Origin of the sequence: Burkholderia oklahomensis C6786 (assembly GCF_000959365.1) — a bacterium.
GTDB lineage: Bacteria > Pseudomonadota > Gammaproteobacteria > Burkholderiales > Burkholderiaceae > Burkholderia > Burkholderia oklahomensis.
The window spans coordinates 2842610-3070598 of the sequence record NZ_CP009555.1 but is presented as its reverse complement, the minus strand read 5'-3'; the positions used below and the strand labels follow the sequence as shown (position 1 = coordinate 3070598).

Sequence of the window (227989 nt, the reverse complement as noted above, 5' to 3'; positions counted from 1 at the left end):
GTGTTCCACTGGACCGAGTCGAAAATGAAGAATTCCGGCTCCGGACCAAAGTACGCGGTGTCGCCGAGACCCGAGCTCTTCAGGTACGCTTCAGCGCGCCGCGCGAGCGAGCGCGGATCGCGCTCGTAGCCCTTGCCGTCCGCCGGCTCGACGACGTCGCAGGTCAGAACGAGCGTCGACTCTTCATAGAACGGATCGATGAAGGCGGTGTCCGGATCCGGCACGAGCAGCATGTCCGACGCCTCGATGCCCTTCCAGCCCGCGATCGACGAACCATCGAACGCGTGACCGCCTTCGAACTTGTCTTCGTCAAACGCCGACACCGGCACCGACACGTGCTGTTCCTTGCCGCGCGTGTCCGTGAAGCGGAAATCGACAAACTTGACGTCCTCGTCCTTCACGAGCTGCATGACGTCGGCGACGGTTTTACTCATAACCTCTTCTCCTGATTGAACAAATCCGGCGGACTGGGACCGCCTCGTTAAGCGAGCTGCTGAGCGCAGCGTTCTTTGCCGCGTACAACCGATTCGAACGGGATCTATATAGCAGCTTCCATGCCATGCATGCGCCAGATCGGCGCGAAACGCGCGAGACCGCGCCCCGTCAGGGCCGGGGCGCGCTCTTTCGGGGCTTCGGTGCGCCCGGACGCTGCCGAAGACGCACTTCCATTGTGCAAAACAAAGCTAGGCACACTCGAAAATCACACTTTTGGTGCTTGCAGCGCATTCTGCACCTTTTTGGTGACGATCGCACATCGGCGACATTGCCGGCCGTCGCCGCGCGCCCGGCACGCTAGAATGTTTTTTTGATCCGCAGGAGACCTCCCGCCATGAGTACGCTTGAACAGCTTTACGCGCAGGCCGACACGCGCCGCGCGCAAGGCAACCTGAACTACGCGGGCGCGCTCTCGCCCGCCGAGGCCTTCGAACTGCTGCAGCTCGATCGGACCGCGCGCCTCGTCGACGTGCGCACCCGCGCGGAGCTCGATTGGGTCGGTCGCCCGCTCGTCGGCGACGGCCAATACGCGCACGTCGAATGGACCCGCTATCCGGGCGGCGTGCCGAATGCGGAATTCATCGACCAGCTGCGCACGGTCGTGCAGCCCGATCAGCCGGTCCTGTTCCTGTGCCGAAGCGCCGCGCGCTCGAAGCTCGCCGCGGTCGCCGCTGCGCAGGCCGGCTTCACGAAGGCGTTCGATCTGCTCGAAGGATTCGAAGGTGCGAAAGACTCGCAAGGGCACCGGAAGACCGTCGACGGCTGGTGCCACCGCGGCCTGCCCTGGATCGGCGCATGACGCGTCACACGCATCGCCGCCCGCCATCGTCGGGCCGGCCGATGACACGGCGATGACGGGCGGCGCCGGCGCGGCCTGCGTGCGCCAACGCGGTGCGGCACGGCGCGACGCCCGTCGGCGACGCCGTGCGTCCGGCCCGCATCCCGCCAGCCGGCCTGCTTCTCTTTCTTGTCGGCCGCCGGCTCGTCGACCGTCCGCCCGGCTCAGCCGTGCTGCGGCATGGCCGGCTCGACGATGTCGCCGCCGAGCAGATGCACGCCTTCGCGCAGCTTCACGAACGCGGCCGCGACCGCTTCCGGCTCGCCCTTCACGCCGAGATCGATGTGCCGGCGCGCGTAGATCCCGCCCTTCTCCGCGTCGCCGACGCTCGGCAGGCTGAACACCCGCACGCCCGGGAAATCGCGCTCGATCTTCTCCATCAGCGGCGTCAGCGTCGATTCCGGCAGCTCGAACACATACAGCGAACGCTCGGCATGCGGCGTCGCATGGTGCAGGTGCACGTACTTCGTGTCGAGCACCCATTCGATCATCGGCCACGCCATCACCGGAAAGCCCGGCACGAAATGGTGATCGCCGCACGAGAAGCCCGGAATCCGGTTGTAGCCGTTCGGGATGATCGTCGCGCCGCGCGGGAACACGCCCATGTTGAAGCGGTGCCGGTTCTCGGGCGAATCGAGATCGACGGGCTTCGTCGAATCAGCATGCGTTTCGCGGATCCGCTCCTCGATCAGCGCCTTCGCCTCCGGATGCAGCTCGAGCGGCGCGCCGAGCGCCGCGGCCGCGCACTGGCGCGTGTGGTCATCGGGCGTCGCGCCGATCCCGCCCGTCACGAACACGATGTCGCCCGACGCGAACGTGCGCTCGAGCGTCGCCGTGATCCGCGCGGGATCGTCGCCGACGTACTCGGCCCAGCCGAGCGCGAGCCCGCGCGCGCCGAGGAGCTCGATCACCTTGGCGAGATGCTTGTCTTGGCGGCGCCCGGACAGAATCTCGTCGCCGATGATGATGATGCCGATGGTCATGCTTGCCTCGTCGATTCGATGGATGTCGCGCTCGCGGCCGCCGCGCGCTGGTCCTGCAGCGCGCGCAGGCAATAGAAGCCGAACCACAGCGCCGAGAACACCAGGATGAATGCGTAGACCCAGATCATCGCGGCGGCGACGAACGGAAACAGCACCATCATCCAGATCGACGACACCCAGATGAAGGTCGGCACCGTGCCGAGCAGCCCGCTCGCGACGCCGATGCCGAGGAGCGGCCAGCGATGCTTGCGCACGAGCGCGCGGCGCTCGTCGACGCTCGCGTGCAGCGCGAGCGCGTCGTAGGTCATCACGCGGTACGTGAGCCAGCCCCAGATCACGGGCGGCAGCAGTGCGAAGAACGGCGGAATCAGCCACAGCGGCACCGTGACGATCAGGAGCACGATGCTCGCGAGCGCGGCCCACAGCGAATTGAACACGCTGCCGAACCAGCTGCCGCCCCGCTTCATCTCGAGCGACGCGAACTGGCGCTTCGACAATTGGGTCACGACGGCGGGCATCGAGAGCGTCGCGATCAGCAGCAGCACGGTCAGCACGATGAGCGGGATCGCGAGCGACACGACGACGAACGGCGCGACGACCGCATGCAGCTGCGACGCGCCGATCGCGGCGAAGAACTTGTAGAGGAGCGCCGTCAGCGCGAAGCCGTCGAGCGCCGCGCGCGCGGCGTCGACGAGCGGCTGCCACGCGAACCAGAGCACGACGCCCCAGAGCACCGCGGCGACGATAAACGGCATGAAGGTGAGCCAGAGCATCCGCGGGTGCAGCGCACTCGCGAGCGCCCGGCCGAAGGAGCGCAGCAGGTCGTTCATGCGGGACGGATCATCGATCGAGAATGATGGGGGAAGCTCGGCAAGGATAAACCACGCGGCGCGCATGCGGCAAAACGGGGCGGTAGCGGGACGAGGCGATGCGGACCGGAGAAACGCGCGCGCTCCGCGGCGCTCGGTGACGGCGGCGGCAGGAATCGCCGCGGCTCGCGATCGACGACGCGACGGCTGGCAGCCGGCAAACGACGCCGGCCGCATCGCGACCCGGTGCGGAAAACGATCCGCCCAGGCATTCCGTATCCGTACGACAACCGCGGCTGCGTGCACGCCGCCGCGCGCAAAAAACGGCCAGACGACGCCTAAAAGCGAATGCACCGACGGAAACCGTCAAGAAACGAACGCATATCGCCGCTCGGCGCAGCGTGGGAGAGAGAAACGACCGACTTCGCGCCGCCGACGAGCCAATCGAAAAACCTCGTCCGCAGCGCAACGCGCGACACGGCACGCAAAACATGCGCCCCGCCGCGCACCGCCCCAACCGAGCCGTCACGACGCGCCGCCCGCCCGCGCCCGCCGCCCGCCGCTTACGCCGAAGCCGCGCCGCGCGGCTTCTTCGGCGCGAGCCGCCGCGCGATCCGCATGAACGCGAGCCCGTGCTGCGCCCAGAAGCCGTCGCCGTACGACACGCCGTCGTACTGCTCGCGGATGCCGGTCGGCTCCAGCGCACGGCTCCACGACGCGGTGCGGAACAGCATGTCCCACCACGGGAACAGCACGCCGAAGTTGCAGCCGTACTTCGTGCCCTCGTGGCCGTAGCCGACCGCGTGATGCCGACGATGGAACGTCGGGCTGACGAAGAGCCGCTCGCCGAGCCGGCCGAACGACAGCCGCGCGTTCGTATGCTGGATGCTCTGCACGAAGTTCGTGACCGCGGTCAGCACGACGAACTGCGACGGCGACACGCCGATCACGAGCGCGATCGCCGCGAAGAAGCACGCCTGGATCACGTCGTCGAGCAGATGGTTGCGATCGTCGCACCAGAGCGACATCTGGCGCTGGCTGTGATGCACGGCGTGCAGCTCCCACCAGACGCCGATCCGGTGCTGCCAGCGGTGATACCAGTAGCCGGCGAAATCGAGCACGATCAAATAGATCGCGAACGCGACGATCGGCTTCGACGTGACGCCCGGCCACAGGTAGTCGAGATTGACGTTGGAAATCCCGAAGAGGCGCAGCCACGCCTGGAAGTTGTCGAAGAGCGGCTGCATCGCGAAGAAGAAGAACAGGTTGAAGATGCCGAGCTTCGCGATCAGCGTGTAGATCACGTCGACGCGCGCCTCCTTGCGGTTCGCCCATTGCTCGACGGGACGCAGCGCCTCGAGCGGGCGCAGCAGCACGTACATCGCGACGACCTGCAGCGCGCCGACGATCACCCAGTAGAGCGCGTCGTACGTATCCTCGTCGTAGTCCATCAGGCCGACCTTGAACATCACCGGCTGCACGACATCGACGTACAGCCAGGTCTGCAGATCGGACACGAAGCCGTCGAGCGCGGCGACGATCATGTGCAGCATGAACCGCTCTCCCGCCGCGTCAGGCGCCGTTCGGCGCCGTCCACGGCGCCCGATCGTAGAAATAGATCCCGTGCGGCGAACGGCCGACCGAAATCGTCTGGATCAGCTTGCGGCTCGGCAGGTCGATCACGCCGACCTTCTTCGCGAAGCGGAACGTCACCCACAGCGTCTTCTTGTCGGCGGACAGCTCCATGTCGTCCGGGCCGGGCAGCAGGCCCGTGATGTCGCCGACGTTCGTCAGCGCGTTCTCGTCGATGATGCTGATCGTGTTCGCGACCCGGTTCGTCACGGCGACGTGCGTGCCGTCCGCGAGCGAGCGGAAGTTGTGCGCGCCGTTGCCGGTCTGGATCGTCTTCACGATCTTCTGGTTGCGCCAGTCGACGACGGCGACGTAGTCGGCGCCCGTCATCCCGATCAGCACGTACTTGTCGCCGGGCGTGAGCCAGAGGCCCGCCGGCACCTTGCCGACCTTCATCTTCCACTTGACCGTCTGCGTCGCGAGGTCGATCGCGGCGAGCTCGCCCGACACCTGCAGCGACACGAGCACCGTCTTGCCGTCCTTCGTGAACGCGAGATGGCTCGGCATCACCTCGAGCGGCACGCGCTTGGCGAGCTTCAGGTCACGGCCGTCGTAGCGGTAGATGTCGACGCGGTCGAGCCGCAGGCCCGCCGCGACGAACCACTTGCGGTCGGGCGAGAAGCCGAGCTGGTACGGATCGTCGATCCCCTCGAGCGTGCGCTGCGGCTTGCCCGTCTTCGGATCGAGGAACATCAGGCTGTTGGACACCGAGTTCGCGACGATCAGCGACGAATTGTCGGGCGTCGCCATCAGATGGTGCGGCTCCTTGCCGGTGGGATACTGACCGACGACCTGGCGGGTGTTCTCGTCGATCAGCGAGAGCGTCGCTTCGGCCGAATTCAGCACGATCACGTTGTTCGCGAAGGCGGCGACGGGCGCCGCCACGGCGGCGGCAAGCGCGAGCGTGCGGCCGAGGGAAAGGAAATTGCGCATGAAGACTCACGTCGTGGGACTGGCGTGATTGTAGAACGCGCGAGAACGCCTCCGGTTGACGTCCCGCGCCCAAGTGTGAACCCGCATACTCTGAACCGCGTTCAGCGCTGCATCGACTCCCACACTTTGTAGAGCCGCTTGACCGACACGGGCATCGGCGTGCGCAGCTCCTGCGCGAAGAGCGAGATCCGCAGCTCTTCGAGGAGCCAGCGAAACTCGGCGAGCCGCGCGTCCGCGACGCCGCCGCGCTGCGCGACCGCCCGCTGATAGTGCTGCGCGAGCGGCTGCAGCTCGGCGAACTGGCGCGCGTCGCGCGCGGGATCGGCCTTCAGCTTGTCGATCCGCAGCGCGATCCCCTTCAGGTAGCGCGGGAAGTGCGCAAGCTGCGCGTAAGGCGTGTCGACGACGAAGCGCTTGCCGACGAGCGCCGCGAGCTGGCCCTGCATGTCCGCGTGCGCGGCCGGAAACGGTTTCGCCTGCGCGAGCTTCTTCGCGAGCCCCGCGTATTCGGCGAGGATCTGCCCGACGAGCCGCGCAATCTCCTGCGCGAGCAGGTTGAGGCGGCTCCTGCCCTCGTCGCGGCGCGCGTGGAAGCTCGCGTCGTCGGCGGGCAGCGGGTCCTGCAGGCATGCGCGGTCGAGCGCCGTCGCGATCAGCTGGTCGCGCAACTCGTCCTGCGTGCCGACCGACATGTACTGCATCGCCATCTCGCGCAGCCCCGGCAGGTTCTTCTCCAGATACTTGATCGGCTCCTTCAACTGCAGCGCGAACAGGCGCCTGAGGCCCGCGCGGTGGATCCGCGCCGCTTCCTCGGGCGAATCGAACACTTCGACGTCGCAATGCGCGCCGCGATCGACGAGCGCCGGATAGCCGAACAGCGTCTCGCCGCGCCGGCGGATCTCGAGCAGCTCGGGCAGCTTGCCGAAATTCCAGGTCGTCAGATTCTCGTAGAGCGCGGTCGCGCCGGCTTCGGCCGCCCCCGCGCCCGCTTGCGCCGCGGATTGCGCGGCGGCGCGCGGCGACGCGCCGCCGTGCGCGCCCGGCCGTGCGCCGGCAGTCGCCGTCGCCGCCGCCGCCGTGGCCATGCCCATGCCCTCGCCCGCCGGCGCCAGCGTCGCGGCGGCGGCGATCTTCTGGAAGTGCTGCTGCGCCTGCGCGCCCAGCTCCGCACGCAGTTGCGCGAGATTGCGCCCCATCGCGAGCTGCCGGCCGTGCTCGTCGATCACCTTGAAGTTCATGAACAGGTGCGCGGGCAGCGTCTCGAGCTTGAAATCGGACGTCTTCGTCGCGATCTGCGTCTCTCCGCGGATGTCGGCGATCAGCCCCTCGACGAGGCCGCCCGCGCCGAAGCGCTCGGCGCCCACGCGCTCGACGAAGCCCGCCGCATACTCGGGCAGCGGCACGCAGTGGCGGCGCAGCTTCTGCGGCAGCGACTTCAGCAACAGCTGCACCTTCTCCTTCAGCATCCCCGGCACGAGCCACTCGGCGCGGCGCGCGTCGACCTGGTTCAGCGCGAAGAGCGGCACCGCGAGCGTCACGCCGTCGCGCGGCGCGCCGGGCTCGAAGTGATAGGACAGCGCCATCTCGACGCCCGCCATCGTCGCGCGCTTCGGGAACAGGTCGGTCGTCACGCCGGCCGCCTCGTGGCGCATCAGGTCGTCGCGCGACAGATACAGCAGGCGCAGCTTGTCTTCCGGCTGGCCGCTCTTCTTCACCTCGTCGCGATACCAGCGCTCGAACGCGACGCCCGTGTGGATGCCCGCCGGAACCGTCTGATCGTAGAACGCGTAGATCAGCTCGTCGTCGACGAGCACGTCCTGCCGGCGCGACTTGTGCTCGAGCTGCTCGATGTCGGCGAGCAGCTTGCGGTTGTGCGCGAAGAACGCGAGCTTCGTGTCGAACTCGCCGCCGACGAGCGCGCCGCGGATGAACAGCTCGCGCGCCCGCGCCGGATCCTGCCGGCCGAACGCGACGCGCCGCCGGTGATAGACGGTGAGCCCGTACAGCGTCGCGCGCTCGAACGCGGAAACCTGCGCGGGGCGCTTCTCCCAGTGCGGCTCCGACAGCGACTTCTTCAGCAGGTGCGCGCCGATCCGCTCGATCCATTCCGGCTCGATCTTCGCGATGCAACGCGCGTACAGCCGGCTCGTCTCGACGAGCTCGGCCGCCATCACCCAGCGTCCCGCCTTCTTCACGAGCGCGGAGCCCGGCCACAGATGGAACTTGATCCCGCGCGCGCCGAGGTAGTGCGGCTCGTCGTCGGCCTTGAAGCCGATGTTGCCGAGAAGGCCCGTCAAGAGCGACAGGTGGATCTGCTCGAACGTCGCATCGGCCTCGTTGAGCCGCCAGCCGTGCTCGCGCACGACGGTCAGAAGCTGCGAGTGGACGTCGCGCCATTCGCGCAGCCGCAGATGCGACAGGAAGTTCTGCCGGCACGCGTCGACGAGCTGCCGGTTCGACTTCTTGTGCGCGACCGCCTCCTCGAACCACGCCCAGATCTTCAGCCACTGGAGGAATTCGGAGCGCTCGTCGGCGAAGCGCCGGTGCGCCTGGTCGGCCTGCTCCTGCGCGTCGAGCGGGCGATCGCGCGGGTCCTGCACGGACAGCGCGCTCGCGATCACGAGCATTTCCCGCAATGCCTGCTGGTCGCGCGCGGCGAGAATCATCCGGCCGACGCGCGGATCGAGCGGCAGCCGCGCGAGCTCGCGGCCGAGCGGGGTGAGCGCGTTGTCGTCGTCGACCGCGCCGAGCTCGTTCAGCAACTGGTAGCCGTCCGCGATCGCGCGGCCGGGCGGCGGCTCGATGAACGGAAACGACTCGATCGCCGACAGATGCAGCGACTTCATCCGCAGGATCACCGACGCGAGCGACGAGCGCAGGATTTCCGGATCGGTGAAGCGCACGCGAGCGGCGAAGTCGCTCTCTTCATAGAGACGGATGCAGATGCCGTCGGCGACGCGGCCGCAGCGGCCCGCGCGCTGGTTCGCGGCCGCCTGCGAGATCGACTCGATCTGCAACTGCTCGACCTTGTTCCGATACGAATAGCGCTTCACGCGCGCCAAGCCCGTATCGACGACGTAGCGGATGCCCGGCACCGTGAGCGACGTCTCGGCGACGTTCGTCGCGAGCACGATCCGGCGCGCGTTCGACGGCTTGAACACGCGCTCCTGCTCGGCCGCCGACAGCCGCGCGAACAGCGGCAGGATTTCGGTGTGCGGCGGATGGTGCTTGCGCAGCGCCTCGGCCGCGTCGCGGATCTCGCGCTCGCCGGCCAGGAACACGAGCACGTCGCCCGGGCCTTCGCGGCACAGCTCGTCGACCGCGTCGACGATGCCGTCCATCAGGTCGCGCTCCGCCTCGCGCGCGGTCTTCGCGCGGTCGCGGCCGGACGCCGCGCCCTCCGCGTGCCGCACGGCGGCCGGCCGGTCGTCGGCGATCGGCCGGTAGCGGACTTCGACCGGATACAGCCGCCCGCTCACCTCGATCACGGGCGCGGGCCGCTCGTCGCTGCCGAAATGGCGCGCGAAGCGATCGGCGTCGATCGTCGCCGACGTGACGATCAGCTTCAGGTCCGGCCGCTTCGGCAGGATCTGCTTCAGATAGCCGAGCAGGAAGTCGATGTTGAGGCTGCGCTCATGCGCCTCGTCGATGATCAGCGTGTCGTACGCCGTGAGGAGCGGATCGGTCTGCGTCTCGGCGAGCAGGATGCCGTCCGTCATCAGCTTGACGGACGCGCCCGGCGCGAGGTTGTCGGTGAACCGCACCTTGTAGCCGACCACTTCGCCGAACGGCGTGCCGAGCTCCTCGGCGATGCGGCGCCCCGTCGACGACGCCGCGAGCCGCCGCGGCTGCGTGTGGCCGATCAGGCCCGCGCCGCCCGCGCCGACGCCGCGGCCGAGCGCGAGGCAGATCTTCGGGAGCTGGGTCGTCTTGCCCGAGCCCGTCTCGCCGCAGACGATCACGACCGGGTGATCGGCAATCGCGCGCGCGATCTCGTCGCGCCGGCCCGATACGGGCAGGCTCTCGGGAAACGTGATCGGCGGAACGGGATTCGGCGCGACGCGCGCACGCGGCGGCCGGGCGGCCTGGGGAACGGATTCGCGGCGCTCGGCGCTCGGCGCGCGCTCCTGCGCGGGCGCCGTCCGCGGCGGACGCGGCGGCCGGCCCGCCCCCGCCCCCGCGGGCCGCGGCTCGCCCGGCGTGCCCGCACGTTTTTGCGCGGGACTTTTAGGTACATTCGACATGGGGGCGCATTATAATCCCGCCCATGAATTCGCAAACCGACCTTCCCGCCGCCCAGCCGGGCGTCGCGCCCCAGCAATCCGCCGACGAAGCCGCCCTCCACGCGCAGTTCGTCGACTGGATGCGCTCCGTCGCGCCCTACATCCACCGGTTCCGCAACAACACGTTCGTCGTCGGCTTCGGCGGCGAGGTCGTGCAGCGCGGGCTGCTGAACGCGCTCGTCTCCGACATCGCGCTCCTGCAGGCGATGGGCATCCAGATCGTGCTCGTGCACGGCTCGCGGCCGCAGGTCGAGGAGCAGCTGAACCTGCACGGCGTCGAATCGGCGTTCTCGCACGGCCTGCGGATCACCGACGCGCGCGCGCTCGAATCGGCGAAGGAAGCGGCGGGCGAAGTGCGGCTCGACATCGAGGCGGCGATCAGCCAGGGCCTGCCGAACACGCCGATGGCGCACGCGCACATCAGCGTCGTGTCGGGCAACTTCGTCACCGCGCGGCCGGTCGGGATTCTCGACGGCGTCGACTTCGCGCACACGGGCGTCGTGCGCAAGATCGACGCCGAGTCGATCCGCCACTCGCTCGCGAGCCGCAAGCTCGTGCTGCTGTCGCCGCTCGGCTTCTCGCCGACGGGCGAGGCGTTCAACCTGTCGATGGAAGACGTCGCGTCGGCCGCCGCGATCGCGCTGCGCGCGGACAAGATCATCTTCCTGACCGAAACGCCCGGCGTCGTCGACGAAACGGGCGAGCTCGTGCGCGAGATGTCGCTCGACGCGGCGGCCGAGCTGCTCGACTCGGGCGACCTGCAAGGCGACGACGCGTTCTACCTGAAGCACGCGATCCGCGCGTGCCGCGGCGGCGTCGCGCGTGCGCACCTGATTCCGCAGTCGCTCGACGGCAGCGTGCTGCTCGAGCTGTTCCTGCACGACGGCGTCGGCACGATGATCTCGTACGAGAACCTCGAGAGCCTGCGCGAGGCGACGCCGGACGACGTCGGCGGCATCCTGACCCTCATCGAGCCGCTCGAATCGGACGGCACGCTCGTGCGGCGCGGCCGCCACCAGATCGAGCGCGACATCGATCACTTCTCGGTCATCGAGCACGACGGCGTGCTGTTCGGCTGCGCGGCGCTCTATCCGTACTCGACGGAGAAGATCGGCGAGATGGCGTGCCTGACGGTCGCGCCCGAGGCGCAAGGCTCGGGCGACGGCGAGCGGCTCCTGAAGCGGATCGAGCAGCGCGCCCGCGCGCGCGGCTTGACGCGGATCTTCGTGCTGACGACCCGCACCGAGCACTGGTTCCTGAAGCGCGGCTTCGTGAAGGTGACCGTCGACGATCTGCCCGAAGACCGCCGCAAACTCTATAACTGGCAGCGCAAGTCGCTCGTGCTGATGAAGCAGCTCTGAGCGGCGCGGCGCGCCCTTCCCCCGGAATACGATTACAGGAGAGGTACACGATGGCCCGTATGATTCAATGCGCGAAGCTCGGCAAGGAAGCCGAAGGACTCGACTTCCCGCCGCTGCCCGGCGAGCTCGGCAAGCGTCTTTACGAGAGCGTGTCGAAGGAAGCGTGGCAAGGCTGGCTCAAGCAGCAGACGATGCTCATCAACGAGAACCGGCTGAACATGGCCGATCCGCGCGCGCGTCAGTATCTGATGAAGCAGACCGAGAAGTATTTCTTCGGCGAAGGCGCGGACCAGGCGACCGGCTACGTGCCGCCGACGCAGGGCTGATACGCCCCCGCGCGGCGCGCGACGCCGCTTCCGATTTCCGCGCGTCGGACGAAAGCCTCGGGCAGCAATCGCTGCCCGAGGCTTTTTTGCGCGTACGCTTCGTGCGCAAGGCGTGGCGCTTCGGCCCGGCGCGGCGGGCATCCGGGGCTTCGCGACGCCGGCACGCCCGCACGCGCTCGTGGTTTTCGCGGCTTCGCGATTTCGCGACGTCCGCCCCGAAGATTGGCGAAGCCGGGGCATCCGCTGTTTCATCACGCAGTCGCGTCGCGATTCCGCCATGTCGGCGCCTTGCGAATCGACGCTTCCGCCGGCGTGCTTGTCGGCGAACGCGGCGTGATCGCGCGCAGGCGTTGCGATCCCGCCGGATCGCCGTCGCCCGCCCGCGAATCGACATGTCCGCGCACCGACAGGCGTCCGGCGATCGCGGCGGTGCGACGCGATCGCGCCGCCGCTGCGCTCGCCTCCGCCTTTTCCTGCGGCACGCACGATGCGGTGCGCGTCTCGCGCATCGCCCTCAAGGCTTCGCGAGCGCCCCGCTCCCCGCCACGACGGCGCCCCGCCTGCCGCGCTCGAGCGTCGCGATGCACACGAGCGACACTGCCGCGAGCGCGCTGTAGAACGCGGCGAGCGGCCACCATTGGCCCGCGAAGCGGTGCGCGAGCAGCGTGCCGACGAGCGGCGTGAGCCCGCCCGCGAGCGCCGCGCACAGCTGGTACGACAGCGAGATCGCCGAGTAGCGGACGCGCACGTCGAACGCGGTCGACATGAAGCCCGCCATCACCGCGTACGAGCTCGACATGCACATCACCGCGATCGCGATGCCGACGACGATCGCGATCGGCCGGCCCGTCGACACGAGCGCGAACATCGGATACGGCGACGCGATCGCGAGCGCGGCGGCCGTCTTCAGGAAGCGCCCCGTGCCGACGCGCTGCGCGAACCAGCCGGACGCGAGCTGCGTGCCGAGCTGGATGAACGCGACGACGAACAGGCAATCGAGGATCAGCGCGCGGTCGAGCCCGAGCGTCTGCGTCGTGTAGTTCAGCATGAACGTGTTGACGAACCACGCGCCCGCGACGCCGATCACGTTCGCGCCGAGGCAAAGCAGCAGCGTGCGCCACGCGTTGCGCACCACTTCGGCGACGGGCAGCGCCGCCGTGCGCCGCTCCGCTTTCACGCGCGCGAACTCCGGCGATTCGTCGACGCCCGCGCGGATCGCGAGGCCGACGACGAGAAGCGCCGCGCTCGCGAGAAACGGCAGCCGCCAGCCCCACGACAGGAACGCATCGTGCTCCATCCCGGAGACGATGCGGAACGCGAGCAGCGCGAGGATCAGCCCGGCCGGACTGCCGAGCTGCGCGAACGATGCGACGAACGTGCGCTTGTCCGCGCTCGCATGCTCGCTCGCCATCAGCACCGCGCCGCCCCACTCGCCGCCGATCGCGATGCCTTGCGCGATCCGCAGCACGACGAGCGCAATCGGCGCGGCCACGCCCGCCTGCGCGTAGGCGGGCAGGAGACCGATGCCGACCGTGCCGAGCCCCATGATGACGAGCGTCGCGACGAGCGCCTTCTTGCGGCCGATCCGGTCGCCGAGGTGGCCGAACACGAGGCCGCCGAACGGGCGCGCGAAAAAGCCGACCGCGAACGTGCCGAACGACGCGAGCGTGCTGAAGAACGGCTCGCTCGACGGAAAGAACAGCTTGCCGAAGATGAGCGCGGACGCGGTCGCGTAGATGTAGAAGTCGTACCACTCGATCGTCGTGCCGACGAACGCCGCGAGCGCGGCGCGCGCGGGCTGGCCGACCGGCGCGCGGTCGGCGCGGTCATCGTGCTGGGATGTCATCGTTGTCTCCATGATTCTCATCGGTGGCGCGACTCGCGCGCGCCTTCACCGTTCGGGCCGGATCGCTCCGGGTTCGGTCGGGCCGGACGAGCGACGCGGACCGTTCGGCCGAAGGCGCGATCGCCTTCGGTCTCCCGGCCGCGGACTCGCCCCGCGCCGACCGTCTAGCCGCGGCCGCCGCTTTGCTTCGGCAGCCGCGTCTGTTCGCTCACGTTCCTTCCTTCAATACGCCCGCCTCGACGAGCCGCGCCTGCGTCGCCGCATCGATGCCGAGCGCGTCGAGCACCGCGCGCGTGTCGCGGCCGAGCGTCGGCGGCACGCTGCGGTACGCCGCGGGCGTGCGCGACAGCTTGATCGGCGACGCCGTTCCGCGATAGCGGCCCATCTCGACGACGAGCCCGCGATGCAGCGTATGCGGATCGCGCGCGACCGAATCGACCGTGCGCACCGGGCCGCAAGGCACGCCCTCGCCCATCAGCTCGCGCGCGAGCGTCTCGCAATCGCGAGCCGCGAGCCGCGCTTCGAGGCTCGCCTTCAGCTCGGCGCGATGCGCGCAGCGGCTCCGGTTGTCGACGAAACGCGGATCGCCCGCGAGCGCGGGCGCGCCGAGATGCGCGCATAGCCGCGCGAATTGCCGATCGTTGCCGACCGCGAGAAAGATCGGCGCGGTCGCGGTGCGATAGCTGTCGTACGGCGCGATGTTCGGATGCGCGTTGCCGCTGCGCGCGGGCGTGCGTCCGGAGCCGAACCAGTTCGGCAGATGCGGATGCAGGAGCGACACGCCGCAGTCGTACAGCGCGATGTCGATCGATTGGCCGACGCCGCTTTTTTCGCGCTCGGCGAGCGCGAGCAGGATGCCGGCGAGCGCGTTCAGGCCCGTCACCATGTCGACGATCGGCAGGCCGATGCGCGTCGCGTCGCCGTCGGCGTCGCCGTTGACGCTCATCAGGCCCGCCATCGCCTGGATCACCGCGTCGTAGCCCGGCAGCCCGCCGAGCGGGCCGTCGGCGCCGAAGCCCGTGATCGCGCAATGGATCAGGCGCGGAAAGCGCTCGCGCAGGTCGCGCTCGTAGTCCATCCCCCAGCGCGCGAGCGTGCCCGGCTTGAAATTCTCGACGAGCACGTCCGCGTCTTCGAGCAGGCGCCAGAGGATCGCGCGGCCTTCGTCGCGAGACAGGTCGAGCGCGATTCCCTCCTTGTTGCGGTTCACGCCGGTGAAATACCACGCGTCGTCGTCGAAGAACGGCGGGCCCCAGCCGCGCGTTTCGTCGCCCGCCGGCGGCTCGACCTTGATCACGCGCGCGCCGTGGTCCGCGAGCGCCTGCGTGCAATAGGGGCCGCCGAGGACGCGGCTCAGGTCGACGATTTTCAGGCCGGCGAGCGCGCCGGACGGGGGGGACGCGGTCGTCGTCGCGTTGTTCGTGCTGTTCGTGCTGTTCGTGCTGTTCGTGCTGTTCGTGCTGTTCGGGTTCGATGTGTTCGATGTGTTCGATGTGTTCGATGTGTTCGATGTGTTCGATGTGTTCGATGTGTTCGATGTGTTCGATGTGTTCGATGTGTTCGATGTGTTCGATGTGTTCGATGTGTTCGATGTGTTCGATGTGTTCGATGTGTTCGATGTGTTCGGCGTGTTCGGCGTGTTTGCGGTGTTTGCGGCATCCGCCTCATTCGACACATGCGTCACGTGCGGCGCGCGAGACATGCATGCCGAATGCGATGCGTTCGCCGTATTCCGCCGCTCACCGGCAATGCCGGAGGTGCGCGCCCGATCGGTCACGCGAGCCGCGGCAGGACCAGTCTGCGCCCCACGCGCCGCACGGAATTGCTTCGCGTCGCCGCTCATGCCGCGTCTCCCGACGCATCGTCGAGCAGCCGCAGCGCGTCGTCGAGCGCGACCGGCCGATCGTGCAGCAGCGCCGCAAACGCATCGGCATCGACACCGGCACGCCGGGGTGCGAGCGGATCGACGGGCGACAGCTTGTAGCGCAGCACGAGATGCGCGAGCGCGAGCCGCCGATGATCGGGCGCAAGCCGCATCCCTTCGCTCGCGAGCAGGATCGCGGTCGTCGCGTGATAGAGCGCGGACGCCGCCTGCCGCACGAGCGCGTCGTCGCCCGCTTGCGCGACGCGCTCGAGCGCGTCGCTCGCACGATCGAGCGCGCGGCGCAGACGCGTCGCGCTCGCGTCGGGCAGCCGCGCCGCATCGAGCAGGTCGAGCAGGAACGCACGCAGCGGCGCGAGCGCGCCTTCGCGCTTGACCGCCCGCGCGACGTCGAGCGCGACGATGTTGCTCGTGCCCTCCCAGATCGAGCCGAGATGGGCGTCGCGCAGCACGCGCGCGTCGCTCCACTCCTCGATGTAGCCCGTGCCGCCGCGCACCTCCATCGCGTCGCCGGCGACGCGGCGCGCATCGCGGCACGCGCGGAACTTGATGAGCGGCGTCAGGATCCGCACGCAGCCGGCCGCCTGCTCGTCGCCCGCATCGGCCTTCGAGAGCAACAGCGCGATCTGCATGAAGAGCGACCTCGCCTGCTCGGTCGGCACGAGCATCTTGACGAGCTGACGCCGCATCAACGGCATGTCGATCAGCTTGCGGCCGAATGCTTCGCGATGACGCGCGACGTGCAGCGCCTCCGTCGTCGCGCGGCGCATCAGCCCCGCCGCGCGCACGCCGTTCGACAGCCGCGACATGTTGATCATGTCCGCCATCTGATGGAAGCCGCGCCCGATCTCGCCGATCAGATAGGCTTCGGCGCCGTCGAGCGTGATCTCGCCGCTCGCCATCGAGCGGCTGCCGAGCTTGTCCTTCAGACGCACGATCCGATAGCGGTTGCGCGAGCCGTCGGCGAGCGTCTTCGGCAACAGGAACAACGCGAGGCCCTTGACGCCGTCGGGCGCGCCTTCGGGCCGCGCGAGCACCATCGCGAGATCCGCGTCCGCGTTCGAGCAGAACCACTTGTCGCCGTACAGGCGCCACGTCGTCGCGCCGTCGGCGGCCGTCTCGCGCACCGCGCGCGTCGCGATCCGGCCGACGTCGGAGCCCGCCGCCTGCTCGGTCATGAACATCGCGCCCTGGTGCAGCACGTCGAAATCGCGCGACGCGAGCCGCGGCAGGAAGCGCTCGACGAGCTCGCGCGAGCCGAAGCGGCGCAGCGTGCGCGTCAGCGAATCGGTCATGCTGACGGGACAGCAAAGGCCGAACTCGGCCTGGACGAACAGGAACGTCAACGCGTATTTGACGAGCGGCGGCGGCGCATCGTCGCGATGGCTCATCGCCGCGAGGCCGAGCTCCGAATACGCGACGCGCTCGAGCGCGACGTAGTCCGGATGCTTGTCGATCGATTCGAGCGGCTCGCCGCGACGGGTGCGCGGATGGAGGACGGGCGGATTCTTGTCGGCGCGCGACGCGAGGCGGTCGAGCTCGTCGGACGCGCGCAGGCCGAGCGCGCGCAATTCGGGCTCGAGCGCTCGATAGCGCGCGTCGCCGAGATGCAGCCGCAGCAACGCCGCGCAATCGGGATCGCTCGTGAAGAAGTTGACGCCCCGCGAGTCGGGGATGTTGGCGGCGCCCGCCGCGGGCGCGTTCGCTTCGACGATTTCTTTCATCATGTTCATCGCTTGTCTCCTGGTCAGACGAGCGTAGAACTCCGATCGATAAACGTCCAATACAGGATTTATCCAGTACGATAAGCTTTGTTTATCGATCGACGCGAATGGAGACGAGATGGACCTGAAGCAATTGCGCTACTTCGTCGCCGTCGCGGAAGAACTGCATTTCGGCCGAGCCGCGAAACGGCTCTTCATCTCGCAGCCGGCGCTCAGCTTCGACATCCGCAAGTTCGAGGACGAGCTCGGCGTGCAGCTGTTCGCGCGCACGAGCAAGTCGGTCGCGCTGACGAACGCCGGCGAAGTGCTGCTCGGCGAGGCGCGCCGGCTGCTGCTGCAGGCGCAGGAGGCGCAACGTCTGACGATTCGGTCGGCTTCGGGGCTCGCGGGGCGGCTGCGGATCGGCTTCGTCAATTCGATGCTGTACCGTGGGCTGCCGTCCGCGGTGCGGCGCTTCGAGACGGACTATCCGAACGTCGAGATCGTGCTGAAGGAGATGAACACGCACGAGCAGGTGCAGGCGATTCTGCGCGCCCAGATCGACGTCGGCTATGCGCACTGGGGCACGTTCCCGCCCGAGATCGCCGCCGACACGATCTTCTCCGAGCCGTTCCTTTGCTGCCTGCCTGCCGCGCACCCGCTTGCGCGGCGCAAACGCGTCGATCTCGCGGCACTCGCGCACGAACCGTTCATCCTGTTCCCGCGCGACGCGGCGCCCCACTACCACGACCTCATCATCGCGCAGTGCGTGAGCGCCGGCTTCAGCCCGGAGATCCGGCACGAGGCGCGCTTGTGGCAGACGGTGCTGACGATGGTCGAGTTCGAGATGGGCGTCGCGCTGGTGCCGAGCGTGCTGCGCCAAGTACGCAGCGAGCGGCTGCGCTACTTGCCGCTCGACGGCGGCGCGCTCGAATCGCACACGTTGCGGCTGCGGCGGGCGGACGAGCGGGAGCCTGTCGCCGAGCGATTCGGCACGTATCTGGACGACGAGATTCGACGGCTTCGCGGTGCGGCGAAGTGACGGCGCACGCCGCGTCGAAAAAGTTCTGGATAAAAGTGCCCGATTGCCGGTAGAATCTCGCCGGGTCGCGCCATGCGCGGTCCGGACCCGCCAAGTGGGTTATGTCAAAAGTTCAAAAAGTGCTTTACGAAACGAAAAAGCCCTGACATAATTCAAGGCTCTTTGGGCGGTTAGCTCAGCGGTAGAGCACTGCCTTCACACGGCAGGGGTCACTGGTTCGATCCCAGTACCGCCCACCAAAGAATTCGCCGCTTGTGGCGACGCGTTAAACGCTGGATCGAGCAGTTCTCTCCGGCGCCAGCGCAAAGCCACTAGGCAAAGAAAAAGCCCTGCACTCGCAGGGCTTTTTTTTCGTCCATCGAGGACAGCCGCACGCTTCAAGCCACCCCAGCCGGACCAAACTTCAGGCCGTACTCAACGCGCGTCACAAGCAGCCGGTTAATGCATTTGACCTCGATCTTTCCCTCCGCAATCGGGTACCCGAACAATGCGAGGTTGGGAACAATCTTCGATTGTTCATGCTCCGCGTATCGAGCGTCATCGCCGTACCGAGCGATCACTCGCCGCGAGAGTCCGTAGCTGGTCTCGAAGGGGATTGCCCCGGTTCGCAGGAGGCTAAAGTACGACGGATATACAATACCGTCGAATCCAGCACCAGCCGCCATAAGCGATATGTATCGCGTAATGTCGTAGGCATGGTTCGCTGCGAGGAATAGCATGTGCACTGCCATGTCGAGGCTCTCGAACTCCGTCACGCCTTGGGGTTCACACAGAACGCCCGACAGGTCGAGAAGCTTCAGGGGACGCAGCGGCGCAAGCGTCGCCACATACGTTTCATCCTCAGCGGAAACACGGCACTCATGCACACATACCTGCAAGTCCGCTGAACCATAAAGGACCGGTTGACCAGGAGAGTCCAGCCGCCCCCTGCCACTAAACTCCTTCGGCGGCGCATCATATTCGGCGGGATTCTCAGGGCTCCTTGGCCCCACCCGAAGCCGAAAGAAGATGTCCTTCGGTGAGAGTTCCTTGCTCGGATACTCGCTCAATATTCGCTGGATGACCGTGCCCCGTCGCTGTTCATCTTGCATCTCCTTGAGTGGTTCAACTTCCCCCACCATCCACATGCGCGGCCCGTACGGAAAGACTCCAATATTGAGTAGTCTCTCCAAAAGCGACAAGTCACTCTTGAACCATGGCGGCACGCTGACAACACTAGACTGTTTGGTGTTGAACGCAAGCGTAGGTGCGCCTCCGAAGCGCAACCTGCGAATCGACCCCCAGTTGAAAAATGACCGTGCAGCATCATGCAGCGCCGCTCTATTCACCTTCCGGCCGCTGCGCTCGCCACAGTTCGGGCATGGCGAGTCGGAATGTTCGCCACGGCGCGCAACCTCCAGAGCCAAGCCGAAGTCCGTGAAGCAGCCCGAGCAGCAAACATGATCCGGACTTTCGTCTCGAAGCGGGCCGTCACACTCGAAGGCCATGATTGCCTCAAACGCTTTTTCGAATTTCTCGTCGTTGTCCATGCGCGCCTCCCCTCAGTCGGGCCAGTGTTGCCGGGCATGCTTCACGGTCAGGATCTCGACCACCTCTGTATCAACGCTGTACACGACAATGTAGTTGTGATGCACCACCATCTCTCTCGTTCCGGATACACGCCCCACTCGGTATAGCTTCGGGCGAACCCTCAGCCCCTCCACCTTTTCACGAATCACATGCACCAGGGCTAATGCGGCATCCGGATCGTCTTCAGCAATAAACTCCAAGATACCCAGCAGGTCTTCCTCGGCCAATGGCCGCCATTTAAGTCTTAGCACGCTTCCCCTTTCGCATCCCCTCGACGCGGGCCAGAGCCTTTTTCATTACGTCCTCATGCTCGATGCTCGGGCGCGGATCGTCGATCGACGCCTGCACCTGCTCGCGCAACCATTTGTCATAGGCCGCCGCATTCGCGTGCGTCTGCTTCATCGCCGCTGCACGATCCGGACGGCTAGAACGTTCGATCTCGACCTCATCCGGCCGCCACGCTTCGAGCGAGAAACGCCCCGACTGCAACCCAAGCTCGCGGATCACCTCAAGTGCCTTGACGGGGTTCCGGAACGCACGCGGCCGACGATTGTTCGACGTGACCAGCACAGCCGTTCCGGCCGTCCGCGTCTCAAGCTCGACGTAAAATGAACCGCCCTCAGCCTTGAGGACAGCCGACAGGACACCGCCCGCATGTGCGGCGGCGGCAGCCTGGGACACATCTAACGTTTTCATAGCACAACCTTTAGAAGTTAACAGCACGATCTATAATACATCGTGCCATAGTCAATAGCATTGCGCCCCCTTTATTTGACGTAAAACCTCTCCAGTCGTCACCGCCCCGCGCCTAGGCGTGCAGCGTCCGCACCGCCTCGCGCCCCATATGCGGGGCCAGATGCGCGTACCGCTCCGTCACCGTGATCGACGAGTGCCCGAGCAAATCCTTCACGACGTACAGCGACACGCCCGCCATGACGAGCCACGAGGCGAAGGTGTGGCGCAAGTCGTGCACCCTGAAATCGTCGATCCCCGCACGAACGCACGCAGCACGGAAACCCTTCTGAATCGTCGTCATCCGACCGCCCGACGCCACCGCGAACACCCACGGCGAACGAGGCTCCGTTACCCGCACCCATTCGCGCTGATCCCTCAAAGCCGCCATCGCTTCATCGTTCAGCGGCACAACGCGGCGCTTGCCGTTCTTCGTATCACCCGGCTCCAGCGACAAAACCGCTCGATCAAAATCCACTCGCGACCATTCAAGTTTCAACAGCTCGTTTTTGCGGCAACCGGTATGCAAAGCAAGCCGAAAGAAGTTTGGCAAATGCGGTCGACGTACGAAACGTGAAGCACATATCACCAGCGCATCGGCGTCCTGCCGACTAATCCAACGAACCCGAACCGCCCCGGACGACATGGCAAGCCTAATGACGGGATTCGGCAAATCCGGCCGATCATATTCCAATCGCACACAATTGATAGCCGCAGAAAAGACACGCAGTTCGCGCTGTATTGTCGATTCAAGCACACCGTCCGCCTGCCTAACAGCAATGTACCGCCTCACATCGGCCCGCTTCAGCGCGCACAAATCTCTGTCCACGAAGTACGGCCGGAGGCGCTTCAATGCGTATAGCTCGCGCTGCCTCCTTCGATTATTTTTCGACGCGAGGTACGCACATTTCCAACACAGGAGGCACAATCGATAGCAAATCGCTCTAGCGCCACCGCCAAAACTAGAGCCGTGTTGTACTGCTCACAACGATGAACAGCTTTGTCGCGTCGCGAATCTTTCAGCCACGTTATGCCTTGGTTGAACAGCGCCGCGGTCACGCCCGTCAAGAGAATCGGCCCCCACTCAATTGCCATGACGCCCCCTCGTTCGCTATTCCCTTCATTCTGGCCACTGCTGCCGAGCGTGCTTCACGTTCAGAACTTCTAGCACCTCGGCATCAATGCTGTACACGACAATGTAATTGTGATGCGCCACCATCTCTCTCGCTCCGGAAACGCACCTTACTTTTTAACTCTCTTTCTGACCTCCTTGAACTTAAGCGCCACGGCATCCGCCTTATCATTACAGGCATTTATTCCATCGACCCACCAATCCATCCCTTCCTTTTCGACAACAGCTCGAACCACCTCAGAATTCCAGGGCACGCCCTTTTCAAAATAACCGGACAAGTATAAATTTATACGCCTAACAAGTTGCGGATTAGAATATATTGTTCTATTTTCCAATCCCCTACGAACCCCAGCCGGCTCGACACATTCAACACCATTTTTATAAAATATCCCCGATTCCTGGTACGAATCGCCTTCAAACTCAATACTTGAGATATTTGATTGATCAGGAGTGTACGATGCATCAGTTGCGAGCACCGGCCACTTCACCTTACCAAAGTACTTACCAAAATCAAAAGCCGCGTAGACAGGATTAAATAAGCGCGCCTCCCCCGAAAAATTCCGCGCCGCAATCGCCTTCTCATCAATGTTGAAATCGGTGTAGAAATCCTCAAAAACCTCTATCCATGTCACGACCCCCGAGCGAATCACTCGAGCCAGGACAAATCCCCATTCTCCCTTTTTCTCTGCAGGCACCGCAACAACATCACCAGGATTTACTTTCAACAATGCCATTCCATTAACTCCCGCAGCTCTTGAGCCCAAGTTTTTCCGCCATCTCGCCATAAAACTTGACATGGGATAGACCACGCTCGTCCGCGCGTCCCTTATTGATAGGCTCGATTACATTTCCTGGAAATCCAGTCTTGGTTTTATATTTCTCCCTATAAGCCTGTTCATAACCTTTTGCCTGACTATATGTGAGCGTTCCCTCAGGGCCGCCAAGAGGTCGAACTTCAGTCTGCCCCCGCACCGCTCGCTTCGTATCAATATGGTCGGCAAGACGATCATTCAAGGACTGGCCCGTATGTCCCACGTAGTAAGGCTCGCTCGCCCCCGGGTGATACAGGCCGTACGTCGAATAGCCCGGAGCATCCAATGGCGTTTCAACCAATCCCCACGGATCGATCCACGTCAACGGATTCGGCGCGTACTGATACTGGTTCAACCCGCCCGCCAACCCGATCGGATCCGGCGTAATGAACCGCCCCACGTCCGGGTCATAGTACCGGAACGTGCTATAGCAGAACCCCGTCTCCAGATCCTCGTACTGCCCCTGCAACCGCAATGCCTGCGGCAGCGGCTGCATCACGTCCCCCGCCGGATTCGCCTGGAACTCCGGCGCATACTCCTGCAGCACCGTATTCCCCCACGCCCGGTACCGCGTCCGCCACACCACTCGCCCGCCGCCGTCCGTCAACTCCTCCGGCGCGCCGCTCGCGTTCGCATGGAAGTAATAGATCTTCGCTTCGGGTTTCGCTTCGACAGCCGGCCCGCCCCGCTCGTCCTCGTGATACAACCGCCACAGCCAATGGCTGTCGTCGTTGATCGCATCGATCCGCGCGAGCGGTACGTATCCGTCGCCCTCATACAGGTAGGTCACCGCCTGGTGCCCCCGCTGCTCCTGAACAAGTCGCATCCCGTCCCACGCGAATCGCGTCGTGCCGAACGCGTCGCGCTTCGCAATTCGCCGCCCCAGCGCGTCGTAGCTGAAGCGCACGGTCTGCTCGACACCACGCCGCACCGTGTTCACTTCGACGAGCTGATGCTCGACGTCGTACTTCAGATGCTGGATCGTGTGACCGCCCGTCCGCTTCTCGACGAGCCGCCCGTGCGCATCGTATCGATAGCGGCGATCGCCGCTCATCAGCAGCCGGTTGCCTTCCACGCGCCCCGGCTGTCCCGCCGGGCGCAGGTTCGACGCCGCATCGTACGCAAATCGCTCCGCCAACACGCCCGCGGCATCCGGCCGGCCCGCCGCGCCCGCAACCGCGCCGCCGAGCAATCGCCCGGCCGGGTCATAGCTGTAGTTCAGCTCGCCGCCCAGCGGATCGATCCGCGCCGTCAGTTCGCCGCCGCGGTCATACGCGAACGCCTTGCGCAACCAGTCCTGGCTCTGCCGCGAGCCGAACGCAGCCCACGAACTGGGCCCATGCCGCACGTCGCCGATCCATTGCCCGACCTTCCGCGACAGGCTGTCGTACGCCGTCGCCAGCGTCTGCGCCCCCTGCGTCCGGCTCACCTCCCGATGCAGGCGATCGCGCTCGAAATCGCAGACGGTCTCGCCGTTCGACGCGATCCGATGCAGATGACCGCTGCCGTAGTACAGCCAGCTCAGCGTGCGGCCGTCCGGCAACGTCGTGCCGGTGCGATTGCCGAGCGCGTCGTGCTCATGCGCAAGCCGCGTCATCCGGATCCGCCCGTCGTCGCCGACGACCTCCGATGTCTCGCCGACCAACCGATCCAGCTCGTCGTATGCGAATGTCACGGCATCCATCGGGCGGCCATCGAGATGCGTGCGCGCAACCCGATCGAGCCGGCCCGTCGCATCGTAGCCGTATGTCGTCACGGTTTCCGGCGTGCGCTTGCGAACGAGACGCCCCAGCGCATCGCGCTCGAGTTCGATCGTGATCTGCTCGGGCGTGCCCGCCGCCTGCCTCACCACGACGGGCGCGCCGCGCGCATCGCGCTGGTATTCGACGCGCACGCCGTCCGGACCGACTTGTTCGATCAGGCGGTCGGCGGCGTCGTATGCGAACCGGTAGCTGTCGCGCAATTCGTTGTAGAGCGTGCGCAAATTGCCGGCCGCGTCGTATTCGAGGCCGATCTGATGGCCGTTCGCATCGGTTCTGGTCGTCAGGCGCCCCGCCGCATCGTAAGCGAACGCGGTCGTATGGCCGTTGCCGTCGACAAATGCCGTCAGCTCGTCGGCGAGCGACCAGCGGTAACGCTCGTCGCCGCCGTTCGGCAATTGCGCTTCGGCGATCCGATCGCGGCCGTCGTAGCGATAATGCGTGGTGTGACCAAGCGCATCGGTCCGCGCCGTCATCCGGCCGCGCGCGTCATGCTCGAAGCGAGTCGTGATGCCCGAGCAATCCGTGCGCGCGATCAGCCGGTGGCGCGTGTCCCATCCGAATTGCGTGATCCCGCCGCGCGCGTCGACGATTGCCGCCGGCCGCCCCTGCCGATTGAGACGGAACTCGGTGCGCTGCCCGAGCGGATCGGTTTCGCCGACCCGATTGCCGCGCATGTCGAACTGGTATTGCCACTGCCGGCCGTCGGCGAGCGTCTGCTGCTCCAGCGCCATCCATAGCGGATGCCACGCGAACTGCGTGGTCTCGCCGAGCGCGTTCACAAGCTCGGTGGGCAGGCCGCGTTCGTCGTCGTAGCGAAGCCGCGTCGTCGCGCCGTTAGGCTCCACGAACCCGACGAGCTCGCGATTCGGACTCCAATCGAAACGCCAGATCTGTCCGAGCGCGTCGGTATGCGCGGTCACGAGATAGTCGGCGTTCCATTCGCACAGCCGCGTGCGGCCGAGGTGATCCGTCACGCGCGTCGCCTGACGTGTGAAATCGTATGCGAATCGATAGCGCTCGCCGTCATCCGTCCAGTGTTCTACGACGCGCGCCTCCCGGTCCGTCAAGCCGTTCTCTTCCGCCAGCGCGTTGCGCTCGAACGCTTCCCACGCGTAATGCGCGGTCTTGCCGCCCGGCAGCCGATGCATCGTCATGCGTCCGGCCGGATCGTAGCCGAAGCGGCGCCGCTCGCGCCCTTCACCGTCGGACACGCTCGCGAGCAGCCCGTCGGCGGTATACGCATAACTCACCAGGCACTCGGTCGCGCCGCCCGCGTACAGGATCACGCGCGACATCCGCTCCCGATGCGACGCGTCATATTCGATCTGCACGCGGTGGCCCGCCATCGTCGCCAGTTCGTCCAAACGACCATGCGCGTCATAGTGAAAGTGCAGTTGGTTCGCGTTGCGATCCTCGAACACGACGGGACGCAGCGTTTGCGTCGCGCGACCGACGCGCGGCAGGCCGAAATCGAAACACAGGCCGTCGTCCTGCTCGACCATCCAGTGTCCGCCCGGCGTACAGGCAAAAGTCAGTCCTTCGCCGCGATTGAAGTACTTCTGCCCCGGCTGCAGATCGGGCACCGGGGTTCGGCGTCCTTGCGCGTCGATCCAGCGGTGCGGATTTTCGCCGCCGACGCCCAGTTGCAGCTCGACCGCATACGGCAGGTTCCATCCGCGGCCGAGCGGCCGATCCGCACGCGGATCGAGGCTGCTGTAGAAACGCTGCCAGACGATCGGGATCGGCGCGTCGAGCACGAAATCCAGGTCCTCTTCGCCGTCGAGGATCTTTGCGCCGGTCGGCATGTGGACCGGGTGTCCGGCGCGGCCGGACATCACGCTGCCGACGAGCTTGTCGGCCGCCATGTTGATCGCGAAGTTCATGCCGAAGCAGGCGAGCTTGCTGGCAAGCGATCCCTGGCCCCGTATGGCCTGGCAAAGCGCGATGGCGAGGCCCGCGTATTTCGCGATCGTCGCGAGCCACGGCGGCATCTCGCTCGTGACCTCCCGCACCCTCACCCGGTCGCCGCCGATGCTGACGTTGGTCGACCCTGTGTTGATCTTGCCGTCGCACGTGGTCGCATCCTTGATGCGCGACGCGGGCCGGCCGTTGATGAAGACGCTCGCCGAGCCTTCCGCGAGATGCTCGCCCGTCGGATTCGGGTGATTCGAGCATGCGGCGAAATCCTGATCGACCGGCGTGAACAGATCCGCGACGGACTGCGGCTCGACGCCGGGCGGCAGCGGCGGCGCCGCCACACCCGCCGCGCGGGCGGCGCCGCGCCCGTTCACGAAGACATCGGTCGAGCCCGTCGCGATGGCGCCCTTCACGTCGCCGGGAATGAAACTGTCGATCAGTTCGCCGGCCTTGTCCGATAAATAGCCTTCCAGCGAATCGGCGCCGAGAAAATGGGACGCCGCCGCATTGACGGCCTGGGACATCACCGCACCGACGACGGCCCCCAGCACCACCGCCCCCAGCCCGCCCGTCCCGACGACGAAGGCCGCGGCAGCCCCGATGGCCGCACCGACCAGCAAGCCCGCGCCGACGGTGGCCGCGACTTTCAGCATCTGCGCGAGCAGCGAGGTGTGGGTGAAGGTGTCGTTCACCCGGGCCGCGGCGAGGAGTGACATGGCGAGATCAATTCTGATTCATTGGAAACGACCGGATTCGTTGCACAAACCGCCTGTATCCGCGGCGAGCGCGAACACGCGGGCATCAGGCGTGGGCGCTATAGCTGTCGAGCAGTTTCCGCCACGTCGTTCGATGCAGCTCGGTCAGCGGCGTCTGGCTCGACAACGTGATGACCACGAGGCGCGGCGCATCGACGACCGTCATCGCCTGGATCTGGTAAAACGCCGAGCCGGACTGGCGAAACGTGCTCTCGAGCTCCAGCGCCGGCGCACGCTGCTCGCCGATCTCGAGCGGACGGCGCGAGATCTCCTTGAAGCCCGTCACGTGGCGCGTCATCAGCCCGATCTGCCGCTGCATGCATCGGCTCAGATCCTCGCCGCCGATCAGTTGATCGCGACTGACGACGATCTGAAACGTGGCGCTCGTGTCGGGATGGACGAGCGTCAGCACATTGACCGTGCGATCGTCGCTCAACGACGGGATGTCGAAACTGCATTCTTGCGTGAGATATTTCATGTTCTGATCGTTTGCAAAGTAATCTCTCGCGAACAAGCGCACGCGTCACGGATTCAGATCGATCTTCTTGCCCTGCATCAGGAAGTAATCCGAAGCATTCTCGACGATCTGCACGCCCTCGATCTTGATGAGGCCGTCCTTCGTCATCGTGAGGCTCGACTTGCCGCACTGGATGACCACCCGCTCCGTGACGTTGAGCACGTAGGTTCCCGCGGGCGGCGGCGCAGCGCCTTCGGCCGGCAGCGCGCCCACTGTCATCGCGAACGCGCTGCCGACGCCGACCGTCTGGTTGCTGCCGGTATTCGAGACGTGATCCGCCTTCACGTTGAGCGTGTGATTCCGCCCCACCGCCCAGCGATGGTCGTTTCCGACGACGCGCAGCTCGTCGTGCTTCACCTCGGTGCGCATGTCGCGCTCCGCCTGCAGCCACAGCTCTTCTTGGCCCTGCTTGTCTTCGAAGCGAATCGCATTCGCGGTGCCCGCGTGCCCTTTCGTCGAGCGGGACAGGATGCCGCTTTGCGTCGCGTTCTCCGGCAGCTTCCACGGCGGCATGTTCTGCGCGTTGTAGACGCGCGAGATGATGATCGGCCGGTCCGGATCGCCGTCGAGGAACGACACGACCACCTCGTCGCCGATTCGTGGAATCTGCATGCCGCCGAACCCGCCGCCCGCCCACGGCTGCCCCACCCGAACCCAGCACGAACTGCTCTGGTTGCGTTGCCCGAGACGGTCCCAATGGAACTGCACCTTCACGCGACCGAGCGAATCGGTGTAGATTTCCTCGCCCTTCGGACCGACCACGATCGCGGTCTGCGGACCGGCGATGACGGGGCGCGGCATCGCGAGCGCGGGGCGGAAAGGGATCTTCTTGCGAATGCACTGGAAGCTCGCCGCATACGATGCAGCGCCTTCGTTCGACTGATAGTTGTTCACGCCATGATGGCGCACCGCGGTCAGCAGGAACTGCCTGTTCTCGGGCCGCGCGCTGCCGTGGTCGTAATGATCGGTCAGTTCGAAATAGCGGCCGGGCGCGAGCGTGCGGCAGTTGCCCGCGCCGGTGAACGCCTTGCTGCCCGCCGCCAGCGCTTCGAGCCTGAACCGCGCGAGTTCCTCGCCGCGGTCCGTCGAATCGAAGCCGTGCAGCCCGACGTAGTCGTACACCTCGTACGAGTCGACATTCCCCTGCTCGGTTTTCGTATCGCCCGACACATAGCGCCGGGCACCCGGCACCTTGTAGTCGAACGTCTTGAGGCTGACGGTGCTGGACGTCAATTGCCGATGCGCGGCGAATTGCGACACGATCGCCTCGTCGTCGAGCACTTCGTCGGCCGAATATCGCAGCGTCGGCAGACCGTCGATCGGCTTGGCGTGAGTCGAATCGTCCGTGACGATCAGCTTGTGGCCGTCCTTCGCATGCTCGAAATAGAAGAACAGCCCTTCCTGCTCCATCAGGCGAAGCGCGAAATTCAGATCGCTCTCGCGATACTGCGTGCAGTAGCTATATGGCTTGAGCGTCCGGGACAACCGGAACTCATGGGAAGCCAGTTTCGCGTACTGCGAGAACACGCTGTCGAGAATGTCGCGAACGCTCTTGTCCTGGAAAATGCGCGAGTCGACGCGCCGCGACAGCATCCACATCCAGGGTTGAACCGTGGCGGCGTACGTCGCGAGGCCGCCATCGGTCCCGGTATGGCTGAACTGCGTCACGTAACCGTGAAAATGGCGCACCGAGTTGCAGCTCAACGCGGCCGACAGTTGAAGCGAGACGGTGACCGGCTGCCCGATCATCTGCTTGAGCTCGATCGTCGGATCGCGCGAAGCGAGCCCCAACCGCATGTCGAACAGGACGGACAACCCCTCGCTGCACTGGAAATCGCTGATCACGAGTTCGGACTGACCGGAAAGCGGTGTCTGAATGCTCAGCAGACGACTGTTCTGCAGGTTCAAGAAGCCTGCAATATCGGATAATTGCATGATTGCCCCCGGCGCACCCTCGTTCTTTTTGACGACATAGCTGGTCGAAAATATAGCGCATTAGCCGGGAAAGTCACTGCGCTTTTTTCGCGTTTTAAAACCCGCCCTAATTCTCTTTAACAAAACCCGGCAATTATTTCATGCGCCATAAAATGAACATAATCGAACGGTAACTCTTACGCCGGCCGGTGAATTCCGGTGCGCTCGCGCGGAAAGTCGATGGGTGGCGCCGTGTTCGACAGACTCGCATTACACGAAGCGGCCGATTATATTGACGGTTGCCTGAAGGCCGTCCGGCAACCGTCCCTGCCGGACCGTTCTGAAACCTGTTCCATCATTTGCGATCCCAACGCCATGTCGAACGCACCTGCCTCATGGGAGCCGTATCGCCATCGATCGGAAGCGGAATTCCATCTGTCGGACTTCGCAAGCAAGGTGCTCGGTCAAAAGGCAGGAGTAATATTTTTCGACGGCGTCGGCGCGTCGCGGCTGAAATCGGCGACGCCCGATGCGAACGGCAACGCGCTCGATCTGGTGATCGCCGTGTCCCGCCCGCCGATGATGCCGGCCGATCCGCTCAGCTCGGCAACGCATCAAACCATCGACCAGTTGTCGAGACAATGGGCCCCAAGAGTGTCCGCGGCCCGACGCGCCCAATCCGGCCCGTCGCTGTTCGGGCAACGCCTGTCGAGGGCTCGCAACGTCATCGAAGAACACGGGACGGCATTCGACAGCGCGGCCGTCGCCGGCGGTACATTCGGCGTGCTGGCGGGCGTCGTCTCGTTTGCCGTGATACTTCCCGGCGGCGTGACGCTTCTGCCTGCGCTGGGTGTGGCAGCCGGCATCACCTCGGCATTGCTGATGCTCGAAGACGGCCGGATGGTGAAGTACGAGCTGACGGGCGACGAGGTCCGCAAGAAGCAGCTCGGCAACGCGTGGCATTACAAAGTCATCGAAACCGTGGGCCCGATCCTCATACTGCCCGACCTGATCGCGAGCGGCCCGCGCACGCTGGCTTCGCTGCCCGGAATCGCACGGAAAGTGGGCGAGAGATCCGAAGAAGCCGTGCAGGCGACCAAGCAGCTCAGCGCCCAACGAAGCGCCATCGACGCATTCAAGAGCGCGTCGCTCGACAATCCCAATCGGGCCTTGCTCCAGGCACAGGCGCGGCAGATGGAGGAGCGGGCAAGCCGCTTCGCCGACGCGGTCCGCGAAGCGCAAAAGAAGCTGATGCAGGCTCGTCGCGAACTGCTGCTGATGCGAACGATCGAAGCCCCCGCCTATATGGCGTCCATCTATGGGACCAGCGTGTACGGCATCGATCCGCCGGATGCCGTCGCTCACGGGGCCGACCGGATGCAGCAGCATCTCGGCACCGGGACACGGCAGGACCTCGACCACCCCGCTCGGCTCCTCGTCCCCGATCGTCCGATGACGCCGCCTCAGCCCGGCACGCCCGCGCCCATTCTGCAATTCCAAGTCGGCGTCAGCCATCGTCCGGGAGCCGCGCATTGACGAACTTCGATCATTCGACTGACGCGACGGCTGCGCGTCAAGCCCACCGCATCGCTGAACGCCCCGGAAATCGCCCCTCCTGCGCATCGCCGCAAGCCATCCCAGCGGGCATGGCGTTCTTCGTGGCGGTCAGCACGACGGCCATGGCGCTCTTCGACTGCCTGGGCGACGTCGCAAGATTTACGGCGGAAAACCACCGGCTCGAAGAGATCGTCGTGGGCACGGCGGCCATGCTGGTGGTCGGCATCGGCAAAGGGAAGCGCCGGGCCGTCCGGCTGTTTCGTTGGCTATCCTACGCAGGCATGGCGGCGCTGCTCGCCGTGCTCGCGTTCGGCGTTTTCCTGGCGGCCGGCGCTCATCCGGTCGATCCGGGCTTCGCGTGGATCATCTTCGCATTCGCCGTGGTGCAGATTCCGCTGTATTTCGTCATCTACCGCGCGCTGAAACGTGTGCGCTGGCTCGACCCAGAATCGCTGCCGCACGAGTGGGAATCCTCGGCAAGGGAAGCGCGCGGAAGCTGAGCACGCTCGGGTCGTTCCCGCGCTCGCTTGACGGCCGGAGAGCGTGTTCTCTCCGTGATGCTCGACGCGTGACGCGCGCGACCACGGTCGCCGGATGCGGCAGTCTCGACTCGAAGTGGAATGCGCCGGCCCGTCAAGCCGGCGCTTTGCGCGCATCGCGATCGAGCGGCGGATCGGCTCCGCGCGATCGCGACGCCCCTTCTTTCCACCTCCCGCCGTGCAAGAACGCCGCTCGGAATCGCGTTCGCAAGCAGTGCGGCGACGTTCGCGGATCGTCTGTTCGCAATCGCACGCACCAAGCAAACGAAGGCGGATCGCTGCGCCCGAAACGCATGCCATTCGGAACGGCCGCCGCCCGTCGCGCCGCCAGCCCTGAGCTACGACGCCATGCCCAGTTGCTTCGCCGTCGCATCGATCGCCCGCTTCGCCTTCTCGACGATCTCGTCGATCTCCGGCTTCGAGATCACGAGCGGCGGCGACAGCAGCATCCGGTCGCCCGTCGCGCGCATGACCAGGTTGCCGTTGAAGCAGTAGTCGCGGCAGATCGTGCCGACCTCGCCGCCGTTCTCGAAGCGCTTGCGCGCGCCCGGCTCGCGCGCGAGCTGAAGGCCCGCGACGAGCCCCGCGCCCGCGATCTCGCCGACGATCGGATGATTCGCGAAGGTCTCGCGCAGCCTCTGCTGGAAGTACGGGCCGGTGTCGGTCTTCACGCGCTCGACGATCTTCTCGTCGCGCAGCACCTTCAGATTCGCGACCGCGACGGCCGCCGCGACCGGGTGCCCCGAATACGTCATCCCGTGATTGAACTCGCCGTGCGCGATCAGCGCGTCGGCGATCCGGTCGGACAGCGCGACGGCGCCCATCGGCACGTAGCCGCTCGTCAGCCCCTTCGCGAGCGTCATCAGGTCCGGCTCGAAGCCGACGTGCCGATGCGCGAACCATTCGCCGGTGCGCCCGAACCCGCCGATCACTTCGTCGGCGACGAGCAGCACGTCGTACTTGCGGCAGATCCGCTCGATCTCGGGCCAGTACGTCGACGGCGGAAAGATCACGCCGCCCGCGCCCTGGAACGGCTCGCCGATGAACGCGGCGACGTTCTCCGCGCCGAGCTCGACGATCTTCGCTTCGAGCTGCCGCGCGCGTTCGAGTCCGAACTCTTCGGGTGTCTGTCCTTCGCCCGCTTCGCCGAAGAAGTACGGCTGATCGATATGGACGATATGCTCGACCTTCGACGGCATCTGCTCGTGCATGTAGCCCATGCCGCCGAGCGTCGCGCCCGCGATCGTCGAGCCGTGGTAGGCGTTCCTGCGCGAGATCACGACCTTCTTCTGCGGCTGGTTCCGCGTGCGCCAGTATTGATGGACGACGCGCAGCACCGTGTCGTTGCCTTCCGACCCGCTGTTGCAATAGAAGAAGTGATTGAACGACGGCGGCGCGATGTCGGCGAGCAGCGCCGACAGCTCGATGATCGGCGGATGCGTCGTCTTGAAGAACGTGTTGTAGAACGGCAGCTCGCGCAACTGGCGGCTGCCCGCCTCGATCAGCTCTTCGCGTCCGTAGCCGACGTTCACGCACCAGAGCCCGGCCATCCCGTCGATGATCTTGTTGCCGTCGGAATCCCACAGATAGACGCCCTCGGCCTTCACGATCACGCGGCTGCCCGCGCGATTGAGCGCGCCCATGTCGGAAAACGGATGGATGTGATGCGCGGCGTCGAGCGCGCGGTATTGCGCGGTGCTGCGCTGCGACGCGGTCGCGCGCAGCGGCTGTACAAGAGCGATGTCTTCGGTTCGATACGTCACTTTGATCTCCTGAATGCGGCGCGCGAGCGCGCGCTCAAACGTGCAGCAGCAAGTGCCGGCGTTCCCACGAGCTGATCACGCGGAAAAATGCTTCGTACTCCGTTTCCTTCAGCGCGAGATAGGCCTTCACGAATTTCTCGCCGAGCATCTCGGCGAGCGGCGTGCATGCGCTCATCAGCGTGAGCCCTTCCTCGAGATTGCGCGGCAGCTGATACGGCAGGCTGTAGCCGTCGCTCGCGAGCGGCTGGGTCGGCTCGAGCGCCTGCGTGACGCCGAGATAGCCGGCCGCGAGCGTGCCCGCGATCGCGAGATACGGATTGCAGTCGACGCCCGGAATCCGGTTCTCGATCCGCCGCGCGGCCGCCGCCGAATGCGGGATCCGGAAGCCGACCGTGCGGTTGTCGTAGCCCCACTGCACGTTGATCGGCGCGGCCATGAAACGCGACAGCCGGCGATACGAATTGATGTACGGCGCGAAGATCGGCATCAGCGCGGGCGTGTATTTCTGCAGCCCGGCGAGATAGCTGCGGAACATCGGCGTCGCGTCGCCGCTCGCGCCGATGAAGAGATTGCGGCCCGTCTCGATGTCGACGATGCTCTGATGAATATGCATCGCCGAGCCGGGCTCGTTCTCCATCGGTTTCGCCATGAACGTCGCATACATGTTGTGGCGCAGCGCCGCCTCGCGCACCGTACGCTTGAACAGGAACACCTGGTCGGCGAGCGACAGCGCGTTGCCGTGCAGGAAGTTGATCTCCATCTGCGCGGCGCCGACTTCGTGAATCAGCGTGTCGATGTCGAGGCCCTGCAGCTCGCAGTATTCGTAGATATCTTCGAACAACGGATCGAACTCGTTGACCGCTTCGATCGAGTACGACTGCCGCCCCGTCTCCGCGCGCCCCGTGCGCCCGACGGGCGGCCGCAGCGGCAAATCCGGGTCCTTGTTCATGTCGACCAGATAGAATTCGAGCTCCGGCGCGACGACGGGCTTCCATCCTTTCGCGCGATACAGATCGAGCACGCGGCGCAGCACGAAGCGCGGCGAGATCTCGACGGGCGAGCCGTCGAAATGCACACAGTCGTGAATCACCTGCGCGGTCGGATCGACCGCCCACGGAATCAGGCAGATCGTCGACGCGTCGGGCACGCACACCATGTCGGGATCGGTCACGCCCGTCAGCGTGCCGTCTTCCGGGTAGTCGCCGGTGACGGTCTGCACCATCACCGCCTGCGGCAATCGCATCGATTCGCCCGTTTCGAACTTGTTGCGCGGGATGATCTTGCCGCGTGCGATCCCCGCCATGTCGGGGATGATCGCTTCCACTTCGGTGATCCGGTGCTGCCTCAGAAAATCATCGATGTCTTGCATGTGAGCCTCTCTTCGATAAGCTTCGACGGCCGTCACGCGCGTGTCGCGCGCTCGGCCGTCCTGCGCATTCGGGCGCGGCACGCCGCGCCGAACGCCGCAAAAATTTCTCGCGACAGCGGATTGCCGTCGAACCGCCATTCCGGATGCCATTGCACGCCGAGCGCGAACGCACGCGCATCGCGCACGCCGATCGCTTCGACGAGCCCGTCCGGCGCGCGCGCCTCGACGGTCAGCCCGTCGCCGAGCCGTTCGATGCCTTGCGCGTGCAGCGAGTTGACTTGGACGGTTTCCGCGCCGTGCGCGAGGCGCCGCAGCAGGCCGCCCGGCTCGAGCCGGATCGGATGCGCGGGGCCGTACTGCACGTCGACCGACGCGGACAGGTCCTCGCGATGATCGGCATGGCCGCTCATCGCATGCACTTCCTGATACAGCGTGCCGCCGTACGCGACGTTCAGCTCCTGCATCCCGCGGCAGATCGCGAGCACGGGCACGCCGGCGTCGATCGCCGCGCGCACGAGCGGCAGCGTGGTCGCGTCGCGCGCCGCGTCGTGCAGCGTGCCGGGCGCGCTTGCCGGGCCGTCGTAGCGCGCGGGCTCGACGTTCGAATAGCTGCCCGTCAACAGCAGGCCGTCGACGAGCGCGAGCAGTTCGCCCGCGCGCTGCCGCGCGCCGAGCGCGGGCAGCACGATCGCGAGCGCGAGCGCGCCGTCGACGACCGCGGTCAGGTATTTCTCGCCTGCGACGTGCGCGACATGCAGGCCGACCGTCTTGCGATCCGCACAGATGCCGACGACAGCCCGCGGCGCGGTGTCGATGCGTTCATCCATCGCATTTCCTCCGATTCGACACGAGCGGCGAACGCGCGCACGAAACGTGCGATGCGACCTCGCGCTCGTCGCGAAAAACGGGAAGGACGTCGCGCACGGGCGCGCATGCTCGAACACACATGCACGCAGCGCACGGTGAGATGAAACGTCGACTCGACGGATGCGCACGTCGCGCGGCGACGCGACGGCCGGACTTCGCGCGATGTGGCGCGCGCACCGTCCCTTCGCACGCATCGCGACATCGCGAAGGTGCGCAGCAGCGACGAACCGGCGAGTGACGAAAAGAGGCGCTAGGGCAACAGCGATGCGACGCCGTCGTCGTGAACCGCCATGTAGGCGCGCGCGGCGACCGCGTTGTGACGGCGCATGGAGCGCCGGGACACGGTGGTGAAGATGGACGGGCTTGGGCTGGCGAGAAACTTGCCGCAGCCGTCGTCGGCAGCATCGACGGCGCGCGGAAGACTCGCGCGCCGACTTCGATCCCGTCTGACCAAGGGGCCTTGGACTCTCACGATCACACTCGACTGACTGTTTAAAGTATTGAACGCGGCAGGCGGCGATGCGACTCGGCATGCGCCGCCGCCCGGCAGGCCGGTCGATCGTCGCGAACATCGCAGCAGCGCGTTCGCGCATGGCGGCGGCGTCGGAAAACGCCGCCGTTATCGATGTGACGGCTAGCTGACAATCAGCTTATCGTATCTGGAAACGCAGTCAATTCCGTTTCAAAAATACGAAGTCAGGGTTTTCCCTTGGTATGCGTCGGAAGCGCTGCTTAAAATATTCGACGACAAGTATCGATGAACGCACGCATCGCGCGGCATTTCCGCGCTGCCCGATCGGAATCCGAAACATCGCCGCTTCGCACGCACGCTTCGCGCAGCAAGCGTGCGAATCGCGAACGAAGATCGCATTCGTCCCGAATCGCGTGCAACGGCGCGGCTCCGCACGCCGCGCGCCATCCCGAGCAACGTGCCGCGAAAACGCGACCGCCGCGGCAACGATGTCAACGATGCTCGAGCGCGGCCTTCAGGAGCGCCTCGAGCAGCGGCGCGATGCGCCGCGCCTTCGCTTCGTCGTACGAATAAGGCCGCACCTCTTCCATGTAGGTCGCCTGCACGAGCTCGAGTTGCACCGATTGCACGCCGTCCTCCGGTGCGCCGTAGTGCCGCGTGATGTAGCCGCCCTTGAAGCGTCCGTTCGCGATCGACGTGTAGCCGCCGTGCTTGTCGACGAGCGCGGCCAGCTTGTCGGCGAGCCCCGGCGCCGCGCTCGCGCCGCTCGACGTGCCAAAGTTGAAGTCCGGCAGCCGGCCGTCGAAGAAGCGCGGCACGTGCGAGCGGATCGAATGCGCTTCCCATAGCAGCGCGCGGCCGTGTTCGCGCTTCAGGCGCTGAAGCTCGCCCGCGAGCGCATCGTGATACGGCGTCCAGTACCGCTCGCGACGGCGCGCGATCTCGGTGACGGTCGGCTCGTCGCCGTCCGCGTACAGCGGCGCCTTGTCGAACGTATCGACGGGCACGAGGCCCGTCGTGTCCTGGCCCGGATAGAGGTTCGCGTCGTCGGGCGGACGGTTCAGGTCGACGACGTAGCGCGCGTGCGACGGCACGAGCACCGACGCGCCGAGCGCCTTCGCGAAATCGTACAGCCGCTCGAGATGCCAGTCGCAGTCGTCGACGTAGCGTGCAACGAGCGTCATCGTCGCGGCGATTTCTTCGGGAATGTGGGTGCCCGCGTGCGGTATCGACACGAGCAGCGGCAGCGTGCCGCGATGCAACGTGAATACCGGCGGATGCGATGCGGTGTTCATGATCGTTCGACCTCGTTGATGATGCGGCGCCTCGCGCGGCGCGCCGGCCGATCCGCGGCGCGCGCCGCGCATGCGGCGGCCGGTTGCGGCGCTGCGTGCGCGAGGCGCTCGGCTTGCATGCACTTCGTCTCGGTGCGTGCGGCGGCCCAGCCCTCGCGCCGGATGCCGGATGCCGGATGCGGCACATATGCTAACCGCATTGCGCGGCGGCCGCGCTTCCGTACCTTCGTACCATCACGCGTTCGCGCAATCCAATTGCGGACTCAGCGCAGCAATTGCGCGAGCGCCGCGCGATACCCGGCGTATGCGGATTCCTCGTCGCGATGCCGGCGCGCGCTCACGACCTGCTCGCCGCCGACGTACACGTCGAGCACCGGCGTGTCGCCGTGCTCGGCGAATACCGCGCCCGACAGCCACGCATCGCTGCCGTGCTCCGCGATCGACGGATGGGCGGGATCGAGCACGATCCAGTCGGCGCGCCGGCCCGCTTCGAGCGCGCCGACCGGCCGGCCGGCCGCGCATGCGCCGCCCGCGAGCGATGCCGCGAACAGACGGTCCGCCACGTGAGTATGCGCCGAATCGGCGAGCACGTTGCGCTCGCGCCGCACGAGCCGCTGCCCGTATTCGAAGAGGCGCAGTTCGGCGCGCCAGTCGACGGCCGCATGGCTGTCCGAGCCGATGCCGATCGCGCCGCCCGCCGCGAGATAGTCGACCGCCGGGAAAATTCCGTCGCCGAGATTCGCCTCGGTCGTCGGACACAGGCCCGCGATCGCACCGCTGCGCGCGAGCGCGCTCGTCTCGGCCGCGTCGAGATGCGTCGCATGCACGAGGCACCAGCGCGCGTTCACGTCGAAGCGGTCGAGCAGCCACTGCACCGGCCGCGCGCCGTACGCGCGCACGCAGTCGTCGACTTCCGCCGTCTGCTCGGCGATGTGGATGTGCACCGGCGCGCCGGCCGGCAATCCGCCGAGCAATTCGCGCAAGCCGCTTTCCGACACCGCGCGCAGCGAATGCGGCGCGATGCCGTAGCGCAGCCCGCCGTGCTCGGGCAATTCGCCGCGCAACTCGTCGACGAGCGCGAGCAGCGCGTCGGGCGCGTTGATGAAGCGGCGCTGGTCGTCGCGCGGCGCGCGTTCGCCGAAGCCGCTGTACTGATACGCGACGGGCAGCATCGTGATGCCGATGCCCGCGTCTTGCGCCGCGCCGACGACGCGCGCGGCCAGCTCCGCACGCCGCGGATAGCGCGCGCCGTCCGGCGCGTGATGGACGTAATGAAATTCGCACACCGACGTATAACCGCTCTTCAGCATCTCGACATAGAGCCAGCGCGCGACCGCGGCGAGCGCGTCGGGCGTGATCTTCAGCGCGAAGCGGTACATCAGGTCGCGCCAGCTCCAGAACGTGTCGGACGGGTTCGCGCGATATTCGGTGAGCCCCGCCATCGCGCGCTGGAACGCGTGCGAATGCAGGTTCGGCATGCCGGGCATGAGCGGCCCGTTCGCGCGCGCGACGCCCGCCGGCGCCGCCGCGTTCGCGCGGACGTCGACGAGCGCGCCCGTCGCGTCCCAGCGCAGCAGCACGTCGCGCTGCCAGCCGCCGGGCAGATAGGCATGCCCGGCAAACAACATCGAATCGATTTTCGTCATGCTTGTCTTCCGGTCAGCGCGCGTCGCGCGCGAACACCGTCGCGCCGCCCTTCACGACCCGCTCGCACAGCGGCCGGCCGAACCAGTACGCAAGCTCCGCGAGCGTCGCGACCGGCCACACCGCGAAGTCCGCCTGCCGCCCCGGCGCGAGCGAGCCGTGCCGGTCGCCTGCGCCGAGCGCCGCCGCCGCGTGGCGCGTCACGCCGAGGAGCGCTTCCTGCACCGTCATCTTGAACAGCGTGCAGCCCATGTTCATCGTCAACAGCAGCGACGTGAGCGGCGACGTGCCCGGATTGTGATCGGTCGCGAGCGCGATCGGCACGCCGTGCCGGCGCAGCAGATCGATCGGCGGCATTTTCGTCTCGCGGATGAAGTAATAGGCGCCCGGCAGCAGCACGGCCGTCGTGCCGGATGCGCGCATCGCCGCGACGCCCGCCTCGTCCAGATATTCGAGATGATCGGCGGACAGCGCGCGATAGCGGGCGGCAAGCGCCGTGCCGCCGCTGTTCGACAACTGCTCCGCATGCATCTTGACGGGCAGTCCGCGCCGCGCGGCCGCCTCGAACACCCGCTCGCTCTGCGCGAGCGTGAAGCCGATCCGCTCGCAGAACACGTCGACCGCGTCGACGAGCCCTTCGTCGGCGAGCGCGGGCAGCATCCGGTCGCAGACTTCGTCGACGTATTCGTCCGCGCGGCCCGCATATTCGGGCGGCAGCGCGTGCGCGCCGAGGAACGTCGTGTAGACGCTCACCGGGAAGCGCTCGCCCAACTGCCGCGCGACGCGCAGCATCCGGCGCTCGCTCCCGAACTCGAGCCCGTATCCTGACTTGATCTCGATCGCGGTCACGCCTTCGGCGAGGAGCGGCCGCAGCCGCGCGGCCGCCTGCTCGAAGAGCATCGCCTCGCTCGCGTCGCGCGTCGCGCGCACCGTCGACACGATGCCGCCGCCGCGCCGCGCGATCTCTTCGTAGCTCACGCCGGCGAGGCGCTGCGCGAACTCGTCCGCGCGCTGGCCGCCGTAGACGAGATGCGTGTGGCAGTCGACGAGGCCGGGCGTCACCCATGCGCCGCGCAAATCCTCGCGCGCCCAGTGCACGTAGCCGGCCGGCACGTCGCTCGCGCGTCCGAGCCACGCGATCGTGCCGTCGCCGTTCACCGCGATCGCGGCGTCGGCGATCGTGTCGTTCGGGTCGCCGTGCGCGCACAGTTTCAGGTTGTGCCAGAGAATCGATTTCATCCGCTCAAGCCTTGTCGTGAAGAAGCGTCACGCCGACCGCGAGCAGCGCGCCGTCGCCGTGGATCGCACATCGTAGCTCGCCGTTCGCGGGATCGTCGAGGCGCAGCGTGTCGAACGGGTTCAGCGCGATGGGCGCGCCATCGCCGAGATCGACGACGGGCGCACCGCTCGCGCAGAACAGCAGCACGGCATGCGCGCGCAGCGCATACGCCGCGCCGCCGCCGCGCCACGCGTCGACGCTGCCGCGCGCGGCGTCGCGCCGCGTCATCAAGTTGAAGTCGCGCGTCGGGCCGTCGTGCAGCTCGGCCGCGAGCGCGGTCTCGCCCGCGAACGCGACGCGATCGAGCGGCGCACGCAGCACGTGCCGCGCGCCGTCCGGCTCGACGAGCGTCATCCCCGCGCCCGCGAGCAGCACGAGCGTGCGGTCGATGCCGTCGAAACGCGAGAACGGCCCCGGCTGCGCGACGTCCGCGACGCTCACGCGCCATGCGAACGTGTCGAATGCGGCGCCGGCCGCGCGCTCGCCCGACGGATGCGCGGCGATCTCGCGCGTCACGCCGCCGCCGTTCTTCCACGGCGACGCGACGAGCGAATCCGCGCGTATCAGCGTCGCTTGCATCGTAGACGACGCCATCCGCATCAGCGTCCGAGCATCGGCAGCTTGAGGCCCGCTTCCTTCGCGGTGCGCTGCGCGAGCTCGTAGCCGGCATCCGCATGGCGCATCACGCCCGTGGCCGGATCGTTGAACAGCACGCGGCCGAGGCGCTCGTGCGCGGCATCGGTGCCGTCGGCGACGATCACGACGCCCGCGTGCTGCGAGAAGCCCATCCCGACGCCGCCGCCGTGATGCAGCGACACCCACGACGCGCCGCCCGCGGTGTTCAGGAGCGCATTGAGGAGCGGCCAGTCGCTGACCGCGTCCGAGCCGTCCTTCATCGATTCCGTTTCGCGGTTCGGGCTCGCGACCGAGCCGGTGTCGAGGTGATCGCGGCCGATCACGATCGGCGCCTTCAGCTCGCCGTTCTTCACCATCTCGTTGAACGCCTGGCCGAGGCGATAGCGATCCTTCACGCCGACCCAGCAGATCCGCGCGGGCAGGCCCTGGAACGCGATGCGCTCGCGCGCCATGTCGAGCCAGTTGTGCAGGTGCGGATCGTCGGGGATCAGCTCCTTGACCTTCTGGTCGGTCTTGTAGATGTCCTCGGGATCGCCCGACAGCGCGACCCAGCGGAACGGCCCCTTGCCCTCGCAGAAGAGCGGCCGGATGTATGCGGGCACGAAGCCCGGGAAGTCGAACGCGTTCTCGACGCCCATCTCGAGCGCCATCTGGCGGATGTTGTTGCCGTAGTCGAGCGTCGCCGCGCCGCGCGCCTGCAGCGTCAGCATCGCGCGCACCTGTACCGCCATCGACTGCTTCGCCGCCTTCACGATGCTCTGCGGTTCGACCTTCTGCGCTTCGCGCCACTGCTCGACGGTCCAGCCCTGCGGCAGGTAGCCGTTGATCGGATCGTGCGCGCTCGTCTGGTCGGTCACGCAGTCCGGCGTGATGCCGCGCGCGACGATCTCCGCGAACACGTCGGCCGCGTTGCCGAGCAGGCCGATCGACACCGGCTTGCCCGCGCGCCTCGCCTCGTCGATCATCGCGAGCGCTTCGTCGAGCGTCTTCGCCTTCTTGTCGACGTAGCGCGTCTTCAGGCGGAAGTCGATCCGCGATTCGTCGCATTCGACCGCGATCATCGAGAAGCCCGCCATCGTCGCCGCGAGCGGCTGCGCGCCGCCCATCCCGCCGAGACCGCCCGTCAGGATCCAGCGGCCGCTCGGATCGCCGTTGAAGTGCTGGTTCGCGACCGAGAAGAACGTCTCGTACGTGCCCTGCACGATCCCCTGGCTGCCGATGTAGATCCAGCTGCCCGCCGTCATCTGGCCGTACATCATCAGGCCCTTGCGATCGAGCTCGTTGAAGTGATCCCACGTCGCCCAGTGCGGGACGAGGTTCGAGTTCGCGATCAGCACGCGCGGCGCGTTCTCGTGCGTGCGGAACACGCCGACCGGCTTGCCCGATTGCACGAGCAGCGTCTCGTCGTCGTTCAGGTCCCTGAGCGACGCGAGGATCTGATCGAAGCAGTCCCAGTTGCGCGCCGCGCGGCCGATGCCGCCGTAGACGACGAGCGCGTGCGGGTGCTCGGCGACCTCCGGATCGAGATTGTTCTGGATCATCCGGTATGCGGCTTCGGCGAGCCAGTTCTTGCAGCGCTTCTCGCCGCCGCGCGGCGCACGGATCACGCGGGTCGGATCGAGGCGCGGATCGATGTGTTTCGGGTGATTCATGACGACTGCTCCCGGAAAGGAAGGTAAGAGTTCGTTAAACGTTCAGAAATGGCCGGTGAAGCGATAGCGGCTGCCCGGATGCCAGAGGTTCACGACCGACGCGACGACGCCTTGCGACCATGTGCGCCGATGCAGCACGAGGCACGGCTCGGTCTCGCTCATCTCGAGCTCTTCGCGCATCGTGCGATCGGGCATCGCCGCCTCGATCCGGTACTCGACGCGCTGCAGCGGCGCGACGCGCATCAGGTACTGGTTCGGCGTGATCGTCGAGAAGTCCTGATCCGCGTAGTCGGCGGCGACGGCCGGATTCACCCAGCGCTCTTCGAGCTGCACGGGCTCGTCGTTCTCGTAGTGCAGCATCACCGAGCGGAAGAGCCTCGTGTTGAGCGGCACCTGCATCTCGTCGGCGAGCCCTTCGTCGGCCTTCATCGTGACGAGGTCGAGCACGCGCGCATGGTGCTTGTGGCCGCGCGCGGCGATCTCGTCGGAGATGCTGCGGATCGCGACGAGCGTCGATTCGTACTTCGGCCGCGCGACGAAGGTGCCCGCCCCCTGGATGCGCGTGAGCACCTGCTCGGCCGTCAGCTCGCGCAGCGCGCGGTTGACGGTCATCCGCGCGACCTTGAATTCGCGCGCGAGCTCGTTCTCCGACGGCACCTGATCGCCTTCCGCCCATTCGCCGGCGTGAATGCGATTGAGGATGAAGTCCTTGATTTCCTGATAGGCGGGCGTGCTCATCGTCTTATTGTTCCGATTCGAATGCGAGCGGGCTCAGCTTCGCGAACGCGCGCTCGCGCACGCGCTGCGCGATCACCGCGATGTCCGGCGCGAAGTAGTGGTCGAGGTCGTAGTGCGCGACGTCCGCGCGGATCGTCTCCATCGCCTTTTGCAGCGCCGGGCTCGTTTCGTGCGGCGCGCGCAGATCGACGCCCTGCGCGGCGGCGAGCAGCTCGATCGAGAGGATGTACGCGGTGTTGTCCGCGATGTCGGCGAGCTTGCGCGCGGCGAACGTCGCCATCGACACGTGGTCTTCCTGGTTCGCCGACGTCGGCAGCGAATCGACCGAGGCCGGATGCGCGAGCGTCTTGTTCTCCGACGCGAGCGCGGCGGCCGTCACGTGCGCGATCATGAAGCCCGAGTTCACGCCGCCGTCCTTGACGAGGAAAGGCGGCAGGCCCGACAGCGTCGCGTCGATGAGGAGCGCGATCCGGCGCTCGGCGAGCGCGCCGATCTCGGCGGCCGCGAGCGCGAGGTTGTCGGCCGCGAACGCGACGGGCTCCGCATGAAAGTTGCCGCCCGACAGCACTTCGCCCGTGTCCGGGAAGATCAGCGGGTTGTCCGACACCGCGTTCGCTTCGATCAGCAGCACGCCGGCCGCGTGGCGCATCTGGTCGAGGCACGCGCCCATCACCTGCGGCTGGCAGCGCAGGCTGTACGGGTCCTGCACCTTGCCGCAGTCGCGGTGCGACACGTTGATCGCCGAGCCTTCGAGGAGCGAGCGGTACGCGCCCGCCGCGTCGATCTGGCCGCGATGGCCGCGCAGCTCGTGGATGCGCGCGTCGAACGGCTTCACCGAGCCCGCCGCCGCGTCGACCGACAGCGCGCCCGACACGAGCGCCGTGCGGTACAGGTCTTCGATCGCGAACAGGTTGTCGAGCGCGAGCGCGGTCGACGCCTGCGTGCCGTTCAGGAGCGCGAGCCCTTCCTTCGCTTCGAGCGTGAGCGGCGCGAGGCCCGCGACGCGCAGGCCGTCCGTCGCGCTCGCGCGCTCGCCGCGGATGAACACTTCGCCGATGCCGAGCAGCACCGCGGACATGTGCGCGAGCGGCGCGAGATCGCCCGACGCGCCGACCGAGCCCTTGACCGGGATGAGCGGCAGCACGTCGGCGTTGAACAGCTTGATGAGCGCATCCATCACCACGCGGCGGATGCCCGAGTGGCCGCGGCCGAGGCTCGACAGCTTGAGCGCCATCAGGAGGCGCACGACGGAACGCGACATCGGCTCGCCGACGCCCACCGCGTGCGACAGCACGAGGTTCTTCTGCAACAGCTCGAGCTGGTCGTGCGGGATGTGCGTGCTCGCGAGGCGCCCGAAGCCGGTATTGATGCCGTAGGCCGGCTCGCCCTTCGCGGCGATGTCGGCGACGGCTTGCGCGCCCCGATCGATCGCGGCGAAGCTCGCGGGATCGAGCACGATCTGCACGTTCTCGCGGGCGATCCGGCGCAGTTGCGGGAGAGTCAGGCGGCCTGGGGTCAGCGTGATCATGAAGGGGTCCTGTCTATACAAGTTTCGGAATGAGATGAGTGTAGTGATTCGATGTTGTATAGACAACTTGTTTTTCAAAAATCCGGGCTAGGAGTTTCCCCTAGCCCGGCGGAGTGCGCGGTCGATTCGGGGACGGAGTGGCCGGCCGTGCCGGAGCGGGCTTGACGTCGGGAAAGCCGGGATGGCCGGCGGGTTGCGGCGAGGCTTTCGATGGCGAGATCGGTGACGCGGGTTGCGGTGGCGCAGAGGCTTGCTCCGATGGCCGCCGCTACGCGTCGCCATCGCTATCGACATGCGAAGCCGGGAAGCACCGGCCGCCGCGATGCGGCGATTGCATCGATGCGCCGACGCTCGAGGCAACTCGGACGATCCGGACAACCCGGATGATTCGAGCGGGCGGACGATTCAAGCTGCCGACGAGTCGCCCGATTCGCCCGACTCGCTCGACGAATCCGCGCGAAACGAATCGCCGCTAGAACGCGCCGCATCCCGCGCGCCGCCACGCGACGCACGCGGCGTAGCCGGCGGGCGCGTCGAGCCAGGCGGCATCGAACGCCGCCGCGCCGCTCGCAGGCGCCGTCGGCTCGACGATGCCGACGGCGGGCGCGGCCGTCCCGCTCGACGGCGCCCTGCCGTCGAGCACCGAAAACGCGGTCAAGCCGCCGCCGATCCCCGTGCCGAGCGCTTTCAGCAACGCCTCCTTCGCCGCCCACACGCGATAGAACGCCGCTTCGCGCTCGCCGGCGGGCAGCGCGTCGATCGCCGCCGCGTCGGCGGGCGCGAACGCCGCGCGGCCGAGCGACTGCCAGTCGACGCCCGCGCGCCGCTCCTCGATGTCGACGCCGACGCGCGCCGCGCGGCTCCACGCGATCATCGCGTGCGCGCCGGAGTGCGACACGTTGAAATCGAGCGTCGGCGCCAGCGCCGCGTGCTCGGGCGCGAGCCGCGGCCGGCCGGACGCGTCGGCGGCGATCCGCAGCTCGGCGGGCGGCACGTCGAGCGCCGCGCCGATCAGGCTGCGCAACACGGCGCGCGTCGCCGCGCTGCGCAGCGTGTCCTCCGCGCGAACGAAACGGCGGGCGCGCTCGCGCTCGGCGTCACTCAGCAGCTCCAGCGCGCGCGTGCTGCGCGCCGCGGCGAGATCGAAATCGAGCCGCACGAGCCGCACGCCGGCGCGCTGCGCCGCTGCGGGCGGCGACAACTCGACGACGCGGTAGGCGTCGTCGTACGTGAGCGGCAAAGCGGCGTCGGTCGGCTGGCGCATCGGCGGCGGTGCACGTCGTGCATGAAATGGAAAGCGCTCGATGGTAACGGATCTTCGCGCGCCGGATCGCGCCGACCGCCGCCGCGCCGCTCAACCGGTCGCCGTCCGCCCGCCCTCTTCCGCGCGCGCCGCGCGGCCGCGCGCGTGCGCGGCCGGCTGCCGGTGGATGTCGCCCGGCGCGCCGGGCGCGAGCTCGCCCGTCTTCAGCCACCCGAGCGCGAGCGGCCAGAGCGTCTGCTCGAAGCGGCCGTGAAAGAACGCGAAATGCCCGATGGACGCGACGCCGATCTGCTCGGGCGCGATCCGCAGATGCGTGACCGCGCTGCGCGTGTAATAGCCGAGCAGGCGTTCGACCGCCTCGACGCTGCCGAACTCGTCGTCCGACAGCCCGACGGCGAGCATCGGCGCGCTCAGGCGCGCGAAGCGCTCGACGAGGTCGCGCCGCGCGTCGGCCGTCTCCGCGATCGGCGCGCGCACGTACGTGTCTTCGAAGCGCGGCCGGCTGCGGCACCACGACAGCGCGACGCCGCGCGGCGTGTCCTCCATCCAGCCGAGCCGCTTGGCGGGAACGTAGCCGAACAAACGCGCGATGACGGGCATCAGCAGATGCCATTTGATCAGCATCCGCAGTCGATGCGAGCCCTTGTAATCGCGCCAGTACGCATATTGCGCGCCGACCGTGAACGCGCGCCGCACGAGCGCGTTCGACGCGGCGAGCCCGAGCGTGACCCCGCCGACGCTGTGCGCGACGACGTCGATCGGCTGGCCCGGAAACGTGCGCGACGCGTATTGCAGGACCGCGTCGCAATCGAGACGCCCCCAGTCGAGCCAGCTCGCGCGAAAGCCGGCGAGCGCGGCGGGCCGCGATTCGCCGATGCCGCGATAGTCGTAGACGAGCACGTCGCTGCCGTGGCTGAACAGATAGGCGGCGAAACGGAAGTAATAGCGGCAACGCACGGACGTCGCGCAATTGACGACCGTCACCGGCCTGCCGGCCGCCGGGCCGCGATGCCGCCACGCGAAGCCGCGCACGGGAAAGCCGTCGGCCGCCGGCGCGACGAAGGGCTCGGGCGGAATGGCGTCGGGCTGCTGATCCGGCATGTCGTCTCCCATGATGGTCGTATCGAGACGGCGCGCCGCGCGGCCGCACGAAGCGCCGGCCGGCGACAACCGCCGTTGTTTCGGTTTTCGACGGATCGGCGGGCGAACGTCCGGCGTTCGCTCGCCGAAATCGGGCGGCTTCGCGGCGCGGCGCCGGCGCGAGATCGGCGCGCGAAACCAGCGCGCGTACCCGCGTGTGCGCCGCGCGTGAGCCGCCATTTGCTCAGGTTCTGCGTTTCGCCGCCTCGCACACGGCCGGGCGACCACCGCGCGGCCGCGCGCTTCCGGCATCGCCGTTCGCACCGGTGATGCCGTGCGGCCGGACGTTCGGGAAGCAGCAACGATACGTTACTCGATTTGCGGAAATGCAGCAGCGCGGGCAGTACGGCGCCGGAATCGCGCGATGTGCAGGCGCGGGACGCGGGACAGGGACACGGGGCGCACACGAAGCGCGACGCGACGCAACACGCGCTGCAAGCAACACGCGCTGCAATATATGCGCCCTTCTCCAAAGCAAGCGGTAGCGACGCCGTGCGAACGCCGATTCGCGCTGAACGAGCGCCACTGCGTCGAAGGTCGGCGGGATCGCCGTCCGATGCCGCATTGCGGCAGCATGTCGATTCGTCGACATCCGGCCGTTCCGGAAACGATGATCGGACGCGTGCGCGAAGACGTGAGAAACAACGTCATCGCGCACGCGTTCGTCGGCACACACGAATCCGGGCCCGCGCACGCATGCTCGATGCGACTCCGCTCAACTCAGCAGCCCGAGCATCGCCGCGCGCACGACGGCCGCCGTCTTGTTCGCGGTCCTGAGCTTGAGGATCGCGTTCTTCACGTGGAAGTTCACCGTATCGACGGAGATCGCGAGAATCTTCGAGATCTCGCCCGACGTCTTGCCGTCCGCGGCCCACTTGAGCACCTCGACCTCGCGCTCGGTCAGGCCGCGCTCCGGATCCGCCATCAGCTTCGGCAGCATCATGCGGCCGAGCGCGGCGTGCGCGGTGCGCACGAGCCAGCGCATCCGGTACTCCTTCGCGCCGAGCTCCGCCTCCGTCATCGGCTCGCTCGAGCGGACGAGCGCGAGCATGCCCATGCCGCCGTATGCGTCGAAGTTCGACTGCGCCCAGCCGAACCGCAGCCCGAACGACTGCGCCTCGACCCACATCTGGTGCGCGGACGCGAACAGCGCCTCGGTCAGGACGATCGGCTGCTGCGATCGGCGGCCGTGCGCGAGGATCGGATCGACGTCGAGAAAGCCCGCCTCTCCGTAGCGCCGCTTCCATTGCTCGGGAAAATTGCTGCGCGTCTCGATTCGCGGCCTCGACAGCGGCCACGGCACGCGCAGCGCATACGCGCAGTATTCGAAGTCGAGGGCCGTAGTGGCGGCTTCGATGCTCCGAAACGCCTCGTCCTCGGATCGGGCGCCGTCCAGCCCCGCCAGCAGTTCTTCTGCCCAATTCCCCATCGCCGCCCTCATCGGTTCTCCATGTCCGGGTAAGCCGAAGTCTCGCGCGTCGGCGGCGCGAAGCGCCGCGTCCAACGTATCAGTGCGAGGCAGATCAACCGGCCCGAATGATCAGCGTGTTTTTATGATTGTGCTTTTTCAGCTCGTGTTTTCGTGTAATTCGATTCGAATTACACATGCACGATCTCATTCGGGCAAATGAGATTTTTTCATTCGTCAAAACAGCCCCATACGCGGCTCGAATAGACGACGGGATCGCTCAATGCTTCTATTGATTATTCACGTGCGCCCCTGCGGATATCTCGAAAAACGCCGCGGCCGGCGCGCCGGCGGAACGAGCAACGAGTCTCGTCCGGGCTCGTCGACACACGCGCCGCGCGAAGCTTGCGCGATGTCTTTTTTTTTAACCTTAGAGTGAAACCGGATGAATTTCGCGATTGACGTAATCGCATCGCCTAAAAGAAAAATAGCACGCGCTCGTCGCATCGCAATATGTATTCGGCAATATCGGCCCGACCGAAGATGCGAGCCGTGCGCGTCGCGGCAGGCGATGGATGACCATCGGCAGTCGGCGGCTGGCCGCGCGAGCCGCGCAGGCCCCTTCGCGCTGCGCCGACATCGTCATCGGCAGGCGACATGGCGCGGCGCGAACGCACGGGAAACGAAGCGGCGCGCCTGCATGCAGGCATGCAGGCATGTCAATGAATTGAAAAGCAGAAAAGAAGTGCGACGACAGGACCCGGTATCCATGCATGCCGGGCGTTGCCTGCCGCGCGTCGGCAACCGGATGCGTCTCCTGCCGAACGATCGTCAGCCGGCGGCCGGCACAGCCGGGAATGGAGCGGACACGGCCGCAGCGAGCTGCGCCGGCAGCACGGTCGCCCGGTTGAGCTGCGCCACGATTTCGGCGAGCGAAAACGCGACGCTGCAGTTCGTCGTGTCGATCGAGATGTCGGGGGCAACAGGCGGCTCATAGGCGCCCGACACGCCCGTGAACTGCATCAATCGCCCTTGCTCGGCGCGCGCGTACATCCCCTTCGGATCGCGCGCACGGCACACTTCGAGCGGCGTCGACACGTAGGTCTCGAAGAAGCCCTTCCCGACGATCGCGCGGGCGAGATCGCGATGCGCCCGCAGCGGCGAGATCGTCGCGACGATGACGACGTAGCCTTCGCGCTGAAACAGCTTCGCGACGTGCGCGAAGCGGCGAATGTTCTCTATCCTGTCGGCGTCCGAAAAGCCGAGATCGGAGCACAGGCCGGTGCGCAGCGTATCGCCGTCGAGCACGATCGCCTTCGCCCCGCTCCCGAGCAGCCGATTCAGCAGTGCATTCGCCGTCGTCGTCTTGCCGGCCCCCGGCAGCCCCGTCATCCACACAACCGGAGCAATCACCTCCGGCGGAAAACCGCCATTCATGTCCATGCGTTCGCCTCTGTCAAACTCTCCCTAGCACGAAGCGAGAGTTTAACAACTGAAAAAGATAAAAAATGCGATCTTTTCGGAATATTTCGGCCATATTAATTACAAAAGATTAAATGCACCAGATCAGGATTCACCTTACGGTCACCCATGCGTCGAGCGCCCGCTTGCGCGCGGCATCGTGCGCGACGATCGGCAGCGGATAGGTATCGCCGAGCCGCACGCCCGCTGCGGCGAGCCGCGCGGCCGGCGCGGCCCACGGCTCGTGGATCGCGTTCGCCGGCAAGCCGGCCAGCTCGGGCACCCAGCGCCGCACGTACGCGCCGTCCGGGTCGAACTTCTTCCCCTGCGCAATCGGATTGAAGATCCGGAAATACGGCGCGGCATCCGCGCCGCAGCCCGCGACCCACTGCCAGTTCGCCGCGTTCGACGCGGCGTCCGCGTCGACGAGCGTATCCCAGAACCACGCGTCGCCTTCGCGCCAGTCGATCAGCAGATGCTTGACGAGGAACGATGCGCATACCATCCGCGCGCGGTTGTGCATCCAGCCCGTCGCCCATAGCTCGCGCATACCGGCGTCGACGAACGGATAGCCGGTTGCGCCGCGCCGCCACGCGGCCAGCGCCGCGGGATCGTCGCGCCACGGCATCCCGTCGAGGTTGTGGCGCAGGTTGCGGCGCGCCAGGTCCGGGAAGCGGTAAAGCTGCCCGTAGCAGAATTCCCGCCAGCCGAGCTCGCGGCAGAACGTGTCGAGGTCGGCCTGCGTCGCCGCGCCGTGCGCGTGCGCGTCGACGGCCGCATGCCAGACCTGCCGCACCGACAGGTTGCCGAAGCGCACGAACGGCGACAGGCGGCTCGTCGACGCGGCGCCTGGCCGGTCGCGCCCGGTCGCATAGCCGCCGAGCCGGCTGTCGACGAACGCGCGCAGCCGGCGGTGCGCGGCGTCCTCGCCGCAAGTCCACGTCTCGCGCAAGCCGCCCGCCCAATCCGGACGCGCCGGCGCGAGCCCGAGCGCATCGAGCTCGACCTGCCGTTGCGCGAGCCGCGGCGGCAGCTCACAGCCTTTCAGGCGCCGCGGCGCGGCGAGCGGCGCCGCATGCACGCCGCGCCGCATCGCCGCGCGCCAGTACGCGGTAAATACCTGATACGGGCGGCCGGAATCGGTGACGAGATCGCCCGGCTCGAACAGCAGGCTCGCGTTGAACGTCTCGACGTCGATACCCCGCGCTTCGAGCGCCGTCTGCACCGTGTTGTCGACCGCGCGCTGCGCGAGCGCATAGCGGCGATTCCAATACACCGCGCCCGCGCCGAGCGCCGCGGCGAACGACGTGATCGTGTCGGCCTCGTCGCCGCTCAGCAGCACGAGCCGGCTGCCGAGCGCGGCGAGCGCCGCGTCGAGCGCACGCAGCGATCCGTGCAGCCACCAGCGCGCCGCGCCGCCCAGCGGACGCCCACCGGCGCACTCATCGAACACGTACGCGCCGATCACGGGACGTCCCGACTCGGCGGCACGCACGAGCGCGGGATGATCGGATACGCGCAGATCGTCGCGAAACCAGACAACCGCGGGAGCGATCGAGAAAACGGCTGACAAGGGGTAGACCTCTGCGAAAGAAAAACGAAAAATTGCGAATGCGAACTGTATCGAGGCGGACGCGGCGCAGGAACGGCGAATAGGCTCGCCATGCAGGAAAAAAACGCTCAGTATCGAGCTTTCATGCTTCTTGCGCCGCCCCTAAATATACGCAATTACCCTCGGTTTTATATGCTGCTCGTTCCGCAATCATGGAATACACGGATGTTTGAATCGTCGCTCGGCGCAAGCGACATGGCGGCGCGCCCGGCTGTTCCGCTGTTTGGAGGTTGCGCCCTAATCCGAATGTTTGGCTGAACGATGATTAAGCACGTATAAATCAGCGCAACGGGCATGAACTCGTCGGCGCGAGCGACAATCGCTTGCGTACGCAATAAACCGGAGCACAACAAAATCGGTACCCAACATGGAGGGAGACAATGGCAACTCAGCAACCGGCATCGACGGGCTGGACCGACACAAAGCGCTATTGGTGGCTGCTCGGCGCGCTGACGATCACGCTGCCGCTCCTGGCCGCGTTCCTCGCGCTGTCGACCGGCTGGCACATCTTCTGGTGGTTCGGGCCGCTCTTCGCGTTCGGCGTCATTCCGGTTCTCGACATGCTGATCGGCGTCGACAGCGAGAATCCGCCTGACTCCGTCGTGCCTCAGCTCGAAAACGACCGCTACTACCGCTACGTCGTCTATCTCGCGACCTTCATCGTCTACGTCTCGTTCGCGGGCGCGATGTGGATCGTGAGCACGCACTCGCTCGCGTGGCACGACTATGTCGGCTTCGCGCTGTCGCTCGGCGCGGCGACCGGCATCTCGATCAACACCGCGCACGAGCTCGGCCACAAGACGAGCTCTTTCGAGCGCTGGCTCGCGAAGATCACGCTCGCGCCCGTCGCGTACGGTCACTTCTTCGTCGAGCACAATCGCGGCCATCACGTGCGCGTCGCGACGCCGAACGATCCCGCGAGCGCGCGCTACGGCGAATCGTTCTGGGCGTTCTTGCCGCGCACCGTGACCGGCAGCGTCGCGTCCGCGTGGCGGCTCGAGCGGCAGCGGCTCGCGCGCAGCGGCCGCTCGGCCGTGTCTTGGCGCAACGAAGTGTTGCAGGCGTGGGCGATGACGGTCGCGCTGTGGGGCGCCGCGATCGCGTTCGGCGGCACGAAGGTGATCCCGTTCCTGCTGATCCAGGCGGCGTACGGCGCGTCGCTGCTCGAGGTCGTGAACTACGTCGAGCACTACGGACTCGGCCGCAAGCAGTTGCCGACCGGGCGCTACGAGCGCTGCACGCCGCAGCATTCGTGGAACAGCAACCACGTGGTGACCAACCTGTTCCTCTATCAGCTGCAGCGCCACGCCGATCATCACGCGAATCCGACGCGCTCGTATCAGGCGCTGCGGCACTTCGACGATTCGCCTCAATTGCCCGCCGGCTATGCGGCGATGATCCTGCTCGCATATGTGCCGCCGCTATGGTTCCGGGTGATGAATCCGCGCGTCGTCGCGCACTACGGCGCGGACATGGTGCAATCGAACATCAAGCCTTCGATCCGGCAGAAGGTGCTCGCGGATCTGGCCGTCGCGAACACGTGACGATGCGGGCCGCCGCGCTGCGGCGGTTCGCCGCACGACGATCCGCACGACGAGCCGCGTGCGCGCCCGGTCGACGCGCAACGCGGTTTTTCTTGTCGTTCAGAACGGGCTCGGCGCCGCATCCGGCGACTGATTGTCTTGCTTCTCTTCGTATTCCGCACTTTCTCGTCGTCACGCCTTCGCGCCGTCACGCTTAAAGCCCGCTGCCGCTCGTTCGTTCACGTCAGCCGCCACATCGTGCCCGTCGTCTCGCGCTGAACGTCACCCCGCCTCATCGCTCTCGCATCACCGGCCACGTGACGCACGGCTCGTCTGCTCCGCGTTGCGCTCACACACCGCGCGCAATCGCGGCCACCACGGCAACCCGCGCCGCGACGCCATACCCGCCCGCGACCAATTGACACGCAGTCTTTCCCGTAACGCCCCGCGACCCAATATCGGCGCGCCTTCACGGCCGGCCGCATGCGCTGCGCAACCGCGTCGCATCGCCCCGGCACCGCTTCGAGCCTTTACAAGCGCATACCCGTCTCATACCATCCACTCAAACATACATTTATTGTGCATGTTTAATCGACGGTCCGTTGTGCCGCCGTCGCATTGAACGTTTTCTCCACATCCCACCCTCTTGAAAGGAGAGAGGTCATGCGCTCCACACGTCGTCTATGGACATGGCTCGGGCTCGTCTGCCTCGCGTCATTCGCCGTCCTGCTATGGCTCGGCAGAGACATCTATCTCACCGCACCGCCGATTCCGAACACGGTCGTCAGCGAAAATGGGCGCGTCATTTTCACTGGCGACCAGATCAAGCGCGGTCAGCAAGTGTGGCTCGCGTCGGGCGGCCAGCAACTCGGCACCGTCTGGGGCCACGGCAGCTACGTCGCGCCGGACTGGTCGGCGGACTGGCTGCATCGCGAAGCGCTCGAACTGCGCGAAGCGTGGGCGCGCCAGCAATTCGGCGCGCCGTACGCGAAGCTGCCGGTCGATCAGCAAGGCATGCTCGATGCGCGCCTGAAGCATGAGATGCGCGCGAACCGCTACGACGCCGCAAGCGATCGCCTCACGCTGTCGGACGCGCGTGCCGACGCGACGCTGCAAGTCGCCGAGCACTACGAAGCATTGTTCGGCGCCGATTCGTCGCTCGACACGCTGCGCGATCAATACGCGATGACGGCGGGCTCGGTGCCGGGCGCGGCCGACCGCACGGCGCTCGCGTCGTTCTTCTTCTGGTCCGCATGGTCGGCCACGACCGACCGTCCGGGCGAAACGGGCGTCACGTACACGAACAACTGGCCGCACGAGCCGCTCGTCGGCAACACGCCGACGGCCGCGAACGGCATGTGGTCGATCGCGAGCGTGATCATCCTGCTCGGCGCGATCGCCGGGATGATCTGGTATCACACCGCGCACGGCGAGCACGACACGCCGCTCGCCGTGCCGACGAACGATCCGCTCGTCAACGTGAAGCCGACGCCGTCGATGCGCGCGACGAAGAAGTATTTCTACGTCGTGATCGGCCTGCTGCTCACGCAGGTCCTGATGGGCGCGATCACCGCGCACTATGCGGTCGAAGGCCACAGCTTCTTCGGCATTCCGCTCGCCGACGTGATGCCGTGGATCGTGAGCCGCACGATCCACACGCAGTTCGGCGTGCTATGGATCGCGACCGCATGGCTCGCAACGGGCCTCTACATTTCGCCGCTCCTGTCGGGCCGCGAACCGCGCCTGCAGAAGCTCGGCGTCGACGCGCTGTTCTGGGCGCTGATCTTCATCGTCGTCGGCTCGACCGTCACCGGCTGGCTCGGCACGCTCAAGCATCTCGGCACGAACTATGCGTTCTGGATCGGCAACCAGGGCCTCGCCTATACGAGCATGGGCCGCGTCTGGCAGATCCTGCTCTTCGTCGGCCTGCTGTTCTGGCTGTTCCTGATGGGACGCGCGCTGATGCCCGCGCTGAAGAACAGGGCGACCGAAGGCCGCGGCCTCATCGGCATGGTGTTCCTGTCCGCCGCATGCATCGGGCTCTTCTACGCATCGTCGCTCGCGTGGGGGCAAAACACGCACTACTCGATGATCGAGTACTGGAGATGGTGGCTCGTGCACCTGTGGGTCGAAGGCTTCTTCGAAGTGTTCGCGACCGCGGTGATCGCCCTCATCTTCGCGCGCCTCGGCCTCATCCGCTTCGAAAGCGCGAATCGCGCGATCGTGATGGAAACGATCGTGTTCCTGTTCGGCGGCATTCTCGGCACGCTGCACCATCTGTACTTCACCGGCACGACGACGTCGATCATCGCGGTGGGCGCCGTGTTCTCCGCGTGCGAAGTGGTGCCGCTCGCGCTCGTCGGCATCGAAGGCTGGCAGACGTATCGCAAGTCGCACGCCGCGCCCTGGATCCAGTCGTACAAGTGGGCGATCCTCTGCTTCGTCGCGGTCGGCGTGTGGAATACCGTCGGCGCGGGCCTGCTCGGCTTCTCGATCAATCCGCCGATCTCGCTCTACTACGTGCAGGGCCTCAACATGACGCCCGCGCACGGCCATGCCGCGCTGTTCGGCGTGTACGGGATGCTCGGCATCGGCCTCATGCTGTTCTGCCTGCGCGGCATATCCGCCCGCAGCGCGTGGAGCGACGGCCTGCTCAAGCCCGCGTTCTGGCTGCTCAACGTCGGCCTCTTCATGATGGTGTTCCTGTCGATCCTGCCGTCGGGCATCTATGAAGCGTACGCCAGCGTGACGAAGGGCCTCTGGTATGCGCGTTCGCCGGAGATCGTGCATGCGCCGATCATGAACGCGCTCGTGTGGCTGCGCGTGCCGGGCGACGTCGTGTTCGCGTTCGGCGTGCTGTATCTCGGCTGGTTCGCGCTGCGCCTGCTGCGTCGGCCCGCGCCGTCGCAGCCCGACGAGCGCGCCGTCGGACAGGCCGTGCAACGCACGTAAGCAACCTTTCCTGAACTTGCCGGCCGCGCGCGATGCGCGGCCGGCCTACTCCCCTCCTTCCGTTCGGGGCCAATCATGTGCACTTCTTCAGCAACCCGAAGCGAAACGCCGGACGAGCGCGCGCTGCGCGACGCGCTTCGAGCGGTCATCGATCCGGAGATCGGCGTCAACATCGTCGACCTCGGTCTCGTCTACGGGATCGAACGCACCGACGAACGCATCGTCGTGACGATGACGATGACGTCGCCCGCCTGTCCGATGGCGGGCGTCGTGATCGACGACGTGCAGGCGACGCTCGGCGACCTCGCATCCGATGCGCTGCCCGTCGACGTCGATCTCGTCTGGGAGCCGCCGTGGGCGCCCAAAATGATGAGCGACGCCGCGCGCGAACTGATGGGCTGGCCCATCGCATAGCACGCCAGGCGTCTTCCAACCCTTGCGGACCGCCATGCGACCGACCGCGTCCCTCTGTCATCCGATCGTCCGCGCCGCGGCGGCCGGCATCATCGTCGCGCTGCTCGCGTGCGCGGTGTTGACGGGCCTCGCGCGGCTCGGTGCGGCCGTGCCCGCGCACGCCGCGTCGAAGCTCGCTTGGCACGGCGTCCTGATGATTCCGGTCTTTTTCGGCGCGGTGATCGGCATCGAGCGCGCGGTCGCGCTCGGCACGCGCCGAGCGTATCTCGTGCCGGCCGCGGCCGTCGCAGCGGGCATCGCGCTGCTCGCGGGCGCGCCGCCGGCGCTCTCCGCCACGCTGCTCGTCGGCGCGGCGAGCGTCGCGCTCGTCGTCGGCGCCGCGATGCTGCGGCGGCAATCGGCGCTGTTTCTGTGGGTGCTCGCAGCAAGCGTCGCGTGCTGGTGGGCGGGCAACGTCGTCTGGCTGCTGACGGGCGATCCGTTTTCAGCCGTACCATGGTGGCTCGCGTTCGTGATCCTGACGATCGCCGCCGAGCGGCTCGAGCTTACGCGCGTGCGCCCGCTGCCGCGCAGCGCGAGCGCCCTCTTCTGCGGCATTGCGTCGCTGCTGCCCGCCGCCGCGACGCTCGCGCCGTGGCAGCCGCTGCCCGCGCTGCGGCTGTTCGGCGCGGGCGAGTTGCTGCTCGCGCTATGGCTGATCCGCTACGACATCGCGCGCCGCACGGTGCGCGAGCGCGGCCTCACGCGCTTCATCGCCGTCTGCCTGCTGTCCGGCTATGGCTGGCTCGCCGTGAGCGGCGCGCTCGGTCTCGACGGCGCGCTCGCGCCCGGCCATCCGGCGCACGACGCCGCCCTGCACGCGCTCACGCTCGGCTTCGTGTTCTCGATGATCCTCGGGCACACGCCGATCATCGTGCCGGCCATCGCACGGTTGCGCGTCGCATATCGGCCGTTCTTCTATGCGCCGCTCGCGCTGCTGCATGCGGCCGTCGCGCTGCGCGTCGCGGGCGGCCTCCTCGACGCGTTCACGCTGCGGCGCGCGGGCGGCGAAGCCGCCGCCGTCGCGATCGCGAGCTTCGCCGTGACGCTCGCGATCGGCATCGGGCTCGCGCGTCAAGCGAAGACGCGCCGAGACATCGGCAAACGTCCCCTTTAGATCACCGCCTACGCGACGTCAACGGTCCGACACGGCGGCCTTGCGCTCGAACAAGGCCGCGGCCGTGCAATCTTGTCGCAAGGCTTGCGCGCGTTTGTTCTATATGATGCATTTATAAAGCAACATATCGAAAAGGGGAACGTCATGCTGCTCGCCCGCTCGACGGACCGCAACGCGCTCGCGCAGCCTGACGGCCGCCGCAGCGCGCTGTGGTCGACCGGCTTCCGGCCCTTCTATCTCGGCGGCGCATGCTTCGGCGCGATCGCGATGCTCGCATGGCTCGGCGCGCTCGCGGGCCGCGACTGGGCAGGCCACGCGCCACCGATGAGCGGCCTTTTCTGGCACGCACACGAAATGATCTTCGGCTTCGCCGGTGCGATCGTGTCCGGCTTCCTGCTGACGTCGGTGCGCACGTGGACGTCGACGAATCCCGCGCAAGGCCCGTCGCTCGTCGCGCTGTGGCTGCTGTGGCTCGCGGGCCGCGTGCTGATGTGGACGGGCCCCGGATGGATCGCGGCGGCCGTCGACATCGCGTTCCTGCCTGCGGTCGCCTATGCGCTCGTCCGCGCGCTGGTCGGCGCGAAGAATCGCCACGGGATCTTCCTGCCCGTCGCGCTCGGCATGCTCGCCGTGCTCAACGCGCTATTTCACTTGTGGGTCCGGCAAGGACACGCCGCATGGGCGCTGCGCTGCGCCGATCTTGCCGCGGGTTTCCTCGTGCTCTTCATCGTCATCATCGGCGGCCGCATCATCCCGTCGATCACGGCCGCCGCGCTGCCCCGGTTGCCGGTGAAGCAGTGGCGGATCGTCGAATCGTCGGTGATGTCGGTCACGTTGGCGGCGCTCGTGGTCGATGCGGCCGGCGCACCCGCCTGGGCGATCGCCGCGCTCGCGTGGACGGCCGCCGCGCTGCACGCGGCGCGGCTCGTCGGCTGGCGCTTCTGGGCGGTCGGGCGGCGGCCGATGCTGTCGATCCTGCACGTCGCGTATGCGTCGATCGCGGCCGGCTTCGCACTGATCGGCTTGAGCGCGTATGGGCTCGTCGCGCATTCGCTCGCGCTGCACACGTTCACGACGGGCGCGATCGGCTGCGCGATCGTCGGCATGATCACGCGCACTGCGCTCGAGCACACGGGACGCGAACAGGTCGCACGAGCCGCCGAACGCGTCTGCTACGGGCTCCTGATCGTCGCCACGCTCGCGCGCATACTCGGGCCGTGGCTCGCCCCCGCCGCGACCGCCCAATGGCTCGTCGTCGCCGGCATCGGGTGGTCCGCCGCGCTGGTCGTCTATCTGGCGCGCTATGCCGGCCGCCTGACGTCGCCCGGCATGATTCCATCCGGTTCGGACGCGAAACCCGGCAAGTAAGCGTGCCGCGCGACGGTTGCGCGCGGCACGCTCGCTCACTTTCGACAACCTCGCTCGTCGTTGCGCCGAACGCGGGGCGCCCGCCGTTCATCGAAGGCGGATCGTTCGTCGTTCGTCGTTCGTCGTTCATCGCTCGTCGTTCGTCGCGCGGCTGCGGCCGCGGCGAGCCGGTCTCTTCGCTCGTTCATCACCGACAGCATGATGCGCGAACGTGCCCGACCCTAGGCCACTCATCGTCGACGGAAAATCGGCCTGCATGACATCGCATGCGTGCGAAGCGCGCCCTCGATTCGTTGTTCATGCTTCGCTCGCGTTCGGATGTCGGACGCTCGTGCATCGGCAACGCGCACGCGCCGACAAGCGTCCGTTCGACGCGCGCCGAAGTCGTCCTGCCGAGGCAGCGCGACAAACTCGGCCATCCGCTCCTCCCTCGCCCCTCCGATCCGCGCAACCCGGTCGCCGATGTCGCAGCCCTAATTCGCCGCGCCTTAATCGCCGTCAAGCGCGCGCCAAACTTCGCCGGATCGCCGTTGACCCATACAACATCTGGTATTTAGCATTCACCTCGTCACAATATTTTGTGCCATCAACGAAAGAGGCCCACGTTGTCCGAGACCACGCTCCCTTCCGCCGCGTCGAACCCGGCGTCGCGCGACAAGCCGTTGATCGACGTCGAGACGTCGATCAACGAATACCTGGACCGGCAGGACTGGCGCGTCAACGCGAACGCGAACCAGGGCTACTCGCTCGGCGGCCTGATCCTGAACGTGTCCGGCAAGGTGATCGCGAATTACTGGCTGAGCCACGTCTATCCGAGCGAAATCGGCGAAGCGCATCGCGACGCGGATCTGCACATCCACGATCTCGACATGCTGTCCGGCTACTGCGCGGGCTGGTCGCTGCGCACGCTGCTCGCCGAAGGACTGAACGGCGTGCCCGGCAAGGTCGAGTCGGGGCCGCCGAAGCACATGTCGAGCGCGGTCGGCCAGATCGTGAATTTCCTCGGCACGCTGCAGAACGAGTGGGCGGGCGCGCAGGCGTTCAGTTCGTTCGATACGTACATGGCGCCGTTCGTGCGCCGCGACGCGCTCACCTACGCCGAAGTCCGGCAGTATGTCCAGGAACTGATCTACAACCTGAACGTGCCGTCGCGCTGGGGCACGCAGACGCCGTTCACGAACCTGACGTTCGACTGGATCTGCCCCGACGATCTGCGCGAGCAGGTGCCCGTGATCGCCGGCGACGAGATGCCGTTCACGTACGGCGATCTGCAGGCCGAAATGGACATGATCAACCAGGCGTACATCGAAGTGATGCAGGCGGGCGACGCGGCGGGCCGCGCGTTCACGTTCCCGATCCCGACGTACAACATCACGGCCGATTTCGACTGGCACAGTCCGAACGCCGAGCGCCTGTTCGAGATGACCGCACGCTACGGGCTGCCGTACTTCCAGAATTTCATCAATTCGGAGCTGAAGCCGAACATGATCCGCTCGATGTGCTGCCGGCTTCAGCTCGACCTGCGCGAGCTGATGAAGCGCGGCAACGGGCTCTTCGGCTCGGCCGAGCAGACGGGGTCGATCGGCGTCGTCACCGTGAATTGCGCGCGACTCGGCTATCTGCACGCGGGCGACGAGCGCGCGCTGTTCGCGCGGCTCGACACGCTGCTCGACCATGGCAAGGCCAGTCTCGAGATCAAGCGCGACGTGATCCAGCATCACATGGACAACGGGCTCTTCCCGTACACGAAGCGTTATCTCGGCACGCTGCGCAATCATTTCTCGACACTCGGCGTCAACGGCGTCAACGAGATGATCCGCAACTTCACGCACGACGAGCACGACATGACGACCGACTGGGGCCACGCGTTCGCGCTGCGGCTGCTCGACCACGTGCGCGCGCGCATCGTCGAATATCAGGAAGAGACCGGCCACATGTACAACCTCGAAGCGACGCCCGCCGAAGGCACGACATATCGCTTCGCGAAGGAAGACCGCCGCCGCTATCCGGACATCCTGCAGGCAGGCACGCCGCAGATGCCGTACTACACGAACTCGTCGCAGCTCCCGGTGGGCTTCACCGACGATCCGTTCGAGGCGCTCGAGCGCCAGGACGATCTGCAGCGCAAGTACACGGGCGGCACGGTGCTGCACCTCTACATGACCGAGGCGCTGTCGTCCGCCGATGCGTGCCGGACGCTCGTCAGGCGCGCGCTCACCCGCTTCTCGCTGCCGTATCTGACCGTCACGCCGACGTTCTCGATCTGCCCGACGCACGGCTATCTCGCCGGCAGCCACAAGTTTTGCCCGAAGTGCGACGAAGCGCTGCTGCATCGCAAATTGTCTCAACCCCAACCGATGGAAGCCTGAACATCATGACGATACTGCAAGCCAAGAACCCAAGCGCCCTCGCTGCGATCTCGCTGTCCGACGACGAGCGTCAACCGTGCGAGATCTGGACCCGCGTGATGGGCTACCACCGTCCCGTGTCGTCGTTCAACGTCGGCAAGAAAGGCGAGTTCCACGAGCGCCGGTATTTCCGCGAGCGCGAGTCCGGCGAAGTCGCGATGCGCGCCGCGGCGTAAACGCACCGCTCGCGCGATGAATCTCGCTCTCGCCCGGCGTCATCCGCTCAAGGTGGGCGGGCTCGTCCCGTTCACCGCGACCGATTATCCCGGCCAGTTCGCTGCGGTCGTGTTCGTGCAGGGCTGCCCGTGGCGCTGCGGGTATTGCCACAATCCGCACCTGCAGGCGCGCTCGCAACCGGCCGAGATCGAGTGGAACGCCCTGCTCGCGTTCCTCGCGCGCCGGATCGGCCTGATCGACGCAGTCGTGTTCAGCGGCGGCGAGCCGTCGATCGATCCCGCGCTCGCCGCGTCGATCGACGACGTCAAGCGGCTCGGCTTCAAGGTCGGCATGCATAGCGCGGGCACGCATCCGCGGCGGCTCGCGCATCTGCTGCCGTCGCTCGACTGGATCGGGCTCGACGTGAAGGCACCGTTCGACGACTACGCGCGCACGACGCGCGTGCGCGCGAGCGGCGGCCATGCGCGGCAAAGCCTCGAAGCGGTGCTCGCAAGCCGCGTTGCGTACGAATGCCGGACGACCGCGCATCCCGGCCTGCTGCCCGAGCCGGCGCTGCTGCGCATCGCGCACGAGCTCGCGGATCTCGGTGTCGAGAATTACGTGCTGCAAGTGTTCCGCACGCAAGGATGCGACGACGATACGCTAAATGCGGCGTCGCGCGCCGGCTATCCGAGCGATGCGCTGCTCGAGCGGCTCGATCGTCTGTTTGCGAATTTCTCGATTCGCCGCGGTTGAATCGGCCGGCGCGCGCCCAGTGGCAATAGCGATGCTTCGCCGCCGATCGATTACCGATCGACCCGGATAGCCGACGAGCCGATCGCGCCTCGCTCGGCGTCGATCAGACCTCGTCGTGCAGTTCGGCGTCGGCGTCCATATCGACGCGCGCCGGCTCGGGCTCGTCTTGCGCAAGCTTCAATGCCTCGCTCCGCGCAAGCGAAAGAATGCGCTTCGCATCGTCCGGATCGAAATCCTCGTGAAAACGCTTCCTGACGCCATGTTCGCCGAGCTGCAAATGCGCATCCGGAACGATCCCGTGCCGCTCGAGGCTCCTCTTCGCGCACACGAGCGGGCAACCGTCGATCGCGAGCATCGGCCGGCCCGAATGCGCGACCTTCAACAGCGACGGCACGTCGCCGCCGACGCCCGCGATGCACGACATCTCCGCGTCGCCGCCGCGGTCGAGCCGCACCGCAACGTGATTCGCGAGCTGCGCGACATTCGAACATCCCGAGCAGGAATAGACGAGCGGCAGCGCTTTCGTTTCGTTCTTCATTCCGGTCTCCTGATCGACTGGCCGCTCGGTTCGCGCGCGTATGTCAGCCGGACATCCCGCCGCGCTCGATCGGCCGCTGGCGGAACAGCCGCGCCGGCAGCCATTGTTCGAGCGCAAACACGGACAGATCGATCGCGTCGAGCGAGTTCTTCACGAGCAGTCCGAGTTCGGTATCGCCTTCCATCGTCAGACGCCGGCTGAAGAACAATGTATCCGGATCTTCGCGGCGCTGCGACAGCAAATAGAAATCGTAGGCGGTCGCGCCGATCGTCAGGTCGACGTCGCCTCGGCCGGGCAGCGGCGAGAACGCGCCGCGCCGGCAGACGAAATCGAATGCGATACCCGCATCCTTCACCTGGATGCGCAGCGGACGATTTTCGAGCAACGCAAGCGTTTCCGCGGGCAAGTGCTTGCGCAGCACGAGATTGATCCCGCCCGCGAGCAGCAACGATCCCGGATACGCGGGCAATTTCGACAGCAGCTTGCCGAGCGCGGGCGGCAATTGAAAGATCGGGGCATTCATCGCGGATTCCTCACAAACCAATCGGAAGCGGCGCGGCGCACGCCGCGCCGCGGTTTCAATGTGCGACGCGCTCGAGGCCCGGCTTGCCGTGCCAGTAGCCGTTGCACGACGTCTCCGGCATCCGTTCGTGCAGCGCCGCGAGCGCGTCGTGCGCGCTCGTGCGGCCGTTCAGGATGCCGTGGAACGCGTCGATCACGTCGGCCATGTGCTGCGATTGCGGGCTCAACCTCAAGACGTCGACGTTCCGCGCACGCAGCGCGTCGATCTCGCCGATCAGGTTGTAGACGCGCGCGGACTGCGTCGAGATGCCGTTGAGCACGAGGAACGACTCGCCTTCGCGCGTATGCAGCGGCAAGCCGTCCGGATGCTCCATGCACACGTACTGGCAGTTGTCCTTCGGGAAATTGCGATTCCGCGCGGTGAAGCAGCGTGCGGAGAACGCGAGCGGAATGCGCCCGTAGGCGAACACTTCGGTCTGCAGATGCTCCGGCCGCTCGGCCTGCATCCTCGCGAGGCCCGCTTCGCTCATCTCGGGCGGCATCACCCAGCGGCGCGCGCCGAGCTCCGCGAGCAGCGCGAGCGTCGGCGGGTTGTAGACGTTGAGCCACGGGCCTGCGACGAATGCGCGCGGCGCGCTGCAGCGCACGGCGCCCATGTCGTTCGCCTCGACCAGATAGCGGCCGTTCTCGGCGATCTCGCGCATCGTCTTCAGATCGCGGCCCGATTCGAGCAGCACTTGTGTCGACAGCACGACTTCCTTGCCGGCCGCGGCCAGCATGTCGGCGATCTCGAGCCAGTCCGCGAAGCGCAATTCGTGACGGCGCGAACAGACCGTCTCGCCGAGATAGACGATGTCGACGGGCGTCTCCGACATCGCCTGATAGAACTGCATCGTCGCGACGCGCGGCCAGTAGTACTGTACCGGCCCCAAAGCAATTTTCATGATCCTCGCTCCCGCAATCAGGCATGCGCCGTCGTGCGTTTCATTTCCACGGCCGGTGGTAGGCGCCGAGCGTATGCTGCTGCCCTTCCGCGACCTTGTTCAATTCCGTCATCCAGGCGGGCTTCACGTAGTAGCGCGCGAGATTCGCCGCACACTGATCGATCGCGTCGCGCCACACGCGCGTCACTTGGGCGACATACGCGGGACTGCGCTGCCGCCCTTCGATCTTGATCGCGCGCACGCCGATCCGCATCAGCTTCGGCAGCAACTCCAGCGTGTTCAGGCTCGTCGGCTCCTCGATCGCGTAATAGCTTTCGTCCTCGACCGTGAAGCGCCCTTTGCAGAGCGTCGGATAGCCGGCATTCTCGCCGTCCGCGTAACGGTCGATCAGCACGCCGTTCAGCCGCGATTCGAGGCCGTCCGGCGTCTTCTGCCAGCGCACGGACTTCGCGGGCGAGCACACGCCCCGCGTGTTCGGCGATTCGCCCGTCGCGTACGACGACAGCGCGCAACGCCCCTCGACCATCACGCACAGGCTGCCGAAGCCGAACACCTCGATCTCGACCGGCGTGTTCTCGGCGACCTGCTCGACCTGCGCGAGCGACAGCACGCGCGGCAGCACCGCGCGCGCGATGCCGAAATGCTCGTGATAGAAGTTGATCGCCTCGTGGTTCGTCGCGGAGCCCTGCACCGACAGATGCAGCCGCAGCTCCGGATAGCGCCGGTGCGCGAAGCGCATGAGCCCCGGATCGGCGACGATGATCGCGTCGACGCCCGCGTCCGCCGCGCGACCGACCGCCTCCTGCCAGGCCGTCCAGCCGTCGGGCTGCGGATACGTGTTGAGCGCGACGAGCACCTTGCAGCCGCGATCGTGCGCGTAGCGGATGCCCGTGTCGATCGCCTGCGCATCGAAGTTCAGGCCCGCGAAATTGCGTGCGTTCGTCGCGTCGCGAAAGCCGAGATACACGCAGTCCGCGCCGTTGTCGACCGCGGCCTTCAGCGCGGGCAGGCTGCCCGCGGGACACACCAGTTCGATTTGCGCGGCGTCGGCCGCGGAGTGACTGCTTTGCGTCATAGCATGACGTCTCCATCAAAGAGAGGAGAAACCGCTCGCGGCACGCCGTCGAGCGGCAGGGATGGACATCGCCCGCGTCGAAGCGCCGTCAGCCCAGCGCGGGCAGCGGCACTTGAGCCGGCTTGGGCGTTTCGGCTACGGCGATCGCGGGCTTCGCGCCCGTCAGCAGATAGTCGATCAGCTCGCGCGCGGAACGGATCTCGTGACCGAACGGCAGCGTTTCCGAGCCGCGGAAGAACAGGCCGCGCTTGATGTCGCCCGCGAGCGCGAACGCGAGCCGCGTATCGATGCAGAACTGGCCGTGCTTCGCGATGCCGTCGCGCAGCCCGCACTGCTGCAGGCAGTCGAAGCCGACGACGCACTTGCGCGGCTTCGCCGCGCGCTGCAGCTTCTTCTCCCGTTCCAGATAATTCGTGAGCCACGGGGTGCGCACCGCGCGCGCGGGCAAGCCCGCGACGCTCATGAACGTGACGATGTCGTCGGGCCCCGCTTCGACGAGCACCTTCTTGAAGTTCGGATGCGCATCGCCCTCTTGCGTCACGGCGAACGGCGTGCCGAGCTGCACCGCGCTCGCGCCGAGCGCGAACAGCTGTCGCACCTGCTCATGGCTGTGGATGCCGCCCGCCGCGATGAGCGGAATGCGTTCACGCTCGATGCCGAGTGCCTTGAACAGTTCGAACGTGCCTTCGAGCACGGCGCGAAAGGCGAAATTCGGATTGTTCAGGCTGTCCGTCGTCGGCGCGCCGAGGTGGCCCGCCGCGTAGCGCGGATTCTCGATGACGACGGCGTCGGGCAAACGGTTCTTGCGCATCCACTTCTTCAGCACGAGTCCGATCCCACGTGCATCCGACAGGATCGGAATCAGCGCGACGTCGGGAAAATCAGCGGTCAGCTCCGGCAAGTCGAGCGGCAGGCCCGCGCCGACGACGACCGCATGCGCGCCGCTTTCGCACGACTGGCGCACGTACGACGCATATTCGGACAACGCGCGCATCACGTTGACGGCGACGAGTCCGCGGCCGTTCGCGAGCGACTTCGCCGCATGGATCTCGCGATCCAGCGCTTCGCGATTCGCCGCGTCGATGAGCGCGCGGTCGCGCGAGCGGCCGGTGCGCGCCATCAGGTCGGGGTGATGTCGACGCAGATCGACGCTCGAGATCGTGCCGCATGCGCCGAGCGACGCGACGGTGCCGGCAAGGCGATGCGCGGACACGCCGACGCCCATCCCGCCTTGCACAATCGGCAGCAACGGCCTGCCCTTGATCACGAGATTTTCGATTGCGGTTTTGACGGCGGACACGGCGAATTCCTGAAAGGGGCGGCTTACGCCCGGTGCGTAAGTGTGCGGCCGAAACCGCTTCCGCCGCCTTAATCCGCGTCAAGATCTCTGTCCGGGTCGTAGCCCTGACCGGGGTTATGATCAGAATACCGAAACATGGCTGCGTTGCGTCGCCGCGCGTTCGTGTCGCGGCTGTGCGCAACGGCCGCCGCGCGCGTTCTCGACGCCGCGCTCGGCCCGCACCTTCCCCGTCATGCAGCGCAAACTCGAACTCGACCATTCCCCCGCACTGAGCGCGCCGCTGCGCTTCTTCGTCAGCGCGCCGCTCTTCGCGATCGTCGCGGCGGGCCTGCTGCTGTGGGCGGGACCGGAGGCGTTCGCGTCGCGCTGGTCGCCGCATGCGCTGGCGGTCGCGCATCTGTGCGCGCTCGGCATGCTCGCGACGACGATGATCCAGATCATGTCCGTCGCAGCCGGCATCCGGATCGCATCACCCGTCGCGAGCGCGACCGCGATTCATGCGTGCCTGACGCTCGGCACGCTGCTGCTCGCGGCGGCGTTCGCATGCGCGGCGCCTGCGTTGTTCGCGCCCGCCGCGTTCATGCTCGGCGCGGCGTTCCTCTGGTTCGCGATCGCATGCGGGATCGGCTTCGCGCGCCACTGGCGGCGCATGCCGGCCGGCGCCGCGAGCGTGCTGCGCACCGTGCGCCTCGCATTGATCGCGCTCGCGGCGACCGTCGCGCTCGGCGTATCGCTCGGGCTCGCGCTCGGCTGGCGTCTGCCCTTCTTCTCGATCGCGCTCGTCGATCTGCACGCGACCTGGGGGCTCGCCGGATGGGTCGGGCTGCTGACGATCGGCATCTCGTATCAGCTCATCCCGATGTTCCAGGTGACCGAACCCTATCCGCGCATCGTCACGCGCTGGCTCGGCCCATGTGTGTTCGCGCTGCTTGGCGCGGCATCGATCACCGCATTCGGTTTTGCCAATCGCATCGGCTTCGCCGCCGATGCGGTTCGAATCGCGCTATATGCGGCGTACGCGGCATTCGCGGCGCTGACGTTTCATCTGCTGTGGACCCGCAAGCGTCCCGACGCCGATACGACGACGCTGTTCTGGCGCACTGCGACGGCAAGCGTCGGATGCGGCGGTCTGCTCTGGATCGCGAATGCGGGCATCGGCGGCCGCGACGTCGCGGTCACGACCGGCGTGCTGCTGATGATGGGCGGCGCATGGTCGGCGATCAACGGCATGCTCTACAAGATCATCCCGTTCCTGCTGTGGCATCACGCGCAGAAGTCGAGTGCGAACGCCATTCCCGCGATGCCGAAGGTCAAGGACATGCTGCCGGACCGCGTCGCCCGCAAGCAATTCTTCGCGCATGTCGTGGCGCTGCTGCTGCTCGTCGCCGCGAGCGTCGCGCCCGGCGCGTTCGCGCGGCCGGCCGCCGTCGCGCTCGGCGTGTCGGCCGGCTGGCTCGCCGTCAACATGCTCGGCGCACTGCGGCGCTACGTGCAAATCCGGCGACGAAGCGCGTCAGTACTGCATCTCCGAGCGTAACCGGCTCACGTCGGGAATGAAGATGTCGCGACCGTTGACGACGACGAGCTCGCGCGTGCACAGATCGCGCAGCACGCGCGAGAAATGCTCCGGCGTGAGGTTCAGCCGCGACGCGATCGCCTTCTTGCCCGTCTCGAGGCGAATCTGCAGGCCGGATTCCGCAGGCGCGTCGGTCTGTTCGAGCAGATAGCTGATCACGCGCTGCGTTCCCGAGCGCAGCGAATACGTCTCGACGTCGACGACCAACTGATGCAGCCGCATGCTGAGGCTCGCGAGCATCCTGCGCGCGAACACCGGATTGTGATCGAGCTCCTCGATCACGGCGGTCTTCGTCACGTGCAGCAGCAGCGTGTCGGTGAGCGTCTTCGCCGTCACCGCATACGGCTTGTCCATGAACATCACCGCCTCGCCGAAACTGTCGCCCGGCCCGAGCAGACGCACGATCTTCTCGATCCCGAGCGGCGAGAACGAACTCAGCTTGATCTGGCCGTAGACGATCATGTGAAAGCCGCCGCACGGATCGCCGCGGCTGAACACCGTCTGCCCGCGCGGCGCCTGCACGCGCATCGTGCCGCGCGCGAGATTGTCGAGCTCCCCGCGCGAAAGCGCGCTGAAGAGCGGCAATCGCGCGAGGAAGTCCTGCACGGGAATCTTGCTTTCTTTCATCACGGCCCCTGACTAGATCAGCTTCGAATAGGACGCCGAGGCGGGCCGGCCGAGATAGCCGTCGAACACCATGCCGATCGCACGCACGAACATGCGCCCCTTCGGCGTAATGGCGATTCGGTTTGCGTCGATCGTCAGCAGGCCCGCTTCGCGATACGGCTCGAGCTGCGCGAGCTCGGCCGCGAAATGCCGTGCGAAGTCGATGCCGTGCTTGCGGCCGATCACGGCGAAATCGAGCGGCGTGCTGCACATCACCGTCATGATGATTTCGCGCCGCAGCAGATCGTCGGGCGTCAGCGCGAAGCCGCGCTCGATCGGCAGGCGCCCGGCGTCGAGATGACGGTAGTACGTCTTCAGCGAACGCGTCGACTGGCTGTACGATGCGCCGACCTTGCCGATCGCCGAGATGCCGAAGCCGATCAGATCGCATTCGGCCTGCGTCGTATAGCCCTGGAAATTGCGATGAAGACTGCGTTCGCGCAACGCCTTGCTCAGCTCGTCGGTCGGCTTCGCGAAATGATCGAGCCCGATGTACACGTATCCCGCATCGAGCAGCCGCCGCGTCGATTCGATGAAGATGCGCAGCCGATCCTCGGCGAGCGGCAGCGCCGACTCGTCGATCAGGCGCTGCGCCTTGAAGCGGCTCGGCAGATGCGCGTAGTTGTAGACCGCGATGCGATCGGGCGACAGCCGGATCACCTCGTCGAGCGTGCGCGAGAAGCTCTCGGGCGTCTGCCGCGGCAGTCCGTAGATCAGATCGATGTTGATCGACTCGAAGCCGGACGCGCGGCTCGCGGCGAGCGCGTGCTCGACCATCGGCAGCGGCTGGATGCGATGCACCGCCTCCTGAACGGACGGATCGAAATCCTGAACGCCGAAGCTCGTCCGGTTGAAGCCGAGCTCCGCGAGCGCCTGCAGCGTGTGCGCGTCGACCGTGCGCGGATCGATCTCGACGCCGAGCTCCGCGTGCGGCGCGAAATCGAAGTGGCTGCGCAGCGCGCGCATCAGGCGCGCGAGCTCGTCGATCGCGAAGAACGTCGGCGTGCCGCCGCCGAGATGCAGTTGCGTCGTCACGCGGTCGCGGCCGAGATGCGGCGCGACGAGCTCCATTTCGCGGATCAGGTAGTCGACGTAAGCGCTCGTCCGGCCATGGTCCTGCGTGATGATCTTGTTGCACGCGCAGAAATAGCAGAGCGACTCGCAGAACGGCAGGTGCAGATAGACCGACAACGGCGGATTGCGCTCGGCCGCCGCGCGGCGCGCCAGATGCTCGCGATACGCGTTCTCGTCGAATGTGTCGGAAAACCGGTCGGCCGTCGGATACGACGTGTAGCGCGGCCCTTGGCGATCGAAGCGCCGAATCAGCGCTTCGGAAATCTGAACGTCCGCGAACGCGGACACGTCGTGATGGGGAAGGGGCGCGGTCGTATCCGTGCCGTCGTTCGAATGCGTCGTGATGTCCATCTGCTTGTACCCTGGCATGCCGCGCGAAACGCCGGCGTTCCATTGTCGGGCGAGCGGCACGGACGGACTTGACGCATATCAACCTCCGACGTTGCACGCGCGCCGCTTGCGGTGCGGCGCGCGTGTACGCTGAAAGGCTGTCCGTCCGCTACGCGAGCACGAAGCGCCCGACGAGTTGGCCCATGTGCTCGGCCTGTTCGCGCAGCGACGCGCTCGCGGCCGCCGATTCCTCGACGAGCGCCGCGTTGCGCTGCGTCACTTCGTCCATCTGCGTGATCGCCGCATTGACCTGCTCGATCCCGTCGCTCTGCTGCTCGGACGCCTTCGCGATTTCGCTGACCACGGTGTCGACGCTGCGGATCGACGCGTTCACGCTGCGGATCGCATCGTCCGCGCGCTTGAACAGCGACGCGCCGTCGGTCACGTGCCTGATCGACTCGTGGATCAGCGCCTTCACGTCCTTCGCTGCGGTTGCGCTGCGATGCGCGAGCGCGCGCACCTCGCCCGCGACGACCGCGAAGCCCTTGCCCTGCTCGCCCGCGCGCGCCGCCTCGACGGCCGCGTTCAGCGCGAGGATGTTGGTCTGGAACGCGATGCCCTCGATCACCGACACGATCTCCGCCATCTTGTTCGAGCTGTCGTGAATCTTCGTCATCAGCGACACCGCATGGCCCACGATCCGGCTGGTGTCCGCCGCGCGCTCGGACGCCTCGGCGCTCAGCGAGCTCGCATGCGACGCGTTCGACGCGTTGTGGCGCACCGTCGACGTCAGCTCCTCCATGCTCGCGGCCGTCTCCTCGAGCGATGCCGCTTGCGTCTCGGTGCGGCCCGACAGATCGAGATTGCCGGCCGCGATCTGCTGGCTGCCGACCATCACGGAATCCGCGACGCGCCGCGTCTCGGTCAGCGTCTGCGCCCAGACGTCGAGCAACGCGTTGAAGCCGTCCTTGATGAACGCGAACTCGTCGCTCCCGCGCACCTCGAGGCGCGCGCGCAGATCGCCGTCGCCGACCGCGCGCATGCAGCCGGACAATTGCGCGACGTCGTCGTGCGTCGACATCGCGAACGCGACGAAGAGATACAGCGCGCACGCGACGAGCGCGACGCTCAACGCCATGACGGCGACCACCTTCGTCTGCTCCGCGTGCGCGCGCTCGGCGAGCCGCTCGCGCAATTGCTGCGCGAGCGCACCGTGCGTGCGGTATAGCGCGTCGATCGCGTCGGTGCCTTGCTGGAAGTAGGTTTTCGCATCGATCGACACGTCGCCGCTCGCGAGCGACGCCACGGTGCGCTGAAATGCCGCGACCGCGCCGAGATCGGCGCCGTCCGGCGCCTGCGCGCCGCCGCTGCCGCCGAGCCCCGCTTTCACCCGCTCGAGATGATGGCGGATCACGTTCATCTGCTCGGCGAGGCCGGCCGCGCGCACCGCGAGTTCACGCTTGTCGGCGTCGCCGAACGAGCCGCCGCTCAACGCGGCCGAACCCTTGCCGCGCAGCACGCCGACAGTCTCGGCGGTGCCCGGCAGCACGAACAGCACCGAGTCGATCAGGTGATAGTTCGATGCATCCGGATCGACGCCGAGCTGCGACGCGACCGCGAGGTCCTTCTCGAACAGGAAGATCGAGTGAATGACTTCGGTATGCGAATTGAACAGCGCGGCGACGGGCATGCCGAGTCCGCCCGTCGCCGCGTTCGCATATTGGCTCGCGAGCGCGTCGACCGGCGCGACGACGTCGAATCTGCCGGTGTCGCGCACCTGCTGCTTCAAGGTCGACACGAAGCGATCCGCGGTTGCGTTCGCTGCATCGAACTTCGCTCGCATCGCGTCGTTGCCCGCGAGCACCGACGCACCCGCGCCGCGCCGCACCTGCACCGCTTTCAGCAGATCCTGCGTCGTTTCGAGGATCGAGATGCCGTCGCGTTCGCTCTGCGTCGTCGCATACGCGTGAAGCGCGGTGGCGAGCGTCGCATAGAGCGCCGCGACGAGCGGCACCAGGAACAGCACGGCGAGAATCGCGAGCTTCCTGGGCAATTTCAAGTGCGCCATCACGCGCATTCCAGGTCCAAATAGTTGCTTGCTCATTCCTGCCCCTTTTCGATGTGATGAGACGACCGTTTCGGTCTCAGTGCTGTATACGGATCGATCGGCCCGAGACTTGAATAAAATCAATCATCGGACATCGACATCGAAATTTTCTCCGCATCGTACAAATTGCGCGGCGCGCGCCAACTATCGTTGTCGGCGGCGCGAAGCACGTCGGCGGCGCGCACATGCTTCGAAACTTTGTGCACGCCGCGTCATTTGCGCGCATCCGGCGCGACGCCGGCCGCGCCATGCGTCGCTACGTCGCGAATGCGCTAATGCTCGGTTTTCCTGATCATCGTTTGATGCAGATCAAAAACGGCGTTCGATGTCGGATGCCGGCAACATGCGGCGCAGAAGAACGCCGGAGCGCCACTGACGCGTCGCGCACGGCCGGGGTCGCGCAGTTCAAATCCAGCCGTGTTCGGCTGCCCGCATCGCTCGCGACGACCGCGACATCGCGACCCGTCGCCGCGCACAAACGTTGGACCTGCATCGATTCGCACATTAAGATACATCATAAATGCATCTTAAATGGAGCGCCAACGTGAAGATCCCCCTCGCGACCCATCAACCGACTCGACAACCCACCGGCCTGCCGGTGCTGCGGCTCGGGTTCCGGCCGTTCTATCTCGGCGGCGCGTATTTCGGGGTCGTCTCGATCGCGCTCTGGCTCGCATCGCTGCACGGCTATCCGGTCGCCGGCCGGTCGCCCGGCATGAGCGGCCTCGTGTGGCATGTGCACGAAATGGTGTTCGGCTTCTCGACCGCGATCATCGTCGGCTTTCTGCTCACGGCAATCCGCGCGTGGACGTCGCGCGATACGCCGCATGGCGCGCAGCTCGCCGCGCTGTGGCTGCTGTGGGCGGCCGGACGCCTTCTCGTCTGGGCGGGTCCCGAACTGCTCGCCGCCGTCGTCGACTCCGCATTCCTGCCGATCACCGCAGTCATCCTGTTGCGCGTGCTGCTCGCCGCGCGCAACCATCGCAACGTGTTCCTGACCGTCGCGCTCTTCCTGTTCGGCGTGCTGAACATGTTCTTTCACTGGTGGGCCGCGCATGGACGCTTCGATCTCGCGCTGCAGGCCGCGTATGCGGCCGTCGGCTTCATCATGCTGTTCGTCGTCGTGATCGCGGGGCGCGTCGTCCCGATGTTCACGATGAACGCGATTCCCGGCTTCACGGTGAAGCGCTGGAAGTTCGTCGAGACGTTGGCCGCGCCCGTCACCGTGGTCGCGCTCTGCGCGGACGCGACTGACCTGCCCGCCGCGCTCGTCGCCGCGATCGCGTTCGCGGCGGCCGCGCTGCACGCGATGCGCGTCGTCGGCTGGCGCCCGTGGCGCGTCGGCGCGCGGCCGATCCTGTGGATCCTGCATGTCGCGTATGCGTGGGTGCCGGCCGGCTTCGCGATGCTCGCGCTTGCCGCACTCGATGTCGTGCCGCACTCGCTCGCGATTCATGCGCTGACGGTCGGCGTGATCGGCTGCGCGATCGTCGCGATGATCACGCGCACCGCGCTCGGGCATACGGGCCGGCCGCTGCGCGCCGGGCCGGCCGAGATCGTGTGCTACTGGCTGCTGATCGCGGCCGCGCTCGTGCGCGTGTTCGGGCCGTGGCTCGCGCCCGGCGCGACGAGCGTCTGGGTGGATCTGGCAGGCGCATGCTGGGTGGCGGCGTTCGCCGCGTACGGGCTGCGCTACACCGGCTACCTGACTTCGTCGCGCATCGACGGCAAGGCGGGTTGAACCGTCGATTCGTCGCGGCCCGGCTCGTGACATCCGCGCGGTTCCGCCGCAACAGCGCGGGCGTCGAATGCCGCGCATCGATCGAACGACGAGAGGCACGCGCTCCAATCGAAACGGACTCCGAACGTTTTCCGATCCGGCCCAACTCGACCCCGACGCCCTGCGAAAAACCGGGTCGCGCGAACAGGTATCCCGCGCGTATCTCGCCGTGCTGCGTGACTGCACGTTGACGGGACACGGCTCATCGCGCGTGCAATCCGGCCCCGCATCGCATCTCGCATTCAGATCGTAAAGACACGACTCGAAGCAGGGTCTCCGCTCGATCGCTTGCGGCTCGCCAAATAGATGCATAACATATACAGCAATTAGATTCCAGATCGAATCGAGTCGCGCCCCGCGTTCCGTTCCGAACCGCATCATCGCGACCGCCCTGCTCTACACGGATTCGCCCATGCTCAACGTCGACCAAGCCACGCCGCTCGCACGAGCGCTCGAACAATCGTATCGGCACGGATTCGTGACCGACATCGAATCCGACTCGCTGCCGCCCGGTCTCGACGAGAACGTCGTCCGCGAGATTTCGCGCCGCAAGCGCGAACCGGAATTCCTGCTGAAGTGGCGGCTCGCCGCGTTCGAGCACTGGCTGACGATGTCGCCGCCCGATTGGGGCAAGCTGCGCATCGCGCCGATCGACTTCCAGGCGCAGTCGTACTATTCGGCGCCGAAATCGCTGAAGGACCGGCCGAAGCGTCTCGACGACGTCGACCCGAAGCTGCTCGAAACCTACGAGAAGCTCAACGTGCCGCTGCACGAGCGTGCGCGGCTCGCCGGCGTCGCGGTCGACGCGGTGTTCGACTCGGTGTCGGTCGGCACGACGTTTCGCGAGCAGCTCGCCGAAGCGGGCGTGATCTTCTGCTCGTTCTCGCACGCGGTCGAACACCATCCCGAGCTGATCGAGCGCTATCTCGGCACCGTCGTGCCGCCCACCGACAATTTCTACGCGGCGCTGAACTCCGCCGTGTTCTCCGACGGCTCGTTCGTCTACGTGCCGGAGGGCGTGCGCTGTCCGATGGAGCTGTCGTCGTACTTCCGGATCAACGCGCAGAACACCGGCCAGTTCGAACGGACGCTGATCATCGCCGAGCCCGGCAGCCACGTCAGCTATCTCGAAGGCTGCACCGCGCCGCAGCGCGACGAGCATCAGCTGCATGCGGCCGTCGTCGAGCTCGTCGCGCACGACGACGCGCACATCAAGTATTCGACCGTGCAGAACTGGTATCCGGGCGACGCGCGCGGCGTCGGCGGCATCTACAACTTCGTGACGAAGCGCGGACTCTGCGCGGGCGCGCGCTCGCGCATCGCGTGGACGCAGATCGAAACGGGATCCGCGATCACGTGGAAGTATCCGAGCGTCGTGCTGCGCGGCGACGAATCGAGCGGCGAATTCCATTCGATCGCCGTGTCGAACCACTGCCAGCAGGCCGATACCGGCACGAAGATGATCCATCTCGGCCGCAATACGCGCAGCCGGATCGTGTCGAAGGGAATCAGCGCCGGCCGCGCTCAGAACAGCTATCGCGGCCTCGTGCGCGTCGCGCGCGGCGCCGCGGGCGCGCGCAACCACACGCAGTGCGACTCGCTGCTGATCGGCCCGCAGTGCGGCGCGCACACGTTCCCGTACGTCGAGAGCGCACGCCGCGACGCCGTCGTCGAACACGAGGCGACGACGACCCGCATCTCCGAAGACCGCCTCTTCTATTGCCGGCAGCGCGGCATCGATCCGCAGGAAGCGACGGCGCTCATCGTCGGCGGCTTCTGCCAGGCCGTGCTCGAAGCGCTGCCGATGGAATTCGCACTCGAAGCGAAGGCGTTGCTCGCGGTGTCGCTCGAAGGCGCCGTCGGCTGATCCCCAAACGTGACGAACCGAGGAAGAACCATGAGCCAATCCGAACCCTTGCTGCAGGTATTCGACCTGAGCGTCGACGTCGCCGAGCGCCGCGTGCTGCAATCGGTGTCGCTCGACGTGCCGGCGGGCACGCTCGTCGTGCTGATGGGCGCGAACGGCAGCGGCAAGAGCACGCTCGGCATGACGCTCGCGGGCCATCCGGCGTATCGCGTCGCGCACGGCCGCGCGCGATTCGCCGGGCAGGATCTGCTCGCGATGAACGTGCAGGACCGCGCGCGCGCCGGCCTGTTCCTGTCATTCCAGGCGCCGCCCGACGTTCCCGGCGTAAGGAACAGTCACTTCATCCGTACCGCGCTCAACGCGGTGCGCGAGGCGCGCGGCGATGGCGCGCTCGATGCGGTCGATTTTCTCGGCGACGCGCGCGCGGCCGCCGCGCGCATCGGCCTGTCCGAGGCAATGCTCAATCGTTCGATGAACGAAGGTTTCTCGGGCGGCGAGCGCAAGCGCAACGAGCTGCTGCAGCTCGCGCTGCTGCGGCCGCGGCTCGCGATGCTCGACGAGATCGACTCGGGGATGGATGTCGACGGCGTGCGCGCGGCGATCGATCTCATCGGTCAGTTGCGCGAGCAAGGCACCACGTTCGTGATCGTGTCGCATTACCTGCAGATGATCGAGTCGCTCGCGCCCGACGCCGTGCTGCTGCTCGATCGCGGTCGGATCGTCGAATCCGGCGATCTCGGCCTTGCGCGCGAGATCTCCGCAAAGGGTTTCGCTCGCACCGGCGCGCTCGTGGAGGCCTGACGCGATGACGACAACAGACACCGACAGGATCGCCGAAAGGCTCGCCGCCCGCCGCCAATTGGCGGAACACGGCTGGATCTCCCGCCGCGCCGAATCGTTCCGTCATCTGCCGCCGCCCGCGGCCGATGCGTGGCTCGGCGACGACGTTCGCGGCGCACACGCGATCGACCTGCCCGCCGCGCGCGCCGGCTGGATGCTCGCGCCCGTCGGTTCCGGCTCGCTCGAGCATGTCGATGCGTGCTGGCTGAGCGCCGCCGATCCCGCCGAGCGCGCCGCGCTATTCGCGGATCTGCCGACGCAACCCGGCGACGACGCCGCACCGTTTTTCTGGGCGCATCGCGCGCTGTGCGAAGCGGGCCTGCGTCTGCGCATCGGCAGCGGCCCGACGCGCCGCGCGCCCGCGATGCTGCAGCTTCGACTGCAGCCGCATGCGAGCGTCGAAGCGCCGCTCGTCGTCATCGACGTGCAGCCCGGCGCGCACTGCGTGCTGATCGAGTCGCACGGGCACGATCTCGCGGGCCGGAGCCGCCCGGTCACGCAGAATCTGCATGCGTACGTGCGGCTCGGCGCCGGCGCGTCGCTCGAGCATCTGCGCATCGCGACACCCGGCACGCACGACCGGATCGCGCATCACGTGCACGTGCGGCTCGAGCGCGACGCGCAATACCGGCAATCGCTGCTCGGCACGGGCAGCGACTACCACTTGCAGCGCACCGTGCTCGACCTGCGCGGCGAACGCGCGCTCGCACGCGCGTCCGGCGTGCTGTTCGCATCGGCACATGCGAAGCTCGAGCAGCAAGTGCGCGCGGCGCACGCCGCGGCGCACACGCAAAGCTCGATCGATACGCTCGCGCTCGCGAGCGGCGATGCTCAGGTCGTCGCGAACGCGTTTTCGTCGATCGCGGCGGGCGCGGCGGGCGCCGATCTTCGGCAGCGTCTGAGCGGCATTCCGACGAGCGGCGAGCCGCGCGTCGTGCTGCGACCGCATCTCGAGATCCATCACGACGACGTGCAGGCGGCGCACGGCGCGACGTGGGGCGCATTGCCCGACGACGCGCTCTTCTACGCCTGCCAGCGCGGTCTCGATCGGCGCGACGCGCTGGCGATGATCGTCACCGGGATGGCGCACGCGGCGCTCGCACGCGGCATCGACACGCCCGGCATGCTGGAGACGCTCGGCGGCGACGCGCTGCTCGCACGCGAAGTCGCACGGCACCTCGCCGAACAACCGGAGAGCCGTCATGGGTGACACGCTGCGCTCCGCCGCGATGGCGAGCGCGTTTCCGGCGCTCGCGCAGCGCATCAACGGCGTGCCGCTCGCCTATCTCGACAACGCGGCGACGACGCAGATGCCGCAGTCCGTCCTTGCCGCGATGCGCCGCTTCGACGAGTGCGATCGCGCGAACATTCATCGCGGCGTCCATACGCTGAGCCAGCGCGCGACCGACGCGTACGAGCGTGCGCGCGATACGCTGACGCGCTTCGTCGGCGCAGGCGCCGATCACCTGCTCGTCTTCACGTCCGGCACGACCGACGCGCTGAATCTCGTCGCGCAAGGCCTGTCGCTTCCGGGACACGCGCCCGCGGTGCTGCGCGAAGGCGACGAGATCGTCGTCAGCGCGCTCGAGCACCACGCGAACCTCGTGCCGTGGCAAATGGCCGCGCGCCGCTGCGGTGCGCGATTGCGGATCCTCCATCCCGATCCGCAAGGCCGTCTGCATGTGAAGGACCTCGAACGATTGCTGACGCCGCGCACCCGCGTGTTCGCGGTAACGGCCTGCTCGAACGCGACGGGCGAGCGGCCGCCGTACGAAGCGCTGCTCGCGGCCGCGCGCGCGGCGGGCGCGCTGACGGTGCTCGACGCGGCGCAGGCGGTCGGCCACGAAGTGCCGGAACTGTCGACGCTCGCGTGCGACTTCGTCGCGTTCTCCGGCCACAAGATGTACGGACCGATGGGAACGGGCGCGCTCGCCGGCCGCCGTGACGCGCTCGAGCGGCTCGTCCCGCTGCGCTTCGGCGGCGACATGGTGAGCTGGGTCAGCGAAGCGGACGCGACATTCGACGCATTGCCGGCGCGGCTCGAAGGCGGCACGCCGAATGTCGCGGGCGTCGTCGGGATGGCGGCGGCCGCCGACTACATCGACGAAATCGGCCGTGCGACGATCGACGCGCACGTGCGCGCGCTGCGCGATCACGCGGCCGCGGGCCTCGCGGCGATCGACGGCGTGACCGTGCTCGCCGAGCGCGCATCGTCGGCGATCGTGTCGTTCGCCGCCGACGGCGCGCATCCGCACGACATCGGCACCTTGCTCGACGAGCGCGGCATCGCGGTGCGCACGGGCTACCACTGTGCGCAGCCGCTTCTCGAGCGGCTCGGCTGCGGGCCGACGACGCGCGCGTCGTTCGCGCTCTACAACACGCACGACGAGGTCGAACGTCTCGTGGCCGGCGTCGCGCGAGCACTGAAGGTATTGCGATGAATCCGACTTCCTCCCTCGCTGCGCCCACCGACGCGCAAAGCACGCTCTATCAGGAGCTCATCGTCGAGCACAAGCGCGCGCCGCGTCACTTCGGCAAGCTCGGCGATCCGACGCACGAAGCGCGTGGGCACAATCCGCAATGCGGCGACGATCTGAAGGTGCAGTTGCGCATCGAAGGCGGTCGGGTCGGCGACATCCGCTTCGACGGCCACGGCTGCGCGATCTGCATCGCGTCCGCGTCGATGATGACGGAGGCCGTGATCGGCCGCGACGTCGAAGCCGCGCGACAGCTGCAGCAGCGATTCCGCGCGGTGCTGACGGGCCAGGCCGAGCCCGACGAAGCGTATCTCGGCAAGCTCGCGAGCCTCGTCGCCGTGCGGCGCTATCCGAGCCGCATCAAATGCGCGCTGCTCGGCTGGCATGCGCTCGCGCACGCGCTCGACACGCCCGCGGCCGCTTCGTTCGATCAGGAGTCGAGAACATCATGAGACGACCGAAAGAAACTGTCGTCGTGCAGCGAGCAGTCGCGGTCGAATGCGTGCCGTCCGGCGCGCCGCTCGACATTCCGGCGGGCACGATCGCCGAAGTCACGCAGGCGCTCGGCACGAACTTCACGCTCGTCGTCGGCGGCCAGATGGTGCGGCTGCGCGGCGCGGATGCGGACGCGATCGGCCGGGTTCCGCCCGAGACCATCGACGTGCCGGACGACGTCTCGCCGGACGAGGCCGAAGCGTTCATCTGGCAGACGCTGAAGACCTGCTACGACCCGGAGATTCCGGTCGACATCGTCGAGCTCGGCCTCATCTACGCGTGCACGATCGAGCCCGCCGAGCACGATCGGCTGCGCGTGTCGATCAGGATGACGTTGACGGCGCCCGGCTGCGGAATGGGCGAAGCGCTCGCCGACGAAGTTGCCGACAAGGTGCTCGCGCTGCCGTTCGTCGGCGAGGTCAACGTCGACATGGCGTTCGATCCGCCGTGGGATCGCTCGCGAATGTCGGAGACGGCGATGCTGACGCTCGGTCTCTGACGCGAAAGCGCCGTAGCAATGAAATGACGACACGCTGAAGCCGATCGATCGCATCTTTGCCGCCCGCGCTCGCGGGCGTTTTCTCGATCGGGTTCGACAGCTTCGAGGCCGGGAGAAACGATGCTTGTCCGTGCGGGAGCATGACGCGCCGCACGACACACCGACGCCCGCCCCGGCTCGCCGCAGCGATGCGACGCGACACGCAGGCCGGACGCCGCATCACGCGACTCAACCGCCGCAGCCGCCGCCCGAGCAGCAGCTATCGCCCGCATCGTGGCCGAATGCGCCGTCGCGCTTCGCGATCTGCACACGCCACTGCGACGGCCCGGCCTCCAGATAGGTCCATTCGAACGAATCGGACGCGCGCTCCTCGAGCTGGTAATAAAGCGGCTTCGGATCGTGATCGTTGATGAGCTGCAATGCTTCGCCGCCGGGCAATGCGTCGAAGGTGCCGAAGATCAGCGCGTGGCGCTTGTGATGAGGAATCCTGCGAACGTCGATGATGGATGCGTACTGCTCGGTCATGACATGGCTCTTGAAAAGGGAGAGAGATGCGGCGCGCGGCCGGTGTGGAACGCTCGCCACCTGCGGGGAAATGCCGTCGGCGATCACCTGGCTTGCAACATGCATCGGTTAGCGATATAACGTGCATGTATTGAGCATGTTATATCGCCCCCTCCTCGACAGCAACATAAGACATGCCTCTTTTTGCCACGTATGCGACTCTCTGAATACACGGACTACACGTTGCGCGTGCTGATGTACTGCGCGTCGAATCCGGACCGACTCATCACGATCGCCGAACTCGCCGAGCGCCACAACGTGTCCAAGAATCACCTGACGAAAATCGTCAACAGCCTCGCGCGCCAGGGCACGCTCGAGACGACGCGCGGTCGCGGCGGCGGCGTGCGTCTTGCGCTGCCGCCCGGGCGCATCGGCATCGGAGACGTGATCCGCGCATCCGAAACCGATTTTCGTCTCGTCGAGTGCTTCGACCGGCACACGAACACTTGCATGCTCGCGGCGAAATGCCGGCTCGAGCGGCTGCTCGACAGCGCACTGCGCGCGTACTTCAAGGAGCTGGACGGCGCGACGCTCGCCGATCTCGTCGGTCCGCCGGCGAAGAACGGATTGAGCGCGGCCGAAAAGCTGCATGAGTTCGCGATCGCGATGCCGGCGAAGGGAGCCGCGCGAACGCGATGACGCTCGCATGTTCGAAGGCGGACGTGCAACACGCATCGCGCTCGAACGAACGCGATGCCCGATCGTTGCGCAACTGAGCCAGCCGCAGCCGCGCCCTGCTCCGTTCGCCGTCTTCGCACCGCCGCTCCACGATCGGCGGAGCCGCGTCAGACTTCGGTCTGCTCGTCCGTCATCGCGAAATTGAGCATCTTCAGGTGCGCGACCATCATCGAATCCATCGTCCGGACGTGATGATCGAACCATTCCGATACCTCGACCAGCAGCCGGCGGCCCAGTTCGAACTGCGCGTCGCGCGCGACCTTCTCGCGCACCGCGGCCGCCACCTTCAGCACTTCGTCGTGATCGGCCGCATGGCAATACTGCGGCCCGAATTTCGTGCTCGCCATCCAGCGCTCTTCTCGTTCGAAGTGCTGCCGGCAGTGATCGGCCCAGGCGTCGAACGCCTGCAGGAAATGCGCGTCGTCCGCACGCGCGGCCGCATCGAGCAGCTGGACGAATTCCGTATGAACGGCGTCGACGAACGGATCGTCGAGTTTCAGCTCGGGTGAGAGATATTGCATCGAAGAACGGAAGTGGTTTGTGACTCGAGGGCGACCTGACGGCTCGCGTCTTCGAAGGTACATGCCGCTCGGGCCTTTCGCTCGCCGATCTTCGTTCCCGTTGATTCAGCACAAGCTTTTCGGGCCGTGCGCGGCCGTCTGCGGCGGTCGGCGCGAGCGCGCGCCGCGTCGGCTTTTTCCGTTCGAGCCGCCTTTCATGCGCGCTTTTTCGCCACGCGTTGAGTCCGTCTGAACAAACATCAAGACCTCGCCCCGTTTGTTGTTTGCGAATCGTCAACATGAGCCGCGCGAAATTCCGCTACATTCCGCCGCCAAAGCGACTGGTTGTCGCATCAAGTTCGACGATGGCGTTTCGACGTCTCGCAAGCCCGCTTCATCACACACTCAGGCGAATGTAATGGTCCGAAGAATTACGAGTAGAACGTCCGCGATCTTGCGATTAGGACTCGTCGCAGGTCTTTCCGGATGCAGCGAGCTGCACGTGCTCGATCCGAAAGGCGCGGTCGGCGCCGCGGAGAAATCGCTGATCGCGACGTCGACGTGGGCGATGCTGATCGTCGTCGTGCCGGTGATCTTCCTGACGCTGCTGTTCGCATGGCGCTACCGCGCCTCGAACCGCAACGCGACCTACGCGCCGAAGTGGGCGCACTCGACCGCGATCGAGATCGTCATCTGGACCGTCCCGTCGCTGATCATCCTGTTCCTCGGCATTCTCACGTGGAAGACGACGCACGAGCTCGATCCGTATCGGCCGCTCGAATCGTCGGTGAAGCCGATCGACGTCGAGGTCGTCGCGCTCGACTGGAAATGGCTGTTCGTCTATCCGGACCTCGGCATTGCTTCGGTAAACCAACTTGCGGTGCCGGTCGGCACGCCGATCAATTTCCGGATCACGTCCGATTCGGTGATGAATTCGTTCTTCATTCCGCAGCTCGGCACGCAGGTCTACGCGATGGCCGGCATGCAGACGCGCCTGCACCTGATCGCCGACGAGCCGGGCGACTTCGCCGGAATCTCCGCGAATTACAGCGGCCGCGGCTTCTCCGACATGAAGTTCCGCACGCTCGCGACGCCGCGCGACGCGTTCGACGCGTGGGTCGCGAAGGTGCGCGCGTCGTCGGAGCGGCTCGACATGACCGCGTATGCCCGGCTCGCGCAGCCTAGCGAAAAACAGCCGGTGCGCTACTACTCGACGGTCGACCCGCGCCTTTTTCACAACATCATCGCGAAATACAACAACGGCCACGTCCTCGATCTGACGGACGCCGCTTGTCGGACGAAGGGGTAACGCATGTTCGGTAAATTGACGCTTTCGGCCATCCCGTTCGATCAGCCGATCGTCATGGGCGCGGCCGCGCTCATGGCGCTCGTCGCGCTCTCGGTCGTCGGCACGCTGACCTATACGAAGCGCTGGAAATGGCTGTGGACCGAGTGGCTCACGTCGGTCGACCACAAGAAGATCGGCGTGATGTATCTCGTCGTCGCGGTGCTGATGCTGCTGCGCGGCTTCGCGGATGCCGTGATGATGCGCCTGCAGCTCGCGTTCGCGTACAACGGTCCCGGTTATCTGCCGCCGCACCATTACGACCAGATCTTCACCGCGCACGGCGTCATCATGATCTTCTTCATGGCGATGGCGCTGCTCGTCGGCCTCTTCAACCTGATCGTGCCGCTGCAGATCGGCGCGCGCGACGTCGCGTTCCCGTTCCTCAACTCACTGAGCTTCTGGATGACGGCCGTCGCCGCGCTGCTGATGAACGTCTCGCTCGTCGTCGGCGAATTCGCGCAGACGGGCTGGCTCGCGTATCCGCCGCTGTCGGAGCTGCAGTTCAGTCCGGGCGTCGGCGTCGACTACTATCTGTGGGCGCTGCAGATATCCGGCGTCGGCACGCTGATCACCGCGATCAACTTCTTCGTGACGATCATCCGGATGCGCGCGCCCGGCATGACGCTGATGAAGATGCCGGTGTTCACGTGGACCGCGCTCTGCTCGAACGTCCTCATCATGGCGACGTTCCCGATCCTGACCGTCGCGCTCGCCCTCCTCGGCCTCGACCGCTATCTCGGCATGCACTTCTTCACGAACGACGCCGGCGGCAACGCGATGATCTACCTGAACCTGATCTGGGCCTGGGGCCATCCGGAGGTGTACATCCTCGTGCTGCCCGCGTTCGGCATCTACTCGGAAGTGATCTCGACGTTCGCGAAGAAGCCGCTCTTCGGCTACAAGACGATGGTCTACGCGTCGTGCGTGATCATGGTGCTCGCGTTCCTCGTGTGGCTGCACCACTTCTTCACGATGGGCTCGGGCGCGAACGTCAACGCGTTTTTCGGCATCATGACGATGGTCATCGCGATTCCGACCGGCGTGAAGATCTTCAACTGGCTGTTCACGATGTACCGCGGCCGCATCGAGTTCACCGCGCCCGTGCTGTGGACGATCGGCTTCATGGTGACGTTCACGCTCGGCGGGATGACGGGCGTGATGATGGCGATTCCCGGCGCGGACTTCGTGCTGCACAACAGCCTGTTCCTGATCGCGCACTTCCATAACGCGATCATCGGCGGCGTCGTGTTCGGCTATTTCGCGGGCTTCCATTACTGGTTCCCGAAGGCGTTCGGCTTCAAGCTCGACGAGAAGCTCGGCAAGCGCGCGTTCTGGTGCTGGTTCGTCGGCTTCTACGTGTCGTTCGTGCCGCTCTACGTGCTCGGCTTCATGGGGATGACGCGGCGTCTGAACCATTACGACAATCCGGCGTGGCATCCGTGGCTCATCGTCGCCGCATGCGGCGTCGCGTTGATCGCGGTCGGCGTGCTGCATCAGGTCGCGCAGGTGTGGGTCGCGGTGCGCAACCGCAACCAGCCCGAATACCGCGACGCGACGGGCGATCCGTGGAACGGCCGCACGCTCGAATGGGCGACGACGTCGCCGCCGCCCGTCTACAACTTCGCGGTGATCCCGACCGTGCACGCGCTCGACGAATTCGCGTACCGCAAGGAACACGGCCTCGGTCTCGGCACCGGCAAGAAGATCGTCTATCAGGACATCCACATGCCGTCGAACACGAGTGCGGGCCTTGTCATCGGCGCGCTCAGCCTGATCCTCGGCTTCGCGCTCGTGTGGCACATCTGGTGGCTCGCGATCGCGGCGCTCGCCGGCATCGTCGCGACGGTGATCCTGTACAGCGCGCGCGATAACGACGGCTATTACATTCCGGCCGAAACGGTCCGCAAGATCGAAGAAAAGCGCGGCGGCACGCGCATTCCGGCACGGCCGGCGGAAGTCGAACTGGAGGTCAACTGATGTCGCACAACACGATGATGCTCGATCACGCGGCATCGCACGATCATCCGCCGTCGCATTCGGTGTTCGGCTTCTGGCTGTACCTGATGACCGACTGCATCGTTTTCGCGGCGCTGTTCGCCACGTTCGCGGTGCTCGGCAACCAGTTCGCGGGCGGCCCGACCGGCAAGGACCTGTTCGACATTCCCGGCGTCGCGCTCGAAACCGCCGCGCTGCTGCTCTCCAGCATCACGTACGGCTTCGCGATGATCGGGGCGCACAAGCGGCGGCGCGGCGCGGTGTTCGGCTGGCTCGCGGTGACGTTCGTGCTCGGCGCGGCGTTCCTCGCGATGGAGTTGCGCGAGTTCTCGCATCTGATCGCCGAAGGCGCGGGACCGCAGCGCAGCGCGTTCCTGTCGTCGTTCTTCACGCTCGTCGGCACGCACGGGCTGCATGTGACGGCCGGCCTCGTGTGGATGGTCGTGCTCGCGCTGCAGGCGCTGCGCCGCCCCGAGCTGACCGAGCGTGACGTGCGCCGGCTCACGTGCCTCAGTCTCTTCTGGCACTTCCTCGATATCGTCTGGATCTGCGTGTTTTCCTTTGTCTATCTTGCGAGCGTGATCTAAATGGCACATACGCATCATTCTCACGGCGATGAAGCGCACGGCACCGTAGGCGGCTACATCGCGGGCTTCATGCTGTCGGTGCTGCTGACGGCCGCATCGTTCGGCCTCGTGATGGGCGGCGTGCTGCCGCCGCGCGAGGCGCTCGTGTCGCTCGCCGTGCTCGCGGGCGTGCAGATCGTCGTGCACCTCGTGTACTTCCTGCACATGAACACGTCGTCGAGCCAGCGCTGGAACGTGATGGCGTTCAGCTACACGGTGCTGACCGCGCTGATCCTGATCTTCGGCACGCTCTGGGTCATGCACAACGTCAACATGAACATGATGTCGCGATAGCCGTTGCCTTGCCTTTCGTCGATGCCGTCCCGCGCGGGGCGACATTGCTTTTGTCGTCGCCGAATCGTGTCGGCGGAATGCGTGCGTCGGCCGGACCGTTTGCCCGGCGTGAACGCAATATTGGATTCGCCGATGTCGCGCGCGAGCCGTTTCCGATTCGCTCGCCGAATCCTCCGCCGATGCGATCGCCGATCGCGCTCGCCGGCACGGTCAGGATCGCGATGCCGCGCGCGGCACGCGTTCCGTCTGCGATCCGGCGACCGATGTGCGCGCCGCCGCCCTCCCCCGCCCGTCGACGCCGTTCGGTCGGCGCATCGCGGAGCATGGGCGTCGGCGCTTCGAAGTCTTTTTGTGGTGCCGATCTTATGAACGACTCTTTCACCCCGGTTCATGTCGACGAGCCGATGCCGCATCGCAAGGTCATCCGCTCGTGGATCACCCCGTTCGGCCAGCGCGTGATCGCGCGCTCGATCGTGCTGCTCGTCGTCGACTACCTGCTGCTCTTCGCCGCGTTCGCAGGCGCGCTGCTCGCGCCGTCGAGCATCGTGAAAATCGTCTGCGGCATGGCGGCCGGCTTCGTCACCGGGCGCCTGTTCATCATCGGCCACGACGCGTGCCACCAGAGCCTCACGCCGAATCACCGGCTCAACCGGTGGCTCGGCCGCATCGCGTTCCTGCCGTCGCTGACGCCGTACAGCCTGTGGGAAGTCGGCCACAACGTCGTCCATCACGGCTACACGAACCTGAAAGGCTTCGACTTCGTATGGGCGCCGCATACGCCCGACGAGTTCGCCGCGCTGTCGCCGACGCGGCGCTTCCTCGACCGCCTCTATCGCAGCGGCTGGGCGCCCGGGCTCTACTATCTCGTCGAGATCTGGTGGCTGCGGATGTACTTTCCGGCAAAGACTTACCTCGGCGCATCGCGGCCCGTGTTCCGGCGCGACTGCCTGCTCGTTACCGGCTTCGCCGCGATCTGGATCGGCGCGGTCGTCCGGATCGCCGCGGCGACGCATCAATCGACGCTCCTGCTGCTCGTCGCGGGCGTCGTCGTTCCGTTCCTGTTCTGGTGCTCGATGATCGGCTTCGTCGTCTACGTCCACCACACCGATCCACGGATCTCGTGGCACGCGAACCGCACCGAATGGTCGCGCACGGCGCCGTTCGTGTCGACGACGCTGCATCTGACGTTCCCGTTCGGCATCGGCGGCCTGTTGCATCACATCATGGAGCACACCGCGCACCACGTCGACATGAGCATCCCGCTGTACGGGCTCAAGGACGCGCAGGCGAAGCTCGAAGCGATGCTGCCGGGGCGGATCGTCGTGCAGCGCTTCAGCTGGCGCTGGTATTTCGATACGGCGCGGCGCTGCAAGCTCTACGACATCGAGCGCAAGTGCTGGACCGACTATCTCGGCCGTCCGACGAGCGACGCGCATCTTCGCGCGGATGCGCCGATGGCGGAGCAGCGTCCGATCGACGCGCCGCACGGCGCATGATGCGCGCCGCCGCGCGGCCGATCGCGTCCCCGCGCTTGCCGCGACGAAGGCGCATCGGCTGACACGACGGCCTCTAGCGGGCAAGCCGCGCGCCGAAACGAAACCGGCCGCTTGCGCGGCCGGCCGGATCGAGCATCGAGACGCGGCGGCGAGCCGCCCGTCGAATGCGTTACTTGAGCGTCACGGGCACGCTGAAGTACTTCTTCGCGAGGCCGTCGATCGTGCCGTCGGCCTTCAGTTCCTTCAGTGCCTGGTTGACCGCGGTCTTCAGCTGAGCATCGTTCTTGCGCAGACCGAAGCCGACACCCGCGCCGAGGATCTCGGCATCGCTCACATGGCCGCCCGCGAACGCGAAGCCCGCGCCTTGCGGCTTCGACAGGAAGCCCTTCGCCCCCGCTTCCGAATCCTGGAACGTCGCGTCGAGACGGCCCGACTTCAGGTCTTCGTACGCGAGATCCTGCGTCTGGTACGGCACGACTTCGACACCCGCCGGCGCCCAGCGCTTCTTCGCGTACACCTCCTGGATCGTGCCCTGCAGCACGCCGATGCGCTTGCCCTTCAGCGACGCGGTCGTCGGCAGCAGCCCGCTGCCCTTCTTCGCGATCAACTGGTTCGGGATCGTGTAGATCGGGTCGGTGAAATCGATCGCCCGGCGACGCTGGTCGGTGATCGTCATGTCGGAGTTGATCGCGTCGAACTTCCGGGCCTGCAGCGCCGGAATCAGTCCGTCGAACGCGTTCTCGACCCATACGCACTTCACCTTCAGCTTCGCGCACACGGCGTTGCCGATGTCGACGTCGAAGCCCGCCAGCTTGCCGTCCGGCGTCTTGTATTCGAACGGCGCATACGACGCCTCGACGCCGAAGCGGATTTCCTTCAGGTCAGCGGCGAACGCGCCGCTCGTCGCAAAGGCTGCGGCCGCTGCGAGCGCGCAGGCGGCCGTCTTTTGCCACGTCAACTTCATCAGGGAGATCTCCTCGATACGATCAAATGGACTCAACACGCTACTCGTACCGGCGCATCTTCGCAGCGCCGGGTCGTCCGGACAAATGCACGGACCGCTCTTGATGCGGCGCAACAGCCGCAACCGCGCGATTGTACCGCCCCGCGCGGGCGCGCGCGGCCGAAACGGGGTGAACGGTGGTCATTGCGGCTCGCAACGCGTCAGCGCGCGAAAAGCGCAAGACGATGTCGCATCCGCGCACGAGGCGGCTCGATACGCGAGAAGCCGCGCCGCGACGATCGCGAAGGCCCCGTCACGCGCCGCAATTGCGCGCCCGCATGCCGCCCGCGCGAGGCGGTGCTATTTTAACGATGCGCGCCGGCCGCTTCGGCGCGTCCCGGCCAATCGGCCCCCGGATCTTTCCAGAGGAGGCGTCAACCGATGAAGCTTTATTACTCACCCGGCGCATGCTCGCTCGCCGTGCGCATCGCGCTGACGGAAGGCGGCATTCCGTTCGAAGGCGTCAAGGTCGATCTGCAGAAGCACGAACTCGCGGACGGCAGCGACTATTACGCGATCTCGCCGCGCGGCTACGTGCCGCTCGTCGAATTCGACGACGGCTCGCGCCACACCGAAGCCGCCGCGCTGCTGCAGCGGATCGGCGATCTCGTGAACGCGGGCGCGCTGATTCCCGTGCACGGCACCGCCGAGCGCTACGACACGATCGAATGGCTGTCCTTCGTCGCGACCGAGCTGCACAAGAGCTATGGATGGCTATGGCGCAAGGACACCGCCGATTCGACGCGGCAGGCCTGCGTCGCGCGGATCGACACGCGCCTGAAGGACGTCGACGCGCATCTCGAAGGCCGCGATTATCTGATCGGCCGCTTCACGGTCGCCGACATTTATCTGTTTACGATCGTCAACTGGTCGAACTTCCTGCAGTTGCCGCTCGATGCGTATCCGCGCGTGCGCGCGTTCATGGAGCGCGTCGCCGCACGGCCGAAGGTGCGCGAAGCGCTCGTCGCCGAAGGGCTCGCGCAGTAGCCCTGCTCCACCGACGCACGCCGCGCGCGGCTCACGCGAGCGCGGCGTGCGTGTCGTCCGTCGTCTCGACGACGAGCAGCCCCGCCCGCAAGCCGGGCTTCACGGACGGATTCGGAAACACGATACGCTCCTCCGCGTGACGCACCGCATAGCGGTAGTCGCCGTCGCGCGCGAGCAGCGTGCCTTGCGCGAACGGCGTGAAGTTCGGCACGTCCTTCGCGACGAACAGCTCGAGCGCGTCGCTTTGCTTCGTGATCTGGTCGACGACCGTGAACACGCGCGGCAGCGGCCCGCGCGACGCGTCGCGGCGGCCGGACACGAGGCCGCGCACGGCCGCGTCGGCGCCCGCGAAACGCGCGAGGTCGTTCTCGCCGAACGGCATCACCTTGCCGAGCTCGAGCGTGCACGCGAGCGCGCCGCAGGACTCCGCCGTGAAATGCGAGAACGTGCTGCCCTTCACCGTATGCAGCAGCACCGCCGCGATCCTCGCTGCGCCGAGCCACTCGAACATCGTGCGCGTCGGCGGCTCGCCCGTGTACGGCAAGAGCGCGAACTGCTCGAACACCGACGCGCGGATCGCCGTGTGCATGTCGATGTGCCAGCGCGCGCCGCGCGCGCGGCCCGCCGTCGCGAAAAAGCGCGCCGCGGCCGCTTCCAGCTCCGCGGCGCGCGGCGCCTCGCGACTCGTCGCGCGCTGCGCATGAAGGCCGCTGAACAGGCGGTTCAGATCGTCGTCGAGATAGCGCTCGCCCGCGCGCATCGCGCCCGGATTGCCGAGCGCGACGAGCAGCCGACAGCGCAGCGGCAGCGCGCCGCGCGCGAGATCGCGCACGAGCATCGACAGCAGCTCGATCGGCGCCGTCTCGTCGCCGTGCACGCCCGCCGACACGAGCACGCTCTGCATCCGCAGCGCCGCGTCGGCCGGCTCGAGTTGCAGCAGGCCGTCGCCGAGCCAGCGCCAGCGCACCGCGCGCGACGCGCATTCGCCCGCGTCCGCGCGCGGCGTGTCGCCCGCGAGCGTCAGCGCGAGGAAGTCGCCGAGCCAGACGGCGTCGCTGCCGCGATCAGCGCTGGAAGTCATAGAGCGAGCCGAGGCCGAGGATCCGCGTCAGTTCGTCGAGCGCGGTGCGCGATTCGTCGAGCAGCGCCGGATCGGCGAGATCCACGGACGACAGCCGGTCGCGATAGTGCGTGTCGATCCACGCGTCGAGCGACGCGAACAGCGTGTCGTCGATCCACACGTTCGGCTTCACCGCCGCGCGCTCCGCGTCGCTCAGCACGACGCGCAGCCGCAGGCACGCGGGCCCGCCGCCGTTCTTCATGCTCTCGCGCAGATCGAACACGCGCACGTCGCGAATCGGCCCGCTGCTGGCGACGAGCTCGTCGAGATACGCCGACACGTTCGCATTCTCGCGGCATTCCTGCGGCACGACGAGCATCTGCGCGCCGTCTTCGCGCGTCAGCAGCTGGCTGTTGAACAGATACGAGCCGACCGCATCGGCGACGCTCACCGCGCGATCCGGCACCTCGATCACGTTCAGCTTCGCGCCGAGCGCGCCGAGCGACGCGGCCAGCGCATCGTAGATCGCCTGCTTGCCGACGAACGCGCGCTCGTGGCAGAACAGCGTGTCGCGATTGCCGACCGCGATCACGTCGTTGTGGAACACGCCCGCATCGACCACGTCCGGGCTCTGCTGCGCATAGATCGTCGCCTCTTCGCGCAGGCCGTGGCGGTGCGCGACCGCGCGGCTCGCCTCGAACGTCTGGCGCGCCGGGAAGCGCGTCGGCTCCGGCCCGCGCCGGTATTCGGAGCGGCCGTACACGAAGAACTCGACGCCGGGCGCGCCGTACTCCGCGCAAAACCGCGTGTGGTTCGCCGCGCCTTCGTCGCCGAGCGCGGGCGTGCCGGGCAGCGCGTCGTGCACCGCGAAGCGCGACTCGTCCGCGAAGATCGCGGCGAGCGTGCGGCGCGTCGACTCGTGCTCGATCGCGCGATGCAGCTTGCTGCACAGGTTCGCCGGCGTGAAGTGCACGCGGCCGTCGCTCGTGTCCGCGGACGGGCTCACCGTCGCCGCGTTCGCGGTCCACATCGCGGACGCGGAGCTCGCGGCCGCGAGGATCTCGGGCGCCTGCTTCGCCGCCTTCGCGATCACGTCGGCGTCCTTGCCGGAAAAGCCGAGCTCGCGCAGCAGGCGCAGCGACGGCCGCTCCTGCGGCGGCAGCACGCCCTGCGCGAAGCCGAGGTCCGCGAGCTGCTTCATCTTGCGCAGCCCCTGCTTCGCGGCCGCCTTCGGATTCGCGTCGGACTTCTCGTTCGACAGCGACGCGACGTTGCCGAACGACAGCCCCGCGTAGTTATGGGTCGGGCCGACGAGCCCGTCGAAATTGGCTTCTTTAGCGTTCATCGTCGCATCCTGCTCAGAAATGAAGGCCCGGCGACAGGCTCGCGGGCATCTGCAATTGCGCGCTTTCGACCGACGCCATCGGGTACGCGCAGTAATCGGCCGCGTAGTACGCGCTCGGGCGATGATTGCCCGAGCGGCCCGCGCCGCCGAACGGCGCCGCCGACGACGCGCCGTTGGTCGGCCGGTTCCAGTTCACGATGCCGGCGCGAATCGCGCGGCGGAACGTGTCCCAGGCTTGCTCGTCGTCGGCGAGGAGCCCCGCCGACAGGCCGAACGCGGTGTCGTTCGCGCGCGCGATCGCGTCGTCGAGATCCGTGTAGCGGACGATCTGCGCGAGCGGGCCGAAGTGTTCCTCGTCGGGCAAATCGCGCACGCCGGTCACGTCGACGATCGACGCGTTCACGAAGCCGAGCGCCGGGTCGCGCTGCTTCATCTCGACGATCGGCACGGCGCCCAGCTCGACGAGCCGCGCCTGCGCGGCGACGAGACGCGCGGCCGCGCGCGCCGAAATTACCGCGCCCATGAACGGCTGCGGATCGGCGTCGTAGACATCGGCCGTGATCTTCGACGTGACGTCCGCGAAGCGCGCGAGGAAGCGATCGCCGAACGCGCCTTGCGGCACGAGGATGCGGCGCGCGCACGTGCAGCGCTGCCCCGCCGACAGGAACGCCGACTGGATCGCGTGATGGACGGCCGCATCGACGTCGGCGACGTCCGCGACGACGAGCGGATTGTTGCCGCCCATCTCGAGCGCGAGCACGATCTCGGGCCGGCCGCCGAACTGCCTGTGCAGCAGCGTGCCCGTGTCCGAGCTGCCGGTGAAGAAGAGCCCGTCGATCTGCCGATGGTTCGCGAGCGCGACACCCGTGTCCTTCTCGCCTTGCACGAGGTTCAGCACGCCCGCGGGCAGTCCCGCGTCGCGCCAGATCTCGACGGTCGCGCGCGCGACGCCGGGCGCGAGCTCCGACGGCTTGAACACGACCGTGTTGCCTGCGATGAGCGCCGGCACGATGTGCCCGTTCGGCAAATGGCCCGGGAAGTTGTACGGGCCGAACACCGCGACGACGCCGTGCGGACGGTGCCGCAGCACCGCGACGCCGTCGGCCATCGGCGCGCGCTTTTCGCCCGTGCGCTCGTGATAGGCGGTGATCGAGAGGTCGACCTTCGCCGCCATCGACGCGACCTCGGTGCGCGCTTCCCACAGCGGCTTGCCGGTTTCGCGGCCGATCATCGTCGCGAGCGCTTCCTTGCGCTCGACGAGAAGCGCGGCGAAGCGCTTGACGATCGCGCAGCGCGCGTCGAGATCGAGCGCCGACCAGCCGGCGAACGCGCGCCGCGCGCTCGCGACCGCGCGGTCGACGTCGCCCGCCGACGCGCTCGCGCCTTCCCACACGCGCTCGTTCGTGCCCGGGTTGCGCGACGAGAAGACGGGGCCCGCGCCGTCGACCCAGGCGCCGTCGATGAAGAGTTCAGTCATGTTCGTTATCCGTGTTTGGGTTTGAGCGGCAGCACGCGCACGAAGTCGCCCTCGCTCATGCGCAGCGCGGCGGCGTCGTCGGCCGACAGCGTGAACGCGCCGTTCTCGACGAGCCCCGGCGCGACGCCGACGCGGAAATCGGACAGCGACGTGTTCGACACGAGCGAGCGCGGCGCGTCGGCGGGCGCGGCGGGCGCGGCGGGCGTGCCGATCTCGACCGGCACGACGACGCTCTCGCGCACCGTGCGCAGATCCGAGATATGGCATTCGAGCACGGGGCCCGCGTCGAAGATGTCGACGTGGTTCTGATAGCGCAGCCCTTCCGCTTCGAGCATCTTGCGCGCGGGCAGCGTGTCGCGATGCGTGACGCCGATGCAGTCCTGAGCATCCTGCGGCAGCAGATCGACGTAGACCGGAAAGCGCGGCATCAGTTCCGCGAGGAACGACTTGCGGCCGTGCGAGCTCAGGTAGTCGGCGGCGTTGAAATCGATCTGATAGAAGTGCGAACCGACCGCGCGCCAGAACGGCGACGTGCCGTCTTCGTCGAAGTGGCCGCGCAGCTCCGCGCAGATGCGCTCCGGAAACCGTTCGCGGAACTGCGCGATGAACATGAAGCGCGAGCGCGACAACAGGCCGCCGAAGCCGCCCGTCCGGTAGCGCGGGCTCAGGAACAGCGAGCACACTTCCGCATAGCCCGTCAGGTCGTGCGAGATGTTCAGCAGCGACATCTTCGTCCACACGCCGAGATCCTGGCTCGCGTGGACGACCGTGCTCACGCGATAGTTGTAGAACGGCTGCGTGAGACCCACTTCGGTCTCGATGCCGCACACGCCGGCGATGTCGCCCGATTGCGAATCTTCCATCACGAAGAAGTAGCCGGCCTCGGCGGGCGTCGCGCAATTCTCGAGCGTGCGCCGCGCGCGCTCGATCCGCGCGGCAAGCGCGTCGCGGTCCGGCTTGAACGTGGTGAGGCCCGGCCCCGTTTCCTGGGCGAGCGAGACGAGCGCATCCACGTCGCCCGTTTGAACGACCCGAACGACGATCATGCTGCGTCTCCTGGTTGGTCCGTCGGTTGGCCGTCGCGCTGATGCAGCGGCACGCAGCGCACCGTGTCGCCGTCGGCGACGTCGAGCGCCGCGCGCACGTCGGCGGGCAGCGGCGCGTCGGCGCTGTCGGCGGGCAGGTCCGCGAGCACGCAGCGGAACGCGTCGCCGCGCCCGCTCGACAGCAGATACGTGGTGTCGCCGCGCGCGCGCGCCGCCTCGCGCACCGTGCGCGGCGCGTTCTTCGTCACGCACGCGGTGCGGTCGACCTGCGCGGTCAGCACCGGGCCGGCGTCGAAGATGTCGACGTAGCGGTCCGGCTCGAAGCCTTCTTCGAGATGGATGTCGTACGCGAGGAGCGCGTGTTCGTTCGGCTCGCCGAGCACGCGCTGCGCGGCTTCGGGCAGGAGCGGCACGTAGAGCGGATAGGTCGGCATCACTTCGGCGATGAACGTGCGGCTTCTGCCGCCCGATTCGATCTCGACCGCGGCGAAATCGCGGCCGAAGAACTTGCGGCCGACCGCCTCCCAGAACGGCGACGCGCCCGTTTCGTCGGTGACGCCGAGCAGCAGCGAGAACACCTCGGGCGTGAAGCGGTTGCGGTTCGCGGCGACGTACATCATCCGTGCGCGCGAGATCAGGTGCGCGGCGGCGTCGCCGCGCAGCGACGGATCGACGTAGAAGCCGGCGAGCCGGCTCTTGCCCGTCAATTCGTGCGACATCGTGAGCGCGTGGATCTTGCGGTTCACGTGCAGCTCGCGCGACGCGTGGATCAGCGCGTCGTTGCGAAACGCGTAGAACGGCTCCGAGTAGCCGGCCGCGGCGACGATGCTCGCGGTGCCGAGCAGCTTGCCCGTCGCGCCGTCCTCGAGCACGAACAGATAGAACTCCTCGCCGGGGAAGTCGACTTCCGCGCGAAACGAGTCCTCGGAAAGCGCGACGCGCGCTTCAAGCGCCGCGCGGTCGTGCGGCAGCGAATGCAGCACGGGTTGCGCGGTGCGCGCCATCTGCGCGAGCGCGTCGAGATCGGCGAGTCTGCCGGGGCGTACGAAGAGCATCGTCGTTCCTGTCTACGTCAGCGATACGGGCGGCTTAGCGCGAGGCCGCCTCGGCTTGCGCGGCGAGCACTTGCTCGACCGCCTTCTCGAAGCGCGCGAGACCTTCGTCGAGCACGTCGAGCGGGATCACGAGCGACGGCGCGAAGCGCAGCACGTTCGGGCCCGCGATCAGCATGATGACGCCGTGCTCGGCCGCGGCCGACACGAAGTCCTTCGCGCGGCCGTCGAACGCGTCGACGAGCTCGACGCCGATCAGCAGCCCCTTGCCGCGGACTTCCTTGAAGAGCTTGAAGCGCGCATTGATCCTGTCGAGCGCGGCCTTCAGCCGCGCGCTGCGTTCGTTGACGCCCTCGAGGAGCGCGGGATCGCTGACGAGCTCGACGACCTTCTCGGCGATCGCCGACGCGAGCGGATTGCCGCCGTACGTCGTGCCGTGCACGCCGACCTTGAAGTGCGCGGCGAGTGCTTTCGTGGTGAGCATCGCGCCGATCGGGAAGCCGTTGCCGAGCGCCTTCGCGGTCGTCAGGATGTCGGGCGTGACGCCCGTGTCCATGTACGCGTAGAAGTGGCCGGTGCGGCCGACGCCCGTCTGCACTTCGTCGAAGATCAGCAGTGCGTCGTGCGCGTCGCACGCTTCGCGCAGCGCCTTCAGGAAGGCGGGATCGGCGGGAATGACGCCGCCTTCGCCCTGGATCGGCTCGACGATCACGGCGCAGGTCTTCGGGCCGATTGCGGCCTTGGCGGCGGCGATGTCGTTGAACGGCAGATGCTTGATGCCGGCGGGCACGGGGCCGAAGCCTTCGGAGTACTTCGGTTGTCCGCCGACGCTGACCGTGAAGAACGTGCGGCCGTGGAACGACTGGAGGAACGACACGATCTCGTACTTGTCGGCGCCGTGTCGTTCGAACGCGACGCGGCGCGCGAGCTTGAGGGCGGCCTCGTTCGCTTCGGCGCCGGAGTTCGCGAAGAAGGCGCGATCGGCGAACGTGAGCGATTCGAGGCGCTTCGCGAGGCGCAGGACGGGCTCGTTCGTGTAGCCGTTGCCGATGTGCCAGAGCTTGCGGCCTTGCTCGTCGAGCACCTTGAGGAGCGCCGGATGGCCGTGGCCGAGCGCGGTGACGGCGATGCCGCCCGCGAAGTCGACATAGTCGCGGCCTTCCGTGTCCCACACGCGCGAGCCTTCGCCGCGATCAGGCACGAACGGCGCGGGGGCGAACACCGGCACCATCACTTCATCGAAAGTCTGACGGGACACGTTCGGGCTCTTCATGACGATTCCTTTCGTTTCGTAAGAGGTAACACGTTCAAGTTTAGGCAACGCCGCGGGATGCGTCTTGCGCAATTGCGACGGGATTTATCGGACGGGATTCTTTTGCTCGTTTTGCCGTGGGTGGCGATTCTTTGTCGGTTGTTCGGGTGTTTTTTTCGTGAATGGCCTGTAATGTTGGCGGTCGGTTAGCGTCGCCCCTCCCCGGGGCGGGGGTTACTTTTCTTTGTCTTGCCAAAGAAAAGTAACCAAAAGAAAGGCGCGTCCTTAGGCGGACGGCAAAGGGAGCTACGTTTGCTCTTCTCGCCAGCTTCACCGCTCGACTCGCGGCAAACGACGCTTTCATGTCATGCACATCTCGCATGGCGCATGCCTCCGATCACCAGGCAAGCATTCGAACCTGAGCGCCCCGCCCTGATGTGCCCGTCGTCCGAGCGCAGCGAGGACGGAGCTGGCGGGAGGTATACCGCTCCGGCGGGTGGTGCGGCGGCACGGATCCTGCGCGATCCGCTCCGTGTTCCATTCCGATGCGACACGTTAGGGGCTGTGCCAACGCGGGCGAGCATGCCGACGTAAGCCGGGGCTGAAAAAGCGCCTTTCTTTTGGTTACTTTTCTTTGGCAAGACAAAGAAAAGTGACCCCCGCCCCGGGGAGGGGCGACGCTAACCGACCGCTAACATCACAGGCCATTCACGAAAAAAAACACCCGAAAAAAACAGACAAAAAAAGCCCAAAAGAAACCACTCATCCCCGCCCGGAGGGCCTCTCGACCATCGCCCCCGCCCGAGGCGGCTCGACGCCTCCATGCTGCTTCTCGAGCCACGCCCGCCGATCCTCACGCGGCGTGACACCGAACCTCTCCCGATACGCATTCGAAAAATGCGCCGCCGAAGAAAACCCGCAAGCGAGACTGACCTGCACGACGGACTTGCTCGTCCGCTGCAACTGCGTGCGCGCCTTCAACAAGCGCAGATTCAGGTAGTACTTCGACGGCATCGCACCGAGATACTGCCTGAAGAGTCGCTCGAGCTGCCGCCTCGACACGCCGACGAACCCCGCGATCTCGTCCGTCGTCAGCGGATCCTCGATGTTCGCCTCCATCAGCAACAGCGCATCGTTCAGCCGCGGGTGCCGCTCGCCCGGCGCCGTCACGAACGGAATCCGCTGGCGCTCCTCGCCGCTCCGAAGCGACCCCGTGCCAAGCGCGTCCGCGATCCGCTCCGCCAGCTCCGGCCCGTGGTCGCGGCCGATCATCGCGAGCATGAAGTCGACGGTCGCCTGGCCGCCCGCGCACGTCGCGCGATCGCGGTCGATTTCGAAGATCTGCTGCGTGACGATCGAGCGCTCGAACTGCTCGGCGAACTGCTGGTACGTCTCCCAGTTCACGCTCACCCGGTAGCCCGACAGTTGCCCCGCCATCGCGAGCCACCACACGCCGTGATGGATGCCCGTCACGACCGGCGTGCGCTGGCCGACGCGCGACAGGCTCGCGAGAAAGAGCCGGTAGTCGGCGAACTGCTGGAACCGCTCGCTGACGACGATCAGCCAGTCGCAGACGATCGCGTCGTTGAACGCGGCGTCCGCGTGCCATTGCGCGCCGCCCGCGAGCGGCACCGCGCGGCCGTCCCACGAGCACACCTGCCAGCGGTACAGGAGGCGCCCGTCGATCTCGTTCGCGAGATTCAACGCGTCGACGATCGGCCCCACGCCCGACATCGACACGGGCGGCAACGCGACAATCGCCACCTGTATCGTGCGGGCGGGACTGGCTGGACGATTCACGGACGTCACGACCTGCCGCGTCGGCCGTTACTTGAGGCTGCCGGACAGGAACTGCTTCAGGCGCTCGCTACGCGGGCGCGCGAGCACGTCGGCCGGATCGCCCTCTTCCTCGGTGCGCCCCTGGTGCAGGAACATCACATGGTTCGACACGTTGCGCGCGAAACCCATCTCGTGCGTAACGACGATCATCGTCCGGCCTTCTTCGGCGAGCTTTTGCATCACCTTCAGCACTTCGCCGACGAGTTCCGGGTCGAGCGCCGACGTCGGCTCGTCGAACAGCATCACGTCGGGATGCATCGCCAGCGCGCGCGCGATCGCGACGCGCTGCTGCTGGCCGCCCGACAGGTGCGACGGATACTGCTTCTCGACGCGCGGCGCCAGCCCCACTTTCTCGAGGTATTCGCGCGCGCGCTCCTCGGCCTCGCGCCGCGACAGCCCGAGCACATGCACGGGCGCTTCCATCACGTTCTCGAGCACGTTCATGTGCGCCCACAGATTGAAGTGCTGGAACACCATCGCGAGCTTCGTGCGGATCCGCTGCAACTGCTTGTGGTCGGCGACTTCGAGATTGCCCGCGCGATCGGCCTTCGTGCGCACCGTCTCGCCATCGACGACGATCTGACCCGCGTTCGGCCGCTCGAGGAAGTTGATGCAGCGCAGAAACGTGCTCTTGCCCGAACCGCTCGCGCCGATGATGCTGATGACGTCACCCGCCTTCGCGTTCAGCGACACGCCCTTCAGCACCTCGTTGTCGCCGTAGCGCTTGTGGATGTCCCGCGCCTCGAGCTTGCACGCGGCGTTCGTGGTCGTGGTCTCTGCCAACTGGCTCTCCCTGGAATGAAATCAATGACGGCCGGCCGCGAGATACGCGAGCCAGTGGCGCTCCGCCCGGCGAAAGGCCGCGACGAGTGCGAACGATACCGCAAGATAGATGAGCGCGGCGATTCCGAACGACTGGAACGCCATGTACGTCGCCGAATTCGCGTCGCGCGCGACTTTCAGGATGTCGGGCACGGTCGCCGTGAACGCGACCGTCGTCGCGTGCAGCATCAGGATCACCTCGTTGCTGTAAAGCGGCAACGCGCGACGCAGCGAAGACGGCAGGATCACCCGGCGGTACATCGTGAACGGGCTCATCCCGTACGCGCGCGCCGCCTCGACTTCGCCGTGCGGAATCGCGCGGATCGCGCCCGCGAAGATCTCGGTCGTGTACGCACAGGTGTTGAGCGCGAACGCGAGGATCGCGCAGTTGAAGCCGCTTCGGAAGAACGCATCGAGGAACGCATGATCGCGAACGAACGCGAGGCTGTACATCCCCGTGTAGATGAGGAGCAGTTGCACGTAGAGCGGCGTGCCGCGGAACACGTACGTGTAGAAGCGCACGGGCGTCGACAGCCAGCGATTCTTCGACACCCGCGCGACCGCGAGCGGCACCGCGCAGAGAAAGCCGATCGCGAGCGACGCGACGAGCAGCCACAGCGTGACCGCAAGCCCCGACATGCGCTGGCCGTCCCAGTAGAAGAACGCGCGCCCGAATTCCTGGAGAATCTCGATCATAGTTCCGCGTGCCTCACGCCGATGGAATAACGCTTCTCGAGCTGCTTGAGCACGAGATTGGAGACCGTCGTGATCGCGAGATAAATGAGCGCCGCGATGAGGATGAAGAAGAACATGTTGAACGTGCTCTTGCCCGCGTCCTGCGCGGCCTTCACGACGTCGGCCAAGCCGATGATCGACACGAGCGCGGTCGCCTTCACGAGCACCTGCCAGTTGTTGCCGATGCCGGGCAGCGCGAAGCGCATCATCTGAGGAAACATGATCCGCGCGAACACGCGCATCCCGCTCATGCCGTACGCGCTGCCCGCTTCGAGCTGGCCGCGCGGCACCGACAGGAACGCGCCGCGAAACGTCTCGGTGAAGTACGCGCCGTAGATGAAGCCGAGCGTGAGCACGCCCGCGACGAACGGATCGATGTCGATCTGATCCCAGCTCATCAGGTCGGTGAACTGGTTGAGCCAGATCTGGATGCTGTAGAAGAGCAACAGCATCAGCACGAGATCGGGCACTGAGCGGATGAGCGTCGTGTAGCCCGTCGCGATCGCGCGCAGCACGCGATTGTGCGAGAGCTTCGCCACCGCGCCGATGAGGCCGAGCGCGATCGCGGCCGCGAGCGACAGCACCGACAGCTCGATCGTCTGCACGGTGCCGGCCCAGATGAGCGGACCGAAGCCGTATAGGAACACGCTTGTCTCCGTGATCGTGATGGGAATGGCGCACGGACGGCTGCGCCGGTTTGACGCGGATAGTCGCAAGCGAAAAAAAACGGCTCAAATGGCGGTCGCGCGGAATGCTGCGTTGCAATATCACGCCGGCGCCGACGCGGAGCGTGCGCACAGCACTGTTTTAGCGGGGTAAACATCGGTTCCGGACGTTGCCGGCCGCGCGCCGTGCGCCGCTTTTTTGCAAGTTTCGAGTCGCTTTTGCGATAGAGACGATGGGCGGCGGGCAAGCGGCGGCAGCGGGCGTTTCGCGGCGGCGCACGATGGCGGGGAATGGCCGGGAACAGCTTCGACGGTCGGTGGCCGCGTAGCGCGGCCGTAGGCGAGGAACGCGGCTGCGCGAAGACCAAGCGGAAAGATGAAGGCCCGAGCCTGCAAGCGCCGCCGGTCCACTGACAGGCCGATTGCGCCCGGCGACGAGTAACGCCGAGCGCCGACACGCCGTTCGAGAGCGCTTGCGAGCGCCAGCGACGAGCAGAGATCTTCACGCGTCAGCCGCCGGGGCGTTGCACGCAGCGGAACCGGCGAGCCGCGGCACGCACTTGCGCACGCGTCTGGGCGCTCGCAGGCGCGACGGATGTACACCGATGCACCAATGCGCCGCGGAATAAAGCGCCGACCGCGGTGAACCGTCCTTCGGAGCCCCGCTTCGCTGCGTCGCTCAGTGCCCCTTCAGAATGTCCGAGCGCGAGGTCGTATAGACGATCCCGTCCGGCCCGAAATGAACGTTGAAGAACGCATCCTGATTGACGCCATCCTCGAGCCAGCGCCAGCTCCACACCGTCTCCGGCTTGAGCGGATAGCGCGCGACCTCGGTCGGCTTGCCGAGCAGCCGCCGCACCTCGTCCTCCGTCATGCCCGGCCGGATCTTCGCGAAGTTCGCGGCCGTCAGCACTTGCGTCGCCGCGGTGAAGCGGCCGTTCGCGTCGATGTCGACCATGTAGGTCTCGTTGCCCATCGGGCCGCGCGGATATTCGAGCCGCTTCGAGCCGTCCGTATAGACCCGCTCGGTCTCGGGACGCCCCATCTGGCTGCGGATCTCGGCCTCGGTCGTCACGCCGGGCGTGAGCCCCTTGAGGAACAGCGGCGCGGGTTTGATCGCGTTGAAGAAATCCTTGAATCGCTGCACGGTCTGCTCGCTTTGCTGATCGTCGCAGCCGGCGAGCGCGAGCGCCGCGCCGAGCAACGCGACAGGAAGGATACGGAATCGGAACATCGTCATCGGGAAACGGCGCGGCTTGCGCGCAACATCGAACACGCGCGCAAGCATACCGCACTGCGGCTGTCGTGCGCCGAAGCGGGACTCGACGCAGCGCTCGAAGCATGCGCGCCGTGTCGCCGCCTCGTGCGGCGCGGCGCTCGGCGCGCAGCGGCCCGCGGTCGGCCTCTTCGAGCCTTCGAGCCTTCGAGCCTTCGAGCCGCCAGATCAGCGAATCATTAGATCGGCGAGCCAACATCCCGAAGAAAAAGCGCCCCGCCGCTCAACCGCGCCGTCATGGCAACGATTCGACCTCGCGCTCGCGCTGTGCACCGGCGGCCGCCACGCGGGCCGCGCGCCGCGCATGGTTGCGAATCCGCCGCCGCGTGCGCGACAACTCGACGAGCTGCCACGAGCCGAGCGCAAGCGCGCCGAACAGCAGCTCGCGCGCGCGCTTGACGAGCGCGAGCGACAGCGCCGTCTCGCGGTCGACGCCGAACATCTGCGCGAGCAGCACGACGGTCGCCTCCTGGACGCCCAGGCCGCCCGGCACCATGAACGCCGCGTGGCGCACCGCCTGCGTCATCGCCTCGATCGCGACCGCGCCGCCGATCGACACCGGATGGCCGAGCAGCGCGAGCGCCCAGTAGATCTCGAGCGCGCCGACAACATAGCCCGCCAGCTGCCAGAAGAACGCGCGGAACAGCAGGCCCGCGCGCGACATCAGCGCGTCGATGTCGGCGTCGAGGCGCTTGCCGTCGACGCCTTGCAGCAGCCGGTGCGAATCGCCGAGCAGCCGGCTCGCGAAGCGCTCGATCGCATGGAAGACTCCGCCGCGGCGCATCAGCACGAACGCGAGCACGGGCATCGGCAGCGACAGCACGAGCGCGACGCCGATCGTCCTCGCGCCGACGCTCTCCTGCGTCGCGATCAGGAGCAGCACGAGGCCGAGCGCGGCGAACGCGTACTGGACGGCGATCGTCACGAGCACCTCGACGATCACCGACGCCGTCACGCGGCTCGCGTCGGGCACGCGCCAGCGCGCGAGCCGGATGCCGACGATCTCGCCGCCGACGCCAACGACGGGCAGCAGCCGGTTCACCGCCTCGCGCACGGTCGCGATCCACCAGAGGAACGGCAGCGACGCGCGCTTGTCGAGCAGCAGACGCCACGCGTGCGCGTCGAGCAGCAGCGGCAGCCCGTGGAACGGCACGAGCCACAGCAGCGCGAAACCGGCCTGGCCGATCACGCGAACGACGTCGCCGACACCCTCGTGCACGACGAGCGCGAGCAGGATCGCGATCCCGAGCGGCCAGCCGAGCCATTTGATCCAGCGGGTCATGACGGCTGCGCTCCGGTGATCCGCGCGCCGCGCGGCATGCGCGCACGCGCGCCGCCGCCGAACACGTCGGCGAAGCCGCCGCATGCGACGCCCGCCGCCTCCACCGCGGCCGCGACGCGCGGCGACAGCAGCGCGGCGAGCTCGTCGGCCGGCCGGTAGTCGCGCATCGACGGCGTGACCGGCCCGTCGCCCGCCTCCGCCGGATGGCAGTAGATTTCGCCGACGCCCCCCGGCAGCTTCGCGAGCGCGTCGAGCAGCACCGCTTCGTCCATCGCGCCCGTGTGCTCGATGCCGACGACGTAGTCGTTGTGCGCGATCCCCGCGCGATCGAGCCGCGCGCGCACGAGCCCGATCCACGGCTTCAGCCAGAACGGCGTCGACGGCTCGTACGGCAGTCGCACCGCGCGCAGCCCGAATTCGCGGCCGATGTCGATGATCATCGACAGCACGGTCGGATGCAGATGGAAATGCTTGTGCGTGTTCACGTGATCGAGCGTGAGCCCGGTCGCCGCGAACGCTTCGAACTGCGCACGGATTTCGCGGCGCAGCTGCGCGCGCACGTGCGGCAGGAAGAAGAAGCGGCAACCGTCCTTCGCCATCGCGTCGCCGAAGCGGCCGTCGGGGCCGACGAGCGCCGGGATGTCGCTTGCGGGCAGCGTCGCGGGCCCGTCGGCGAGCACGACGTGCAGGCCGACCGCGAGCGACGGCAGGCGCTTCGCGCGCTCGACCGCATCACGCGCGGCGGGCGCGCCGACCATCAGGCTCGCGGCCGCGAGCACACCGTCCCGGTGCGCGCGCTCGACGGCCGCATTGACCCGCGGATGCAGGCCGAAATCGTCCGCCGTGAAGATCAGCGCGCGCGGCGCCGCGTCGGGACCCGCCACCGTTCAAGCCTCATGCGCGCGCAGGAAACGGAAGAATTCGACGCCTTCGCGCAGACGGCGCTTCATCATCTCCCAGCTCGTCAGCATTTCGCGGACGATTTCCCAGATCTTCGACGGCCGGAAATAGAACTCGCGATAGAAGTGCTCGAGGTGGTGGTAGATCTCCTCGCGCGACAGGTGCGGATAGCCGATCGCGGCGAGCTGCACGCCTTCCTTGCTGACGAGGTTGATCGTCTTGTTCTCCGCGAGCCAGCCGTTCTCGATCGCCTGCTCGTAGAGGCGCGTGCCCGGGTACGGCGCGGCGAGCGACACCTGGATCGTGTGCGGATTGATTTCCTTCGCGTACTCGATCGTCTTCTTGATCGTGTCCTTCGTCTCGCCCGGCAGGCCGAGGATGAAGGTGCCGTGGATCTTGATGCCGAGCTTGCGGCAGTCCTCGTTGAAGCGGCGCGCGATGTCGGTGCGCAGGCCCTTCTTGATGTTCAGGAGGATCTGGTCGTCGCCCGATTCGTAGCCGACCAGCAACAGGCGCAGGCCGTTTTCCTTCATGATCTTGAGCGTCGAGTACGGCACGTTCGCCTTCGCGTTGCACGACCACGTGACGCCGAGCTTGCCGAGCCCGCGTGCGATCTCCTCGACGCGCGGCTTGAAGTCGGTGAACGTGTCGTCGTCGAACATGATCTCCTTCACTTCCGGCATGTTGTCGCGGATCCACTTCACTTCCGCGAGCACGCTCTCGACCGAGCGCGTGCGGTAGCGATGGCCGCCGACCGTCTGCGGCCACAGGCAGAACGTGCACTTCGAGCGGCAGCCGCGGCCCGTGTAGATCGACACGTACGGGTAGTTCAGGTAGCCGATGAAGTAGTTGTCGATCTTGAGATCGCGCTTGTAGACGGGCGCGACGAACGGCAGCTCGTCCATGTTCTCGATCATCGGACGCGGGCCGTTGTGCTCGATCGAGCCGTCCTTCGCGCGGTAGCTCATCCCGAGGATCTCGGAAAACGGCTTGCCTTCGGCGATGTCCTTGCACGTGTAGTCGAATTCCTCGCGGCAGACGAAGTCGATCGCTTCCGTCGCGGTCAGCGAGTTGTGCGGATCGACCGCCACCTTCGCGCCGACCATGCCGACCAGCATCGACGGCTTCATCTTCTTCAGGTCTTCCGCGAACATCGCGTCGGTCGGGAACGACGGCGTGCTCGTGTGGATGATCACGAGATCGTAGTCCTTCGCGATCTTGAGCGTCGCTTCGACCGACAGGCCGTCGGCCGGCGCGTCGACGACGCGGCTGCCCGGCACGAGCGCGGCCGGCTGCGCGAGCCACGTCGGATACCAGAAGGATCGGATCTCGCGCTTCGCCTGATAGCGGGAGCCCGCGCCGCCGTCGAAGCCGTCGTACGACGGGGCCTGCAAGAACAGCGTTTTCATGAATGCTCCGGTAGCCTGCTGCATAGATATCAATTCGTTCGAGTGCAAATGTTTCGTTTCGAAAACCGCGGGCCGCCTGTCGCCGCCCGCGCATCCCATGTATGTGTCCGGCGCCCTTCAGCGCCCGTCGCCCGCCTCCACGACCGTCGCGCGCGCATCGCCGCCGACGACCGTCATCCGCGCGCCGCGCCACACGACCTGCGTGCCGAACGCGGCGGCGAGCCACTCGAGTGCGAGCAGCGCGTCGCGCACCGGCACGACCGGCAAATCGCGCCAGAACGCGCGCCAGCCGGCCGAGCCGCGTGCATGCAGCGCGAGCCGCGCGACCGTGCCGATCGCGGCCGCCGCGCCGGCCGTCGCGCCCGCCGCCGACGTCGTGCCGAGCCACGCGGCGAGCGCCGCGCCGATAGCGAGCCACGGCGCGGTGAACGTGATGAACAGGAATGCGAACCCAGCCGGATTCAGCGAGCGGATCGTGCGCAGCCAGCGCGTCTCGCGCAGCCACAGCGGCGCGAACGACGGCTCCGCGACGTCCGTCGCCACGTTCACCTCGGAGAGCACCGTGCGCAGCCCGAGGCGGCGCGGCAACTCGGCGAGCCAGTAGTCGTCCGCGAGCTCGTCCTTCAGCGCCTTGAAGCCGCCGATCGCGTCGAGCGTCGCGCGCGTCAGCGCGAGCGTCGCGCCGAACCCGAAGCGGCTCGACCCGCCGAGATGGGTAATCCGGACCGACGGCGCGAACCACGCATCGACGAATTGCACGCCGATCCGCGTCCAGAAGCCGCCGACGCTGCGCGCATGATACAGGCAAGTGACGACGCCGACCGACGGATCGGCGAGCGGCGCCGTCACGCGGGTCAGATAATCGGGCTCGACGGCGATGTCGCTGTCGGCGATCACGATGCGGCCGTAGCGCGCGCGCTCGGCGAGATTGACGAGATTGCTGACCTTCAGGTTCGAGCCGTACACGCGCGCGTCGATCACGAGCTCGATGTCGCTGTCGGGGTAGTCGGCCTGCAGCCGGCGCACGACGGCGACGGCCGGATCGGCGGCCGACGCGACGCCGAACAGCAACTGGTAGCGCGGGTGCCGCTGCTCGCAGAAGGTCGCGAGATTCTCGTGCAGATGCGGCTCCGATCCGCACAGCGGCTTCAGCACGCTGACGGGCTCGAAGCCGTCGCGGGCGGCCGTGCGCGGCACGCGCGGCGCGGGCGCGAACGCGGCGAGCACCGCGTAGCCGCACGACGCGCAGGTGAGCGCGAGCAGCGCCCATTCGACAATGGAAAGCGATCCCGTCATGCCGCGCGCCTCCGAGCGATCGGGCGGCAGACAAAACGGGAACGCGATGTTTCGGCGGGGACGATTTCGAACACGATCCCAACTCCTCTTACTTGCACTTTCAACGACGCGCAACGCACCGGAACCGGCCGTGCGGCCGCTATCCCGAGGCTCCTCGTGCGACTTTTCGCGGCAAGCGCAGGGAGAATAGAACGGAATCCGTGAGCGCGATTGGTGTGTAGGCCGCGAATTTTAGCAGCGACACGCGGACAACGCTTGCCGCGCGTGCCGAAAAGCACTGTTGCTGAACGGCAGATCCACGCAGATGCGGTCAATTTCCACGCAATTGCCCTTGTATTAGCGTAAGCGCTTTGCAGGACGCACGCCGTCCAAAACGTAAGGGTTTCTGTGGATTTTTGTACCAGATGAAATACTCCAGCCAAATCGGTGCAGATTTCATCAGATTTCTCGTGATTACAGTCTATTACAGAACAATCTTTCGCGCCGCGCCGCGTCACGTTGACGCCTGCGCTCGCCCCTGTCGCCGGCAGGGACATCTTTCGGCCGCCGACGCGATCCGGAACGCTTTGGCACAATCGACGGCGTCTGTTGCGTGCACGCATCATCGGCAGGCCGCGCCGCATGCGCGTCGGCCCGCGTTCCGTCCCCTATGCCACCGGTCTTCACGTCGCCATGATTCCGTTTTCCGTCCTCGACCTCGCGCCGATTCCCGCCGGCGCCGACGCCGCACAGGCATTTCGCCACTCCGTCGATCTCGCCCGGCACGCCGAGCGCCTCGGCTATCGCCGCTACTGGCTCGCCGAGCACCACAACATGCCCGGCATCGCGAGCGCGGCGACCGCGGTCGTGATCGGCCACGTCGCGGGCGCGACGCAGACGATCCGCGTCGGCTCGGGCGGCGTGATGCTGCCGAACCACGCGCCGCTCGTGATCGCCGAGCAGTTCGGCACGCTCGCGTCGCTCTATCCCGGACGCATCGATCTCGGCCTCGGGCGCGCGCCCGGCACCGACCAGACGACGGCCCGCGCGCTGCGGCGCGATCTGATCGGCAGCGCGGATTCGTTCCCGGACGACGTCGTCGAGCTGCAGCGCTACTTCGCCGCGCCCGTCCCCGGCCAGCGCGTGCGCGCGGTGCCGGGCGCGGGGCTCGACGTGCCGATCTGGCTGCTCGGCTCGAGCCTCTTCAGCGCGCAGCTCGCCGCGATGCTTGGGCTGCCGTTCGCGTTCGCGTCACATTTCGCACCCGACTACCTGATGCGCGCGCTCGACGTGTACCGCGCGCAGTTCCGGCCGTCCGCCGCACTCGCGAAGCCGTATGCGATGGTCGGCGTGAACGTGTTCGCCGCCGACACCGACGACGAAGCGCGGCGCCTCTTCACGTCGCTGCAGCAGCAGTTCCTGAACCTGCGGCGCGGCACGCCCGGGCAGCTGCCGCCGCCTGTCGAGTCGCTCGACGCGCTCGGCGCGACCGAGCTGGAGCTCGCCAACGTCGCGCACGCGCTGTCGTTCGCGGCGATCGGTTCGCGCGACACGGTACGCGAGCGGCTGCGGCGGCTGATCGCGCAGACGGGCGCGGACGAGCTGATCGTCGCCGCGCAGATCCACGATCACGGCGCGCGGCTGCGTTCGTATGAAATCGCCGCGCAGGTGCGCGACGAGCTTCGCGACGAAGCGGCGGGTTGATGACGGGGGAAGCGGCGGCGTGGCGGATTGACGTGCCGCGGCGGCGCGAATGCGGCGCGATATGACGGCGGCGTCGATACCGATACCGATACCGATACGAAAATACATCGCGCAGGAATACGGACGCCGCCGCGTGAATGCCCTCGCATCGGAACGACGAACGACTGCGCGGCGATGCCCGGACAGTCGGGACGCGGACGCGAACCGGGAACGCGCCCCCATCCCCGCCCCGCCGAACCTCGCGTCATCCCGCGGCGATGCCTACTCGCTCGCCGCGTGCGTCGCGTGCGCGGGCTTCACGTTCGCGAGCCCGTCGAGCAGCGCCTTGTGGAACGTCGCCGGATCCTGGATCTGCGGCGCGTGGCCGAGCGACGGGAATTCGTAGAGCACCGCGCCCGGAATCGCCGCCTGCGTGCGCTTCGCGAGCGCCGGATAGCGCCCGAGCTTCGCGTGGACGTCGGGCGGCGCGACGTCCTTGCCGATCGCGGTCGTGTCCTTGTCGCCGATCAGGAGCAGCGTCGGCACCTTGATCGCGCCGAACTCGTAGACCACCGGCTGCGTGAAGATCATGTCGTAGACGAGCGCCGAATTCCACGCGACGACATCCCGCCCCGGCCCGCGATACATGCCGGCGAGCATCTGCACCCAGCGCTCGTACGCGGGCGACCACTCGCCCGCGTAGTACGTGCGCTGCTCGTAGCGGCGAATGCCGTCCGCGGTCGTCTTCAGCTCGCGCGCGTACCAGTAGTCGACCGGCAGCGACGGCACGCCGAGCGCCTTCCAGTCCTCGAGGCCGATCGGATTGACGAGCACGAGCTGCCGCGTGTCCTTCGGGTACATCAGCGCGTAGCGCGCGGCGAGCATGCCGCCCGTCGAATGGCCGACGATCGTCGCGTCCTTCACGCCGATCGATTCGAGGAGCGCGTGCGTGTTGTGCGCGAGCTGCTGGAAGCTGTACTGATAGCGCGCGGGCTTCGTCGACTTGCAGAAACCGATCTGGTCCGGCGCGACGACGCGGTAGCCCGCCTTCGTCAGCACGTCGATCGTCTGCTCCCACGTGCCCGCGCAGAAGTTCTTCCCGTGCAGCAGGACGACGGTACGGCCGTTCGGATGCTCGGGGCGCACGTCGAGGTACGCCATCTGCAGCGTCTGCCGCTGCGACGTGAACGCGTAGCGACGCACCGGATACGCGTACGCGAAGCCTTCGAGCTCCGCGCCGTACGCCGGGCCGCCGGCCTTCGCGCCCGCGCCCGCGCCCGTCGACGCGGCGACGGCGGGCGAAGCGCTCGGCTGCGGCGCGGCGGTAGCCGAAGCGGCGCCCGAAGCGGCAACTGAAACGGCAACCGACGACGCGGCGCCCGGCGAGCCCGCGAACGCCGACGCCTCCGGCATCGTCATCGCCGCGACAGCGGCCGCAAATATCGCGGCGAGCCGCGCGAACCACACTATGCGAATCTGGAACATCGTCGAAGCCGAAAAGAGAGAAGGAAACGGCAAGCCAGACATCCGCGCAAGCCGCGCGCAATTTTACTTTCGACGGATTGACGACACCCGCGATACTGTATTACCAGATGTTTCCGCTAATGCGGGAAAGTCATGTATCTTTCGACTAGTCCGACGAGCCGGCCGCGTGCAGGCACACTCGATCATGAAAAACGTCCTCAGCATCCAGTCGCACGTCATCTACGGCCATGCGGGCAACAGCGCCGCGGTATTCCCGATGCAACGGCTCGGCGTCAACGTCTGGCCGCTCAACACCGTGCAGTTGTCCAACCACATGCAGTACGGTCATTGGGCGGGCAGCGCGATCGACGCGGCGAAGATGGAGCAGCTCGTCGACGGCATCGCCGCGATCGGCGCGTTGAAGCGCTGCGACGCGGTCCTTTCGGGCTTCCTCGGCTCGCCCGCGCAGGCGCGCGCCGCCGTCGAGATCGTGCGCACCGTGAAGGCGACGAACCCGAACGCGTGGTACTTCTGCGATCCCGCGATGGGACAGACGGGCGGCATCCGGCCCGAGCCCGGCGTCGAAGAGTTCATCGTCGCCGAGCTGCCCGAGCTAGCGGACGGCATGGCGCCCAATCACGGCGAGCTGCAGAAGCTCGCGGGGCAGCGCATCGAGACGGTCGCCGAGGCCGTCGAAGCATGCCGCTCGATCATCCGCCGCGGCCCGCAGGTGATCCTCGTCAAGCACCTGCACGACCGCAACAGCCCCGCCGACCGTTTCAACATGCTCGTCGTCACCGAGACCGAAGCGTGGATCGGCCAGCGTCCGCTGTATGCGTTTCCGCGGCATCCGGTCGGCGTCGGCGACCTGACGAGCGCGGTCTTCGTCGCGCGGCGACTGCGCGGCGACAGCGTGCGCGCCGCGTTTGAGCACACGCTCGCCGCCGTGCACGCGGTCGTCAAGGCGACCTACGACGCGCGCCGCTACGAGCTCGAGCTCGTCGCCGCGCAGGACGAGATCGCGCAGCCGAGCGAGTGGTTCGGCGCCTGGGTCACGGGCGCGGATTGATGCGGCGCGCGCGCCCGTCCGCGTGTTGATTCGCACGCGCTTTCGCGCGCTTCTCCCTCGACCGCGGCGGCGGGGAGCGTTCTCGCAGTTCTCGCAGTTCTCGCTGTCCCCGCAATCCTCACCATCGTCGCGGCCGCCGCCGCAATCGCCTCCCTCGCCACCCTCACGGCCTCGGCCATGCTCGTCGCCGGCCCGCTCGCGCCACGCCGCCGAACCGCTCGCCGCCGGTCGCCGCATCCGCCGCGTCGATCCGGCGCGCGTCGTCGCAGTCGAGCGCGCGATCCGGCATCCGTACGCGCATCGGCGCGCGTTCATCCGAATGACACCGTTTCCCCGATATCCTCCCGGCGGCGTTGCGCGGCGGCGCTGCCGCGCAAGACGGCATCACGCATCGCGACCAACTTCCATTCGGCCGCTGCCGCTCCGGCGGTCTTGCCCCACTCCAGACAAGGAAGCGACAACATGACCAATCAGAATCGCCGCGACTTTCTGCGCCTCGCCGCCGGCACGGCGGGTGCCGCCGCCTTGCAGCTCTTTCCGCCCGTGATCCGCGAAGCGCTCGCGATTCCCGCGAACCGCCGCACCGGCACGATCCGCGACATCGAGCACGTCGTGATCCTGATGCAGGAAAACCGCTCGTTCGACCATTACTTCGGCAAGCTGCGCGGCGTGCGCGGCTTCGGCGATCCGCGCCCGCTCGCGATGCAGAACGGCAAGTCGGTGTTCCATCAGCCGGTGCTCCTCGGTCCGGCCGAGCTGCTGCCGTTCCATCCGGACGCGTCCAATCTCGGCATGCAGTTCCTGCAGGACCTGCCGCACGGCTGGCAGGACACGCACGGCGCCTGGAACAAGGGCCGCTGCGACCGCTGGATCGCGAACAAGGGAACGACGACGATGGCGTACCTCGAACGCAACGATATCCCGTTCCACTACCAGCTCGCCGACGCGTTCACGATCTGCGACGCATACCATTGCTCGATCCCGAGCTCGACCGATCCGAACCGCTACTACATGTGGACGGGCTACGTCGGCAACGACGGCGCGGGCGGCGGCCCCGTGCTCGGCAACGAAGAAGCCGGCTACGGCTGGAGCACGTATCCGGAGACGCTCGAACAGGCGGGCGTATCGTGGAAGATCTATCAGGACATCGGCACGGGCCTCGACGCCGCGGGCGCGTGGGGCTGGACGCAGAATCCGTACATCGGTAACTACGGCGACAACTCGCTTCTCTACTTCAACCAGTACCGCAACGCGCAGCCGGGCAGCCCGCTGTACGACAAGGCGCGCACGGGCACGAACGTGAGCGCGGGCGGCACCCTCTTCGACGTGCTGCAGCAGGACGTGAAGAACGGCACGCTGCCGCAGGTGTCGTGGATCTGCGCGCCGGAAGCGTATTCCGAGCATCCGAACTGGCCGGCGAATTACGGCGCGTGGTACGTCGAGCAGGTATTGAAGGTGCTGACGTCGAACCCGGACGTGTGGAGCAAGACCGCGCTCTTCATCACGTACGACGAAAACGACGGTTTCTTCGATCACGTCGCGCCGCCGTTCGCGCCGCAATCGCGCGACAACGGGCTGTCGACGGTGTCGACCGCGGGCGAGATCTTCCCGGGCGACGCGAAGCACATGGCCGGGCCCTACGGGCTCGGGCCGCGCGTGCCGATGCTCGTCGTGTCGCCGTGGACGAAGGGCGGCTGGGTCTGCTCGCAGACGTTCGATCACACGTCGCTGCTGCAATTCATCGAAGCGCGCTTCAACGACCGCTATTCGGTGCGCGCGCCGAACGTGACGCCGTGGCGCCGCGCGGTGTGCGGCGACCTCACGTCCGCGTTCAACTTCTCGAGCCCCGACGGCAGCTGGCCGCAACTGCCCGACACGAGCGGCTACGCGCCGCCCGATCGCAACCGCCATCCGAGCTACGTGCCGGTGCCGCCCGTCGCGCAGTCGATGCCGAAACAGGAAGCGGGCCTGCGCGCCGCTCGCGCGCTGCCGTACGAGCTGTTCGCGTTCGGCCGCATCGACGCGTCGACGGGCAAGTTCAAGCTGACGTTCGCGAACACGGGCCGCGCGGGCGCGGCGTTCCAGGTGACGGCCGCGAATCGCATCGACGGTCCGTGGGCGTACACGGTCGAAGCGCGCAAGCGTCTGTCGGACGAATGGAGCACGGCGCTCACGCTCAGCCTCTACGATCTGACCGTGTACGGCCCGAACGGCTTCCTGTGCCAATTCCGCGGCTCGACCGCGGCGGCGCTCGGCATCACCGCGAACCCGGAAGTGATCTACGGCTACGACGTCGCGAACGGCAACATCACGCTGCGTCTGTCGAACCGCGGCCGCGCGACGGTGCGGCTCACGGTGGCGAACGCGTACGGCAACGACAGCCCGCGCGTCTACGAGCTGAAGCCCGGCCAGCGGATCAACGACTACTGGGATCTGCGCGACAGCCACAGCTGGTACGACCTGACCGTCTCCGACGGCACGCCGAACGGCTTCCTGCGCCGCTTCGCCGGGCACGTCGAGACCGGCCGGCCGAGCATGAGCGATCCGCTGATCGCGACGGTCTGAGCGTCGCCTCGTGCGATTGCGCGCGCCGCTTCGGCGGCGCGCGGGACGCGCGGGGCGTGCGCAGGCGATCGTCCGGCTGCGCGGCGGCCGGTCGCGCGGCCGTGTGATCGACCGGCGCTTCGCTCGCCCGACGACTCTGCAATCGAAGGGGCGAGACGCGCGCGGCACGGCGCGTCTCGCCCCATCTCACTTTCGTCGGTTCACCGCGCGCGGGCGGCACGTCATGCGAAATCGGCGACACCGGCGAAGACGCCTTGTCGCATTCCCTTCGCTACGCGGCATGTCGCGCGGGCGCGGTCTCGCCGCTTGGCGTCCCGCGCCTCAAATGGCTCATCGCTCATCCAGCGTTCGGCATTCGGCATTCGGCATTCGGCCATCCAGCGTCGATCATCCGCCCTGCTCGCGCTGAGCAAGACCGACTGCGGCCTTTCATACCCGAACATCCCCCACCGCTTCCAACCGCCCGACATCGCGTCGTCCACTTCTGCTGCAATGCGCCACGCACCGGCTCGCGCACGCGCGCGCCGAACTTCGCCAACAGTCTGCAGAATCCACGCTTCCCCGCCGCTCGCCGACCTCTCGCGCCTCCGTACGGCTATGCGCAAATCCGCATCCGATGCGCCGCAAATCAACAAGACTCGTCCAATTTGGCCTTCTATAAATCGGATAGCCGTCGCCGCTCGCGCAACGCCCGCAGCGCCATCGGCATCGCGCATCAACGCTTCTTGCGTCCCGTTCGTGCATCGCCTAAAAGGAATGAACATGAGACTCCGCTCGTCACTGCCCTCCCTCGCCCTCGCCGCCGCGCTCGCGTGCGGTGCAACCGGCGCCGCGCGCGCCGCCGACGACACGCCCGTCAAGGTCGGCTTCGCCGCGCCGCTCACGGGCGTCAACGCGGGCTACGGCAAGGATCTGCAAAACGGCGTGCAGCTCGCGCTCGACGACGCCCGCGCGCAGAAGATCAAGATCGCCGGCAAGCCCGCGCGCTTCGAGCTCGTCGTCGAGGACGACCAGGCCGATCCGCGGATCGGCGTGCAGGCCGCGCAGAGCCTCGTCGACAAGAAGGTGTCGGTCGTCGTCGGCCACTTCAATTCGGGCACGACGATTCCCGCGTCGGTCGTCTACGACAAGGCGGGCGTCCCCGTCATCGATCCGGCCGCGACGAATCCCGTCATCACGTCGCGCGGGCTCGCGAACGTGTTCATGGTGATCGCGACCGACGGCCAGAACGCGGGCAACGCGGGCCGCTATGCGGTCGACGTGTCGAAGGCGAAGCGGATCGCGATCGTCGACGACCGCACCGCGTTCGGCCAGGGCGAAGCCGACGAATTCGACAAGGCCGTGAAGGCCGCGGGCAGCGCGATCGTCGCGCGCGAATACACGAGCAACCAGGCCGTCGACTTCCGTGCGCAGATCACGAGCCTGAAGAGCAAGAACGTCGATCTGATCTTCTTCGGCGGCCTCGATTCGCTCGCCGCGAACTTCATCAAGCAGATGAAGCAGTTGGGCCTCGCCGCGCAATTCGTCGGCGGCGGCGGCGTGAAGGACGCCGAGTTCATCAAGATCGCCGGCCCCGCCGCGGAAGGCGCGATGGCGTGGGAATACGGCCGGCCGCTCGACCAGCTGCCGCAAGGCAAGGACTTCGAGGCGCGCTTCAAGAAGCGATTCGGCGTCGACGTGCTGTCGTACGCGCAGTTCGGCTACGACGCGACGTGGGCCGCGATCAAGGCGATGCAGGCGGCGGGCTCGACCGAACCGGGCGCCTATCAGCCCGCGCTGAAGAAGATCGACTTCGAGGGCATCACCGGCCGCATCGCGTTCGCGGGCGACGGCTCGCTGAAGAGCGGGATGTCGACGCTCTATCAGGTGAAGAACGGCGCGTGGCAGACGATCGTCACGAAGGGGGGCTGATCGGCCGCCCCGATTTCCGCGGGCCGCACGCGACGCGCTGCACGCGCGCGGCCCTTCTTCCGACCGGCGCGCATCGCGCCCATCCCATGGAGTTTCGATGCATTCGAAAGTCGTCATCGTCGGCGGCGGCGTGATCGGCAGCGCAACCGCCTATTTCCTGCGCACGATGGACCCCGGCATCTCCGTGACCGTCATCGAGCGCGATCCGACCTATGCGCGCGCATCGTCCGCGCTGTCCGCGGCGTCGATCCGCCAGCAGTTCTCGACGCCGCTGTCGATCCGGATGTCGCTCTTCGGAATCGAGTTCCTGCGCTCGCTCGGCGAGCGGCTCGCGGTCGACGGCGAGCGCCCGTCGATCGATCTGCACGAAGGCGGCTACCTGTTTCTCGCGACGCCGGCGGGCGACGCGACGCTGCGCGAGAACCACGCGCTGCAGACGTCGCTCGGCGCGCAGATCCGCTATCTGCCCCGCGACGCGCTCGCCGCGACGTTCCCGTGGCTTTCCACCGACGATCTCGCGGCCGGCTGCTACGGCGAACGCGGCGAAGGCTGGTTCGACGGCTACGGGCTCGTGCAGGCGCTGCGCAAGAAGGCGCGCGCGCTCGGCGCGCAGTACGTGAGCGCGGACGTGACGGGCGCGCGCGTCGACGGACGCCGCGTCACGCAACTGCTGGCAGGCGACGGCCACGCATACGACTGCGACGCGATGGTCAACGCGGCCGGGCCGTGGGCGCGCACGATCGCGGCGTTCGTCGGCGTCGACCTGCCCGTCCATGCGCGCCGCCGCAGCATCTTCAACGTGACGTCGCCGGCCGTGCTGCCGCGCTGCCCGCTCGTCGTCGATCCGAGCGGCGTCTACTTCCGGCCGGAAGGCGCGTCGTTCATCTGCGGCGCGGCGCCGCCGCCCGAGCGCGACTTCGACGATCTGCCGCTCGACGACGTCGACCACGCGCTCTTCGACGACCTGATCTGGCCGACGCTCGCGCAACGCGTGCCGCAGTTCGAAGCGCTGCGGGTCGCGCGCAGCTGGTCCGGCTACTACGAGTACAACGTGCTCGACCAGAACGCGATCATCGGGCCGCATCCGGATGTCGACAACTGCATCTTCGCGAACGGCTTCTCGGGGCACGGGCTGCAGCAAGGGCCGGCGACGGGGCGCGGCGTCGCGGAGCTGATTCTGCATGGACGGTACGCTTCGCTCGACTTGTCGCCGCTCGGCTTCGAGCGCGTGCTGGCAGGACGGCCGATCGTCGAGAAGAACGTCGTGTAAAGGAGGAAGCCCGCGCGGCGCGGGCGACCACGTGTGAAGCGGCAAGCGGGCGCGGCAGCAATTCAGCGTGCGTCGCGTCATACGCCGGCGCCCATCCGGCTCGCACGCGCAAACGCACGCGCAACGCCTTGCGGGCGGCCGCCGTCGCGCACACGGGAAAGGTTGACGCACGACACCCGATGTGTCGATGGTCGCGCGCATCGGTGCATCAGCCGTCGGCGACGCATCGTCGCGCGGGCCCCGCGCGCGCGACGGCCGCCGCGCATGCGCGATGCCTGTCGCCCGTCAGAGCCCGACGCCGCGCGCCATCCCGGCCGCGGCGAACACGATCACGACGACGAGCGCCGCCTGCACATGGCCGATCCGCGCATACGCGGGCGCGCGTGCGAGGTCGGGCAGCATCCCGCGGCGCGCGGTGACGCGCCAGCGGATGAGCCCCATCATCGGAACCAGCTCGAACACGAGGATCAGCGCGAGCGCCCCCATCTTCAGATGAAAGAGCGGCGCGTGCAGATAGTATTCGCCGCCCTTCTCGAAACCGCCGAACGCGCGGACGATGCCCGTCGTGATCAGCACGAGCGCGGACACGCCCCAGATCGCGTCCGCCCGGAACACGTCGGGCAGATCGGCGGACTGCCGCGACGCGGCGACGCGGCGCAGCGCGCGGTTGCGCGCGGCGATCGACGCAAGCGCGAAACCGAACGCGAGCAGATGAACGGCGGCGAGCAACCATCGAACGGTCAACATCGGTCCTCCTGGTGTCGGCGAAGCGAACGCGGCGGCACGAGCCGGCCCGCCGGCGTCACGCGATCTGCTTGAGCGACGCGTCGAGCGCGCGCGCCGCGACGCGGTCGCCTTCCGTCGCGAGCGGCGCGCGCATCACGATCTGGCGGTTATGGCCGACCGCGGCGGGCGAATCCCACAGCAGCTCGATCTTCGGTCGCGCGAACCGCCGGCCGTTCGGCTGCGCGGCGGCGGCCGCGGCGGACCGAGGCGCGACGGATTGCGCGTCGGCGGATCGAGGCGCGGCGCCCTTCGGCCAGCGGACCGACAGCTCGCGCGCGTCGTATTGCCCGACCTTGCGGCTTTCCATCCAGACGACGACGGTGCGCGTCAGCGTATCGAGCGAGATCGCATAGCGGCCGATCGCGTAGCGGCGCGCGGCGACGTTCGTGCGCCACAGCGCGCGCGGCCGGCACATCCAGACGACGGCCGCGTAGAGCGCGGGCGCGGCGACGAGCCAGCCGTTGCTGACCGTCAGCGCGTGCAGCGCGCGGCGCCAGCCGGCCGCCCATGCGAACACGCCGACCGACCACACGGCGAACAGGAAGCCGAGCAACGCGAAGAAGCGCAGCGCCTGGCGCAGCCATTGCGGAAGCGGATGGAACGGCCGCTCGGCGCGCGCCTGCGCGCCGGGAAGGACGAGCAGCAGGAAGATGAGGACGACGTTGATGCACGCCCACGGCGACGACGCCATCGCCGACAGCGACGCGCGATAGCCCATCAGCGACATCGAGAAGAGCCAGCGGGCGAGCAGCACGAGACCGATGGCTCGCAACGCGAAAATGACGCCCGAGCCGGGAGCCGGATTCGCGCGCGTGGTTTTCGTTCTCGCCAAAGCTCTCTCCTCTTGACGGCCTTGCCGGGGCCTGATTTTACGGCACGGCCATTATAGGGACATTACTAGGTCGGCTGATGCCCGCGCGCCGCAAATCGCCGGTTTGCCGCGTTTCGGAACGCGGCGGCGCGGCGCGGATACAACAGATGCCGGGCGCACGCCCGGATCGGCCGGGAACCCGGCCCCGAATGCAAAATGCCCCGCCCGGTGGACCCGGGCGGGGCATCGATGAAGCGTGCGGCGCTCGAGCGCGCCCCGCGCGGCCTTGCGCGGGAAAGACGCGACGCGTCAGCCTGCGTTGACTTCGCGCAGCACGGTGCGGCGCTTCTGGCGCAGCAACTCTTCGTAGCCCTTCACGTAGTTCTGCGCCATCACCTTCGACGTGAAGCGCGCGTCGAACGCGCCGCGCACCCGCTCGCGCGGAAGCGTGTGCAGACGCTTGACGGCGGCGACGGCCGACAGCTCGTCCTCGACGACGAAGCCCGACACGCCGTTGTCGATCACTTCAGGCACCGAGCCGCGCTTGAACGCGATGACGGGCGTGCCGCACGCCATCGCCTCGATCATCACGAGGCCGAACGGCTCCGGCCAGTCGATCGGGAACAGCAGCGCGTGCGCGTTGCCGAGGAACTCGGCCTTCTCGGCTTCGCTGATCTCGCCGATGTACTCGACGTGCGGCAGCGAGAAGAGCGGCTTGATCTTCTCTTCGTAGTACGCGCGGTCGGCCTTGTCGAGCTTCGCCGCGATCTTGATCGGCATGCCGGCCTGCTCGGCGATCCGGATCGCCGTGTCGACGCGCTTTTCCGGCGAGATGCGGCCGAGGAACGCGAGATAGCCCGGCTTCACGTCCGGGATCGGCTTCAGCAGGTTTTCCGGCAGGCCGTGATAGACGGTCGACAGCCAGCTCGCCTGCGGGAGCGGCACGCGCTGGTTGTCGGAGATCGACACGACGGGCACGTTGTCGAACGTGTTGAAGATCGGCTGCAGCTCCGGCAGGTCGAGACGGCCGTGCAGCGTCGTCAGATGCGGCACCGGCTGGCGCGAGAACAGCGGGAACGGGTAGTAGTCGATGTGGAAGTGCAGCACGTCGAATTCGTCCGCGCGGCGGCGGACTTCCTCGAGCAGCAGCATGTGCGGCGCCATCACGTCGCGGATCGTCGGATCCAGGCGCAGCGCCTGCGGCCACACGGCCTCGAGCTTGGCGGAGGTCTGCGAATCGCCGCTCGCGAAGAGCGTGACGTCATGCCCCATCTCGACGAGCGCCTCGGTCAGATAGGACACCACCCGTTCGGTACCGCCGTACAGTTTCGGGGGAACCGCTTCGTGCAACGGAGCGATTTGAGCGATTCGCATGTGCAACTCCTAAAAAATCGGCAAAAAATAAAGCAGCGGGTCGATCGCCCGCCTGCCGAACGCCGCCGCGACGTCGGTTGGACGTCCGGCGAGCCGGCTCGCGACACTGAAGCTGCGTTGCCTCGCAGGCCGCGCCGCACGCGCAATTAACGTTTCAGCGGAAAATCCGTTGACAGGTTCCAGTAAAACACCTAAGGGCAAACCCGAGGTCGATTATCGGGTGTCGCGGACAGTGCGGCGCACAACATTTCAAAGTCTTTACGTTGTTACAAAGACGCAACACTTTGCCAATCTCCTGACCTGAAGACCGTTTTAGAGTAGTTGCGTCTGCCCCGCTCCATGCGCGGACAGGCCGTGCGCGCGGCGGTTTTCGTCGAACGACGAGAGGAACGCGCCACAAGACGCAAAATTTTATCCCAAAATGAGTCGCATACCCCCGGCGTTACGCAACTCGGGCGCAGCGCGACGCACCGGCTTGATTACAATGCCGGCTTTCGCCTGCTTCTCGGCGCGACGTTCGGGCGCGGCGTTCAACCCTCGTTTCACCACACGCACTGATTTTGGAAGCTCTCAACCCTGCCCAGCGCAACGCCTACAACGCGAAGCTCGCGAGCTACGCCGATCGGCCGCTCGCGTTCCTGTTCCGCTACATCCGGTTGCATCCCGTCGCGCACGTCATCGTGCTCGTGAGCGTGCTCGCGGCGGTCGGCTGCGCGCTCGGCTCGCAATATGCGATCAAGCACCTGATCGACGTGCTCGCGGCCGGCCGCCATCATCCGGGCCCGCTCTGGGGCGCGTTCGCGCTCCTCGTCGGCCTCATCGCCGCGGACAACCTGCTGTGGCGCGTCGGCGGCTGGGTCGCCGCGCACACGTTCGTCGCGGTGACGGGCGACCTGCGCCGCGACCTGTTCCAATATCTGAGCGGCCACTCGCCGACCTACTACGCGGAGAAGCAGCCCGGCACGCTCGCGAGCCGGATCACCGCGACGTCGAACGCGATCTACACGGCCGAGAACACGATGGCGTGGAACGTGCTGCCGCCGTGCATCGCGGTGATGGGCGCGATCCTGATGATCATCGTCGTCAATCCGCTGATGGCGCTCGGCCTGCTGTCGTGCTCGGCCGTGCTCGCGATCGTGCTGTTCAAGCTCGCGAGGCGCGGCTCGGTGCGCCACCACCGCTTCGCCGCGAGAGCGGCGGCCGTCGACGGCGAGCTCGTCGACGTGATCGGCAACATGGGGCTCGTGCGCGCGTTCGGCATGACGCTGCGCGAGCAGAAGCGCTTCGGCGCGACCGTCAAGGCCGAAATGGACGCGCGCCAGCAGAGCCTGCTCTATCTGGAGAAGCTGCGCCTCCTGCACGCGGTGATCACCGCGATGCTGTCGGCGGGCCTCCTCGGCTGGGCGCTGTGGCTGTGGGACCAGGGCCGCGCGACGTCGGGCGACATCGTGCTCGTCAGCTCGCTCGGCTTCACGATCCTGCACGGCACGCGCGACCTCGCCGTCGCGCTCGTCGACGTCACGCAGCACGTCGCGCGCCTCGCCGAAGCGGTGAAGACGCTCCTCGAGCCGCACGGGATGCCCGACCGCTCGGACGCCGTCGCGCTCGCGCCGCGCGGCGGCCGCGTCGACTTCGAGCGCGTGACGTTCGCGTATCCGCACCGCCGGTCGATCCTCGACCACTTCGACCTGCACATCGAGCCCGGCCAGCGCGTCGGCCTGATCGGCAAGTCGGGCGCGGGCAAGTCGACGGTGCTCGCGCTGCTGCAGCGCTTCTACGACATCCAGCAAGGGGCGATCCGGATCGACGGCCAGGACCTCGGCTCGATCACGCAGGAGAGCCTGCGCCAGTCGATCGCGCTCGTGCCGCAGGACATCTCGCTCTTTCACCGGTCGATCTACGAAAACATCGCGTACGGCCGCCCCGACGCGACGCACGAGGAAGTGCTCGCCGCCGCGCGCGAGGCGCGCTGCACCGAGTTCATCGAGGCGATGCCGGAAGGCTTCGAGACGATCGTCGGCGATCGCGGCGTGAAGCTGTCGGGCGGCCAGCGTCAGCGGATCGCGATCGCGCGCGCGATCCTGAAGAACGCGCCGATCCTGCTCCTCGACGAGGCGACGTCGGCGCTCGACAGCGCATCCGAGGAAGCGATCCAGGCGGCGCTCGACCGGCTGATGACGGGCCGCACCGTGATCGCGATCGCACACCGGCTGTCGACGCTGCGCAACTTCGACCGGATCATCGTGATGAGCGCAGGCAAGGTGATCGACGACGGCAGCCCCGACGTGCTGCGCAGCCGCCCGGGCCTCTATCGCGACCTGCTCGCGAAGCAGCACGGCCGGCACCTGCCCGCGCCGGCGGAGCGCCGCAGCGGCGAGGATTCGTCGGCGTCGGGCGACGAGCGCGTCGCGTAACGTCGCGCGCGGCGCGGCACGCCGCGCGGGCGATGGTGCGCGGCGGTGCTGCTCGGCTCGATCGACACGAGATCGACGCCTCGGGGCTTCCAGCATCAATAGCAAAAAGGCCCGATCGGCATATGCCGATCGGGCCTTTTCGTTGCACGCGTCATGAACGATTTGCGCGGCGTTCGGTAGTCGCCATGTCCGGCCTTTCGCCTTTCGCCTTTCGCGTCCAGCACGTTGCGCCCCGGATCTCCGGCTCCGCAAATTTCGCCCTCGACACACATCGCGCACGCGAACGCGTTGCCCCAGACACCGGGAAACGTCAACCGTCAGCCCGCGCCGCCGCGCCCCATTGCCCGAGATCGCGCAGGAAGTTGTCGCGCCACACCGACACGTTGTTCTCGCGCAGCCGGGCGAGCATGTCGGCGTGACGCGCGCGCCGCTCGGCGAGCGGCATCGACAGCGCACGCGACAACGCGTCGGCCATCCCGCCGATATCGATCGGATTGACGATCAGCGCGCCCGTGAGCTCGCACGCGGCGCCCGCGAAGCGCGACAGCACGAGCACGCCGGGATCGTCCGGGTCCTGCGCGGACACGTACTCCTTCGCGACGAGATTCATCCCGTCGCGCAGCGGCGTCACATAGCCGACGCGCGCGAGCCGGTACAGCGCGGCGAGCACCGTGCGCTCGTACTGCCGATGGATGTAGAGGATCGGCGCCCAGTCGAGCTCCGCGAAACGGCCGTTGATGCGCCCCGATTCGCCTTCGAGCTGCCGGCGGATGTCCTGGTACGCGCGCAGGTCGGCGCGCGTCGACGGGGCGATCTGCAGGAACGACACGTGATTGCGATACGACGTCTCGTGCTCGAGCAGCTTCTCGAACGCGCGAAAGCGCTCGACGAGTCCCTTCGAATAATCGAGCCGGTCGACGCTCATCACGAGCTGCCGGCCGCGCAGCGACGCCGCGAGCGAACGCACCGCGCGGCCGTTCTCGCCCGCCTTCGCGAGCGCGGCGATCTCGTCCGGATAGACGCCGATCGGATACGCGGCCGCGCGCAGCGTGCGCCCGAACGCGTCGACGCGCGCCGGGCGCGCGGTGCGATCGACGGCGCCGCCCGCTTCGTATTCGACGTACTCGAAGAACGCCCGCAAGTCGGTCCCGGTCTGGAAGCCGAGCAGGTCGAACGAGCACAGCGCCTCGACGAGCTCGCGATGCGGCGGCACGTTGACGAGCACCTGCGCGGCCGGAAACGGAATGTGCAGGAAGAAGCCGATCCGGTTCTTCACGCCCGCCGCGCGCAACGCTCGCGCAAACGGGATCAGGTGATAGTCGTGCACCCAGATCACGTCGTCGTCGCGCAGGAGCGGCACGAGCTGCTGCGCGAGCCACACGTTCACGCGCGAGTAGCCTTCGAACTCGTGGCGGTCGAACTGGATCAGGTCCGCGCGGTAATGGAACGCGGGCCACAGCGTCGCGTTCGAAAAACCGCGGTAGTACTGATCATAGTCGCGGCGCGACAGGCCGATCGTCGCGAACGTGACGGGGCCGTGCTCCTCGACGCGGATCTGCGGCGCGCCGGACGCGACCACGTCGCCGCTCCAGCCGAACCACATGCCGCCCGTTTCCTTCAGCGCGTCGTAGACGCCGATCGCGAGGCCGCCCGCGGCCGGCTCCCCCTCCGAGATCGGCGCGACCCGATTCGAGACGATGATGAGACGACTCATGCCGACGCGCGCCCGGCGTCGATCCAGCGCGCGACCTGCTCGCGGAACGCGGCGACCGAGTCGATACGCGCGCGCGCCGTCGTGTCGCCCGCGCCGACCTTGATCGACAGCCCGCCGTTCGCGTTGACGACGGCGAAGCCCTGCTCGTCGGTCAGATCGTCGCCGGCGAAGACGGGCATGCGGCCGGCGAACGGCGGCTCGTTCAGGAACGCGGCGACCGCGCGCCCCTTGTCGACGCCCTTCGGCTTGATCTCGAACACCATCTTGCCCGGCTGCAGCACGTACGCGTCCGGATAATCGGCGACGAGCCGCTCCGCCGCCGCGCGCGCGACGCTTTCGCGCTCGGGCGCGTTGCGAAAGTGCAGCGCGAGCGCCGCGCCCTTGATCTCGAGCAGCATGCCCGGATGCCGGTCGACGACCGCCGCGAGCTCGCGCTCGATGCGCAGCAGGCGCGGATCGTCGAAGCCGATCCGCTGCGTGTCGCCGTTCGCGTCGCGCCGCTCGGCGCCGTGCAGACCGGCCACGGGCAGATCGGGCAGCTTGAGGAACGCGTCGATGCTGTCGATGCCGCGCCCCGACACGATCGCGACCGCGCCGTGCGCCAGCCGCCGCAGCTCGTCGACGAGCGCGGGTACGTCGGGTGGCACCCGGATCGCGTCGGGCGTCGGCGCGAGGTCGACGAGCGTGCCGTCGAAATCGAAGAAGAACGCGGTGCGGGCCAGGGGAAGGGAAAGCGGGATGGATTGCATCGATTCGCTGATGAGAATGGCTGCCGGCGGGCGCGCCCGCCGGGCGAATGTGCGCATCTTACCGCGCCTCGTGCAGGATGGACAAAAGCGCGGGCCTGCGACGCGCGGCCGACGCGCGCGCATCGCTGCGACATTTTGCCCCGGTTCGGTGCGCCGCGCGCGTTTCGAAAAGACGATCCCGATCAAATTGCGCTACAGTCGCAACCGCCAACAGAAACAGCGCGACGCCGATCCGCCCCGCGGTGCGATGCCCGCGGCCCGCAGCCGGGCGCGGCGCACGGGCCGCGACGCGGCAATGCGCCGAAGGCGCGGCACGATCGATGCGACATCCATGGCGTCCGCGCCACGCGCCGCGATCGGGCCCGGGACCGCCGCGCGTCGCCGTCGCGCACGATTGCTTCGAACCGAATTCGCCGATGCCGTTTCCCCTTTTCGCGGCGCGCACGCGCGCCGCATCGCCGGCTTCCGCCCGCCGCACGCGCGTGATCCGCTTCGCCGCCGCATGTGCGGCGGCGGCCGCGCTCGCCGGCTGCACGCCGCGCGGCGAGCCTTGGCGCCTCACGAACGTGACGGGCCATCTGCCCGACCTGACGTTCTCGCTCACGGGCGAGGACGGCAAGCCGATCGACGCATCCGCGTTCCGCGGCCGCGCCGCCCTCGTCTACTTCGGCTACACGCATTGCCCGGACGTGTGCCCCGAGACGATGGCGCGCCTGATGCAGGTCCTCGCATTGCTCGGTCCCGATGCGCGCAACGACGTGCGCATCCTGTTCGTGTCGGTCGACCCGGCGCGCGACACGCCGGCCGCGATGCGCGACTACGTCGGCGCATTCGACGCCGAGCACGCGTACGGCCTCACCGGCGGCGAGCGGCAGATCGAGTCGCTCGCGAAGCGCTACCGCGTCGCGTATCAGATGGAAAAGCGCGATCCGAACGGCAACTACGAGGTCACGCACAGCTCCGCAGTCTACGTGTTCGATGCGCAAGGCCGCGCGCGCCTGCTCACGACCGATCAGGATTCCCCCGACGCGATCGCCGCCGATCTGCGCCGGATCATCGTCAACCGTTCCTGAACCGGAACTCACTTACCGCCTAGCCGATGACGCTCAAACTGAAATTCCTCGCCGCGCTCGCCGCCCTCTCGCTCAGCCTGCACGCCTACGCCGCCGGCGCTTCGATCAGCGCGCAGAACGCGTGGGTGCGCTGGCTGCCGAACAAACTGCCCGCCGCGGGCTACGTGACGCTCGTCAACGCAAGCGACAAGCCGATCGACCTCGTCGAGGTCGAGAGTCCCGAGTACGGCATGACGATGCTGCATCAGACCGTGTCGAACGGCTCGACGCAGAAGATGGAGATGGTCGACAAGCTGACGATCCCCGCGCGCGGCAAGGTCGACATCGCGCCGGGCGGCTATCACTTCATGCTCGAAGAGCCGAAGCGCGCGATCAAGCCGGGCGACACCGTGCACCTGCGCATGCAGTTCTCCGACGGCGAGAAGCTCGACGCGCCGTTCGTCGTGAAATCTCCCGCGACCGCCAAGTAAGTCCCGCGCGATGAACCTGCTGTACTGGCTCGAGCCGTGGGAGCCGTCGCCCACCGTCGTGATCGCGGTGCTCGCGGCCGGCGTGCTGTTCGCGCGCGGCGCGCGCAAGGCGAAGGTGCCGCCGCTGCGGCAGTTCTCGTTCTGGCTCGGGCTGACGGCGCTCTACGTCGCGCTGCACACGCGGCTCGACTACTTCTTCGAGCACGAGTTCTTCATGCACCGCGCGCAGCATCTGGTGCTGCATCACCTCGGGCCGTTCTTCATCGCGCTGTCGTATCCGGGCGCGGCGATCCGCGCGGGCATCCCGTTCGCGTGGCGGCGCCGCTTCGTGCGCCCCGCGCTCGCGCAGCCGATCGTGCGCGCGACGCTCGACGTCGTGTTCAATCCGGTCGTCGCGGTCGTGCTGTTCGTCGGCCTGATCTATTTCTGGCTGCTGTCGCCGATCCACTTCGTCGCGATGCTCGACTGGCGGCTGTATCGCGTGATGAACTGGAGCATGGTGATCGACGGGCTGCTGTTCTGGTGGCTCGTCGTCGATCCGCGTCCCGCGCCGCCCGCGCGGCTCGCGCCGGGGCGGCGCATCCTGATCGCCGTCGCGGCGATCCCGCCGCAGATCCTGCTCGGCGCGCTGATTTTCTTCACGCCGCACGAGCTGTATCCGATCTATTCGATCTGCGGACGCGCGTTCACGTGGCTGAGCCCGCTGCGCGACCAGCAGATCGGCGGGCTGCTGCTGTGGATTCCCGGCTCGATGATGAGCGTGATCGGCGCGCTGATCGCGCTGCGGCACTGGATGCGGCTGTCCGCGCGCGGCCGGCTGGCCGACGAGCGATCGGCGCGCGCCGAACTCGCGCGCGCCCGCGCCGCCCGCTCGACGTCCTGACGATCGCGATGCGCACCGAACCCGCATGCCGCGCCGGCGGATTCGGCGCGGCCGTCATCGCGCGGGCGAACGCATCCACACGTGCGGAATGCCGTCGTCGTCGTGCACATCCGAACTGGGCGCGAAGCCGAACGCGCCGTAGAACTTCTGCAAATGCGCCTGCGCGTGCAGGCTGATCGGCGTGTCGGGCCATTGCGCGCGAATGCGCTCGAGCGCGGCCGCGAGCATCGCGTTGCCAAGACCCATTCCGCGAAACGGCTGCGTCGTCAGCACGCGGCCGATCCGGATGTCCGGGTCCGCCGCGTCGGGCAGCAGCACGCGCAGATAGCACGCGAGACGGCCTTGCGCATCGTATGCACCGAGATGCCACGCATCGGAATCGGCATGATCGATGTCGCGGTACACGCAATTCTGCTCGACGACGAACACGTCGCTGCGCGCGGCGAGGATCGCATAGATTTCCTGTGGCGTCAGCGCGTCGAACGGCTTCCAGCGCCATTCGAGCGATGCCGACGGCTCCCTGGCGTTGACGGACGGAGCGGCGGTCGAGGATGAAGACATGATCGAAATTCCGAATGAATGGCGGCGCTGCTGCAAAGCGCGGAATGATCGATTATGCCTCGAACGGGCTCGCGGCCGCTCCGCGAACGCGAATACGGATGCGAACGCTGATGCGGATGCAATGCCGACGCGCATCGGCGTCGGCATCCGCACAGGCGCGCTCGTTCGCGACGGCCACGCATGAAAAAGCCCCGCTCGTCGCGGGGCGCCGCCGCGCTTACGCGCCCATCTTGCCGAAGCGGCCGCTGTTGAAATCGTCGACCGCCTGACGGATCTCCGCTTCGCTATTCATCACGAACGGCCCGTAGCCGGCGATCGGCTCATCGATCGGCTCGCCGCTCAGCCACAGCAGTGTCGCGTCGTTGTTCGCCTCGATCTCGACGTCGCGTCCGTCCCGCGCGAACTGCACGAACTGCGCTTCGCGCACGACTTCGTCGCCGTTCACGAGCACGGTGCCGCGCAGCACGACGAGCGCGAGCGTGCGGCCTTCGCCGACGGCAAAGCGCGCGCGGCCGCCTTGCTCGAGGCGCACGTCCCACACGTCGAGCGGCGTGTGCGTGCGCGCCGGTCCGCAACGGCCGTCGAACTCGCCCGCGATCACCCGCACGCGGCCGGCGCCGTCGGACAGCTCGACGGACGGGATGCTGTCGCTCAGCAGCGTCTGATAGCCGGGCGCCGACATCTTGTCCTTCGCGGGCAGGTTCACCCACAGCTGCACCATCTCGAGCATGCCGCCGTTGCGCGCGAACTGTTCCGAATGGAATTCCTCGTGCAGGATGCCGCCCGCCGCCGTCATCCACTGGACGTCGCCCGGGCCGATGTGGCCGCCCGCGCCCGTCGAGTCGCGATGGTCGACTTCGCCCTGATAGACGATCGTCACCGTCTCGAACCCGCGGTGCGGATGCCGGCCGACGCCGCGCCGACGGGTCGTCGGCTCGAAGCGTGCGGGGCCGGCGTAATCGAGCAGCAGGAACGGGCTCAGATGCTCGCCGTGGCTGTCGTAGCTGAACAGGGACCGCGCCGGAAAGCCGTCGCCGACCCAATGCGAGCGAGGCGCGCTGTACACGCCGACGATTTTCTTCATCTTCCTCTCCTTTCGTTCGTGGTCGAAGCGATCGCTTCGATCGATGGATAGAAGATAGAATCGGAACGATAACTTCGGTAGTCTGAGCAAATCGCACTCAGCGTTCCATTTGGAGAACGATAGATCATGCGGGATCTGAACGATCTCTACTACTTCGTCCAGGTCGTCGACCACGGCGGCTTCGCGCCCGCCGGGCGCGCGCTCAACATGCCGAAGTCGAAGCTCAGCCGGCGGATCGCGCTCCTCGAAGAGCGGATCGGCATGCGCCTCATCCAGCGCTCGACGCGCCGCTTCGCGGTCACGGACGTCGGGCAGACCTATTACACGCATTGCCGCGCGATGCTCGTCGAGGCGGACGCGGCCGACGAGGCGGTCGCGCTGATGCGCGCCGAGCCGCGCGGCATCGTCCGGATGACGTGTCCCGTCGCGCTGCTCGATACGCTCGTCGGCGACATGGTCGCGGCGTTCATGGCCGAATGCCCGCTCGTCGAGATCCATCTCGAGGAAACCAATCGGCGCGTCGACGTCGTCGGCGAAGGGATCGACGTCGCGCTGCGCGTGCGGCCACCGCCGCTCGAGGACAGCGATCTCGTGCTGCGCGTCCTCGCCGAACGCGGACAATGCCTCGTCGCGAGCCCGCGGCTTCTCGACCGTACCGGCGTGCCGCGCGTGCCCGCCGATCTCGCCGCGCTGCCGAGCCTCGCGATCGGGTTGCCGCAGGACGAGCACGCGTGGAATCTCCATGGCCCTGACGGCGCGCACGCGGCGATCCACCATCGGCCGCGCCTCGTCACGCGCGGGATGTTCGCGGTGCGCGCGGCCGCCGTTGCGGGCGTCGGCGTCGTGCAGCTGCCGACGATGATGGTCCGCGACCAGATCGCGCGCGGCGAGCTGCGGCAATTGCTGCCCGGCTGGGCGCCGCGGCGCGAGATCGTGCATGCGGTGTTCGCGTCGCGCCGCGGGCTGCTGCCGTCCGTGCGCGCGCTGCTCGACTTTCTCGCGCAGCGCTTCGCCGCGCTCGAGCCCGATTAGGCGTGCACGCGGGCATCCGATGCGACGCGCGCTCGAACCTGCATCGCGCGCGGTCACGCCGCGCACGACGCCGAATTCCCGTAGACTGCGCAAGCCGCCACGGCCGCGCGGCCGCCGTTCAACCATCACGTCACATCGCTCATGTTCGCGCTCTACGAAGCCCTTCCGTCGTCGAAGCCCGCGCTCTACGAAACGCTCGCCGCACAGGCGCGCGCGCTCGTCGAGACGGAAACCGACGTCGTCGCCAATGCGGCGAACTTCTCGTCGCTCGTCTACCACTCGCTCGACGGCCTCAACTGGGCCGGCTTCTATTTCTACGACGGCCGCGAGCTCGTCGTCGGCCCGTTCCAGGGCAAGCCCGCCTGCGTGCGCATTCCGCTCGGCAAGGGCGTGTGCGGAACGGCCGCGCAGACGCGCAGCACGCAGATCGTGCACGACGTGCACGCGTTTCCCGGCCACATCGCTTGCGATTCGGCGTCGCAGTCGGAGATCGTCGTGCCGCTCGTCACGCGCGACGGCGCGTTGATCGGCGTGTGGGACGTCGACAGCCCGCTGATCGGCCGCTTCGACGAAGACGACGCGAAGGGCATGGAAGCGCTGTGCCGAGTGTTCGTCGAAGTCGCGTGGGAGAACGCGGCGCGCCGCGACAAGTAAGCCCGGCATCCGGACGATGCCGGTCCGCACAGCGGACGGCATCGCCGCCGAGCGGCACGATCGACGCCCGAGCACAGGCGCGCATTCATCTGTCCGCGCGGCGGCACGCCCGGGACCGCGCCGAATTTCGACAGGTATGCCGGTCGACAGATCCGCACCCCGGTCGGTCGAGCGCGGCGCGGACCGTGCGCAAGATCGGCACGCCTATCGATTCGGCTGAAGACGGCGGGCTTCACGCTCCGCGCGTCCGGCCATCCGCATCTACCGCTGCGCCTCCCGGCCACCGATGCTGCGCCATTCGAACCGCGAAGCTCGCCCATCGCGCCCCCACCATCGCCGCATCGCAAGCACGACAACGACGAGCAGCGGCACAACCAGCACGCTGCCTTCGGGCCCGGCCGCCCCGCCGCTCAACAGCGCATGGCCGACGGGATGCGCGGTCAGCCGCACGCCTTCGACGAGCCGGCCGCTGTCCGGCGCGCCGTAGAAATACGATTCGCCCCAGTCCCACGCCGCATGAAAGCCGATCGCCCACCAGAGCGACCCCGTGTACCAGAGCGACAGGCAGAAGACGAGCCCGAACAGCATCGCCGATGCGAGCCCCATGATCGACTCGTCCGGACTGACCACGTGCAGCACGCCGAAGAGCGCCGACAGCAGCACGGCGCCCCACCAGAAGCCGAGCCAGCGCGCGAGCGTATAGAGCAGGTAGCCGCGCAGCAGCGACTCCTCGAAGATCCCGGTCATCAGGAACATCACGGCCCAGACGGCCGCGTATTCCCACGCGCGGATGCCGTGGATCGCCGGCGCATCGAAGCGCAGCAGTCCGGCTTGCCACAACGCGAACACCAGCGCCGAAATCGCGGCGAAGCCGCACGCGACGCCAGCCGCGAAGCGCGACGCACGCGCACGGCCTCGCAGCCCGTAGGAAAACGGCGAGCGGCGCTCGATCCACGCGAGCACGATGGTTGCGAGCGCAACCGACGCGAGCTGCATGGCTTCCATGGCCGCGCCGTTTGCGACGGGCAGCGCCTGATCGTCGGCGGGCATCGGCAGCAGCCGGTGCGAGACGAACGCGAATCCTGCGATCGCGCCAACGAAAATCGCGGTGAACAGCAACACGCCCCACGGCGCGCGCAAGCCGTCATGGCCGAAAAAGATCCGGCGCAAACGGCTGCCGTGGCGTGTGGCCGACGTCGACGTTGATGTCGATGCGCCGCCCGACTGCGCGGGCGAATTCGAATGGATCGGCTCCAAGCGCACTCCCGGTCGAGGTTGAAATGGACAGCCGTTCGTGCGATAGAAGCCGAACGTCGCGCGCAATGCGTCGCGAATGCGAACTGAACGCGATTGTCGCGCAAGCTTCCCGCCCCGTGCTGTAGCAAATCTGCAGCACACAGAAAAACCCGCCAAGAGTGGGTTCCGGGAGACCCGCTACCGCGACTGAGCGATCGCCTCGTCCACACGGGCAAAGAAGCGACGATACGGTTCGCCATCGGTAACGGTGATAGTGCGAGCGTCGCCGTTGGCGTCCCAAGCGGTGACGTTGACGCGTGCGCAGACCAGTACGCCACGGCCGAAGGTATCAATACGCACGGCGCGAGTGCCGCCACGCTCTCATGGCCGGGCTTGGCCGACAAGCGCCAGCGTTCACCGACCACACGATCAAGCCGGCCTTCCACCAGCGCCGTCTGCGCATCCGCCGTCACCGGCGAGAAGCCCATCGCTTTAAGCACGGACACGCTGGCATCGAGCAGGCGGGCGTTCGTCACTTTATCGAACCCGCGATCCTGCACCTGCGCCAAGGCGGCCTTGTCGCGGTCGTTCAGATCCGCTGTCACCTGCTTGGAACTGATGCGCGGCAACGCGTTGCCGCCATTGCCGGTGACCTGCTCGTTCGGGCGGTCTTGGCGCTGGCCCCCAGGCGACTATCGTTACAAGAATGAAGGAGATGGAAAAAGAAAAGCCCTGATAAATCAGGGCTTTGTCTGGAGGCGCGAGCCGGAGTCGAACCGGCCTACACGGCTTTGCAGGCCGCTGCATAACCGCTTTGCTATCGCGCCGTAAGCGGACTGCCAAACGTCGCGAAACCGGCCGGCTTGCAACGATCAACAGATTTTGATTGAAGGCCGTCGGGCCCATCAAACAAAAAGGGAAGCTCGGCTTCCCCTTGTTCTGGAGCGGGAGACGAGTCTCGAACTCGCGACCTCAACCTTGGCAAGGTTGCGCTCTACCAACTGAGCTACTCCCGCATCGTCCTGCATTGCAGGTTTGCCGAACACGTCAAGCAAAACGCTGCTTTCAAACCTGGAGCGGGAGACGAGTCTCGAACTCGCGACCTCAACCTTGGCAAGGTTGCGCTCTACCAACTGAGCTACTCCCGCGTTTTGCTTCATCCACCGCACTGCGTCAGGCTTCGTGCAGTGGAGAAACGAGATTATGGTGAAACTGAATTTATGTGTCAAGCGTTTTTCGCGCCCTTTTTCTTCGATCGCGTCATCGCCCGCTTCGACGCGCGATCCGGGCGCGCGTTTCAAGCGTTCACGCCGCACCGCCGCGCTCGCGAATCTGCGGCCACGCGAGCTTCATGTAGTAGAGCATCGACCAGATCGTCAGCACGGCCGCGAGATACATGAGCCACTCGCCCCATACGCGCGTGTCGATCGCGACGCCGCCGCCGAACGGCAGCCGCCCGAAGTACAGCAGCATCGGAATCGCGACCATCTGGCATGCGGTCTTGAACTTGCCGAGCGAATTGACCGCGACGCTCTTCGACGCGCCGATCTGCGCCATCCATTCGCGCAGCGCCGAGATCGCGATTTCGCGGCCGACGATCACGAGCGCGATCGCCGCGTCGATGCGCGCGAGCTGCACGAGCATCAGGAGCGCCGCCGTCACCATCAGCTTGTCGGCGACGGGATCGAGAAACGCGCCGAACGCCGACGTCTGGTTCCATTTGCGCGCGAGATAGCCGTCAAACCAGTCGGTCAGCGCGGCGAGAATGAAGATCACCGCCGCCGCCAGATTGCGATGGTCGGCGCTCAGCACCGTATCCGGCAAATAGAACACGCCGACGACGAGCGGAATCAGCACGATTCGCACCCACGTCAGGAAAATCGGGAAGTTGAACGGCATGGCACGCGACACGGTTGAAGGATTTGCCATTGTGCCGCGTCACCCGCGCCGCCACAAGCGAAGCGCCCGGCGCGGGCCGCGCCGCCCGGCCTGCCGGCCGGGGCGGCGCGGATGGCCCGGCGCTCAGTGAAGCTGTCGGTAGATCTGCTCGGCGAGCGCGCGCGAGATGCCGTCGACGCTCGCGAGCTCGTCGACGCTCGCCGCGACGACCCCGCGCAGACCGCCGAAGCGCGCAAGCAGCCGCTGCCGGCGTTTCGCGCCGACGCCCTCGAGCTCTTCGAGCCGCGACGTCTGGCGCGTCTTCGCGCGCTTCGCACGCATGCCGGTGATCGCGAAGCGGTGCGCCTCGTCGCGGATCTGCGCGACGAGCATCAGCGCGGCGCTCTCCTTGCCGAGTTCGAGCGGCGCGCGGCCGTCGGCGAAGATCAGCGTCTCGAGCCCGACCTTGCGCCCCTCGCCTTTCGCGACGCCGACGAGCATCGAGATGTCGAGCCCGAGCTCGGAGAACACCTGCCGCGCGATCTCGACCTGGCCGCGGCCGCCGTCGATCAGCACGATGTTCGGCAGCCCCCTGGCCGACGCGGCCGCATGCACCGCGTTGCCGTCGATGCCGGCCGCTTCTTCGGCCGACGCTTCGGCGGCCGCCTCCTCGACCATCTTCTCGTAGCGGCGCGTGAGCACCTGGCGCATCGCCGCGTAGTCGTCGCCGGGCGTGATGCCCGTGATGTTGTAGCGGCGATACTCGGACGACTGCATCTTGTGGTGGTGATAGACGACGCACGACGCCTGCGTCGCCTCGCCCATCGTGTGGCTGATGTCGAAGCATTCGATCCGCAGCAGCCCGAGATCGTCGCTTTCGTAGCCGAGCACGTCGGCGAGCGAGCGCGTGCGCGCCTGCTGCGAGCCCTGCTCGGACAACAGCCGCGCGAGCGCGAGGCGCGCGTTTTGCTCGGCCATCGTGAGCCACGCGCGCTTTTGACCCTGCGGCTGCCGCACGACCGCCACCTTGTGCCCCACCTGCTCGATGAGCAGATCGATCAGCTCGCGGTTCGCGGGCGCGTGACTCACGACGAGAATCGGCGGCACCCGGTTGCCGAGATAGTGCTGCGCGATGAACGCTTCGAGCACTTCGGTTTCGAGCGACGCGGCGCCGGGCTCGGCTTCCTGCGTCGTGGCGGCGGCGTCGATTTCGGACGGCGCAGCGGCTTCGAAGGCGCTCGCCGCTTCGATGTCCGCCTCCGCGCTTCCTTCGATGCCCTTGTCGACGCCTTCGCCGACACTTTCGTCCGCGCTCGCACCGGCATGCGCCGCCGCGCCGCCGCCCGTGCGCTCGGCGGCCCCCGCCGTTTCGCCGGCGAGCCGGGCTTGCGCGTCCGCATCGGCGTGCGCTTCGTCGCCCGCTTCATCGCCCGCGTCCGTGACCGCTTCCATGCCCGCTTCGCCGGCGAGCACGAGCGCGCTCTCGACGTGCGTCGGGAAATACGCCTTGTCGCCGAGATGCCGCCCGCCGCGCACCATCGCGAGATTCACGCACACGCGACCGCCCAGCGCGACGACGGCGAGGATGTCGACGTCGCTGTCGCCGCCGACGTCGATCGCCTGCTGATGCAGCACCTTCGCGAGCGAACTCATCTGGTTGCGCACGAGCGCCGCCTGCTCGAACTTCAGCTCGGCCGCGAACGCGTGCATCTTCCGCTCGAGCTCGCCCATCACTTCGCCTTGCCGGCCGAGCAGGAAGCGCGACGCGTTGTCGACGTCGCGCGCGTAGTCCTCTTCGCCGATCGCGCCGACGCACGGCGCCGAGCACCGGCCGATCTGATGCAGCAGGCACGGACGCGTGCGATTGTTGAACACCGAGTCCTCGCAGGTGCGAAGCTGGAACACGCGCTGCAGGATCTGGATGCTTTCGCGCACCGCCCAGGCGCTCGGAAACGGCCCGAAGTACTGATTCTTCTTGTCGACCGCGCCGCGGTAGTACGCCATCCTCGGAAACGTGTGGCCGGTCAGCTTCAGGTACGGATACGACTTGTCGTCGCGAAACAGGATGTTGTAGCGCGGCGCGAGCGCCTTGATCAGGTTGTTCTCGAGCAGCAGCGCCTCGGCTTCCGAGCGCGTGACCGTGGTCTCGATGCGCGCGATGCGCGTGACCATCATCGCGATTCGCGGCGATAGCTGCGTTTTCGTGAAGTAACTCGACACGCGCTTTTTCAGGTCCCGCGCCTTGCCGACGTACAGCACCGCGCCTTGCGTGTCGTAGTAACGGTAGACGCCCGGCAGGTGCGGCAGTTGGGCGAGGATCGGCTTGGGTTCGAAAGGGGATTCGGGTGCGTCGGGGGATGTCATGCTCAATCCGGGCGCGAGCGGCGCGCGCGAACAAGGTCATTTAGAATCGCCAGTTTAGAGCATTCGCCGCGCGCGTTCGCGGCGCGATCGCCGCGGCTCGCGTGTCGCGCCCCGTTTGCTTTCCGGTTTGCTCCCATCTCGCCCTGCTTTCACAGCTCCATGACGTCGTCCGCCCCGCTCGCGCCGCCCGCTTCCGCTTCCGCTTCCGCTTCCGCCACCGCCGCCGCCACCGCCGCCGTTCGCCCGCCGCAAGACGCAGTGGACCCGATCGCGTGCGATATCTTCTGCGCGGTCGTCGACAACTTCGGCGACATCGGCGTGTGCTGGCGTCTCGCGCGCCAGCTCGCGGCCGAGCATGGCTGGCAGGTACGGATCTTCGTCGACGATCTCGCGACCTTCGCGCGGCTGCAGCCGGCAGCCCGCTCCGACGCCGCGCGCCAGACCGTCGACGGCATCGTCGTCGAGCACTGGCGCGCGCCCGCGCATGCGGGCGACACGCTCGCGATCGCCGACGTCGTGATCGAGGCGTTCGCGTGCGAGCTGCCGGGCGCGTACGTCGCCGCGATGGCGCGCCGCGCGCGGCCGCCCGTGTGGATCAATCTCGAATACCTGAGCGCCGAGGACTGGGTCTGCGACTTCCATCTGCGGCCATCGCCGCATCCGCGCTATCCGCTGACGAAGACGTTCTACTTCCCCGGCCTCGGGCCCGGCACGGGCGGCGTGCTGAAGGAGCGCGGCCTCGACGCGCGCCGGCTCGCGTTCGAAGCAAACGACGACGCACGCCGCACGTGGTGGCAAAACGTCGCGGGCGCGCCGATGCCGGGCCCGGACGCGACCGTCGCGTCGCTCTTCGCGTACGAGAATCCGGCGCTCGACGCGCTGCTCGAACAATGGCGCGACGGCCGCGAGCCGGTCGTGCTGCTGGTGCCGGAGGGCCGGATCTCGGCGAGCGTCGCGCGCTTCTTCGGCGTCCGCGCATTCGGCGCCGGCGCGCACGCGGAGCGCGGCAGCGTCGCCGCGCACGGCCTCGCGTTCGTCGCGCAGCCCGACTACGACCTGCTGCTGTGGGCGGGCGACGTGAACTTCGTGCGCGGCGAGGATTCGTTCGTCCGCGCGCAATGGGCGCGCCGGCCGTTCGTCTGGCAGATCTACCCGCAGGCCGACGACGCGCACCTGCCGAAGCTCGACGCGGCGCTCGCGCACTTCACCGCGCGCGTCGATCACGCGACGCGCGCGGCGACCGAGCGCTTCTGGCACGCCTGGAACGGTTCCGGCGCGCCCGATTGGGCCGACTTCTGGCGGCATCGTGCGGCGCTCGCCGCGCGCGCGGCGAGCTGGGCGGACGAGCTCGCGGCCGTCGGCGACCTTGCCGGAAATCTGGCGAATTTTGCAAAAACTCAGTTAAAATAAGCGGTTATCCAACGGATGACCACGCAAGCGCGTCCGTTTTCGGCGCGACGCTCCAGGATAAAGGGGGCCGCCAGTCCGGCCGCGGCGGATCGCACACACGGTCGCCCGGGCTGCCGGATCGAGCCCGCTTGCGCCGTTAGCCGTTGAGCAACGCTCAGGAAATTTATCTCATTCAGGATAGTTTTAGTTATGAAAACCGCACAGGAACTCCGCGTAGGCAACGTCGTGATGGTCGGCAACGACGCATGGGTCGTCTCGAAGACCGAATACAACAAGTCGGGCCGCAACGCCGCCGTCGTCAAGATGAAGCTGAAGAACCTGCTGACCAACGCGGGCCAGGAATCGGTCTACAAGGCGGACGACAAGTTCGACGTCGTCGTGCTCGACCGCAAGGAAGTGACCTACTCGTATTTCGCCGACCCGATGTACGTGTTCATGGACGCCGACTACAACCAGTTCGAAGTCGAAGCGGAAATGATGGGCGACGCGCTCAACTACCTCGAAGACGGCATGGCGTGCGAAGTCGTGTTCTACAACGAGAAGGCTATTTCGGTCGAACTGCCGACGATCCTCGTGCGTGAGATCACGTACACGGAGCCGGCCGTCAAGGGCGATACGTCGTCGGGCAAGGTGCTGAAGAGCGCGAAGATCTCGACGGGCTTCGAGCTGCAAGTGCCGCTCTTCTGCAGCACCGGCGACAAGATCGAAATCGACACGCGTACGAACGAGTACCGCAGCCGCGCATAAGAAACGCTTGCGCGAGCAGGTCGAACAAAGCGCCCTTCGGGGCGCTTTTTGTTTATTCGACGCCGCTTATTGCATAAAGGCGTCACATCATAAACAATGCACCGAGGAAACCCTGACGGGATTCAATTTGTATCATCCGTAACTGTTTTATAGTCGATAACAAATACCGTACGCCAAGTGCGCGATGGGGCATAAAATTCATTTCTCATCCCGAAATGGGGGCTGTACGCCGGTCCGGCCGATGGACCGGTTTTTCAACTCGCGCACACCATGCCACACGCCCTGATTGTCGAAGACGATCCCAATAGCTTATCCGGCCTGACCGCGCTCCTCGCCGCGGACGGGTTCTCGGTCGATACGGCGACATCGCTCGCCGAGGCGCGCGGCGCACTCGCCCGCTCGATTCCCGATGTCGTTCTCGTCGATCTGAACCTGCCCGACGGCAGCGGCTTCGACCTGCTGCAGAACCTGCCTCAGCAACAGCCGAACGGCTCGCTGCCGGTGATCGTGCTGACCGGCAACGCGACCGTCGAAAGCGCGATCGAAGGGTTGCGGCACGGCGTCTGGGATTACCTGCTGAAGCCCGTCAACATCCCGCGGCTGCGCAGCCTGCTCGCGCGGATCCCGCGCCCGTACGAGCTGATCGAGGAAGTGCAGGCGCTGCGCGCGTCGCTGCGCCGCCTCGGCCGCTTCGGCTCGCTCGTCGGGCGCAGCGACGCGATCCAGCACGTCTACGACATGATCGAGCACAACGCGCGCACCGAAACCGCGGTGCTGTTGTGGGGCGAGCCCGGCACGGGCAAGGAGACGGCCGCGCGCACACTGCACGACCTGAGCCGCCGCCGCAAGGGCCCGTTCGTCGCGTTCGACTGCCGCGCGGCCGTTCAGTCGCCGCGCAACATCGAAACCAACGGCCGCGCGATCGAGAGCATGCTGCTCGGTCGTGAGCGCGGTGCGTACACGGGCGTCGAGCGCCGCGATCCCGGCCTCTTCGAGCAGGCGAGCGGCGGCACGCTGTTCCTCGACGAAATCACCGCGCTGCCGCTTTCGCTGCAGGAAGCGCTGCTGCGCGCACTCGATTCGCAGAACTTCATGCGCGTCGGCGGCACGACCGAGATCGCGAGCGACTTCCGGCTGATCGCGACGACGCGCCGCCCGGCGCGCGAAGCGGTCGCGAACGGCACGCTGCGCGAGGATCTGTGGCTGCGCCTCGACGCCGCCTCGATCGGCCTGCCGCCGCTGCGCGAGCGCGACGACGACGTGATCAGGATTGCCGAGGCATTCGTCGACGACCTGAACCGCGACGCACGCGCCGCGGGCCTGAACATCACCGACAAGCGCATCGCGCCCGGCTTCATCCGCGAATGCCTCGCGTACGACTGGCCGGGCAACGTGCGCGAGTTGCAGGAGCGCGTGCGGCTCGCGTACGACCAGTCTGGCGATTTCATCGAGACGCTGCGCGCGGGCGACACGTATCCGCAGCCCGGCACGGCGCTGAACGGCAGCAGCGTGCAGGTGCGCGTGGGCACGCCGCTCGCCGACGTCGAGGACCTGCTGATCCGCGCGACGCTCGATGCGGTCGGCGGCACGCGCCACCGTGCGGCGACGCTCCTCGGCATCAGCCCGAAGACGCTCTACAACAAGCTGCAGCGCATGAAGATCAGTTGACGTCGACGCGAGGGCGGCCGCGCGCCGCCCGCCTCGTCCGTCCGCGTTACGCGAACGTGCTGCGCAGGAGTTCCTGCGCGCGCAGATAGCGCGGCTCGCGCATCAGCTTGCTCCACTTGAGCGACTTGCCGCGCGGCCGCATTTGCTTGATCCGCTGCAGCGATTCGCGCGACGTCGTCGCACGCAACTCGTCCAGCACACGTTCCGCGGCGTCCGGCTGATTGCAGATCAGCACCATGTCGCAGCCCGCTTCGAGCGCGGCCTGCGCCGCCTGCGCGAGCGTGCCGCCTTCGCGCGCCGCCTCCATCGACAGATCGTCGCTGAACACCGCGCCCGGAAAACGCAGCCGGCCGCGCAGCACGTCCTGCAGCCACACGCGCGAAAAACCCGCCGGCTTCGAATCGACCTGCGTATAGATCACGTGCGCCGGAATGACGGCCGCGAGCGACAGCCCGAGCCAGTCGTACGGCGCGGCGTCGTTCGCGAGGATCTCGTCGAGCGGACGGTCGTCGGTCGGCAGCGCGACGTGCGAGTCGGCTTCCGCATGACCGTGACCGGGAAAATGCTTGCCGCAATTCGCCATCCCGGCGAGCGCGAGCCCGTGGTTGAGGCTCTTCGCGAGCAGCGCGACGACGCGCGGATCGCGATGGAACGCGCGATCGCCGATCACCTTCGAGCGGCCGTAATCGAGATCGAGCACGGGCGTGAAGCTCATGTCGACGCCACACGCGCGCAGCTCGGACGCGAGCACGTAGCCGAGCGCGGTCGCCGCCTTCGTCGCGTGCAGCACGTCCTTGTCCCATAGCTCGCCGAGCCGGCGCATCGCCGGCAGCACCGTGAAGCCGTCGGTGCGAAAGCGCTGCACGCGCCCGCCTTCGTGGTCGACCGCGATCAGGATATCGTCGCGGATCGAGCGGATCGCGTCGGTCAGCGCAACGAGCTGCGCGCGGCTCTCGAAGTGGCGCGCGAACAGGATCACGCCGCCCGTCTGCGGGTGCGCGAGACGGCGCGCGTCGTCGCGCGTGAGCGTCGTGCCGGCGACGTCGAGCATCACCGGGCCGAGGGTCAGTTTCATCGAATCAGCGTCCTTGCGGAGAATGGATCAGGAAGCGGCGCCCGAGCGCGCGGCGACGACGTCGTCGGGCGCCTCGGCGACGACGAACGTCACCGCGTAGTCGCGCTCGTCGCTGACCGTCACGCGCGCGGTGATGCGGCGCGCGTCGAGCCATGCGGCGAGCTCGCCCGACGCGACGACGTACGGCTCGCCGCTCGGCCGGTTGAGCGTCTGCAGCGCGCGCCACGTCATCGGCCAGTGCATGCCGAGGCCGATCGCCTTCGAAAACGCCTCCTTCGCGGAAAAGCGCGTCGCGAGAAACGCGATGCCGCGCGCCTCCGAGCGCGCGCGCCGCGCATGAAAGACGCGCAGCTCGTCGGGGCCGAGCACCTTCTCGGCAAAACGGCCGTCCGTGCGCTCGAGCACGGCGGCGACGCGGCTCACCTGAACGAGGTCGGTGCCGATGCCGTAGATCGCCATGCGCGTCAGCGGCCGCCGTGCAGCGCGGCGACGCGCGCCGCGACCATGATCGCCTTCATCTCGCGCACCGCGTTGTCCCAGCCGACGAACACCGCGTGCGCGACGATCGCGTGGCCGATGTTCAGCTCGTCGATGCCGGGCAGCGCGGCGATCGCCTGCACGTTCGTGTAGTGGAGCCCGTGGCCCGCGTTCACCTTCAGTCCGAGCGCGATGCCCGCGTCGACGCCCGCCGCGATCCGCTCGAACTCGCGCTCCTGCTCGGCCTCGTCGTGCGCGTCCGCGTAGCGCCCCGTGTGCAGCTCGATCACCGGCGCGCCCGTCTCGTGCGCGGCGCGGATCTGCGCGTCGTCCGGATCGATGAAGAGCGACACGCGCACGCCGACGTTCGCGAGCTGCTTGCATGCGGCACGCACCGCATCGAAATGGCCGGCGACGTCGAGGCCGCCTTCCGTCGTCAGCTCCGAGCGCTTCTCCGGCACGAGGCACGCGTCGTGCGGGCGGATCTCGCACGCGATGTCGAGCATCTCCGGCGTCACCGCGCATTCGAGGTTCATCCGCGTCTTCAGGAGCGGACGCAGCGTGCGCACGTCCGCGTCGACGATGTGCCGGCGGTCTTCGCGCAGATGCAGCGTGATCGCGTCGGCGCCCGCGTCCTCGGCGGCGAGCGCCGCGCGCACGGGATCCGGATACGCGGTGCCGCGCGCGTTGCGCAGCGTCGCGACGTGGTCGATGTTGACGCCCAGTTCGATGGCGGTCGGCGAGGTCAGGAAGAAGCTCATAGGTTTTGCAGGTCGATCAGGATCTGACGCGTGGCGAGCGGCGTGCCGCCCAGATAGGTGTTGAGCAGAAAGCGCATCAGCGTCTTGCTTTGCGCGACGGTCTGCGCCCGATGGTAATCGTCCTCTTCCATGTCGAGCAACGTCTGGCCCGCGATCACCGGCCAGTGCGACGGTATGTCGTCGTCCGCGTCGCGCACGCCGCGCTCCGGATCGAACACGTAGAGCCTGTCGGGCTCGACCGAGCGCCGCGCGACCGTGCGTTTGAGCGACATCGCATAGCCCGTCTCGCGCAGCAGCACGCGCTCGAACGAACGCAGCACCTGCACGGGCGGCTCGCCGTGCGCGAGGCGCGTGAGCGTGACGAGATAGTGCGTGAAGAGCGGCGGATGCGGATCCTCGCGCGCGCAGAACTTGACGAGCAGCTCGTTCACGTAGAAGCCGCACAACAGCGCGTCGCCCGCGAGGGGCAGCATGCCGCCCACCCATTCGGCGCCCGTCAGCGTGCGCAGCTCGGACTTGCCGGACCACGACAGCGACAGCGGCTGAAACGTCTGCAGCACGCCGCGCAGCGCCGAATGCGGGCGCTTCGCGCCCTTCGCGACGAGCGCGATGCGGCCGTGATCGCGCGTCAGCACGTCGATGACGAGGCTCGTCTCGCGATACGGATGGCTGTGCAGCACGAACGCCGGCTGCTCGGCGATCCGGAACTCGGACGTGCGCGCGGCGGCGCGGCGCGGCTTGCGCCGCGGCTTGTCGGCGGCCGGCGCGCCCGGCGCGCCCGGCACGAGCGGCGCGGCTGGCGGTTGCGGGTCGGCGTCGGCCTCGTCGGTCATCCCGACATCGGACGTCCCGTCATTCGTACCCATAGGCGCGCAGCCCCGCTTCGTTGTCAGCCCAGCCGCTCCGCACCTTGACGAAGGTCTCGAGATAGACGGGGCCGTCGAACAGCTTCTCCATGTCCTGCCGCGCCTCGGTGCTGATCTGCTTGAGCTTCGCGCCCTTCTTGCCGATCACCATCGCCTTGTGCGAATCGCGCTCGACGAGGATCGTCGCGAACACGCGCGTGAGGCGCCCCTCCTCCTCGAACTTGTCGATGACGACGGTGCTCGTGTACGGCAGCTCCTCGCCCGTCCAGCGGAACACCTTCTCGCGCAGGATCTCGGCCGCGAGGAAACGCGAGCTGCGGTCGGTCAAGTCGTCTTCGCCGTAGATCGGCTCGCCTTCCGGCAGATACGGCTTGATCGTGTCCGTCAGCCGGAGGATGTCTTCCGAATGCTTCGCGGACAGCGGCACGATCTCCGCGAACTCGCGCAGCGCGCCCATCTTCTGGAAGAACGGGTACAGCGTGTCCTTGTCCGACACGCGGTCGAGCTTGTTCGCGACGAGGAGCGTCGGCGTGCCGGGCGGAATCAGGTCGAGCACCTTCTGGTCGTCGGGGCCGAAGCGGCCCGCCTCGATCACGAACAGGATCGCGTCGATCGACGTCAGCGTCGACGTCACCGCGCGGTTCAGCGACCGGTTGAGCGCCGTGCTGTGGCGCGTCTGGAAGCCGGGCGTGTCGACGAAGATGTACTGCGCGTCGTCGACCGTGCGGATGCCGGTGATCCGGTGGCGGGTCGTCTGCGCCTTGCGCGACGTGATGCTGATCTTCTGGCCGACGAGCGCGTTCATCAGCGTCGACTTGCCGACGTTCGGACGACCGACGATCGCGATCATGCCGCAACGGAAACCGGTGGGAGCGGGAGCGTTCATATCAGGTTGCTGCTGGGTTCGGAAGCGGCTGCACGTCCGTGCGCGGCCGCGATGTCGATGGGACGGATGTCAATGACCCGCATCGGCGACGCGCACGGGCGCGGCGGCCAGATCGGGCTCGGCTGCGGACGGCGGCGCGAGCGACGCGTCGCGGGCGCGCGGCGGCCGGTCGGCCGTCCCCGCGACGACGCGAGCGGCGGCGTCGGGCTTATCCGGCGCCTTGTCGGACGCCTTCGCGGAAACAGCGTCGGGCGACTTGTCCTGCGCCTTCTCGGGTTCCTTGTCCTGGGCCTGCGCCTTGTCCGGGCCTTTTTCCAGCGCCTTGTCCGACGCGGGCTTGTCCGTTGTCGAAGCGGGCTTGTCGACCGGCTTTGCCGCGCGCGGCTCGGCCTTGTCGGCCGTGTGCTCGACATGCGCCGCACGGATGACCGCGACGGGCGCGGCAGCGGGCGCACGAGCAGCCGCATCGTCGGCCTGCACAAGCCCGTCGGACGAAGCGGCGCTCGCATGCGCGCCGGACTTCGCCTCGACGGCTTTCATCTCGGCGGATTTCAACTCGGCCGACGCTTTCGCTTCGGTGGAGCGCGCCTCGACGGCCTTCGGGTCCGCGCCCTTCGCCTCGCCGCCCGCCACGCGGTTCGCGCCGCGCTCCTTACGATCCGGCGAGCGCAAATCGAGCGCCTCCTGCACGCCCTTCACGCCCGGCACGATTTCCGGCTCCACGTGCTGCGCGCCGCGCGCGCTCTTCGAGCGCTTCGGCTTCGCGGCGAGCATCGGCGCGGCCGCCAGCACCTCGTCGAGCGCCTTCTTCGCGGCGGCCTGCTCGGCCGCGCGGCGGCTCGCGCCGGAGCCGGACACCTTCACGTCCAGCTTCGGCACCGTGCATTCGACTTCGAATTGCTGATTGTGCGCTGCACCATGCGTCGCGACGACGGTATAGGTCGGCAACGCGATCTTGTGCCCCTGCAGATACTCCTGCAGCAGCGTCTTCGCGTCCTTGCCGAGCGTGCGCGGATCGATGTGGTCGAGAATCGGGATGTAGAGCCGCTTGATGACCCCTTGGGCGGCTTCGAAGCCGCCATCGAGGAACACCGCCCCGATGATGGCTTCGAATGCGTCCGCAAGGATCGACGGTCTTCGGAACCCGCCGCTGCGCAGCTCGCCCTCGCCGAGCCGCAAGCCGTCGGAGATATTGAGGGCCTGAGCAATTTCGTAGAGCGACTGCTGCTTGACGAGGTTCGCCCGCACGCGCGACAAGTCACCCTCGTCCAGCTTGCTGAAGCGCTGGAACAAAAGGGCGGCCACCGCGCAATTCAGAACGGAATCGCCGAGAAACTCGAGCCGTTCGTTATGCGTGGCGCTATGACTGCGATGGGTCAAAGCCTGGCGCAACAATTCCGCATTGCGAAATTCGTAGCGCAGCCGGCTTTCCAACTGGGATAGGGGCATGGACAGGAGTATAACGCGGGCGCCGCTTCGGTCGGGAAACGCAACCTGGCGCGAAAAAGGCGTGACGAGGCGGTATTGCCGCCGGTTCTTGAAGTCATTCGGCAACACGTCGCGCAGCCCGCGCGCGGCGTGTTGCAACGCTCGAAGCGCGGCCTAGTTGAACGAGCCGATGCGTTTCAGTTCGCTGAAGTTCATCCAGATGAAGAACGCGCGGCCGACGATGTTCTTGTCCGGCACGAAGCCCCAATAGCGGCTGTCGGCGCTGTTGTCGCGGTTGTCGCCCATCATGAAGTAGTGACCGGGCGGCACCTTGCAGACGACGCCGCGGCTGTCGTACTGGCAGTTGTCGCGATACGGATAATCGTCCGCGCCCATCACGAACGGCGGCACCGCCGGATTGTTCAGGATCGCGTTCCTGCGCGCGCCGAGCGTTTCCTCGAACTGCTTCGCATAGTTCATCCGCTCTTCGTCGAAGTAGTCGGGCAGCGGCGTCTCGGGCACCGGCTGGCCGTTGATCGTCAGCTTCTTGTCCTGATACGCGACCGTGTCGCCCGGCAGGCCGACCACGCGCTTGATGTAGTCGACCGATTCGTCCTTCGGATAGCGGAACACGACGACGTCGCCGCGCTGGAGCGGACGGCCTTCGGTGATCTTCTGATTCGTGATCGGCAGGCGCAGGCCGTAGTCGAACTTGTTGACGAGGATGAAATCGCCGACGAGCAGCGTCGGCACCATCGAGCCCGACGGAATCTTGAACGGCTCGACGATGAACGAGCGTACGACGAACACGACGAGAATCACCGGGAAGAAGCTCGCCGTGTACTCGAGCCACCACGGCTGGCGCAGCTTCTCTTCACGCAGACGCGCGCGCGTCTGCGGCGCGTTCTCGTCGGCGAAGCGCTCGCCGATCCGCTCCTGCTGGCGCTCGAACTCGGCGACCGCCGCGTCTGCCGCCTTCTTCCGCTGCGGCAGGAAAACCAGTTTGTCCAACACCCACGCAATGCCCGTCAGAACGACAAGCACAAAAAGAATCAGCGCAAAATTCATAAAGGATCAGTCCTGTTATTTGTCTTCGACTCGCAAGATCGCCAGGAACGCCTCCTGCGGGATCTCGACCGAACCCACCTGCTTCATTCGTTTCTTACCTTCTTTCTGCTTTTCGAGCAGTTTCTTCTTGCGCGTGATGTCGCCGCCATAGCACTTCGCGAGCACGTTCTTGCGCAGCGCCTTGATGTTCTCGCGCGCGATGATGTGCGCGCCGATCGCGGCCTGGATCGCGACGTCGTACATCTGGCGCGGGATGATCTCGCGCATCTTCGCCGCGACCTCGCGGCCGCGATACTGCGACTGCGAACGGTGCACGATCACCGACAGCGCGTCGACCTTGTCGCCGTTGATCAGCATGTCGACCTTCACGACGTCGGACGCGCGGTATTCCTTGAACTCGTAGTCCATCGACGCATAACCGCGCGACACCGACTTCAGGCGATCGAAGAAATCGAGCACGATCTCGGCCATCGGGATCTCGTACGTGAGCTGCACCTGGCGGCCGTGATACTGCATGTTGATCTGCGAGCCGCGCTTTTGCGTGCACAGCGTGATCACCGAGCCGACGTAGTCCTGCGGCATGTAGAGATTCACGGTGACGATCGGCTCGCGGATTTCCATGATCCGCGCGGGCTCCGGCATCTTCGCCGGATTTTCGACCATGATCGTCGAGCCGTCGCTTTGCACGACCTCGTAGACGACCGTCGGCGCGGTCGTGATGAGATCCATGTCGAACTCGCGCTCGAGCCGCTCCTGCACGATTTCCATGTGCAAAAGGCCGAGGAAGCCGCAGCGAAAGCCGAAGCCGAGCGCCTGCGACACTTCCGGCTCGTACTGCAGCGACGCGTCGTTGAGCTTCAGCTTCTCGAGCGACTCGCGCAGCGCGTCGTACTGGTTCGCCTCGACGGGATACAAGCCCGCGAACACCTGCGGCTTCACCTCCTTGAAGCCCGGCAGCGGTTCCGGAGCCGGCTTGTTCGCAAGCGTGACCGTGTCGCCCACCTTCGCGGCCGTCAGTTCCTTGATGCCGGCGATGATGAAGCCCACCTGCCCCGCCGACAGCGAGTCGAGATCGCGCGATTTCGGCGTGAACACGCCGACGTGCTCGACGGGATACTGCGCGCCCGTCGCCATCATCTTGATCTTGTCCTTCGGACGCAGCGTGCCGTTGACGATCCGCACGAGCATCACGACGCCGACGTAGTTGTCGAACCACGAATCGATGACGAGCGCCTGCAGCGGCGCGTCGGCGTCGCCCTTCGGCGGCGGCACCTTCACGATCAGCGACTCGAGCACGTCCTCGACGCCCAGGCCCGTCTTCGCGCTGCAGCGCACCGCGTCGGTCGCGTCGATGCCGATCACGTCCTCGATCTCCTCGATCGCGTTCTCCGGGTTCGCGGCGGGCAGGTCGATCTTGTTCAGCACCGGCACCACTTCGACGCCGAGCTCGATCGCCGTGTAGCAGTTCGCGACCGTCTGCGCCTCGACGCCCTGGCTCGCGTCGACGACGAGGAGCGCGCCCTCGCACGCGGAAAGCGAGCGGCTCACCTCGTACGAGAAGTCGACGTGCCCCGGCGTGTCGATCAGGTTCAGGTTGTAGACCTTGCCGTCGCGCGCGCGATACGTGAGCGCGGCGGTCTGCGCCTTGATCGTGATGCCGCGCTCGCGCTCGAGATCCATCGAGTCGAGCACCTGCGCTTCCATCTCGCGGTCGGACAAGCCGCCGCAAAGCTGGATGATGCGATCCGCGAGCGTCGACTTGCCGTGGTCGATGTGCGCGATGATCGAGAAATTGCGAATATGATCCATTCAGTGCCGATCAAGCGAAAAAGGCGCGCTCGACGACTGCGGAGCACGCCTTGTAAGTCGGTGAAAAAACGGCCTATTTTAGCCGAAAAGCCCCGCCAGGGGCGGCATTTTGGACGCCCGGGCGCCGTGGCCCACCCGGCGCAGCTCGGCTGCTCAACGGCCGCGGGAAGCCACGGGCTCGCACCGGCGCGAAGCGGCGCGCGATTCGTCGTTCGGCAGCGCCCGCCCCGAACGGCGCGTCACGGCGCGCGCCGCGCGAGCGCCTCCCTTACCCGCGCATCGTCGAAGCGATGCCGGCACACCTCGATGCCGTCGAGCAGCAGCACCGGCACGTCCTCGTCGTAGCGCGCGACGAGCGCCGGATCCGCGTCGATGTCGACGTAGTCGACGCCCGCCGAGAATTCGGCCGCGACGGGCGCGAGCGCGTCGCGCATGTCGTCGCACAAATGGCACCAGCCGCGGCCGTACAGCGTGAAGCGCGCGGCGGAACTCACTTCTGGCGCGGCCGGATCGGGATGAACTGCGTGTTGTCGCCGCGCCGCACGAGCACCGCGACCGCGCGCTGCGGATCGAGCTTCGACGTCACGTCGACGAACTGCTTCGCGCTCGCGATGTCGACGTCGCCGACGCGCAGCACGATGTCGCCGCGCTGCAGGCCCGCGCGCGCGGCCGGGCCGTCGACCGCGTCGATCTGCACGCCGTTGCGCAGCTTGAGCGTCTTCAACTGGTCGGGCGACAGGTCACTGACCGTCAGGCCAAGCGCGCTGCTGCGCGGCTTCTGCTGCGGCGTCTGGCGGCTGTCGGTCTTCGCGGCCTTGTCGACCGGGAATTCGGCGATCGTGATCGGCAGATCGCGCGACTGCCCCTTGCGCCATACCGTCACCGTCGCCTTCGCGCCCGGCTTCGTGTCGCCGACCATGCGCGGCAGATCCGACGCCGTTTCGACCGGACGGCCGTTGAACTTCAGGATGATGTCGCCCGGCTGCAGGCCCGCGCGATCCGCGGGACCGCCCGGCTCGACGCTGCTCACGAGCGCGCCTTCCGCCTTCGGCAGGCCGATCGAGTCGGCGACCTCCTTCGTCACCTCGCCGATCGCGACCGCGATCCGGCCGCGCGTCACCTTGCCCGACGCCTTCAGCTGATCGGCGACGCGCATCGCCTCGTCGATCGGAATCGCGAACGAGATGCCCATGAAGCCGCCCGTGCGGCTGTAGATCTGCGAGTTGATGCCGATCACCTCGCCCTGCATGTTGATGAGCGGGCCGCCCGAGTTGCCGGGGTTGACGGCGACGTCGGTCTGGATGAACGGCAGGTAGTCGCCGGTGTTGCGGCCCTTCGCGCTGACGATGCCGGCCGTCACCGTGTTGTCGAGGCCGAACGGCGAGCCGATCGCGACGACCCATTCGCCGACCCGCACCTTGTTCGAATCGCCGATCGCGACGGTCGGCAGGTTCGACGCACTGATCTTCACGATCGCGACGTCCGTGCGCTCGTCGACGCCGATCAGCTTCGCCTTGAACTCGCGCTTGTCGGTGAGCGTCACGTAGATCGTGTCCGCGTCGTCGACGACGTGCGCGTTCGTCATCACGTAGCCGTCGGGCGACAGGATGAAGCCGGAGCCGACGCCGCGGTTCTGCTCGGTATCGGGCGCATCGGGCGTGCTCGGCGCGTTCTTCTGCCCGCCGGGCGGCTGCGGCAGCGGGATGCCGAAGAAGCGGCGGAAGAACTCCGACATGTCGCCGTTGTCCAGACCGGGCGGCAGCGCGCCGCGCGTATCGGCCGGCACGTTCGCCGTGGTCCGGATATTGACGACCGCCGGGCCGACTTTCTCGACGAGGTCCGCGAAATCGGGCAGGCCCACGCGCGGCGCGGGCGCGGCGCCCGTTGCGGCGGGCGCGGTCGTAGCATTCGGAACCGCCGTCGCCGATTGCGCGGCAAGCGGCGCAGAGGCCGCCACCGCTGCGGCGACGAGCCAGGTGCGCAGCGAGAGTTTCATCATGTCGGAAGCCGAAGGGTTACTTGGAAGCCTTGTATTCTATGGCAGACGCGAACTGCTGCAACGTCGCGGGCGGCGCTTCGCCGAGAACGGTGATCCAGAAATCGCCGCGGCGCTTGACGAGCACGTGCGTCGCGCCCGTGCTGCCCGCCCCTTCCTTGCGGCTGTTCTTTTCGGCGGGCTCGATGAAGACCGAAATCGTCGCGAGGCCGTCGGTGAAGACGGCCTGATCGACGGGAATCGGCGGATCGCTCGCGTCGCGCGCGGCCATCGGACGGCGCACCTCGCGGATCTTGCGGAAGCCCGCGACGGTCGGCGCGATCTGCCAGCCCTGCGCCTCGATGTCGATCGGCGCGACGGGCGGCCGAACGACGGTCCAGCCGCCGAGATTGCGCATGCCGGCCGCGATCGCGGTCTTCTGGCTCGGCGCCGCGGCGCCAAGCTGCAATTGCGAGAACGCGATCTGCTCGAGCACGTGATCGTCGGCGTCGAGCGTCTGCGAACGCAGCAGAAGCCCCGTCTTCGCGTCGGTCCACAGCTTGTACGCGAAGCGGTACGCATCCTTCGGCACGAGTTCGACGACCTGCGCGTCGAGGCCCGCGACGCGGTCGCGGCCAAGCGACTTCGGCTCGTAGACGGACAGCACCTGCTCGCCGCTCGCGCCGAGCAGCGCGGGGAACGAATCCTTGTTCTGGCGGCGCTCGACGACGCAAAGCCGCCGCTCGGGCACGAACGTGTAGAGATCGTCGTTGTGGCGCAGCAGCTTGCGCGGCTTGCCGTCGAGGCTTTCGACCCGCTCGTATTCGCCGTCGCCCTTCGACGCGAAATGGACGATTCGCGACGACTGCACGTACGCGCCGCGCTGATAGACGAACGTCCCTTCGTAGTTCTGCTGCTGCGCGGCCTGCTGGATGCGATCGAGCCACTCGGCGGCTGAGCGCCGGGTGGCCACGGGATCGTCGGGCTGTTGCGCGAAGGCGGCGGACTGGACGGACAACAGCGCTGCCGCGCACAGCAAAAGCGCCGGCAGCCGTCTCCAACCGAGGATGGCTTGATTCAACTGCAACGTCCGCATCGAGTTTATTGGCCTTGCGTGGTGACGGCTGTGCGAATGACCGGCATCGAACCCGTCACGACGGGCTGCTGCGCGAACTGTTGATGCGCTTCAAGATATTGATCGAGACTCGCGTCGCGAATGATGTTTGCGTCCTGCAGCGCGGGCTGCGCGCTCGGCTGGGCAGCCGCCACGCGTTGCAGCGCGCCTTGCTGCGCGGGGCTCACCGACGCGACCTGGACGGCGCCCGGCGCGCCGACGCCCTGCATCTGCGGGACGACGATCCAAGTCAGCGTCGCCGCGGCGGCCGCAACCGCGAACGCGGGCACGACCCGGCGGCGCAGCGCCAACAGCCGACGCGCGACGGGCGCGGCGGCGGGCGCGAGCAGATGCGGCTCGGCCGCGAGGCTCGCCGAGAGGCGAGCCATGAACGCGCCGCTCTCGGCGGGCTCGAGCGTGAGCTCGTCGGACCGCAGCGCGTCGCCGATCACGTGATAATGCGCCCAGGCCGCGCGCTCGGCATCGCCCAGCCCCGCGAGAATCTGTTTCAGCGAAAGGCCTTCAGGCGCTTCGCCGTCGACCAGAGCGGACACGCGCTCGCGTTGCGAGCACGCCTGCGACTGCATAGAGACCGACCCCATGATGCTCCCCATCTTGCACACACCCCGTCGTGACACACGACTCCGTAACTAGACCCCAAGCCGCCCCGACCCGCCGCGAGCGCTTACCAGCGCTTGCCTTCCGGCGTATCGAGCAGCGGCCGCAATTTTGCCGCGATCGCCTCGCGGGCGCGAAAGATCCGCGAGCGGACGGTGCCGATCGGGCATCCCATCATCTCCGCGATCTCTTCGTAGCTCAAACCTTCGATCTCGCGCAGCGTGATGGCCGTTCGCAGTTCCTCCGGCAGCAACGCCATCGCGGCGTTGACCGTTTGGGCGATCTGCTTGCTCATCAACATCGATTCCGGCGTGTTGATATCCCTTAGTTGGTCGGCATCGGAGAAAGTTTCAGCCTCTTCGGCATCCGCGTCGGTGGACGTGGGCGCCCGGCGACCTTGGGTCGCAAGGTAGTTCTTCGCCGTATTGACGGCAATCCGGTACAACCACGTGTAGAACGCCGACTCGCCGCGAAACTGCGGCAACGCGCGATACGCCTTGATGAACGCATCCTGGGCCACGTCCTCGACCTCCGCGGGATCTCGCACGAGACGCGAGATCAACCTGATGATCTTGCGGTGGTATTTGGTGACCAGGAGTTCGAACGCCGCCTTGTCGCCATTCTGTACGCGTTCGACCAGTACCTGATCGATTTCTTTTTCACTCACCTGACAAATCCGTAAACGAGGGATGCAACGCGGAGCGTTATTGTAACGTTCCCGCTCGAGCCGCTCATGAGCGTTTGCGATCGGAAACGGTCATGCCGCCGCGAGCGTCCCGCGCGCGGCGCGCCGGCCCAGCACGCAGAGCGCGCGGAACACGGGCGCGTCGACCGCGTCCGCCAGGATCACGAGCGGCGTCGCGCGCCGGCTGCGGTCTCGCACCGTCAGCACGACGAGCAGATCGCTCCATTGCGTGCAGCCGGCGATCTGGCCGCGCGCGAGCAGCCGCCCGTCGCGATCGAACGCCGCGAGCACGCCCGCGCCGGCGTCGATCCGCAGCGCCGCCGGCTGGCGCCGTCCGCAAGCGGCCCGCGCGCGCAGCGCAACAAGCGCAGCAATCAGCATGGCAAGCGTCGCCGCCCCGCCGGTGCCGACGAGCGGCTCCGCACCGGCGTGAACCGCCGCGCCGACGGCCGGCACGAACAGCGCGCACGCGACGCGCAGCCACGCCGACGCGCGCAGCACGACGTGCTGCGCGCCTGCCGATGCGGCGTGGAACGGCTCCGTCAAGCGACCCCGCGTCAGACGCGCTTGAAGACGAGCGTGCCGTTAGTCCCGCCGAAGCCGAAGGAGTTCTTCAACGCGACGTCGATCTTCGTTTCGCGCGCTTCGTTTGCGCAATAGTCGAGATCGCACTCGGGGTCCTGGCTGAAGATGTTGATCGTCGGCGGCGACACCTGATTATGGACCGCAAGGACCGTGAACACCGACTCCAGCCCGCCCGCACCGCCGAGCAGGTGGCCCGTCATCGACTTCGTCGAGTTGACGACGATGTCCTTCGCGTGATCGCCGAACGCGCGCTTGATCGCGACGGTCTCGGCCAGATCGCCGAGCGGCGTCGACGTGCCGTGCGCGTTCAGGTAATTCACCTGATCGGCGTTGATGCCGGCGTTGCGCAGCGCGGCCAGCATGCAGCGGCGTGCGCCGTCGCCGTCCTCGAGCGGGGCCGTCATGTGATAGGCGTCGCCGCTCATGCCGTAGCCCGCGACTTCGGCGTAGATCTTCGCGCCGCGCGCCTTCGCGTGCTCGTACTCCTCGAGCACCATCACGCCCGCGCCTTCGCCGAGCACGAAGCCGTCGCGGTCCTTGTCCCACGGACGGCTCGCCGTCGCCGGATCGTCATTGCGCTGGGACAGCGCGCGCGCCGCGGCGAAGCCGCCGACACCGAGCGGCGACACGGTCGATTCCGCGCCGCCTGCGATCATCACGTCGGCGTCGCCGTACTCGATGAGGCGCGCCGCCTCGCCGATGCAGTGCAGACCGGTCGTGCACGCGGTGACGATCGCGAGATTCGGCCCCTTGAAGCCGAACTTGATCGACAGGTGACCCGAGATCATGTTGATGATCGACGCCGGCACAAAGAACGGCGAGATCCGGCGCGGGCCGCGGTTAAGCAGCTCGGTCTGCGTGACTTCGATCATCGGCAACCCGCCGATGCCCGAGCCGACGACGACGCCGACGCGCTCCGCGTTCTCGTCGGTGACCTCGAAGCCGCTGTCCCGCATCGCCTGCATGCCGGCCGCGATCCCGTAATGGATGAACGTATCCATATGGCGCGCTTCCTTCGCCGGGATGTAGTCCTCGACGTTGAAGCCCTTCACCTCGCCTGCGAAGCGGGTCGAGAAGTTCGTCGCGTCGAACTTCGTGATATTGACGATGCCGGACTTGCCGGCCACGAGATTGGCCCAGCCGTCGGCAACATTATTGCCAACAGGCGAAATCAGCCCAAGGCCTGTAACAACAACACGACGGCGGCTCACGGTAACCTCTTTTCCATTGAATGACAAAAACAAAAGCCACAGCGGCCACAGGAACCACCCCTGCGAGCCCTGTGGCTGTTAGCTCGGCCGGCAACGACGCCGACGCGATCGCGCATCCAGCGCAGCGTGTGCAAAAACTTGCAGACGACGCGCGTGTTACGCCTTGACGTTCGCGCGAGCGTAGTCGATTGCTTGCTGAACGGTCGTGATCTTCTCGGCTTCTTCATCCGGGATTTCCATGCCGAACTCGTCTTCCAGCGCCATCACCAGCTCGACCGTGTCGAGCGAATCTGCACCGAGGTCGTTCACGAACGACGCTTCGTTCTTGATTTCGGCTTCGGCGACGCCCAGTTGTTCGGCGACGATCTTCTTGACGCGTTGTTCGATGTTGTCCATTACCCCTCCGAGGGAAAGTTCAGATTTACAAGTGCGCGCATTTTAACAGGTTTGATGCTGCCCAAAATGCGCGCCGGCTTTGCGGCCAAACAAGCGCCCGATGCGCTGTTACGCATGCACGGCGCGGATGTTAAACGAATTCCGTTACGACATGTACATGCCGCCGTTCACGTGCAGCGTCGTGCCCGTGATGTAGCCGGCCTGCGGCGACGCGAGGAACGCGACCGCGTGTGCGATGTCCTCCGGACTGCCGAGGCGGCCGAGCGGAATCTGCGTCTTCAGCGCGGCCTGCTGCTCTTCCGGCAGCACCTTCGTCATGTCGGTGTCGATGAAGCCCGGCGCGACGCAGTTCACGGTGACGCCGCGGCTGCCGATCTCGCGCGCGAGCGCACGCGTCATCCCCGCCACGCCCGCCTTCGCCGCCGCGTAGTTGATCTGCCCCGGATTGCCTGCGGAGCCGACCACCGACGTAATGTTGACGATGCGTCCGCCGCGCGCCTTCATCATCGGGCGCAGCACCGCGCGCGACAGACGAAACACTGCCTTCAGGTTCGTGTCGATCACGGCGTCCCACTCGTCGTCCTTCATCCGCATCGCGAGCTGATCCTGCGTGATGCCGGCGTTGTTGACGAGCACGTTCAGCGCGCCGAACTCCTTGAGCGTCGATTCGACGAGCGTGTCCACCGCCGACGCGTCGTTGACGTTCAGCACGGCGCCGCGGCCTTCGAGCCCGGCTTCCTTGAATGCGGCGGAGATGCCCTCGGCACCGGCCTCAGTCGTCGCGGTGCCGATCACCATCGCGCCGCGTCGCGCGAGCTCGAGCGCGATCGCGCGACCGATCCCGCGCGACGCGCCGGTGACGATCGCGACTTGTTTGTCGAGAGTCTTGTCCATGCAGTGGTTCCGTGTTTCGGGTGAATCGGCAAGCTTGCGCACTTGACTTGAATTCAAGCGGCGACGAGCTTGAGCGCTTCGTCGAGCGACGCCGGGTCGAACACCGACGCGCCGACCAGATTGGTGTCGATGCGCTTCGTGAGGCCGGCGAGCACCTTGCCGGGGCCGCACTCGATCACGTGCGTCACGCCCTGCCCGGCGATGTGCTTCACGCATTCGACCCAGCGCACGGGGCCCGCCGCCTGGCGCACGAGTGCATCCTTGATCGCCGCGGGATCGGACGCCACAGCGACGTCGATGTTGTTGACGACGGGAATCTGCGGCGCCTTCACGTCGACGTTCGCGAGGTATTCGCGCAGCTTGTCGGACGCGGGCTTCAGCAGCGACGAATGGAACGGCGCCGACACCTGCAGCGGCAGCGCGCGCTTCGCGCCCTTCGCCTTCGCGATTTCGCAGGCTTTCTCGATGCCCGCCTTCGTCCCCGCGATCACGACCTGCGCGGGCGCATTGAAATTCACCGCTTCGACGACGCCGGCCGCCGACGCCTCGGCACACACCGCGCGCACCGTGTCGTCGTCCAAGCCGAGAATCGCCGCCATGCCGCCTTCGCCCACGGGCACGGCCGTCTGCATCGCCTGCGCGCGGAAGCGCACGAGCGGCAGCGCATCGCGAAACGCGATCGCGCCCGCTGCGACGAGCGCCGTGTATTCGCCGAGACTGTGGCCCGCGACGATCGACGGCCGCGCGCCGCCTGCCTGCTGCCACGCGCGATAGCACGCGTACGCGGCCGTCAGCATCACGGGTTGCGTATTCGTCGTCAGATTGAGTTCGTCAGCCGGGCCGTCGGCGATCAGCTTGCCGATGTCCTGACCCAGCACGTCGGACGCTTCGTCGAGCGTCTCGCGCACGACGGCGACGTCGGCGAACGCATTGAGCATGCCGACCGATTGCGAGCCCTGGCCCGGAAAAACGAATGCAAATTTCATATCGTCCCCAATTGAATCGATTCAAGCGGCGCGCGCGGACCGCGCGCGCCGGTGGGATGCGGAGAAGATCCGATCAGAAGCGGAAGACCGAGGCGCCCCACGTGAAGCCGCCGCCGACGCCTTCGATCAGCACGTGCTGGCCGCGCTTGACGCGGCCGTCGCGCACCGCGACGTCGAGTGCGAGCGGGATCGACGCGGCGGACGTGTTGCCGTGCTCGTCGACGGTGACGATCATGCGTTCCTGCGGCAGGCCGAGCTTGCGGCACGTGCTTGTCATGATACGGATATTGGCCTGGTGCGGAATCAGCCAATCGACCTGTTCCGGCGCGAAATCGGCCTTCGACAGCGCTTCGACCGCAACCTTCTCGAGCACGTTCACGGCAAGCTTGAAGACGGCCTGGCCGTCCATGTGCAGGAACGCGCTGCCCGCGATGATGCCGCGGTTCACGTTGCCCGGCGTGCAGAGGATGTTCGAGTAGCTGCCGTCCGCGTGCAGCGCGCTGCCGAGGATGCCCGGCTCTTCGGACGCCGACAGCACGACGGCGCCCGCGCCGTCGCCGAACAGCACGCAGGTCGTGCGGTCCTTGAAATCGAGGATGCGCGAGAACGTCTCCGCGCCGACGACGAGCGCCGTGCGGTGCTGGCCGGCGCGAATCAGCGTGTCGGCAATGGTCATCGCGTACGCGAAGCCGGCGCACACCGCCTGCACGTCGAACGCGGCGCCGTTGTTCTTGATGCCGAGCTTGTTCTGCAGCAGGCAGGCCGTGCTCGGGAACACGAAATCGGGGGTCGACGTCGCGACGATGATGAGGTCGATCGACTGCGGATCGACGTCGGCCGCTTCGATCGCGCGCTGCGCGGCGACGAGCGCGAGATCGCTCGTCGTCACGTCGGGCGCGGCGAAGTGCCGCGCATGGATGCCCGTGCGCGCGACGATCCACTCGTCGCTCGTCTCGATGCCGTCCTTCGCGAGCCGGTCGGCAAGATCTTGATTCGTGACGCGGTCGGGCGGCAGATAGCTACCCGTGCCGAGCACGCGGGAATAGAGGGTCGATTGGGCCATTATGTCTTCGAGGAAAGCGCGGCGGAGGGCTCGGCTGGCTGGCCTGCGGACGGGCTCGCCTGCCCCGCCCCGTCCGCGTCGCGCCCGCTTTCGCCGAGCGGCGCGGCGTTCTCCGCCATCGCTCGCGAAAGGCGCTCCAGCACGCCATTTTTGACGGCATCATACCCGCGTTTGATCGCCCACTCAAACGCGTACGCGTCCGCGGAGCCATGGCTCTTGATGACGAGGCTGCGCAGCCCGAGCAGCGCCGCACCGTTGTACTGGCGATGATCGACGCGCTTCTTGAAGCGCAGCAGCACGGGCAGCGCGAGGAGCGCCATCAGCTTCGACAGCAGCGAGCGGCTGAACTCTTCCTTGATGATGTCCGCGAGCATCTGCGCGAGGCCCTCGGACGTCTTCAATGCAACGTTGCCAACGAAGCCATCGCAGACGATCACGTCGACGGTGCCCTTGTAGATGTCGTTGCCTTCGACGTTGCCGCGGAAATTCAACGTGCTCGCACGCAATAACTCGCCTGCGCGCTTGATTGTTTCGTTCCCCTTGATGACCTCCTCGCCGATGTTGAGGAGACCGATCGTCGGCCGCTCCTTGCCCTCGAGCGCCGCGACGAGCGCGTGCCCCATTTCGGCGAACTGCAGCAGGTGCTGCGGCTCGCAGTCGACGTTCGCGCCGAGGTCGAGCATCATCGTGTAGCCCGTCGGATTCGGCAACGCGAATGCGATCGCGGGCCGCTCGATGCCGGGCAGCGTCTTCAGCACGTAGCGCGACACCGCCATCAGCGCGCCGGTGTTGCCGGCGGAGATGCACGCCTGCGCCTCGCCTTCCTTCACGTGATTGAGGGCGACGCGCATTGAAGAGTCCTTCTTCTTGCGCAGCGCCACTTCGACGGGGTCGTCCATCGCGACCACTTCGGTGGCCGGCACGACGGACAGCGCAGGCTCGTCGAGCGCCTTGCACTTCTTGAGTTGCGCACGGATCGCGCTTTCGATGCCGACGAGCATCAATTGCGCGTCGGGATGCGAGCGAACGAACTTGACTGCCGCGGGAACGGTCACGGACGGGCCGTGGTCGCCTCCCATGCAATCGATTGTGAGCTTTACAGTCATGGAATGCGACGAATTTCAGGCACAAAAAAGCGGCAATTGAATGCCGCCTTTTTGTTGAGCCAGGAAAGTGTCAAGCGAACCGGTTGTCGCGCGCGAAGCCCGAATGGCCATCAGACGCGCGTCACGGAGACGGAAACGCTTAGTCGTTCTTCGTCTTGACGACTTTCTTGCCGCGATAGTAGCCGTTCGGGCTGATATGGTGACGCATATGCACTTCACCCGTGCTCGGCTCGACGGCGAGCGGCGTGGTCGTCAGGAAATCGTGCGAACGGTGCATGCCGCGCTTCGACGGCGACTTCTTGTTTTGTTGAACTGCCATGACTAACTCCTAAAAATTTTCCGAATTCTAACACAGCCCGATCCGACGCTTGCTACCCCGGCCCTGCGGCCTCACGCCTTCCCGCGCCCCAACTGCCTAGTGTTTGTTGCCGTCCCCGCCCTTTTTCAGCGCTTCGAGCGCCGCGAACGGATTCGGCCTGTCGCTTTCGCCCGCCGCTTCGTCGGACGTATCGTCCGTATCGGCCGCGGGACCGCTCGCGCCCGATACGAGGCTTTCGTGCACCGCCGGACAGACATCGTGCTTCGGCACGAGCGGCAGCGAAAGCAGCAACTCCTCTTCGATCAAGCCCACGAGATCGAACTGGCGCGAACCGACGATCACATCGACTTCATCTTCGTCGAGCGGGAATTCGTCCGCCTCTTCTTCGGTGGCGACGATCCGGTACACGACGTCGATATCGAACGACTGCCGGTACGGCGTCATGCAGCGCTGGCACTCGAGCCACGCGGCGCCGTGCAGCGCGAGACGCAGATAAGGCTGCGCCCCCTCGGTGCCGTCGTCCTGCAGCTCGGGCTGCATCGAGCCCTCCGCCTGCCAGGTAAATACCGTGTCCCGGTCTGGCGCGTCCGCCGGCACTTCGTTTAACATGCGCGGCAACTGCGAGAGCCGGACGGCACTCGCCGCCTGCCGAGCGCTGCGTGCAAATTCGAACAGATCGATCGCGTGTGGATCGAGCGAAACCGCAGGCTTGCCTGAGGACGGGTTCATGTGCGCTCCTGCCGTATCAACCCTCGGTACAACTCGTTCGTGCAGACGGCCTGCGCCACCCCGCGTCCCGCGCGCCGATGTCTGATGCATCCGGCGGCACCGTCGGGCGCTCGCAAAAACCCTGCCGATGAAAAGCGCAAGAGCATACCTGTTTTATCTTTTCGAGTCAAACACTTAAGACTTCGCCTGACACGACGCCGCGACGCGCCCGCGTGCCGCGCGGCAACGGCGATTCCTCCACCCCGGATCTCTCGAACCGACCGACACTCGACACCATCATGCCGGACAACGTTTCCAGCCCGCCGCGGCTGATTCTCGCCTCCAGCTCGCGCTACCGGCGCGCGCTCCTCGAACGCCTGCGCGTGCCGTTCGACGTCGTCACGCCCGCCGTCGACGAAACGCCGCTGCCGGACGAAACGCCGTCCGCGACCGCGCTGCGGCTCGCCGCCGCGAAGGCGCGCGCCGCCGCCGAACGCGCGAATGCGCCGCACGGCGCGCTCGTGATCGGCTCCGATCAGGTCGCGACCTTCGACGGGCTGCAGATCGGCAAGCCTGGCTCGCACGAGCGCGCGCTCGCGCAGTTGCAGGCGATGCGCGGCCGCGAAGTCGAATTCCACAGCGCGCTCTGCCTGTACGATAGCCGCTCCGGCGCGACGCAAGCCGAGGACATCGTGACGCGCGTGCGATTCCGCTCGCTGACCGACGCCGAACTCGACGCCTATTTACGCGCGGAGACGCCGTACGACGTCGCGGGCAGCGCGAAATCGGAAGGACTCGGCATCGCGCTCCTCGACGCGATCGATTCCGACGATCCGACCGCACTCGTCGGCCTGCCGCTCATCGCGCTCACGCGGATGCTGCGCGCGGCCGGCTACCCGCTCTTCGGCGCGCCGGCGCCGGCTGCCACGGGAGCGAACGGACGATGACGGCAGGCACCCTCTATCTGATTCCGAACACGCTCGGCGAAGGCGACGCCGCGATGCTGGCCGCCGTGCTGCCCGCCGCCGTGCAGGCGCGCGCCGCGTCGCTCGGCTATTACATCGGCGAGAACGCGAAGACGACCCGCGCGTTCCTGAAGAAAGTCGGCGCCGAGCGGCCGATCCAGGAAATCGAGATCCGCGAGCTGAACGTGAAGACACCCGCGGGCGAGATCGACACGCTGCTCGCGCCGGTGCTCGCGGGCGCCGACGCGGGCCTCGTGTCGGAAGCCGGCTGCCCCGCCGTCGCCGATCCCGGCGCGCTGCTCGTACGGCGCGCGCACGAGCGCGGCGTGAAGGTCGTGCCGCTCGTCGGGCCGAGCTCGATCCTGCTCGCGCTGATGGCGTCCGGCCTGAACGGCCAGAGCTTCGCGTTTCACGGCTACCTGCCCGTCGACGCCGCCGCGCGCGCGAAACGCCTGCGCGAGCTCGAGCAGCAGTCGCGCAAGGCGAATCAGACGCAGATCTTCATCGAGACGCCGTATCGCAATCACGCGATGCTCGATACGCTCGTCGCGACCTGCGCGCCGTCGACGCTCGTGTGCGTCGCGGCCGACCTGACGCTGCCGACCGAGACGATCGCGAGCCGGCCGGCCGGGGCATGGAAAAAGGCGCCTGTGCCCGATCTGCACAAGCGCCCTGCGATTTTCCTGCTGCTCGCGAATTGAGCGCGGGCAAGCCGCGCCGTCAGCGCAGCTTCAGCTCGCTGCCGGCGACGGCCGCCTTCAGCGCGGCCGAGCCGACCGCCGCGCCGAACCGGCGCGCGACGCGGTTGGTCAGGCTTTCCTTGACTGTGTAGTCGACGAGGTCGGGCGCCTTCAGCACGTCGCGCGCGACGGTGTCGGTCGTCCCGAAATCGTCGGCGAGGCCGAGTTCGATGCTCTTCGCGCCCGTCCAGAAGAGCCCCGAGAAGATGTCCGGCGAGTCGTGCAGCCGCGCGCCGCGGCCGTCCTTCACCGCCTTGATGAACTGCTCGTGGATCTCGTCGAGCATCTCCTGCGCGTGCGCGTCCATCTTCGGCGTCTCCGGCGAGAACGGATCGAAGAAGCCCTTGTTCTCACCCGACGTGTGCAGGCGCCGCTCGACGCCGAGCTTGCCCATCAGCCCGGTGAAGCCGAAGCCGTCCATCAGCACGCCGATCGAGCCGACGACGCTCGCCTTGTCGACGTAGATCTTGTCCGCCGCCGACGCGATGTAGTAGCCGCCCGACGCGCACATGTCGGTGACGACGACGTAGAGCGGCTTCGCCGGATACTTCTTGCGCAGCCGGCGGATCTCGTCGTAGACGATGCCCGCCTGCACCGGGCTGCCGCCCGGGCTGTTGATGCGCAGCACGACGCCCGCCGTGCCGGAATCCTCGAACGCGCTGTCGAGCGCGGAATTGATGTCCTCGGCGTTCGCGTTGGTGCTCGCGGCGATCTCGCCGTCGATCGTCACGACCGCCGTGTGTCGGCCGCTCGCGAGCTTGCCGCCGTCGCCGGACACGCTGAAGAACGCAAAGACGAGCGCGGCGAACACGAACAGGAACGCGAATCGGAAGAAAATCCTCCAGCGACGCGCCGCGCGCTGCTCGTTGATCGCCGCGAGCGCGATACGCTCGAGCGCGGCGCGCTCCCAGTTCGGTTCACGGGCGGCGGTGGCCGCGGATTGGGACGATGAATCGGGAGGGTTGATTTGATCGGACATGCGTGAAAGTCAGTGGTCAGAGGAGGCCGGGCGCAGATCGCCGTCGGGCAGCCAGAACACCGCGCGGCCGTCGGGCGTGTCCCGCTCGTCGACCTGAACGGCGCGCAGCCGCGCGCCGCGGCACGGGCCGCCGACGCATTTGCCGGTATCCGGCGTATAAATCGCGCCGTGCGTCGCGCACATCAAGTATAAGCCCGACGATTCGAAGAACTGTCCCTCGGCCCAGTCTAGTTCCATCGGCACGTGCGCGCAGCGGTTCAGGTAACCGTACGCGCGCCCCTCGTAGCGGACGAAGAACACGACGACGGGTTCGCCGCGCAGCGTCGCATCGACCCGCACGCCCTCGCCGCCGTCGACGAGCGCGTCGGCCGCGCACACGAAGCGGGCATCGCCGCCGCCCGTCACGCGTGCTCCCGCAGCCAGCCGGCAAGCGACGCGACGTCCGGCGCGACGAAGCGCGGCGACAGCGCCGCGAGCGCGTCGGCCGGATGCGCGCCGTACGCGACGCCGATGCCCGCCGCGCCCGCGCTCGCGGCCATCTGCAGGTCGTGCGTCGTGTCGCCGATCATCACGGTGCGCGCCAGATCTTGCCCCAATTCGCGCGACAGCTCCTGCAGCATCGCCGGGTGCGGCTTCGAGAACGTCTCGTCCGCGCAGCGCGTGCCGTCGAAAAGGCTCGTCAGCTTCGCCTGGTCGAGCGCGCGGTTCAGGCCGACGCGCCCCTTCCCCGTCGCGACGGCGAGCAGGTAGCCGGTTTCGCGCAGCTCTTCGAGCATCTCGCGCACGCCGGCGAAGAGCTCGATCCGCTGATCCTTGGTCAGATAGTGGAAGCGGTAGCGCTCGGCGAGCCGCGGATAGTCGGCGGGGTCGAGGCTCGGCGCGGTGACGGCGAGCGCGTCGCGCAGGCCGAGCCCGATCACGTAGCGGGCGGCCTCGTCGGACGGCGTGGGCAAGCCGAGATCGCGGCACGCGGCCTGGATGGACTGCGCGATGTGCGCGGTCGAATCCATCAGCGTGCCGTCCCAGTCGAAGACGATCAGATCAAATTGCTGTCGGGCCATGCGTGTCATGCGGTATCGCGCAAGTCGGTGAGTTGATCGAGAAATTGCCGGCACTCGGCGGGCAGCGGCGCGTCGAACTGCAGCGGCTCGCCCGTCAGCGGATGCGCGAGGCGCAGCCGGTGCGCGTGCAGGAACATCCGCTTGAGCGACGGCACCGCGTTCGCGCGGGCGAGCGCCTTGTTCAGCGCGAAATCGCCGTACTTCGCGTCGCCGACGATCGGCAGGCCGAGATGAGCGAGGTGCACGCGAATCTGATGGGTCCGACCCGTTTTGAGTTCCGCTTCGAGCAGCGCATAGTCCGGCCAGCAGTCGACGAGATTGAACACCGTATGCGACGGCAGTCCGTCCTCCTGAACCCGCACGCGCCGCTCGCCGTCGGGCGTCGAGTACTTGAACAGCGGCGCCTTCACCGCGCGGCGGCGGCCCCAGTCGGGCGCCCACTCGCCGTGCACGCACGCGAAGTAGCGCTTGTCCATCCGGTTTTCGCGGATCTGCTCGTGCAGCCCGACGAGCGCCGAGCGTTTCTTCGCGAGCATCAGGATGCCCGACGTCTCGCGGTCGAGGCGGTGCACGAGCTCGAGGAACTTCGCGTGCGGCCGCGCATGCCGCATCTGCTCGATCACGCCGAACGCGACCCCGCTGCCCCCGTGCACGGCGACGCCTGCCGGCTTGTTGAGCGCGATGATCGCGTCGTCCTCGAACAGGATCTCGAATGCCGCGGCGGGCACGGGCCCGGGCCCGGCCGCGCGCGCGAGGTCGGCCGCCGCGACGCGCACGGGCGGCACGCGCACGACGTCGCCGTGCGCGAGCCGGTATTGCGCGTCGACCCGGCCCTTGTTCACGCGGACTTCACCGCTGCGGAGGATCCGGTAAATATGACTCTTCGGCACGCCTTTGCAGACGCGCAGGAGGAAGTTGTCGATGCGCTGACCGGCGGCGCCGTCGTCGATCTCGATGAGCGAAACCTGACCGCTTGCGACCGAATTATGGGATTTTTTGCCTAACTCATTCATACTGAATATAATTTTGCGCAGCCTTCCGTAGCGGAGCGGCCTGATCGGCCGGTTTTCGGGCGGACTGCGCGAGGCGCAAGCGCAAACTGTTATTTTACTTGCGCCCGGGGCGTGCTGCTCGTCCTCATGAATGAAAGCAGCAAGTTGCACGCACGGCACCCCGCTCAGGCAGGGATCGCGCCCACAGGCGGATTCGGTCAGAGCCGTGCCGCGGTAACGGAATGTTGGACAAAAAGAATTTGTAGGAAGCTGCGGCGCGGCGCGATGTAAGCCCGACGCGGTTCCCTGTTGCGAATAGAACGGCGTGCGCCCGATGTGGTCCCGCAATAGCGCGGGACTTGGCGACGTCAAAACCAAGGAAGGACACCCCAGGCGGGAAAGTCGGGCTGGATTCGATACTCCCCGCTGCGGCCGAGCCGCAGTATATGCCGCCATCCGGCGCCGCGCGCACTCTGCGCCGCGCCCCGCGGCTGTGCCCGGCCGGAGGCTTGGCGCGCCCAGTGGCGCGCGGAGTGTCGACGCCGTGTGCTTTGAAGCCGTGTTCGCAGGCGCCCTCTGGCCGCCGCCCCGTCGTATGGGCGCGCGCCTCATCAGGCCATTCTCCCGCCATCGTTCCCGCTCCAGCGTGCTTGTGACAACACAACAAGGCGCGGCCTGCCGTCGTCCCGCGTTCCGCCCGACAAGCGGAGCGCGCCGCCGACAGAACCGCCTGGAGTCGTTCAATGAAACGCATGCTGTTCAATGCGACGCAGCAGGAAGAACTGCGCGTCGCCATCGTCGATGGGCAGAAGCTCATCGATATCGACATCGAAACCGCCGGACGCGAACAACGCAAAGGCAATATCTACAAGGGCGTCGTCACCCGCATCGAACCGTCGCTCGAAGCCTGCTTCGTCAACTACGGCGAAGATCGCCACGGCTTCCTGCCGTTCAAGGAAGTCGCCCGCCAGTACTTCAAGGAAGGCGTCGACATGCGCTCCGCGCGCATTCAGGACGCGCTGCGCGAAGGTCAGGAGCTGATCGTCCAGGTCGAGAAGGAGGAGCGCGGCAACAAGGGCGCGGCGCTCACCACGTTCATCTCGCTCGCCGGCCGCTACCTCGTGCTGATGCCGAACAATCCGCGCGGCGGCGGCGTGTCGCGCCGCATCGAGGGCGACGAGCGCCAGGAGCTGCGCGAGACGATGGCGCAGCTTCAGATCCCCGACGGCATGAGCATGATCGCCCGCACGGCGGGCATCGGCCGCAGCGCCGAGGAATTGCAATGGGACCTGAACTACCTGCTGCAGCTCTGGCGCGCGATCGAGGCGGCGTCGCAAAGCGGCCATCCCGGCCAGCCGATGCTGATCTACCTCGAATCGAGCCTCGTGATCCGCGCGATCCGGGACTATTTCCAGCCGGACATCGGCGAAATCCTGATCGACACGACCGAGATCTACGATCAGGCCCGCGCGTTCATGGACATCGTGATGCCCGACAACGTCGGCAAGGTGAAGCGCTATCACGACGACGTCCCCCTCTTCTCCCGCTTCCAGATCGAGCACCAGATCGAGACGGCGTACTCGCGCACGGTGCCGCTGCCGTCGGGCGGCGCGATCGTGATCGACCACACCGAGGCGCTCGTCGCGATCGACGTGAACTCGGCGCGTGCGACGAAGGGCGCGGACATCGAGGAGACGGCGACCCGCACGAACCTCGAGGCGGCCGACGAAGTCGCGCGCCAGCTCCGTCTGCGCGACCTGGGCGGCCTGATCGTGATCGACTTCATCGACATGGAGTCGGCGAAGAGCCAGCGTGAAGTCGAGCAGCGTCTGAAGGACGCGCTCAAGCACGACCGCGCGCGCGTGCAGATGGGCAAGATCTCGCGCTTCGGCCTGATGGAGCTGTCGCGCCAGCGCCTGCGCCCGGCGCTGTCCGAAGGCAGCCACGTCACCTGCCCGCGCTGCAACGGCACGGGCCACATCCGCGACACCGAATCGTCCGCGCTGCAAGTGCTGCGGATCATTCAGGAAGAGGCGATGAAGGAGAACACCGCGGCGATCCACTGCCAGGTGCCCGTCGAGGTGACCGCCTTCCTGCTCAACGAGAAGCGTCAGGAAATCAACAAGATCGAATCGCGCTTCAAGGTCGGCGTCGTGCTGATCCCGAACAAGCATCTCGATACGCCGCACTACAAGCTCGAGCGCCTGCGTCACGACGATGCGCGCCTCGACGATCCGCGCGCATCGTGGAAGATGGCCGAGGAAGCCGCCCGCGAGCTCGAGGCGGAAACCGGCTACAGCAAGCGCGCCGAGGAAGCGAAGCCGCGCCAGGAAGCGGCCGTCAAGGGCATCACGCCCGAACGCCCCGCACCGAGCGCCGCGCCGCAGCGCCAGCCCGCACCGGCGGCGGCGCCTGTCGCCGCCGCGCCGGCAAGCGGCGGCTTCGTCAAGTGGCTGAAGAACCTGTTCGGCATGCAGCCGGCCGCGGTGCCCGCACCGGCGCCCGCTGCCCAGGAACCGGCCGCGCGTCCGGCGCGCGAACGCGGCGAACGCGGCGAGAAGGCCGAGCGCGGCGGCGATCGCAACCGCAACCGTCGCGGCAGCGGCGGCGCGCAGCAGGCAGGCGGACGCGACCAGGCCGCGGCAGGCGGCGGACGCGGTCAGGCCCCGCGCGCCGAGCGCGAAGCCAAGGAAACCCGCGAACCGCGCGAAGGCCGCGAGGCACGTGAAGGTCGGGAAGGTCGGGAAGGTCGGGAAGGCCGGGAAGGCCGGGAAGGCCGCGGCGGCCGGGACAATCGCGAAGGCCGCGAAGCACGCGAAACCCGCGAGCCGCGTGAGCCGCGCGAGCGCGCGGAGACGGCCGATGCCGCGGAAGCGCCGCGCAGCGAGCGCCGTGAACGCGGCGAGCGCCGCAAGCCGGTCCCGCACGTCGCGACGCTCGAAACCGTGAACCGCGGCGAAAGTGCCCACGCGGAGCCGGCCGAGCAGCCGGCTCACGCGCTCGGCGCGGAAGCCGGCGTCGAAGCGGATTCGAACGCCCGCGACGGCGAGGAACGCCGCCGTCGCCGCCGCGGTCGCCGCGGCGGCCGCCGCGAGCGCGACGACGAAACCGCAGGCGCAGCACAAGCGGCGGAAGCCGGCGAAGGCGTGACGGCCGAAACGGCCGCATACGCAGCCGAAGCGCCGCAGGGCGTCGCGCCGGTCGCCGACCACGAACCGCAGCACGCCGTACAAGCGGGCGCAGGCGTGGCGGCGGTTGCTGCCGCGGCAGTCGCCGCGGAAGCGATCGCTCACGTCGAGAGCGACGTGAAGGTCGAGCCGCAAGCGGCCGCTGAAGCGCCTGCCGCTTCGGCCGAGCCGATCGCCGCGGCGCCGGCTCGAGCCGCCGAAGCACCGGCGGAAGCCGCTCCGGCTGCGACGCATGCCGAACCGGCTCCGGTCGAAAGCGCGCACGTGCAAGCCGCTCCGGTCGAAACTGCGCCCGCTGAAGCCGCGCCGGCCGAAGCGCCTGCCGCAGAAGCGTCCGAAGCCGCCGCCCCGGCGGTTGCTCCGGCCCCGATCCCCGAGCCGGCCCCGGCCGTCGAGCCGCATCCCGCGCCCGCCGCAGTCGCCCCTGCCGAGGCAAGCGTCCCGCACGAGCCGGCCGCCGTCGCCGAGGCACAAGCGCCGTCGGCTGCCCCCGCCGAGGCCGTCGCACCGGCTGCGGTAGCAGCCCCGGTCGCGGCCGCGTCGAGCGCGAGCCTCGAAACGGTGCTCGAATCGGCCGGCCTCGTCTGGGTCAACACGGACACGGACAAGCTGCGCGCGGCGCAGGCCGCCGCCGCGCAAATCGCGCCGTCCGTCCGTGCGCCGCGCGAACGCAAGCCGCTGCCGCCCGTCGACACGACGCCGATGCAGCAAGTCGAGACGACGCACCGCTGATCCGGTCGTCCATCGCACGAAGAAGCCCGCCCCGAAAAGGCGGGCTTTAACGAGATGGTCAGCCTGACCGAAACAGCCCGATCGGCTTACGCTGATCGGGCTGTTTCCTTTTGGGGAGATCGTCATGGACACCTTCTCGTTGATCGGAATCGATCCTGGCGAGCATTGCGTCCGGCTTGCATGCGCAGTCCGCATCGGGCCGCATGGTGTTCCGCAAGAAGCCCACACGCGGCCAGATGCCGACGCTGCCGGGCAATCTTCCGCGCTGTACGGTGGCCATGGAAGCGTGTGCGGGCGCACATTGGGTTGCGCGATGGATTCGGCACTCGGTCACCAGGCCAAGCTGATTTCCCCGCAGTTCGCCAAACCTTTCCTGCAGGGCGACAAGAACGATTTCGCCGATGCGCAAGCGATCCGCGAGGCGGCGTCGCGTCCGTGCATGCGGTTCGTCAGCCCGCGCGCAACGAGACTCAGCAGCCCCTCTCGGCGCGGCATCGGGCGCGCGAGGGGCGGGTGCGGGATCGCACCGGCATGGTCAGTCAGATCCACGCCTTTCTGCCGGAGTCCGGGGTGAGCTTGCCCAACCAAGGGGATGGCGGAAATCCGGCGGCGGCTGACCGTGCTGGCCGCGCATGATCTGCCGCCGCGGCTGATCGCGCGGCTCGACCGGCTGCAGGCACATTCCAAGTACCTGAATGAGCAAGCGGGCGAGGTTGAGCGCGAACTGATGCGGCAGTCTGACTCGGCGTCGCTTATATCGTCTGGTGTACCGAGTCACTTCCGGTTTTGCGACGCGAGCGAGACGCGTGAAGACATAAACGGCTCAACGGCCGGGCAAACGACCTGACATGCAAAACAGCACCTCGATGCCGACGCCTTTTTGAGGCTTGCCCCGCGCGGCTCTCATCGTGGGGCGGGAACCTCCTCCCACAGCGAACCCCGGATAGATTTGCGCACGTCCAATTTATGCCGACACCGACTCGCTTGTAAAAATCAGGTTGACCATGGATTTGTCCGTACTCGGATTCTGCGGGTTTCCATGTCCGGCCCCGCCTGCCGCTTCCGGCTAGAATGGAGGCCTGACTCATCTAGCAACGCTCATGTCCCGACGCATCATTCCCGTGACCCCGGTAAGCGCAGCACCCGATCTGTCCGGCGCCCTGCTCGCGCCGAGCGGCACGCTGCGCGACGCCTTCGCGCGCCCGTTGCGCGACCTGCGCATCTCGGTCACGGACCGCTGCAACTTCCGATGCGTGTACTGCATGCCGCGCACCGTGTTCGGCAAGGACTACCCGTTCCTGCCCCACAGCGCGCTCCTGACGCTCGAAGAGATCGAGCGTCTCGCGCGGCTTTTCGTCGCGCACGGCGTCGAGAAAATCCGCATCACGGGCGGCGAGCCGCTGTTGCGCAAGAACATCGAATTCCTGATCGAGCGCCTCGCGCGGATGACGACCGTCGCGGGCCGGCCGCTCGACATCACGCTCACGACCAACGGCTCGCTCCTCGTGCGCAAGGCGAAAAGCCTGCGGGACGCGGGGCTGTCGCGCGTGACGGTCAGCCTCGACGCGCTCGACGACGCGCTCTTCAAGCGGATGAACGACGCCGACTTCGCAAGCGCCGACGTGCTCGACGGCATCTTCGCGGCCCAGGCCGCGGGCCTTGCGCCCGTGAAGGTCAACATGGTCGTCAAGCGCGGCACGAACGACTGCGAGATCGTGCCGATGGCGCGCCGCTTCAAAGGCACGGGCGTCGTGCTGCGCTTCATCGAATACATGGACGTCGGCATGTCGAACGGCTGGAACATGACCGAAGTGCTGCCGTCCGCCGACGCGATCGCCCGCGTCGCCGAGCACTTCCCGCTCGTGCCGCTCGAACGGCACACACCGTCCGAGACCGCGCAGCGCTGGGGCTACGCGGACGGCAGCGGCGAGATCGGCGCGATCTCGAGCGTCACGCGCGCGTTCTGCGGCGACTGCACGCGCGCGCGGCTGTCGACGGAAGGCAGGCTGTACCTGTGCCTCTTCGCGTCGTCCGGCCACGACCTGCGCAGCCTCGTGCGCGGCGGCGCGACCGACGAGCAGATCGCCACCGTGATCGGCCACGTCTGGCAGGCGCGCACCGACCGCTACTCGCAACTGCGCGGCAGCGCGCAAGCAAGCGAAGAAGCGGCGGGCGAGGCGAAGCGCGTCGAAATGTCCTACATCGGCGGCTAGGCGCGCCGCCCGCTTCACGCGCTCGCCGCTTTCGCGATGCCGCCGCACGCCGCCCCTTCTTCCGCGATCACCGGCCTGCTGCTCGCGGGCGGACGCGGCGCGCGCATGGGCGGCGTCGACAAGGGGCTACAGCCGCTGCGCGGCGAGCCGCTCGCGCTGCACGTGCTGCGCCGGCTCGCGCCGCAGGTCGACGCGCTCGTCATCAGCGCGAATCGTCATCTCGATGCGTACGCGTCGCTCGGCGCGCCGTTTGATGCGCGTGTCGTCGCGGATATCCACGCGGACTTCGCCGGCCCGCTCGCCGGGCTCGCCGCCGGCATGCGCGCAGCCGACACGCCGCTCGTCCTGTGCGCGCCGTGCGACTCGCCGTTCCTGCCCGACGATCTCGCCGCGCGCCTTGCCGCTGCGCTCGACGCGCAGCATGCGGACATCGCGTTCGCGACGACCGTCGACGCGCACGGCGACGTCTCTCCCCAGCCCGTCTTCGCGCTCGTGAACACCGCGCTCGCCGACGATCTCGCCGCGTATCTCGCGTCCGGCGAGCGCAAGATGCGCGCGTGGTACGTACGCCACAAGACGGTCGAAGTGCCGTTTGACGACGAGCGGGCGTTTTACAATGCAAACTCTTTGCGGGACTTAGCCGGCCTCGATCGTCCATGACGGGCCGCACGTCGTTCCGCGCGCCGCCCGCCGCTCACGACGCGTGCGTTTCACTGCGTGGCCCGGGACGCCGGCCCCGAATACAATCCGCCTAGCGGCGCCTCGTCATCGATGACCACGCACACCACGCCTACGCCATCCGCCACGTCCGAGAACGCCGTCGCGCTGACCGTCGACGAAGCGCGCGCGCTCGCGTTGCGCTTCGCCGAGCCGGTCGCGCAAGTCGAGCGCGTCGCGCTGCGCGATGCGCTCGGCCGCGTGCTCGCCGACGACGTCGCGTCGCCGTTCGACATCCCCGCCTACGACAACGCCGCGATGGACGGCTATGCGTTCGACGGCGCGGCGCTCGCCGCGCCGGCCGCCGACGGCATGCTCGCGCTCGAGCTCGCCGGCCGCGCGCTCGCGGGCCATCCGTTCGACGGCCCGCGCGTCGCGCCGCACGCATGCGTACGGATCATGACGGGCGCGCAGGTGCCCGCGGGCTGCGACACCGTGGTCCCGCAGGAAAAAATCGAAGCGACGGGCGACGTCGTGCGCTTTCCGGCATCGGCCGTCGCGCGCGGCGACCACTGCCGGCGCGCGGGCGAAGACCTCGCGCAAGGCGCGAGCGCGCTCGCCGCGGGCCGCGTCGTGCGCGCGGCCGATCTCGGCCTGCTCGCATCGCTCGGCATCGCCGACGTCGCGGTGCGCCGCCGCGTGCGCGTCGCGTTCTTCTCGACGGGCGACGAGCTGCGCATGCCGGGCGAACCGCTTCGCGACGGCGGCCTCTACGACAGCAACCGCGCGACGCTCGTCGGGATGCTCGCGCGCATCGGCGTCGACACGGTCGACCTCGGCATCGTCCGCGACGATCCCGCCGCACTCGAGCAAGTATTAAAGACCGCGGCCGCGCAGGCGGACGCGGTGATCACGTCGGGCGGCGTGTCGGTCGGCGACGCGGATTTCACGCGCGCGCTGCTCGAAAAGCTCGGCGACGTCACGTTCGCGAGCGTCGCGATGCGCCCGGGCCGGCCGCTCGCGTGCGGCCGCATCTGGGCGAGCGGGCGCGACGGACGGCCCGCGCTCTTCTTCGGCCTGCCGGGCAATCCGGTCGCGGTCGCGGCGACGTTCCTCGTGATCGTGCGCGACGCGCTCTTCGCGATGATGGGCGCCGACGCGCAGCCGCTGCCCTGCTATCCGGCCGTCTGCAGCGCGCCGCTCAAGAAGCGCGCGGGCCGCACCGAATACCTGCGCGGCCACGCGGCGCGCGACGCGGGCGGCGTCTGGCGCGTGACGCCCGCCGGCTCGCAAAGCTCGGCGTCGCTCAAGAGCCTGAGCGACGCGAACTGCTTCATCGTGCTCGCGCACGACGCCGCGCGCGTCGACGCCGGCGCGACGGTCGACATCCTGCCGTTCGACGGCGCCATCTGAATCCGTTCTCAGCACTTCCACGGGGGCAACTCGCATATGAAAAAACAAATCTCATCGATCGCGCCAGGGCAGACCGCGAAAGCGCTGATCCTCGTCTATCTGACGTTCAGCGTGCCGATCGTGCTGCTCGGCATTCTCGTTGCGTTCGTGCGCTACGGGCGCGTCGAGCTGAGCACGATCTTCAGCGCGCTGCTCCTGAACGCGATCCTCGGCTTCGTGCTGCTGTGGATCGCGTGCCACGCGTACAACTGGGTCGCATCGCGCTTCGGCGGCATCGAGATCGTGCTGTCGGACGCGCCGGAGGAAGCATGAGCGCCGCGGCGAACGAGACGATCTCGATCCGCGCGGCAGCGCCCGCGGACGTGCCCGCGATGCTCTCGCTGATGCGCGAGCTCGCGGAGTTCGAGAAACTCACGCATCTGTTCGTCGCGACCGAAGCCGATCTCGCCGAAGCGCTCTTCGGCGCGCGTCCGTCGGTCGAGGCGCTCGTCGCGGCGAGCGGCGGCGCGCTCGTCGGCTATGCGCTCTACTTTCACAACTACTCGACGTTCATCGGCCGCCGCGGCCTGTATCTCGAAGATCTGTACGTGCAGCCGTCGCAGCGCGGCGCGGGGCTCGGCACGCGGCTGCTGCGGCAGCTCGCGGCGATCGCGGTCGAGCGCCGCTGCGGGCGCTTCGAGTGGACCGTGCTCGACTGGAACCAACCGGCGATCGACTTCTATCGGAAGATGGGCGCGGACGTGCTGTCCGACTGGCGCGTCGTGCGCGTGACGGGCGACGCGCTCGCGCAGCTCGCGAACGGCGCCGCTTAGCGCGGGCGCTGCGCGCCGGCCCGCCGACGCTGTGACGTAGCCGGCGGCTGGCGGCCGGCACTGGCACCCGATCGTCGCGCGACGCGATGAACGGCAGGCCGGCCGGACGAGGCCGCCCGCCGCCATTCGATCGAACCGGCCAAGCAAACGGGGCGCACGCGGCGCCCCGTTTTTCATGTCGCGCGCAACGGGCGCTGCATCCGCCCTTTGCACGACGCACACCGCTCAGCCTTCGTCCGTCTCCGTTCCGTCTGCGCGCAGCAAGCCGTTCGCGGCCTCGCCCGGCAGCGCCTCGACCTCCTTCAGCTTGCGGTTCATCACGCGCGTGCGCTGCTCGGCCGCTTCGATCGAGCGCGTGACCGTCTCGAGCTGCGACTTCGTCCGCGCGAGCACCTCGCCGAACTTGCCGAACTCGGTCTTCACCGCGCCGAGCACCTGCCACACCTCGCTCGATCGCTTCTCGATCGCGAGCGTGCGGAAGCCCATCTGCAGGCTGTTCAGCAGCGCGGTCAGCGTCGTCGGACCGGCGATCGTCACGCGATAGTCTCGCTGCAAAAGATCGGTCAGGCCGGGGCGGCGCAGGATCTCCGCGTAGAGCCCCTCGGTCGGCAGGAACAGCAGCGCGAAATCGGTCGTGTGCGGCGGCGCGACGTATTTCTCGGCGATCGTGCGCGCCTCCGCGCGGATCCGCGCCTCGAGCGCACGCGCCGCCTCCTCGACGGCCGCCACGTCCGCGCGCTCCTGCGCATCGATCAGGCGCTCGTAGTCCTCGCGCGGAAATTTCGCGTCGATCGGCAGCCAAACCGGCTGCGCGCCGCCCGTCTCGCCCGCGTCTTGCCGCCCCGGCAGGCGGATCGCGAACTCGACGCGCTCGCTGCTCTTCGGCACCGTCGCGACGTTCTTCGCGTATTGATCCGGCGTCAGCATCTGCTCGAGCAGCGCCTCGAGCTGCACTTCGCCCCAGGTGCCGCGCGTCTTCACGTTGGTCAGCACCTTCTTCAGGTCACCGACGCCCGCCGCGAGCGTCTGCATCTCGCCGAGCCCGCGATGCACCTGCTCGAGGCGGTCCGACACGAGCTTGAACGATTCGCCGAGACGCTGCTCGAGCGTCGCGTGCAGCTTCTCGTCGACGGTGCGCCGCATCTCCTCGAGCTTCGCCGCGTTGTTCGCTTCGATCTCCTTCAGCCGCGTCTCGAGCGTCGCGCGCACCTCGCCGATCCGGCGATCGTTCGCCTCCGTCAGTTGCGTCAACTGCTGGTTGAGCGTGTCGCCGAAATGCCTCAGCGCCGCGCCCTGCTCTTCGCGCGCGAGCTGCGACTGCCGCTGCAGCGTCTCGCGCATCGCGTCGAACTGCTGCGTGTTGCCCGCGACGAGCTTCACGAGCTGCTGCGCGAAGCCGTCGATCTGGTTGTTCTGCACGGTCGCGACGCTCGAGAGCTGCGCGGCGAGCGTCTGCTGCAATTGCGCGAAGTTGCCGGCGAGCTCGGTGCGCGAGTGGCGCGCGCCGTCGACGATCTCCGCGCGCAGTTCGCGCTCGAGGCGCTCGGCCGCGTGCGCGTGCGCATCGTTCGCGTCGTCGATCTGCTCGGCGAGCCGCTCGACGCCGTCGCCGCGCGAGCCGCCGCGCAACAGCACGACGAGTGCGACGATGAGCGCCGCCGCAAGCGCGACGACGGCGGCCAACAACAGCGTTTCGGTCATATGCGAGCCTTCCCCAGCACGCCGGGATTGATCGGATTCGGCGGAAGGCCTGCGCGCGGCCCCTCGCCCAACGCGGCGATCAGGTTGTCCGCGGCGAGATTCGCCATCGCGCGCCGCGTGCCTTCGCTCGCGCTCGCGATGTGCGGCGTCAGCACGACGTTCGGCACCTCGAGCAGCGCCGGATGCACGCCCGGCTCGCCTTCGAACACGTCGAGGCCGGCCGCCGCGATCCGCTTGTCGCGCAGCGCGTCGGCGAGCGCCGCGTCGTCGACGATCCCGCCGCGCGCGATGTTCGTGAGCGTCGCGGTCGGCTTCATCAGCGCGAGCTCGGCCGCGCCGATCGTATGATGGCTCTCGGCCGAATACGGCAGCACGAGCACGACGTGATCGGCCTGCGCGAGAAGCGCCGCCTTCGACACATACTCGGCGTTCAGCTCCGCCTCGATCTCGGGCGCGACGCGCGAGCGGTTGTGATAGATCACGCGCATATTGAAGCCGCGCGCGCGGCGCGCGATCGCCTGGCCGATGCGGCCCATGCCGATCACGCCGAGCGTCGCGCCGTGGATGTCCGCGCCGAGGAAGCTGTCATACGACCACTTGCGCCATTGGCCCGCGCGCAGCCAGTGCTCGGATTCGGCGATCCGCCGCGCGGCCGCCATCATCAGCGCCCAGCCGAAGTCGGCCGTCGTCTCGTTCAGCACGTCGGGCGTGTTGGTGCCGAGCACGTGCGCGGCGTTGAACGCGCCGATGTCGAAGTTGTTGTAGCCGACCGCCATGTTCGACACGACGCGCAGCCGCGGCGCGGCCGCGAGCACCGACGCGTCGATCACGTCGCCCGCCGTCAGCGCGCCGTCCTTGTCCGAAAGACGCGCCTCGAGCGCATCGGGCGGAAGCGCGTCGCCGTCGTTCCAGTCGACGTCGAAATATTGCTTGAGCCGCTCGATCACGTCCGGAAAGATCGAGCGCGCGACCAGGATTTTCTGCATTGCCGTCTCCGTCATGCCGCGCGGGCGGCGAACGCGCGCATCGCGCCGCCCGCCGCCCGCCGCCCGCGCGGCCGTCATCGTCATCGTGCCTAACCGCTGAAGAACACCCACGTCGTCAGCAAGAACACCGGCACGAGGATCGCGAGCGCCCAGCCGAGGTACGCGAAGAAGCTCGGCATCCTCACGCCGCGCGACTCGGCGATCGCCTTCACCATGAAATTCGGCGCGTTGCCGATGTAGCTGTTCGCGCCCATGAACACGGCGCCCGCCGAGATCGCCGCGAGCGTCGTCGCGCCCGTCGTCATCAGCGCCTGCGCGTCGCCGCCCGCGAGATTGAAGAACACGAGATAGGTCGGCGCATTGTCGAGGAACGACGACAGCACGCCCGTCGCCCAGAAGTACATCGCGTCGATCGGCTTGCCGTCGGCGTCCGTGACGAGATGGACGATCGGCGCGAACACGCCGTCGCCGCCCGCGCGCAGGATCACGATCACCGGCGCGATCGTCACGAAGATGCCCGCGAACAGCTTCGCGACCTCTTCGATCGGCGCCCAGTTGAACGCGTTGCCCTCGCGCGCCGAGCGCGGCGTGATCGCGAGCGACACGAGCGCGACGACGACGAGCGCGACGTCGCGCAGCGCGTTTTGCAGCGCCACGTGCGTGCCGAACCAATCGAACGTGATGCCCGGCTTCCAGAGGCCGCTCATCAGCACGAGCGCGATCACCGCGCCGAGCAGCACGAAGTTGATCTTGCCCTCGATCGACACGCCGCGCGAATCGGGCGTCGGATCGAGGAACGGCTTCATCTCCTCGCCGCCCTTCCGATAGAAGTACGTATCGACCGCGAAGAAGAGCGTGAGCAGGATCCCGCAGATGAAGAGCATCGGCAGCGCGAGATGGGTCGTCGTCCAGAAGAAATCGACGCCGTTCAGGAAGCCGAGGAAGAGCGGCGGATCGCCGAGCGGCGACAGCGAGCCGCCCGCGTTCGCTACGAGGAAGATGAAGAACACGACGACGTGCACGACGTGCTTGCGGTTGTCGTTCGCACGCAGGAGCGGCCGGATCAGCAGCATCGCGGCGCCCGTCGTGCCCATCACGCTCGCGAGCACGGTGCCGAGCGCGAGGATGCCGGTGTTGAGCTTCGGCGTGCCGTGCAGGTTGCCGCGCACGCAGATGCCGCCCGCGACCGTGTAGAGCGACGTCAGCAGCACGATGAACGGGATGTACTCCTCGAAGAGCGCGTGCATCAACGTGCCGAACGCGTTGCCGAAGCCGAACGTCGCGGCGAACGGAATCAGGAACGCGACCGCCCAGGCCGCGGCGATCTTGCCGAAATGGTGATGCCAGAACACGGGCGCGATCAGCGGGAAGACCGCGATCGACAACAGGATGCCCGCGAACGGGATCGCCCAGAACGCGGAAAGCGCGGCACCGTCGAGCGTTGCGGCCGATGCGAGCGCGGGAGCGGCGCCTAACGCGCCCCCCAGCGCCATGCCCGCCCAGGCGGCATGTCGTTTCATGTGATTTCCTCTTGAAATACGGGTGGATTACGGCGCGTAACGCAACGGCGGCGTCACGCGTCGCGCACGACGATCGCGTGCACGCGATACGGACCATGCGCGCCGAGCACGATCGTCTGCTCGATGTCGCCGGTGCGCGACGGCCCCGACACGAAGTTCACCGCGCGCGGCAATGCGCCGCGCTCCGCGCGGATCAGCGCGAACGCGTCCTCGTGCCCCGCGACGATCCGCGACGCGGGCACGAGCGCGATATGGGTTTCAGGCAGCAGCGCGGCGGACGAGCACGTCTTCGGACCAGACAGCAGAACCAGCGAACCGGTTTCCGCCGTCGCGCAAAAACAGCCGGTGATGCCGACGCGATCGCCGTCGACCGGCTTGCGGAATTCGACCGCGAGCCCCGCGCCCGCCCAGTCGAGCCCGTCGAGCGTCCGCCACGCGATCGCCTGCGCGCCGAGCCCCATCCGCTGCAGATAAGCGGCCGCCGCGGCGGGCGCGTCGTGCATCGACGCGACGGTGTCGACGGTCGTCGCAAGCCGCAGCGCCTCGTCGACGAAGCGAGCGACGAGATCGCCCTCGAGCGGCGGGCGCGGCCCCGCCGGATGGCGCGCGACGTAATCGGCCGCATGCTCGCGCTCCATCTCGGCCAGCTCGGCCGGGCGGCCCTGCGCCGCGCGGATGCGCGCGAGGATGTTGCGGCGGGCAGCCGATGTGTCCATGGACGGTCCTCGTGACGATGGCCTTCGATACCGTCCCGATTATACCGGCCGATGCGGCGCGCGCCCGTGGCGGCGGATACGAAAAACGCGGGCCGGACGGCCCGCGCGGCCCGCGTGCGTTCCATCCCGATGTCGACGCGGCCGCGCTCGCGCGCCGCCGCGCGGCGGCGTCACTTGCCCGCGTCGTCGTCGGGCGGCTGCGTGATCCCGAACACCTGGCGCAGATACGCGAGATACGCCTTGTCGTCGCACATGCTCTTGCCCGGCGAATCGGACAGCTTCGCGACCGGCTGGCCGTTGCAGCGCACCATCTTGATGACGATCTGCAACGGCTGGTAGCCGAGATCGTTGGTCAGGTTCGTGCCGACGCCGAACGCGAGCTTGCAGCGGCCGCGGAATCGTTCGTACAGCTGCATGACCTTCGGGACGTCGAGCGCGTCGGAGAACACGAGCACCTTCGTGCGCGGATCGCAGCGGTTCGCCTCGTAGTGCTTGATGAGCCGCTCGCCCCACTCGAACGGATCGCCCGAGTCGTGGCGCGCGCCGTCGAAGAGCTTGCAGAAGTACATGTCGAAGTCGTTCAGGAACGCGTCCATCCCGTAGACGTCGGACAGCGCGATCCCGAGGTCGCCGCGGTATTCCTTCGCCCACATCTCCAAGCCGTAGATCTGCGAATCGCGCAGCCGCGGGCCGAGCGCCTGGCACGCCTGCAGATACTCGTGCGCCATCGTGCCGAGCGGCGTGATCCCGTGCGTCATCGCGTAATAGACGTTGCTCGTGCCGGCGAACTGCGCGCCGAGCCCGTCCTGCAGCGTGCGCAGCACTTCCTCGTGCCAGACCTTCGAGAAGCGGCGGCGCGTGCCGTAGTCGGCGATCTTGCAGTCCGCGAATTCGGGCTTCGCGCCGAGCCGCTTGATCTTCTCGCGCAGCCGGTCGCGCCCTTCGCGGTAGTCCGGGCTGCGCTGCGTGTTGCGGAAATACACCTCGTTGACGATCGCGAGCACCGGGATCTCGAAGAGGATCGTATGCAGCCACGGCCCCTTGATCTCGATGTCGATCTCGCCGCCGCCCTTCGGCGAAGGCGAGATCGAGATGTACTTCTCGCTCAGGTGGAAGAGCGCGAGGAAATCGACGAAATCGCTCTTGATGAAGCGCAGCCGGCGCAGGTAGTCGAGCTCGGGGTCGGTGAAGCGCAGTTCGCACAGCGAGCGCACTTCGGCGCGGATCTCGTCGATGTACGGCACGAGATCGGCGCCCGGCGTCCGGCATTTGAAGCGGTATTCGACGCTTGCGGCGGGAAAATGATGCAGGACGACCTGCATCATCGTGAATTTGTACAGGTCGGTATCGAGCAGCGAAGTGATGATCATGATTCCAGACTGCCAAAATCGAGACGGAGCCCGAGCGTTTGCGCGCCCTGCGCGCCCGCCCTCCGGGTTGACGCATGTTACCCGAATGCGGCGCAAATCCGTGCCGAAACACCCGGCGCACCGCCCGATCCGCCATAAACTAATCACGAAACGGTATAAACGGGAAAGTCGAGCGCGCGATGCGGGTTTGACGCATCAGTTACAATGCCGCTTTTGGCGCCACTCGCCGCCCCATACATACCTAGATACCGCCGCAGGAGTGTTTTGAATGACCCACGTTGTGACTGAAGCGTGCATCAAGTGCAAATACACGGATTGCGTCGATGTATGCCCTGTGGACTGCTTCCGTGAAGGCCCGAACTTCCTCGCGATCGATCCGGACGAGTGCATCGACTGCGCGGTGTGCGTCGCCGAATGCCCGACCAACGCGATCTACGCGGAAGAAGACGTGCCGGGCGACCAGCAGCAGTTCACCGAACTGAACGCCGACCTCGCGAAGATCTGGCCGTCGATCACGAAGACGAAGCCCGCGCCCGCCGACGCCGACGAGTGGAAGGACGTGCAGGACAAGCTGCACCTGCTCGAGCGCTGATCGCACGCGCTGCCGGGGCGCGGTCCGGCGCCGCACGACGCATGCCGATGCTCAAAGGTATTGACAGATCGGCCAGTGCCTCATAAAATCTCATTTCTCTGCTGTTTGTTCCCCGATAGCTCAGTCGGTAGAGCGCCGGACTGTTAATCCGTAGGTCCCTGGTTCGAGCCCAGGTCGGGGAGCCAAGAATTGCAAAGGCCCGTGCATACGGGCTTTTTCATGGCCGCCCTCATTTGCCGTCCCGGGCGTCAAGCATGCCGAATCGTTTTATTCCCCGATAGCTCAGTCGGTAGAGCGCCGGACTGTTAATCCGTAGGTCCCTGGTTCGAGCCCAGGTCGGGGAGCCAGCTTCGAAGGCCCGTCGTTCGCGACGGGCCTTTTTGCTTTTCCCCCTGGGTTTTTCGTTGCGCCGCGCACCGTCGCGCCGGCGGAGGCGTGCTAGAGTCGTGCTCTGCTTCTCGCCACGTCCCCAGATTCGCCGCCGATGAAAAACCGTTACTTCGCCGTCCTCGCGACCTGCGCCGCCCTCTTCTCGATCGCCTCGTCGGCCGCGCGCGGCGAGGAAGTGGCGAGCGTCAACACCAACTTCCGCCTGACGGGCTCCGACCGCGTCGTCGTCGAAGCGTACGACGACCCGCTCGTCAACGGCGTCACCTGCTACGTGTCGCGCGCGCGCACGGGCGGCATCAAGGGCACCCTCGGCCTCGCCGAAGATCCGACCGAGGCGTCGATCGCGTGCCGGCAGGTCGGCCCGATCCGCTTCACCGAGCCGCTCAGGCAGCAAACCGACGTGTTCAGCGAACGGATGTCGTTCGTCTTCAAGACGCTGCACGTCGTGCGCGTCGTCGACAAAAAGCGCAACACGCTCGTCTATCTGACCTATAGCGACCGGATCGCGACGGGCAGCCCGAAGAACAGCGTGACCGCGGTGCCCGTGCCGGCCGGCACGCCGATTCCGGTCAGATAACGGGCGCGCCCGCTTCGGCCGACCGTCCGCCGCCGTCATGCGCGCCGAATACCCGCGCGAACATGTCCGCTACTGGCGCACGCCGCTGCTGCCGGATGCGGATTTCGTCACGGCGACCTATCGCGACCACGCGTTCGCGCCGCACTGGCACGACGCCTACACGATTCCCGTCATCGAGGCGGGCGCCGAGCGCTACACGTGCCGCGGCGGCGCCTACGTCGCCGACACGGGCTCGATCCCCGTCATCAATCCCAGCGAAATCCATACCGGCTCGCGTGCGGCCGAAGACGGCTGGCGCTATCGCGTGAGCTACGTGCCCGTCGACTTCATCCATGCGCTCGCCGACGAGATCGCCGGCACGCCGCAGCCCGCGCCCTGGTTCAGGCTCGACGTCATCCACGACGCGGATCTTGCCGCGCGGCTCGTCGTCGCGCACCGGCTGATGGAGGCAAGCGGCACGACGGCGCTGCGTGCGGCGGCCGATCGTGCGGATCATGCGCGGCTCAGAGCGGACCTTGCGCCGGCCGGCGGCGGCGCTTCGGCTTCGCGCGTCGCGGGCGGCCCGCCGTGGGGCGCGATCCCGCCGCACGGCTGGCTGCCCGGCTGAGCCGCGCTCCATCGCCGGGCGCGGCATCGGCGCGCACGGGCCTCAAGTTCTCGCACGGGCAGCCGTTAAGAGGATGAAGCCCCGCGCCCGGCGACAGGATCCGGTCCATCGATGCAGCCCGACGCCGCGACCACCGACGGCCCGCCCGCCGATCCGCGCAGCCGACACGCGGCCTGCCCACGTCGGCTGCGCGCGGGCGAAAGCGCCGGGCAAACCGACCGGCATCGAGCATCGAGATAGACATGGGCCAGATCACTCTCACTCTGAAAGACGACACCGTCGCTTCCTTGCGCAAAGACTTCGACGCGTTCGTGCGCGTGTCGCTCAAGCTCGATCCGCAATTCGTCACGCCGTCGTTCGAGGATTTCCTGCGCGCGAAGCTGCTCGACAGCATGGTGCCGCTCACCGAGCACGCGGTGCAGCGGCTCCTGCAAGGCGGCCAGTATGCGTGGGCGAAGCGCACGCTCGACAAGGAGTTTCCGGACGTCCTCACGATCCTGATCCGGCAGGCGGGCGAATTCGGTTTCGGCTTCGCGTCGCGTTCCGAATGGACGCCCGACGAGCTCGCGAAAGCGTGCCGCGACTGGGCGGCCGCCGTCGTGTCCGGCGCGCAGGGCGACGCGGCGCTCGTCGATCCGCTCGCCGCGCAGATCAAGGCGGCCGTCACCGACATCCAGACGCTCGAGGAACGGATGCAGACGCCCGCGTGGCGGCTCGCCGAATCGCTGCGGCAACGCGTGTACGAGGCGAAGCTCGCATGCGAGATGAGCGTCGGCAGCATCGCGCGCGAAAAGCTCGGCGAGCTGCGCGGACTGCTCAGGCTCGGCATCGCGCACGGCTCGTTCCAGAAGCAGGAAGCGCAGCAGATCATGGAATACCTGCGGCTCCTGAAGCCCGAACTCTTCGTCGAAGAGCCGTACGACGTTTTCACACGGATCGCCGCTTGGCTGCGCAGCGTGTTCATGGTCGCGACGCCCGCGCGCGGCGCGCAGAACGCGTCGCAGCCGCAGGGCCGGCGCCGCCCGTAACGCGCGGCGCGCTCGCCGAGTCGCGCGGATTCGCATGCGCGAAACGAAAACGAAACGGACAAACGAAACGGCCCGGACCGCATGATGCGGTCCGGGCCGTCGTCCATCGGTCGACGCTCGACGCGCCGGGCGGGCCTTCCGGGGCGAACCGCCCGCGCGCGCCGCGCGCCTGCCGACAGCGCCTGCTTACTGGCTCGCGCCGGCCTTCACGCCGCCGTTGACGGACAGCGAGCCGTTCGCACCGCCCGCCACGCCCTTGGCGAGACCGCCCGCCGCGCCCGCAACGCCGCCGACCGCATTGCCGGCCGTGCTCGTCGCGCCGTTCACGACGTTGCCCGCTGCGCTCGTCGTGCCATTGACGACGTTGCCCGCCGTGCTCGTCGCACCGTCGACCATGCCGCTCGCCTTCGTCTTCGCGTCGGCGCCGACTTCGGCCGCTTCGTCAGCCTTCGCCTTGGCCTTGGCCTTCGCGTGCTTCACGTGCTTCTTCGCCGAATGCTTGGCAGCGTTCGCCGCCGCTTCCGGCGATGCAGCCGCGTCGCCGCCCGCGCTCAGCTGTGCGCTTGCGCCTGCCGTCTGGCCGAGCACGTCGGCCGAGCCGCCGACCGAACCTTGCGTCGCCACGCCGGCCGTCTGCGCAAAAGCGGTCGTCGCCATCGCCGCCACCGCGGCACCGATCAGCATTGCACGAATCTTGGACATCGCAATTCTCCTCAACAAAGTCGTTGGAACGGCATACCTTCGAAGGCCGCCGCTATGGGCCCGCCGCAACATGCAGCGAGTCCGTGTACAGACCGGCCGATTTCGTTCGCAGTTCGCCGTTCTCGACAACTGTTACCCACCGTTTCAATTGCTGACGAGTTCGACACACTCGCTTACATGCGACGGCCTCGCATGCGCGAAACCCTGAAAACATTTGACGCGGACCTTACACCGCGAGCGCCGCGCTTCGCTTATGATGCGATGCCGCCGTCGAGCGGCGCGCTCTCCTTTCCCGCTTTCATTGCCATGCCCAATCTGGATTTCACGCTGACCGGCGAATTCGTCGAACTGCATAATCTGCTCAAGCTCACCGGACTCGCGGACAGCGGCGGCTCGGCGAAGGTGATCGTCGCGTCGGGCGCCGTGAAGGTCGACGGCGCGGTCGAGTTGCGCAAGACCTGCAAGATCCGCGCGGGCCAGGTCGTACTGTTCGGCGACACGCGCATCGCCGTGCACGGCGCGTCGTAGCGAGCCCCTGTCGGCCGTGAGGCCATCGGCGCGCTCCATCGACAGCGCTCGCGGAAACTCGTAAGCTGATCGTTTCCCAAAAATAAGCAATGCGCGGGCAGGCCGTCCGCGCGAACGCGTCCCATGTCGCCTACCGGTTTCACGCGAGCGGCCGCAACGCCGCCGCCCACCCTGTCCCGTCATGCCGCCGATACGGCGCGCCTCGCCGCGCCGCTCGCGATCGCGCAACTCTCGCAAATGGCGATGAGCGTCACCGACACCGTGCTGCTCGGCTCGCTCGGCCCCGACGCGCTCGCGGCGGGCGGCCTCGGCGCGAATCTGTTCTTCGTCGTCGTCACGCTGCTGCAGGGCGTGCTGACGTCGGTCAGCGTGAGCGTCGCGCACGCGCGCGGCGCGAAGGCCGAGCATCGCGTGCCGCACATCTACTGGACGGGCTTCGCGCTGTCGCTGCTGCTCGCGCTTCCGGCATTCGTGCTGCTGTCGTTCGCGGAGCCGCTCCTGCGCGCGTTCGGCGAGCCGGCGACGCTCGCGCGCAACGTCGGCGAATACGCGGCCGTACTGCGCTTCGCGGCGCCAGGCAGCCTGATCGGCGTCGGGCTGATGCGCTCGTTCCTGCCCGCGATCGGCGCCGCGAAACGGCTGCTGTGGGTGTCGCTCGCGGGCGTCGGCATCAACGCATTCCTCAACTACGGCCTCATTCACGGCGCATTCGGGCTGCCGCGGCTCGGCTTCCTCGGCTCCGCGACCGCGACGTCGATCACGATCTGGCTCTCCGCGCTCACGCTCGTCGCGCTGCTGCACGGACGGCCGACGTTCAAGCACTTCGTCGCCGCCACGCGGCCGCGGCTGCCGCTGATGGGCGAGCTGTTCGGCATCGGCTGGCCGGTCGCGATCACGTACGGCGTCGAGTCGACGCTCTTCCTCGCGACGGGCTTGACGGTCGGCGTGCTCGGCGAGTCGTCGCTCGCCGCGCACCAGATCGCGCTCAACGTCGCGTCGGTCGCGTTCATGGTGCCGCTCGCGATCGGCCAGGCGGCGAACGTGCGCGTCGGCTACTGGGCGGGCGCCGGCGCGCCCGTCGCCGCGCGGCACGCGGGCTTCGTCGCGCTCGGGCTCGGCATCGCGTTCATGTCGCTGTCGGGGCTCGCGCTGATCGTCGCACCGCATGCGATCGTCGGTCTCTATCTGAAGCTCGACGATCCCGCGAACGCGCACACGGTCGCGCTCGCGACGTCGCTGCTCGGGATCGCCGCCGTGTTCCAGATCGTCGACGGGATGCAGACGGTCGGCTCCGGCTGCCTGCGCGGCCTGAAGGACACGCGCGTGCCGATGCTCGCCGCGACGCTCGGCTATTGGGGCATCGGCTTTCCGACCGGCTACTGGTTCGCGTTCCACGCGGGCCTCGGCGCACGCGGGCTGTGGTGGGGGCTCGCGGCCGGGCTCGCGAGCGTCGCCGTGCTGATGACTTGGCGGTTCCATCGGAAAAGCGCGGCGCTCGGCGCGCGGGCGGGCGCTTGAGCGCCTGAAGTTCGCGCTTCGGCACTGGCGCGTCGGCATGTTGGCGCAGACGAACACGGCGACAACGGACCGAGCAAGCGGTCGTTCGAAGCGGCGAGCCGTCACATGCCGGTTTCGTCGGCGGTTGCGGGACGATCGCACGCGCCATCGCGCCGCGGATAAACCGACGCGCACGATCCCCGCTCGTCGCCGCCCTCGAATCGAGTCGCGACGATTGACCGCGTACGCGTCGAGAAGCCGACGGACGTCACCGTGCATCGCGTTCGCGCCTCGTGCCGCCCCATGCGGGACGACCGTGCCCGTCCTCCGCCGGACGCGCCGCGACTTGCGTTCGTCACGCAATGGCGAACGTCGCGACGCTCGTGCGCACCGCCCCGCCCTCCCCGGATTTCCCCGCGCATCGACCGCCGATGACGCGCGACGCGGCACGAAATCGCGCACGGCGCTATGCTCTCCTGTCTGAGGACGCCGTCGCGAGAACGGCCCCGTCCCCGCATGCGCATTGCGCCGCGCCCGCGCGGCGTCCCTCTATTCTGAAGGAGCAATCATGAGCGAAGCAGTACGGATGGAGCGCGACACGTTCGGTGAAATCGCCGTGCCCGCGGCCCGGCTATGGGGCGCGCAAACGCAGCGCTCGCTGCAGAACTTCAAGATCTCGACCGAGAAGCAATCGCCCGAGCTGATTCATGCGCTCGCGCTGATCAAGCGCGCGGCGGCCGCCGTCAATCTCGAGCTCGGCGTGCTCGCGCAAGACAAGGCGAACGCGATCATCGCCGCCGCCGACGAGATCGTCGCGGGCCGGCATCCCGACGAATTCCCGCTCGCGGTCTGGCAAACGGGTTCGGGCACGCAGACGAACATGAACCTGAACGAAGTGATCGCGAACCGCGCGAGCGAGCTGCTCGGCGGCGAACGCGGCGAGAGCCGCAAGGTGCATCCGAACGACGACGTCAATCGCGGCCAGTCGTCGAACGACGTATTCCCGACCGCGATGCACGTCGCCGCCGCGCGCGCGATCGTCTCGCATCTGCTGCCCGCGCTGCGCACGCTGCGCACGACGCTCGACGCGAAGGCGACCGCGTTCGCCGACATCGTGAAGATCGGCCGCACGCATCTGCAGGACGCGACGCCGCTCACGCTCGGCCAGGAATTCTCCGGCTACGTCGCGCAGCTCGATCAGGGGATCCGCCACGTCGAAGCGGCGCTGCCGCATCTGTACGAGCTCGCGCAAGGCGGCACGGCGGTCGGCACGGGTCTCAACGCGCATCCGCGGTTCGCCGCGGGCGTCGCGGCCGAGATCGGCCGGCTCACCGCGCTGCCGTTCGTCAGCGCGCCAAACAAGTTCGAAGTGATGGCCGCGGCCGACGCGCTCGTGTTCGCGCACGGCGCGCTGAAGACCGTCGCCGCGAGCCTGATGAAGATCGCGAACGACATCCGCTGGCTCGCGAGCGGCCCGCGCTGCGGGCTCGGCGAGCTGTCGATCCCGGAGAACGAGCCGGGCAGCTCGATCATGCCGGGCAAGGTCAATCCGACCCAGTCCGAAGCGGTGACGATGCTGTGCTGCCAGGTGTTCGGCAACGACGTCGCGGTGAACTTCGGCGGCGCGAGCGGCAATTTCGAGCTGAACGTGTTCCGGCCGATGATCGCGCACAACGTGCTGCAATCGGTGCGGCTGCTGGCGGACGGCGCGCAGAGCTTCAACGATCACTGCGCGGTCGGCATCGAGCCGAATCGTCCGCGCATCGACGCGCTGCTCAACGAATCGCTGATGCTCGTGACGGCGCTCAATCCGCACATCGGCTATGACAAGGCCGCGCAGATCGCGAAGAACGCGCACAAGGAAGGCACGACGCTCAAGGCCGCCGCGCTCGCGCTCGGCTACGTGACCGAAGCGCAGTTCGACGAATGGGTGCGGCCGGAGAAGATGGTCGGCAAGGACTGACGACGACGCGTGACGCACGGCCGGCGGTCGGCGGTCGGCGTGGCCGCGCGTCGCGCGCGCTTGCGCTACGCAGGCGCGGCGGCGGCAGATCGGGTGCGGATGCCGGGTTCGATCGTCGCCGCTCGATCGCCGCTGATTGATCGCCGCTGATTGAATGTCGCCGCTCGAACGCTGCCTGGACCGACCCAGCGATCTCGCATCCGCTCGCGACACGCGATCGAGCGCCGTCGGACAACAAGCAGCACATGCGCGGCAGGCTTTGCACACCGCATCGCCCATCGCATCGCGCTTCACCGCCGCCAACGAAAAACGCCGCGAGCAATCGCGGCGTCTTCGCATCGATGCGACCGGCGTCCCGCGCTCACGCACCCGTTCGGGCGCGCGACGAACGCCGATGCGCGCTCACACTTCCCCTTTCGCGACTTCCTCGGGCTTGAGCTCGACGATCTTGTCGAGCGCGGTCCGCACGTCCATCGCATATTGCGCGAGCCGCTTCTGCTCGTCGGTGACGGGCACGAACGGCGGCACCGGCACCGGGTTGCCGTTCTCGTCGACCGCGACGAACACGACGAGGCAATCGGTCGTCTGGCGCAGCACGCCGCCCTTCGGATCGCCCGCGTGCACCGACACGTGGATGTGCATGCTCGTGCGGCCCGTCGCGACGACGCGCGCCTTCAGCTCGACGAGATTGCCGACGAGGATCGGCCGCTGGAAGCGGATGTTGCCGACGCTCACCGTCACGCAATAGCGGCTCGACCAGATCGCCGCGCACGCGTACGCGGTCTCGTCGATCCATTTCATCAGCGCGCCGCCGTGCACCTTGCCGCCGAAGTTCACGGACGTCGGCTCGGCGAGGAAGCGGAAAACGGTCTCGGTGCGATCAAGCGGCGCGGGGGGCGTGGCGGGCATCTCGGCTGGCTCCAGTTCTGCGGGGTGACGGTGTGGCGGGAAAGGAGACGATTATACGTTGCGCTGCGACATAGCGCCGCGCCCGCCGCTGCCCCGGCGACGCGCTCGGCATTTGCTCGCGGCCGCGGCCGCGGAATTCGCGTCGCGCCGTCAATTGCGGATCGTCACGCCCTGATCGATCGTGCCGTACATCTCGATGCGGCTCGTGCCGGCGCCGGACGCGTCGGCGCCGCCGGATGCGCAGCCTGCGCAGAGGATGACCGCAATGAGGGTTGCAACAAGCGTTTTCATCGGAACGAGCATCAGCGGATGGCGCGGCGCGCCGGCGAGTGGTCGAACGTCGCATTCTACGCGCGCCGCCGTGGCGGCCGCCGAAGCCAAGGCCAAGCACCCGCGATGCGGCGGCGCACGCGGCGATGCGCATTCGACATTTCATCCGGGACCGAAACATCGAATGCGATCCGCGCCTACACTCGAAGCCATCTCCCCTCCGAGGTTCGACGATGTCCGTTTCCGATCGCCACCACCACTTTCCCGGCCTGAGCCGCCTCGGCGCGCTGCTCGCCGACCCCGGACGCGCCGCGATGCTCTGGGCGCTGATGGACGGCAGCGCGCGCCCCGCGGGCGAGCTGACGATGATCGCCGGGCTGTCGCCGTCGGCGGCGAGCGCGCATCTCGCGCGGCTCACGGACGGAGGTCTGCTCGCGCTCGACGTGCGCGGCCGCCATCGCTACTACCGGATCGCGTCGCCCGACATCGCCGCCGCGATCGAGGCGCTCGCGAACGTCGCGCAGGCGGCCGCGCCGCGTCGCCCGACCTCGCAGCCGGCGCGCACCGTGCCGCCCGACATGCGCTACGCGCGCACCTGCTACGACCACATGGCGGGCGAGCTCGCGGTGCAGGTGTTCGAGCGGCTGATGTCGCGCGGCTGGCTTGCGACGACGGACGGCGCGCTCGACGCGACCGCGGCGGGCGCCGCGCAGTTCGCGCAATGGGGAATCGACATCGGCGGCCAGCGCGCGAAGCGCCGCCGCTTCGCATGCACGTGCCCGGACTGGAGCGAGCGCCGTCCGCACCTGGGCGGCGCGCTCGGCGCGGCGCTCCTCGACAGCTTCTGCCGGCACGGCTGGATCGAGCACGCGGGCAAGCCGCGCGTGCTGCGCGTGACGCCCGCCGGCCGGCGCGAATTCGACGCGCTGCTTACCGGCGAATGACGCGCGCTTTCATCGTTCTGACGAATTCCCGTGCGCCGACAAGTCTTGTTACATGCACATCAAATCGCATAACAAAACGACTGTCCCTGAAACATACCGAGCGGATAGAGTGGATTCATACGGCGGGTGCCACGCCGGACAGAACAGAGACAACGATGACCATGCTTGCCGCTCGTAATCCGCTTGCGCTTTCGCGCATCGCCCGTCACACACTCATCGCCGTCGCCGCGCTCGCCGCGCTGCCGCCGGCCATCGCTCAGACCGTCGACGCGCCGCCCGCCGGCGTCGCCCGGCAAACGGGCGGCGATCCGCCGAGCCGCGTCGCGCGCCTCAACTACTTGTCCGGCGCCGTGACGACCGAGCCCGCGGGCGCGAGCGACTGGTCGTACGCGGCCGTCAACCGCCCGCTCACGACGGGCGACCAGCTGTGGAACGACTCGGGCGCGCGCTCCGAGCTGCACATCGGCTCGACCGCGGTGCGCCTCGGGCAGTCGACGAGCCTGTCGATCCTCAATCTCGACGACACGAACACGCAACTCAAGGTGCCGCTCGGCACGCTGTCGACGCACGTGCGCGAGCTGCCGCCCGGCACGTCGTACGAGATCGACACGCCGAACCTCGCGCTCGCCGTCGGCGCCCCCGGCGACTACCGCGTCGACGTCGCGCCCGACGGCTCGAGCACGACCGTCAGCGTGCGGCGCGGCAGCGCGACCGTCTACGGCGACGGCACGCAGATGCCGGTATCGGCCGGCCAGCGGGTCGTCTTCACGGGTACCGGGCTGCAGGTCGCGGACACGGGCGCCGTGCCGCCGCCCGACGGTCTCGACGACTGGGCCGCGAGCCGCGACGCCGCCGAGGAGCGCTCGGTGACGGCCCGCTACGTGTCGCGCGAAGTCCCGGGCTATCAGGATCTCGACGCAAACGGGACGTGGCGCGACGATCCCGATTACGGCGAAGTGTGGGTGCCGAGCGCGGTGCCCGCCGGCTGGGCGCCGTACCACACCGGCCACTGGATCTGGCAGGCGCCGTGGGGCTGGACCTGGGTCGACGACGAGCCGTGGGGCTTCGCACCGTACCACTACGGCCGCTGGGCGTACGTCGACGACTCGTGGGCATGGGTGCCGGGCCCGCTCGTCGTCAGTGCGCCGCCGTGCTACGCGCCTGCACTCGTCGCGTTCGTCGGCGGAGGCGGCGGCGGCTTCGACTGGAGCGTGGGCCTCGCGGTCGGCGGGATCGCCGCGGCGGGCGTCGCATGGTTCCCGCTCGGCCCGCACGACCCATGGCGGCCGAGCTGGGGCGGCTGGAGCCCGCGCTACTACCAGCACGTGAACCAGACGGTGATCGTGAACAACGTCAACAACATCAACGTCAACAAGACGGTGAACGTGACGAACATCACGAACATCCACAACACGTACGCGAACTTCCGTGCGCCGAACGCCGTGACGGCCGTGCCGGCGACCGCGTTCGTCCATGGGCAGCCGGTGTCGCGCTTCGCGCAGAAAGTCGATCCGCAGCAATGGCGCAACGCGCATATCGGCTCGGGCGCGCCCGGCGTCGCGCCGGTGCGGCAGAGCTTCAACGGCGCGCTGCGCAGCGCCGCGTACCGGCCGCCCGCGGCCGCCGAGCAGCGCTCGATCGTCGCGACGCGCAATCCGGTCGTGCCGGCCGCGTATCGCGACCAGCTCGCCGCGCATCTCGCGCAAAGCGGCGCGCGGGTGCCGGGCGCGGGCGCGCCCGTCGTGAAGACCGCGGTGCCGCCGAATTATGCGATGCGGCCCGTGCGTTCGCCCGAAAACACGGGCGCGCCGAACCGCTGGGCGATGCGCAACGTGCAGCTCGTCGACACGCACGCGCCCGTCGCGCAGCCGGGACGCGGATCGCAGGGCGGCGCCGGCAATCCGGCCGCGCGCGCGGGCGAGCGGCCGCAGCCGAACATGCCGCAGCCGAATGCGGCCCAACCGAATGCCGCCCAGCCGAACATCGCACGTCCCGGTATTCCGCGGCCGGGCGTCACGCAGCCGCACGCGCCTGCCGTTCCGGGTGCGCCGGGTGCGCCGGGCGGGCCGGGCGGGCCGGGCGGGCCGCAAAACACGATGCGACCGAATCCGGCGCCGTCGGTCAACAACAGCGTGCCGCGGCCGCCCGCGTTCGTCAACAACCCGGGCGCGCGCAGCGAAGCGCGCGCGCCGGGCGAAGCGCAGCGCCCGCAGCCGTCGTGGACGCAACCGCATCCGCCGATTGATCGGCAGCGCGCGAACGGCGACCAGCCTCGTGCGAACGGCTCGCCGAATCCGCCGCTCAATTACCGGTCGCCGACGCAAAACGCGGTGCCGCCGATCCGCTCGACGCCAACGCCCACGCACGCCCCTCAGCCCGCGCCGCAGCCTGCCGAGCGCGTGCAGCCGCAGCCGGCGGGACAAGCGCCTCGCAATGAAATGCGCGCCCCCGAAGCGCCGCGCAGCATGCCGCGCGAGACGCCGCGCCAGGAAGTCGCGCCGCCCGCGCCGCGCAACGAATATCGTGCGCCCGCTCCTGCGCCGCGCCCGCAGGTGGAAGCGCCGCGGATGCCGGCGCCGCGGATGGAGCCGCGTCCCGCGCCGCCGCCGCAAGCCGCGCCGCACAATCCGCCGCCCGCGCCGCGCCAGGAGCCGCCGCGCCAGGTGCGCCCGGATCAGCAGCATGGCTTCAATGCGCATCGCGAAGATCGCCGGCACGCGTAGCCGAGGCGCACCCCGCATCGACAAAAAACCCGCGAAAATCGCGGGTTTTTTGTATGAATCCGACGACGCGCCGCGCGTCGCTCAGACGGCCATCGGCGCGGTCAGCGGTTCGTGATGGCGATAGCCGACGAGCGAGAAATCCGACGGCTCGACGCGCTCGAGCCACTCCGGCTCGTACTGGCCCGTCTTCGCGCAATCGGGCACGCGCTCGGCGATCTCGAGCCGTGGGCTCTCGAACGGCTCGCGCTCGAGCTGCTGCTTCAGCATGTCGAGCTGATTCTCGTAGATGTGCGCATCGCCGATGAAGTACGTGAACCAGCGCGGCGTATAGCCCGTCAGCCGGCCGACGAGCGTCAGGAGCGCCGCGCCTTCCGCGAGATTGAACGGCGTGCCGAGCCCGACGTCGTTGCTGCGGATGTACAGGCACAGCGAGATCTCGCGCCGCTCGACGTTCGGCAGGAACTGGTACAGCAGATGACACGCGGGCAGCGCGATCTCGTCGAGCACCGCGGGGTTCCAGCCGTGAAACAAAATGCGGCGGCTCGACGGATCGCGCACGATCGTGTCGAGGCAGTCGCGCAATTGATCGATCGCCTTGTGAAGCAACACCTTGCGCGCGCCGCCCTCTTCGAATCGAGCGACGACGCGAAAGCCGCGCGACGTCGCATCGGCGATCTGCGCGTCGGCGTGCGCGTCGAGCACCTTGTAGCCCGGCCAGCACCGCCACTGAACGCCGTACACGTCGCCGAGATCGTCCTCGCCGCGACGATACGGATTCGCGAGCCACTGCGCGTTCTCATTCGCATTCGCGTCCCAGACCTTGCAGCCGAGCGCGCGGAAGTCGGCCGCGCTGCGCTTTGCGCGCAGGAAACCGACGAGCTCGCCGATCGCCGACTTGAACGCGAGCTTCTTCGTCGTCACGGCGGGAAAGCCCTGCTGCAGATCGAAGCGCAGCATCGCGCCGGGCATGCTGATCGTGCGTATGCCCGTGCGGTTGTTTTGCCAGGTGCCGGCGTCGAGAATGGTGCGAACGAGGTCGAGATACTGTTTCATGCGGGTTCCTCCGGCCGCGGGAAGCGGCCGTGCCCGCCATTTTAGCAAGGCCCGCGCTAGCAGGCCCGACGCAGGTCCCCGTCGCGCTTCGCGCGCGTGCCGCCGTCGTCGCGCATCCCGTACGCGCAGAGCAGCCGATAGAGCGTCACGCGCGACACGCCGAGCTCGCGCGCGGCGTCCGCGAGCCGGCCGCGATGCCGCAGCAGCGCGACTTCGATCGCGTGCCGCTCGGCGCCCTCGCGCGCCTCCTCGAGCGACATCGGCGCGACCTCCGCGTAGTTCGACAGCTCGAGATCGGCCGCGCTGATCATGCGCCCTTCCGACATCACGATCGCGCGCCGCACCCGGTTGATCAGCTCGCGCACGTTGCCCGGCCACGCGTAGTTGTGAAGCGACGCGATCGCGTCGGGCGTGAAGCCGCGCAGCCGCCGGTGCGCATCGCCCTTGAAGCGCTCGAGCATGTGCTTCGCGAGGATCTCGATGTCCTTGCCGCGCTCGCGCAGCGGCGGCTCCTCGAGCTTCAGCACGCACAGACGGTGATACAGGTCTTCGCGGAAGCGCCCGTTGCGCAACGCGACCTGCATGTCGACGTGCGTCGCGGAAATGATCCGCACGTCGACCGAAATCGACGCATGTCCGCCGACGCGCTCGACCTTGTGCTCCTGCAGGAAGCGCAGCAGGCTCGCCTGGCTCTCGAACGGCAGATCGCCGATCTCGTCGAGGAACAGCGTGCCGCCGTTCGCGGCTTCGATGCGGCCGATCTTGCGCTGGTTCGCGCCGGTGAACGCGCCGCGCTCGTAGCCGAACAGTTCGGCTTGCAGGAGCGTCGGCGGAATCGCGCCGCAATTGATCGCGACGAACGGCGCAGTCGCGCGCGCAGAGCGCTCGTGAATCGCGACCGCCGTCAGCTCCTTGCCGGTCCCCGATTCGCCGGAGATGAACACGGGCGCGTCGGTCGCGGCGACCTTGCGGATCATCTTGAAGAGCGCGAGCATCGCATCGCAGGTGCCGACCATCTCGCCTTCGTTGCGCACCGTCGCGGCGGCGGGCGCGAGCCCTTCCGACAGCGTGACCATCCCGTACGCGTGGCCGACCGACTCGACGATGCGCTCGCACTCGTAAGGCACCGTCACGTAATCGAAGCAGTAATCGCGCACGAGCCGGCGCACCGATTCTTCCTCCATCTGCCCCCGTCGTGTCATCGCGATCCAGCCGACGTTCGGCGTCTTCAGACTCGCTTCGAGCTCGCGCAATTCGGCGGCCCCGACTCCGCACGAAAAATCGAGCAACCCGCCGGCGATCACGCCTCGTGCGGCGGAACGCCGCATCTCGCGCGGCGAATCGACAACGTCGACCTGCCATTCATGCCGGTCGAAACAATGTTGCAGATCCGCATTCGGACGATGGGAATAGTAAATGAGATGCCTTGCCGCAACATCCATGACGCCACCCAGTCAATCGATTTGCGTCGCGCGGCCTGGCACAGGTGCGCGACGGAACCGAGCCGGGGCCTACGAGAAGAACTCGGCTCGTCATTTTTCACTTCCACTGGAACTGCGTTCCCCGTAGATCGACGCTTGGCTCGAAAATCAAAGGCGGCGGTCACGGCCGCCCTTCTTGGATCTGTGTTGTTTCAGCCTACTGACAAGCGTACGACAAAGCAAATGAATTAGATCATCTTTTTTCAGCACCGGCTGCGTTAAATAAATTGCATTCCTCTGCTGACATTCCGAAAGACTGTGTTTAACGATTCGCTTAATTCGTCGTGCGCTTGAATAGAAGATTAGATTAACCCATCAATTTTTGAATCAGCGGTATTCCCGAGTGGCCGTTTCAAAGCTGAAACGTTTTTCCCGCGTTTGGCCGTGCCCCGATTCGTCCGCGCATTCGTGCAGCCCGGTCAGTCAACGGATTGCGCGTGGTGGCATGCATTTCGCTCGATCTCCGACAAACCGGAGAGACGCCATGCGCATCGCCGCCTGTCTTGCCTATCAACCGCATTCCATCGTCACAGTGCTCGCTGCATTGTTTGCGGTGTTGTCGCCTTTCGTCGCAATCGCGCACGAAAACGATACGTATCGGAACTTTGATACATCGCCCATGCACGTCGCCGCGTCCGAATGGACCGAACGTTTCGTGCATGTCGATGCCGGCGTATTCGCGCGACAGCGCGAGCACGTGGCGGCTCCTGTTCCCGTCGCGACGCCGACGCCGCTCTTCGACCGCGGCGCGGCCGTGACGCTGTGGGACGAGATCGGGCCGCCGACACCGCTGCCCGTGCCGTCCGACGCGCAACGCACGATACGAAGCGACGGCGCGAGCTATACGAGGCAATGACGGACTCACGTGCGAAGAGCCAGGCCCGCCGCGACAAAACCACGTAATACGAAGAGGAGACGAGATGACTGTACTGCCCGACGCTTCGCAGCCGTCGTCGCGCCGCGCGTTGCGTGCCTTGCGGATCGGTTCCGCCGCCGCAATCGCGCATGCCGAGCCGATGGGCGCGGTTCCAGGCAGCGCGGCCTGCACGCATGCGATCGCATCGCGCGCCGCTCGTCGACATGCGTCGCGTATTCGTGATGATCACGACGACCACGACGATCGCAATCATCACGATGTCGCGGCCTCGCGCGCGCAGACGCGCCGCGCGAGCGCGGCCGATGCGCGAAGCACGCACGCCGCCGCTCTCCCCGGTTCGAAGCGCTCACGCATCTCGATCCGTCTCGCTCGGAACGGCGCATCGCATGCGACGACGAGCGCCGGATGCATCGCATTGCCGAACCCGCCGGGTTCGTCGCCCGCGCATCGGCATGCGGGCACCGCAGGTCTTCAGTGCCTCAGCGTCGCAAGCCGCACGCTGAGCGCGGAAGTGGAGACCGCCTCGGATAGCGAACTATCCGAGGCGGCCCCTAAACACGGAAGTCTGGGACAGCCGGCGGGGGGGCATGAAATGCAGCGGGCATTGCGCCACGGCGACGCGCTCGCGCATCTCATCGGAATCGTCCAGGTCGGCCAGATAGCCGGAGCCGTTCATGCAACGGCGAACGTTTTGGTGCTCCGTCCCCCGGCGGGCACTCTTTTTGACAGCAGCATCCATCCGTGTCGGAGCGTCTGATGAAATGCCTACTCGTTGCCACGGCGATGATGCTTGCGTCGGCAATCGGTTCCGCGTTCGCTTCGCCGCTCCCGCTCGCTCCACACGCCGCAACCGGCCTCGCGCCGCGCGCGGATCCGTCCCGCTGGCCGGCGCGCGCCGATCGCGTCGACGCAGCGCGCGACGGCCTCGCCGCGACGGCCGCCGACGATCGGCCGATCGCGCGGACGTCGCGCGTCTCGTGCGATATGCGCCGCCGCTGCGATTCGCATCGCACGCGATCCGCGCGCGATGTCGCGGGCGACGCGCAACTGCGCTCGCGCATTCCCGATCGAGGTCGCGCATCGATCGCTGCGCATAGATCGCCGCTTGTCGATTCATCGTTCGATCGTTCGGGCGATCCGCCGCGCGACGCGCACGAACCGTCGTCGTCGTCGACATCAAACCGCGCGATCGACTCGGGGCTCGGCGATTCGCATCACGCGCCTTCGATGCATGACGGCCGCTCGCTCGTCGCATCGAAGCGCGTCGTTCAGCCAAGCGAGCCGGATCGCGCGGCATACGTCTCGACGAACGCGAATGCGTCGGCGCCGGCGTACACGCCGCGACATTCGCCACGCATGCACGACGCCGACGGCATGGCGACACGTCGCATCGTCGCGCACGTTTTCCCGGCGCGGCGAGCGAGCGCACTCGTCGCGCCGGGCGCGCGCCGCGACGCGACGAACGCAATCGGCGGCATCGAAACGAAGACTGCCGGCGATGCCGGCAACTGGCAGGACAAACACTCGCGGTCGCCGCGCTGAAACGCAGCCGTCGACGATTTACCGGTGAATGCGCATCGCGCCGCCATGATCGCGGCGCGACGCGCAACGGGGGACCGACATGTCCGGGGAAACCGCGCCGACACCCGCTCGGCCAGCCGCCGCATTCGCGCGCCGCGCGTCGTGCGCGCGCGTCCTCGATCGTCTCGACGGCGATCGGCCGGGCACGGCCGACGACCACGCAGCACGGCTGCGTCAGCCGACACGACGCCGCCGGCGCGCTGACGTTTTCCGTGCGCCGCGCGACACATATCGCGCTCGACGCCACGAGCCCATCCCGACCGATTGCGCACGCGCCGCATCGGCGCGCGAGCCGAGCGCAAGCCGACCGGCTTCGATCCCCGCGCCGCGCGCCCGCTTCGATCGCACCTTCGATCGCACTCTCGATGCGCATCCGCCGACACTCGCGGCCATCGCGCCCGACAACGCACGTGACGCGCCGCGAGCCGCGATCGGCACGCACGTTCCCAACACGTTCCGAACAACATCCATGCAGAGGTGCATCGTGCACGACTCCCGTCCCTACTCCGATTGCACGCCGCCCGGTCACGCCGCGCATTCCTCGGCCGCATCGACCGATCCGACCGCGGACGAGCCGGCCATGCGCCAGCTCGTCTACCTGTCGCGCACGCCCGACACGACGCTCGTCGAACATCTGCGCGCACGGCGCTGGAACGTGCACGTCGCGCACTCGGCGAACGAAGCGGCGCGTCGTGTGAAGCCGAACCAGCCGCAGGCGGGGATCGCGGATCTCGACGGTTTCGCGCCGCGCGAGCTGCCGACGGTCGAATCGGTGCTGCGGCAACAGCAGGTCGGCTGGATCGCACTCGCGGGCGACACGCGCATCAACGATCCCGACGTGCGCCGGCTGATTCGTCAGTACTGCTTCGACTACACGCAAGGCCCACCGCCGCACGCGACGATCGATTATCTCGTCGGCCACGCATACGGGATGGTCGCGCTGTGCGATCTGAATTTCGCGGCGGGCGTCGCCCAGGCGACGGGCGACGAGATGGTCGGCGCATGCGACGCGATGCAGCAGCTGTTCCGGATGATCCGCAAGGTCGCCGCAACCGACGCGACCGTGTTCATCTCCGGCGAATCCGGCACCGGCAAGGAGCTGACCGCGCTCGCGATCCACGAGCGCTCGGAGCGCCGCAAGGCACCGTTCGTCGCGATCAACTGCGGCGCGATTCCGCATCATTTGCTGCAGTCCGAGCTATTCGGCTACGAGCGCGGCGCGTTCACGGGCGCAAACCAGCGCAAGATCGGCCGTGTCGAAGCGGCCGACGGCGGCGCGCTGTTCCTCGACGAGATCGGCGACATGCCGCTCGAAAGCCAGGCGAGCATGCTGCGCTTCCTGCAGGAAGGCAAGATCGAGCGCCTCGGCGGACACGAGTCGATTGCGGTCGACGTGCGGATCATCTCCGCGACGCACGTCGATCTCGAAACCGCGATGCGCGAAGGCCGCTTCCGCGAAGACCTGTTTCACCGGCTGTGCGTGCTGAAGCTCGAGGAGCCGCCGCTGCGCGCGCGCGGCAAGGACATCGAAATCCTCGCGCATCACATCCTGCATCGGTTCAGGAGCGACGGCGCGCGCCGGATTCGCGGCTTCACGTCGTGCGCGGTCGAAGCGATGTACAACTACCAGTGGCCCGGCAACGTGCGCGAACTGATCAACCGGATCCGGCGCGCGATCGTGATGTCCGACGGCCGCCAGCTATCGGCTGCCGATCTCGATCTCGCGCCGTACGCGACGCGCCAGGCGACGACGCTCGCCGAGGCGCGCGAGCGCGCCGAGCGCCGGACGATCGAAGCGTCGCTGCTGCGGCATCGCCACCGCCTGACGGAGGCGGCGGCCGAGCTCGGCGTGTCGCGCGCGACGCTGTATCGGCTGATGGTGTCGCACGGGCTGCGCGAGCTGTCGTGGGGCGCCGCGCATCGGCCGGGCGCGAGCGCCGCCGCCGCCGACGACGACGACGAAGCCGACCGCACCTGACATGCGCGTTCCGCGCACGCGGCGCGGCGAGCGGGATGCCCGCCGCCGCACATGCCGCGCGCGAAGCAGCATTCGGGCCGACGTGCGGTGCAAACGCCGCCCATCGCGCGCCGCCGAACGAAGCAGGCACGGCGAGCGAGGCGCGATCGCACGCCGTGCGATCCGGTAGAATCGTGCCCTTCCGGCATCTTTTCTTTCCGTCATGACGACGCTGACCCTGATCGTCGCACGCGCCCGCAACGGCGTGATCGGCCGCGACAACCAACTTCCGTGGAAACTCCCCGAGGATCTCGCGTTCTTCAAGCGCACGACGATGGGCGCGCCGATCGTCATGGGCCGCAAGACGCACGAATCGATCGGCCGCCCGCTGCCCGGTCGCCGCAACATCGTCGTCACGCGCGACGCCGCGCGGCGCTTCGACGGCTGCGACACGGTCACGTCGCTCGACGACGCGCTCGCGCTCGCCGCGCGCGACGGCGCGGCCGAGGCGTTCCTGATCGGCGGCGCGCAGCTCTATGCGGAGGGCCTGCGGCACGCGGACAAGCTGGTCGTCACCGAGATCGACAAGGACTTCGAAGGAGACGCGTCGTTTCCCGCGCCCGATCCCGCGCAATGGGAAGAGGTGTCGCGCGACGCGCATCGCGCGGCGGAGCCGAACGATTTCACGTACGCGTTCGTCGTCTACCGCCGCAAGCGCGCCGGCTGACGCGGGCGGCGGCGCGCGTCCACGCGCCGCCGCGGCAAGGGCACCCAAAAAGACAAAACCCCTCGTTCCGAAAAACGAGGGGTTCGTCAGCATTCTGAAGCGCCGCCTGCCGCGGCGCTTTTCGCTTTTGCGCGATCGAACCGATCGCGGCGCTCACTGCCCTGCGATCGTCATCTGCTCGATGAGCACCGAGCCCGTCGCCTTCGTCCCGCGCACGATCGAATCCGCGCCAATCGCGACGATGTGGCGGAACATCTCCTGCAGCGTGCTCGCGACAGTGATCTCCTCGACCGGATACTGGATCTCGCCGTTCTCGACCCAGAAGCCCGCCGCGCCGCGCGAATAATCGCCCGTCACGTAGTTGACGCCCTGCCCCATCAGTTCGGTCAGCAGAAGACCCGTGCCGAGCTTCTTCAGCATCGCGTCGAAGTCGTCGGTCGGCCGCGTGCGCGCGCTCTTCAGCGCGATGTTGTGCGAGCCGCCCGCGTTGCCGGTCGTCTGCGTGCCGAGCTTGCGCGCCGAGTACGTCGACAGGAAATAGCCCTCGACGACGCCGTCCTTCACGACACTGCGCGCGCGCGTGCGAACGCCTTCCTCGTCGAACGGCGCGCTGCCCATCGCGCGCGGCACGTGCGGGTCCTCGACGATCTGCACGTGCGGCGCGAACACCTCTTTGCCGAGGCTGTCGACGAGGAACGACGTCTTGCGATACAGCGCGCCGCCGCTCACCGCCTGCACGAACGCGCCGAGCAAGCCCGCCGCGAGCGGCGCCTCGAACAGCACGGGCACCTTGCGCGTATCGAGGCGGCGCGCGCCCATCCGCGCGAGCGCACGCTCGGCCGCATAGCGGCCGACCGACTCGGGCGACGCGAGCTCGTCCGCGCGGCGCTTCGACGTGTACCAGTCGTCGCGCTGCATGTGGCGGCCGCTGCCCGCGATCGGCGCGCACGCGACGTAGTGGCGCGAGTACGGATAGCCGCCGAGGAAGCCTCGCGACGTCGCGAGCACGAACTGCGAGTGCTGCGCGGACACGCTCGCGCCCTCCGAATTGCGGATCTGCGGGCTGACCGCGAACGCGGCGTCCTCCGAGCGGCGCGCGATGTCGACCGCCTCGTCGGCCGAGATGCGCCATGGATGATAGAGATCGAGATCGCGCGGATCGGTTTCGAGCAGCTCGGCTTCGGCGAGCCCCGCCGCGTCGTCCTCGGCCGTGAAGCGCGCGATGTTGTACGCGGCCGCGACCGTGTCCTGCAGCGCGGCGGGCGAGAAATCCGACGTGCTCGCGTTGCCGCGCTTCTTGCCGATGAAGACGGTCACGCCGACCGTCTTGTCGCGGTTGTGCTCGATCGTCTCGACTTCGCCGCGCCGCACCGACACCGACAGGCCGTCGCCCTCGGAGATTTCGGTCGCGGCGTCGGTCGCGCCGAGCGCCTTCGCGTGCCGGAGGATGTCCGTCGCGATTTCTTTCAGTTCGTCCTGCGTGTGCGGAAAATAGTGCGCTTGGGCGTCGAGATTTGCAGCCATCGTCGTGGTATCCGGTGGCGGGCGGGGCGCCCGCGTGTTTCAAAATGTGCGTATTCCGCGATCATAGCAAGGTCCGGCGCGGGCGACGCGGGTCGGCGAACGCGGTGCGCGGCGTGTGGTGCGCGGCGCGATACAATGCCGTCCATGACACGCAAAACCCGTATCCAACCGATCGAGCCCGCCGCCGAAGACGCCGGCCACGGTTACGATCGCCCCAGCAAGTCCCAATTGAAGCGCGACATGCACGCGTTGCAGGAACTGGGCGTCGCCCTCGTCGAGCTGCCGAAGGATGCGTTCAAGCGCATGCCGATGCCGGAGGATCTCGCCGAAGCCGTGCGCGAGGCGCGCCGCATTACCGATCATGAGGGCAAACGCCGCCAGATCCAGTACGTCGGCCGCGTGATGCGCTCGCTCTCCGCCGACGAGACGGCCGCGCTGCGCGCGGCGCTCGACACGCAGCGCGGCGTCAACAAGGCCGAGACGGCGCGCCTGCACTGGATCGAGCGCACCCGCGAGCAGCTGCTCGCGAGCGACGACGCGCTGACCGCGTTCATCCACGAGCATCCGGCCGCCGACGTGCAGGAAGGCCGCATGCTGATCCGCAACGCGCGCAGGGAAGCGCAGCAGGGCAAGCCGCCCCGCTACTTCCGCGAGCTGTTCCAGTGGATCAAGACGGCGAGCGGCGCGGCAGGCGACGCGGACGATTCGCCCGATCACTCCTCTTCTTCCGACGATGACGACGACGAAGCGTAACCATCCCGACGAACTCGTGATCGGCCTCGTGTCGATCAGCGATCGCGCGAGCAGCGGCGTGTACGAGGACAAAGGCATTCCCGCGCTGAAGGAGTGGCTCGCGTCGGCGCTTGCGTCGCCGTGGCGGGCCGAGACGCGGCTCATCCAGGACGACGCGCCGACGATCTCGGCGACGCTCGTCGAGCTCGTCGACACGGCCGGCTGCGACCTCGTGCTGACGACGGGCGGCACGGGCCCCGCGCGCCGCGACGTGACGCCCGAGGCGACGCTCGCGGTCGCGACGAAGGAGATGCCGGGCTTCGGCGAGCAGATGCGGCAGATCAGCCTGAATTTCGTGCCGACCGCGATCCTGTCGCGGCAGGTCGCGGTGATTCGCGAGACCGCGGATCACGCGGCGCTGATCGTGAACCTGCCCGGCCAGCCGAAATCGATCAAGGAAACGCTCGAAGGGCTGCGCGGCGACGACGGCAAGGTCGAGGTGCCGGGCATTTTCGCTGCCGTGCCGTATTGCATCGACCTGATCGGCGGCCCTTACGCGGAGACGAATCCGGCCGTATGCGCGGCGTTCCGGCCGAAGAGCGCGGTGCGCGCGCAGAAGTGAACGCCGCGGCGCAGCGCCGCCTGTCTCCTCAGCCCGGCACCACGACGCGCGGGCCGCCGCTCAAGCGGTTTCGCCGGCCGGCGCGGCCGGAATCAGGAAATGCTCGCGGTAGTACTTGAGCTCGTCGATCGACTCGTGGATGTCGGCAAGCGCCGTATGCATCGCGCGCTTCTGGAAGCCCTTGTAGATCGCGGGCTGCCAGCGCCGGCACAGCTCCTTGAGCGTGCTAACGTCGAGGTTGCGGTAATGGAAGAAGCGCTCGAGCTCCGGCATCCAGCGCGCCATGAAGCGGCGGTCCTGGCAGATCGAGTTGCCGCACATCGGCGACTTGCCGGGCGGCACGTGCTGGCCGAGGAACGCCTCGATCTGCGCGGCGGCGTCCGCCTCGGTGACGGTCGACGCGCGCACGCGGTCGATGAGGCCGGAACGGCCGTGCGTGTTCTTGTTCCAGTCGTCCATCTTCGCGAGCGTCTCGTCGCTCTGATGGATCGCGAACACGGGCCCTTCGACCGCGATGTCGAGGGTCGAATTGGTGACGACGACGGCGATCTCGATGATGCGGTCGCTGTCCGGGTTCAGGCCCGTCATTTCCATGTCGAGCCAGACGAGGTTCAGTTCGTTGCGAACGAGCGCGGGCTGGCCGGCCACGGCGGAGATATCGGTCATGAGCAATCCTGGGAAATGGGCGGGCGGCGCGCGCCGCCACGCGGACCGGCAAACGATGAGCGGGCCGGGTCCGCAAGAACATATAATTCTCGCATAGATACCACTAGCCACCACTAGCGCCCTCGATGTCCGCCTATACCTTCACCCTGCTCTTCGCCGTCGCGCTCGTCGCGATGACGGGCACCAAGCTGTGGCTCGCGTCGCGGCAGATCCGCTTCGTCGCCGCGCATCGCGGCCGCGTGCCCGCGCAGTTCCGCGAAACGATCCCGCTTTCCGCGCACCAGCGCGCCGCCGACTACACGGTCGAGCGCACCCGGCTCACGATGTTCGAGATCGTCGTCGGCTCGGCCGTGCTCGTCGGGCTCACGCTCCTGGGCGGCGTCGGCGCGCTCGACTCGCTCCTCACCGGCTGGCTCGGCCACGGCTACGGCCAGCAGGTCGCGCTCGTCGCCGCGGTGCTCGTGATCTCGAGCGTCGTCGACCTGCCGTTCGAGTACTACCGCCAGTTCGGCATCGAAGAGCGCTTCGGCTTCAACCGGATGACGAAGCGCCTGTTCTTCGCCGATCTCGCGAAGAACGCGCTCCTCGGCGCGGCGCTCGGGCTGCCGCTCCTGTTCGTCGTGCTGTGGCTGATGAACCAGGCGGGCGCGCTCTGGTGGCTGTGGACGTGGGCCGTGTGGGTCGGTTTCCAGATGCTCGTCCTCGTGCTCTACCCCACTTTCATCGCGCCGCTCTTCAACAAGTTCGAGCCGCTGTCCGACGACGCGCTGCGCACGCGGATCGAAGGACTGATGAAGCGCTGCGGCTTCGCGGCGAAGGGCCTCTTCGTGATGGACGGCAGCCGCCGCTCCGCGCACGGCAATGCGTACTTCACGGGATTCGGCGCGGCGAAGCGGATCGTGTTCTTCGATACGCTGCTCGCCCGCCTGACGGGCAACGAGATCGAAGCCGTGCTCGCGCACGAGCTCGGCCATTTCAAACGCCGCCACGTGATGAAGCGAATGCTCTGGACGTTCGCGCTGAGCCTCGCGCTCCTCGCGCTACTCGGCTGGCTCGCGCAGCGCGCGTGGTTCTACACGGGCCTCGGCGTGATGCCGTCGCTCGCCGGCAGCAACGCGGGCGTCGCGCTCGTGCTGTTCTTCCTGTCGATGCCGGTATTCCTGTTCTTCGTCACGCCGCTCGGCAGCCTGAACTCGCGCAAGCACGAGTTCGAGGCCGACGCGTTCGCCGCGAGCCAGACCGACGCGCACGACCTCGTCAACGCGCTCGTGAAGCTCTACGAAGACAACGCGTCGACGCTCACGCCCGACCCCGTCTACACCGCGTTCTACTACTCGCACCCGCCCGCGTCGCAACGGATCGACCGGCTGCTCCAGCTCTCATGAAGCGCGCGCCGACGAATCAGCCGGCCAAGGCGGCCGCGCGCGGCGGCGAGCGCGTCGAAGGACGCGTGATCGCCGCGCACGGCCGCCACTACATCGTCGCGCCCGCCGACGGCGGCCCGATGCTGCAGTGCTTTCCGCGCGGCAAGAAGAGCGACGTCGCGGTCGGCGACCGCGTCGTCTACGAACGGACGTCGGCCGACCAGGGCGTGATCGTCGAGATCGGCGAGCGGCGCAACCTGCTTTACCGCTCCGACCAGTTCAAGTCGAAGCTCTTCGCCGCGAATCTCGATCAGTTGCTGATCGTGCTCGCGACCGAGCCGTACTTCAGCGAAGACCTGCTCGGCCGCGCGCTGATCGCCGCCGAGGCGAACGAGCTGAAGCCGATCGTCCTGCTGAACAAGATCGACGTCGAAGCCGCGCTGCCGGTTGCGCGCGAGCGCTTGGCGCCGTACCGCGCGCTCGGCTACGACGTGCTCGAGCTGTCGATCAAGGGCGCGCCCGACGACGCGCGCGCGCAACTCGCGCCGCGCCTCGCCGGCCATTCGACGATCCTGCTCGGCCAGTCGGGGATGGGCAAATCGACGCTCGTGAACCTGCTCGTGCCCGACGCCGAGGCGGCGACGCGCGAGATCTCCGCGGCGCTCAACAGCGGCCGCCACACGACGACGTTCACGCGCCTCTACCCGCTCGACGGCGGCGGCGCGCTGATCGATTCGCCCGGCTTCCAGGAGTTCGGGCTCTATCATCTGACGGAAGGCCGCCTCGAGCGCGCGTTCCCGGAGTTCCGGCCGCTGTTGCCGCACTGCCGTTTCTATAATTGTCATCATCTGCACGAGCCGGGCTGTGCGATCCTGGAAGCCGTCGCCGACGGCAAGATCGCGCCCTCGCGCCACACGCTGTATGCGCAGCTCGTGCACGAGGCGAGCCAGATCGTCCGCTAGCCGGGCGCCCCGGCGGCCGCGAGCCGCCCGCTCGCCCGTTCGTCACGCACGGAGGAGACGCCGCGATGCGCTTCAGGGCCCCCAATCTCGCGACCGCCCAGCACTGGGCGAACGTACTCGACGTGGCGGGCGTCGGCTGCGAGCTGCACAACCGCTTCGCGGGCGGCGCGCTCGGCGGCCTGCCGATCGACGCGTGCCTGCCCGAGATATGGCTCGACGACGAGCGCGACGAGGCGCTCGCGCGGCGGCTGATCGAGGCGGCGTCGGCCGGGCCGCCCGCCGGCGCGGCGCCGTGGCGCTGCGCGCGCTGCGGCGAGACGCTCGACGCGCAGTTCACCGCGTGCTGGCATTGCGGCGCGAGCCGCGACCCGCGCGACGGCTGACGCCGCGCTTTGCCCCCGCTTTACGCGCAACTGGCGCCGATTCGGGCGTCCGCACCCCGCACCGGGCGACAGAAGACGCAAAAAAAGCCGGCTCGAAGCCGGCTCTTTCTCAGGCGATCGTCGCCGGTCCGGACGAAGAACGCGCTACGCCCCGCCTTTGCGTCACGACACCCAGACGGCAATCGTCAACATCAGCAGGAGCAGCATCCACAGGATCACCGCGCGCCACACGAGGCCGACGGCCGACTGCAGCGTGCGCGGCGTGCAGTCGTCGCCGACGGTCATCGGGCCGCTGTCGCCGGCCGCCAGCGCATCGACGCTCGACGGCTCCGCGAGCGGGCCTGCGAGCCGCGCGCCGAGCGCGCCGCTGCCGGCCGCGAGCAGCACGCCATCGTTCGGGTCGGGCCACTGGCGCGTGTGATTGCGCCACGCGTAGATCGCATCCTCGAAGTTGCCGACGATCGCGAAGCCGAGCGCGGTCAGGCGCGCCGGCACCCAGTCGATCACGAAGAACGCGCGCTGCGCGAACGTCGAGAACGCCGCGGTGCGGTCGTCCGCCGGCGCCGACCAGCTACGCGCCAGATATTCGGCGATCCGGTACAGCACCGCGCCCGCGGGGCCGACCGGCAGCACGAACCAGAAGAACACGCCGAACACGTGGCGGTGCGACGCGACGACCGCATGGATCAGCGTATGGCGGACGATCTCGCCGACCGGCATGTCGACCGTGTCGATGCCCGTCCATTCGCGCAGGATGTCGCGCGCGCGCGGCACATCGTCGTTGTTGAGCGCGAGGTGGATGTCGGTGAAGTAATGGCTGAACTGCCGGAAGCCGAGCGTAAAGTACACGACGACGACGTTCCAGAGGAACGCGAGCACGAAGCTCACCTTGTACAGCAGGAAATAGACGAGCCCGACGGCGAGCACCCAGGGCAGCACGACGACGAGCCACGCGAGCACGCCGTGCTTCCGCTTGCCGGCGTCGAAGCCGTGCGCAGCCGATTCCGCATGGGACTGAAACAGCGCGAAGACCGGATTGCTCGGCGACAGCGCGCGGACCTGTTCGATGATGAGGGCAAGGAGAACCGAGAAGAAAGTCATGCGAAGGGCCGTGCCGTTCTGGGATGATTGATTTTTCGCGTAACGATAGCACAGCGGACGCGCCGGATGGCCCGCGGCGTGCGTCGATTGCGGCGCCCGCCGCTAGGCCGCGAGGAAGCGGTATAGGTTGCGCAGCATGCCGGCCGTCGCCCCCCAGATGAAGTACTGGCCGCCGACCGGTCCGCGCGAATACGGCATCGCGAAAAAGCGGCGCTCGCCGCCCTCCCAGCGGAACACCCGCACCTGGTGATGCACGGGATTCATCAGGAAATCGAGCGGCACCTCGAAGATCTCGGCAACTTCGAGCGTGTCCGCCTGCACCGTGAACGGCGGATGCACGAGCGCGACGACGGGCGTCACGCAAAAGCCGGTGCCCGTCAGATAGTCGGGCAGCGCACCCAGCAATTCGACGTGCTCGCGCGCGAGCGCGATCTCCTCGTGCGCCTCGCGCAGCGCGGTGGCGTTCGCATCGCGATCGTCGGGCTCGCGGCGCCCGCCCGGAAAGCTGATCTGGCCGGCGTGGTCGTTCAGGTGGTCGGCGCGCTGCGTGAGCAGCACGGTCAAGCCGCGCTCGCGCATGACGATCGGCACGAGCACGGCCGCGCTGCGCGGATCGACGCCTTCGACGAGTTGCACCTCGGCGGGCTCCTGCATCCATTCGAGCGGTCGCGCGAAGCGCTCGCGCAGGCCCTCGGGCGTCAGCAACGGCGGCGGGACGGCCGGCAGGCCGGCGCCGGTCGTCTCGATCGGCAGCACTTCGGGGTCGATGATGGGGCGACGGATCAAGGGGACGCTCTTCTCGGAATGGATACGATCACATTGTCGCGCCGGAAAGAAAAAAGCGCTCGCCGTGGCGGGTCGTCGGACGACACGCTCATCAGAGAAAAAACCACCGCGGGTTCGGCCGACGTTTTTTGTCGATTCTCGGCTCATTATATGGCGCCTGACCAATGCCGTCCGCAGTTCGCCGGCCGGACGCATGCAAAAAGCAGCGGAAAATGCCGCGCGAAATGCCGATGGCCGAACGCGGCAAATCCATGCTCGAAACGGCCTGCATCGGGATGTTCGACTCGGAAACGGCGGCGCGAAGATTGGCCGGAGCGGCGGTTCGCGGCGAGCGGCGCGGGTCGACTCGCGCCGTATCGGCCGATTTCGTCATGCCGTCGAGTGGCGCTTGCGCCGCCCTTTCGCTCTTTCACACGTCTCGATTCGGCGGGCGGATTCGGCTCCGCAATTCGGCTCCGGACTGCCCGCAGGCGCGGGACGCCGACGAAATTCGAGCAAAAATGTCAAAACGCCGTCTTGAAGAGGCTCGACGATCGATCGCAAAAAAAGCACAGCGCCACAATATGCAGCGGGCAGCCTGTTTAGACTGGCGTTGGCGTCGGCTCGAGTCGCGGCGGCGGACGGGCACGAGGCGCACCCTCACCCATTCGGCGCGAACTCGGCGGCGGCGTTTTGCCGTCAGGCCGAGCGGGTTTCCAGAGCGACCGCCGATGGCGCTGGGCGAGTAACGGCGTTTGCGCGTATTTTCCGGCGAGCCGCACGGGTCCCGGCCGCCTGGCCATCCGGCGCGCGAAAGGAACAGGAAATCGTCGGGCGGCGCACGCGTGCTTTCAGGTTTCGCGCCCGAAGTCGCCTCGCGACGATCGAGCCCGAGGAAGCCGCACGCTCAGAATGCAGCGATACTACGTCCGCGGCGGCCCCGCTTGCCGATCGATATGCGCAATGCGTCCGGCGCTCACGAAATGCCTGGCGCCTGTGCCGATCGAACGAGAATCGGCACGCATGAGCGCCCCTGTCCGCGCGTCTCGCGGATGCGGCAACCTGAATGTGACCGCATTCGACGCGGGCGCTTCGCCCGAGAATCGAGTTCTTCAGGCCCAATTTCGGTGCGTACGGATCGATACGAATCCAATCGATTCGACTTCGCTACCGGCGAATACCGGGAGTCTGAAGCCTGCGCGAGCGCCGCGCTTCCGGCAACACGATTCGGCATCCGGCGGGCGGACGATTGCCGGATCCACATGAACCGCGATCGGCGCCACGCCGAGAGCCCCCGACATCACGACGACTACACGCCATGACGAACGCCCATGCACTCCGATCGATTCGCTATAACGACGCGCCGGAAGCGCTCCGGCGTCAGTTCGCCCTGCTGCACCAACGCGTCGACCCCGACGACGCATTCGAACCCGGCGACACGGCGCCCGTGCTTCACGACCCGCGCCTCGACGCGATGTCGTTCTACGTGTCGGCGCCGAAAAGCCGCGACGTCGCCAGCTACGCGGCGGTCGTGCGCAAGACGATTTCGCATGCGGGCGAACGCTTTTCGATCGGCGGCCTCAGTTGGGTCGCGACCGATCCCGCCCATCGGCGCGCGGGGCTCGGAACGCGCACGGTCGCGGCGGCGACGCAGTGGATGGAAGCAAGCGGCATCGACATCGGCGTGTTCACGTGCGATCCGCCGCTCGCGAGCTTCTATGCGCGAGCCGGACGCTGGCCGCTCGCCTCGCGCGTCACGCTGATCGGCAGCCGTGCGGACGGCGCGCTGCGCAGCGATACGCTGAACAAGGTCGTCCTGATGCGGTTGTTTTCAGCGAAGGCTCGGGCGGCCGAAGCGGAACTGAGCCGCGCGACGATCGATCTCGATCTGCCGCTCGGCCAGTTTCTATGAGCGGATGCGGCGCGCCTTCGGACCGGCGATCGAAATCCGGGGCCACCGGAATGCCGGCCGGCTTCCGGCATCGCACGCGCAGCGCGTCGAGTCGCCCGCGATCGCTTGGATGCACGCGGATTCAGCGGATACAAAAAAGCCGCGACGTCGCCGCGGCTTTCGACAGGCTGCAAAAAAAACGCCGTGCGGATGCTCCCGCACGGCGCCTTTTCACGCCTGGCGGAACGCACCCCGAATTGGATCCGGCGCGCGTTCCCGACTGCGCTTACTGTTGCGCAGCAGCGGCGCGATCCTTCGACACCAGCTTTTCCTTGATTCGAGCCGACTTGCCCGAACGCTCGCGCAGGTAGTACAGCTTCGCGCGACGCACGTCGCCGCGGCGCTTCACGACGATGCTCGCCAAGAGCGGCGAGTACGTCTGGAACGTACGCTCGACGCCTTCGCCCGACGAAATCTTGCGGACGATGAACGACGAGTTCAAACCACGGTTGCGCTTCGCGATCACGACGCCTTCGTAAGCCTGAACGCGCTTACGGGTGCCTTCCACCACGTTCACGTTCACGATCACCGTGTCGCCCGGGGCGAATTCGGGAATCGTCTTGCCTGCGAGCGCGCGCTCGATCTCTTCCTGCTCAAGTTTTGCGATCAGATTCATCACTGACTCCTAAAGCCATCTTGTCGGCGTTCGCACCTGCCGGTCGCCCGGCTCGGCCCCGATAGAGGATGGATTCACATCAGGCGCCGCGCACGCATGCACGACGCCGCCATATTCGCGAACGGAGCGCCGCCGCCTCAGGAGGCCTGCTTCGCTTCTTTCGCGAGACTTGCAAGCCACGCCTCGTCGGCCCGGCTCAGCAACTTTTCGCGACGCGCCCGCGCAATCAGATCGGGGCGCTTCGCCACGGTATTTCTCAACGCTTCCTGCCGACGCCAGCGCTCGATCTCGGCATGGTGCCCGCCGAGCAGCACGTCCGGCACTCGCGCGCCCTCGTACTCCTCGGGGCGCGTATAGTGCGGGCAATCGAGCAGCCCGTCGGCAAAACTATCCTGCACGGCCGACTGCGCGTCGTTCAACACGCCCGGCAGTTGGCGCACGACGGCGTCCATCAGCGCCATCGCCGGCAATTCGCCGCCCGACAGCACGAAGTCGCCGAGGCTCAACTCCTCGTCGACGCAACGATCGATCAGACGCTGGTCGATCGCCTCGTAGCGGCCGCACAACAGCACGACGCCCGGCTCCGCGACCATCCGCATCACGCGTTCGTGCGTGAGCGGCGCGCCCTGCGGCGACATCATCACGACGCGCGACGCCGCAACGCCTTGCGCCGCCTGCGCGGCCTTCGCCGCACCGATCGCCGCCTCGAGCGGCTTCGCGAGCATCACCATGCCGGGACCGCCGCCGTACGGGCGATCGTCGACGGTGCGGTAGTTGTCGGTCGTGAAATCGCGCGGATTCCACGTGCGCAAGCCGAACCGTCCCTGCTTCACCGCGCGGCTCGTAATGCCCCAGTCTGTCAACGCGCGAAACATCTCCGGAAAGAGTGTGACGACGTCGAACTGGATCGCGCTCTGCGTGGCTTCGTCCATTTCAGTAATCGGCTTCCCAGTCGACGACGATGCGCCCCGCCGCCTGCTCGACCGCTTTCACGTATACGCCGACGAACGGAATCAGCCGCTCGCCGACTGCCGGCCGGCCGTCCTTGCCGGTCGTCGGATACTCGACGCGCATGATCGAATGCACGCCGTTGTCGATCATGTCGGCGATCTTGCCGAGCGCGACGCCCGCCTCGTTGACGACGTCGAGGCCGATCAGGTCGACCCAGTAGAACTCGTCGTCGGCGAGTGCGGGGAAATCGCCGCGGCGCACGAACACGCGGAAGCCGCGCAGCGCGAGCGCCGCATCTCGATCGACGGAGCCGGCCGGATGCGCGACGACCGCGCCGCCATGCAACTTCGCTTGCGTGATGCGCGCGAATTTTCGCTCCGCGCCTTTTTGCAGCCACCAGTCGCGGGCTCCGAGGAGCGCATCGCCGCCTCGACCCGCACCGGCGTGGGCCGCGAGCTTGACCCAGCCTTTGAGGCCGTACGCATCGACGACCGCGCCGACCTCGACCGCATCGTCCGGCCACGACTGCGCCGTTTCGATGCGAATTGCTTCCGAATCAGCCGCGCCGCCGCCCGCCTCTTTCGTGGGCGCGCGCTCGACGGGCTTGCGGACGAATACGCCGAACGACGGCGACTGCCCGCGCTTTGCGCTACCGGAGTCGTGACCAGCCATCAACGAACCTCGCAGCCGGCACTTCCGGCACGCCGCGCCATTATTAGGCAGCCGGCTGCGCCTTTTGCGCTTGCTTGACGAGACGCTCGACGGTCGGCGACAGTTGTGCGCCGACGCCTTGCCAGTACGTCAGACGGTCTTGAGCGATGCGCAGCGCTTCGCCCTTCGTCGCGACCGGGTTGTAGAAGCCGACGCGCTCGATGAAGCGGCCGTCACGACGGTTGCGCGAATCGGTAGCGACGATGTTGTAGAACGGGCGCTTCTTCGAGCCGCCGCGAGCCAGACGGATGATGACCATATGAATTCCTTCGGGAAACCGGGTTCGAAAACTACTGAAACGTGCGATTATAGCCGGAAACCGATGGCGCAACAAACACTTACCCGGCAAAAATCCCGGAAGCGCGCTCCGGAGGCTTACAATTCCCCCATCGCGCGCTTCGCGCTCGTCCGCCTTCGACCGCCATGCGTCCGCTCATCTCCCTGTCGCGCATCGTTTCCTCAGGCCTGCCGACGCTGCTGCGCACCGCGGCCGCCGCCTGTCTCGTTCTCGCGACAATCGCCGCGTCGGCCGCACTGCCGATCGACGCGTTGAGCGTGCCGCCCGGCTTTCGCGTCCAGGTGCTCGCCGACGACGTGCCCGCCGCACGCGAAATGGCGTGGTCGCCGCGCGGAATTCTGTACGTCGGCAGCATGGAGGGCCGCGTGCATGCGCTCGTCGTGCGCGACGGCCATGTGCGGGCGCACCATGTGATCGCGTCGGGACTCGAGATGCCGGTCGGCGTCGCGTATCGCAATGGCGCGCTGTACGTATCGGCCGTGTCGCGAATTCTACGCCTCGACCGGATCGACGAACGGCTCGCCGCACCGCCGAAGCCCGTCGTCGTCACGGACGCACTGCCGACCGAGCGTCATCACGGCTGGAAGTTCATCGCGTTCGGCCCCGACGGCAAGCTCTACGTGCCGACGGGCGCGCCGTGCAACATCTGCGTCGCCGACCGCGACCGCTACGCGATGATCGGTCGGATGAACCCCGATGGCAGCGGCTACGAGGTCTACGCGCGCGGCGTGCGCAACACGGTCGGCTTCGCATGGCATCCGGCGACGAGCGAACTCTGGTTCACCGACAACGGCCGCGACCTGATGGGCGACGACCGCCCCGACGACAAGCTGAACCGCGCGCCGCACGCGGGCCTCGACTTCGGCTATCCGTTCTGCCATGGCGGCGACGTGCTCGATCCGCAGTTCGGGCGCGGCCACACGTGCGCGAGCTACGTGCCGCCCGTGCTCAAGCTGGGCGCGCACGTCGCCGCGCTCGGCATGCGCTTCTACACGGGCGACATGTTCCCGCCCGAATACCGCAACAACATCTTCATCGCCGAGCACGGCTCGTGGAACCGCAGCCGCAAGGTCGGCTACCGGGTCATGCGCGTGATCGCCTCGCCGGACGGCCGATCCGCGCATCAGGAAGCGTTCGCCCAGGGATGGCTGAGGCCCGACGAAAGCGTCTGGGGCCGTCCGGCGGACGTGCTGCCGCTGCCGGACGGATCGCTTCTCGTCAGCGACGACTATGCGGGCGCAATCTACCGGATCACCTACGATGCGGCGCATTGACGCAGCCGCTGCGTGACCGTGCGGCGCCCCGCATCGTAGAATGCGAGCCGACCGCCGCGCCCCCGCCTTGCCGGGGCGCCCACGAAGAAGACCCACTACCCTGCCCGACATGTCCAGCAGCACGTCCACCCCACCCCGCTTTCGCTCGAAGACGCTCACCGCACTGCTCGCATTCCTGTTCGGCTCGCTCGGCGCACACCGATTCTATTTGCACGGCTGGAAGGACCTCGCCGGCTGGGCGCATTTGCTCGCGACGATCGTCGGCATTCCCGGGTTCCTGCTGCTCGCGGCGTCGGGACGCACGGCCGCGCTCGGCTGGTGGCTCGCCGTGCCGGGCGCGATATCGCTGCTCGCCGCGTTCCTCGCCGCGCTCGTCTATGGGCTGCGCGCCGACGACAAATGGGACGCGCAATTCAACGCCGCCACGGGCCGCCACAGCCGCTCCGGCTGGGGCGTCGTGTTCGTCGTGATCTTTTCGCTGCTGATCGGCGCATTCCTGCTGATGACGGGGCTCGCACTCGCTTTCCAGACCTATTTCGAATCGCAGGTCGAGGCCGCGAAGCAGATCTCGCAATGACACATCCGCAGGCTCCGTCGACGCACCACGCGCGAATCAAAACAGGCTGAGCTGCGAACCGTCGTCCGCCTTCGGCGCTGCATTTGGCCGCCCGAGCGGCTTCGGCTGCTTCGGCCGCTGCGGCGCGCGAAACTGCGAGAAATCAAGAATGCCGCGCGTGCGCTCGTTCAGCCCGCAGCGCTTGACCGCCATCCTGAAGCGCTGCCTGAGCAGATCCGCCCACATCCCTTCGCCCTTCATCCGCCGGCTGAAATCCGAGTCGTAATCCTTGCCGCCGCGCATGTCCCGCACGCGCGCCATCACGCGCTCCGCGCGATCCGGGAAATGCGCGGCAAGCCATTCGGAGAAAAGCGGCGCGACCTCCCACGGCAGCCGCAGCACGATATAGCTTGCGTGGGTCGCACCCGCATCCGCGCAAGCCTCCAGCACGCGCTCGAGATCGGGCTCGGTGACGAACGGGATCATCGGCGCGACGCTCACGCCAACCGGCACGCCCGCGTCGCGCAGCGCACGGATCGTCCGCAGCCGGCGCGAAGGCGTCGCGGCGCGCGGCTCGAGCGCACGCGCGAGTTCGGAATCGAGCGTCGTGATCGTGACGGCCGCCATTACCTGCTGACGCTCGGCCATCCGAGCAAGCAAGTCGAGATCGCGCTCGATCAGCGACGACTTCGTGATCGCGGCGAACGGCTGCCCGTGATCGTGCATCACCTGGATCACTTGCCGCGTGATCCGCAGCTCGCGCTCGACCGGCTGATACGCGTCGGTGTTCACGCCCAGCGCGATCGGCTCCGCCACGTAACGCGGCTTCGCGAGCTCGCGCTCGAGCAATTCCGCCGCATTCACTTTCGCGTAGATCCGGCTCTCGAAATCGAGCCCCGGCGACAGTCCGAGGTAGCTGTGCGTCGGCCGCGCGAAGCAGTAGATGCAGCCGTGCTCGCAGCCGCGGTACGGATTCAGCGACACGTTGAACGGAATGTCCGGCGAAGCGTTGCGCGTGAGGATCGTCCTCGCGCGCTCCTCGAACACCTGGGTGCGCAACGGGACAGGCGGCTCGCGTTCGTCGCGCGCCCAGCCGTCGTCGACCAACTCGCGCTCGACGGTCTCGTAGCGCCCCTGCAGGTTGTCCACCGCGCCGCGCCCCTTGCGGGGCACGGGCGGCGCCACCTGATATTCGACGTCGGATCGATCGCTCATCACGCCTCTGGTAAGCGGCCGAAGCCGCCAATGACAATGTCGCCAATTACTGTATATTTATACAGTAATTGGCGACACGTGCCAAGCGCTTCGAATGCGCGCTCCCGCGCTCACTCGTCGACCGCGATCATCAGCGTCTCCTTGATTTCCTCCATCACGACGTAGCTCTTCGACTGCACGGCGCCCGGCAACTGCAGCAGGATGTCGCCGAGCAGCTTCCGGTAGTCGGCCATCTCGCCGATCCGCGCCTTGATCAGATAGTCGAAGTCGCCCGACACGAGATGGCATTCGAGTACTTCGTCGATCTTCATCACCTCGCGGCGGAACTGCTCGAACATGTTGCCGTTCTTGTGATCGAGCGTGATCTCGACGAACACGAGGAGCGACGCGCCGAGTTGCGCAGGATCGACGCGCGCGTGGTAACCCGTGATCACGCCGTCGCGCTCCATCCGCCGCACCCGCTCGATGCAGGGCGTGACCGTCAGTCCGACGCGCTCGGCGAGGTCCTTCATCGCCATGCGGCCGTCCTCTTGCAGCAGCTTCAGAATACGCCGGTCCAGCTTGTCGAGCGCGCGTACCGGCTGACGTTGAGTTCTCATCGCTTTTTTACTGAAAATTGGAAAAATACAATAACAAAACCTAGTGACTCAACAATACCATAGCGCAAAAAACTAGGTCGGATGCAGATCGCAGAGCGCATCGGGTGCGCCGCGCGCCGTCCGGCGTTTTCTATCCGGAGCAGCTATGCGTGTGGTTATTTTGGGCAGTGGCGTGGTCGGCGTGGCGAGCGCCTATTATCTGGCGCGCGCGGGCCACGAAGTCACGGTGATCGACCGCGAGGCCGGCCCCGCCCTCGACACGAGCTTTGCGAACGCGGGCCAGATCTCGCCCGGCTACGCGGCGCCGTGGGCTGCACCCGGCGTGCCGCTGAAGGCGGTCAAGTGGATGTTCGAAAAGCACGCGCCGCTCGCGATCCGCCTCGACGGCACGCGCTTCCAGTTGCAATGGATGTGGCAGATGCTGCGCAACTGCACGACCGAGCGCTATGCGCTGAACAAGGGCCGCATGGTGCGCCTCGCCGAATATAGCCGCGATTGCCTGCAGGCGCTGCGAGCCGAGACGGGCATCCAGTACGAAGGCCGCACGGGCGGCACGCTGCAGGTGTTCCGCACGCAGCAGCAGCTCGACGGCGCCGCGAAGGACATCGCGGTGCTGCGCGACGCGAACGTGCCGTTCGAACTGCTGTCGAGCGACGAGCTGAAGAAGGCCGAACCGGCGCTCGCCGCGGTCTCGCACAAGCTGACGGGCGGCCTGCGGCTGCCGGGCGACGAAACGGGCGACTGCCAGCTCTTCACGACGCGCCTCGCCGCGCTCGCCGAGCAGCTCGGCGTGAAGTTTCGCTTCAATACGAGCATCGATGCGCTCGCGATCGCGGGCGGCAAGATCGCCGGCGTCCAGTGCGGCGGCGAGATGGTGCGCGCCGACGCGTACGTGGTCGCGCTCGGCTCGTATTCGACGAACCTCGTCGCGAATCTCATGAAGATTCCGGTGTACCCGCTGAAGGGCTATTCGATCACCGCGCCGATCGTCGATGCCGCGAAGGCGCCCGTGTCGACCGTGCTCGACGAGACCTACAAGATCGCGATCACCCGTTTCGACGAACGCATCCGCGTCGGCGGGATGGCGGAGATCGTCGGCTTCGACAAGCGGCTGCGCCAGGCGCGCCGCGAGACGCTCGAAATGTGCGTAAACGACCTGTTCCCGGGCGGCGGCGATACGGCGAATGCGTCGTTCTGGACCGGCCTGCGCCCGATGACGCCGGACGGCACGCCGATCGTCGGCCGCACGCCCGTGCCGAATCTGTTCCTCAACACGGGCCACGGCACGCTCGGCTGGACGATGTCGTGCGGCTCGGGCCAGTTGCTCGCGGACCTGATGTCCGGCAAGAAGCCCGCGATCCGCGCGGACGACCTGTCGGTGCATCGCTATCTGAGCGAAACGGACGGCGAGCACCGCCCGGCGTACGCATGACGCGCTGACGCGCGACCGGCGCAGCCGCATATGCGTGCCCACGCCGCCCAAAAAGAACGGCGCCTCCGAGGGCGCCGTTCTTCGTTTCTATGTCTACTGACCGAACCAGGCGATCAGAACTGGTCTTCCGTCAGCGCGAGCACGCTCTCGCCGCCCTTCGCGCCGACGATCGACGCCTCGAACGCGCTTGCCTGCACGAGGATGTGCTCCGCGTAGAACTGCGCGATCGCGATCTTCGCGTCGTAGAACTTCGGATCGTCGGCACGCTTGTGCTGCGCGGCGAGCAGCGCGCGCGCCATTTGCCAGCCGCACAGCACGACGCCCGCGAGCTTCAGATACGGCACGCTGCCGGCGAACACGGCGTTCGGATCGCCCTTCACGTTCGCGACGACGAAATCGACGACGGCCGACAGCGCGCGCGCACCGTTCGCCAACTGCGTCTTCATCGCGGCGAATGCCGGGCCGTCGTGCGCGCCGAGCGCTTCGACCGTCTGCCGGATCTCGCCGACGATCGCCTTCGCGACCGCACCGCCGTCACGCACCGTCTTCCGGCCGACGAGGTCGTTTGCCTGGATTGCGGTCGTGCCTTCGTAGATCGCGAGAATCCGCGCATCGCGGTAATACTGCGCGGCGCCCGTCTCCTCGATGAAGCCCATCCCGCCGTGCACCTGGATCCCGAGGCTCGCGACCTCGTTGACCATCTCGGTGCTCCAGCCCTTCACGACCGGCACCAGGTACTCGTAGATCGCCTGATGCTTCGCGCGCACGCCTTCGTCGGCGGCGCGATGCGCGTGATCGCTGTGCGCGGCGGCGACGTACGACAGCGCACGCGCGCCTTCCGTCAGCGCGCGCATCGTCGCGAGCATCCGGCGCACGTCCGGGTGATGAATGATCGTTACCGACTGCTTCGCGGAGCCGTCGACCGGACGGCTCTGCACACGCTCCTTCGCGAACTCGGCGGCCTTCTGGTATGCGCGGTCGGCGACGCCGATCCCCTGCATGCCGACGCCGAAGCGCGCCGCGTTCATCATGATGAACATGTACTCGAGGCCGCGGTTCTCTTCACCGACGAGATAGCCGACCGCACCGCCGTGGTCGCCGTACTGCAGCACCGCGGTCGGGCTCGCCTTGATGCCGAGCTTGTGCTCGATCGACACGCAGTGCACGTCGTTGCGCGCGCCGAGGCTGCCGTCGTCGTTGACGAGGAACTTCGGCACGATGAAGAGCGAGATGCCCTTCACGCCTTCGGGCGCGCTCGGCGTGCGCGCGAGCACGAGATGGACGATGTTGCCCGCCATGTCGTGCTCGCCCCACGTGATGAAGATCTTCGTGCCGAACACCTTGTACGAGCCGTCGCCTTGCGGCTCCGCGCGCGAGCGCACGAGCGCGAGGTCGGAGCCCGCCTGCGGCTCGGTCAGGTTCATCGTGCCCGTCCACTCGCCGGAGATGAGCTTCGGCACATAGCTGGACTTCTGTTCGTCGGTGCCGGCCGTGAGGAGCGCCTCGATCGCGCCGTCGGTCAGGAGCGGACACAGCGCGAACGACAGGTTCGACGCGTTCAGCATCTCGATGCACGGCGTCGCGATCAGCTTCGGCAGGCCCTGTCCATCGTATTCGGTCGGATGTTGCAGCCCCTGCCAGCCGCCTTCGACGAACTGGCGGAACGCCTCCTTGAAGCCGGGCGTCGCGGTGACGGCGCCGTCCTTCCAGCTGCTCGGATTCTTGTCGCCTTCGACGTTCAGCGGCGCAAGCACCTCGCCGCAGAACTTCGCCGATTCGTCGAGCACGGCGGCAGCCGTATCGAAGCCGGCGTCCTCGTAGCCGGGCAGCTTCGCGACCTCGTCGATGCCGGCCAGTTCCTTCATCACGAACAGCATGTCCTTGACGGGTGCGGTATAGCTCATGGTGCTCCTCTCCTAGTCCGTTTATGGTGTGAAAAGGGGCGCTCGCCGCGCCCCTTTGTTCATGTTCGACTTGCTCGTGCGCTGAACGCGACGCGCGCTGCGCGTCAGCCGAGCTCGTTCACGAGCTCCGGCACGAGCGTGAACAGATCGCCGACGAGGCCGTAGTCGGCCACGCTGAAGATCGGTGCTTCGGGATCCTTGTTGATCGCGACGATCACCTTCGAATCCTTCATCCCTGCCAGATGCTGGATCGCGCCCGAAATGCCCACCGCGATGTACAGTTGCGGCGCGACGATCTTGCCCGTCTGGCCCACTTGGTAGTCGTTCGGCACGTAGCCCGCGTCGACCGCCGCGCGCGACGCGCCCAGCGCCGCCTGCAGCTTGTCCGCCAGCGGCTCCAGCACCTTCGTGTAGTTCTCGCCGCTGCCCAAGCCCCGGCCGCCCGACACGATGATCTTTGCGCTGGTGAGTTCCGGACGCTCCAGCTTCGTCACCTCGCGGCTGACGAATTGCGAAATGCCGCTGTCTGCCGCCGCGTCGATCTTCTCGACCGACGCGCTGCCGCCTTCGGCCGCAACCGGATCGAAGCCCGTCGCGCGCACCGTGATCACCTTGATCGGATCGCTCGACTGCACCGTCGCGATCGCGTTGCCCGCGTAGATCGGGCGCTCGAACGTGTCGGCCGAGTCCACCGCCGTGATGTCCGAAATCTGCGCGACGTCCAGCTTCGCCGCAATGCGCGGCGCAATGTTCTTGCCGTAGGCGGTCGCCGGCGCGAGGATATGCGAGTAGTCCTTCGCGACGTTCAGCGCGGTCGCCTCGACGTTCTCCGCGAGGCCCGCTTCGAGTTGCGGCGCGTCGGCCAACAGCACCTTGGCGACACCCGCGATCTTCGCCGCCGCGTCGGCCGCGCCCTGCGCGTTGTGACCCGCGACCAGCACGTGAATATCGCCGCCGATCTTCTGCGCGGCAGCCACCGTGTTCAGCGTCGACGCCTTGATCGACCCATTGTCGTGTTCGGCAATTACCAGAATCGTCATTTCTTTCCGCTCCCCTTACAGCACCTTGGCTTCGGTCTTCAGCTTCTCGACCAGCGTCTTCACGTCCGGCACCTTCACGCCCGCCGCGCGCTTCGGCGGCTCCACCACCTTCAGCGTCTTCAGACGCGGCGCAACGTCCACGCCCAGGTCTTCCGGCTTCACGGTTTCCAAAGGCTTCTTCTTCGCCTTCATGATGTTCGGCAGCGTCACGTAGCGCGGCTCGTTCAGGCGAAGATCCGTGGTGACCACCGCGGGCAGTTGAAGCGACAGCGTCTCCGCGCCGCCGTCCACTTCACGCGCGACCGTTGCACGGCCGTCGGCGACCGTCACCTTCGACGCGAACGTCGCCTGCGGCAGGTTCGCGAGCGCGGCCAGCATCTGGCCCGTCTGGTTCGAATCGTCGTCGATCGCCTGCTTGCCCAGAATCACGAGCTGCGGCTGCTCCTTGTCGACCAGCGCCTTCAGGATCTTCGCGACGCCGAGCGGCTGCACTTCGTCGTTCGATTCGACGAGAATCGCACGGTCCGCGCCGATCGCGAGCGCCGTGCGAAGCGTTTCCTGAGCCTGCGCAACGCCCACCGACACCGCGATCACTTCGGTCGCCACGCCCGCTTCCTTCAGGCGCACCGCCTCCTCGACCGCGATCTCGTCGAACGGATTCATCGACATCTTCACGTTCGCAATATCGACCCCCGTGCCGTCCGTCTTCACCCGGACCTTCACGTTGTAATCGACCACTCTCTTCACTGGCACCAGGATTTTCATGCACACGCTCCAAAGTTACGAATACGACCAGCGGCCATTTTATAGCGAGGCTCGCCCACGCGGCGGCAACGCCGGTCATTCAATTTGCGGCTACCGAGGATAGCGCCCCCTTGCGGCATGCCGATAATAGCGAACGGTCGTTCTATTTTAAAAGAGAAAAAACCCGGACGCCAAGCCCGGGCTTTCGACCGCCGCCTCTAATCGGCGGCGCCCCGCGTTCCGCTCACCACGCGGTGATCACCGCGCCGCCGAATTGGCGCTCGATGAAGCGCTTCACGTCGGGCGACCGGTACGCTGCGACGAGCTTCGCGACCCACGGCTTGTCCTTGTCTTCGGCGCGCACCGCGAGAATGTTCGCGTACGGGCCGTTCGGACCCTCGATCGCGATCGCGTCCTGTTTCGGCTTGAGCCCGGCCTCCATCGCGTAGTTCGTGTTGATCGCGGCGGCGTCGACGTCGGCGAGCGAGCGCGGAATCTGCGCGGCGTCGAGCTCGACGAGCTTCAGTTGCTTCGGATTGTCGGCGACGTCGAAGCGCGTCGCCTTCAGGCCCGCGCCGTCGCGCAGCTTCAGCAGGCCCTGCTTCTGCAGCAGCAACAGCGCGCGGCCGCCGTTCGTCGGATCGTTCGGAATCGCAATCCGCGCGCCCGGGCGCAGCTCCGCGAGCGACTTCACGCGCTTCGAATAGATCCCCATCGGGAACGTGACGGTGTCCGCGACCTTGACGATCTTGTAGCCGCGATCCTTCACCTGCGCTTCGAGATACGGATAGTGCTGATAGCTGTTCGCGTCGATGTCGCCCGCCGCGAGCGCCGCGTTCGGCTGCACGTAGTCCGAGAACTCGACGATCTTGATGTCGAGCCCGTTCTTCGCGGCGACCTTCTTCACTTCCTCCATCACCTGTGCGTGCGGGCCGCCCGTCACGCCGACCTTGATCGTCCGCGCCTGCGCCTGCGCGCTCGCGACGCATGCGGCCGCGCCGAACGCGGCGGCAAGCTTGAGCATCGTTCTTCGTTGCATCTCCGGATCTCCTCTGCGGTTGCGGCGCCGCCGCCGGTCGCGACGCGCGGCGCTCGCGCGCAATCGGTTGTTTTACTTGTGGCTCAGGCGCCGCACGAGCCAGTCGCCGAACGATTGCACGATCTGCACGAACACGATCAGGATCGCGACGACCGTCCACATCACTTCCGGCAGATAGCGCTGATAGCCGTAGCGGATCCCGAGGTCGCCCAACCCGCCGCCGCCGATCGCGCCCGCCATCGCCGAATAGCCGACGAGCGACACGAACGTGATCGTGAGCCCCGCGACGATGCCCGGCAGCGATTCGGGCAGCAGCACCTTGAACACGATCTGGCCCGTCGTCGCGCCCATCGCCTGCGCGGCTTCGATGAGGCCGCGGTCGACTTCGCGCAGCGCCGTCTCGACGAGCCGCGCGATGAACGGCGCCGCCGCGATCGTGAGCGGCACGACGGCCGCCGCGGTGCCGATCGACGAGCCGACGGCCAGGCGCGTAAACGGGATCACCGCGACGAGCAGGATGATGAACGGCGTCGAGCGGACCGCGTTGACGATGCCGCCCAGCACGCGGTTCACCGCGAGGCTCTGCAGCACGCCCTGGCGATCGGTCAGATAGAGCAGCACGCCGAGCGGCAGGCCGACGAGCGCGCCGACCGCCCCGGAGATGCCGACCATGATCAGCGTCTCCCAGAACGACTGCACAAACATATCGAACATTTCACTCAACATACGAAAGCTCCTCGACGACGACGCCCTGCTCGCGCAGATACGCGAACGCCTGCCCCACCTTGCCCGGCTCGCCCGTCGCGAGCACCGCGAGCGAACCGAACGCGCGGCCCTGGATCTCGTCGATCTGGCCGTGCAGGATGTTGAAGTCCAGCTCGTAGCGCCGGATCGTCTCCGACAGGATCGGCTGATCGACGCCCGAGCCCGTGAACGCGAGGCGCAACAGATGCCCCGAGCCCGTCTTCAGGCGCTCGGCAACGCGCGCCTTCATCGCGGGCGGCAGCTCCTGCGCGATCACGTCGCCGATCAGCGCGCGCGTGACTTCGTGGTGCGGCCGCATGAACACGTCGATCACGTTGCCCTCTTCGACGACGCGCCCCGCGTCGAGCACCGCGACGCGATCGCACACGTCCTTGATCACTTCCATCTGGTGCGTGATGAGGACGATCGTGAGGCCGAGCTCGCGGTTGATGCGCCGGAGCAGGTCGAGGATCGCGCGCGTCGTCTCGGGATCGAGCGCGGACGTCGCTTCGTCGGACAGCAGCACCTTCGGCTTGCTCGCGAGCGCGCGCGCGATGCCGACGCGCTGCTTCTGGCCGCCGCTGATCTGCGCCGGATAGCGGTCCTTCTGCGCGGCGAGGCCGACGAGGTCGAGCAGCGGCAGCACGGTCGCCTCGATCTCCGCACGCTTCACGCCCGCGAGCTCGAGCGGCAGCGCGACGTTGTCGAACACGGTGCGCGACGACAGCAGGTTGAAGTGCTGGAAGATCATCCCGATGTCGCGCCGTGCGTTGCGCAGCTCGCTCGCGGACAGCTGCGTCAGGTCGCGGCCGTCGACGATCACGCTGCCTTCCGACGGCCGCGTGAGCAGGTTGATCGTGCGCACGAGCGTGCTCTTGCCCGCGCCGCTGCGGCCGATGATGCCGAAGACCTCGCCCTGCGGAATCGTCAGGTTGACGTTGTGCAACGCTTCGATCCAGCCGCGAGGCCCCTCGAAACGCTGCGAAAGGTTGCGAATTTCGATCATGTAAACAAAACGGCGGAACGGCGCAGCCGGATGTGCCGGACTTCGCTGTCGACCGCCGCCGCATCTAGGGAATGACCCGCGAGTTTACCGCATCCGCCACATTTCCCTTAATAATCGATTTCCACCTTTTCATAACCAAACGCGATTAGAGGAATGCGCCCGCACGGGCCGTCACGGACCGCGTCTATGATCGAGCGCATCCTTCATAACAACATGCTCCGGAGACTCCCGCCATGGATGCTGCCGCTTCGACTCCGCCCCGCTCCGCCGCCACGGCCGATACCGGCGTGGCCCCGCGGCGCGAACGCCTGCGCACCGGCGACGGGCTCGAGCTCGCGTCATACCGGTGGCCCGCCCCCGCGTCGTTCGCCGCACCGCGCGCGACCGTCGCGCTCGTGCACGGGCTCGCCGAGCACGCGGGACGCTACCAGGCGCTCGCCGAGCGGCTGACTGCGGCGGGCATCGAAGTCGTCGCGGCCGACCTGCGCGGACACGGACATTCGCCCGGCGCACGCGCGTGGGTCGAGCGCTTCGATCAGTATCTGCAGGACGCGGATGCGCTCGTCGCGAGCGCGGCGCGCGACGACGCCCCGCTCTTCCTGATGGGGCACAGCATGGGCGGCGCGGTCGCCGCGCTCTACATGGTCGAACGCGCGGCCGCGCGCCGCCCCGGGTTCGCGGGCCTCATCCTGTCGAGCCCCGCGCTCGCGCCCGGGCGCGACGTGCCGAAATGGATGCTCGCGATGAGCCGCTTCATCAGCCGCGCGTGGCCCCGCTTTCCGGCGATCAAGATCGACGCCGCACTGCTGTCGCGCGATCCGGCCGCGGTCGCCGCGAATCGCGCCGATCCGCTCGTCCATCACGGCTCGGTACCGGCGCGCACCGGCGCCGAAATTCTCGACGCGATGCAGCGGATCGAGCGCGGCCGCGCGGCGCTGCGCGTGCCCGTCCTCGTCTATCATGGCACTGCCGACAAGCTGACCGAACCCGACGGCAGCCGCGATTTCGGCGCGCACGTCGGCTCGCCCGACCGCACGCTCACGCTGTACGAAGGCGGCTATCACGAGACGATGAACGATCTGGAACGTGAGCGCGTGATCGGCGCGTTGATCGAATGGATCCTGGCGCGGGCGCCCGAGCGAAACTGAAATGCCCGGATCGGATGCGGATGCGCGGCTGAGCCCGCGTATCCGCAGATGGGAGGGAAGTCGGACGATCGCGTCCGCTACGCGGCTTCGCGGCCAGATGCCGGGACCGGCTGCGCGGATAGGCGCCTTCGCCGCACGAGCCCGTCGGAGCGCGCACGCTCGTTGGCTCGTCGCCGCGCTCGCCCGCCCGGACGCACCGAAGTGCAGCCGCCTGCCTGCGCGACGCTCGACGCGCGCTCACCCCCCGACAAGCACGCGCAAATGCGCGACCACGCTGCGCCCGAGCGCGGACAGGTTGTAGCCGCCTTCGAGACAGCTCACGATCCGACCTTGCGCATGTCGCCGCGCGACTTCGCAGATCTGGGTCGTGAGCCACTCGTAGTCGGCCTCGACGAGACCCATCCCGCCGATGTCGTCCTCGCGATGCGCATCGAAGCCCGCCGACACGAACAGCATCTGCGGCTTGAACTCGTCGAGCCGCGGCAGCCACATCAGATCGACCGCCTCGCGCACCGCCATCCCGTTCGTGCGCGCGGGCATCGGCAGGTTGACCATGTTCGGCGCCTGATGATCGACGCCCGAGAACGGATACAGCGGATGCTGGAAGAAGCTGCACATCAGCACGCGCTCGTCGTTCGCGAATGCAGCCTCGGTGCCGTTGCCGTGATGAACGTCGAAATCGATGATCGCGACGCGCTCCAGTCCGTGAATCTCGAGCGCGTGGCGCGCGGCGATCGCGACGTTGTTGAAGAAGCAAAAACCCATCGCGCGCGCGGGCTCCGCATGATGGCCGGGCGGACGCACGCTGCAGAACGCATTGTCGTAGCGGCCTTCGAGCACCGCGTCGGTCGCCTCGACGGCCGCCCCCGCCGCGCGCAGCGCCGCGCGCCACGTATGGCGGTTCATCGACGTGTCGGGATCGATCTCGACGTAGCCTTCCTTCGGAATCCGGCTGCGGATGTAGTCGATGTGCGCCTGCGTGTGCACGCGGGCAAGCGCCGTCTCGCTCGCGAACGGCGCCGTCTCATGGACGATCAGGTCGTCGATGCGGCTCGCGATCAGTTGATCCTGGATCGCCGACAGCCGCGCCGGCGACTCGGGATGCCACTCCCCCATCTCGTGCAGCAGGCAGTCGGGGTGCGTGTAAAAGGCCGTTGGCATAAGCTCGTTCCGCGACGCGGCCGGTGCGCGCCGCAGGTCTCCGTCAAGGATGTCCGCGATATCGTCTGGTGCGAACTTCGCCGCTAACTTACCACATCGCACTCCGCGCCGGGCCGGCGCGGCGGACGTGTCGGTTATACTGCCCCGAAATCATCCGCCCCGTCCGCTTCGCTTCGACATGACTTTCAACCAGCCTGCCGCACCCGCCCCGCTCGCTTTCCGTCTTCGCTTGCCGCTCGCCGCGCTGTCGCTTGCCGCGACGCTCTTCGCGTCCGCCGCCGTCGCGCAGACGCAGCCCGCCGCGGCCGTCGTCGCGCAAGCACAGCCGCAATCGAGCGTGCCGCAAGGACAGACGTTCGAAGAAGAAATCGTTCCGCAGCGCTACGCGAACAATCCGAAGATCGACGCGTTCATCGCCGACATGGTCGCGCGCCACGACTTCGACGCGAACGCGCTGCATGCGCTCTTCGCGCGCGTCAGCTACTCGGCGACCGCCGCGAAGCTCGTGATGCCCGCGCCGTCGCCCACGGTCAAGAACTGGCGCGTCTATCAATCGCGCTTTCTCGACGCGGTGCGCGTGAACGCGGGCGTGAAATTCTGGCGCGCGAACCAGGGGACACTGCAACGCGCGTCGGCGGAATTCGGCGTGCCGCCCGAAGTGATCGTCGGCATCATCGGCGTCGAGACGATCTACGGCCGCTACATGGGCAACTTCCGTACGCTCGACGCGCTGACGACGCTCGCGTTCGACTATCCGAGCACGCCGAATCGCGACACGCGCCAGGCGACGTTCCGCAAGAACCTCGAAGACTTCCTCGTGTGGACCCGCGACAGCCAGCTCGATCCGACGAGCGTGCTCGGCTCGTACACGGGCGCGGTCGGCATTCCGCAGTTCCTGCCGAGCAGCATCCGC

The 227989-nt window shown here is 67.5% G+C and carries 203 protein-coding genes, 6 tRNA genes and 6 pseudogenes (2 of these 215 cut by a window edge); 85 read left to right on the top strand and 130 right to left on the bottom strand.

The features are described 5' to 3' along the window. A protein-coding gene (gene glnA / locus BG90_RS13865) for a type I glutamate--ammonia ligase (protein WP_025989908.1) crosses the window boundary here: on the bottom strand, positions 1-434 show its 5' end (the start). It extends 982 nt beyond the left edge of the window; 434 of the gene's 1416 nt are visible here — the first part of the coding sequence; its start codon is at positions 432-434; its stop codon lies off the left edge, out of view. A 395-nt stretch (positions 435-829) separates the two neighbouring features. On the opposite strand from glnA, the gene BG90_RS13860 reads away from it, so the two are divergent. Next, positions 830-1294 (top strand): rhodanese-like domain-containing protein, encoded by a 465-nt coding sequence (locus BG90_RS13860; RefSeq protein WP_010116266.1) that lies wholly within the window; start codon positions 830-832, stop codon positions 1292-1294. Positions 1295-1497: 203 nt separating this feature from the next. Here BG90_RS13860 and BG90_RS13855 read toward each other — a convergent pair whose 3' ends face one another. From BG90_RS13855 to hrpA, 5 genes are all read right to left on the bottom strand, one after another. Further along, positions 1498-2316, bottom strand: a complete 819-nt coding sequence (locus BG90_RS13855) for a competence/damage-inducible protein A (RefSeq protein WP_010116267.1) — start codon at positions 2314-2316, stop codon at positions 1498-1500. Continuing rightward, a complete protein-coding gene (locus BG90_RS13850) occupies positions 2313-3146 on the bottom strand; it encodes an EI24 domain-containing protein (protein WP_010105086.1) in 834 nt (277 codons plus the stop codon). Before BG90_RS13850 ends, BG90_RS13855 begins: the two co-directional genes overlap by 4 nt. A 542-nt stretch (positions 3147-3688) precedes the next feature. Then, positions 3689-4678: a sterol desaturase family protein gene (locus tag BG90_RS13845; protein ID WP_010105087.1), complete on the bottom strand. Its 990-nt coding sequence runs from the start codon at positions 4676-4678 to the stop codon at positions 3689-3691. Positions 4679-4697: 19 nt separating this feature from the next. Beyond that, a complete protein-coding gene (locus BG90_RS13840; RefSeq protein WP_010105088.1) occupies positions 4698-5690 on the bottom strand; it encodes a YVTN family beta-propeller repeat protein in 993 nt (330 codons plus the stop codon). 101 nt (positions 5691-5791) lie between these two features. Then, a complete protein-coding gene (hrpA, locus tag BG90_RS13835) occupies positions 5792-9934 on the bottom strand; it encodes an ATP-dependent RNA helicase HrpA (RefSeq protein ID WP_045568175.1) in 4143 nt (1380 codons plus the stop codon). Between the two features lie 23 nt (positions 9935-9957). Here hrpA and argA point away from each other — a divergent pair, with 23 nt between their 5' ends. Both argA and BG90_RS13825 read left to right on the top strand, forming a co-directional pair. Continuing rightward, positions 9958-11334 carry an amino-acid N-acetyltransferase gene (gene argA, locus BG90_RS13830; RefSeq protein WP_010111096.1) on the top strand — a complete coding sequence of 459 codons (1377 nt, stop codon included), beginning with the start codon at positions 9958-9960 and terminating at the stop codon, positions 11332-11334. 50 nt (positions 11335-11384) lie between these two features. Then, a complete protein-coding gene (locus BG90_RS13825) occupies positions 11385-11660 on the top strand; it encodes an oxidative damage protection protein (RefSeq protein ID WP_010111094.1) in 276 nt (91 codons plus the stop codon). Positions 11661-12174: 514 nt separating this feature from the next. On the opposite strand, the gene BG90_RS13815 is transcribed toward BG90_RS13825, so the two are convergent. The 3 genes from BG90_RS13815 to BG90_RS13805 all read right to left on the bottom strand — a co-directional run bounded on the left by BG90_RS13815 (position 12175) and on the right by BG90_RS13805 (position 17121). After that, positions 12175-13506 (bottom strand): MFS transporter, encoded by a 1332-nt coding sequence (locus BG90_RS13815; protein WP_025989909.1) that lies wholly within the window; start codon positions 13504-13506, stop codon positions 12175-12177. Positions 13507-13714: 208 nt separating this feature from the next. Beyond that, the gene (locus BG90_RS13810) at positions 13715-15349 is read right to left on the bottom strand and encodes a CaiB/BaiF CoA transferase family protein (RefSeq protein ID WP_045568174.1); all 1635 of its coding nucleotides are present in this window, start codon (positions 15347-15349) and stop codon (positions 13715-13717) included. Further along, positions 15346-17121, bottom strand: coding sequence for an acyl-CoA dehydrogenase family protein (locus BG90_RS13805; protein ID WP_010116278.1), 1776 nt, complete (start codon positions 17119-17121; stop codon positions 15346-15348). Before BG90_RS13805 ends, BG90_RS13810 begins: the two co-directional genes overlap by 4 nt. A gap of 109 nt (positions 17122-17230) precedes the next feature. Here BG90_RS13805 and BG90_RS13800 point away from each other — a divergent pair, with 109 nt between their 5' ends. Both BG90_RS13800 and BG90_RS13795 read left to right on the top strand, forming a co-directional pair. Further along, on the top strand, positions 17231-18133 hold the full coding sequence (locus BG90_RS13800) for a LysR family transcriptional regulator (protein WP_010116279.1): 903 nt from the start codon (positions 17231-17233) through the stop codon (positions 18131-18133). Positions 18134-18297: 164 nt separating this feature from the next. Beyond that, positions 18298-18372: transfer RNA gene (locus BG90_RS13795), tRNA-Val, on the top strand. A 138-nt stretch (positions 18373-18510) separates the two neighbouring features. Here BG90_RS13795 and BG90_RS13790 read toward each other — a convergent pair. The 10 genes and pseudogenes from BG90_RS13790 to BG90_RS13760 all read right to left on the bottom strand — a co-directional run bounded on the left by BG90_RS13790 (position 18511) and on the right by BG90_RS13760 (position 29265). Beyond that, positions 18511-19662 (bottom strand): RES family NAD+ phosphorylase, encoded by a 1152-nt coding sequence (locus BG90_RS13790; RefSeq protein ID WP_198140415.1) that lies wholly within the window; start codon positions 19660-19662, stop codon positions 18511-18513. A gap of 12 nt (positions 19663-19674) precedes the next feature. Further along, positions 19675-19929 (bottom strand): type II toxin-antitoxin system RelE/ParE family toxin, encoded by a 255-nt coding sequence (locus BG90_RS13785; protein WP_010116281.1) that lies wholly within the window; start codon positions 19927-19929, stop codon positions 19675-19677. Positions 19930-19939: 10 nt separating this feature from the next. Continuing rightward, positions 19940-20398 (bottom strand): type II toxin-antitoxin system RelB family antitoxin, encoded by a 459-nt coding sequence (gene relB, locus BG90_RS13780; protein ID WP_010116282.1) that lies wholly within the window; start codon positions 20396-20398, stop codon positions 19940-19942. 112 nt (positions 20399-20510) lie between these two features. Continuing rightward, a complete protein-coding gene (locus BG90_RS37735; RefSeq protein WP_268748777.1) occupies positions 20511-20933 on the bottom strand; it encodes a tyrosine-type recombinase/integrase in 423 nt (140 codons plus the stop codon). Positions 20934-21283: 350 nt separating this feature from the next. Continuing rightward, positions 21284-21529, bottom strand: coding sequence for a hypothetical protein (locus tag BG90_RS36445; protein WP_162486575.1), 246 nt, complete (start codon positions 21527-21529; stop codon positions 21284-21286). A 25-nt stretch (positions 21530-21554) separates the two neighbouring features. Beyond that, positions 21555-21671, bottom strand: a pseudogene (locus tag BG90_RS32745) (type II toxin-antitoxin system mRNA interferase toxin, RelE/StbE family); the annotation flags it as partial. 5 nt (positions 21672-21676) lie between these two features. After that, complete coding sequence (locus BG90_RS37000; protein WP_181911587.1) at positions 21677-22300, bottom strand: hypothetical protein; 624 nt, start codon at positions 22298-22300, stop codon at positions 21677-21679. 4 nt (positions 22301-22304) lie between these two features. Then, positions 22305-26774, bottom strand: a complete 4470-nt coding sequence (locus BG90_RS13770) for an RHS repeat-associated core domain-containing protein (protein ID WP_010116283.1) — start codon at positions 26772-26774, stop codon at positions 22305-22307. Between the two features lie 85 nt (positions 26775-26859). Beyond that, entirely contained in the window at positions 26860-27291 is a 432-nt protein-coding gene (locus BG90_RS13765) for a DcrB-related protein (protein ID WP_045568314.1), read from the bottom strand. A gap of 45 nt (positions 27292-27336) precedes the next feature. Further along, positions 27337-29265, bottom strand: coding sequence for a type VI secretion system Vgr family protein (locus BG90_RS13760; RefSeq protein ID WP_038801985.1), 1929 nt, complete (start codon positions 29263-29265; stop codon positions 27337-27339). A 354-nt stretch (positions 29266-29619) separates the two neighbouring features. Between BG90_RS13760 and BG90_RS13755 the strand changes: the two genes are divergently transcribed. Both BG90_RS13755 and BG90_RS37325 read left to right on the top strand, forming a co-directional pair. Further along, positions 29620-30780 carry a hypothetical protein gene (locus tag BG90_RS13755; protein ID WP_010116286.1) on the top strand — a complete coding sequence of 387 codons (1161 nt, stop codon included), beginning with the start codon at positions 29620-29622 and terminating at the stop codon, positions 30778-30780. Further along, positions 30777-31301 (top strand): DUF4728 domain-containing protein, encoded by a 525-nt coding sequence (locus BG90_RS37325; RefSeq protein WP_232288888.1) that lies wholly within the window; start codon positions 30777-30779, stop codon positions 31299-31301. The genes BG90_RS13755 and BG90_RS37325 overlap by 4 nt, the downstream gene beginning before the upstream one ends. Positions 31302-31678: 377 nt before the next feature. Here BG90_RS37325 and BG90_RS13745 read toward each other — a convergent pair whose 3' ends face one another. The 16 genes from BG90_RS13745 to BG90_RS13660 all read right to left on the bottom strand — a co-directional run bounded on the left by BG90_RS13745 (position 31679) and on the right by BG90_RS13660 (position 51429). Further along, positions 31679-33103, bottom strand: coding sequence for an aspartate aminotransferase family protein (locus BG90_RS13745; protein WP_045568173.1), 1425 nt, complete (start codon positions 33101-33103; stop codon positions 31679-31681). 34 nt (positions 33104-33137) lie between these two features. Then, positions 33138-34472, bottom strand: coding sequence for a glutamine synthetase family protein (locus tag BG90_RS13740; protein WP_045568172.1), 1335 nt, complete (start codon positions 34470-34472; stop codon positions 33138-33140). A gap of 32 nt (positions 34473-34504) precedes the next feature. Next, a complete protein-coding gene (locus tag BG90_RS13735; RefSeq protein ID WP_010105102.1) occupies positions 34505-35299 on the bottom strand; it encodes a gamma-glutamyl-gamma-aminobutyrate hydrolase family protein in 795 nt (264 codons plus the stop codon). 290 nt (positions 35300-35589) lie between these two features. Next, entirely contained in the window at positions 35590-35793 is a 204-nt protein-coding gene (locus BG90_RS36755; RefSeq protein ID WP_025990556.1) for a hypothetical protein, read from the bottom strand. 509 nt (positions 35794-36302) lie between these two features. Then, positions 36303-37106: an N-formylglutamate deformylase gene (hutG, locus tag BG90_RS13725; RefSeq protein ID WP_010122502.1), complete on the bottom strand. Its 804-nt coding sequence runs from the start codon at positions 37104-37106 to the stop codon at positions 36303-36305. Between the two features lie 263 nt (positions 37107-37369). After that, positions 37370-38752: a formimidoylglutamate deiminase gene (locus BG90_RS13715; RefSeq protein WP_010105122.1), complete on the bottom strand. Its 1383-nt coding sequence runs from the start codon at positions 38750-38752 to the stop codon at positions 37370-37372. 13 nt (positions 38753-38765) lie between these two features. Then, complete coding sequence (gene hutI / locus BG90_RS13710) at positions 38766-39989, bottom strand: imidazolonepropionase (RefSeq protein ID WP_010116289.1); 1224 nt, start codon at positions 39987-39989, stop codon at positions 38766-38768. A 4-nt stretch (positions 39990-39993) separates the two neighbouring features. Further along, a complete protein-coding gene (locus BG90_RS13705) occupies positions 39994-40629 on the bottom strand; it encodes a HutD/Ves family protein (protein ID WP_025989912.1) in 636 nt (211 codons plus the stop codon). Then, positions 40629-42317, bottom strand: coding sequence for a urocanate hydratase (hutU, locus tag BG90_RS13700; protein ID WP_010116291.1), 1689 nt, complete (start codon positions 42315-42317; stop codon positions 40629-40631). The genes BG90_RS13705 and hutU overlap by 1 nt, the downstream gene beginning before the upstream one ends. 42 nt (positions 42318-42359) lie before the next feature. After that, positions 42360-43055 carry a histidine utilization repressor gene (gene hutC, locus BG90_RS13695; RefSeq protein WP_010116292.1) on the bottom strand — a complete coding sequence of 232 codons (696 nt, stop codon included), beginning with the start codon at positions 43053-43055 and terminating at the stop codon, positions 42360-42362. A 4-nt stretch (positions 43056-43059) separates the two neighbouring features. Further along, positions 43060-44583: a histidine ammonia-lyase gene (hutH, locus tag BG90_RS13690; protein ID WP_010105132.1), complete on the bottom strand. Its 1524-nt coding sequence runs from the start codon at positions 44581-44583 to the stop codon at positions 43060-43062. Between the two features lie 472 nt (positions 44584-45055). Beyond that, the gene (locus BG90_RS13685) at positions 45056-45847 is read right to left on the bottom strand and encodes a 4'-phosphopantetheinyl transferase family protein (RefSeq protein WP_045568170.1); all 792 of its coding nucleotides are present in this window, start codon (positions 45845-45847) and stop codon (positions 45056-45058) included. 90 nt (positions 45848-45937) lie between these two features. Next, positions 45938-46948 carry an alpha/beta hydrolase family protein gene (locus tag BG90_RS13680; RefSeq protein WP_045568313.1) on the bottom strand — a complete coding sequence of 337 codons (1011 nt, stop codon included), beginning with the start codon at positions 46946-46948 and terminating at the stop codon, positions 45938-45940. Positions 46949-47702: 754 nt separating this feature from the next. Continuing rightward, the gene (locus BG90_RS13670) at positions 47703-48416 is read right to left on the bottom strand and encodes an autoinducer binding domain-containing protein (protein WP_010105144.1); all 714 of its coding nucleotides are present in this window, start codon (positions 48414-48416) and stop codon (positions 47703-47705) included. An 810-nt stretch (positions 48417-49226) separates the two neighbouring features. Then, on the bottom strand, positions 49227-49838 hold the full coding sequence (gene cysC / locus BG90_RS13665) for an adenylyl-sulfate kinase (protein WP_010116296.1): 612 nt from the start codon (positions 49836-49838) through the stop codon (positions 49227-49229). Positions 49839-49968: 130 nt separating this feature from the next. After that, positions 49969-51429: a cryptochrome/photolyase family protein gene (locus tag BG90_RS13660; protein WP_010116297.1), complete on the bottom strand. Its 1461-nt coding sequence runs from the start codon at positions 51427-51429 to the stop codon at positions 49969-49971. A 419-nt stretch (positions 51430-51848) separates the two neighbouring features. Here BG90_RS13660 and BG90_RS13655 point away from each other — a divergent pair, with 419 nt between their 5' ends. The 8 genes from BG90_RS13655 to BG90_RS13620 all read left to right on the top strand — a co-directional run bounded on the left by BG90_RS13655 (position 51849) and on the right by BG90_RS13620 (position 62201). Then, positions 51849-53012, top strand: coding sequence for an alkane 1-monooxygenase (locus BG90_RS13655; protein WP_010116298.1), 1164 nt, complete (start codon positions 51849-51851; stop codon positions 53010-53012). A gap of 642 nt (positions 53013-53654) precedes the next feature. Continuing rightward, the gene (locus BG90_RS13650) at positions 53655-55943 is read left to right on the top strand and encodes a nitric-oxide reductase large subunit (RefSeq protein ID WP_010116299.1); all 2289 of its coding nucleotides are present in this window, start codon (positions 53655-53657) and stop codon (positions 55941-55943) included. Positions 55944-56018: 75 nt separating this feature from the next. Next, the gene (locus BG90_RS13645) at positions 56019-56357 is read left to right on the top strand and encodes a metal-sulfur cluster assembly factor (RefSeq protein ID WP_010116300.1); all 339 of its coding nucleotides are present in this window, start codon (positions 56019-56021) and stop codon (positions 56355-56357) included. A gap of 34 nt (positions 56358-56391) precedes the next feature. After that, a complete protein-coding gene (locus BG90_RS13640) occupies positions 56392-57513 on the top strand; it encodes a hypothetical protein (protein WP_010116301.1) in 1122 nt (373 codons plus the stop codon). Positions 57514-57657: 144 nt separating this feature from the next. After that, entirely contained in the window at positions 57658-58881 is a 1224-nt protein-coding gene (locus BG90_RS13635) for an NnrS family protein (protein ID WP_010105155.1), read from the top strand. A 605-nt stretch (positions 58882-59486) separates the two neighbouring features. Then, the gene (locus BG90_RS13630; protein ID WP_010116302.1) at positions 59487-61250 is read left to right on the top strand and encodes a ribonucleoside triphosphate reductase; all 1764 of its coding nucleotides are present in this window, start codon (positions 59487-59489) and stop codon (positions 61248-61250) included. A 2-nt stretch (positions 61251-61252) separates the two neighbouring features. Further along, positions 61253-61465 carry an anaerobic ribonucleoside-triphosphate reductase gene (gene nrdD, locus BG90_RS37730; RefSeq protein WP_025989915.1) on the top strand — a complete coding sequence of 71 codons (213 nt, stop codon included), beginning with the start codon at positions 61253-61255 and terminating at the stop codon, positions 61463-61465. A 16-nt stretch (positions 61466-61481) separates the two neighbouring features. Next, positions 61482-62201 carry an anaerobic ribonucleoside-triphosphate reductase activating protein gene (locus BG90_RS13620; protein ID WP_010116303.1) on the top strand — a complete coding sequence of 240 codons (720 nt, stop codon included), beginning with the start codon at positions 61482-61484 and terminating at the stop codon, positions 62199-62201. 103 nt (positions 62202-62304) lie between these two features. On the opposite strand, the gene BG90_RS13615 is transcribed toward BG90_RS13620, so the two are convergent. From BG90_RS13615 to BG90_RS13595, 5 genes are all read right to left on the bottom strand, one after another. Then, entirely contained in the window at positions 62305-62739 is a 435-nt protein-coding gene (locus BG90_RS13615) for a putative zinc-binding protein (RefSeq protein WP_010116304.1), read from the bottom strand. A 43-nt stretch (positions 62740-62782) separates the two neighbouring features. After that, the gene (gene ubiT, locus BG90_RS13610; protein WP_010116305.1) at positions 62783-63262 is read right to left on the bottom strand and encodes a ubiquinone anaerobic biosynthesis accessory factor UbiT; all 480 of its coding nucleotides are present in this window, start codon (positions 63260-63262) and stop codon (positions 62783-62785) included. Between the two features lie 55 nt (positions 63263-63317). After that, the gene (locus BG90_RS13605) at positions 63318-64205 is read right to left on the bottom strand and encodes a U32 family peptidase (protein ID WP_010105161.1); all 888 of its coding nucleotides are present in this window, start codon (positions 64203-64205) and stop codon (positions 63318-63320) included. A gap of 40 nt (positions 64206-64245) precedes the next feature. Continuing rightward, positions 64246-65280: a ubiquinone anaerobic biosynthesis protein UbiU gene (gene ubiU, locus BG90_RS13600; protein ID WP_010105165.1), complete on the bottom strand. Its 1035-nt coding sequence runs from the start codon at positions 65278-65280 to the stop codon at positions 64246-64248. Between the two features lie 88 nt (positions 65281-65368). Beyond that, complete coding sequence (locus BG90_RS13595; protein WP_010116306.1) at positions 65369-66580, bottom strand: NAD(P)H-dependent flavin oxidoreductase; 1212 nt, start codon at positions 66578-66580, stop codon at positions 65369-65371. Between the two features lie 232 nt (positions 66581-66812). On the opposite strand from BG90_RS13595, the gene BG90_RS13590 reads away from it, so the two are divergent. After that, positions 66813-68117, top strand: coding sequence for a hypothetical protein (locus BG90_RS13590; protein ID WP_010116307.1), 1305 nt, complete (start codon positions 66813-66815; stop codon positions 68115-68117). Here BG90_RS13590 and BG90_RS13585 read toward each other — a convergent pair. From BG90_RS13585 to BG90_RS13575, 3 genes are all read right to left on the bottom strand, one after another. Next, on the bottom strand, positions 68094-68783 hold the full coding sequence (locus BG90_RS13585) for a Crp/Fnr family transcriptional regulator (RefSeq protein ID WP_010116308.1): 690 nt from the start codon (positions 68781-68783) through the stop codon (positions 68094-68096). The genes BG90_RS13590 and BG90_RS13585 overlap by 24 nt on opposite strands. 12 nt (positions 68784-68795) lie before the next feature. After that, positions 68796-70247, bottom strand: a complete 1452-nt coding sequence (gene hemN, locus BG90_RS13580; protein ID WP_010116309.1) for an oxygen-independent coproporphyrinogen III oxidase — start codon at positions 70245-70247, stop codon at positions 68796-68798. A 148-nt stretch (positions 70248-70395) separates the two neighbouring features. Further along, a complete protein-coding gene (locus tag BG90_RS13575) occupies positions 70396-72330 on the bottom strand; it encodes a methyl-accepting chemotaxis protein (protein ID WP_010116310.1) in 1935 nt (644 codons plus the stop codon). A gap of 547 nt (positions 72331-72877) precedes the next feature. On the opposite strand from BG90_RS13575, the gene BG90_RS13570 reads away from it, so the two are divergent. The 7 genes from BG90_RS13570 (at position 72878) to sufT (ending at position 80291) form a co-directional block, all read left to right on the top strand. Next, positions 72878-74074: an NnrS family protein gene (locus tag BG90_RS13570; protein WP_010116312.1), complete on the top strand. Its 1197-nt coding sequence runs from the start codon at positions 72878-72880 to the stop codon at positions 74072-74074. A 451-nt stretch (positions 74075-74525) separates the two neighbouring features. Further along, complete coding sequence (gene sufB, locus BG90_RS13565; RefSeq protein ID WP_010116313.1) at positions 74526-75980, top strand: Fe-S cluster assembly protein SufB; 1455 nt, start codon at positions 74526-74528, stop codon at positions 75978-75980. 30 nt (positions 75981-76010) lie between these two features. Beyond that, positions 76011-76781: a Fe-S cluster assembly ATPase SufC gene (sufC, locus tag BG90_RS13560; protein ID WP_025989917.1), complete on the top strand. Its 771-nt coding sequence runs from the start codon at positions 76011-76013 to the stop codon at positions 76779-76781. A 4-nt stretch (positions 76782-76785) separates the two neighbouring features. Continuing rightward, a complete protein-coding gene (locus tag BG90_RS13555) occupies positions 76786-78030 on the top strand; it encodes a SufD family Fe-S cluster assembly protein (protein WP_025989918.1) in 1245 nt (414 codons plus the stop codon). Beyond that, complete coding sequence (locus BG90_RS13550; RefSeq protein ID WP_010116316.1) at positions 78023-79261, top strand: aminotransferase class V-fold PLP-dependent enzyme; 1239 nt, start codon at positions 78023-78025, stop codon at positions 79259-79261. Before BG90_RS13555 ends, BG90_RS13550 begins: the two co-directional genes overlap by 8 nt. Continuing rightward, positions 79258-79749: a Fe-S cluster assembly sulfur transfer protein SufU gene (gene sufU / locus BG90_RS13545; RefSeq protein WP_010116317.1), complete on the top strand. Its 492-nt coding sequence runs from the start codon at positions 79258-79260 to the stop codon at positions 79747-79749. Before BG90_RS13550 ends, sufU begins: the two co-directional genes overlap by 4 nt. Further along, on the top strand, positions 79746-80291 hold the full coding sequence (sufT, locus tag BG90_RS13540; protein WP_010105191.1) for a putative Fe-S cluster assembly protein SufT: 546 nt from the start codon (positions 79746-79748) through the stop codon (positions 80289-80291). The genes sufU and sufT overlap by 4 nt, the downstream gene beginning before the upstream one ends. A gap of 228 nt (positions 80292-80519) precedes the next feature. Here the strand turns inward: sufT and BG90_RS13535 are convergent. Further along, positions 80520-80917, bottom strand: a pseudogene (locus tag BG90_RS13535) (DUF2249 domain-containing protein). 91 nt (positions 80918-81008) lie between these two features. On the opposite strand from BG90_RS13535, the gene BG90_RS13530 reads away from it, so the two are divergent. Next, positions 81009-81494 (top strand): RrF2 family transcriptional regulator, encoded by a 486-nt coding sequence (locus tag BG90_RS13530; protein WP_010105195.1) that lies wholly within the window; start codon positions 81009-81011, stop codon positions 81492-81494. 146 nt (positions 81495-81640) lie between these two features. Here the strand turns inward: BG90_RS13530 and BG90_RS13525 are convergent, their stop codons facing one another. Continuing rightward, on the bottom strand, positions 81641-82054 hold the full coding sequence (locus BG90_RS13525; protein ID WP_010105199.1) for a bacteriohemerythrin: 414 nt from the start codon (positions 82052-82054) through the stop codon (positions 81641-81643). A 397-nt stretch (positions 82055-82451) separates the two neighbouring features. Between BG90_RS13525 and cyoA the strand changes: the two genes are divergently transcribed. The 4 genes from cyoA to cyoD are packed head-to-tail and all read left to right on the top strand — an operon-like array spanning position 82452 to position 86296. Further along, positions 82452-83342, top strand: coding sequence for a ubiquinol oxidase subunit II (gene cyoA / locus BG90_RS13520; RefSeq protein WP_045568169.1), 891 nt, complete (start codon positions 82452-82454; stop codon positions 83340-83342). Between the two features lie 3 nt (positions 83343-83345). Further along, on the top strand, positions 83346-85358 hold the full coding sequence (cyoB, locus tag BG90_RS13515; protein ID WP_045568168.1) for a cytochrome o ubiquinol oxidase subunit I: 2013 nt from the start codon (positions 83346-83348) through the stop codon (positions 85356-85358). Continuing rightward, entirely contained in the window at positions 85358-85963 is a 606-nt protein-coding gene (cyoC, locus tag BG90_RS36995) for a cytochrome o ubiquinol oxidase subunit III (protein WP_010105214.1), read from the top strand. Before cyoB ends, cyoC begins: the two co-directional genes overlap by 1 nt. After that, positions 85964-86296 (top strand): cytochrome o ubiquinol oxidase subunit IV, encoded by a 333-nt coding sequence (cyoD, locus tag BG90_RS36990; RefSeq protein WP_010116320.1) that lies wholly within the window; start codon positions 85964-85966, stop codon positions 86294-86296. Here cyoD and BG90_RS36435 read toward each other — a convergent pair. Continuing rightward, positions 86271-86678 carry a hypothetical protein gene (locus BG90_RS36435; protein ID WP_162486566.1) on the bottom strand — a complete coding sequence of 136 codons (408 nt, stop codon included), beginning with the start codon at positions 86676-86678 and terminating at the stop codon, positions 86271-86273. The genes cyoD and BG90_RS36435 overlap by 26 nt on opposite strands. Between BG90_RS36435 and BG90_RS13500 the strand changes: the two genes are divergently transcribed. Continuing rightward, positions 86560-87792 carry a fatty acid desaturase gene (locus BG90_RS13500; RefSeq protein ID WP_107950868.1) on the top strand — a complete coding sequence of 411 codons (1233 nt, stop codon included), beginning with the start codon at positions 86560-86562 and terminating at the stop codon, positions 87790-87792. The two genes, BG90_RS36435 and BG90_RS13500, sit on opposite strands and share 119 nt — an antisense overlap. Before the next feature lie 169 nt (positions 87793-87961). Here BG90_RS13500 and BG90_RS13495 read toward each other — a convergent pair whose 3' ends face one another. Beyond that, on the bottom strand, positions 87962-88756 hold the full coding sequence (locus tag BG90_RS13495) for an ABC transporter substrate-binding protein (RefSeq protein ID WP_010105220.1): 795 nt from the start codon (positions 88754-88756) through the stop codon (positions 87962-87964). Positions 88757-89176: 420 nt separating this feature from the next. Between BG90_RS13495 and gstA the strand changes: the two genes are divergently transcribed. After that, on the top strand, positions 89177-89782 hold the full coding sequence (gstA, locus tag BG90_RS13490) for a glutathione transferase GstA (protein ID WP_010105221.1): 606 nt from the start codon (positions 89177-89179) through the stop codon (positions 89780-89782). A 31-nt stretch (positions 89783-89813) separates the two neighbouring features. On the opposite strand, the gene astE is transcribed toward gstA, so the two are convergent. The 16 genes and pseudogenes from astE to hpnI form a co-directional block, all read right to left on the bottom strand. Beyond that, entirely contained in the window at positions 89814-90863 is a 1050-nt protein-coding gene (gene astE, locus BG90_RS13485) for a succinylglutamate desuccinylase (protein WP_010116322.1), read from the bottom strand. Then, positions 90847-92187, bottom strand: a complete 1341-nt coding sequence (gene astB, locus BG90_RS13480) for an N-succinylarginine dihydrolase (protein ID WP_010105228.1) — start codon at positions 92185-92187, stop codon at positions 90847-90849. Before astB ends, astE begins: the two co-directional genes overlap by 17 nt. A 13-nt stretch (positions 92188-92200) precedes the next feature. Next, complete coding sequence (gene astD, locus BG90_RS13475; protein ID WP_010116323.1) at positions 92201-93664, bottom strand: succinylglutamate-semialdehyde dehydrogenase; 1464 nt, start codon at positions 93662-93664, stop codon at positions 92201-92203. Positions 93665-93669: 5 nt separating this feature from the next. Continuing rightward, positions 93670-94710: an arginine N-succinyltransferase gene (gene astA / locus BG90_RS13470; protein ID WP_010116324.1), complete on the bottom strand. Its 1041-nt coding sequence runs from the start codon at positions 94708-94710 to the stop codon at positions 93670-93672. Next, on the bottom strand, positions 94707-95765 hold the full coding sequence (gene aruF / locus BG90_RS13465; RefSeq protein ID WP_010116325.1) for an arginine/ornithine succinyltransferase subunit alpha: 1059 nt from the start codon (positions 95763-95765) through the stop codon (positions 94707-94709). Before aruF ends, astA begins: the two co-directional genes overlap by 4 nt. A gap of 34 nt (positions 95766-95799) precedes the next feature. Continuing rightward, positions 95800-97035: an aspartate aminotransferase family protein gene (locus BG90_RS13460; RefSeq protein WP_010116326.1), complete on the bottom strand. Its 1236-nt coding sequence runs from the start codon at positions 97033-97035 to the stop codon at positions 95800-95802. Between the two features lie 376 nt (positions 97036-97411). Next, positions 97412-97655, bottom strand: a pseudogene (locus tag BG90_RS37855) (ion transporter). Positions 97656-97776: 121 nt separating this feature from the next. Next, positions 97777-98814 (bottom strand): GlxA family transcriptional regulator, encoded by a 1038-nt coding sequence (locus tag BG90_RS13455; RefSeq protein WP_010105233.1) that lies wholly within the window; start codon positions 98812-98814, stop codon positions 97777-97779. Positions 98815-98841: 27 nt separating this feature from the next. Next, positions 98842-99636, bottom strand: coding sequence for an ABC transporter ATP-binding protein (locus BG90_RS13450; RefSeq protein WP_045568166.1), 795 nt, complete (start codon positions 99634-99636; stop codon positions 98842-98844). A gap of 21 nt (positions 99637-99657) precedes the next feature. Further along, positions 99658-100371, bottom strand: a complete 714-nt coding sequence (locus tag BG90_RS13445; RefSeq protein ID WP_010105237.1) for an ABC transporter permease — start codon at positions 100369-100371, stop codon at positions 99658-99660. Beyond that, positions 100368-101057, bottom strand: coding sequence for an ABC transporter permease (locus BG90_RS13440; protein ID WP_045568165.1), 690 nt, complete (start codon positions 101055-101057; stop codon positions 100368-100370). Before BG90_RS13440 ends, BG90_RS13445 begins: the two co-directional genes overlap by 4 nt. Before the next feature lie 697 nt (positions 101058-101754). After that, entirely contained in the window at positions 101755-102315 is a 561-nt protein-coding gene (gene bamE, locus BG90_RS13435; RefSeq protein WP_025989919.1) for an outer membrane protein assembly factor BamE domain-containing protein, read from the bottom strand. 271 nt (positions 102316-102586) lie between these two features. Beyond that, positions 102587-103633 (bottom strand): HpnL family protein, encoded by a 1047-nt coding sequence (locus BG90_RS13430; RefSeq protein WP_045568164.1) that lies wholly within the window; start codon positions 103631-103633, stop codon positions 102587-102589. Further along, entirely contained in the window at positions 103630-104517 is an 888-nt protein-coding gene (hpnK, locus tag BG90_RS13425) for a hopanoid biosynthesis-associated protein HpnK (protein ID WP_010116332.1), read from the bottom strand. Before hpnK ends, BG90_RS13430 begins: the two co-directional genes overlap by 4 nt. Before the next feature lie 3 nt (positions 104518-104520). Continuing rightward, positions 104521-105942 (bottom strand): hopanoid biosynthesis associated radical SAM protein HpnJ, encoded by a 1422-nt coding sequence (hpnJ, locus tag BG90_RS13420; protein ID WP_025989920.1) that lies wholly within the window; start codon positions 105940-105942, stop codon positions 104521-104523. A 117-nt stretch (positions 105943-106059) separates the two neighbouring features. Further along, a complete protein-coding gene (hpnI, locus tag BG90_RS13415) occupies positions 106060-107238 on the bottom strand; it encodes a bacteriohopanetetrol glucosamine biosynthesis glycosyltransferase HpnI (protein WP_045568163.1) in 1179 nt (392 codons plus the stop codon). A 672-nt stretch (positions 107239-107910) separates the two neighbouring features. Between hpnI and BG90_RS13410 the strand changes: the two genes are divergently transcribed. Beyond that, positions 107911-108921: an LLM class flavin-dependent oxidoreductase gene (locus BG90_RS13410; RefSeq protein WP_010105266.1), complete on the top strand. Its 1011-nt coding sequence runs from the start codon at positions 107911-107913 to the stop codon at positions 108919-108921. A gap of 261 nt (positions 108922-109182) precedes the next feature. Here the strand turns inward: BG90_RS13410 and BG90_RS13405 are convergent, their stop codons facing one another. Further along, positions 109183-110385, bottom strand: a complete 1203-nt coding sequence (locus BG90_RS13405) for an alpha/beta fold hydrolase (RefSeq protein WP_025989921.1) — start codon at positions 110383-110385, stop codon at positions 109183-109185. Between the two features lie 184 nt (positions 110386-110569). Here BG90_RS13405 and pdxY point away from each other — a divergent pair, with 184 nt between their 5' ends. From pdxY to BG90_RS13385, 4 genes are all read left to right on the top strand, one after another. Beyond that, positions 110570-111433, top strand: coding sequence for a pyridoxal kinase PdxY (gene pdxY, locus BG90_RS13400; RefSeq protein WP_010105273.1), 864 nt, complete (start codon positions 110570-110572; stop codon positions 111431-111433). A 462-nt stretch (positions 111434-111895) separates the two neighbouring features. Further along, positions 111896-113998, top strand: a complete 2103-nt coding sequence (locus BG90_RS13395; RefSeq protein WP_010116338.1) for a phosphocholine-specific phospholipase C — start codon at positions 111896-111898, stop codon at positions 113996-113998. Positions 113999-114760: 762 nt separating this feature from the next. Then, entirely contained in the window at positions 114761-115909 is a 1149-nt protein-coding gene (locus tag BG90_RS13390; RefSeq protein WP_025989922.1) for a branched-chain amino acid ABC transporter substrate-binding protein, read from the top strand. Between the two features lie 97 nt (positions 115910-116006). Then, on the top strand, positions 116007-117179 hold the full coding sequence (locus BG90_RS13385; RefSeq protein ID WP_010116340.1) for an NAD(P)/FAD-dependent oxidoreductase: 1173 nt from the start codon (positions 116007-116009) through the stop codon (positions 117177-117179). 285 nt (positions 117180-117464) lie between these two features. Here BG90_RS13385 and BG90_RS13380 read toward each other — a convergent pair whose 3' ends face one another. The 3 genes from BG90_RS13380 to BG90_RS13370 all read right to left on the bottom strand — a co-directional run bounded on the left by BG90_RS13380 (position 117465) and on the right by BG90_RS13370 (position 120150). After that, the gene (locus BG90_RS13380) at positions 117465-117926 is read right to left on the bottom strand and encodes a DUF2214 family protein (protein WP_010116341.1); all 462 of its coding nucleotides are present in this window, start codon (positions 117924-117926) and stop codon (positions 117465-117467) included. Between the two features lie 55 nt (positions 117927-117981). Next, positions 117982-118797: a hypothetical protein gene (locus BG90_RS13375; protein ID WP_010116342.1), complete on the bottom strand. Its 816-nt coding sequence runs from the start codon at positions 118795-118797 to the stop codon at positions 117982-117984. A gap of 288 nt (positions 118798-119085) precedes the next feature. Beyond that, on the bottom strand, positions 119086-120150 hold the full coding sequence (locus BG90_RS13370; RefSeq protein ID WP_010116343.1) for a glycosyltransferase family 4 protein: 1065 nt from the start codon (positions 120148-120150) through the stop codon (positions 119086-119088). 560 nt (positions 120151-120710) lie between these two features. Between BG90_RS13370 and BG90_RS13365 the strand changes: the two genes are divergently transcribed. Then, on the top strand, positions 120711-122564 hold the full coding sequence (locus tag BG90_RS13365; protein WP_010105298.1) for an ABC transporter ATP-binding protein: 1854 nt from the start codon (positions 120711-120713) through the stop codon (positions 122562-122564). 310 nt (positions 122565-122874) lie between these two features. Here BG90_RS13365 and otsA read toward each other — a convergent pair whose 3' ends face one another. Then, positions 122875-124278: an alpha,alpha-trehalose-phosphate synthase (UDP-forming) gene (gene otsA / locus BG90_RS13360; RefSeq protein ID WP_010105299.1), complete on the bottom strand. Its 1404-nt coding sequence runs from the start codon at positions 124276-124278 to the stop codon at positions 122875-122877. Beyond that, positions 124275-125084 carry a trehalose-phosphatase gene (gene otsB / locus BG90_RS13355; RefSeq protein WP_010105300.1) on the bottom strand — a complete coding sequence of 270 codons (810 nt, stop codon included), beginning with the start codon at positions 125082-125084 and terminating at the stop codon, positions 124275-124277. The genes otsA and otsB overlap by 4 nt, the downstream gene beginning before the upstream one ends. Before the next feature lie 359 nt (positions 125085-125443). On the opposite strand from otsB, the gene BG90_RS13345 reads away from it, so the two are divergent. The 3 genes from BG90_RS13345 to BG90_RS13335 are packed head-to-tail and all read left to right on the top strand — an operon-like array spanning position 125444 to position 127453. Then, positions 125444-126100 carry an SCO family protein gene (locus BG90_RS13345; protein WP_025989923.1) on the top strand — a complete coding sequence of 219 codons (657 nt, stop codon included), beginning with the start codon at positions 125444-125446 and terminating at the stop codon, positions 126098-126100. A gap of 26 nt (positions 126101-126126) precedes the next feature. Continuing rightward, positions 126127-126570, top strand: coding sequence for a copper chaperone PCu(A)C (locus BG90_RS13340; RefSeq protein ID WP_010116345.1), 444 nt, complete (start codon positions 126127-126129; stop codon positions 126568-126570). Positions 126571-126580: 10 nt separating this feature from the next. Further along, a complete protein-coding gene (locus BG90_RS13335) occupies positions 126581-127453 on the top strand; it encodes a cytochrome c oxidase assembly protein (protein WP_010105305.1) in 873 nt (290 codons plus the stop codon). A 54-nt stretch (positions 127454-127507) separates the two neighbouring features. Here the strand turns inward: BG90_RS13335 and BG90_RS13330 are convergent, their stop codons facing one another. Next, on the bottom strand, positions 127508-128014 hold the full coding sequence (locus BG90_RS13330; protein ID WP_010105307.1) for a GNAT family N-acetyltransferase: 507 nt from the start codon (positions 128012-128014) through the stop codon (positions 127508-127510). Here BG90_RS13330 and BG90_RS13325 point away from each other — a divergent pair. Next, positions 128013-128198, top strand: a complete 186-nt coding sequence (locus BG90_RS13325; RefSeq protein WP_025989924.1) for a hypothetical protein — start codon at positions 128013-128015, stop codon at positions 128196-128198. The two genes, BG90_RS13330 and BG90_RS13325, sit on opposite strands and share 2 nt — an antisense overlap. Positions 128199-128231: 33 nt before the next feature. Here BG90_RS13325 and BG90_RS13320 read toward each other — a convergent pair whose 3' ends face one another. Next, entirely contained in the window at positions 128232-129098 is an 867-nt protein-coding gene (locus BG90_RS13320) for a pirin family protein (RefSeq protein WP_010116348.1), read from the bottom strand. Between the two features lie 126 nt (positions 129099-129224). Between BG90_RS13320 and BG90_RS13315 the strand changes: the two genes are divergently transcribed. Both BG90_RS13315 and BG90_RS13310 read left to right on the top strand, forming a co-directional pair. Next, the gene (locus BG90_RS13315; protein WP_010116349.1) at positions 129225-130130 is read left to right on the top strand and encodes a LysR family transcriptional regulator; all 906 of its coding nucleotides are present in this window, start codon (positions 129225-129227) and stop codon (positions 130128-130130) included. Positions 130131-130271: 141 nt separating this feature from the next. After that, positions 130272-130784, top strand: coding sequence for a GAF domain-containing protein (locus BG90_RS13310; RefSeq protein WP_010116350.1), 513 nt, complete (start codon positions 130272-130274; stop codon positions 130782-130784). 261 nt (positions 130785-131045) lie between these two features. Here the strand turns inward: BG90_RS13310 and BG90_RS13305 are convergent, their stop codons facing one another. Then, a complete protein-coding gene (locus BG90_RS13305) occupies positions 131046-131906 on the bottom strand; it encodes a CPBP family intramembrane glutamic endopeptidase (protein ID WP_232288891.1) in 861 nt (286 codons plus the stop codon). On the opposite strand from BG90_RS13305, the gene BG90_RS37320 reads away from it, so the two are divergent. Then, positions 131893-132063: a hypothetical protein gene (locus tag BG90_RS37320; protein ID WP_232238992.1), complete on the top strand. Its 171-nt coding sequence runs from the start codon at positions 131893-131895 to the stop codon at positions 132061-132063. The two genes, BG90_RS13305 and BG90_RS37320, sit on opposite strands and share 14 nt — an antisense overlap. 340 nt (positions 132064-132403) lie before the next feature. Then, positions 132404-132730, top strand: coding sequence for a hypothetical protein (locus BG90_RS13300; protein ID WP_010116352.1), 327 nt, complete (start codon positions 132404-132406; stop codon positions 132728-132730). Positions 132731-132773: 43 nt separating this feature from the next. Here the strand turns inward: BG90_RS13300 and BG90_RS13295 are convergent. The 5 genes from BG90_RS13295 to uvrC form a co-directional block, all read right to left on the bottom strand. Next, positions 132774-132847: transfer RNA gene (locus BG90_RS13295), tRNA-Cys, on the bottom strand. Between the two features lie 113 nt (positions 132848-132960). Next, positions 132961-133036 (bottom strand) — tRNA-Gly (locus tag BG90_RS13290). A gap of 56 nt (positions 133037-133092) precedes the next feature. Then, a tRNA-Gly gene (locus BG90_RS13285) sits at positions 133093-133168 on the bottom strand. Between the two features lie 157 nt (positions 133169-133325). After that, on the bottom strand, positions 133326-133919 hold the full coding sequence (pgsA, locus tag BG90_RS13280) for a CDP-diacylglycerol--glycerol-3-phosphate 3-phosphatidyltransferase (RefSeq protein WP_010105314.1): 594 nt from the start codon (positions 133917-133919) through the stop codon (positions 133326-133328). Between the two features lie 123 nt (positions 133920-134042). Beyond that, entirely contained in the window at positions 134043-136262 is a 2220-nt protein-coding gene (gene uvrC / locus BG90_RS13275) for an excinuclease ABC subunit UvrC (RefSeq protein ID WP_010116353.1), read from the bottom strand. 159 nt (positions 136263-136421) lie between these two features. On the opposite strand from uvrC, the gene earP reads away from it, so the two are divergent. The 3 genes from earP (at position 136422) to BG90_RS13260 (ending at position 140087) form a co-directional block, all read left to right on the top strand. Next, a complete protein-coding gene (gene earP, locus BG90_RS13270; protein ID WP_025989925.1) occupies positions 136422-137672 on the top strand; it encodes an elongation factor P maturation arginine rhamnosyltransferase EarP in 1251 nt (416 codons plus the stop codon). Between the two features lie 189 nt (positions 137673-137861). Continuing rightward, positions 137862-138419 carry an elongation factor P gene (gene efp, locus BG90_RS13265; protein ID WP_010105318.1) on the top strand — a complete coding sequence of 186 codons (558 nt, stop codon included), beginning with the start codon at positions 137862-137864 and terminating at the stop codon, positions 138417-138419. Between the two features lie 270 nt (positions 138420-138689). Continuing rightward, the gene (locus tag BG90_RS13260; RefSeq protein WP_010105319.1) at positions 138690-140087 is read left to right on the top strand and encodes a sigma-54-dependent transcriptional regulator; all 1398 of its coding nucleotides are present in this window, start codon (positions 138690-138692) and stop codon (positions 140085-140087) included. A gap of 46 nt (positions 140088-140133) precedes the next feature. On the opposite strand, the gene nagZ is transcribed toward BG90_RS13260, so the two are convergent. The 22 genes from nagZ to BG90_RS13150 all read right to left on the bottom strand — a co-directional run bounded on the left by nagZ (position 140134) and on the right by BG90_RS13150 (position 160138). Further along, complete coding sequence (gene nagZ, locus BG90_RS13255; protein ID WP_010105320.1) at positions 140134-141162, bottom strand: beta-N-acetylhexosaminidase; 1029 nt, start codon at positions 141160-141162, stop codon at positions 140134-140136. Between the two features lie 27 nt (positions 141163-141189). Beyond that, the gene (gene acpS / locus BG90_RS13250; protein ID WP_010105321.1) at positions 141190-141621 is read right to left on the bottom strand and encodes a holo-ACP synthase; all 432 of its coding nucleotides are present in this window, start codon (positions 141619-141621) and stop codon (positions 141190-141192) included. 5 nt (positions 141622-141626) lie between these two features. Beyond that, entirely contained in the window at positions 141627-142400 is a 774-nt protein-coding gene (gene pdxJ / locus BG90_RS13245; RefSeq protein ID WP_010105322.1) for a pyridoxine 5'-phosphate synthase, read from the bottom strand. After that, positions 142397-143266, bottom strand: coding sequence for a DNA repair protein RecO (gene recO, locus BG90_RS13240; RefSeq protein ID WP_045568162.1), 870 nt, complete (start codon positions 143264-143266; stop codon positions 142397-142399). Before recO ends, pdxJ begins: the two co-directional genes overlap by 4 nt. Next, complete coding sequence (gene era, locus BG90_RS13235; protein ID WP_010105325.1) at positions 143253-144152, bottom strand: GTPase Era; 900 nt, start codon at positions 144150-144152, stop codon at positions 143253-143255. The genes recO and era overlap by 14 nt, the downstream gene beginning before the upstream one ends. 69 nt (positions 144153-144221) lie before the next feature. After that, entirely contained in the window at positions 144222-145601 is a 1380-nt protein-coding gene (gene rnc, locus BG90_RS13230; RefSeq protein ID WP_025989926.1) for a ribonuclease III, read from the bottom strand. Between the two features lie 153 nt (positions 145602-145754). After that, positions 145755-146648 (bottom strand): signal peptidase I, encoded by an 894-nt coding sequence (gene lepB, locus BG90_RS13225; protein WP_010105329.1) that lies wholly within the window; start codon positions 146646-146648, stop codon positions 145755-145757. A 15-nt stretch (positions 146649-146663) separates the two neighbouring features. Next, entirely contained in the window at positions 146664-148457 is a 1794-nt protein-coding gene (gene lepA / locus BG90_RS13220) for a translation elongation factor 4 (protein ID WP_010105330.1), read from the bottom strand. A gap of 239 nt (positions 148458-148696) precedes the next feature. Continuing rightward, positions 148697-148951, bottom strand: a complete 255-nt coding sequence (locus tag BG90_RS13215) for a glutaredoxin family protein (protein ID WP_010105331.1) — start codon at positions 148949-148951, stop codon at positions 148697-148699. Further along, the gene (locus BG90_RS13210) at positions 148948-150456 is read right to left on the bottom strand and encodes a DegQ family serine endoprotease (protein WP_010116358.1); all 1509 of its coding nucleotides are present in this window, start codon (positions 150454-150456) and stop codon (positions 148948-148950) included. The genes BG90_RS13215 and BG90_RS13210 overlap by 4 nt, the downstream gene beginning before the upstream one ends. 16 nt (positions 150457-150472) lie before the next feature. After that, entirely contained in the window at positions 150473-151528 is a 1056-nt protein-coding gene (locus tag BG90_RS13205) for a MucB/RseB C-terminal domain-containing protein (protein WP_010116359.1), read from the bottom strand. A 5-nt stretch (positions 151529-151533) separates the two neighbouring features. Continuing rightward, the gene (locus BG90_RS13200; protein ID WP_045568161.1) at positions 151534-152148 is read right to left on the bottom strand and encodes a sigma-E factor negative regulatory protein; all 615 of its coding nucleotides are present in this window, start codon (positions 152146-152148) and stop codon (positions 151534-151536) included. A gap of 83 nt (positions 152149-152231) precedes the next feature. Then, positions 152232-152831 carry an RNA polymerase sigma factor RpoE gene (gene rpoE, locus BG90_RS13195; protein WP_010105335.1) on the bottom strand — a complete coding sequence of 200 codons (600 nt, stop codon included), beginning with the start codon at positions 152829-152831 and terminating at the stop codon, positions 152232-152234. 90 nt (positions 152832-152921) lie between these two features. Next, a complete protein-coding gene (locus BG90_RS13190; RefSeq protein ID WP_010116362.1) occupies positions 152922-153395 on the bottom strand; it encodes a protein YgfX in 474 nt (157 codons plus the stop codon). Positions 153396-153406: 11 nt separating this feature from the next. Beyond that, positions 153407-154645: a beta-ketoacyl-ACP synthase II gene (fabF, locus tag BG90_RS13185; protein ID WP_010116363.1), complete on the bottom strand. Its 1239-nt coding sequence runs from the start codon at positions 154643-154645 to the stop codon at positions 153407-153409. A 156-nt stretch (positions 154646-154801) separates the two neighbouring features. Further along, complete coding sequence (gene acpP / locus BG90_RS13180) at positions 154802-155041, bottom strand: acyl carrier protein (protein ID WP_004197638.1); 240 nt, start codon at positions 155039-155041, stop codon at positions 154802-154804. 144 nt (positions 155042-155185) lie between these two features. Next, positions 155186-155935, bottom strand: a complete 750-nt coding sequence (gene fabG, locus BG90_RS13175; RefSeq protein WP_010105337.1) for a 3-oxoacyl-ACP reductase FabG — start codon at positions 155933-155935, stop codon at positions 155186-155188. A 53-nt stretch (positions 155936-155988) separates the two neighbouring features. Then, positions 155989-156921, bottom strand: a complete 933-nt coding sequence (gene fabD / locus BG90_RS13170; RefSeq protein ID WP_010105338.1) for an ACP S-malonyltransferase — start codon at positions 156919-156921, stop codon at positions 155989-155991. Positions 156922-156994: 73 nt separating this feature from the next. After that, a complete protein-coding gene (locus BG90_RS13165; protein ID WP_010116364.1) occupies positions 156995-157984 on the bottom strand; it encodes a beta-ketoacyl-ACP synthase III in 990 nt (329 codons plus the stop codon). Continuing rightward, the gene (gene plsX / locus BG90_RS13160; protein ID WP_010105340.1) at positions 157984-159090 is read right to left on the bottom strand and encodes a phosphate acyltransferase PlsX; all 1107 of its coding nucleotides are present in this window, start codon (positions 159088-159090) and stop codon (positions 157984-157986) included. The genes BG90_RS13165 and plsX overlap by 1 nt, the downstream gene beginning before the upstream one ends. Positions 159091-159229: 139 nt before the next feature. After that, positions 159230-159409 (bottom strand): 50S ribosomal protein L32, encoded by a 180-nt coding sequence (gene rpmF, locus BG90_RS13155; RefSeq protein ID WP_010105341.1) that lies wholly within the window; start codon positions 159407-159409, stop codon positions 159230-159232. A gap of 96 nt (positions 159410-159505) precedes the next feature. Further along, positions 159506-160138: a DUF177 domain-containing protein gene (locus BG90_RS13150; RefSeq protein ID WP_010105342.1), complete on the bottom strand. Its 633-nt coding sequence runs from the start codon at positions 160136-160138 to the stop codon at positions 159506-159508. A 278-nt stretch (positions 160139-160416) separates the two neighbouring features. Here BG90_RS13150 and BG90_RS13145 point away from each other — a divergent pair, with 278 nt between their 5' ends. Together BG90_RS13145 and BG90_RS13140 are read left to right on the top strand one after the other, a co-directional pair. Then, entirely contained in the window at positions 160417-161064 is a 648-nt protein-coding gene (locus tag BG90_RS13145; RefSeq protein ID WP_010105343.1) for a Maf-like protein, read from the top strand. Continuing rightward, positions 161061-161783 carry an SAM-dependent methyltransferase gene (locus tag BG90_RS13140; protein ID WP_010116365.1) on the top strand — a complete coding sequence of 241 codons (723 nt, stop codon included), beginning with the start codon at positions 161061-161063 and terminating at the stop codon, positions 161781-161783. The genes BG90_RS13145 and BG90_RS13140 overlap by 4 nt, the downstream gene beginning before the upstream one ends. Positions 161784-161802: 19 nt before the next feature. Here BG90_RS13140 and BG90_RS13135 read toward each other — a convergent pair whose 3' ends face one another. Genes BG90_RS13135 through BG90_RS13120 form a run of 4 tightly spaced genes read right to left on the bottom strand, consistent with a single transcriptional unit; the run spans position 161803 to position 164875 of the window. After that, positions 161803-162801 (bottom strand): S49 family peptidase, encoded by a 999-nt coding sequence (locus tag BG90_RS13135; protein ID WP_010116366.1) that lies wholly within the window; start codon positions 162799-162801, stop codon positions 161803-161805. A 9-nt stretch (positions 162802-162810) separates the two neighbouring features. After that, positions 162811-163206, bottom strand: a complete 396-nt coding sequence (locus tag BG90_RS13130) for a Rieske (2Fe-2S) protein (RefSeq protein WP_010105346.1) — start codon at positions 163204-163206, stop codon at positions 162811-162813. Next, on the bottom strand, positions 163203-163862 hold the full coding sequence (locus BG90_RS13125) for an HAD-IA family hydrolase (RefSeq protein WP_010105347.1): 660 nt from the start codon (positions 163860-163862) through the stop codon (positions 163203-163205). Before BG90_RS13125 ends, BG90_RS13130 begins: the two co-directional genes overlap by 4 nt. A gap of 5 nt (positions 163863-163867) precedes the next feature. Further along, complete coding sequence (locus BG90_RS13120; RefSeq protein ID WP_010116367.1) at positions 163868-164875, bottom strand: RluA family pseudouridine synthase; 1008 nt, start codon at positions 164873-164875, stop codon at positions 163868-163870. A gap of 722 nt (positions 164876-165597) precedes the next feature. Here BG90_RS13120 and BG90_RS13115 point away from each other — a divergent pair. The 7 genes and pseudogenes from BG90_RS13115 to BG90_RS13085 all read left to right on the top strand — a co-directional run bounded on the left by BG90_RS13115 (position 165598) and on the right by BG90_RS13085 (position 173869). Then, on the top strand, positions 165598-168774 hold the full coding sequence (locus BG90_RS13115; protein ID WP_045568160.1) for an Rne/Rng family ribonuclease: 3177 nt from the start codon (positions 165598-165600) through the stop codon (positions 168772-168774). Positions 168775-168898: 124 nt separating this feature from the next. Then, a pseudogene (locus tag BG90_RS35055) lies at positions 168899-169510 on the top strand (IS110 family transposase); the annotation flags it as partial. Between the two features lie 364 nt (positions 169511-169874). After that, on the top strand, positions 169875-170987 hold the full coding sequence (gene moaA / locus BG90_RS13105) for a GTP 3',8-cyclase MoaA (RefSeq protein WP_010105359.1): 1113 nt from the start codon (positions 169875-169877) through the stop codon (positions 170985-170987). A 36-nt stretch (positions 170988-171023) separates the two neighbouring features. Then, positions 171024-171647 (top strand): molybdenum cofactor guanylyltransferase MobA, encoded by a 624-nt coding sequence (mobA, locus tag BG90_RS13100; RefSeq protein ID WP_010116373.1) that lies wholly within the window; start codon positions 171024-171026, stop codon positions 171645-171647. A 111-nt stretch (positions 171648-171758) separates the two neighbouring features. After that, positions 171759-173057 (top strand): molybdopterin molybdotransferase MoeA, encoded by a 1299-nt coding sequence (gene moeA, locus BG90_RS13095; RefSeq protein ID WP_038802721.1) that lies wholly within the window; start codon positions 171759-171761, stop codon positions 173055-173057. A 36-nt stretch (positions 173058-173093) separates the two neighbouring features. Then, entirely contained in the window at positions 173094-173369 is a 276-nt protein-coding gene (locus BG90_RS13090; protein ID WP_010105369.1) for a hypothetical protein, read from the top strand. Beyond that, a complete protein-coding gene (locus BG90_RS13085; protein ID WP_010116380.1) occupies positions 173366-173869 on the top strand; it encodes a GNAT family N-acetyltransferase in 504 nt (167 codons plus the stop codon). The genes BG90_RS13090 and BG90_RS13085 overlap by 4 nt, the downstream gene beginning before the upstream one ends. A 225-nt stretch (positions 173870-174094) precedes the next feature. On the opposite strand, the gene BG90_RS13080 is transcribed toward BG90_RS13085, so the two are convergent. The 5 genes from BG90_RS13080 to pncB all read right to left on the bottom strand — a co-directional run bounded on the left by BG90_RS13080 (position 174095) and on the right by pncB (position 180162). After that, on the bottom strand, positions 174095-175570 hold the full coding sequence (locus BG90_RS13080; protein WP_010116382.1) for a DNA recombination protein RmuC: 1476 nt from the start codon (positions 175568-175570) through the stop codon (positions 174095-174097). After that, positions 175567-176556 (bottom strand): 2-hydroxyacid dehydrogenase, encoded by a 990-nt coding sequence (locus BG90_RS13075; protein ID WP_010105386.1) that lies wholly within the window; start codon positions 176554-176556, stop codon positions 175567-175569. The genes BG90_RS13080 and BG90_RS13075 overlap by 4 nt, the downstream gene beginning before the upstream one ends. Before the next feature lie 89 nt (positions 176557-176645). Next, the gene (locus tag BG90_RS13070) at positions 176646-178076 is read right to left on the bottom strand and encodes a sodium:proton antiporter (protein ID WP_025989928.1); all 1431 of its coding nucleotides are present in this window, start codon (positions 178074-178076) and stop codon (positions 176646-176648) included. 53 nt (positions 178077-178129) lie between these two features. Continuing rightward, positions 178130-178792 carry a LutC/YkgG family protein gene (locus BG90_RS13065; RefSeq protein WP_010116387.1) on the bottom strand — a complete coding sequence of 221 codons (663 nt, stop codon included), beginning with the start codon at positions 178790-178792 and terminating at the stop codon, positions 178130-178132. Between the two features lie 170 nt (positions 178793-178962). After that, positions 178963-180162: a nicotinate phosphoribosyltransferase gene (gene pncB / locus BG90_RS13060; protein ID WP_010116389.1), complete on the bottom strand. Its 1200-nt coding sequence runs from the start codon at positions 180160-180162 to the stop codon at positions 178963-178965. Positions 180163-180247: 85 nt separating this feature from the next. Between pncB and BG90_RS37850 the strand changes: the two are divergent. The 7 genes and pseudogenes from BG90_RS37850 to BG90_RS13030 all read left to right on the top strand — a co-directional run bounded on the left by BG90_RS37850 (position 180248) and on the right by BG90_RS13030 (position 183356). Beyond that, a pseudogene (locus BG90_RS37850) lies at positions 180248-180513 on the top strand (hypothetical protein). Continuing rightward, positions 180458-180754, top strand: a complete 297-nt coding sequence (gene fdxA / locus BG90_RS13055; protein WP_326972861.1) for a ferredoxin FdxA — start codon at positions 180458-180460, stop codon at positions 180752-180754. The pseudogene BG90_RS37850 and the gene fdxA overlap by 56 nt, the downstream one beginning before the upstream one ends. A 109-nt stretch (positions 180755-180863) precedes the next feature. Continuing rightward, positions 180864-180939, top strand: a tRNA-Asn gene (locus BG90_RS13050). Positions 180940-181025: 86 nt separating this feature from the next. Beyond that, a tRNA-Asn gene (locus BG90_RS13045) sits at positions 181026-181101 on the top strand. Positions 181102-181238: 137 nt separating this feature from the next. Continuing rightward, positions 181239-181721, top strand: a complete 483-nt coding sequence (locus tag BG90_RS13040) for a CreA family protein (RefSeq protein ID WP_010105399.1) — start codon at positions 181239-181241, stop codon at positions 181719-181721. Between the two features lie 37 nt (positions 181722-181758). Further along, a pseudogene (locus BG90_RS13035) lies at positions 181759-182209 on the top strand (AraC family ligand binding domain-containing protein); the annotation flags it as partial. Between the two features lie 361 nt (positions 182210-182570). Next, positions 182571-183356 (top strand): DUF4088 family protein, encoded by a 786-nt coding sequence (locus tag BG90_RS13030; protein WP_010105404.1) that lies wholly within the window; start codon positions 182571-182573, stop codon positions 183354-183356. A 186-nt stretch (positions 183357-183542) separates the two neighbouring features. Here the strand turns inward: BG90_RS13030 and BG90_RS13025 are convergent, their stop codons facing one another. Further along, complete coding sequence (locus tag BG90_RS13025; protein WP_025989929.1) at positions 183543-184058, bottom strand: hypothetical protein; 516 nt, start codon at positions 184056-184058, stop codon at positions 183543-183545. A gap of 306 nt (positions 184059-184364) precedes the next feature. On the opposite strand from BG90_RS13025, the gene BG90_RS13020 reads away from it, so the two are divergent. The 3 genes from BG90_RS13020 to fumC all read left to right on the top strand — a co-directional run bounded on the left by BG90_RS13020 (position 184365) and on the right by fumC (position 188046). Further along, complete coding sequence (locus BG90_RS13020; protein ID WP_010105407.1) at positions 184365-184586, top strand: RNA-binding S4 domain-containing protein; 222 nt, start codon at positions 184365-184367, stop codon at positions 184584-184586. A 123-nt stretch (positions 184587-184709) separates the two neighbouring features. After that, entirely contained in the window at positions 184710-186104 is a 1395-nt protein-coding gene (locus tag BG90_RS13015) for an MATE family efflux transporter (RefSeq protein WP_010116396.1), read from the top strand. A 547-nt stretch (positions 186105-186651) separates the two neighbouring features. Next, entirely contained in the window at positions 186652-188046 is a 1395-nt protein-coding gene (gene fumC, locus BG90_RS13005; RefSeq protein WP_010116398.1) for a class II fumarate hydratase, read from the top strand. Between the two features lie 402 nt (positions 188047-188448). Here the strand turns inward: fumC and BG90_RS13000 are convergent, their stop codons facing one another. Continuing rightward, positions 188449-188955 carry an acyl-CoA thioesterase gene (locus tag BG90_RS13000; protein ID WP_010105411.1) on the bottom strand — a complete coding sequence of 169 codons (507 nt, stop codon included), beginning with the start codon at positions 188953-188955 and terminating at the stop codon, positions 188449-188451. Between the two features lie 150 nt (positions 188956-189105). Next, entirely contained in the window at positions 189106-189336 is a 231-nt protein-coding gene (locus BG90_RS31105) for a hypothetical protein (RefSeq protein ID WP_010116404.1), read from the bottom strand. 122 nt (positions 189337-189458) lie between these two features. Here BG90_RS31105 and BG90_RS12995 point away from each other — a divergent pair, with 122 nt between their 5' ends. Next, positions 189459-190169 carry an ArsR/SmtB family transcription factor gene (locus BG90_RS12995; RefSeq protein WP_010116406.1) on the top strand — a complete coding sequence of 237 codons (711 nt, stop codon included), beginning with the start codon at positions 189459-189461 and terminating at the stop codon, positions 190167-190169. 161 nt (positions 190170-190330) lie between these two features. Continuing rightward, complete coding sequence (locus BG90_RS12990; RefSeq protein WP_045568159.1) at positions 190331-192892, top strand: DUF6600 domain-containing protein; 2562 nt, start codon at positions 190331-190333, stop codon at positions 192890-192892. Between the two features lie 81 nt (positions 192893-192973). Here the strand turns inward: BG90_RS12990 and BG90_RS12985 are convergent, their stop codons facing one another. Next, on the bottom strand, positions 192974-193945 hold the full coding sequence (locus tag BG90_RS12985; protein ID WP_010116424.1) for a thymidylate synthase: 972 nt from the start codon (positions 193943-193945) through the stop codon (positions 192974-192976). A 56-nt stretch (positions 193946-194001) separates the two neighbouring features. Then, positions 194002-195387 carry a sigma-54 dependent transcriptional regulator gene (locus BG90_RS12980; protein ID WP_010116425.1) on the bottom strand — a complete coding sequence of 462 codons (1386 nt, stop codon included), beginning with the start codon at positions 195385-195387 and terminating at the stop codon, positions 194002-194004. A gap of 523 nt (positions 195388-195910) precedes the next feature. Between BG90_RS12980 and BG90_RS37315 the strand changes: the two genes are divergently transcribed. The 5 genes from BG90_RS37315 (at position 195911) to BG90_RS12955 (ending at position 200568) form a co-directional block, all read left to right on the top strand. Next, positions 195911-196282, top strand: coding sequence for a hypothetical protein (locus BG90_RS37315; RefSeq protein WP_025989931.1), 372 nt, complete (start codon positions 195911-195913; stop codon positions 196280-196282). Positions 196283-196346: 64 nt separating this feature from the next. Continuing rightward, entirely contained in the window at positions 196347-197060 is a 714-nt protein-coding gene (locus BG90_RS36145) for a hypothetical protein (RefSeq protein WP_157135622.1), read from the top strand. Then, the gene (locus tag BG90_RS31090) at positions 197060-197845 is read left to right on the top strand and encodes a hypothetical protein (RefSeq protein WP_025989933.1); all 786 of its coding nucleotides are present in this window, start codon (positions 197060-197062) and stop codon (positions 197843-197845) included. Before BG90_RS36145 ends, BG90_RS31090 begins: the two co-directional genes overlap by 1 nt. Before the next feature lie 619 nt (positions 197846-198464). Beyond that, positions 198465-199862, top strand: a complete 1398-nt coding sequence (locus BG90_RS12960) for a sigma-54 dependent transcriptional regulator (protein ID WP_010116433.1) — start codon at positions 198465-198467, stop codon at positions 199860-199862. Between the two features lie 202 nt (positions 199863-200064). Next, positions 200065-200568 carry a dihydrofolate reductase gene (locus BG90_RS12955; protein ID WP_010116435.1) on the top strand — a complete coding sequence of 168 codons (504 nt, stop codon included), beginning with the start codon at positions 200065-200067 and terminating at the stop codon, positions 200566-200568. Between the two features lie 153 nt (positions 200569-200721). Here BG90_RS12955 and pmbA read toward each other — a convergent pair whose 3' ends face one another. Further along, complete coding sequence (pmbA, locus tag BG90_RS12950; protein WP_010105440.1) at positions 200722-202092, bottom strand: metalloprotease PmbA; 1371 nt, start codon at positions 202090-202092, stop codon at positions 200722-200724. Between the two features lie 144 nt (positions 202093-202236). On the opposite strand from pmbA, the gene yjgA reads away from it, so the two are divergent. Next, complete coding sequence (gene yjgA, locus BG90_RS12945) at positions 202237-202845, top strand: ribosome biogenesis factor YjgA (RefSeq protein ID WP_025989935.1); 609 nt, start codon at positions 202237-202239, stop codon at positions 202843-202845. After that, on the top strand, positions 202826-203446 hold the full coding sequence (gene mog, locus BG90_RS12940; RefSeq protein ID WP_010116438.1) for a molybdopterin adenylyltransferase: 621 nt from the start codon (positions 202826-202828) through the stop codon (positions 203444-203446). The genes yjgA and mog overlap by 20 nt, the downstream gene beginning before the upstream one ends. A gap of 60 nt (positions 203447-203506) precedes the next feature. Here the strand turns inward: mog and orn are convergent, their stop codons facing one another. Then, positions 203507-204112, bottom strand: coding sequence for an oligoribonuclease (gene orn / locus BG90_RS12935; RefSeq protein ID WP_010105445.1), 606 nt, complete (start codon positions 204110-204112; stop codon positions 203507-203509). Positions 204113-204237: 125 nt separating this feature from the next. Between orn and BG90_RS12930 the strand changes: the two genes are divergently transcribed. The 3 genes from BG90_RS12930 to BG90_RS12920 all read left to right on the top strand — a co-directional run bounded on the left by BG90_RS12930 (position 204238) and on the right by BG90_RS12920 (position 206821). Beyond that, a complete protein-coding gene (locus BG90_RS12930) occupies positions 204238-205497 on the top strand; it encodes a M48 family metallopeptidase (protein ID WP_010116440.1) in 1260 nt (419 codons plus the stop codon). After that, positions 205494-206438, top strand: a complete 945-nt coding sequence (gene rsgA / locus BG90_RS12925; protein WP_010116442.1) for a ribosome small subunit-dependent GTPase A — start codon at positions 205494-205496, stop codon at positions 206436-206438. The genes BG90_RS12930 and rsgA overlap by 4 nt, the downstream gene beginning before the upstream one ends. A 65-nt stretch (positions 206439-206503) precedes the next feature. Then, positions 206504-206821, top strand: a complete 318-nt coding sequence (locus BG90_RS12920) for a putative signal transducing protein (RefSeq protein WP_045568158.1) — start codon at positions 206504-206506, stop codon at positions 206819-206821. Positions 206822-206983: 162 nt separating this feature from the next. Here BG90_RS12920 and BG90_RS12915 read toward each other — a convergent pair whose 3' ends face one another. Both BG90_RS12915 and BG90_RS12910 read right to left on the bottom strand, forming a co-directional pair. Then, positions 206984-207922, bottom strand: a complete 939-nt coding sequence (locus BG90_RS12915) for a CobD/CbiB family protein (protein ID WP_010105458.1) — start codon at positions 207920-207922, stop codon at positions 206984-206986. 102 nt (positions 207923-208024) lie between these two features. After that, the gene (locus tag BG90_RS12910; RefSeq protein WP_010105459.1) at positions 208025-208708 is read right to left on the bottom strand and encodes a CoA pyrophosphatase; all 684 of its coding nucleotides are present in this window, start codon (positions 208706-208708) and stop codon (positions 208025-208027) included. 164 nt (positions 208709-208872) lie between these two features. On the opposite strand from BG90_RS12910, the gene BG90_RS35045 reads away from it, so the two are divergent. Both BG90_RS35045 and BG90_RS12905 read left to right on the top strand, forming a co-directional pair. Further along, entirely contained in the window at positions 208873-209436 is a 564-nt protein-coding gene (locus tag BG90_RS35045; protein WP_124072257.1) for a hypothetical protein, read from the top strand. Between the two features lie 569 nt (positions 209437-210005). After that, positions 210006-210599 (top strand): GNAT family N-acetyltransferase, encoded by a 594-nt coding sequence (locus BG90_RS12905; protein ID WP_010116446.1) that lies wholly within the window; start codon positions 210006-210008, stop codon positions 210597-210599. Between the two features lie 265 nt (positions 210600-210864). On the opposite strand, the gene rplS is transcribed toward BG90_RS12905, so the two are convergent. From rplS to rpsP, 4 genes are all read right to left on the bottom strand, one after another. Next, positions 210865-211254 carry a 50S ribosomal protein L19 gene (rplS, locus tag BG90_RS12900; protein WP_010105463.1) on the bottom strand — a complete coding sequence of 130 codons (390 nt, stop codon included), beginning with the start codon at positions 211252-211254 and terminating at the stop codon, positions 210865-210867. Positions 211255-211391: 137 nt separating this feature from the next. Beyond that, positions 211392-212186: a tRNA (guanosine(37)-N1)-methyltransferase TrmD gene (gene trmD / locus BG90_RS12895; RefSeq protein ID WP_010116448.1), complete on the bottom strand. Its 795-nt coding sequence runs from the start codon at positions 212184-212186 to the stop codon at positions 211392-211394. A gap of 1 nt (position 212187) precedes the next feature. After that, the gene (gene rimM / locus BG90_RS12890; protein WP_010116449.1) at positions 212188-212877 is read right to left on the bottom strand and encodes a ribosome maturation factor RimM; all 690 of its coding nucleotides are present in this window, start codon (positions 212875-212877) and stop codon (positions 212188-212190) included. A gap of 43 nt (positions 212878-212920) precedes the next feature. Then, entirely contained in the window at positions 212921-213175 is a 255-nt protein-coding gene (gene rpsP / locus BG90_RS12885; protein WP_004189402.1) for a 30S ribosomal protein S16, read from the bottom strand. 164 nt (positions 213176-213339) lie between these two features. On the opposite strand from rpsP, the gene BG90_RS12880 reads away from it, so the two are divergent. Next, on the top strand, positions 213340-214488 hold the full coding sequence (locus BG90_RS12880) for a PQQ-dependent sugar dehydrogenase (RefSeq protein ID WP_010116450.1): 1149 nt from the start codon (positions 213340-213342) through the stop codon (positions 214486-214488). Between the two features lie 109 nt (positions 214489-214597). Further along, positions 214598-215065, top strand: a complete 468-nt coding sequence (locus tag BG90_RS12875; RefSeq protein WP_010105490.1) for an NINE protein — start codon at positions 214598-214600, stop codon at positions 215063-215065. 36 nt (positions 215066-215101) lie between these two features. Here the strand turns inward: BG90_RS12875 and BG90_RS12870 are convergent, their stop codons facing one another. Beyond that, the gene (locus BG90_RS12870; RefSeq protein ID WP_010116451.1) at positions 215102-216259 is read right to left on the bottom strand and encodes a PA0069 family radical SAM protein; all 1158 of its coding nucleotides are present in this window, start codon (positions 216257-216259) and stop codon (positions 215102-215104) included. A 110-nt stretch (positions 216260-216369) separates the two neighbouring features. Then, positions 216370-216858, bottom strand: coding sequence for an Lrp/AsnC ligand binding domain-containing protein (locus BG90_RS12865; RefSeq protein WP_010105493.1), 489 nt, complete (start codon positions 216856-216858; stop codon positions 216370-216372). A 145-nt stretch (positions 216859-217003) separates the two neighbouring features. Here BG90_RS12865 and BG90_RS12860 point away from each other — a divergent pair, with 145 nt between their 5' ends. Next, positions 217004-218290 carry a D-amino acid dehydrogenase gene (locus tag BG90_RS12860; protein ID WP_010105494.1) on the top strand — a complete coding sequence of 429 codons (1287 nt, stop codon included), beginning with the start codon at positions 217004-217006 and terminating at the stop codon, positions 218288-218290. A gap of 113 nt (positions 218291-218403) precedes the next feature. Here BG90_RS12860 and BG90_RS12855 read toward each other — a convergent pair whose 3' ends face one another. The 6 genes from BG90_RS12855 to BG90_RS12830 form a co-directional block, all read right to left on the bottom strand. Then, positions 218404-220194: an acyl-CoA dehydrogenase gene (locus tag BG90_RS12855; protein WP_010116452.1), complete on the bottom strand. Its 1791-nt coding sequence runs from the start codon at positions 220192-220194 to the stop codon at positions 218404-218406. A 104-nt stretch (positions 220195-220298) separates the two neighbouring features. After that, positions 220299-221234 carry an electron transfer flavoprotein subunit alpha/FixB family protein gene (locus tag BG90_RS12850; protein ID WP_045568157.1) on the bottom strand — a complete coding sequence of 312 codons (936 nt, stop codon included), beginning with the start codon at positions 221232-221234 and terminating at the stop codon, positions 220299-220301. 15 nt (positions 221235-221249) lie between these two features. Next, entirely contained in the window at positions 221250-221999 is a 750-nt protein-coding gene (locus BG90_RS12845; protein WP_010105500.1) for an electron transfer flavoprotein subunit beta/FixA family protein, read from the bottom strand. Between the two features lie 223 nt (positions 222000-222222). Next, positions 222223-223017, bottom strand: coding sequence for a MetQ/NlpA family ABC transporter substrate-binding protein (locus BG90_RS12840; RefSeq protein WP_081464094.1), 795 nt, complete (start codon positions 223015-223017; stop codon positions 222223-222225). 72 nt (positions 223018-223089) lie between these two features. Beyond that, entirely contained in the window at positions 223090-223743 is a 654-nt protein-coding gene (locus tag BG90_RS12835) for a methionine ABC transporter permease (protein WP_010105502.1), read from the bottom strand. Further along, positions 223733-224767 carry a methionine ABC transporter ATP-binding protein gene (locus tag BG90_RS12830; RefSeq protein ID WP_010105504.1) on the bottom strand — a complete coding sequence of 345 codons (1035 nt, stop codon included), beginning with the start codon at positions 224765-224767 and terminating at the stop codon, positions 223733-223735. The genes BG90_RS12835 and BG90_RS12830 overlap by 11 nt, the downstream gene beginning before the upstream one ends. A gap of 308 nt (positions 224768-225075) precedes the next feature. Between BG90_RS12830 and BG90_RS12825 the strand changes: the two genes are divergently transcribed. Next, positions 225076-225915, top strand: a complete 840-nt coding sequence (locus tag BG90_RS12825) for an alpha/beta hydrolase (protein WP_025989939.1) — start codon at positions 225076-225078, stop codon at positions 225913-225915. Between the two features lie 237 nt (positions 225916-226152). On the opposite strand, the gene BG90_RS12820 is transcribed toward BG90_RS12825, so the two are convergent. Then, on the bottom strand, positions 226153-227076 hold the full coding sequence (locus BG90_RS12820) for a histone deacetylase family protein (RefSeq protein WP_010105511.1): 924 nt from the start codon (positions 227074-227076) through the stop codon (positions 226153-226155). A gap of 178 nt (positions 227077-227254) precedes the next feature. Between BG90_RS12820 and mltB the strand changes: the two genes are divergently transcribed. After that, a protein-coding gene (gene mltB / locus BG90_RS12815; protein WP_025989940.1) for a lytic murein transglycosylase B crosses the window boundary here: on the top strand, positions 227255-227989 show its 5' portion. The gene runs 492 nt beyond the window's last position; only the first 735 of its 1227 coding nucleotides appear in the window; it begins with the start codon at positions 227255-227257; its stop codon lies off the right edge, out of view.

What these genes read in the sequence shown, in the direction of transcription:
- hpnI (WP_045568163.1), bottom strand. Translation starts at nt 107,238, where the DNA reads ATGACGGGATCGCTTTCCATTGTCGAATGGGCGCTGCTCGCGCTCACC.
- astB (WP_010105228.1), bottom strand. Translation starts at nt 92,187, where the DNA reads ATGAACGCTAAAGAAGCCAATTTCGACGGGCTCGTCGGCCCGACCCAT.
- BG90_RS13430 (WP_045568164.1), bottom strand. Translation starts at nt 103,633, where the DNA reads ATGACCCGCTGGATCAAATGGCTCGGCTGGCCGCTCGGGATCGCGATC.
- BG90_RS13845 (WP_010105087.1), bottom strand. Translation starts at nt 4,678, where the DNA reads ATGCTGCACATGATCGTCGCCGCGCTCGACGGCTTCGTGTCCGATCTG.
- lepA (WP_010105330.1), bottom strand. Translation starts at nt 148,457, where the DNA reads ATGGATCATATTCGCAATTTCTCGATCATCGCGCACATCGACCACGGC.
- orn (WP_010105445.1), bottom strand. Translation starts at nt 204,112, where the DNA reads ATGACCGATATCTCCGCCGTGGCCGGCCAGCCCGCGCTCGTTCGCAAC.
- BG90_RS13025 (WP_025989929.1), bottom strand. Translation starts at nt 184,058, where the DNA reads ATGTCCAAGATTCGTGCAATGCTGATCGGTGCCGCGGTGGCGGCGATG.
- BG90_RS12855 (WP_010116452.1), bottom strand. Translation starts at nt 220,194, where the DNA reads ATGAGCTATACCGCACCCGTCAAGGACATGCTGTTCGTGATGAAGGAA.
- BG90_RS13345 (WP_025989923.1), top strand. Translation starts at nt 125,444, where the DNA reads ATGCCGTTTCCCCTTTTCGCGGCGCGCACGCGCGCCGCATCGCCGGCT.
- BG90_RS13555 (WP_025989918.1), top strand. Translation starts at nt 76,786, where the DNA reads ATGACGACAACAGACACCGACAGGATCGCCGAAAGGCTCGCCGCCCGC.
- BG90_RS13525 (WP_010105199.1), bottom strand. Translation starts at nt 82,054, where the DNA reads ATGCAATATCTCTCACCCGAGCTGAAACTCGACGATCCGTTCGTCGAC.
- BG90_RS12980 (WP_010116425.1), bottom strand. Translation starts at nt 195,387, where the DNA reads ATGGATGTTGCGGCAAGGCATCTCATTTACTATTCCCATCGTCCGAAT.
- gstA (WP_010105221.1), top strand. Translation starts at nt 89,177, where the DNA reads ATGAAGCTTTATTACTCACCCGGCGCATGCTCGCTCGCCGTGCGCATC.
- BG90_RS13125 (WP_010105347.1), bottom strand. Translation starts at nt 163,862, where the DNA reads ATGGCCCGACAGCAATTTGATCTGATCGTCTTCGACTGGGACGGCACG.
- BG90_RS12870 (WP_010116451.1), bottom strand. Translation starts at nt 216,259, where the DNA reads ATGAGCGATCGATCCGACGTCGAATATCAGGTGGCGCCGCCCGTGCCC.
- BG90_RS12865 (WP_010105493.1), bottom strand. Translation starts at nt 216,858, where the DNA reads ATGAGAACTCAACGTCAGCCGGTACGCGCGCTCGACAAGCTGGACCGG.
- BG90_RS13585 (WP_010116308.1), bottom strand. Translation starts at nt 68,783, where the DNA reads ATGAAAGAAAGCAAGATTCCCGTGCAGGACTTCCTCGCGCGATTGCCG.
- BG90_RS13020 (WP_010105407.1), top strand. Translation starts at nt 184,365, where the DNA reads ATGCCCAATCTGGATTTCACGCTGACCGGCGAATTCGTCGAACTGCAT.
- BG90_RS13735 (WP_010105102.1), bottom strand. Translation starts at nt 35,299, where the DNA reads ATGGATGAACGCATCGACACCGCGCCGCGGGCTGTCGTCGGCATCTGT.
- BG90_RS13680 (WP_045568313.1), bottom strand. Translation starts at nt 46,948, where the DNA reads ATGCCGGATCAGCAGCCCGACGCCATTCCGCCCGAGCCCTTCGTCGCG.
- pdxJ (WP_010105322.1), bottom strand. Translation starts at nt 142,400, where the DNA reads ATGAGCTTCTTCCTGACCTCGCCGACCGCCATCGAACTGGGCGTCAAC.
- BG90_RS13000 (WP_010105411.1), bottom strand. Translation starts at nt 188,955, where the DNA reads ATGCCCGCCACGCCCCCCGCGCCGCTTGATCGCACCGAGACCGTTTTC.
- BG90_RS12880 (WP_010116450.1), top strand. Translation starts at nt 213,340, where the DNA reads ATGCGTCCGCTCATCTCCCTGTCGCGCATCGTTTCCTCAGGCCTGCCG.
- BG90_RS12835 (WP_010105502.1), bottom strand. Translation starts at nt 223,743, where the DNA reads ATGTTGAGTGAAATGTTCGATATGTTTGTGCAGTCGTTCTGGGAGACG.
- BG90_RS12915 (WP_010105458.1), bottom strand. Translation starts at nt 207,922, where the DNA reads ATGACTTTCTTCTCGGTTCTCCTTGCCCTCATCATCGAACAGGTCCGC.
- BG90_RS13090 (WP_010105369.1), top strand. Translation starts at nt 173,094, where the DNA reads ATGAAAAAACAAATCTCATCGATCGCGCCAGGGCAGACCGCGAAAGCG.
- plsX (WP_010105340.1), bottom strand. Translation starts at nt 159,090, where the DNA reads ATGACTGTAAAGCTCACAATCGATTGCATGGGAGGCGACCACGGCCCG.
- rpmF (WP_010105341.1), bottom strand. Translation starts at nt 159,409, where the DNA reads ATGGCAGTTCAACAAAACAAGAAGTCGCCGTCGAAGCGCGGCATGCAC.
- BG90_RS13855 (WP_010116267.1), bottom strand. Translation starts at nt 2,316, where the DNA reads ATGACCATCGGCATCATCATCATCGGCGACGAGATTCTGTCCGGGCGC.
- BG90_RS12990 (WP_045568159.1), top strand. Translation starts at nt 190,331, where the DNA reads ATGCTTGCCGCTCGTAATCCGCTTGCGCTTTCGCGCATCGCCCGTCAC.
- relB (WP_010116282.1), bottom strand. Translation starts at nt 20,398, where the DNA reads ATGAAAACGTTAGATGTGTCCCAGGCTGCCGCCGCCGCACATGCGGGC.
- BG90_RS13150 (WP_010105342.1), bottom strand. Translation starts at nt 160,138, where the DNA reads ATGAACCCGTCCTCAGGCAAGCCTGCGGTTTCGCTCGATCCACACGCG.
- uvrC (WP_010116353.1), bottom strand. Translation starts at nt 136,262, where the DNA reads ATGACATCCCCCGACGCACCCGAATCCCCTTTCGAACCCAAGCCGATC.
- BG90_RS13715 (WP_010105122.1), bottom strand. Translation starts at nt 38,752, where the DNA reads ATGACGAAAATCGATTCGATGTTGTTTGCCGGGCATGCCTATCTGCCC.
- BG90_RS35045 (WP_124072257.1), top strand. Translation starts at nt 208,873, where the DNA reads ATGCCGTCCGCAGTTCGCCGGCCGGACGCATGCAAAAAGCAGCGGAAA.
- acpP (WP_004197638.1), bottom strand. Translation starts at nt 155,041, where the DNA reads ATGGACAACATCGAACAACGCGTCAAGAAGATCGTCGCCGAACAACTG.
- BG90_RS13070 (WP_025989928.1), bottom strand. Translation starts at nt 178,076, where the DNA reads ATGAAACGACATGCCGCCTGGGCGGGCATGGCGCTGGGGGGCGCGTTA.
- mog (WP_010116438.1), top strand. Translation starts at nt 202,826, where the DNA reads ATGACGACGACGAAGCGTAACCATCCCGACGAACTCGTGATCGGCCTC.
- efp (WP_010105318.1), top strand. Translation starts at nt 137,862, where the DNA reads ATGAAAACCGCACAGGAACTCCGCGTAGGCAACGTCGTGATGGTCGGC.
- rimM (WP_010116449.1), bottom strand. Translation starts at nt 212,877, where the DNA reads ATGGCTGGTCACGACTCCGGTAGCGCAAAGCGCGGGCAGTCGCCGTCG.
- BG90_RS13205 (WP_010116359.1), bottom strand. Translation starts at nt 151,528, where the DNA reads ATGCGGACGTTGCAGTTGAATCAAGCCATCCTCGGTTGGAGACGGCTG.
- cysC (WP_010116296.1), bottom strand. Translation starts at nt 49,838, where the DNA reads ATGGACATGAATGGCGGTTTTCCGCCGGAGGTGATTGCTCCGGTTGTG.
- BG90_RS13770 (WP_010116283.1), bottom strand. Translation starts at nt 26,774, where the DNA reads ATGTCACTCCTCGCCGCGGCCCGGGTGAACGACACCTTCACCCACACC.
- BG90_RS13460 (WP_010116326.1), bottom strand. Translation starts at nt 97,035, where the DNA reads ATGAAGAGCCCGAACGTGTCCCGTCAGACTTTCGATGAAGTGATGGTG.
- BG90_RS13030 (WP_010105404.1), top strand. Translation starts at nt 182,571, where the DNA reads ATGGGCCAGATCACTCTCACTCTGAAAGACGACACCGTCGCTTCCTTG.
- pmbA (WP_010105440.1), bottom strand. Translation starts at nt 202,092, where the DNA reads ATGGCTGCAAATCTCGACGCCCAAGCGCACTATTTTCCGCACACGCAG.
- sufT (WP_010105191.1), top strand. Translation starts at nt 79,746, where the DNA reads ATGAGACGACCGAAAGAAACTGTCGTCGTGCAGCGAGCAGTCGCGGTC.
- hutI (WP_010116289.1), bottom strand. Translation starts at nt 39,989, where the DNA reads ATGAAATCGATTCTCTGGCACAACCTGAAACTGTGCGCGCACGGCGAC.
- fabD (WP_010105338.1), bottom strand. Translation starts at nt 156,921, where the DNA reads ATGAAATTTGCATTCGTTTTTCCGGGCCAGGGCTCGCAATCGGTCGGC.
- BG90_RS13825 (WP_010111094.1), top strand. Translation starts at nt 11,385, where the DNA reads ATGGCCCGTATGATTCAATGCGCGAAGCTCGGCAAGGAAGCCGAAGGA.
- BG90_RS13395 (WP_010116338.1), top strand. Translation starts at nt 111,896, where the DNA reads ATGACCAATCAGAATCGCCGCGACTTTCTGCGCCTCGCCGCCGGCACG.
- pgsA (WP_010105314.1), bottom strand. Translation starts at nt 133,919, where the DNA reads ATGCCGTTCAACTTCCCGATTTTCCTGACGTGGGTGCGAATCGTGCTG.
- BG90_RS13335 (WP_010105305.1), top strand. Translation starts at nt 126,581, where the DNA reads ATGAACCTGCTGTACTGGCTCGAGCCGTGGGAGCCGTCGCCCACCGTC.
- otsA (WP_010105299.1), bottom strand. Translation starts at nt 124,278, where the DNA reads ATGAGTCGTCTCATCATCGTCTCGAATCGGGTCGCGCCGATCTCGGAG.
- trmD (WP_010116448.1), bottom strand. Translation starts at nt 212,186, where the DNA reads ATGGACGAAGCCACGCAGAGCGCGATCCAGTTCGACGTCGTCACACTC.
- BG90_RS13615 (WP_010116304.1), bottom strand. Translation starts at nt 62,739, where the DNA reads ATGAAGAACGAAACGAAAGCGCTGCCGCTCGTCTATTCCTGCTCGGGA.
- astE (WP_010116322.1), bottom strand. Translation starts at nt 90,863, where the DNA reads ATGACTTCCAGCGCTGATCGCGGCAGCGACGCCGTCTGGCTCGGCGAC.
- fumC (WP_010116398.1), top strand. Translation starts at nt 186,652, where the DNA reads ATGAGCGAAGCAGTACGGATGGAGCGCGACACGTTCGGTGAAATCGCC.
- BG90_RS31090 (WP_025989933.1), top strand. Translation starts at nt 197,060, where the DNA reads ATGAAATGCCTACTCGTTGCCACGGCGATGATGCTTGCGTCGGCAATC.
- pdxY (WP_010105273.1), top strand. Translation starts at nt 110,570, where the DNA reads ATGAAAAACGTCCTCAGCATCCAGTCGCACGTCATCTACGGCCATGCG.
- lepB (WP_010105329.1), bottom strand. Translation starts at nt 146,648, where the DNA reads ATGAATTTTGCGCTGATTCTTTTTGTGCTTGTCGTTCTGACGGGCATT.
- sufB (WP_010116313.1), top strand. Translation starts at nt 74,526, where the DNA reads ATGCTCAACGTCGACCAAGCCACGCCGCTCGCACGAGCGCTCGAACAA.
- BG90_RS13685 (WP_045568170.1), bottom strand. Translation starts at nt 45,847, where the DNA reads ATGCGCCAGCCGACCGACGCCGCTTTGCCGCTCACGTACGACGACGCC.
- BG90_RS13260 (WP_010105319.1), top strand. Translation starts at nt 138,690, where the DNA reads ATGCCACACGCCCTGATTGTCGAAGACGATCCCAATAGCTTATCCGGC.
- BG90_RS12840 (WP_081464094.1), bottom strand. Translation starts at nt 223,017, where the DNA reads ATGCAACGAAGAACGATGCTCAAGCTTGCCGCCGCGTTCGGCGCGGCC.
- hrpA (WP_045568175.1), bottom strand. Translation starts at nt 9,934, where the DNA reads ATGTCGAATGTACCTAAAAGTCCCGCGCAAAAACGTGCGGGCACGCCG.
- BG90_RS13390 (WP_025989922.1), top strand. Translation starts at nt 114,761, where the DNA reads ATGAGACTCCGCTCGTCACTGCCCTCCCTCGCCCTCGCCGCCGCGCTC.
- BG90_RS13065 (WP_010116387.1), bottom strand. Translation starts at nt 178,792, where the DNA reads ATGGACACATCGGCTGCCCGCCGCAACATCCTCGCGCGCATCCGCGCG.
- bamE (WP_025989919.1), bottom strand. Translation starts at nt 102,315, where the DNA reads ATGACGATGTTCCGATTCCGTATCCTTCCTGTCGCGTTGCTCGGCGCG.
- BG90_RS13145 (WP_010105343.1), top strand. Translation starts at nt 160,417, where the DNA reads ATGCCGGACAACGTTTCCAGCCCGCCGCGGCTGATTCTCGCCTCCAGC.
- BG90_RS13085 (WP_010116380.1), top strand. Translation starts at nt 173,366, where the DNA reads ATGAGCGCCGCGGCGAACGAGACGATCTCGATCCGCGCGGCAGCGCCC.
- sufU (WP_010116317.1), top strand. Translation starts at nt 79,258, where the DNA reads ATGAATCCGACTTCCTCCCTCGCTGCGCCCACCGACGCGCAAAGCACG.
- BG90_RS13740 (WP_045568172.1), bottom strand. Translation starts at nt 34,472, where the DNA reads ATGCAAGACATCGATGATTTTCTGAGGCAGCACCGGATCACCGAAGTG.
- BG90_RS12920 (WP_045568158.1), top strand. Translation starts at nt 206,504, where the DNA reads ATGCGCTTCAGGGCCCCCAATCTCGCGACCGCCCAGCACTGGGCGAAC.
- BG90_RS13135 (WP_010116366.1), bottom strand. Translation starts at nt 162,801, where the DNA reads ATGTCCGATCAAATCAACCCTCCCGATTCATCGTCCCAATCCGCGGCC.
- BG90_RS13165 (WP_010116364.1), bottom strand. Translation starts at nt 157,984, where the DNA reads ATGGCCCAATCGACCCTCTATTCCCGCGTGCTCGGCACGGGTAGCTAT.
- BG90_RS13810 (WP_045568174.1), bottom strand. Translation starts at nt 15,349, where the DNA reads ATGAGCGGCGACGCGAAGCAATTCCGTGCGGCGCGTGGGGCGCAGACT.
- BG90_RS13550 (WP_010116316.1), top strand. Translation starts at nt 78,023, where the DNA reads ATGGGTGACACGCTGCGCTCCGCCGCGATGGCGAGCGCGTTTCCGGCG.
- BG90_RS13815 (WP_025989909.1), bottom strand. Translation starts at nt 13,506, where the DNA reads ATGACATCCCAGCACGATGACCGCGCCGACCGCGCGCCGGTCGGCCAG.
- cyoA (WP_045568169.1), top strand. Translation starts at nt 82,452, where the DNA reads ATGGTCCGAAGAATTACGAGTAGAACGTCCGCGATCTTGCGATTAGGA.
- BG90_RS13405 (WP_025989921.1), bottom strand. Translation starts at nt 110,385, where the DNA reads ATGTTCCAGATTCGCATAGTGTGGTTCGCGCGGCTCGCCGCGATATTT.
- BG90_RS13800 (WP_010116279.1), top strand. Translation starts at nt 17,231, where the DNA reads ATGGACCTGAAGCAATTGCGCTACTTCGTCGCCGTCGCGGAAGAACTG.
- BG90_RS13590 (WP_010116307.1), top strand. Translation starts at nt 66,813, where the DNA reads ATGCAGCGCAAACTCGAACTCGACCATTCCCCCGCACTGAGCGCGCCG.
- BG90_RS13670 (WP_010105144.1), bottom strand. Translation starts at nt 48,416, where the DNA reads ATGGGGAATTGGGCAGAAGAACTGCTGGCGGGGCTGGACGGCGCCCGA.
- BG90_RS13040 (WP_010105399.1), top strand. Translation starts at nt 181,239, where the DNA reads ATGAAAAACCGTTACTTCGCCGTCCTCGCGACCTGCGCCGCCCTCTTC.
- BG90_RS13140 (WP_010116365.1), top strand. Translation starts at nt 161,061, where the DNA reads ATGACGGCAGGCACCCTCTATCTGATTCCGAACACGCTCGGCGAAGGC.
- era (WP_010105325.1), bottom strand. Translation starts at nt 144,152, where the DNA reads ATGAACGCTCCCGCTCCCACCGGTTTCCGTTGCGGCATGATCGCGATC.
- BG90_RS13330 (WP_010105307.1), bottom strand. Translation starts at nt 128,014, where the DNA reads ATGTCTTCATCCTCGACCGCCGCTCCGTCCGTCAACGCCAGGGAGCCG.
- BG90_RS13340 (WP_010116345.1), top strand. Translation starts at nt 126,127, where the DNA reads ATGACGCTCAAACTGAAATTCCTCGCCGCGCTCGCCGCCCTCTCGCTC.
- BG90_RS13385 (WP_010116340.1), top strand. Translation starts at nt 116,007, where the DNA reads ATGCATTCGAAAGTCGTCATCGTCGGCGGCGGCGTGATCGGCAGCGCA.
- BG90_RS12820 (WP_010105511.1), bottom strand. Translation starts at nt 227,076, where the DNA reads ATGCCAACGGCCTTTTACACGCACCCCGACTGCCTGCTGCACGAGATG.
- moaA (WP_010105359.1), top strand. Translation starts at nt 169,875, where the DNA reads ATGTCCCGACGCATCATTCCCGTGACCCCGGTAAGCGCAGCACCCGAT.
- rplS (WP_010105463.1), bottom strand. Translation starts at nt 211,254, where the DNA reads ATGAATCTGATCGCAAAACTTGAGCAGGAAGAGATCGAGCGCGCGCTC.
- BG90_RS13080 (WP_010116382.1), bottom strand. Translation starts at nt 175,570, where the DNA reads ATGACCGAAACGCTGTTGTTGGCCGCCGTCGTCGCGCTTGCGGCGGCG.
- BG90_RS13200 (WP_045568161.1), bottom strand. Translation starts at nt 152,148, where the DNA reads ATGGGGTCGGTCTCTATGCAGTCGCAGGCGTGCTCGCAACGCGAGCGC.
- BG90_RS13445 (WP_010105237.1), bottom strand. Translation starts at nt 100,371, where the DNA reads ATGATCGAGATTCTCCAGGAATTCGGGCGCGCGTTCTTCTACTGGGAC.
- astA (WP_010116324.1), bottom strand. Translation starts at nt 94,710, where the DNA reads ATGATCGTCGTTCGGGTCGTTCAAACGGGCGACGTGGATGCGCTCGTC.
- BG90_RS13300 (WP_010116352.1), top strand. Translation starts at nt 132,404, where the DNA reads ATGGCCGGGCTTGGCCGACAAGCGCCAGCGTTCACCGACCACACGATC.
- BG90_RS13650 (WP_010116299.1), top strand. Translation starts at nt 53,655, where the DNA reads ATGCGCTCCACACGTCGTCTATGGACATGGCTCGGGCTCGTCTGCCTC.
- hutH (WP_010105132.1), bottom strand. Translation starts at nt 44,583, where the DNA reads ATGATCACGCTGACCCCAGGCCGCCTGACTCTCCCGCAACTGCGCCGG.
- BG90_RS13640 (WP_010116301.1), top strand. Translation starts at nt 56,392, where the DNA reads ATGCGACCGACCGCGTCCCTCTGTCATCCGATCGTCCGCGCCGCGGCG.
- BG90_RS13755 (WP_010116286.1), top strand. Translation starts at nt 29,620, where the DNA reads ATGTCGAACGCACCTGCCTCATGGGAGCCGTATCGCCATCGATCGGAA.
- BG90_RS12985 (WP_010116424.1), bottom strand. Translation starts at nt 193,945, where the DNA reads ATGAAACAGTATCTCGACCTCGTTCGCACCATTCTCGACGCCGGCACC.
- BG90_RS36145 (WP_157135622.1), top strand. Translation starts at nt 196,347, where the DNA reads ATGACTGTACTGCCCGACGCTTCGCAGCCGTCGTCGCGCCGCGCGTTG.
- astD (WP_010116323.1), bottom strand. Translation starts at nt 93,664, where the DNA reads ATGACTGAACTCTTCATCGACGGCGCCTGGGTCGACGGCGCGGGCCCC.
- BG90_RS13120 (WP_010116367.1), bottom strand. Translation starts at nt 164,875, where the DNA reads ATGAATGAGTTAGGCAAAAAATCCCATAATTCGGTCGCAAGCGGTCAG.
- aruF (WP_010116325.1), bottom strand. Translation starts at nt 95,765, where the DNA reads ATGCTCTTCGTACGCCCCGGCAGACTCGCCGATCTCGACGCGCTCGCG.
- BG90_RS13370 (WP_010116343.1), bottom strand. Translation starts at nt 120,150, where the DNA reads ATGCGAATCGCTCAAATCGCTCCGTTGCACGAAGCGGTTCCCCCGAAA.
- BG90_RS13635 (WP_010105155.1), top strand. Translation starts at nt 57,658, where the DNA reads ATGCTGCTCGCCCGCTCGACGGACCGCAACGCGCTCGCGCAGCCTGAC.
- sufC (WP_025989917.1), top strand. Translation starts at nt 76,011, where the DNA reads ATGAGCCAATCCGAACCCTTGCTGCAGGTATTCGACCTGAGCGTCGAC.
- BG90_RS13620 (WP_010116303.1), top strand. Translation starts at nt 61,482, where the DNA reads ATGAATCTCGCTCTCGCCCGGCGTCATCCGCTCAAGGTGGGCGGGCTC.
- hutU (WP_010116291.1), bottom strand. Translation starts at nt 42,317, where the DNA reads ATGAATCACCCGAAACACATCGATCCGCGCCTCGATCCGACCCGCGTG.
- BG90_RS13605 (WP_010105161.1), bottom strand. Translation starts at nt 64,205, where the DNA reads ATGAAAATTGCTTTGGGGCCGGTACAGTACTACTGGCCGCGCGTCGCG.
- BG90_RS13765 (WP_045568314.1), bottom strand. Translation starts at nt 27,291, where the DNA reads ATGAAATATCTCACGCAAGAATGCAGTTTCGACATCCCGTCGTTGAGC.
- BG90_RS13760 (WP_038801985.1), bottom strand. Translation starts at nt 29,265, where the DNA reads ATGCAATTATCCGATATTGCAGGCTTCTTGAACCTGCAGAACAGTCGT.
- BG90_RS13530 (WP_010105195.1), top strand. Translation starts at nt 81,009, where the DNA reads ATGCGACTCTCTGAATACACGGACTACACGTTGCGCGTGCTGATGTAC.
- BG90_RS12875 (WP_010105490.1), top strand. Translation starts at nt 214,598, where the DNA reads ATGTCCAGCAGCACGTCCACCCCACCCCGCTTTCGCTCGAAGACGCTC.
- hpnJ (WP_025989920.1), bottom strand. Translation starts at nt 105,942, where the DNA reads ATGAAAACGCTGTTCTTGCAGGCCCCGTCGTACGACGGCTTCGACGGC.
- BG90_RS13210 (WP_010116358.1), bottom strand. Translation starts at nt 150,456, where the DNA reads ATGATGAAACTCTCGCTGCGCACCTGGCTCGTCGCCGCAGCGGTGGCG.
- BG90_RS13790 (WP_198140415.1), bottom strand. Translation starts at nt 19,662, where the DNA reads ATGGACAACGACGAGAAATTCGAAAAAGCGTTTGAGGCAATCATGGCC.
- rsgA (WP_010116442.1), top strand. Translation starts at nt 205,494, where the DNA reads ATGAAGCGCGCGCCGACGAATCAGCCGGCCAAGGCGGCCGCGCGCGGC.
- BG90_RS12845 (WP_010105500.1), bottom strand. Translation starts at nt 221,999, where the DNA reads ATGAAAATCCTGGTGCCAGTGAAGAGAGTGGTCGATTACAACGTGAAG.
- BG90_RS13805 (WP_010116278.1), bottom strand. Translation starts at nt 17,121, where the DNA reads ATGAACATGATGAAAGAAATCGTCGAAGCGAACGCGCCCGCGGCGGGC.
- rnc (WP_025989926.1), bottom strand. Translation starts at nt 145,601, where the DNA reads ATGCCCCTATCCCAGTTGGAAAGCCGGCTGCGCTACGAATTTCGCAAT.
- fabG (WP_010105337.1), bottom strand. Translation starts at nt 155,935, where the DNA reads ATGGACAAGACTCTCGACAAACAAGTCGCGATCGTCACCGGCGCGTCG.
- BG90_RS13860 (WP_010116266.1), top strand. Translation starts at nt 830, where the DNA reads ATGAGTACGCTTGAACAGCTTTACGCGCAGGCCGACACGCGCCGCGCG.
- BG90_RS36445 (WP_162486575.1), bottom strand. Translation starts at nt 21,529, where the DNA reads ATGGCAATTGAGTGGGGGCCGATTCTCTTGACGGGCGTGACCGCGGCG.
- nagZ (WP_010105320.1), bottom strand. Translation starts at nt 141,162, where the DNA reads ATGAAACTGACCCTCGGCCCGGTGATGCTCGACGTCGCCGGCACGACG.
- BG90_RS13310 (WP_010116350.1), top strand. Translation starts at nt 130,272, where the DNA reads ATGTTCGCGCTCTACGAAGCCCTTCCGTCGTCGAAGCCCGCGCTCTAC.
- hemN (WP_010116309.1), bottom strand. Translation starts at nt 70,247, where the DNA reads ATGGACATCACGACGCATTCGAACGACGGCACGGATACGACCGCGCCC.
- BG90_RS13495 (WP_010105220.1), bottom strand. Translation starts at nt 88,756, where the DNA reads ATGAAGTTGACGTGGCAAAAGACGGCCGCCTGCGCGCTCGCAGCGGCC.
- BG90_RS12860 (WP_010105494.1), top strand. Translation starts at nt 217,004, where the DNA reads ATGCGTGTGGTTATTTTGGGCAGTGGCGTGGTCGGCGTGGCGAGCGCC.
- BG90_RS12995 (WP_010116406.1), top strand. Translation starts at nt 189,459, where the DNA reads ATGTCCGTTTCCGATCGCCACCACCACTTTCCCGGCCTGAGCCGCCTC.
- BG90_RS12905 (WP_010116446.1), top strand. Translation starts at nt 210,006, where the DNA reads ATGACGAACGCCCATGCACTCCGATCGATTCGCTATAACGACGCGCCG.
- pncB (WP_010116389.1), bottom strand. Translation starts at nt 180,162, where the DNA reads ATGATCATCACTTCGCTGCTCGATACCGACCTGTACAAATTCACGATG.
- BG90_RS13015 (WP_010116396.1), top strand. Translation starts at nt 184,710, where the DNA reads ATGTCGCCTACCGGTTTCACGCGAGCGGCCGCAACGCCGCCGCCCACC.
- BG90_RS12955 (WP_010116435.1), top strand. Translation starts at nt 200,065, where the DNA reads ATGACGACGCTGACCCTGATCGTCGCACGCGCCCGCAACGGCGTGATC.
- BG90_RS13320 (WP_010116348.1), bottom strand. Translation starts at nt 129,098, where the DNA reads ATGAAGAAAATCGTCGGCGTGTACAGCGCGCCTCGCTCGCATTGGGTC.
- cyoB (WP_045568168.1), top strand. Translation starts at nt 83,346, where the DNA reads ATGTTCGGTAAATTGACGCTTTCGGCCATCCCGTTCGATCAGCCGATC.
- argA (WP_010111096.1), top strand. Translation starts at nt 9,958, where the DNA reads ATGAATTCGCAAACCGACCTTCCCGCCGCCCAGCCGGGCGTCGCGCCC.
- hutG (WP_010122502.1), bottom strand. Translation starts at nt 37,106, where the DNA reads ATGAACACCGCATCGCATCCGCCGGTATTCACGTTGCATCGCGGCACG.
- BG90_RS37000 (WP_181911587.1), bottom strand. Translation starts at nt 22,300, where the DNA reads ATGGCATTGTTGAAAGTAAATCCTGGTGATGTTGTTGCGGTGCCTGCA.
- earP (WP_025989925.1), top strand. Translation starts at nt 136,422, where the DNA reads ATGACGTCGTCCGCCCCGCTCGCGCCGCCCGCTTCCGCTTCCGCTTCC.
- rpsP (WP_004189402.1), bottom strand. Translation starts at nt 213,175, where the DNA reads ATGGTCATCATCCGTCTGGCTCGCGGCGGCTCGAAGAAGCGCCCGTTC.
- BG90_RS13500 (WP_107950868.1), top strand. Translation starts at nt 86,560, where the DNA reads ATGTGCGCGCCGCCGCCCTCCCCCGCCCGTCGACGCCGTTCGGTCGGC.
- BG90_RS13315 (WP_010116349.1), top strand. Translation starts at nt 129,225, where the DNA reads ATGCGGGATCTGAACGATCTCTACTACTTCGTCCAGGTCGTCGACCAC.
- BG90_RS12930 (WP_010116440.1), top strand. Translation starts at nt 204,238, where the DNA reads ATGTCCGCCTATACCTTCACCCTGCTCTTCGCCGTCGCGCTCGTCGCG.
- yjgA (WP_025989935.1), top strand. Translation starts at nt 202,237, where the DNA reads ATGACACGCAAAACCCGTATCCAACCGATCGAGCCCGCCGCCGAAGAC.
- ubiU (WP_010105165.1), bottom strand. Translation starts at nt 65,280, where the DNA reads ATGACGCAAAGCAGTCACTCCGCGGCCGACGCCGCGCAAATCGAACTG.
- BG90_RS13840 (WP_010105088.1), bottom strand. Translation starts at nt 5,690, where the DNA reads ATGCGCAATTTCCTTTCCCTCGGCCGCACGCTCGCGCTTGCCGCCGCC.
- BG90_RS13115 (WP_045568160.1), top strand. Translation starts at nt 165,598, where the DNA reads ATGAAACGCATGCTGTTCAATGCGACGCAGCAGGAAGAACTGCGCGTC.
- BG90_RS13575 (WP_010116310.1), bottom strand. Translation starts at nt 72,330, where the DNA reads ATGAGCAAGCAACTATTTGGACCTGGAATGCGCGTGATGGCGCACTTG.
- BG90_RS13655 (WP_010116298.1), top strand. Translation starts at nt 51,849, where the DNA reads ATGGCAACTCAGCAACCGGCATCGACGGGCTGGACCGACACAAAGCGC.
- ubiT (WP_010116305.1), bottom strand. Translation starts at nt 63,262, where the DNA reads ATGAATGCCCCGATCTTTCAATTGCCGCCCGCGCTCGGCAAGCTGCTG.
- cyoD (WP_010116320.1), top strand. Translation starts at nt 85,964, where the DNA reads ATGGCACATACGCATCATTCTCACGGCGATGAAGCGCACGGCACCGTA.
- BG90_RS13380 (WP_010116341.1), bottom strand. Translation starts at nt 117,926, where the DNA reads ATGTTGACCGTTCGATGGTTGCTCGCCGCCGTTCATCTGCTCGCGTTC.
- cyoC (WP_010105214.1), top strand. Translation starts at nt 85,358, where the DNA reads ATGTCGCACAACACGATGATGCTCGATCACGCGGCATCGCACGATCAT.
- BG90_RS13705 (WP_025989912.1), bottom strand. Translation starts at nt 40,629, where the DNA reads ATGCGGATGGCGTCGTCTACGATGCAAGCGACGCTGATACGCGCGGAT.
- BG90_RS13075 (WP_010105386.1), bottom strand. Translation starts at nt 176,556, where the DNA reads ATGCAGAAAATCCTGGTCGCGCGCTCGATCTTTCCGGACGTGATCGAG.
- BG90_RS12960 (WP_010116433.1), top strand. Translation starts at nt 198,465, where the DNA reads ATGCGCCAGCTCGTCTACCTGTCGCGCACGCCCGACACGACGCTCGTC.
- otsB (WP_010105300.1), bottom strand. Translation starts at nt 125,084, where the DNA reads ATGCGCACATTCGCCCGGCGGGCGCGCCCGCCGGCAGCCATTCTCATC.
- moeA (WP_038802721.1), top strand. Translation starts at nt 171,759, where the DNA reads ATGACCACGCACACCACGCCTACGCCATCCGCCACGTCCGAGAACGCC.
- BG90_RS13645 (WP_010116300.1), top strand. Translation starts at nt 56,019, where the DNA reads ATGTGCACTTCTTCAGCAACCCGAAGCGAAACGCCGGACGAGCGCGCG.
- BG90_RS13410 (WP_010105266.1), top strand. Translation starts at nt 107,911, where the DNA reads ATGATTCCGTTTTCCGTCCTCGACCTCGCGCCGATTCCCGCCGGCGCC.
- recO (WP_045568162.1), bottom strand. Translation starts at nt 143,266, where the DNA reads ATGGGTACGAATGACGGGACGTCCGATGTCGGGATGACCGACGAGGCC.
- BG90_RS13850 (WP_010105086.1), bottom strand. Translation starts at nt 3,146, where the DNA reads ATGAACGACCTGCTGCGCTCCTTCGGCCGGGCGCTCGCGAGTGCGCTG.
- BG90_RS13325 (WP_025989924.1), top strand. Translation starts at nt 128,013, where the DNA reads ATGATCGAAATTCCGAATGAATGGCGGCGCTGCTGCAAAGCGCGGAAT.
- BG90_RS12850 (WP_045568157.1), bottom strand. Translation starts at nt 221,234, where the DNA reads ATGACGATTCTGGTAATTGCCGAACACGACAATGGGTCGATCAAGGCG.
- acpS (WP_010105321.1), bottom strand. Translation starts at nt 141,621, where the DNA reads ATGGCGATCTACGGCATCGGCACCGACCTCGTTCAGGTGAGCCGCGTC.
- BG90_RS12830 (WP_010105504.1), bottom strand. Translation starts at nt 224,767, where the DNA reads ATGATCGAAATTCGCAACCTTTCGCAGCGTTTCGAGGGGCCTCGCGGC.
- BG90_RS37315 (WP_025989931.1), top strand. Translation starts at nt 195,911, where the DNA reads ATGCGCATCGCCGCCTGTCTTGCCTATCAACCGCATTCCATCGTCACA.
- hutC (WP_010116292.1), bottom strand. Translation starts at nt 43,055, where the DNA reads ATGAGCACGCCCGCCTATCAGGAAATCAAGGACTTCATCCTCAATCGC.
- mobA (WP_010116373.1), top strand. Translation starts at nt 171,024, where the DNA reads ATGCCGCCGCACGCCGCCCCTTCTTCCGCGATCACCGGCCTGCTGCTC.